Origin of the sequence: Clostridium sp. AF22-10 (genome assembly GCF_003478725.1) — a bacterium.
Lineage (GTDB): Bacteria > Bacillota > Clostridia > Lachnospirales > Lachnospiraceae > Otoolea > Otoolea fessa.
The window spans coordinates 1-174,534 of the sequence record NZ_QUFZ01000006.1; the positions used below are offsets into that span (position 1 = coordinate 1).

The 174,534-nt window shown below is 48.6% G+C and carries 141 protein-coding genes, 4 tRNA genes, 1 other RNA gene, 11 pseudogenes and 2 riboswitches; of the genes and pseudogenes, 143 read left to right on the forward strand and 14 right to left on the reverse strand.

Features of this window, described 5'->3' with window-relative positions:
- The 9 genes from DWX91_RS05760 to DWX91_RS05805 form a co-directional block, all read left to right on the forward strand.
- A partial coding sequence (locus DWX91_RS05760; RefSeq protein ID WP_147354388.1) for a transposase occupies positions 1-890 on the forward strand: 890 nt, incomplete at its 5' end.
- Between the two features lie 472 nt (positions 891-1,362).
- On the forward strand, positions 1,363-2,301 hold the full coding sequence (locus DWX91_RS05765) for a glycosyltransferase family 2 protein (protein WP_118538483.1): 939 nt from the start codon (positions 1,363-1,365) through the stop codon (positions 2,299-2,301).
- Complete coding sequence (locus tag DWX91_RS05770; RefSeq protein ID WP_118538485.1) at positions 2,298-4,088, forward strand: DUF6020 family protein; 1,791 nt, start codon at positions 2,298-2,300, stop codon at positions 4,086-4,088. The genes DWX91_RS05765 and DWX91_RS05770 overlap by 4 nt, the downstream gene beginning before the upstream one ends.
- Positions 4,089-4,116: 28 nt before the next feature.
- On the forward strand, positions 4,117-5,031 hold the full coding sequence (locus tag DWX91_RS05775) for a nucleotidyltransferase family protein (RefSeq protein ID WP_118538487.1): 915 nt from the start codon (positions 4,117-4,119) through the stop codon (positions 5,029-5,031).
- Positions 5,032-5,068: 37 nt separating this feature from the next.
- The gene (locus DWX91_RS17265) at positions 5,069-5,539 is read left to right on the forward strand and encodes a hypothetical protein (RefSeq protein WP_243098987.1); all 471 of its coding nucleotides are present in this window, start codon (positions 5,069-5,071) and stop codon (positions 5,537-5,539) included.
- The gene (locus DWX91_RS05780; RefSeq protein ID WP_243098988.1) at positions 5,488-6,279 is read left to right on the forward strand and encodes a hypothetical protein; all 792 of its coding nucleotides are present in this window, start codon (positions 5,488-5,490) and stop codon (positions 6,277-6,279) included. The genes DWX91_RS17265 and DWX91_RS05780 overlap by 52 nt, the downstream gene beginning before the upstream one ends.
- Before the next feature lie 241 nt (positions 6,280-6,520).
- Positions 6,521-7,426 (forward strand): transposase, encoded by a 906-nt coding sequence (locus tag DWX91_RS05785; RefSeq protein WP_117795045.1) that lies wholly within the window; start codon positions 6,521-6,523, stop codon positions 7,424-7,426.
- Between the two features lie 493 nt (positions 7,427-7,919).
- The gene (locus tag DWX91_RS05795; protein WP_117795049.1) at positions 7,920-8,816 is read left to right on the forward strand and encodes a transposase; all 897 of its coding nucleotides are present in this window, start codon (positions 7,920-7,922) and stop codon (positions 8,814-8,816) included.
- Positions 8,817-9,157: 341 nt separating this feature from the next.
- Complete coding sequence (locus DWX91_RS05805) at positions 9,158-10,432, forward strand: hypothetical protein (protein ID WP_118467379.1); 1,275 nt, start codon at positions 9,158-9,160, stop codon at positions 10,430-10,432.
- Between the two features lie 195 nt (positions 10,433-10,627).
- Here the strand turns inward: DWX91_RS05805 and DWX91_RS05810 are convergent, their stop codons facing one another.
- A complete protein-coding gene (locus DWX91_RS05810) occupies positions 10,628-11,875 on the reverse strand; it encodes an MATE family efflux transporter (protein WP_118538489.1) in 1,248 nt (415 codons plus the stop codon).
- 341 nt (positions 11,876-12,216) lie between these two features.
- On the opposite strand from DWX91_RS05810, the gene DWX91_RS05815 reads away from it, so the two are divergent.
- Together DWX91_RS05815 and DWX91_RS05820 are read left to right on the forward strand one after the other, a co-directional pair.
- Positions 12,217-12,942 (forward strand): YczE/YyaS/YitT family protein, encoded by a 726-nt coding sequence (locus DWX91_RS05815; RefSeq protein WP_243098989.1) that lies wholly within the window; start codon positions 12,217-12,219, stop codon positions 12,940-12,942.
- Between the two features lie 89 nt (positions 12,943-13,031).
- The gene (locus DWX91_RS05820) at positions 13,032-13,772 is read left to right on the forward strand and encodes a L,D-transpeptidase family protein (protein ID WP_118538491.1); all 741 of its coding nucleotides are present in this window, start codon (positions 13,032-13,034) and stop codon (positions 13,770-13,772) included.
- 140 nt (positions 13,773-13,912) lie between these two features.
- A riboswitch (TPP riboswitch) is annotated at positions 13,913-14,018 on the reverse strand.
- Between the two features lie 44 nt (positions 14,019-14,062).
- Here the strand turns inward: DWX91_RS05820 and DWX91_RS05825 are convergent.
- Positions 14,063-14,347 (reverse strand): hypothetical protein, encoded by a 285-nt coding sequence (locus DWX91_RS05825; protein ID WP_107001677.1) that lies wholly within the window; start codon positions 14,345-14,347, stop codon positions 14,063-14,065.
- Entirely contained in the window at positions 14,287-14,862 is a 576-nt protein-coding gene (locus DWX91_RS05830; protein WP_147354389.1) for a hypothetical protein, read from the reverse strand. Before DWX91_RS05830 ends, DWX91_RS05825 begins: the two co-directional genes overlap by 61 nt.
- A gap of 542 nt (positions 14,863-15,404) precedes the next feature.
- Here DWX91_RS05830 and DWX91_RS05840 point away from each other — a divergent pair.
- The 27 genes and pseudogenes from DWX91_RS05840 to thiI all read left to right on the forward strand — a co-directional run bounded on the left by DWX91_RS05840 (position 15,405) and on the right by thiI (position 46,210).
- Positions 15,405-17,033, forward strand: coding sequence for a response regulator (locus tag DWX91_RS05840; protein WP_118538496.1), 1,629 nt, complete (start codon positions 15,405-15,407; stop codon positions 17,031-17,033).
- A complete protein-coding gene (locus tag DWX91_RS05845; RefSeq protein ID WP_118538498.1) occupies positions 17,033-18,832 on the forward strand; it encodes a sensor histidine kinase in 1,800 nt (599 codons plus the stop codon). The genes DWX91_RS05840 and DWX91_RS05845 overlap by 1 nt, the downstream gene beginning before the upstream one ends.
- Before the next feature lie 69 nt (positions 18,833-18,901).
- A complete protein-coding gene (locus DWX91_RS05850; RefSeq protein ID WP_243098990.1) occupies positions 18,902-19,837 on the forward strand; it encodes a substrate-binding domain-containing protein in 936 nt (311 codons plus the stop codon).
- A gap of 25 nt (positions 19,838-19,862) precedes the next feature.
- Entirely contained in the window at positions 19,863-20,891 is a 1,029-nt protein-coding gene (locus DWX91_RS05855) for a galactose ABC transporter substrate-binding protein (protein WP_118472440.1), read from the forward strand.
- 141 nt (positions 20,892-21,032) lie between these two features.
- Positions 21,033-22,232, forward strand: a complete 1,200-nt coding sequence (locus DWX91_RS05860; protein ID WP_182435059.1) for a substrate-binding domain-containing protein — start codon at positions 21,033-21,035, stop codon at positions 22,230-22,232.
- Between the two features lie 96 nt (positions 22,233-22,328).
- A complete protein-coding gene (locus tag DWX91_RS05865; RefSeq protein ID WP_118472442.1) occupies positions 22,329-23,837 on the forward strand; it encodes a sugar ABC transporter ATP-binding protein in 1,509 nt (502 codons plus the stop codon).
- Between the two features lie 83 nt (positions 23,838-23,920).
- A pseudogene (locus DWX91_RS05870) lies at positions 23,921-24,843 on the forward strand (beta-methylgalactoside transporter).
- Between the two features lie 376 nt (positions 24,844-25,219).
- Positions 25,220-25,507 carry a hypothetical protein gene (locus DWX91_RS05875; protein ID WP_227589388.1) on the forward strand — a complete coding sequence of 96 codons (288 nt, stop codon included), beginning with the start codon at positions 25,220-25,222 and terminating at the stop codon, positions 25,505-25,507.
- Positions 25,508-25,559: 52 nt separating this feature from the next.
- Complete coding sequence (locus tag DWX91_RS05880; RefSeq protein WP_107001611.1) at positions 25,560-25,832, forward strand: hypothetical protein; 273 nt, start codon at positions 25,560-25,562, stop codon at positions 25,830-25,832.
- Positions 25,816-26,094 (forward strand): DUF4160 domain-containing protein, encoded by a 279-nt coding sequence (locus DWX91_RS05885; protein WP_107001610.1) that lies wholly within the window; start codon positions 25,816-25,818, stop codon positions 26,092-26,094. Before DWX91_RS05880 ends, DWX91_RS05885 begins: the two co-directional genes overlap by 17 nt.
- 36 nt (positions 26,095-26,130) lie before the next feature.
- Positions 26,131-26,603 (forward strand): annotated as a pseudogene (locus DWX91_RS05890) (CYTH domain-containing protein).
- Between the two features lie 47 nt (positions 26,604-26,650).
- Complete coding sequence (locus DWX91_RS05895; protein ID WP_182431303.1) at positions 26,651-27,319, forward strand: phosphatase PAP2 family protein; 669 nt, start codon at positions 26,651-26,653, stop codon at positions 27,317-27,319.
- A 126-nt stretch (positions 27,320-27,445) separates the two neighbouring features.
- Positions 27,446-28,000 (forward strand): DJ-1 family glyoxalase III, encoded by a 555-nt coding sequence (locus DWX91_RS05900; RefSeq protein ID WP_118472446.1) that lies wholly within the window; start codon positions 27,446-27,448, stop codon positions 27,998-28,000.
- A 199-nt stretch (positions 28,001-28,199) separates the two neighbouring features.
- On the forward strand, positions 28,200-29,486 hold the full coding sequence (gene tig, locus DWX91_RS05905) for a trigger factor (protein WP_022359227.1): 1,287 nt from the start codon (positions 28,200-28,202) through the stop codon (positions 29,484-29,486).
- Between the two features lie 249 nt (positions 29,487-29,735).
- Positions 29,736-30,317, forward strand: a complete 582-nt coding sequence (gene clpP, locus DWX91_RS05910; protein WP_022359226.1) for an ATP-dependent Clp endopeptidase proteolytic subunit ClpP — start codon at positions 29,736-29,738, stop codon at positions 30,315-30,317.
- A 43-nt stretch (positions 30,318-30,360) separates the two neighbouring features.
- Positions 30,361-31,659 carry an ATP-dependent Clp protease ATP-binding subunit ClpX gene (clpX, locus tag DWX91_RS05915; protein WP_117795072.1) on the forward strand — a complete coding sequence of 433 codons (1,299 nt, stop codon included), beginning with the start codon at positions 30,361-30,363 and terminating at the stop codon, positions 31,657-31,659.
- Between the two features lie 141 nt (positions 31,660-31,800).
- Positions 31,801-34,122 (forward strand): endopeptidase La, encoded by a 2,322-nt coding sequence (lon, locus tag DWX91_RS05920; protein WP_118472498.1) that lies wholly within the window; start codon positions 31,801-31,803, stop codon positions 34,120-34,122.
- Positions 34,123-34,143: 21 nt separating this feature from the next.
- Positions 34,144-34,748: pseudogene (gene yihA, locus DWX91_RS05925) on the forward strand (ribosome biogenesis GTP-binding protein YihA/YsxC).
- Between the two features lie 629 nt (positions 34,749-35,377).
- Positions 35,378-36,379 (forward strand): GPR endopeptidase, encoded by a 1,002-nt coding sequence (gene gpr / locus DWX91_RS05930; RefSeq protein WP_118472448.1) that lies wholly within the window; start codon positions 35,378-35,380, stop codon positions 36,377-36,379.
- Positions 36,380-36,467: 88 nt separating this feature from the next.
- A complete protein-coding gene (gene spoIIP, locus DWX91_RS05935; protein WP_118472449.1) occupies positions 36,468-37,700 on the forward strand; it encodes a stage II sporulation protein P in 1,233 nt (410 codons plus the stop codon).
- A gap of 173 nt (positions 37,701-37,873) precedes the next feature.
- Positions 37,874-39,688 carry a translation elongation factor 4 gene (gene lepA, locus DWX91_RS05940; protein ID WP_022359720.1) on the forward strand — a complete coding sequence of 605 codons (1,815 nt, stop codon included), beginning with the start codon at positions 37,874-37,876 and terminating at the stop codon, positions 39,686-39,688.
- A complete protein-coding gene (gene hemW, locus DWX91_RS05945) occupies positions 39,688-40,944 on the forward strand; it encodes a radical SAM family heme chaperone HemW (protein WP_118472450.1) in 1,257 nt (418 codons plus the stop codon). Before lepA ends, hemW begins: the two co-directional genes overlap by 1 nt.
- Positions 40,945-41,036: 92 nt before the next feature.
- The gene (locus DWX91_RS05950; protein ID WP_107001602.1) at positions 41,037-41,798 is read left to right on the forward strand and encodes a sulfite exporter TauE/SafE family protein; all 762 of its coding nucleotides are present in this window, start codon (positions 41,037-41,039) and stop codon (positions 41,796-41,798) included.
- A 273-nt stretch (positions 41,799-42,071) separates the two neighbouring features.
- Entirely contained in the window at positions 42,072-43,028 is a 957-nt protein-coding gene (prmA, locus tag DWX91_RS05955; protein ID WP_022359722.1) for a 50S ribosomal protein L11 methyltransferase, read from the forward strand.
- A gap of 2 nt (positions 43,029-43,030) precedes the next feature.
- Positions 43,031-43,765 carry a 16S rRNA (uracil(1498)-N(3))-methyltransferase gene (locus tag DWX91_RS05960; protein WP_117795082.1) on the forward strand — a complete coding sequence of 245 codons (735 nt, stop codon included), beginning with the start codon at positions 43,031-43,033 and terminating at the stop codon, positions 43,763-43,765.
- 31 nt (positions 43,766-43,796) lie between these two features.
- A complete protein-coding gene (locus DWX91_RS05965; RefSeq protein WP_118472451.1) occupies positions 43,797-44,951 on the forward strand; it encodes a cysteine desulfurase family protein in 1,155 nt (384 codons plus the stop codon).
- Between the two features lie 80 nt (positions 44,952-45,031).
- Entirely contained in the window at positions 45,032-46,210 is a 1,179-nt protein-coding gene (gene thiI, locus DWX91_RS05970) for a tRNA uracil 4-sulfurtransferase ThiI (RefSeq protein ID WP_117795086.1), read from the forward strand.
- A 154-nt stretch (positions 46,211-46,364) separates the two neighbouring features.
- Here the strand turns inward: thiI and DWX91_RS05975 are convergent, their stop codons facing one another.
- On the reverse strand, positions 46,365-46,595 hold the full coding sequence (locus DWX91_RS05975) for an HPr family phosphocarrier protein (RefSeq protein ID WP_022359725.1): 231 nt from the start codon (positions 46,593-46,595) through the stop codon (positions 46,365-46,367).
- Between the two features lie 91 nt (positions 46,596-46,686).
- Here DWX91_RS05975 and mtaB point away from each other — a divergent pair.
- Positions 46,687-48,002: pseudogene (mtaB, locus tag DWX91_RS05980) on the forward strand (tRNA (N(6)-L-threonylcarbamoyladenosine(37)-C(2))-methylthiotransferase MtaB).
- 126 nt (positions 48,003-48,128) lie between these two features.
- On the opposite strand, the gene DWX91_RS05985 reads toward mtaB, so the two are convergent.
- Entirely contained in the window at positions 48,129-48,887 is a 759-nt protein-coding gene (locus tag DWX91_RS05985; protein ID WP_107001596.1) for a ThiF family adenylyltransferase, read from the reverse strand.
- A 704-nt stretch (positions 48,888-49,591) separates the two neighbouring features.
- On the opposite strand from DWX91_RS05985, the gene cysK reads away from it, so the two are divergent.
- From cysK to DWX91_RS06100, 24 genes and pseudogenes are all read left to right on the forward strand, one after another.
- A complete protein-coding gene (gene cysK / locus DWX91_RS05990; RefSeq protein ID WP_118472452.1) occupies positions 49,592-50,527 on the forward strand; it encodes a cysteine synthase A in 936 nt (311 codons plus the stop codon).
- Between the two features lie 267 nt (positions 50,528-50,794).
- On the forward strand, positions 50,795-51,964 hold the full coding sequence (locus DWX91_RS05995) for an ATP-binding protein (RefSeq protein WP_107001594.1): 1,170 nt from the start codon (positions 50,795-50,797) through the stop codon (positions 51,962-51,964).
- Positions 51,965-52,074: 110 nt separating this feature from the next.
- A complete protein-coding gene (locus DWX91_RS06000) occupies positions 52,075-52,338 on the forward strand; it encodes an IreB family regulatory phosphoprotein (RefSeq protein WP_022359731.1) in 264 nt (87 codons plus the stop codon).
- A 107-nt stretch (positions 52,339-52,445) separates the two neighbouring features.
- Positions 52,446-52,883: a Holliday junction resolvase RuvX gene (gene ruvX / locus DWX91_RS06005; RefSeq protein WP_118293431.1), complete on the forward strand. Its 438-nt coding sequence runs from the start codon at positions 52,446-52,448 to the stop codon at positions 52,881-52,883.
- 56 nt (positions 52,884-52,939) lie between these two features.
- Positions 52,940-53,242, forward strand: coding sequence for a DUF1292 domain-containing protein (locus tag DWX91_RS06010; RefSeq protein WP_107001592.1), 303 nt, complete (start codon positions 52,940-52,942; stop codon positions 53,240-53,242).
- Between the two features lie 34 nt (positions 53,243-53,276).
- Positions 53,277-54,944, forward strand: coding sequence for a ribonuclease J (locus DWX91_RS06015; protein ID WP_022359733.1), 1,668 nt, complete (start codon positions 53,277-53,279; stop codon positions 54,942-54,944).
- A 30-nt stretch (positions 54,945-54,974) separates the two neighbouring features.
- Positions 54,975-55,388 (forward strand): aminodeoxychorismate lyase, encoded by a 414-nt coding sequence (locus DWX91_RS06020; RefSeq protein WP_118472453.1) that lies wholly within the window; start codon positions 54,975-54,977, stop codon positions 55,386-55,388.
- Positions 55,375-56,016, forward strand: a complete 642-nt coding sequence (locus DWX91_RS06025) for an O-methyltransferase (protein WP_022359735.1) — start codon at positions 55,375-55,377, stop codon at positions 56,014-56,016. Before DWX91_RS06020 ends, DWX91_RS06025 begins: the two co-directional genes overlap by 14 nt.
- A 14-nt stretch (positions 56,017-56,030) precedes the next feature.
- Positions 56,031-57,269, forward strand: coding sequence for a peptidase U32 family protein (locus DWX91_RS06030; protein ID WP_118467416.1), 1,239 nt, complete (start codon positions 56,031-56,033; stop codon positions 57,267-57,269).
- Positions 57,270-57,303: 34 nt separating this feature from the next.
- Positions 57,304-58,116, forward strand: coding sequence for a YdcF family protein (locus DWX91_RS06035; RefSeq protein ID WP_118472454.1), 813 nt, complete (start codon positions 57,304-57,306; stop codon positions 58,114-58,116).
- 115 nt (positions 58,117-58,231) lie between these two features.
- Positions 58,232-61,150: an insulinase family protein gene (locus tag DWX91_RS06040; protein WP_118472455.1), complete on the forward strand. Its 2,919-nt coding sequence runs from the start codon at positions 58,232-58,234 to the stop codon at positions 61,148-61,150.
- A 26-nt stretch (positions 61,151-61,176) separates the two neighbouring features.
- Positions 61,177-62,094, forward strand: a complete 918-nt coding sequence (era, locus tag DWX91_RS06045) for a GTPase Era (RefSeq protein WP_022359739.1) — start codon at positions 61,177-61,179, stop codon at positions 62,092-62,094.
- Between the two features lie 20 nt (positions 62,095-62,114).
- A complete protein-coding gene (gene recO / locus DWX91_RS06050) occupies positions 62,115-62,762 on the forward strand; it encodes a DNA repair protein RecO (RefSeq protein ID WP_118472456.1) in 648 nt (215 codons plus the stop codon).
- Positions 62,763-62,792: 30 nt separating this feature from the next.
- Positions 62,793-63,818 (forward strand): acyltransferase family protein, encoded by a 1,026-nt coding sequence (locus DWX91_RS06055; protein WP_118472457.1) that lies wholly within the window; start codon positions 62,793-62,795, stop codon positions 63,816-63,818.
- 155 nt (positions 63,819-63,973) lie between these two features.
- Complete coding sequence (locus tag DWX91_RS06060) at positions 63,974-64,633, forward strand: hypothetical protein (RefSeq protein ID WP_107001586.1); 660 nt, start codon at positions 63,974-63,976, stop codon at positions 64,631-64,633.
- A 95-nt stretch (positions 64,634-64,728) separates the two neighbouring features.
- Positions 64,729-66,116: pseudogene (locus DWX91_RS06065) on the forward strand (glycine--tRNA ligase).
- 334 nt (positions 66,117-66,450) lie between these two features.
- Entirely contained in the window at positions 66,451-69,084 is a 2,634-nt protein-coding gene (ppdK, locus tag DWX91_RS06070) for a pyruvate, phosphate dikinase (protein WP_118472458.1), read from the forward strand.
- A gap of 360 nt (positions 69,085-69,444) precedes the next feature.
- A complete protein-coding gene (locus DWX91_RS17900; protein WP_412693836.1) occupies positions 69,445-69,729 on the forward strand; it encodes a hypothetical protein in 285 nt (94 codons plus the stop codon).
- On the forward strand, positions 69,657-70,259 hold the full coding sequence (locus DWX91_RS06075; RefSeq protein WP_412693837.1) for a transporter substrate-binding domain-containing protein: 603 nt from the start codon (positions 69,657-69,659) through the stop codon (positions 70,257-70,259). Before DWX91_RS17900 ends, DWX91_RS06075 begins: the two co-directional genes overlap by 73 nt.
- On the forward strand, positions 70,249-72,444 hold the full coding sequence (locus tag DWX91_RS06080) for an ATP-binding protein (RefSeq protein ID WP_333549102.1): 2,196 nt from the start codon (positions 70,249-70,251) through the stop codon (positions 72,442-72,444). Before DWX91_RS06075 ends, DWX91_RS06080 begins: the two co-directional genes overlap by 11 nt.
- Positions 72,428-74,278, forward strand: a complete 1,851-nt coding sequence (locus tag DWX91_RS06085) for an ABC transporter substrate-binding protein (RefSeq protein ID WP_118472460.1) — start codon at positions 72,428-72,430, stop codon at positions 74,276-74,278. The genes DWX91_RS06080 and DWX91_RS06085 overlap by 17 nt, the downstream gene beginning before the upstream one ends.
- Positions 74,279-74,283: 5 nt before the next feature.
- Positions 74,284-77,232: a hybrid sensor histidine kinase/response regulator gene (locus tag DWX91_RS06090; protein WP_118472461.1), complete on the forward strand. Its 2,949-nt coding sequence runs from the start codon at positions 74,284-74,286 to the stop codon at positions 77,230-77,232.
- A gap of 139 nt (positions 77,233-77,371) precedes the next feature.
- Positions 77,372-78,196: a Cof-type HAD-IIB family hydrolase gene (locus DWX91_RS06095; protein ID WP_107001580.1), complete on the forward strand. Its 825-nt coding sequence runs from the start codon at positions 77,372-77,374 to the stop codon at positions 78,194-78,196.
- Positions 78,197-78,364: 168 nt separating this feature from the next.
- Complete coding sequence (locus DWX91_RS06100) at positions 78,365-78,679, forward strand: YerC/YecD family TrpR-related protein (RefSeq protein ID WP_022359748.1); 315 nt, start codon at positions 78,365-78,367, stop codon at positions 78,677-78,679.
- A 280-nt stretch (positions 78,680-78,959) separates the two neighbouring features.
- Here the strand turns inward: DWX91_RS06100 and DWX91_RS06105 are convergent, their stop codons facing one another.
- Positions 78,960-79,574 carry a DUF1836 domain-containing protein gene (locus DWX91_RS06105; protein WP_118538500.1) on the reverse strand — a complete coding sequence of 205 codons (615 nt, stop codon included), beginning with the start codon at positions 79,572-79,574 and terminating at the stop codon, positions 78,960-78,962.
- A 245-nt stretch (positions 79,575-79,819) separates the two neighbouring features.
- Here DWX91_RS06105 and DWX91_RS06110 point away from each other — a divergent pair, with 245 nt between their 5' ends.
- The 4 genes from DWX91_RS06110 (at position 79,820) to rlmD (ending at position 84,349) form a co-directional block, all read left to right on the forward strand.
- The gene (locus DWX91_RS06110; protein WP_118538502.1) at positions 79,820-82,258 is read left to right on the forward strand and encodes an ATP-dependent helicase; all 2,439 of its coding nucleotides are present in this window, start codon (positions 79,820-79,822) and stop codon (positions 82,256-82,258) included.
- Between the two features lie 157 nt (positions 82,259-82,415).
- The gene (locus tag DWX91_RS06115; protein ID WP_022359751.1) at positions 82,416-82,709 is read left to right on the forward strand and encodes a hypothetical protein; all 294 of its coding nucleotides are present in this window, start codon (positions 82,416-82,418) and stop codon (positions 82,707-82,709) included.
- 261 nt (positions 82,710-82,970) lie between these two features.
- Positions 82,971-83,609 carry a hypothetical protein gene (locus DWX91_RS17905; protein WP_412693838.1) on the forward strand — a complete coding sequence of 213 codons (639 nt, stop codon included), beginning with the start codon at positions 82,971-82,973 and terminating at the stop codon, positions 83,607-83,609.
- Positions 83,534-84,349: a 23S rRNA (uracil(1939)-C(5))-methyltransferase RlmD gene (gene rlmD, locus DWX91_RS17910; protein ID WP_412693839.1), complete on the forward strand. Its 816-nt coding sequence runs from the start codon at positions 83,534-83,536 to the stop codon at positions 84,347-84,349. Before DWX91_RS17905 ends, rlmD begins: the two co-directional genes overlap by 76 nt.
- Before the next feature lie 378 nt (positions 84,350-84,727).
- Here rlmD and DWX91_RS06130 read toward each other — a convergent pair whose 3' ends face one another.
- On the reverse strand, positions 84,728-85,537 hold the full coding sequence (locus DWX91_RS06130) for a YihY/virulence factor BrkB family protein (protein ID WP_107001577.1): 810 nt from the start codon (positions 85,535-85,537) through the stop codon (positions 84,728-84,730).
- A gap of 290 nt (positions 85,538-85,827) precedes the next feature.
- Here DWX91_RS06130 and DWX91_RS17915 point away from each other — a divergent pair, with 290 nt between their 5' ends.
- From DWX91_RS17915 to DWX91_RS06260, 30 genes and pseudogenes are all read left to right on the forward strand, one after another.
- Positions 85,828-86,244, forward strand: a complete 417-nt coding sequence (locus tag DWX91_RS17915) for a metallophosphoesterase (protein WP_412693840.1) — start codon at positions 85,828-85,830, stop codon at positions 86,242-86,244.
- A 74-nt stretch (positions 86,245-86,318) separates the two neighbouring features.
- On the forward strand, positions 86,319-86,768 hold the full coding sequence (locus DWX91_RS17920) for a hypothetical protein (protein WP_412693841.1): 450 nt from the start codon (positions 86,319-86,321) through the stop codon (positions 86,766-86,768).
- A 160-nt stretch (positions 86,769-86,928) separates the two neighbouring features.
- Positions 86,929-87,747, forward strand: coding sequence for a segregation and condensation protein A (locus DWX91_RS06140; RefSeq protein ID WP_117795115.1), 819 nt, complete (start codon positions 86,929-86,931; stop codon positions 87,745-87,747).
- Complete coding sequence (gene scpB / locus DWX91_RS06145) at positions 87,731-88,339, forward strand: SMC-Scp complex subunit ScpB (RefSeq protein ID WP_118467432.1); 609 nt, start codon at positions 87,731-87,733, stop codon at positions 88,337-88,339. The genes DWX91_RS06140 and scpB overlap by 17 nt, the downstream gene beginning before the upstream one ends.
- 181 nt (positions 88,340-88,520) lie before the next feature.
- On the forward strand, positions 88,521-89,702 hold the full coding sequence (gene gltS, locus DWX91_RS06150) for a sodium/glutamate symporter (protein ID WP_107001574.1): 1,182 nt from the start codon (positions 88,521-88,523) through the stop codon (positions 89,700-89,702).
- 301 nt (positions 89,703-90,003) lie between these two features.
- Positions 90,004-90,435, forward strand: a complete 432-nt coding sequence (locus DWX91_RS06155) for a dUTP diphosphatase (protein WP_117795742.1) — start codon at positions 90,004-90,006, stop codon at positions 90,433-90,435.
- Positions 90,436-90,454: 19 nt separating this feature from the next.
- Entirely contained in the window at positions 90,455-91,264 is an 810-nt protein-coding gene (locus DWX91_RS06160) for a tetratricopeptide repeat protein (protein ID WP_118538504.1), read from the forward strand.
- Positions 91,265-91,278: 14 nt separating this feature from the next.
- Positions 91,279-92,520, forward strand: a complete 1,242-nt coding sequence (gene hflX, locus DWX91_RS06165; protein ID WP_118538506.1) for a GTPase HflX — start codon at positions 91,279-91,281, stop codon at positions 92,518-92,520.
- Positions 92,521-92,921: 401 nt separating this feature from the next.
- On the forward strand, positions 92,922-93,713 hold the full coding sequence (locus tag DWX91_RS17270; RefSeq protein ID WP_243098991.1) for a BadF/BadG/BcrA/BcrD ATPase family protein: 792 nt from the start codon (positions 92,922-92,924) through the stop codon (positions 93,711-93,713).
- A 26-nt stretch (positions 93,714-93,739) separates the two neighbouring features.
- Positions 93,740-96,376, forward strand: a complete 2,637-nt coding sequence (locus tag DWX91_RS06170; protein WP_243098992.1) for an acyl-CoA dehydratase activase-related protein — start codon at positions 93,740-93,742, stop codon at positions 96,374-96,376.
- Positions 96,298-97,617 carry a hypothetical protein gene (locus DWX91_RS16925; protein WP_243015310.1) on the forward strand — a complete coding sequence of 440 codons (1,320 nt, stop codon included), beginning with the start codon at positions 96,298-96,300 and terminating at the stop codon, positions 97,615-97,617. The genes DWX91_RS06170 and DWX91_RS16925 overlap by 79 nt, the downstream gene beginning before the upstream one ends.
- A gap of 58 nt (positions 97,618-97,675) precedes the next feature.
- The gene (gene eno, locus DWX91_RS06175) at positions 97,676-98,968 is read left to right on the forward strand and encodes a phosphopyruvate hydratase (RefSeq protein ID WP_118472466.1); all 1,293 of its coding nucleotides are present in this window, start codon (positions 97,676-97,678) and stop codon (positions 98,966-98,968) included.
- 441 nt (positions 98,969-99,409) lie between these two features.
- Positions 99,410-100,516 carry a BMP family lipoprotein gene (locus DWX91_RS06180; RefSeq protein ID WP_022359763.1) on the forward strand — a complete coding sequence of 369 codons (1,107 nt, stop codon included), beginning with the start codon at positions 99,410-99,412 and terminating at the stop codon, positions 100,514-100,516.
- A gap of 139 nt (positions 100,517-100,655) precedes the next feature.
- Positions 100,656-102,194: an ABC transporter ATP-binding protein gene (locus DWX91_RS06185; RefSeq protein ID WP_022359764.1), complete on the forward strand. Its 1,539-nt coding sequence runs from the start codon at positions 100,656-100,658 to the stop codon at positions 102,192-102,194.
- Positions 102,191-103,237 carry an ABC transporter permease gene (locus tag DWX91_RS06190; RefSeq protein ID WP_118472467.1) on the forward strand — a complete coding sequence of 349 codons (1,047 nt, stop codon included), beginning with the start codon at positions 102,191-102,193 and terminating at the stop codon, positions 103,235-103,237. The genes DWX91_RS06185 and DWX91_RS06190 overlap by 4 nt, the downstream gene beginning before the upstream one ends.
- Positions 103,234-104,184, forward strand: a complete 951-nt coding sequence (locus DWX91_RS06195) for an ABC transporter permease (protein ID WP_243017803.1) — start codon at positions 103,234-103,236, stop codon at positions 104,182-104,184. Before DWX91_RS06190 ends, DWX91_RS06195 begins: the two co-directional genes overlap by 4 nt.
- Positions 104,185-104,225: 41 nt before the next feature.
- Positions 104,226-105,164, forward strand: coding sequence for a nucleoside hydrolase (locus DWX91_RS06200; RefSeq protein WP_107001566.1), 939 nt, complete (start codon positions 104,226-104,228; stop codon positions 105,162-105,164).
- Positions 105,165-105,196: 32 nt separating this feature from the next.
- The gene (locus DWX91_RS06205) at positions 105,197-106,471 is read left to right on the forward strand and encodes a M20 family metallopeptidase (RefSeq protein ID WP_118472468.1); all 1,275 of its coding nucleotides are present in this window, start codon (positions 105,197-105,199) and stop codon (positions 106,469-106,471) included.
- Between the two features lie 31 nt (positions 106,472-106,502).
- Positions 106,503-107,249 carry a glutamine amidotransferase gene (locus DWX91_RS06210; RefSeq protein ID WP_118472469.1) on the forward strand — a complete coding sequence of 249 codons (747 nt, stop codon included), beginning with the start codon at positions 106,503-106,505 and terminating at the stop codon, positions 107,247-107,249.
- A 25-nt stretch (positions 107,250-107,274) separates the two neighbouring features.
- On the forward strand, positions 107,275-108,420 hold the full coding sequence (locus DWX91_RS06215; protein ID WP_118538508.1) for a M20 family metallopeptidase: 1,146 nt from the start codon (positions 107,275-107,277) through the stop codon (positions 108,418-108,420).
- 41 nt (positions 108,421-108,461) lie between these two features.
- Positions 108,462-108,965, forward strand: a pseudogene (locus tag DWX91_RS17925) (LacI family DNA-binding transcriptional regulator); the annotation flags it as partial.
- 77 nt (positions 108,966-109,042) lie between these two features.
- The gene (locus tag DWX91_RS17930) at positions 109,043-109,441 is read left to right on the forward strand and encodes a substrate-binding domain-containing protein (RefSeq protein WP_412693842.1); all 399 of its coding nucleotides are present in this window, start codon (positions 109,043-109,045) and stop codon (positions 109,439-109,441) included.
- Between the two features lie 60 nt (positions 109,442-109,501).
- The gene (locus DWX91_RS06225; protein WP_107001561.1) at positions 109,502-110,398 is read left to right on the forward strand and encodes a ribokinase; all 897 of its coding nucleotides are present in this window, start codon (positions 109,502-109,504) and stop codon (positions 110,396-110,398) included.
- A 169-nt stretch (positions 110,399-110,567) separates the two neighbouring features.
- Positions 110,568-111,938, forward strand: a complete 1,371-nt coding sequence (locus DWX91_RS06230) for a sodium-dependent transporter (RefSeq protein ID WP_107001560.1) — start codon at positions 110,568-110,570, stop codon at positions 111,936-111,938.
- Positions 111,939-112,313: 375 nt separating this feature from the next.
- Complete coding sequence (gene rsxC / locus DWX91_RS06235; protein WP_118472471.1) at positions 112,314-113,639, forward strand: electron transport complex subunit RsxC; 1,326 nt, start codon at positions 112,314-112,316, stop codon at positions 113,637-113,639.
- A gap of 13 nt (positions 113,640-113,652) precedes the next feature.
- Positions 113,653-114,594, forward strand: coding sequence for an RnfABCDGE type electron transport complex subunit D (locus DWX91_RS06240; protein WP_107001558.1), 942 nt, complete (start codon positions 113,653-113,655; stop codon positions 114,592-114,594).
- On the forward strand, positions 114,594-115,202 hold the full coding sequence (locus DWX91_RS06245) for an RnfABCDGE type electron transport complex subunit G (protein WP_022359777.1): 609 nt from the start codon (positions 114,594-114,596) through the stop codon (positions 115,200-115,202). The genes DWX91_RS06240 and DWX91_RS06245 overlap by 1 nt, the downstream gene beginning before the upstream one ends.
- Before the next feature lie 14 nt (positions 115,203-115,216).
- The gene (locus DWX91_RS06250) at positions 115,217-115,918 is read left to right on the forward strand and encodes an electron transport complex subunit RsxE (protein WP_022359778.1); all 702 of its coding nucleotides are present in this window, start codon (positions 115,217-115,219) and stop codon (positions 115,916-115,918) included.
- Positions 115,918-116,493, forward strand: a complete 576-nt coding sequence (locus DWX91_RS06255) for an electron transport complex protein RnfA (protein WP_107001556.1) — start codon at positions 115,918-115,920, stop codon at positions 116,491-116,493. Before DWX91_RS06250 ends, DWX91_RS06255 begins: the two co-directional genes overlap by 1 nt.
- Positions 116,494-116,508: 15 nt before the next feature.
- Complete coding sequence (locus DWX91_RS06260) at positions 116,509-117,300, forward strand: RnfABCDGE type electron transport complex subunit B (protein ID WP_022359780.1); 792 nt, start codon at positions 116,509-116,511, stop codon at positions 117,298-117,300.
- Between the two features lie 139 nt (positions 117,301-117,439).
- Here DWX91_RS06260 and DWX91_RS06265 read toward each other — a convergent pair whose 3' ends face one another.
- Entirely contained in the window at positions 117,440-117,883 is a 444-nt protein-coding gene (locus DWX91_RS06265; protein ID WP_117795137.1) for a hypothetical protein, read from the reverse strand.
- Positions 117,884-118,176: 293 nt separating this feature from the next.
- Between DWX91_RS06265 and DWX91_RS06270 the strand changes: the two genes are divergently transcribed.
- Complete coding sequence (locus DWX91_RS06270; protein ID WP_107001555.1) at positions 118,177-118,398, forward strand: peptidase M50; 222 nt, start codon at positions 118,177-118,179, stop codon at positions 118,396-118,398.
- A gap of 56 nt (positions 118,399-118,454) precedes the next feature.
- The gene (locus DWX91_RS06275; protein ID WP_117795139.1) at positions 118,455-119,066 is read left to right on the forward strand and encodes a class I SAM-dependent methyltransferase; all 612 of its coding nucleotides are present in this window, start codon (positions 118,455-118,457) and stop codon (positions 119,064-119,066) included.
- Between the two features lie 328 nt (positions 119,067-119,394).
- Here the strand turns inward: DWX91_RS06275 and ychF are convergent, their stop codons facing one another.
- Positions 119,395-120,492: a redox-regulated ATPase YchF gene (ychF, locus tag DWX91_RS06280; protein ID WP_118472472.1), complete on the reverse strand. Its 1,098-nt coding sequence runs from the start codon at positions 120,490-120,492 to the stop codon at positions 119,395-119,397.
- Between the two features lie 590 nt (positions 120,493-121,082).
- Between ychF and DWX91_RS06290 the strand changes: the two genes are divergently transcribed.
- The 14 genes and pseudogenes from DWX91_RS06290 to DWX91_RS06355 all read left to right on the forward strand — a co-directional run bounded on the left by DWX91_RS06290 (position 121,083) and on the right by DWX91_RS06355 (position 135,145).
- Positions 121,083-121,166, forward strand: a tRNA-Leu gene (locus DWX91_RS06290).
- Positions 121,167-121,170: 4 nt separating this feature from the next.
- Positions 121,171-121,254: transfer RNA gene (locus DWX91_RS06295), tRNA-Leu, on the forward strand.
- 166 nt (positions 121,255-121,420) lie between these two features.
- Positions 121,421-121,504: transfer RNA gene (locus DWX91_RS06300), tRNA-Leu, on the forward strand.
- A 4-nt stretch (positions 121,505-121,508) separates the two neighbouring features.
- Positions 121,509-121,592, forward strand: a tRNA-Leu gene (locus tag DWX91_RS06305).
- 99 nt (positions 121,593-121,691) lie between these two features.
- Complete coding sequence (locus DWX91_RS06310; protein ID WP_118472473.1) at positions 121,692-123,449, forward strand: S8 family peptidase; 1,758 nt, start codon at positions 121,692-121,694, stop codon at positions 123,447-123,449.
- A 257-nt stretch (positions 123,450-123,706) separates the two neighbouring features.
- Positions 123,707-125,389 carry a carbon starvation protein A gene (locus tag DWX91_RS06315; protein ID WP_022359691.1) on the forward strand — a complete coding sequence of 561 codons (1,683 nt, stop codon included), beginning with the start codon at positions 123,707-123,709 and terminating at the stop codon, positions 125,387-125,389.
- A 324-nt stretch (positions 125,390-125,713) separates the two neighbouring features.
- Entirely contained in the window at positions 125,714-126,721 is a 1,008-nt protein-coding gene (locus tag DWX91_RS06320) for a deoxyguanosinetriphosphate triphosphohydrolase (protein ID WP_118467460.1), read from the forward strand.
- A gap of 10 nt (positions 126,722-126,731) precedes the next feature.
- Positions 126,732-128,645 (forward strand): DNA primase, encoded by a 1,914-nt coding sequence (gene dnaG, locus DWX91_RS06325; protein ID WP_118472474.1) that lies wholly within the window; start codon positions 126,732-126,734, stop codon positions 128,643-128,645.
- A 204-nt stretch (positions 128,646-128,849) separates the two neighbouring features.
- Positions 128,850-129,963, forward strand: a pseudogene (rpoD, locus tag DWX91_RS06330) (RNA polymerase sigma factor RpoD).
- 43 nt (positions 129,964-130,006) lie between these two features.
- Positions 130,007-130,774 (forward strand): tRNA (adenine(22)-N(1))-methyltransferase, encoded by a 768-nt coding sequence (locus tag DWX91_RS06335; RefSeq protein ID WP_118538513.1) that lies wholly within the window; start codon positions 130,007-130,009, stop codon positions 130,772-130,774.
- 37 nt (positions 130,775-130,811) lie between these two features.
- Positions 130,812-131,560 (forward strand): annotated as a pseudogene (locus DWX91_RS06340) (Nif3-like dinuclear metal center hexameric protein).
- 12 nt (positions 131,561-131,572) lie between these two features.
- Positions 131,573-133,225: a nucleoside kinase gene (locus tag DWX91_RS06345; protein ID WP_118472477.1), complete on the forward strand. Its 1,653-nt coding sequence runs from the start codon at positions 131,573-131,575 to the stop codon at positions 133,223-133,225.
- 44 nt (positions 133,226-133,269) lie between these two features.
- Positions 133,270-133,617, forward strand: an RNA gene (rnpB, locus tag DWX91_RS06350) — RNase P RNA component class A.
- Between the two features lie 100 nt (positions 133,618-133,717).
- Positions 133,718-135,145 carry an alanine/glycine:cation symporter family protein gene (locus DWX91_RS06355; protein ID WP_118472478.1) on the forward strand — a complete coding sequence of 476 codons (1,428 nt, stop codon included), beginning with the start codon at positions 133,718-133,720 and terminating at the stop codon, positions 135,143-135,145.
- Between the two features lie 136 nt (positions 135,146-135,281).
- Here the strand turns inward: DWX91_RS06355 and DWX91_RS06360 are convergent.
- Together DWX91_RS06360 and pyrB are read right to left on the reverse strand one after the other, a co-directional pair.
- A pseudogene (locus DWX91_RS06360) lies at positions 135,282-135,706 on the reverse strand (aspartate carbamoyltransferase regulatory subunit).
- Complete coding sequence (gene pyrB, locus DWX91_RS06365; protein ID WP_107001544.1) at positions 135,700-136,623, reverse strand: aspartate carbamoyltransferase; 924 nt, start codon at positions 136,621-136,623, stop codon at positions 135,700-135,702. The pseudogene DWX91_RS06360 and the gene pyrB overlap by 7 nt, the downstream one beginning before the upstream one ends.
- A gap of 419 nt (positions 136,624-137,042) precedes the next feature.
- On the opposite strand from pyrB, the gene DWX91_RS06370 reads away from it, so the two are divergent.
- The 10 genes and pseudogenes from DWX91_RS06370 to DWX91_RS06415 all read left to right on the forward strand — a co-directional run bounded on the left by DWX91_RS06370 (position 137,043) and on the right by DWX91_RS06415 (position 149,629).
- Entirely contained in the window at positions 137,043-137,810 is a 768-nt protein-coding gene (locus DWX91_RS06370) for an ABC transporter ATP-binding protein (protein WP_118472479.1), read from the forward strand.
- A gap of 155 nt (positions 137,811-137,965) precedes the next feature.
- A complete protein-coding gene (locus tag DWX91_RS06375) occupies positions 137,966-139,936 on the forward strand; it encodes a COG1361 S-layer family protein (protein WP_243017804.1) in 1,971 nt (656 codons plus the stop codon).
- A gap of 15 nt (positions 139,937-139,951) precedes the next feature.
- Positions 139,952-141,313 carry an ABC transporter permease gene (locus DWX91_RS06380; RefSeq protein WP_118472480.1) on the forward strand — a complete coding sequence of 454 codons (1,362 nt, stop codon included), beginning with the start codon at positions 139,952-139,954 and terminating at the stop codon, positions 141,311-141,313.
- A gap of 129 nt (positions 141,314-141,442) precedes the next feature.
- Positions 141,443-141,952 (forward strand): SEC-C metal-binding domain-containing protein, encoded by a 510-nt coding sequence (locus tag DWX91_RS06385; protein ID WP_022359524.1) that lies wholly within the window; start codon positions 141,443-141,445, stop codon positions 141,950-141,952.
- Positions 141,953-142,093: 141 nt separating this feature from the next.
- Entirely contained in the window at positions 142,094-143,266 is a 1,173-nt protein-coding gene (locus tag DWX91_RS06390; RefSeq protein WP_118481721.1) for a hypothetical protein, read from the forward strand.
- Positions 143,263-145,170, forward strand: a complete 1,908-nt coding sequence (locus DWX91_RS06395) for a hypothetical protein (protein ID WP_118538515.1) — start codon at positions 143,263-143,265, stop codon at positions 145,168-145,170. Before DWX91_RS06390 ends, DWX91_RS06395 begins: the two co-directional genes overlap by 4 nt.
- 31 nt (positions 145,171-145,201) lie before the next feature.
- Positions 145,202-146,887 (forward strand): GspE/PulE family protein, encoded by a 1,686-nt coding sequence (locus DWX91_RS06400; protein ID WP_118538517.1) that lies wholly within the window; start codon positions 145,202-145,204, stop codon positions 146,885-146,887.
- Positions 146,888-146,919: 32 nt separating this feature from the next.
- Positions 146,920-147,981 carry a type IV pilus twitching motility protein PilT gene (locus DWX91_RS06405; protein ID WP_118538519.1) on the forward strand — a complete coding sequence of 354 codons (1,062 nt, stop codon included), beginning with the start codon at positions 146,920-146,922 and terminating at the stop codon, positions 147,979-147,981.
- A gap of 148 nt (positions 147,982-148,129) precedes the next feature.
- Positions 148,130-149,235: pseudogene (locus DWX91_RS06410) on the forward strand (stage V sporulation protein AD).
- 38 nt (positions 149,236-149,273) lie between these two features.
- A pseudogene (locus DWX91_RS06415) lies at positions 149,274-149,629 on the forward strand (SpoVA/SpoVAEb family sporulation membrane protein).
- 136 nt (positions 149,630-149,765) lie between these two features.
- On the opposite strand, the gene DWX91_RS06420 reads toward DWX91_RS06415, so the two are convergent.
- Positions 149,766-152,477, reverse strand: a complete 2,712-nt coding sequence (locus DWX91_RS06420; protein ID WP_118472484.1) for a transglycosylase domain-containing protein — start codon at positions 152,475-152,477, stop codon at positions 149,766-149,768.
- A gap of 287 nt (positions 152,478-152,764) precedes the next feature.
- Here DWX91_RS06420 and DWX91_RS06425 point away from each other — a divergent pair, with 287 nt between their 5' ends.
- The 14 genes from DWX91_RS06425 to DWX91_RS06490 all read left to right on the forward strand — a co-directional run bounded on the left by DWX91_RS06425 (position 152,765) and on the right by DWX91_RS06490 (position 167,911).
- Complete coding sequence (locus DWX91_RS06425; RefSeq protein WP_118467482.1) at positions 152,765-153,415, forward strand: YigZ family protein; 651 nt, start codon at positions 152,765-152,767, stop codon at positions 153,413-153,415.
- A 165-nt stretch (positions 153,416-153,580) separates the two neighbouring features.
- Positions 153,581-155,419 carry a translational GTPase TypA gene (gene typA, locus DWX91_RS06430; RefSeq protein ID WP_117795171.1) on the forward strand — a complete coding sequence of 613 codons (1,839 nt, stop codon included), beginning with the start codon at positions 153,581-153,583 and terminating at the stop codon, positions 155,417-155,419.
- A 267-nt stretch (positions 155,420-155,686) separates the two neighbouring features.
- Positions 155,687-156,316 (forward strand): single-stranded DNA-binding protein, encoded by a 630-nt coding sequence (locus DWX91_RS06435; protein ID WP_022359532.1) that lies wholly within the window; start codon positions 155,687-155,689, stop codon positions 156,314-156,316.
- Between the two features lie 245 nt (positions 156,317-156,561).
- A complete protein-coding gene (locus tag DWX91_RS06440; RefSeq protein WP_022359533.1) occupies positions 156,562-157,080 on the forward strand; it encodes a cob(I)yrinic acid a,c-diamide adenosyltransferase in 519 nt (172 codons plus the stop codon).
- A 29-nt stretch (positions 157,081-157,109) separates the two neighbouring features.
- A riboswitch (Lysine riboswitch) is annotated at positions 157,110-157,282 on the forward strand.
- Positions 157,283-157,430: 148 nt separating this feature from the next.
- The gene (gene dapA / locus DWX91_RS06445; RefSeq protein ID WP_107001534.1) at positions 157,431-158,324 is read left to right on the forward strand and encodes a 4-hydroxy-tetrahydrodipicolinate synthase; all 894 of its coding nucleotides are present in this window, start codon (positions 157,431-157,433) and stop codon (positions 158,322-158,324) included.
- 48 nt (positions 158,325-158,372) lie between these two features.
- Complete coding sequence (gene dapB / locus DWX91_RS06450) at positions 158,373-159,128, forward strand: 4-hydroxy-tetrahydrodipicolinate reductase (protein WP_107001533.1); 756 nt, start codon at positions 158,373-158,375, stop codon at positions 159,126-159,128.
- 322 nt (positions 159,129-159,450) lie between these two features.
- Positions 159,451-160,164: a hypothetical protein gene (locus DWX91_RS06455; protein WP_182431305.1), complete on the forward strand. Its 714-nt coding sequence runs from the start codon at positions 159,451-159,453 to the stop codon at positions 160,162-160,164.
- A 451-nt stretch (positions 160,165-160,615) separates the two neighbouring features.
- A complete protein-coding gene (locus DWX91_RS06460; protein ID WP_147354390.1) occupies positions 160,616-161,227 on the forward strand; it encodes a hypothetical protein in 612 nt (203 codons plus the stop codon).
- Positions 161,212-162,891, forward strand: coding sequence for a phospholipid carrier-dependent glycosyltransferase (locus DWX91_RS06465; RefSeq protein WP_118538523.1), 1,680 nt, complete (start codon positions 161,212-161,214; stop codon positions 162,889-162,891). Before DWX91_RS06460 ends, DWX91_RS06465 begins: the two co-directional genes overlap by 16 nt.
- Complete coding sequence (locus tag DWX91_RS06470; protein ID WP_147353133.1) at positions 162,864-163,247, forward strand: hypothetical protein; 384 nt, start codon at positions 162,864-162,866, stop codon at positions 163,245-163,247. Before DWX91_RS06465 ends, DWX91_RS06470 begins: the two co-directional genes overlap by 28 nt.
- Before the next feature lie 120 nt (positions 163,248-163,367).
- Positions 163,368-163,802, forward strand: a complete 435-nt coding sequence (locus DWX91_RS06475) for a hypothetical protein (protein ID WP_118472488.1) — start codon at positions 163,368-163,370, stop codon at positions 163,800-163,802.
- A 278-nt stretch (positions 163,803-164,080) separates the two neighbouring features.
- On the forward strand, positions 164,081-165,511 hold the full coding sequence (gene purB / locus DWX91_RS06480; protein ID WP_107001528.1) for an adenylosuccinate lyase: 1,431 nt from the start codon (positions 164,081-164,083) through the stop codon (positions 165,509-165,511).
- Positions 165,504-166,421: a LysR family transcriptional regulator gene (locus DWX91_RS06485; protein WP_118472489.1), complete on the forward strand. Its 918-nt coding sequence runs from the start codon at positions 165,504-165,506 to the stop codon at positions 166,419-166,421. The genes purB and DWX91_RS06485 overlap by 8 nt, the downstream gene beginning before the upstream one ends.
- Before the next feature lie 209 nt (positions 166,422-166,630).
- Positions 166,631-167,911 (forward strand): adenylosuccinate synthase, encoded by a 1,281-nt coding sequence (locus DWX91_RS06490; RefSeq protein WP_107001526.1) that lies wholly within the window; start codon positions 166,631-166,633, stop codon positions 167,909-167,911.
- Positions 167,912-168,031: 120 nt separating this feature from the next.
- Here DWX91_RS06490 and DWX91_RS17275 read toward each other — a convergent pair whose 3' ends face one another.
- Together DWX91_RS17275 and DWX91_RS06500 are read right to left on the reverse strand one after the other, a co-directional pair.
- Entirely contained in the window at positions 168,032-168,415 is a 384-nt protein-coding gene (locus DWX91_RS17275; protein WP_118472490.1) for a hypothetical protein, read from the reverse strand.
- 235 nt (positions 168,416-168,650) lie between these two features.
- Positions 168,651-169,160, reverse strand: coding sequence for a hypothetical protein (locus tag DWX91_RS06500; RefSeq protein WP_118472491.1), 510 nt, complete (start codon positions 169,158-169,160; stop codon positions 168,651-168,653).
- Positions 169,161-169,309: 149 nt separating this feature from the next.
- Between DWX91_RS06500 and DWX91_RS06505 the strand changes: the two genes are divergently transcribed.
- The 6 genes from DWX91_RS06505 (at position 169,310) to DWX91_RS17285 (ending at position 174,477) form a co-directional block, all read left to right on the forward strand.
- A complete protein-coding gene (locus DWX91_RS06505) occupies positions 169,310-169,489 on the forward strand; it encodes a hypothetical protein (RefSeq protein WP_009532310.1) in 180 nt (59 codons plus the stop codon).
- Between the two features lie 498 nt (positions 169,490-169,987).
- Positions 169,988-171,262, forward strand: coding sequence for a PD-(D/E)XK nuclease family protein (locus tag DWX91_RS06510; RefSeq protein WP_118472492.1), 1,275 nt, complete (start codon positions 169,988-169,990; stop codon positions 171,260-171,262).
- 124 nt (positions 171,263-171,386) lie between these two features.
- Entirely contained in the window at positions 171,387-171,761 is a 375-nt protein-coding gene (locus DWX91_RS06515; RefSeq protein ID WP_118472493.1) for an MmcQ/YjbR family DNA-binding protein, read from the forward strand.
- A 252-nt stretch (positions 171,762-172,013) separates the two neighbouring features.
- Positions 172,014-172,646, forward strand: coding sequence for a DEAD/DEAH box helicase family protein (locus DWX91_RS17935; protein WP_412693843.1), 633 nt, complete (start codon positions 172,014-172,016; stop codon positions 172,644-172,646).
- Positions 172,640-173,182 (forward strand): DEAD/DEAH box helicase family protein, encoded by a 543-nt coding sequence (locus DWX91_RS17940; RefSeq protein WP_412693844.1) that lies wholly within the window; start codon positions 172,640-172,642, stop codon positions 173,180-173,182. The genes DWX91_RS17935 and DWX91_RS17940 overlap by 7 nt, the downstream gene beginning before the upstream one ends.
- A complete protein-coding gene (locus DWX91_RS17285) occupies positions 173,113-174,477 on the forward strand; it encodes a type I restriction-modification enzyme R subunit C-terminal domain-containing protein (RefSeq protein ID WP_243098993.1) in 1,365 nt (454 codons plus the stop codon). The genes DWX91_RS17940 and DWX91_RS17285 overlap by 70 nt, the downstream gene beginning before the upstream one ends.
- Positions 174,478-174,534: the final 57 nt, after the last annotated feature.

Here is a 174,534-nt window from a genome sequence, read left to right on the forward strand (position 1 = left end):
AGGGACGTTACATGATCCCATATCTGCCGGATGGTGTTTATGCTGATCTTAGAACAGCATCAAACATAAGATTCCAGTTACAGGCGGAACTTACAAGAATTCAAAACAGGATCAGTCGTTGGTTCAATATATATTTTCCTGAATATAAGACGGTATACGGAAAGTCGGATGCCAAGAGCGGAATGCTAATCCTTAAAACAGCACCACTCCCTGAAGATATCCTGACGTTAGGTATCGATGGAGTGAACCAAATCTGGCGTGATGCGAAGTTAAGAGCAGTTGGAAAGGCGAGGGCGAAGATCCTGATAGAAGCTGCTGAGCACAGCGTTGGAAGCAAAGAAGGTGCGGTGTCTGGAAAAATGGAAATTCGAATGCTTCTGGAGGACTATGAATCCAGAAATACGCGTCTACAGGAAGTTATGGTTCTAATTGAAGAACTGGTAAGAAAGATTCCGATGACTGAAAAGCTGTTAGAGATCAAAGGTGTGGGAATCAGGACAGTGTCAGGATTCCTTGCAGAAGTAGGTGATATCAGCCGCTTCAACAATCCGAAGGAATTGCAGAAACTTGCAGGATTGGCATTGGTTGAAAATAGTTCAGGAAAGCACAAGGGCGAGACAACAATAAGCAGACGAGGTCGAAAGAGACTCAGATATCTGCTCTTTGAGGTTGCAATGTCACTTGTGTCGAAGAACCAGGAGTTCAGGGAACTCCATAATTATTACATAACCAGAAGACTAAATCCATTGAAGAAAATGCAGTCACTTATGGCAATTGCAGCCAAGCTGATACGAGTCTTTTATGCCATGCTGACGAAAGGCGTAGATTATGATCCGAAAAAGATGGTCAGTGACATCAAGAGACCAGCAGTTTATCTACAGGCTGCGTAAGAAAGACAAGTAACTGTAATGGAGGCTGTCATGTGGACAGCCACTGAATCAAGCGGAATGTAACAGATAACGTCCACTGATCATAGTGCTGGAACAGGAAGCGAGTCAGTAATCAATAATACAAAGAATGAGCCAATAGTCGGCAGAAATCATCACCAAGGGGCATGACCCCGTAAAGGAGCATAGCTGACACCCTGGTTATGGGCAGGCAGAACGAAGGAAGTTAGGACCTCTGGAGACAGAGATGATCCTGGTGGATATAGGAGGTTAGCTGCCATAGAGGGAAGGGTATACGCAAGGCCAGTAAAGCGAAAATCAATGACGTTTTATTTCGTATACAATTCAACCGCTATTTCAGTACCTGATACATCGAAATGCTCATAGCTGTGGCTTATTCACTGAGATATGAAAGGTTGAAAAACCTTGAATTTTCAATAAAAAACACTTGATTATATGAGGAGGAGATATAATAATGGATAAAGTAGCAGTTTTAATTCCGTGCTATAACGAAGAAAAAACAATTGGAAAAGTTGTGAAAGATTGGAAAAAAGAATTACCAGATGCAATGGTTTATGTATATGATAATAATTCAACCGATAATACGGTAGAACTGGCAAAAAAAGCTGGGGCAATTGTGCGGTATGAGCATAGTCAAGGTAAAGGTAATGTTATTCGAAGAATGTTCAGAGAAATTAATGCTGAGTGTTATATCATGATAGATGGAGATGATACCTATCCAGCGGAATATGGAAAAAATATGGTGGAGCTAGTACTCCATAAAAATGTAGATATGGTTATAGGGGACAGGCTTTCATCTACATATTTTGAAGAAAATAAAAGACCATTTCATAATTTTGGAAATAGTTTAGTAAGAGGGAGTATTAATCGATTGTTCCATACCAACATTCGAGATATTATGACAGGATATCGTGCATTTAGTTATCTTTTTGTGAAAAGTTTTCCGGTTCTTTCCAAAGGATTCGAAATTGAAACAGAAATGACGATCCACGCAGTTGAGAAAAATATGAGTGTTGAAAATATGATAATTGAATATAGAGATCGCCCGGAAGGAAGTGAGTCAAAGTTAAATACATATTCTGATGGCGTAAAAGTTTTAAAGACTATTGGAAGATTGTATAAAAATTATAGACCGATGAACTTCTTTGGAATAATGTCAGTTTTACTATTTGTTTTGTCTCTGATATTGTTTGTGCCGGTGTTTTTTAAATATTTACAGACAGGATTAGTTCCTAATTTTCCAACGCTAATTGTATCAGGCTTTATTGCATTATCCGCGTTGATTTCATTCTTTTCAGGACTCATTTTATCGGAAATTGTGGAGAAAGAACGTAGAGAATATGAATTTAGATTACAAACGATTGAAATGAGCAAGGAGAGGATTGTTAAATGAATGTATTAAAAGAAAAATATAATGAAGTAAAAATTATATTTTCGATAGTAATGGGATTTATAGGTATAACCGGAATACAGATGCAATATTTGAATTATGCTCAAAATGTTCCGGGGGGGGGTATTCTGGCGATTGTATTTTTCGTCACCTCCAAGTTGTATTATCAAATTTCGATAAAGAGAGGTATTAGATTTTATATCCAAGTTGCTTTATCTGCTTTTTATGCAGTGATTTTGAATTTTGGAATTCAATTGGATTTGTTATCCACAATCCAATTGAATGGAATCACACTTTTAAGTCTACTTTTTTTAATGATTGAAATATTTCCATTTATCGTTTGCATGATGGAGTATTTTGATAAAAAAAAGATTGTTGGTAAAGAAGATAAAAAAAGTTTAAGAAATTGTTTTGTTATAATTCTTTTTGCTTGGATAATGGCATATTTGGCACTGTTTCCAGGGGTTTATGCAACAGATGCACCATATTGGTATCATGAGTTTTTGAGAAAAGATATTCCTATATCATCTCAATGGTCTCCAGTATATTGTGGAATATTTTATTTGTTTGTTAATAGTGGAAAGCTTTTTTTTGATAATTATTCCATAGGATTTGCAGTGTTTACTTTACTGCAAATGAGTATTTCACTTTATGTTATCTGGAATATCTTATCATTTATAAATGATAAGACAAACAAAACGTTGGTGATTCTATCTACACTTTTTTTTCTGTTGCCTATGCATGTAATTCTTTCCTTAACATCAGCGCAAGATTCAATTTTTACAGCGTCTTTTGCCATGGTGGTCTTATTGCTAATTGAATATTTGCTGGATGAGCAATTTTTGGACAAGAAAAATACTATAAAATTGTTTTTATGGATGTTTTTAATGTGTGTCATTAGAAATAATGGAGTATATGTTCTTGCTTTTGTGCTTCTGACTGCTTTATTGTTGAAAGCCAGAAGAAAATTGTTGATGTTATTGACAAGCGTTATAATATTGGTAGCTGTGTATCAAGGACCGGTATATGCTTTGTGTGGAGTACAGAAGGGAACGGCACTGAGAGAGATGCTGAGCTTACCCTTGCAACAAATGGCGTGGGTATATAATAATGATGATTTGACGGAAAAGCAACGCAAAGAGATGCAAAGCTTTGTCCCTGATGAGGGATGGAAAAATTATACGCCCTTTATTTCGGATCCGGTAAAATCAAATTTAAAAGTAGAAGAGGTACAGAGGGATAAGATTTCTTTTTTGAAATCATATATAAAATTTGCTGCTTTTGATTCAATAGGATATGTACAGGCATTTGGATTACAGACTCTGACTTTATGGTATCCAGACAAAAACTGGCCGGATGCCAGACCATGGCATCCATATATAGATATCCTGTGTTATGATAAGTCGGTGGCATATGATCCTGGATTTGAGATTAATAGAGAAAGTTTGTTTCCGAGTTATCAATTATTGTTAGAGAATTTGTATGGAAAGGGAATTCCAGGTAATGGTTATGGTGGAAGTTTGAAAATGATTTTTTCTAAAATACCGATTTTTTCGATATTATGTCAGGCAGGATTTTATAGTTGCCTTTTGCTTTTTCTCGGTGTGTATACTCTTTTGATTAATAGAAATAAGAAAATAATTTTGCTTTTGAGTATGATATTTGGTATATGGCTTACTGTACTTTTAAGTCCAGTAATTATGTATCGTTACTGTGCACCGTTTATATTTACAGCTCCACTATATATTTCGTCAATGTTCCTTTTGAAAGAAGAGACCAGGAGTAAATAAAAGTTAAATAGTTTACGGAGGAAAAAACATGAACACAACCCTCATCATCATGGCTGCCGGTATCGGTTCTCGTTTTGGAACCGGTATCAAACAGCTGGCTAAGATGGCTCCGAATGGAGAGATTATTATGGATTTTTCGATTTACGATGCGAAGGAAGCTGGTTTTACAAAAGTTGTATTTGTAATTCGGAAAGCCATTGAGAAAGAATTTAAAGAAGTGATTGGAAATCGCTTATCTAAGGTTATGCCTGTGGAATATGTCTATCAAGAGTTAGAAGACTTGACTGAAGGCTATCATGTTCCAGAAGGACGAGTAAAACCATGGGGAACCGGGCAGGCAATTCTGGCTTGTAAAGATGTTGTGAAAGAACCATTTGTGATCATCAATGCAGATGATTATTATGGGAAAGAAGCTTTTTCGAAGCTTCATGAGTTCCTGCTTTCTGGAAATACAGATGCGGATAAGATAAATCTGGCAATGGCAGGCTTTTCTTTAAAGAATACGCTGAGTGAAAACGGAGCGGTTACCAGAGGTGTCTGCGTGGCAGATGAGGCGGGATTCTTGAAAGAGGTCGTTGAAACGACGGGAATTCAGTGTGTAGATGGAAAAATCCAGTGTGATAATGCGAAGGTAAGCAAATGGATCACACCGGATACGATGGTATCCATGAATATGTGGGCCGGATATCCGGATTTTTTGCGGTACATAGATGAAGGATTTGCCAGATTCCTTGATGCATTAGGGGAAAATCCGGAGAAGAAGGAGTATCTTCTCCCAAATATTGTGGCGGAATTGCTTGAAAAGAAGTTAGCTTCCGTAAAAGTTTTGAATACGCCGGACAGATGGATTGGAATTACTTATAAAGAAGATATAGAACCGGCGCAGGAGGGATTCCGACAGATGATAGAGAGTGGATTATATCCGGAAAATTTGTGGGATTAGGATAAAGTAAGAACAAATGAAATTAGAGAGAAACAGGATGGTTGAAGTTTTATTTTACACAGCCGTCCTCACCAAACAATTCTACCTTCTCCCCAGCGGCAGCATCGGCATCGCGGATCTGTTTTTCGCCTTGTCCGGTGCCCTTGCGCTTATCATGGCGTGGAGAAGTGGTAAGAAAATCTGGTATCAGGAAGATTTTCCCTGGGTGGTCTTCCTGATATTTGCAGCTGTCATTAATGGCATTTATTTTGTTCGGACAGGAAAAGGAAGTTTTCCGTTACATACGCTTTATTGGATTTATTCTGCATTCCTGATCTGGACGTTCCGGACACTTTATTCGGATTCGTTTATGCGGGGACTTTGCTGGATGTGCCGGATCAACCTGGTGTTTCAGACAATTGTTTTGATTTCCGGACGCGGACGCTATTTTCATGAGAGCTGGGGCGTTCCCGGTTTATGGGAACGTTTAATGATCCGAACCAGTTTGCATTTTTCATTTTTACGATGATTCTGGTGCTTTTTATGGAATACCGGCGGAAGGCAGAGTATACAGTCAAGACATGGATTGCGTGCTGGGGAATATTTTTTCTGGGGGTTTTTCTGATTGGAAAAGCAAAATCAACCGGTATGTTTGTGGGACTGCTTGCCTTTTTTGTAATATTGACATGGCAGTTTTTCTGGGAAAGATGCACGCACTCAAAGTATAAAAAACTCTGGTGGTTCGGCGGGGCAGCTGTTGTAGTGATGCTGGCGCTGGGCGTCTATCTGATCTGGCCAGGGGTAAATTTTGATGTTTCGCAGACGGATTATACGCTTCTTTCCAGAATCCAGCAGAAAATATGGAAGCTGGCAAATGGAAATCTCTATGATCTGCTGTATGACAGAAGTGCGGAGCGGCTAGTATTGACGCCTCAGTATCTGTTTTATGGAGCGGGAGAGGGTTTTTTTGAACGTTTTATTCCGTATGATGGATTTGAGAAGCTTCTGAGTCCGGGCGTGTTTGATGTTTTTCATGTTAATGAGATTCATTCCAGCTTTTTTGATGTCTGGTTTTCGTATGGACTGATTCCTACCACATTTCTGGTGTATTGGATTGTGAAAAATGTGATTCGATGTGAGAAAGCGCAGAGGGCGGCGGTGCTGGCACTTCTGGCAGAGAGTTTTACGCTGATGAACTGCAGGCAGCCGTTTTTCTGGTTTGTTATTGTGATGGCGGGGATGTCTGGGAAGAAGGGAAGAAGGACATGAATTTGAAACATCAAAAGTTTGTTAAAAAAGGATGTTATTCTGCTTGCATCTCCTGTAAGGATATGCTACATTTAACATAACAAGCATATATTTTTCTTTACCACATTTCATATATTTATCTATATTCTAAAAATAATCTAAGAAAATCTTATGCTTATCCAAGTCAACAACAATTGAAGAGCAGGAGATTTTCAAAGGGTTAAAAGAAAAGTGGAAATTCTCCTGCCAGAAGGGAGAATGAATGAGAAGTAGGAATTCTGTAAAAGTGAAGCGGAATCACAAGGATACGCTGTTTCGGATGATTTTCAGCACGAGGGAGAATCTGCTGAGTCTTTATAATGCGGTGAATCATTCGCATTACACAGATGCATCGGAGCTTGAGATTGTGACGCTGAAAAATGCGGTTTATATGAACATGAAGAATGATCAGGCGTTTCTGCTTGATATGCAGCTGAACCTTTATGAACATCAGTCCACCTGGAATCCGAATATGCCGCTGCGCTTTTTGATGTATGTGGCAAAGGAGTACCAGATGCTGGTGCGGAATCAGACGCTTTATGCATCGGCGCTGGTAAAGGTGCCGACACCGCATTTTGTTGTGTTTTATAATGGGGAGACGGAGCAGGAGGCGGAGACGATTCTGAGGCTGTCGCATTCGTTTCAGCAGAAGACGGATAAACCAGAGCTGGAATTGATGGTAAGGGTGTTGAATATTAACCTTGATAAGAAACAGGAAGTGTTGGAGGCGTGCCAGCTTTTGAAAGAATATATGCTTCTGGTGAATAAGATTCGTAGATATACGGATGAGTATAAAGATATTAATCAGGCAGTCGAACAGGCAGTGACGGAGTGTATCGAGGAAAATATACTGGCTGATTTTTTAAGAAAGAATCGGGCGGAGGCGATTGAAATGTGTATTTTTGAATATGATGATAAGCGGGAGAAGGAGCTGATCCGGAAGGCGGAGTATGCGGAAGGTATGAAAGAGGGAGAAAGGATTGGACGGGAAGCTGGAAAGAAAGAAGAAGCCGAACGGATATTTAATATTTACCAATTATTTCGCGCGAACTACACGGAAAACCAGATTAAAGAGAAGCTGGGGATGAATGTAGAAGAAGTACGGAAAATTTTGGAACGATTTAAATGATTTTTAGCTTAGACGGGAGTGTCTTTCGGAGGGAGGGCACTCCTTATTTGAATACGAAAGTTATGACAGATGCACCGTTGGATATGGAAATGCGGAAACGGTATTTGGGAATGTTCTGGGGCAGTTACTGTTCACGGGTAGGCACTTTTGGAACAGAAAGTGCCGTAAGAAAACGTGGTGGCAGCAGGAATTTGCCGTATTTGAATGCGAAGCCACAGCAAATTCCGTTACTGGGCACGCATGCGTGAGCAGTAACTGGGGCATAAAATAAGAATGTAAAAGAAATAAATTCTTCTTGCATCCTATATGCGGATATGCTACATTTATCTTATCAAGCATATATTTTTCTTTATCAGCAATTTAAGCGGTATCTAATATTCTAATTTTAATCTGAGAAATCTTATGCTTATCCAAGTCAACAACAATTGAAGAGCAGGAGATTTTCAAAGGGTTAAAAGAAAAGTGGAAATTCTCCTGCCAGAAGGGAGAATGAATGAGAAATATGAATTCTGTAAAAGTAAGGCGGGATCACAAGGATACGTTGTTTCGGATGATTTTCAGTACAAGGGAGAACCTGTTGAGTCTGTATAATGCGGTAAATCATTCACATTATACGGATGCAAAAGAGTTGGAGATCGTGACGCTGGAAAATGCAGTTTATATGAATATGAAAAATGACCAGGCATTTTTGCTGGATATGCAGTTGAATTTGTATGAACATCAGTCAACCTGGAATCCGAATATGCCGCTGCGTTTTCTGATTTATGTGACGAAAGAATACCAGATGCTCATTCGGAATCAAACGCTGTATGCGTCAACGCTGGTAGAATTGCCGACCCCACACTTTGTTGTATTTTACAATGGAGAAGAGGAGCGGGAAGCGGAAAGTGTTCTGAAACTGTCACATTCATTCTGCCAGAAGGCGGATGAACCAGAGCTGGAATTGATAGTGAAGGTATTGAATATTAATCTGGATAAAAAACAGAGGATTTTGGAAACTTGCTGCCTGTTGAAAGAGTATATGCTTCTGGTTGACAAGATTCGTAAATATGCGGCAGAGTATAAGGACATAAACCGGGCGGCAGAGCAGGCTGTGACGGAATGTATTGAGGAAAATATACTGGCTGATTTCCTGAGAAAGAATCGAACGGAGGCGATAGAGGTGTGTATTTTCGAATATGATGAGAAACGGGAAAAGGAATTGATTCGGAAGGCAGAGTATGCGGAAGGTAAGAAGGAAGGATTAAAGGAAGGTCAGAAGCAGGGTGAAGAACGAGTGTTTGGAATTTATAGATTATATCGAGATAAATATACAGAAAACCAGATTGCAGAACAGATGAAAATAGATGTGGATGAAGTTAGGAATATTTTGGAAAAGTTTAAGGAATAGGTGCGGCGGTTGGTTATACATATGCTGATATTATCATTGAACCGCAAAATCCGGATAATGGCATTATCTTTGAATTTAAGCATTCCAAGGAAGTGTCAGGATTAGATAAGACCTGTGAAAGAGCGCTCAAGCAAATCAGAGATCGAAGGTATTCTGAGTATCTGAAAAATGATGGTCGCCATAATATAATGCTTTATGGCATCGCTTTTTACAAAAAGAGATGTAAAGTAGTGGTTGAGAAACTGAAAGAAGCATAATGTTGATCAGCCCGCTTACTATAATCGTATACGATTTGTAGGTGGGCTTCTTTTTTGATGCTATGTCAATAGTTGGGAGAGAGTATGAAATTTCTAAAGATAAGTGCAAAATTATGTTTGATGCTGCTTGCAAGTCTGTTTGCAGGCATATTTTTACTATGGTGCGTATTTTTGCTGCCGGATCGTTTGACCCAGACGCATGCAGCCCGATCGGCGGAAACATTTTCTTATGAAGGGATAGGTGCGGCGGTTGGTTATACATATGCGGATCAGCTGGATAACTGGACGGATGCGCTTATGATTGGAAATGCCTGTTATCAGAAAGAAGATGCCAGTGCGCTGAACCGCGCGGCTGCAGCCTACCGACCAGATTATCAGAATGGAGATCCGATTACTTCGTTAGATGCATACGTGAAGGCGGAGGAGGACGTTGGCAGTATTGCGTACCCGCGTTATTGGCATGGCTATCTGGTGGCGCTTAGGCCGCTTTTGATGGTAACCGATTATTTGGGTATACGGTCAATTAATACAGTCTTTTTTGCGGTTACAATATTATTACTGGTGTTGGTTATAATAAAAAGAAAACAATATCAGTTGTTCCTGCCGTTGGGGATTACGATTTTATTTTTGCGTCCATTAGCGATTATTCATTCGCTGCAGCTTTCGACGGTATTTTACCCGACGATGCTGTCGGTTATTGTGTGTATTTATTTTCAGAAATGGATGTGCAGGGAGGGACATTTTCTTTATCTGTTTTTGATGAATGGGATTGTGATTGCATACGCGGATTTGCTTACATATCCGGTCGCTTCATTAGGGGTATTACTGACTGTTTTTATGATGATTCAGGAAAAAACGGCGCCTGCAGAGAAGATTCGGCAGATTGTGGCTGGTTCAGTCGTTTGGGGATTTGGCTATTTTGGCATGTGGGCAGGAAAATGGCTGATTTCTTCGATTATTTTACGTCAGAATGTTTTGGCAGATGCCGTTTCGCAGGCACAGGTCCGCGTTTCCAGCAGCTATGGAGAAAATCATTTTTCCAGAGTGATGGTATTTATGCGGAATATAGGTGCCGGATTTATAGGTGTTCTGGTATTAGCGGCGGTTGTCTTTCTTCTGTTGACGATTTTTATGCTGTGGAGAAATAGACAAAGCCTGCATGTTCGGAGTGGCTGGCGGGAGCTCTTCCTATGTATGTTGCCATATCTTATGATTTGCCTGATTCCGTTTGCCTGGTATAGTGTGTTTGTGAATCATTCTTATATCCATATCGTGTTTACATACCGGGCACTGGCAGCAGCGGTGTGCGCGTGGAGTGGAATGTGCATGGTAAAAATGGAGTTTGTGTTTTATAGATAGTAGTGTGCTAAAATTTTAGGAGCAGGTAGAATGCGAAAAAGAGCTTTAAACGAAATAAGGATGGAAGAAATCACCCCCAAAGTAAATTCTTCCATCCTTTTTCTTACTCTTTTACAATTCGAAACTCCCTCCATTTTCCGCTCCGGTAGCGCATCACAACTACGAAGCAGGCGATCAGCCATGCGGGCGGCATGCTCACATAGTAGCAGCGGAAGCAACCGGGGTGAGCGCCAGCAGGAAGGAGAGCGCGAGGCGGATGCCCAGGTTGATGAAGCCGGAAGCTGCCGGGATCTTGACATCGCCTGCACCCTGCAGAAAACCGCAGGTGATGTTGGTGATCGTGCTGGTCCAGATGAAGAACATCAGAATGTCGAGATGTTCCTTTGCGCGCCGCAGGGACTCTCCGGTGATGTTGAAGATCTGGAGAAGCGGCCGGTCAAAAAGCAGAACTACGATACTGATGGAGATACTGATCAGGACGCCCATCAGGATGGTGGTGCGGTAGCCGCGGCGGGCACGGTCCAGTTTTTCAGCGCCGATATTCTGTCCGGCGAAGCTGGAAATGGCGACGTTAAAGCTCTGGGACGGGATGTGCGCGAGCTGTTCGACCTTCAGCATGGCAGCGTAGCCCTCGATGCTGGGAGCGCCGAAGGAGTTGATGAGACGCTGCAGGATGAGGAAACCGATCGAATTGACGCCTGTCTGCAGCATGATCGGAATACTCAGGCGCATCAGCAGCGCCCCCTGTCCCTTCCAGGCGTAGAGATAACGCCGTTTCGGCAGCAGATCCGGGAAAATGTGCCGCAGATACAGGAAACTGGCGATGGCGGAACCTGCCTGTGCGATCACGGTCGCGGCAGCCGCGCCGGAGACACCCATATGAAAGACGGAGATAAACACACAGTCCAGCACGATGTTCAGGGCGGCGGAGATCATCAGGAAAATGAGCGCGCCGCGCGAATCCCCGTGTGCCCGCAGGATGCCGTAGGTGACATTGTAGAGCAGCTGGAAAATAATTCCGCCGCTGTAGATCAGAAAGTAGGCCATACTGTCGAAACGCATTTCTTCCGGTGCCTGTAAAAAGCCGAAAATAACTGGACGGGCTGCCAGAAAGCAGGCGGCGGTTAAAAATATACTTGCGATCACGGCGATCAGATAGGAGACGGAGATGGATTCCTGTATATTCGTCTCTTTTTTGGCACCGAAATACTGGGCGACTGCGATGTTGACGCCGGCACCGATGGAGGTGCAGATGGCGGTCAGAAGCCAGGTCATGGAGCTGGTCAGTCCGACGGCTCCAAGGGCGGTCGCGCTGATGAGGTTTCCGACGATCACGCTGTCAGCGAGGTTGTACAAAACCTGCAGCAGGTTTGCCCCCATGATGGGCAGGGAAAAGAGCAGGATGGAGGACCATTCCCGCCCTTCGGTCATATCTTTTTTCATATGTATAAAACTCCTTTGATACAGCTAAAATCATGAGTTTAGTGTAGCATAGGGAATGGAAAAAGTAAAGAGAACGGAAAGTAGGATATGACCATCATGCAAGACACTTTTTGGACTGAAAGTGCTGTAAGATAATCTGATGGCAGCAGAAATTTGTCGTGGGTTCAATGGGGCGCAATGGTAAGATGTAGGCTGTGATTGTAGAATGTAGGCAGGCTGGAATATTTATTTCGTAAGAAAATTGGAAGATTTAGAATACAGGAAGCGCTTGTCAAGTGGAAAGAGGAGGATCTATAATAGAATAGGTTTAACAAATATTAAGAAAAAGAGATGAGGAAATCTTGAATCACAACATGGAAATGACGGAGAAAACGACGGGAAGCGGGGCAGCACGGTGGGGCTTTTATCTGATGGGGCTTCTGATTCTGGCGATGGGGCTTACGCTCAATACGAAAGCTGGACTCGGAGTGTCGCCGATTATTTCACTTTCGTATGCGGCATCCGTGATCTGGAACCGGAATTTTGGTGATATGACCTTTGTCCTGTATGGTATCTTTGTCTTGATTCAGGCGGCGATTCATCTGCGGGAGAAAGGAAAAGCCGGACGCAGCCTGCTTATGAAAGATGCGCTGCAGTTTCCATTGAGTATTGTATTTACAAGATTTCTGAATGTATTTTCAGTGTGCATACCGTCGTTAGAAGAATGCGGATCGGAGGCGTCTGGACTTTTAGGACGCCTGGGAGTGCTGATGCTTGCTCTGATTTTTACAGGCATCGGCGCGGCGATGTCCCTGTCAATGCGGCTGGTGCCAAATCCGGGCGATGGTCTGGTGCAGGTGCTTGCAGACACCTTTGGAATCGGCACGGGTCTGATGAAGAACTGTGTGGATGCGTTTTGCATTGTTCTGTCACTGATTATGGGACTTTTGTTTGCGGGAAAACCGGTGGGAATCGGCATTGGAACGGTCTGTGCTGTCATGCTGGTGGGGCGCGTGATTGCGCTGTTTCATCATATTTTTGGAAAGACGATGCTGCAGGCGGCTGGACTGGAAAGTGGCAGGAACTGACAGAGTGTGTGGAAAAAGGTGTGCGAAAGATAAAAGCAGCCGATTTTTGAGTGAAATTCAGATACATAAAATAATAGGAGATAAATAAGATGAAATTGAGAATGAAGCGGAAAGCAATGGTAGTATTGGCAGCAGGCATGTTGATGAGTGCGGCAGCTCCGGCGGCTGCGATGGCGGCGGAGAAAGCGACAGGACCGGCGCTTACGGCACGCTACAACGGGGATGTAAATACACTGGAGGCAGCGAAGGATGCAACGCAGCTGATAGTGGTGATTGGCAACCGCCAGGATCCGGCAAAGAGCCGTCTGGACTGGTATAAACGCGATACAGATGGAAAACTGGTGCAGGTAATGTCAAAAGAGGCGGTCAGCGGCATGAACGGCATTACAACGCAGAAGCAGGAGGGCGATAAAAAAACTCCGGCGGGTGTGTACCGCTTTACGATGGCATTTGGCCTGAAGGCAAATCCGGGAACGATTCTGCCGTATCACCAGATTGTGGACGGCGATTATTATGTGGATGATGGAAACAGCCGGTATTATAACCAGTTGGCAAATACGAAACAGGTGCAGAAGGACTGGAATTCGGCGGAGGATCTGATGGCGCAGGCACCGCAGTATAATTACGGTCTGGTGCTGGATTATAATTCGGAGTGCACACCGGGAAAGGGATCGGCGATCTTCCTGCATTGCCCGAAGAGCTGGAATAATACGGGAACTTCCGGGTGCATCAGTATTCCGGAGGAAGATATGAAAAAGGTTGTGTGCCAGGTGGATACCGGGACGAAGATTGTGGTGGTGCAGGATGAGAGCGATTTAGCAAATTACTAATTAGATAGGCTGTGAGAGTCAGATCTCATTTGGGGATTTTTATCTGGAAGCAGATAGGAACCCCCAGATGAGTTTTTTTGTTTCATAGGACATAATTTCCTAATGAAACCCAAAAACGCCGGACAATATCCGGCGCTCAGGTGTCTCAAAATATCTGTCCCTACGTTGGCATTATCCAAATCAGGTTTTGGGTCGGAACTTTTGGTTTCCTCTCAGCCTGCATCACAAGCTTCCCATTATCGAAATGAATTGTAGCATGATTTGGAAAAATAGCAGTGGCAACTCTGGTTTTATGATTTATTTGCCCCGCCCATCTGCCGGCTCAGCATCCGCAGCATTTCCGCCTGCCGTTTCTGCGCTGGGGGCATTTGGTCTGTCAGGATCGAAAAAAGAGTGTCCATTTCTGAGGTTGAGAATTGCGGGGAACCGTTGCTGCCCCGGAGACTCATGAGAAGCGGCAGAAGCTTGTCTTGCGGCGTGTTTCTTGCCTGATCGGCTAACTGTTCCATCTGTTTTATTTTGTCTGGATCCATGGAGCGGAGTCTCGGATCCTGTTTCCAGTTTTGAAATTCCATAGTGTGTGCCTCCTGTCTGTTTGAAGTGGATGTGCAGATGCACGGTCTGTGGGTTCTTTCTGTCTGCGGGGATAATCGGCTTGCGGGTAAAGGACAGATGCCGGAACTGCATCAGAATTGGGTGAATCATTCCGGATATCTTGCGAAGTCGGAAAGGATGCTGTCTGCGGCATATTTTGCCAGTAGGATTCATAGAGGCGGGAACCTTCGATAAAATTTAAGACCAGATCGATTGAACTTTGCTCTTCCTCTGTGCCATACGGCTTGATCGCTTTCAGCATATCAACCGGCGAATCCTTGTCGCGTTCGCCCACCGAGCAGATTCCGATCTCACCGTCGGCCGGATCAGCAAATAGCTGCATCGTCTTTTCTAGTTCGCGGAATTTCACAAACAGGGAGAAAAAACGCTGTTCCGGGATGTGAATATAGGGAAGCGCCGCCTTGACAAGCTGCATATGTGGGAGTGAGGTCAGGCGGTCTAACTCGGTCATTTTGAGAGAAACATCTTGGCTCACGAAAAAAACCTCCCAAATCTTTGTCTCAATATATGCAGATGAGAGGAAAAAAAGACGTTTTGGTTCACGGGTAGGCACTTTTGGAACCGAAAAAGAATGGGAATGTTTAAAGAAAAAAAGCTCCGGGACAGGAAAAACCACATATAGTATATTATAAAAAATAAGAAGGAAAAGGATTCAGAACTATGAACACCCGGCTGATCATTGATGGAAATGCCGTTTATGAAATAGATGAAGACTGTCTCGCCTGCCGCGGACGGCGGACTGGATGCAGACGCTGTGTGGAACCGGGATCCCGCACCCGGGGACGAAGCACGCCTTTACAGAAAATGGAACCTGCCAGTGAAAAATCACAAACTCACAAATAAAGAAAGATGTGGTATAATGTAAAGAAAGAAATTCCCCTCATTCCAGACTGCCCAGCCACTTCCTCATGAGGTGTTAGGGAAAGCTGGAATGGGGATACCGTAGCAGAGCTCCAGAGTCCTAAGACAAACTGGCTCACAACAACATTGCATCAGGAACTGAAAGGACGAATCCATATGAACCCATATAAAATCATGCTGGTAGATGACGAGGAGGAAGTACGGACAAGCATCATACGCAAAATCGACTGGCAGGATGCCGGATTCGAGGTGATCGGGGATGCGGAGAACGGGAAGGAAGCGCTGGAAAAGATCGAGCAGAATGAGCCGGATGTTGTGCTGACAGACATCCGGATGCCATATATGGACGGGCTGGAGATGGCGGAGAATATACGGCAGAGATATCCGTCCATCAAGATCGTGATTTTTTCTGGTTTTGATGAATTTGAGTACGCAAAAAAGGCGATCAAGCTCAATGTAATCGAATATATTTTAAAGCCGGTCAATGTCGAAGAGCTGACGGCGATTTTAAAGAAAATCAAGAAAAATCTCGATGAGGAGATCGAGCAGAAGCGGAATGTTACCCTGCTTCGGGAGAGTTATATCAAGAGCCTTCCGGCGCTCCGGGAACATTTTTTGAATGACCTGATTCAAGGCGGCATGGAGGAAACGCAGATTGAGGAAAAACTGAACGAATATGCGATCGACGTTGCGGGTGCGGTCAAATGGGTGATTGCGGCGATCCATCTGGAACCGGATGAGAAGGTGGACAAGGCAGTTTCGCTGCATCAGCAGCGGGAGCTGATTCCGATCTCCGTCCGCAATCTGATTGAGGAAAAACTGGAAGGGCAGTACCGTTTTATTGTATTCCATTCTTCCTTTGAGACGATCCTTCTGGTGGCGATCGACAAAGACAATACACAGACCGGGCTGATTGCCCTGCTGGGCGATATCTGCAAGGAGACGAAGAAAATTCTGGAGGTATCGGTTACGATCGGCGTGGGCGAGAGCTGCAGTTCGCTGACGGATTTAAGCCGCCCGTGCTACACTGCACTCAATGCGCTCGGTTACCGTGCGATCACGGGTTCCGGCGGCGTGATCTGCATCGGCGATATGGAGCCGTCCGGGCATGAAAAACTCCGGTTCGACAGCCGGATGGAGTCGGAGCTTATAGCGGCAGTCAAGTTTGGACCGGAGGAAAAGATCCGTTCCGTGATAGACGGGATTGTGAGCCGGATGGAGGATGCGCGGGTGCATTATCGCCAGTATCAGGCGTATGTGCTTGCGATCATCAATGTGCTGACACAGCTCTCCCAGCAGTATGATCTGCGGATCAGCGAGATGTTTGGCGTGGAAAATGATTATTTCGAGATTCTGGGGCGCGTCCAGAAGATGGAGAATGTCCGCCCGTACCTGACCGAGGTGGCGCTCAAGATGAATGCCGGAATGGAAGAAGAGCGGAGCAATACGACAAAAAACGTGATCCGCGAGGCGAAGCAGTACATTCAGGACAATTTTCAAGATCCGGATCTGTCGGTGGAGAAGATCTGCCGCCATTTGCATATGAGCCCGGCGTATTTTTCAACGATGTTTAAGAAGGAGACGGGACAGGCGTACATCGCCTATCTGACCGATGTCCGGCTGGGGCGCGCGGTCGAGCTTCTGATGGCAACTGACGACAAGACGTATATCATCGCGGAAAAGGTCGGCTACCCGGAGCAGAACTATTTCAGTTACGTATTTAAGAAAAAATTCGGTGTTTCCCCGACGCGGTACCGCACGGCACACCGGAGTGGGGAGGCATAATGGGTAAAAAAAGGACGATCTGGAAGAAAAAGCTCTTTGACGACGCCAGCATCCGGTCGATGATCTTTATCTATTTTACGATCACGGCGCTGGCGGCGAGCGTGCTGATCTCCCTGTCGCTGTACCAGAGAATGTCACGGCAGGTCACGGAAGTAGTACAGGAGGAGGGCCAGAACCTGATCGCGCAGGTGGGGCGCTCTGTGGAGTCGTATCTCCGCACGATCATGAAGCTGTCCGACTCGCTTTATTATGGCACGATCAAGAATGCCGATCTGTCGAGCCAGTCGCTTGGAAGTGAATTTACGCTTCTCTACGATAATAATAAGGATAATGTGGAGAATATTGCCCTGTTTTCGGAGGATGGGGCGCTTCTGGAGGCAGTCCCGGCGGTGCGTCTGAAAAATGAGGTGGATGTGACGCAGGAAGAATGGTTCCGGAGCGCCTTAAACCGGACGGAAAACCAGCATTTTTCCCTGCCGCACGTACAGTATGTGTTTGACAATGCGGAAAATCAATACCGATGGGTTATTTCGCTATCGCGGGCGGTCGAACTGACACACGGAACCTCGACCTCGCAGGGCGTCCTTCTGGTCGATATCCGCTATTCGAGCCTGGAACAGCTCTTTGGCGGCATCACGACGGGGCGAGGCGGTTATTTCTATATGATCAGCGGAAATGGCGAGATTCTTTACCATCCACAGATGCAGCTTCTGGATTCCGGCTGGGTGCAGGAGAACAATGGACGGGCAGCCGGCTATTCGGACGGAAATCATGAGGAGATATTTGCCGGAAAAAAGCGGATGGCGACGGTCAAGACGATCGGCTACACAGGCTGGAAGGTGGTCGGGGTGACGCCGGAAAATGCCGTGTCGCTCAATACGATCAAAACCCGGCTTTTTATCGTATTTGTCATTGCCCTCATTTTGTGCATTCTGGCTCTGATTAACTCTTATATTTCATCGAGGATCACGAATCCGATCCGCGAGCTGGAAAAATCGGTCGGCGTCCTGGAGGCGGGCAATTTAAGCGCACCTGTGTACATCGGCGGTTCGTATGAGATCCGCCATCTGGGAAAATCGATCAGTGATATGGCGGGACAGATCCGCCTCCTGATGCAGGATATTGTGCGTGAGCATGAGGCAAAACGAAAGCAGGAGTTTGACACGCTGCAGTCGCAGATCAATCCGCATTTCCTCTATAATACGCTCGATATCATTGTCTGGATGATTGAAAATGAGCAGAAAACGGAGGCGGTCAAGGTGGTAACGGCGCTGGCGCGGTTCTTCCGTATCAGTTTAAGCCGCGGCAAGAGCTTAATTACCGTGAAGGATGAGCTGGAACACGTCCGGAACTACCTGATGATCCAGCAGATGCGGTTTAAAAATAAGTTTACCTACACGATCGAGTCAGATGATGAGGTTTTGGAACTTGCAAGTTTAAAACTGATGCTGCAGCCGCTGGTGGAGAATGCGATCTACCATGGCATGGAATATATGGACGGCGACGGCGAGATCTTCGTGCGCGCCTGGCAGGAGGAAAAAGAGCTGTATCTGGAGGTGCGGGACAATGGGCTTGGCATGACGGAGGAACAGGTCGAGAGCCTCTTTACCGATACGGCGCACGTGGCATCCAAGCGCGGATCCGGCATCGGGGTACGCAATGTCAACGAGCGGATCAAGCTGTATTTCGGCGCGGAATACGGTCTTTCGATCGAGTCGGAGCCGGATGAGGGAACCGCGGTGAAGATTCATCTTCCGGCAGTGCCTTACGAGAAAGTGCTGGAAGAGAAAAAGGTGTAAAAGTGGGGGCGACAGATCAATGCGATATGGAGTGAGAAAAAAAAAGGAGCTGGTGCTCTGGGGAATCCTGTGTGTGGGACTTATTTTGCTGTATCTCCTTTCCTCCACGGATTGGATCATCAAGGAAAAAGAGGTGGAGGTCTACCCGGTGTCCTGATTATCAGCGATACTTCGGATGATGATTACGTCAACTTCCGCAAGGGCGTGGATCAGGCGGCGGTTGAGTATAATGTAGATGTCAGCTTTATTACCCTGTATGAAAAGGATAATCTGGCACAGCAGATGGAGCTGGTGCGCCGGGAAGCGGCAGACGGTGCCGGGGCAGTGATACTGGAGCCGGTTGATGAGCTGGAATGCCGCCAATATCTGGAAGAAAATACATATGGAACGCCGATTATCCTGCTGGGCGAATTATCACCGGATGAGGAGGTCAAGGGGGCGGTTCATATGGACTGGACGGCAGCCGGGAGAAAGCTTGGCGAGGCGATTACGGCGGAACAGAGCTCCGATCTTCCTGTCTGGATCTTTGCAGATAACCCATATATCGGCAAGGCGGGGGAGATGAAACAGGGGCTGACGGAGGTACTGGAAAAACAGGGCTTTTCCTATACCATTGTGCCGCGCGGCACCGATGATACTTACCGTTCCGTCATTGAAAAAACAGTTTATCCGGGCAGCGGCACGGCGGTGGTGGCGGCACTGGATTTCGCCAGTACAGCGGAGGCGGCGGAGATTGTCGGCGGAAGCAGCGTGTACGGAAAATACATTTCCGGGCTGTACGGCGTCGGGATGATGCCGTCCCTGCTGGATCAGCTTGACAAGGGGACAATCCGGGGGCTGGTGGTGACAAACCAGTTTGACGCGGGCTATTTTGCGGTCAAAAAAGCAGTGCAGGCGATTGAAAAAGAGCAGGAGAGAAGCCAGCTTTCACTGGAATCCTACTATATAGAGAAGGATGAGCTGCGGTCAAAGAAATATGAGAAGATGCTGTACCCGATTGATTAAAAATCTGGGAAGGGGGTATAGAGAAATGAAAAAAAGCGGAAAAAGCATTCAGATGGCGCTGGCACTTCTGGCAGCGGGCACACTTCTTTTAAATGGATGCAGCGCGGCAAAACCGGCAGAAAAAAAGAGCATCCGTATCGGCGTGACGCTGTACCGGGGCGACGATGCCTTTATCAACAATATCCGTTCCAGTCTGGAGGAAAAGGCGAAGGAATATGAACAGCAGACGGGCATCAAGGTTAATCTGGAAATCATGGATCCGAAGGGAAACCAAAATACGCAGAACAGCCAGGTAGATCGTTTCCTTTCTCTGGAATACGATGCGATCTGTGTTAATATGGTGGATCGCTCGGCAGCATCGTATGTCATCAACAAGGCGATGGATGTCGGGACGCCGGTCGTATTTTTCAACCGCGAACCGGTCGAGGAGGACATGAAACGATGGGAGCACCTCTATTATGTAGGGGAGGACGCGCGGGAATCGGCGGTTCTGCAGGGAGAAATTCTGGTGGATGCGTATCAGGAAAATCCAGGCAGTCTTGATTTAAACGAGGATGGAACCGTGGGATATGTGATGTTGGAGGGCGAGCGCAGCCATCAGGATTCGCTGATCCGCACAGAGTGGTCGGTACAGACGATGCGCGACGGAGATATTCCGCTGGAAAAACTGACCGGTGGTTCGGCAAACTGGGATCGGAGCCAAGCGGCGGCACTGATGGAACAGTGGATCCACCAGTTCGGGGATGCGATCGAGGTGGTGATCTGCAACAACGATGAGATGGCGCTCGGAGCCGCTGAGGCGCTTGAACGCGCCGGTGACATAAGGGGCGTGAAGGTGGTCGGCATCGACGGGACTCCGCAGGGAATCGAGGGGCTTAAGAGCGGAAAACTGTATGGAACAGTCCAGTGCGACAGCGACGAGTATGCAGAAGTGATTTTTGAGATAGCTGCCGCCGAGGCACTTGGTCAAAATGTACAGGAAAAGGTCGAATTAGAGGACGGAACCTATTATCAATGCAGTCAGAACGCGTTGACGGTTGCTGATTTACCATAAAATCCAACAGTTTCACACCGGAAAAATAAGAATATGTGAATAAAATCACAAAGAATCTAAAAAAAATTTATATAAGAACCAAGAAAATCATATGGAAAAGTGTACAAACGATCCGTATAATAAAGGTGTCGATAAGAAAAAATGACGAATCGGCGAAACTGTATAATATGTGTATGCGGAAAATTTAACTGTTCGGTGGATCCGGACAGCACAAACGGATACGCAAGTTTAAGGGAGGACAAATATTATGAAACTGAAAAAGTAGCAGCACTTGGTCTGGCAACTGCAATGGCATTTTCTGTAACCGCTTGCTCCAGCAGCAAAACGGCAGAGACAACTGCAGCAGCAGAGGACGCAGAGACAACCGCAGCAGCAGACGGCGAGGCTGTTAAAGAAGCTGTTGAGGGCAAAGACCCGGCAGAAGTTAAAGTTGGTATTTCCATTTATCAGTTCGCTGATAACTTCATGACACTTTATAGAAACGAGCTTCAGAACTACTTAGTAAACGAGCTTGGCTTAAAGGCAGAGAACATCTCCATCATGGATGGTAAGAATGACCAGTCCGAGCAGATGAACCAGATCCGTAACTTCGTTACACAGGGATTTGACGTTATGATCGTAAACCTGGTACAGGCTTCTTCCGAGCCGGATGTTACCAACATCTGCAACGAAGCAGGTATCCCGGTTGTTTACATCAACCGTGAGCCGGATCTTGAGAGAGAAGAGGCTTGGGTAACGGATGGTATCAAAGCTACTTATGTAGGTGCTGATGCTAGACAGTCCGGTACATACCAGGGCGAAGAGATCGCTGAGCTTGAGAACAAGGGCGATGCAGACGGCGACGGCGTTGTTCGTTACATCATGGTTCAGGGCGATCCGGAGAACGTAGATGCTCAGTACAGAACCGAGAAATCCATCGAGAGACTGTCTCAGGATATCGAAGTAGAAGAGCTGACCAAACAGCGTGGTGACTGGGATCAGACCAAAGGTCAGGAGATCACAGCAAACGCTCTGTCCCAGTATGGCGACAAGATCGACGTTGTATTCTGCAACAACGATGCAATGGCACTTGGTGCTCTGCAGGCAATCGAAGCAGCTGGCAGAACTGTAAACAAAGACATCTACTTAGTAGGCGTTGATGCTCTGGTAGAGGTTGTTGAGAACGTTATGAACGACAAGATGACCGGTACCGTATTCAACGATTACTTCGGACAGGCTCACAAAGCAGCAGATGTAGCTCTTGATTTCGTAAACGGCAAAGATGTTGACAACGTATACATGGTAGACTATGTAAAAGTTACAGCAGAGAATGCTTCCGAGATTCTGGAACTCATTAAATAATTCTTGTAACAATCTACTGTTTCCGCGAGGGGATAGATAAAAATGTGTCGGGTGTGTCCAGTTGGCACACCCGATTTTATGAAAGGAGAGAATGGGATGGCAGAGTACAGATTGGAGATGCGCGGGGTATCGAAAAGTTTCCCTGGCGTTAAGGCTCTGGACAAGATAAACCTCAAAGTTCGTCCCGGTACCGTCCATGCACTGATGGGAGAGAACGGCGCCGGTAAATCCACCCTGATGAAATGTCTGTTCGGCATTTATCATATGGATGAAGGAGAGGTCTATCTGGACGGGGAAAAAGTAGAGATCCACAATCCGGATGAAGCCCTTCACAAAGGACTGGCAATGGTACATCAGGAGCTGCAGCCGATACCTGAGAGAACGGTAGCAGAGAATATGTACACCGGCCGTTACCCGACGAAGAAATTTGGACCGATTCAGGTGATCGACCATAAGAAGATGTTTGAAGAGACAGCAAAATGGCTGGACGATGTTAAGATGCCTTATGACCCGAAGGCAAAACTGGGAACCATGTCCATCGCCCAGATGCAGTCTGTAGAGATTGCCAAGGCTGTATCCTTAAATGCCAGAGTTGTAATTCTGGACGAGCCGACTTCCTCCTTAACGGATAATGAGGTAGAGGCACTTTTCCGCATTGTCCGTGACCTGAAATCAAGAGGTGTATCCCTCATCTATATTTCCCATAAGATGGCGGAGATTCGTGAGATTTGTGATGATATTACCATCATGCGAGACGGTACCTATGTCGGTTCCTGGCATATGGACGAGATTTCGGATGATGAGATCGTCAAACAGATGGTTGGTCGTGAGCTGACCAACATTTATCCTCCAAAGAATGATACGAAGGCAGGAGAGGTGCTTTTGGATGTCAGAGGATATTCCAGTATCCACGATCGTTCCTTCCAGGATTGCTCCTTTACCCTTAGAAGAGGCGAGATTCTTGGATTCGGCGGCCTGGTAGGTGCCCAGAGAACGGAGCTGATGGAAGGTATCTTCGGTATGCGTCATATTAAATCCGGAGAAGTTTACATTAAAGGTAAGAAAATGAACATTAAGCGTCCGCAGGATGCGATCCGCGGCGGTATCGGCATGATTACCGAGGACCGGCGTGGTACGGGTATCTTGGGATGTCTGTCCATTGCAGATAATGTATCAATTTCCTCCCTGGATCAGTATTTACATTATGGTATCAAACTGAATAAGAAAAAGATTGAGCAGCTTGTCAAGGATAACGTGGCGAAGCTTTCGATCAAGACACCGAGCAGTAAGACACTGATTCAGTCACTTTCAGGCGGTAACCAGCAGAAGGTTCTGATTTCCCGCTGGCTGGCCAACAACCCGGATATCCTCATCATGGATGAGCCGACCCGTGGTATCGACGTTGGTGCCAAGTACGAGATCTACCAGATCATGATTGACCTGGCAAAACAGGGCAAAGGTATCATCATGATTTCATCTGAGATGCCGGAGCTGATTGGTATGTCGAACCGTATCCTTGTTATGTGTAATGGTCACATTACCGGCGAGGTAGAGGGTGAGGAAGCAACTCAGGAGCGTATCATGAGCTACGCGACTAAGTTCTAAAGGAGGAAGAGAGAATGGATAAGAAACAACTGAATGTAAAAGATATATTGATCAATAACGGTATCGTTATTCTGATCCTGTTGATGGTTCTCTTTGTTGGTGTAACAAAACAGAACTTCTTCAGCAGCAGCAACTTTAGCAACATTTCCATCAACGTAGCATGTCGTTTCATCATCGCAGTCGGCGTATCCGGCTGTCTGATTACGAAAGGTACCGACCTTTCTGCAGGTCGTCTGGTTGGACTTTCTGCCTGCCTGGCAGGTACTCTGCTCCAGAAGAGTGATTACAGCGGACATTTTGAGCTGACCAAGGGATTTGGTGAGCAGAACGTATGGCTGATTCTCCTTATCTGTATCGCTATCAGCTGTGTATTTGGTCTTATCAATGGTATCGTAGTTGCTTACCTGAACGTACCGGCCTTCATCGGCACCCTGGGTATGCAGATGATCGTTTACGGTATCAACCTGGTTTATACCAAATCTGTACCGTTAGGCGGTTATCGTCAGGATTACACCATTATCGCAAATGGTAACTTCTTTGGGATTCCGTACCTGTTCATCATTGCATTTGTCATCGGCGCGATCATGTGGTTCGTATTTAACTACACCCGCATGGTAAATATATGTATGCAATCGGCGGCAACGAGGCAGCAGCAGAGGTTGCTGGTGTAAATGTTAAGAAAACCAAGATCATTATCTATGTAACAGCTACTGCACTGTATGCCATCGCTGGTTTCCTTCTGGGAGCTAAGTCTGGTGGTGCCGGTGTAAATACCGGTAACGGTTACGAGCTGGAGGCTATTGCAGCTTGTACCATCGGTGGTGTATCTGTAAACGGTGGTATCGGACGTATCTCCGGTGTTATCATCGGTGTACTCGTATTCGAGTTCTTAAAGACCTGTCTGCAGTTCCTTGGCATCGATCCGAACTACCAGTATATCGCACAGGGTATCGTTATCGTTGTTGCGATTGCACTGGATATCCGTAAGTACATTGCGAAGAAGTAATAAGATTAACTGTGTTCTGACGAGAATGTATGTACCATATGAAAAGTCGTCGGGAACCGTACATAAATATTGAAAACAAATCCGAAACTCCCTCTCCATGGATGCATGGCGGGGGAGTTTTTTATATAATGGGAGAATCCGTTGGAATCTCCTATTATATAAACAGCCCTGCCGGGCAGGATTTTTTCTTGTATAAATCTGAAAAGTTGTAATCGTCAGGAGGATGGTGGACGAGATGGCGTGCCAGCTCTTGCTTTGACAGTGACGGAAAAATATTTTTGGATTGCCTGAACTTATTTTTATGGATATAATAAGAGAAGAGGCTGTTTCAGAGTGAGCAGCAGAGAAAACAAGCCATATTCTGAAAGGAACAAGGATGAGCGAAAACGAAATGCTGGAAAAGAATGAGACGATAAAAGAAACAGTGAGCGAAAAACTGGAGACGGCGAAAGAAGCGGCAGAGGAGACGGCAGATAAAACTCTGGAGGAACTGGAAGCGGAGAATGAAAAGCTCCGCCGGGAGCTGGAACTCATGAAAGAAAAGACCATCAAAGAGCGCATCTATGACCATGTGCATGTCTCTGTGCGGACGATGGATATTTTTATCGGCGTGATGGTGGTACTGTTTGTGGTGGTTGTGGTGATGGGGATGCTGAATAAGTAGAAAGCAGCCGTGGTTAAAACTGTTTTGAGGATAAATGAGAGGAGGAAGAAAGATGATGTACCCATTTATGACCTTAAATGATGATACGGAAATTACCCATTCTGAAATGCGGGCAGATGGCAGGGTTAAAGTTTATATAGAAACACCCGATGAAAAAGATGGATTTCACAATGCGATATGCTATTTGCCAGATTACAAGTGGGAGAATATAAATGGTTATTCAGATATGGAAATGAGTTATTTCAAGAAACTGATTCGGGAAAATGCACACTTGATTATGGAGTTTTCACAAGAGGGAGGAATTCTGAGTGCCGCAAATTTTTAGGATTGGACCATATATTGTATATTTTTGGTCGAATGAAAATGAGCCGCTGGAACCGGTGCATGTCCATATTGCAGAGGGAAGAGCAACTTCAAATGCGACAAAAGTGTGGATAACCAGTACGGGCAAGGCATTGCTCAGCCACAATTCTTCCAAAATATCAGCCCAAATTTTGAACAGTATGATTCGGGTGATAGAGGCCAACAGTGAAGAAATTATAGAAAAATGGCTTTCTCATTTTGGAGAAATACGGTACTTTTGTTAAGACTTTTTAAGAAATATAAAAAGGACAACTAATTTTATGGAAATCGAACGCAAATATTTAATTATCCACATTCCATTTGATATAGCCGGATACCCCTTCCACCAGATCGAGCAGGCATATCTAAGCACTGCTCCGGTCGTGCGTGTCCGTCAGGAGGATGACACCTATTATCTGACCTACAAATCCAAAGGACTGATGGCGCGGGAGGAATACAATCTGCCGCTGACGAAGGAATCCTATGAGCATCTCCGCTCGAAGGCTGACGGCAGGATCTGACGAAAAAGCGTTATCTGATTCCGATGGAAGGAACGGAGTACACGATTGAGCTGGACATTTTTTTAGGTGAATATGAGGGATTGAAGCTGGCGGAGGTTGAATTTCCAAGTGAGGAAGCCGCACATGCCTTTGTGCCGCCGGAATGGTTCGGGCGCGAGGTGACGTTTACGGGCGAGTACCAGAACAGCCGTCTGGCGCTGGCGGAAAAACTGGTATTAAAAACGAAAGAATAAAAACGAAAGAACAATACAAAGGTATATTATTAATGATAAAACAAGTAATGAATTGGATCAAAACGCACCGCTACTGTCTGGCAGGACTCTATATGCTGGTGTTTCTGTCAGGATTTTTTCTGCTGGAGCTGCATGAACCATCGGATGTTCATATTATACACTGTGCGGTCGATGACCTGATACCGTTTAATGAATGGTTTGTACTGCCGTATTTTCTGTGGTACGCGTGGGTGCCGGTGTTTATGATTTATTTTATGATCAAGGATCGGGAGGCATATCTGAGACTTTGTTTTGTGATGTTTGCAGGAGCAACCTTTTGCTTATTTGTCTACCTGCTGGCACCGAACGGTTTAAATCTGCGGCAGGAGATCACATCACAGAATTTCTGCGCGCAGATTGTGAGGTTTCTGCGGAGTGTGGATCCGCCGAACAATGTCTGCCCGTCGATCCATGTATCGAGCACTGTGGCGGTGCATCTGACGATCTGCCACGCGGCAAGTGTGCGGAACAAGAAACCGATCCGTACACTTTCGTGGATTGTCACGATTCTGATTTGTCTTTCAACCATGTTCATCAAACAGCATTCGCTGGTCGATGTGCTCTGTGGCTGGATTTTGAGCCTGATTCTTGACGAGGCGGTGAATGTGTGGGTGCTAGTAAAGGCATTTTCAAAAGGAAAAGCTGGAAAAACAACGAATGCGGTTCATGAAGAATAAAAAAGTGAACGAATTGAACAGTTGCAATGATTTTCTGATATCTAAAAAGAAAAAATGATTGCTTTGTGGAAAATAAAAAAATAATATAAAAAGTGTTATAAAAACAAAGAACAGGAGGAAATAATCATGGCTGTAGTATACGCATTTTTAGCAGATGGACTGGAAGAAGTGGAATGTCTGGCGACGGCAGACGTGCTGATCCGCGCGGGTGTGAAGGTAAAACTGGTTTCGATTACGGGTAAAAAAGAGGTGAAGGGCGCACATGGATTTGGTATCCATGCAGATGCCCTGCTGCATGAGGTTGATCCGATGAAAGCGGATCTTCTGTTCCTTCCGGGCGGTATGCCGGGAACGAAAAATCTGATGGCGTGCAAACCGCTCTGCGATGCACTGGTGCATGCAGATGCTGCTGGAAAGCGCCTGGCAGCGATCTGTGCGGCTCCGAGCATTCTGGGGCAGCTGGGGCTTTTGAAGGACAAGAAGGCAACCTGCTATCCGGGCTTTGAGGATGCCCTGACCGGTGCGAAGCTGACGGGTGCGGGCGTTGTGACGGACGGCAATATCACAACGGCGCGTGGACTTGGATATGCGCTGGATCTGGGAATTGAGCTGGCATCGCTCTTAGTCGATCGCCCGGTAGCATTACAGGTCAAAGATTCAATTCAGTATGACCAGGTGTAGTTTCAACTTAGAAACACACAGAAAATGCATCAAAAATGGCATAAAACCCACCTAAAACCACTCATAAACCCGCAAAAAGTGAACGCAAAATTATATTTTCCGCTAGTATTTAGCACGCAGATATGCTATAATGCTATCTTGAAGTGTAACGCCCGGTAGAATGGCGGTTCACATATAGAAGCAAGGAGGACCCCTTAAAATGAGTTTACAGGTAGAAAAATTAGAGAAGAACATGGCAAAGCTGACCATCGAAGTTCCGGCTGAAGAGTTTGATGCAGCAATCAAAAATGCGTACAACAAGAACAAAAACAAATTCAGCATCCCGGGATTCCGTAAAGGTAAAGCACCGTTAGCTATGCTGGAGAAGATGTATGGCGCTGGCATTTTCTATGAGGATGCAGCAAACGAAGTGATCGACGCATCTTATCCGAAGGCAGCAGAGGAGAGCAAGGAAGAGATCGTTTCCACTCCGGAGATCAAAGTGACTCAGATCGAAAAAGGTAAGGCATTCATCTACGAGGCAACCGTAGCTCTGAAACCGGAAGTAACTCTGGGCGAGTACAAAGGCGTAGAAGTTAAGAAGGCAGAAGCTGTTGTGACAGACGAGGATGTAGAGAACGAGCTGACTGCAGCACGTAAGAAAAACGGCAGACTGATTGACGTAGAAGACGGCGCAATCGAGGACGGCGACAACACTATCATCGACTTCACCGGCTACATTGATGACAAGACATTTGACGGCGGCGCTGGTACAGATTATCCGCTGGTAATCGGTTCCCATTCCTTCATCGAGGGCTTTGAGGATCAGTTAATCGGCAAGAAAAAAGGCGAGACCTGTGACGTAAACGTTACTTTCCCGGCTGAGTACCATGCAGATGAGCTGGCTGGCAAACCGGCTAAGTTCGTTGTAACCATCAAAGAAGTTAAGAGAAACGAGCTTCCGGAGCTGAACGATGAGTTCGCAAGCGAAGTATCTGATTTCGATACTCTGGATGAGTACAAAGCAGACATCCGCAAGAAACTGCAGGAGAAGAAAGAGCAGGACGCTAAAGTAGAGAACGAGAACAACGTAATCGAAAAAGTAGTTGAGAACGCTCAGATGGAACTGCCGCAGCCGATGGTTGACACTCAGGCAAGAGAGATGGTAGAGAACTACGCTCGCCGTCTGCAGAGCCAGGGCTTAAACATCAACGATTACATGAAATATACCGGCATGACACCGGAGAAGCTGATGGAGCAGATGCGTCCGGAAGCAGAGAAGAGAATCAAGACCAGACTGGTTCTTGAGAAAGTAGTTGAAGTTGAGAACGTAGAAGTTTCCGATGAGAAGCTTGACGAGCAGATCAACGAGATCGCAGCATCCTATAAACTGGAAGGCGCTAAGCTGAAAGAAATGATGGGTGAGCGCGAGAAAGAGCAGATCCGTGAGGACCTGAAAGTTCAGGCAGCGATCGATTTACTGGTAGAGCAGGCAAAGCTTGCTTAATCAAACCGATAAAAGCGAATACTGAAATACGGCAGAATTCTATGGTGTCCTAAGGCATCATAGAATTTTGTATTACTGTTCACAGGCAGGCACTTTTGGAACCGAAAGTGCCGTGCGATAACATAGTGGCAGCAGATTTTGCAGATTTGTAATGCGAAGCATCAGCAAAATCCTGTTACAGTTTGCACGCGTGTGAACTGTAACAATTTTTGCCATAAACATTCATTCTCAATTATAGGAGGAAGAATCATGAGTTTAGTACCTTATGTCCTTGAATCCACCAGCCGCGGCGAGCGGACGTATGACATTTACTCCCGTTTGCTTAAAGATCGTATCATTTTCCTGGGAGAGGAAGTAAATGATGTGACAGCCAGCCTGGTTGTAGCACAGCTTCTGTTCCTGGAGGCAGAGGATCCGAATAAGGATATCAGCTTATATATCAACAGCCCGGGCGGTTCTGTTACCGCAGGTATGGCGATCTATGACACGATGAATTATATCAAATGTGATGTATCTACCATCTGTCTGGGTATGGCAGCCAGCATGGGCGCATTCCTGCTTTCCGGCGGTACCAAAGGAAAGAGATATGCACTTCCGAACGCAGAAGTGATGATTCACCAGCCATCCGGCGGCGCGAGAGGACAGGCAACCGAGATCCAGATTGTAGCGGAGAATATTCTTCGTACCAAGAAGAAATTAAATGAGATTCTGGCAGCCAATACAGGCCAGCCGTATGACGTGATCGTGCGTGATACAGAGCGTGATAATTACATGACAGCAGAGCAGGCGAAAGAGTATGGTCTGATTGATTGTGTCATTACCAACCACTAATTAGATTTCTGGATGGAATAATAGAAAGGAACAAGGTGGAAGTATGCCAGGCAGAACAGACGACAAAATACGCTGCTCATTTTGCGGCAAGACACAGGATCAGGTTAGAAAACTGATCGCTGGCACAGATAATGTATATATCTGCGATGACTGTATCGAACTCTGCTCGGAGATTCTGGAAGAGGAATTTGCCGATCAGGAAAAAGGACCGGATTTCAGCGGAATCAACCTGCTGAAGCCGAAGGAAATCAAAGAATTTCTCGATGAGTATGTCATCGGACAGGACGACGCCAAGAAGGTGCTCTCCGTAGCGGTTTATAACCATTACAAGAGAGTTATGTCCAAGTCCACGCAGGATGTAGAGCTTCAGAAGAGCAACATCCTGATGCTCGGACCGACCGGTTCCGGTAAGACATACCTGGCGCAGACGCTGGCGAAGATCTTAAATGTACCGTTTGCCATCGCGGATGCGACCACTCTGACCGAGGCTGGATATGTCGGCGAGGATGTAGAGAACATTCTCTTGAAGATCATCCAGGCGGCTGATTACGACGTCAGCAAGGCAGAGTACGGCATCATTTATATTGATGAGATTGATAAAATTACGAAGAAGTCTGAAAATGTATCTATCACCCGCGATGTATCGGGCGAGGGTGTACAGCAGGCGCTTTTAAAGATTCTGGAAGGAACCATTGCCAGTGTTCCGCCGCAGGGCGGCAGAAAGCATCCGCAGCAGGAACTGATTCAGATCGATACGACCAACATCCTGTTCATCTGCGGCGGTGCATTTGACGGTCTGGAGAAGATCATCGACAGCCGTTTAGGTGCCGGTTCCATCGGATTTAACTCCGATATTGTGGATCGCAAGCATCAGGATATCGATGAGCTTCTGAAACAGGTAATGCCGCAGGATCTGACGAAGTTTGGTCTGATTCCGGAGTTTATCGGTCGTGTGCCAATCACGGTATCGCTCCAGACGCTCAATGAGGAGGCGCTGGTCCGCATTTTAAGAGAGCCGAAGAATGCCCTGATCAAGCAGTATCAGGCGCTTCTCGATCTGGACGGCGTGAAGCTGGAGTTCACGGATGATGCGCTGATGGCGATCGCCCACATGGCAGTCGAGAGAAAGACGGGAGCCAGAGGACTTCGTTCTATCATGGAGTCCCTGATGATGGATACCATGTATGAGATTCCGTCCGATTCCACGATCGGCATCTGCACGATTACCAAAGACGTAGTCGAGGGAAAGAGTGCGCCGGAGCTGGTATATCGCGACAATACGGTGCCCCGCAAGTCTTTTACAGGACGTTCTAAGAAAGACAGAACCGGCGAGATTGCGTAAATGTAAAGGAAAATAAATGCAGCAGCTTGAGAATGGCGGCTGTTAATGGGGTCTGTGAGATGGCGAACTGCCATAGGCAGACCCCTGTTTTTCTTTTCACAGGAAATAACGATACATTTGATTAAGAAAGATAAAGGTGTTATGGAAGATAAGAAACTGACAATGCCGATGATCGCGCTGCGCGGACTGACCGTGCTGCCGCAGATGACGGTAAATTTCGATATCATCCGGGATAAATCCATCGCGGCGGTGGAGCAGGCGATGGTGGGCGATCAGCGAGTATTTCTGGCGACGCAGAAGCAGCCGGATGAGGTGATCCCGGATATTGACGGGATTTTTCAGGTAGGAACGATTGGCTACGTGAAACAGCTTGTCAAGATGCCGGGCGGCATGGTGCGCGTCACGGTGGAAGGGCAGGAGAGAGCCGAGCTTCTGGAGATGGAGAAGGGCGAGGCATGCTGCACTGCGATCGTGGAGATTCTGGATCCGGTCGAGGACGATCTGGACACGATTCAGAAAGAGGCGATGCTCCGGATTCTGAAAGAAAAGCTGGAAGAATACGGAAAATTAAATGTGGCAGCGGGACGTGAAGTATTAAGTCCGTTGATCGCACAGCCAGATCTGACCGAATTAATGAACCAGATATCAGCCCAGTTCCCGTGGAACTATGAAGCGCGCCAGTCGGTACTGGAATGCCGGACGCTGACGGAGATGTATGAGACAGAGCTGCAGCTTCTGCTGACGGAATTAGAGGTTTACCGCGTGAAACGCGAGTTTCAGACGAAGGTAAAGGCGGCGCTGGATAAAAATCAGCGTGATTATATTCTGCGGGAGCAGCTGCGTGTGATCCGGGAGGAGCTGGGAGAGGAAAATCCGGTTTCTGATGCGGATGAGATGAAGGAACAGTTGAAGAAGATCAAAGCCAGCGTGGAAGTAAAGGAGCGGATCCGCAAGGAGATCAACCGTTTCCAGAATATGCCGGCTGGCAGCCAGGATGCGAATGTGATCCGGACATATCTGGAAACGGTGCTGGAACTGCCGTGGAACAAAATGACGAAGGATAACGCGAGCCTGAAGCATGCGGAAGAGATTCTGGAAGCCGACCATTATGGTCTGGAAAAGGTCAAAGAGCGCGTGCTGGAATACCTGGCAGTCCGCATCCTGACGAAGAAGGGCACCAGCCCGATCCTTTGCCTGGTGGGACCGCCTGGAACCGGTAAAACTTCGATCGCCCGCTCGATTGCGAAGGCGATGGGACGCAAATATGTCCGCATCAGCCTGGGCGGCGTGCGCGACGAGGCGGAGATCCGCGGTCACAGAAAGACCTACGTCGGCGCGATGCCGGGACGCATCGTGGAAGGGCTCAAGCAGGCAGGGGTTGCCAATCCGCTGATGCTGCTGGATGAGATCGACAAAGTCAGCAGCGATTATAAGGGAGATACATCCTCGGCGCTCTTAGAGGTGCTGGACAGCGAGCAGAATGTGAAATTCCGCGACCATTATGTGGAGATCCCGATTGACCTGTCGGAGGTATTATTTATCGCGACGGCGAATACAACGCAGACGATCCCTGGACCGCTGCTGGACCGTATGGAGCTGATTGAAGTCAATAGTTACACGGAAAATGAAAAATATCACATTGCAAAAGACTATCTGATTCCGAAACAGCTGGAGAAGAATGGCCTTTCGAAGGAACAGTTAAATATCACGGGTTCGGCGCTGGAGAAAATGATTCACAGCTACACCAGGGAAGCTGGAGTCAGGAATCTGGAGCGCCGGGTTGGCGATATCTGCCGAAAGGCAGCCAGAGAGGTGCTGGAGAAGAAGAAACCGTCGATCCGCGTGACAGAGCGGAATCTGGATCATTATCTGGGACGCGAGAAAGTCTTCTTCGATGCAGCCGGAAATGAGGCACAGGTCGGTATCGTGCGCGGTCTGGCGTGGACGAGCGTCGGCGGCGATACACTGCAGATCGAGGTCAATGTCATGCCGGGCAAAGGCGTGCTGCAGATGACGGGTCAGATGGGCGATGTCATGAAGGAGTCGGCGCAGATTGCACTGACCTATGTGCGTTCGGTTGCATCTGATTACGGCGTGAAGGAGAACTATTTCGAGAAACACGATATTCACCTGCATATCCCGGAGGGCGCGGTGCCGAAGGATGGTCCGTCGGCCGGAATCACGATGGCAACGGCGATGCTGTCGGCGGTGACAGGACGGAAGGTACTGCCGCGTGTGGCGATGACCGGCGAGGTAACGCTGCGCGGTCATGTGCTGATGATCGGCGGTCTGAAAGAAAAACTGCTCGCAGCCCGCATGGCGCAGGTGGAAAAGGTACTGGTACCGGCGAAAAATCAGCCGGATGTCGAGGAACTTTCGAAGGAAATCACGAAAGGAATGGAGATCGTATACATCAAGGAGATGAACGAAGTCATCCGAGAGGCATTTGTACCGGAGAAATAGCGGTTTAGTAGGAGAAAAAATATGATTATAAAAGATGTAAATCTGGAAACCGTCTGCGGTATCACCAGTAAGCTGCCGGCAAATACACAGCCGGAATTCGCGTTTGCAGGCAAATCAAACGTCGGCAAATCGTCCCTGATCAATGCGCTGATGAACCGCCGATCCTATGCGAGAACATCCTCGCAGCCGGGCAAGACCCAGACGATCAATTTTTACCATATCAACGACGCGTTTTACTACGTCGATCTGCCAGGGTACGGCTACGCGCGCGCGAGCGTCGAGGTCAAGGCAAAGTGGGGCAAGATGATTGAAAATTATCTGCACAAATCGCAGATGCTTCGCTGCGTCTTCCTGCTGATTGATATCCGTCATGAGCCATCTTCAAACGACAAACTCATGTACGACTGGATCGTTTCCCAGGCTTCCAGCCGATCCTGATTGCGACCAAGGCTGACAAGATCAAGCGCAGCCAGCTCCAGAAACAGTTAAAGATTCTCAGAACAGGTCTGGGAGTCGGCACCGAAGTGATGATGATTCCGTTCTCCGCCGAGACAAAACAGGGCAGAGAAGAGATCTGGAACTATCTGGAGACGGAGATCTGGAGGGTGGAACATCCGGGGGAATAGATGCCGGTGGGTAATTGTTCACAGGTAGGAATTTTCTGAACTGAAAATTCCGTATGATACAGTTCCGGCAGCAGATTTTGCCGATTTGGAATGCGTAGCATCGGCAAAATCCCGTTGCTGAGCACACATGTGTGAACAGTAACGCCGGTGGAGAGTGCGGACGGCGAGAAATAGAATAGAGTTTTAGAAAAATTCGAAAAATAAACGTATAAACTGCGGTATCTGACCGGATATCAGGCGGCGCCTATCCTTGCGGGCGATGTCAAATATCTGGGCTGGGTGGCGCAGTTTTTTGTTTCACAGGAAATTGCGTCCTATGAAACAAAAAAAGCGTTAGGTTTTTTTGAGAGAATAAAATATATATTTCTGGAAAATATAAAAATTGAGGTAACTGTTCAGTAGGTCTGCGCATTTACTGCGCTGACCGTACGAAAACATGGGTCAGCAGGCAAAAATTCCATTGCCGTAGGCAATTTTTAATGAATTTTTGCGCGTGACTGTGAAGGTACTGAACAGTTACGAATTGAGGAAAAAAATAAGGATATTTTGACATGAAAAATGGCAGGATGGAATTTAAGCTTTATAATGGTGCGGGTTGTGATTGAGTTGTGAGATAGAAGGGAGCAGCCATGTTTGAAAATCGGACGGATCTGGCGTTGGAGGAGAGAGAAAGTTTTGAGGGGGATGGGGGCGAAATCGGCGGTGTGGCGCTGCGGGAATGGCGCTGTCATGGCAGTTCGATCCGGATGACGGAAGTCTCGATTTTGAACGAAAAAGGTGCGGAATCAATGGGAAAGCCGATGGGAACCTACCTGACGATGGAAGATCCGGGGCTGTCGGAGACAGAGGACGCATACTGTGAGGCGGCTGCCGGGGAGTTAGGACGGCAGCTGGCGTCCCTGATCCGGAAAAACTGTGCTTCAACCATGGCCGGACTTTCGATTCTGGTAGCGGGACTGGGAAACCGGCAGGTGACGCCGGATTCGCTGGGACCGCGCGTGGTGGATGGGCTTTCGATGAACCGCCATCTGCGGACGGAGCCAGGCAGAAGAAATGGCACATACCTCTATACGGCTGAGAAAGCGGGGCGGACGGTGCATCCGGTTCTCAGCGGTATCCATCCAGGGGTGATGGCACAGACAGGGATGGAGACGGCAGAAATTGTCCGCGGCGTCGTGCGGGAGAGCCGCCCGGATCTGGTGATCGCGGTCGACGCGCTGGCGGCGCGAAACGTCCACCGTCTGGCAAGCACCATTCAGCTGACGGATACAGGAATTCATCCGGGTTCCGGCGTCGGCAACCACCGCCGGGGAATGACGCGGGAAAATCTCGGCGTGCCGGTAATCGCGATCGGCGTTCCGACGGTTGTGGGCGCGGCGGCGATCGTTCACGGGACGGTCAATGCGTTAGTGCGGACACTAACCGCCTCAAAAGAGGGCAGCCGGTACGGTGAATACATCCGGGAACTGGATTCGGACAGCCAATATGAGCTGATCCGGGAACTTCTGGAACCTGAATTTGGAGCGATGTTTGTGACCCCGCAGGACATGGACGAGCGTATCTGCAAGCTGAGCGCAGCAATCGCCGAGGGGATCCGGCGGGCAGTGGAACGGCTGGAGGAAGAAAGATAACACTGAAAAAAATGCCAGATTGAAAAACAGAACTAAACAGGAAACTACACTTTGCTAACCGCATAGGATAGAACAGGAAAGAAGGGAGATGAATGCGGTGCGGTGGTGGCAGAGGGCAGCCGGGCTCCTGATGGTTCTGTTTTTGCTGACAGTCGGCTGGAAGATGCGTGCATTCATCTGGACAGCTGTGCAGAATGCGGTGGTAAGGTCCTGGTACCCGGTCTGGGGGACTAATTTGCGGGATATACCAGATTCGGAGGAGGGGAAAAGGCATAGACTTGCCGGGTGGAAGAAACAGACGCAGGGAGAAGCCGATCCGTCCTATTATAAATATCTGGAAGAACAGGAAGTCCGGCAGGAGTATATGGATTTCCTGGCACAGTTTTCCGGGAGTAGGCTGGTGGATGGAACTTTACTTGGAAAATGGAACGGGCTTGTTCATGAAAGTGGGAGACAGGGCGGCGGAGAGACGGACGAAGAGAGGCTGTATAGTGCTGGAAAGAATGGAGAAAAGACAGAGAGGGCAAATACTGCCGCACTGGTGGACAGCCCGCGTCTGCGGAAAAAGCTGGAAGATTATGATTATCTGATCCAGCATTTTTTTACAATCCACCCGACGGCGTCGATTGACCGGAGCCTGATGAACGCAGAGACATTTTTGTCGATGGATCTGACAATCAGGAAGGACGAGGCGGACGGACCACAGATCTTGATTTATCATACCCATTCGCAGGAAAATTATAGAGATTATACGGGAAGCGACGGAAAGGGCGCGGTGGTGTCTCTGGGGGAAGAGCTGGCAAAACGGCTGCGGACGAAAGGATATCAGGTCTGGCACGATACAACTGCCTATGATATGAAGTCGGGGCATCTAGACCGGAGCCGTGCCTATACATATGCCTGCGAGGGTGTCACGAACCTTTTGCAGAAATACCCGTCGATTCAGGTGATTTTAGATGTGCACCGGGACGGTGTCAGCGAGCAGACGCATCTAGTCACGCAGATAGAAGGGAAACCAACGGCACAGATCATGTTTTTCAACGGTACCAGCGAGACGCCGGACGGACCGATCGAGTATCTGGCAAATCCCTGCCGGAAGGAAAATCTGGCGTTCAGTTTTCAGATGAAGTGGAATGCCGATCAGATATATCCTGGGTTTACGCGGACAATTTATTTAAAGGGGCTTCGTTACAATCTACATCTACGCCCGCGCTCGGCGTTGATCGAGGTCGGGGCACAGACGAATACATATGAAGAGGCGGTCAATGCGATGGATCCGCTGGCGCAGCTTCTGGATCAGGTGCTGACAGGTTGCTGTTGACGGGCTAATGTCAAGGCTTTTTCTATTTCAGGACTTGCGGCGTACCTGAAAAAATGGTATATTCATTTAGATCAGGTGTTATTTATTATAAAAGATGATTTTAAATAAAAAATAAGATATCGCAGCAAACATGTTGCTGCCAAACAAAGTGATACAGAGAGAGGAATGAACGGATGGCAATTATAGATCAGAGCAAAATCAGAAATTTCTGCATCATTGCACATATCGATCACGGCAAATCAACGCTGGCAGATCGTATTATTGAGATGACGGGACTTTTAACGAGCCGTGAGATGCAGGCGCAGGTGCTTGATAACATGGATCTGGAGCGGGAGAGAGGTATTACCATCAAGTCGCAGGCAGTCCGCACGGTATATAAGGCGAAAGACGGTCAGGAGTACATTTTTAACTTAATCGACACGCCTGGACATGTGGACTTTAACTACGAGGTTTCCCGAAGCCTGGCGGCGTGCGACGGCGCGATTCTGGTTGTGGATGCGGCACAGGGAATCGAGGCGCAGACGCTGGCGAATGTATATCTGGCGCTGGATCATGATCTGGAGGTCATTCCGGTGTTAAATAAGATCGATCTGCCGAGTGCGGATCCGGAGCGCGTGGCAGCGGAGATCGAGGATGTGATCGGTCTGGAGGCGTCAGATGCACCGCGCATTTCTGCGAAGACCGGCTTAAATGTCGAGGCAGTTCTGGAGGAGATCGTGCAGAAGATCCCGGCACCGGCGGGCGATCCGGAGGCATCGCTGCAGGCGCTTATTTTCGACTCCCTGTATGATTCTTACAAGGGCGTTATCGTATTCTGCCGTGTGAAGAACGGTACGATCAAAAAAGGCACACGCATGAAAATGATGGCGACCGGAGCGGCTGCAGAGGTTGTGGAGGTTGGATATTTTGGCGCAGGTCAGTTTATTCCGTGCGAAGAGCTTTCAGCCGGTATGGTTGGCTATGTGACTGCCAGTATTAAAAATGTGCAGGATACCCGCGTGGGCGATACGATCACCGATCTGGACAACCCATGTGCAGAGCCGCTTCCGGGTTACAAGAAGGTAACGCCGATGGTATACTGCGGTCTTTATCCGGCGGATGGTGCGAAATATCCGGATCTGCGGGACGCGCTGGAAAAATTGCAGCTCAACGATGCAGCGCTCTATTTTGAGCCAGAGACATCGGTAGCGCTGGGCTTTGGTTTCCGGTGTGGTTTCCTGGGGCTTCTCCATCTGGATATTATCCAGGAACGCCTGGAACGCGAGTACAATCTGGATCTTGTGACAACGGCGCCGGGCGTTGTATACCGGGTGCACAAGACGAACGGCGATATGATTGAGCTGACGAACCCGTCAAACCTGCCGGATCCGTCCGAGATTGCCTATATGGAAGAGCCGATCGTGTCGGCGGAGATCATGGTTACGACCGAGTTTGTCGGTGCGATCATGACGCTGTGCCAGGAGCGCCGCGGCGTTTACCTGGGAATGGAGTATATTGAGGCGAGCCGTGCGCTGCTGAAATATGAACTTCCGTTAAATGAGATTATTTATGATTTCTTCGATGCATTGAAATCGCGCTCCCGCGGTTACGCGTCGTTTGATTATGAGTTAAAGGGCTACGAGGAATCCAAGCTGGTAAAACTGGATATTCTCGTCAACCGCGAGGAAGTGGACGCACTCTCTTTCATCGTATTCGAAGGTTCGGCATATGAGCGCGGCAGAAAAATGTGCGAGAAGCTCAAGGATGAGATTCCGCGTCATTTATTTGAGATTCCAATCCAGGCGGCGGTCGGCGGCAAGATCATTGCCCGCGAGACGGTCAAGGCAATGCGGAAGGACGTTTTGGCAAAATGCTACGGCGGCGATATTTCCCGAAAGAGAAAACTTCTGGAGAAGCAGAAGGAAGGAAAGAAACGTATGCGTCAGATCGGAAACGTAGAGATTCCGCAGAAGGCATTTATGAGCGTCCTGAAGCTGGACGAGGAATAATGGAATTATATATACACATCCCGTTCTGTGTCCGCAAATGCCGTTACTGTGATTTTCTTTCGTTTGCGTCCGATGCGTGCGTGCGGGAGAAATATGTGGATCAGCTGATCCGGGAGATTGAAAGCATTCCGGAAGAGGATGCAGGGCAGTGTCCTGAAAATGCGGCGCCGCGGCTAAACCTGACAGGGCGGACGGTGGAGACGATCTTTATCGGCGGCGGAACGCCGTCCCTGCTTCCACCATCGGCGATTGAGCGGATTCTGGCAGCCGTCCGGCAGGTCTTTCGGGTAGAGCCGGATGCGGAGATCACGATGGAGGCGAATCCGGGGACATTGACGCCGGATTCGGCAGCCGGTTACCGGAATGCAGGGGTCAGCCGCCTGAGTCTGGGGCTGCAGTCGGCTTCGGAGGAGGAATTGCGGCTTTTAGGGCGGATTCATACGCGGGAGCAGTTTTTGCAGAGTTTTCGTGCTGCGCGGGACGCTGGATTTGACAATATCAATGTCGATCTGATGTCGGCGCTTCCGGGACAGTCGGAGGAGAGCTGGCAGGAGACTCTGCGGTTCGTCTGCGACCTTGAACCGGAACATATTTCCGCATACAGCCTGATTGTGGAAGAAGGCACGCCGTTATATGAAGAGTACGGGGAGATGTGCGCGGATCTGGAAAAATACGGCGATTACGCCTCTATGCCAAAGCGTTTACAGACGAAGTATGAAGGCTGCAAATGTCTGCCGGATGAGGAGACAGACCGGAATATGTACCACCACACGAAAACAACGCTGGCGAAGCTGGGCTATGAGCGGTATGAGATTTCCAATTATGCCAGACCGGGCTATGCCTGCCGCCACAACATCGGTTACTGGACCGGTGTGGAGTATCTGGGGCTTGGTCTGGGGGCATCCTCGCTGGTGGGCGGGAAACGCTTTCAGGTGACGGCGGATTTGAACCGTTATCTGGTGTTTACGAAAGAAGAGCTGGCAGCGGGCGCGCAGTATGAGGAAATACACGAACTGAGCCGTCAGGAGCGGATGGAAGAATTTATGTTTCTGGGGCTGCGGCTGACCGGCGGCGTCCGGACGGCAGAGTTTGAACGCCGGTTTGGCGTGGCGATAGAAGCGGTGTACGGTGAGGTGATCGAGCGGCTTTTGAAAGAAGGATTGTTGGAAGCATCGGTCCAGACAGATAGCCATATCCGCCTGACTGAATATGGCTTGGATGTCAGTACCTATGCACTGGCGGAGTTTTTGCAATAAGAATAGAAATGTATGCCCGGAGTGCTTTTTGATATCTGTTTTGCGACGGCAGGAGGAATTTGGGTGTGCATGAAAATTTTGGAGGGTGAAGCATGGATTGCACGATACTGCAGTTTATAATTGTCTGTCCGATGGTATTTCTGGCAGGCTTTGTGGATGCGATCGCAGGGGGAGGCGGATTGATTTCACTTCCGGCGTACCTGATCGCCGGGGTTCCGACCCATATGGCGCTCGGAACCAACAAAATGAGTTCCATGATGGGAACGGCAATCGCGACCGGGCGGTTTGCCAAAAACGGTTACATACAGTTTAAGAAGGTGGTTTGGTTTATCGTGGCGGCGCTGATCGGTTCTTCGATCGGTTCGAACCTGACTTTGTTAGTCAGCGATAAGATTTTACAGTATATGATGATCGTGATTCTTCCGATTGTAGCATTTTATGTTATGCGGAATAAGAAAATGGGCGATGATTCGCTGGCGGGCACCCTGCCGGAGCGGAAATCATTTTTGATTGCGCTGGCATCCGCGCTGATCATCGGTATTTATGATGGTTTTTACGGACCGGGAACCGGAACTTTCCTGCTGCTGGTGCTCACAGGAGCGGCACGCTATACGATGAAAGAGGCGGCGGGTACGACAAAGGCGATCAATCTTTCGTCTAATGTGGCGGCGTTTGTCACATTTGTGATTCACGGCAAGATCATTTACACGCTGGGGCTGGCTGCGGCGATCTGCAGTATTTTAGGAAATTATATCGGTTCCGGCCTGGTATTGGGAAATGGACAGAAGATCGTGCGCCCGCTGATTCTGGTGGTGCTGGCGATCCTGTTTGTGAAGATTTTATTGGGAAATTAGAAAAGAAAATTAGAACGATTAGGCTGATTCATTCGTTTGACAGTTACTGTTCACGCATACGTGCCCAGTAACGGAATTTGCCGTGGCTTCGCATTTAAATACGGCAAATTCCTGCTGCCACCACGTTTTCTTACGGCACTTTCGGTTCCAAAAGTGCCTACCTGTGAACAGTAACATTTGACACATTTACAGTGAGAATGATGCAAAAATAGCTGCGTGATGAAATGTGAATGTTTGGATGATAAGTCGTTTCAATAAAGAGAGGTAACGAACATGAAATGGAAGAAATTTACGCTGACGACCACCACAGAGGCGGTGGATCTCATCAGCTACACATTGGATGAACTCGGCATCGAGGGCATTGAGATTGAGGACAATATCCCGCTGACCGAGAAAGAGACGAAGGGAATGTTCATCGACATTCTGCCGGAGCTTCCGCCGGATGAGGGCGTGGCGAAGGTAAGTTTTTATCTCGATGAGGATGATGATATCCCGGCGATGATGGCGAAAGTCAAAGAGGCGCTGGAAGAATTGAAGCCGTTTACCGATCTGGGCGCCTGCACGTTTGCAGAATCCGAGACGGAGGATAAGGACTGGATCAACAACTGGAAACAGTATTTCAAACCGTTTACGGTCGATCACATCCTCATCAAGCCGACCTGGGAGACAGTGCCGGAGGAGCACAAGGATAAGCTGCTGATTCAGATCGATCCGGGTACGGCGTTTGGTACGGGCATGCATGAGACAACGCAGCTTTGCATCCGCCAGCTCGAGAAATACGTGACACCGGATTCAGAGGTGCTTGATGTCGGAACCGGAAGCGGTATCTTAGGCATCACGGCGTTAAAACTGGGCGCAAAACACGTATTTGGAACGGATCTGGATGAAAATGCGATCACAGCCGTTGGCGAGAATCTGGAAGCAAACGGAATCGCACCGGAGCAGTTCAAGGTCGTACAGGGCAACATCATCGACGATAAAACAGTGCAGGACGAGGTAAAATACGAGTATTACGACATTGCGGTTGCCAACATCCTGGCAGACGTTATCATCATGCTGCAGAAAGAGATCCCGGTTCATATTAAGAAAAATGGTATCTTCATCACATCGGGTATCATTGATATGAAGGAAGAGGCAGTCAAGGCGGCATTTGAGGCGAACGATGCCTTTGAGATTGTAGAGATTACCCATCAGGGCGAGTGGGTTTCTGTCACAGCGAGGAAGAAATAATCATGTACCATTTTTTTGTGGAACCGCACCAGATCGGGGCGGAAGAAATCCGGATTGAGGGCGCGGATGTCAACCATATCCGCAATGTTCTGCGGATGAAGCCGGGTGAGGAGATCCTGATCAGCAGCCGTGAGGGCGGCGACTATTTCTGCCGCGTGGAAGAACTGGAACCAGAGTATGTTTCGGCAAAGATTCTGGAAGAATGGGAAAACAAAGAGCTTCCGGCGCGGATTCACCTGTTCCAGGGGCTTCCGAAGGGCGATAAGATGGAACTGATCATCCAGAAGGCGGTGGAGCTGGGGGCATACCGGGTGGTTCCGGTCAGCATGAAGCGATCGGTTGTCAAGCTGGATGCGAAAAAAGCGGACGCGAAGAGAAAACGCTGGAATGCGGTTTCTGAGAGCGCCGCGAAGCAGTCCAAGCGCAGCCTTATCCCGGAGGTGGCGCCGCTTATGACCTACAAAGAGGCGGTCAAAGAGGCAGCCGGGTACGATATGGTTCTTCTGCCATATGAGTCGGCGGATGGCATTCGGAAAACGAGGGAACTGCTGGCGTCGGTCAAGCCGGGTACGGATATCGCCGTTTTCATCGGTCCGGAGGGCGGTTTTGAGGACGAAGAAGTCGAGCTTGCCAGGGAAAACGGGGCGGAGATCGTAACGCTTGGAAAGAGAATTTTGCGGACGGAGACGGCAGGCTTGTGTATGCTGTCGGCACTGATGCTGCAGTTGGAAGTGTAATTGGAAAATTACAAAGGAGATAGAGATAAAAATGGAAGCCTATTTTGATAATTCAGCGACCACCAAGGTGCTGGACTGCGTAAAGGATGCGGTCGTTGATGCAATGTGCGTCAACTACGGAAACGCGGCGGCGAAGCACAGAAAAGGTGTGGAAGCAGAAAATTTGATTCGCGAGGCAAAGAAGGCGATCGCGGATACACTGAAAGTGCAGGAGAAGGAGATTCTCTTTACTTCCGGCGGAACAGAGTCGAACAATACGGCGCTGATCGGCACGGCGCTGGCAAACCGCAGAGCCGGAAAACACCTTATCACGACCGGTGTGGAACATCCGTCGATCTACAATACGATGTCATTTCTGGAGGAGATGGGCTTTGAGGTGACCTATCTTCCGGTCGATCATCTGGGACATATTTCTCTGGAGGATCTGGAAAAAGCTATCCGCGAGGACACGATCCTGGTGTCTGTGATGTACGTCAATAACGAGGTCGGAGCAGTAGAGCCGATCGAGGCGATCAGCCAGTGCATCAAGAAGAAAAATCCGAAGACATTGTTCCATGTCGATGCGATCCAGGCATATGGAAAATATAAGATCCGTCCGAAAAAACAGGGAATTGACCTGCTTTCCGTCAGCGGACACAAGATCCATGCGCCGAAGGGCGTCGGATTCCTCTATATCCGCGACGGTGTCAAGATCCGCCCGATTTTGTTTGGCGGCGGCCAGCAGAAAGGCATGCGTTCCGGTACGGAAAATGTGCCGGGGTGTGTCGGACTCGGCGTGGCAGCACGCGAGGCGTACAAAGATTTTGATGCACGCATCGAAAAGCTGTATACACTCCGGGAGCACCTGATTGCGGGATTGAAACCGCTCGGCGGCGTCACCATCAACGGCAGTGAGGACCGCACCAACGCGCCGCAGATCGTCAGCGCCAGCTTTGAGGGCGTCCGCAGCGAGGTACTTCTCCATGCGCTGGAGGACAAAGGGGTTTATGTATCGTCCGGTTCCGCCTGCTCGTCCAATCATCCGGGCATCAGCGGTACTTTAAAGGGAATCGGCGTGAAAAAAGAACTTCTCGATTCGACGATCCGGTTCAGTCTGGGTGATCTGAATACCGAGGAAGAAGTAAACTATGCGATCGGCGTTCTGGGAGAACTGCTTCCGGTACTGCGCCGTTACCAGATGAAATAAAATGGCTGTTTAAAGAATGGCTGCTCAGTTTTTTTGCGGGAAAGCAGAAGAATGACAGCCTGTTGTAGAAAGGGAATTCCATGTTTCATACATTTTTGATTAAATATGCGGAGATTGGCCTGAAAGGTAAAAACCGCTATGTATTCGAGGACGCGCTGGTGTCCCACATCCATCACTCGTTAAAACGTCTTGATGGAAAATTTACCGTAACCAAGGAGGCAGGGCGTATCTATGCGACCGCAGCGGAAGAATTTGATTACGATGAGGTCATCGATGCACTGAAAAAGGTATTCGGTATTGCGGCGATCTGTCCGATGGTCCAGTTAGAGGACAACGGCTATGACGACCTGAAAGCGAAGATTGTTGAGTATGTGGACAAAGCATACCCAGATAAACACTTTACGTTCAAGGTAAACACCCGCCGTGCCAACAAACAGTATCCGCATACCTCCGAGGAAGTCAACCGCGATCTCGGTGAGGTCATCCTGGACGCATTCCCGGAGACAAAGGTAGACGTACACAATCCGGATGTTCTTTTAAATGTGGAACTGCGTGCAAAACGTATCAACGTATACTCTCTGGTGATTCCGGGACCGGGCGGTATGCCGGTCGGAACCAATGGACGCGCGATGCTGCTTTTATCCGGCGGTATCGACAGCCCGGTGGCAGGATACATGATCGCAAAACGCGGCGTTACCATCGAGGCAACCTATTTCCATGCGCCGCCATACACCAGCGACCGTGCAAAACAGAAAGTAGTCGATCTGGCAAAGCAGGTAGCAAAATACGCAGGTCCGATCAAATTAAACGTAGTCAATTTCACAGATATCCAGCTCTACATCTACGAGCAGTGCCCGCATGAGGAGCTGACGATTATCATGCGCCGCTACATGATGAAGATCGCGGAAGAGCTGGCGAAGAAAGACGACTGTCTCGGACTCATCACCGGCGAGAGCATCGGTCAGGTAGCATCCCAGACGGTTCATTCCCTGGCGGTTACCAATGCAGTCTGCACACTTCCGGTCTTCCGCCCGCTGATCGGTTTCGACAAACAGGATATCGTCGATATTTCCCTGAAAATCGGTACCTACGAGACATCGATCGAGCCGTATGAAGATTGCTGCACCATCTTCGTAGCCAAACACCCGGTTACCAAGCCGGTCCTGCACCTGATTGAAAAATCCGAGCGCAATCTGGAAGAGAAGATAGATGCGCTGGTAAAAGAGGCGATCGATACGGTTGAGGTTATCCGGTGCTAGTCATATAAAATAGAGGATTTGGAGGAACAACGATAATCCAGAGAAGCCGCTGGAGCCGTTCTTCCAAATCTAAAAAAGAACCGCTGCAAAGCGCGTTGCTTAACAGCGGTTTTTTTCGTTTCAAACAGAACCATCTCGATCGTTCTAATGGTTGCTATACAATGTACGGAGCCAGTGTCGTTAAGATCTCGTCAATCTGGTTCTCAGAATGGATGTTTAAATCAATCGGTTTGGACAGATCCAGACTGAAGATACCCATGATGGATTTAGCATCAATCACATAACGTCCGGAAACAAGGTCAAAATCTACGTCGAACTTCGCTAAGTCGTTGACGAAGGATTTAACTTTATCGATCGAGTTTAAAGAAATACGAACTGTTTTCATGAAAAAAACCTCCTCTATCTACAATAATACTTTTATACTACAAAGTAATCTGACAAAAGTCAAGAGAGGATTCAATTTAAAGGAGATAAAAATGAGAAAAGCGGCATTCCACAATCTGGGCTGCAAAGTGAACTCATATGAGACGGAAGCCATGCAGCAGCTCTTAGAGGATGCAGGATATGAGATTGTGCCGTTCCGGGAAGGAGCGGATGTTTATATTATCAACACGTGTTCCGTGACAAATGTCGCCGACCGGAAATCGCGCCAGATGCTGCACCGGGCAAAGAAAATGAACCCGTCGGCGGCTGTTGTGGCGGTCGGCTGTTATGTGCAGGCAGCAGGCGCGGAGCTAAAAAAAGATGAGGCGGTCGATCTGATCGTCGGCAATAACCAGAAAAAAGATCTGGTACAGATTCTGGATGATTATTTTGCAGATCACGAAAATAGCGGTGAGATTCTGGATATCGGACATTCACAGGAATACGAAGAACTCCATATCCGCCGGATTGCTGACCATACGCGTGCCTTTATCAAGGTACAGGACGGCTGCAACCAGTTTTGCAGCTATTGTATTATACCATATACGAGGGGACGCGTCCGCAGCCGCCGCCCGGAGGACATCGAGCGCGAGGTGCGCGGGATTGCGGAAGCCGGATACAGGGAAATTGTCTTGACAGGTATTCATTTAAGCTCATATGGCGTCGATTTCAAGGATGAGCAGAAAGAAAATCTGCTGACTTTAATCAAACGTCTCGATCAGATTCCGGGCATTGAGCGCCTGCGCCTTGGTTCTCTTGAACCACGTATCGTAACCCGCGAATTTGCCAAAGAGCTGGCGAGTCTGCGGACCATCTGCCCGCACTTCCATCTGTCACTCCAGAGTGGCTGCGACGCGACCTTAAAGCGCATGAACCGCCGCTACAATGCTGCTGAATACCAGGTGTGCTGTGAAATTCTGCGGGAAGAATTTGACAATCCGGCGATCACGACCGATGTCATCGTAGGATTCCCGGGTGAGACCGAAGAAGAATTTGCTGAAACAGAGCGCTTCTTAAAAACGATCCATTTCTACGAGATGCATATATTCAAATATTCCCGCCGCGCAGCACCCGCGCCGCCGATATGCCGGATCAGGTACCAGAAGGAACCAAATCTGTCCGCAGCGATATCCTGCTGGCACTGGAAAAACAGCAGTCCTTAGAATACCGCGGGCGCTTCCTCGGAACCGAAGAAGAAATCCTTCTCGAAGAACCAATCGAGATTGACGGAACCAAATACATGATGGGACACACCCGCCAGTATGTCAAAGGTGCCGTGCCATACGAAGAAGGATTGAAAAATAAGACGGTGAAGGGAATCTTCACGAAGGCACTGAATGAAGAGGTGCTTTTACTGGAAAATGAATAAAAGACAGGAAACGAAAAAACCAATGATACCCCCAAGATGGGATTCATTGGTTTTTTACATACATATAAAATTAAAAAAAATGACATAAATAGAATATATCGGCTTAACAAATTAATCAGTAAGCAATCAATGAACCCCAACGAGATCCTTAATAACTTCCCCAGCAATAATCAGTCCCACTACGGACGGCACAAAAGAGATACTCCCCGGAATCTGCCGTCTGGCGGTACAGCTGCGTGCGGTTCCCGGCGGGCAGACACAGTGGGAACGGCAGGAGATTGCCATATCATCGCCCGGAGTCAACGGTTTCTCTTTCGAATAAACCACTTTCAGTTTCTTGATTCCGCGTTTTTTTAGCTCACGCCGCATGACCTTCGCGAGCGGGCAGACGGAAGTCTTATAAATGTCAGTTACCTCAAAGGCAGCCGGATCCAGCTTGTTTCCGGCACCCATCGAGCTGATGATCGGCGTGTGGCTTGCCTCTGCCTGTTCTACCAGCATCAGTTTTCCCGTTACGGTGTCGATTGCGTCGATCACGTAGTCATACTGGGAAAAATCAAATTCCTTCGCGGTATCCGGCATGTAGAATGTCTTGTAGGTGTGGACAACCGCATGCGGGTTGATGGATTTGATGCGTTCCTCAGCGACATCGACCTTGTACTTTCCGATGGTGGAGGTGGTTGCGATGATCTGACGGTTGATGTTGGTTAAGCAGACCTTGTCATCGTCGATGAGATCAAGCGTGCCGACGCCGCTGCGCGCGAGGGCCTCCACCGCATAGCCGCCGACTCCGCCGATGCCGAAGATGGCAACGCGTGCTTTTGATAAACGCTCCATGGCATCCCTGCCGAGGAGAAGTTCCGTTCGTGAAAATGAATTTAACATATGATACTCCCTTGTAATATATTCTGTCAGTAGCTTCACAGTCACAACTGTGCTATACTAAATAATAGCAGGCTCTGTTTCTGAACGTTTTTTACCCATCAGTTCGGTATTTTATTGTAAAGGTGCGGTCTGCGTTTGTCAAGAAAGACATGAAGAAACGTAACAAAGTGTGCAAATAATCGTTACTGGGCACGCGTGCGTGAACAGTAACAACGGGCAAAAAAAGGTTGACAGATATTGCATAAAGTGATAATATACCTACTAAGCTGATAGGAAAAAGAAAAGGAGTGAAGATCATGAAAGCAGTCAATGGTTTTTGGATGAATACGATGTGTTGCAGCAATGTTTGTACCTGTATGGATCGATGTTGTTGTCGCATTTGTGTACGCGAAAACCAGAAAGCTGGACTTCGGTAAGCGGGGTTTCCGGGGAAAACGGGTTTCGTGAATCTTTTTATTCATAAGGGTTAAGGATATAGAAAGAGCGCATCCGCGTACACAGAAAAACAAGCAGGACAGGCGGCAGAAAAGCTGGATTGGACGGGCGGGAAATGTGTATAGAGGATGGGCTCTTTTCGCATTTTAAACTTCTTTTGGAGCGAGTTTTTCAAATTGGAAATGAGTTCTGTAAAAAAGAAGAATCTATAGAAATCTATAAAAATTAAAAAATATAAAAATCATCACAGATATTAGGAGGAAATCATCATGGCAAACATTTATAAGGGAACACTGGGACTGGTAGGAAACACACCATTAGTTGAGGTTGTGAATGTTGAGAAAGCGCTGGGACTGGAAGCAACGGTTCTGGTAAAACTGGAGTATTTAAACCCGGCTGGAAGCGTGAAGGATCGTATTGCAAAAGGCATGATTGAGGATGCAGAGAAGAGAGGTGTCCTGAAAGAGGGTTCTGTCATCATCGAGCCGACTTCCGGCAATACCGGTATCGGTCTGGCGTCCATCGCAGCAGCGAAGGGATATCGCATCATCCTGACGATGCCGGAGACGATGAGCGTGGAGCGCCGCAACATTCTGAAAGCGTACGGTGCAGAGATTGTCCTGACTGAGGGCGCAAAGGGCATGAAGGGCGCGATCGAGAAGGCAGAAGAGCTGGCAAAAGAGACACCAGGCAGCTTCTTAGCCGGTCAGTTTGTCAATCCGGTCAATCCGGCGGTTCACAGAGCAACCACTGGTCCGGAGATCTGGAATGATACCGACGGAAAGGTTGATATCCTGATCGCAGGCGTTGGTACCGGCGGAACTCTGACAGGTACCGGCGAATACTTAAAATCCCAGAATCCGAATGTGAAAGTCATAGCGCTGGAGCCGGCTTCCTCCCCGGTATTAAAGACAGGCAAGGGCGGCGCACACAAGATTCAGGGTATCGGTGCCGGATTTGTACCGGATGTACTGAACACTAAGATTTATGATGAGATTTTCGAGGCGGAGAATGAGGATGCATTTGCGGCAGCGAAACTTCTGGCACACAAAGAGGGCATTTTAGTCGGTATTTCCTCCGGCGCAGCCCTGCATGGTGCGATTGAGCTGGCAAAACGCCCGGAAAATAAGGGGAAAACCATCGTAGCGATTCTTCCGGACAGCGGTGACCGCTATTATTCCACACCACTCTTTACAGAGGACTAAGAGACTAATTATAGAAATAGGACTTCCCAGAATGCAGGGAGAGTGTTATAATTAACAGAAAATGAGTTACTGGTTACGTGCGCGTGAACGGTAACAAAACAGCAGAAAAACACAGGACCCGTTTGTTTGGCAGAGCACTGTCAGCGCGGATCCTGTGCTTTTGTTTCATTTCATGAGAATTGTGGTTACTGTACACAGGTAGGTACATTTTTTACATTCTTTTTCTTAAAGAGGATTTTGCAGATAACGGATACAGGAGAATATACAATGAAAACGATTACGATTGAGGAGCTGGAAGCGTTAAAGGATGCGGAGAAGACGATCGTGGACATCCGCCCGCAGGACCAGTATATGCGCGGAACTTTTCCGGGGGCGGTAAGCCTCCCGGCGTCCCGGCTGGAAGAGCAATATGAGGAAGAAACAGCCAGGTTAGACAAAATGCATCCAGTGTACGTGATGTGCCATACCGGTGAGAAGAGTCAGGAGTGGGTGCGTCGTCTGACCGGAGACGGATTTGACGCGGTCAATGTGGAGGGTGGTTACCGTGCGTGGCTGCGCCTCTCCCTGTCCCGCTTCGTAGGCGGAGAATCCGAGGCGGATCGAGAGGAAAAACGGGCGAGAATTGAGCAGAGTATTATAAAAAAATTCCGCAAGCCGATCTGGCGGGCGTTTACGCGGGCACTCAACACCTACGACCTGATTCAGGAGGGCGACAAGATCGCAGTCTGTATCTCCGGCGGCAAGGATTCCATGCTGATGGCGAAACTTTTCCAGGAATTGAAAAAACATGGAAAATTCCAGTTTGAAACCGTTTTTCTAGTGATGAATCCGGGCTACAATGCGGATAACTGGAAGATCATCCAGGACAATGCGAAACTTCTCGGCATTCCGCTGACGGTATTTGAGAGCGATATTTTCGACACGGTGGCGACGATCGAACAGAATCCGTGCTACCTTTGTGCCAGAATGCGACGCGGTCACCTCTATGCACAGGCGAAAGCGCTGGGCTGCAATAAAATTGCGCTTGGGCATCATTTTGATGATGTGATTGAGACGATCCTCATGGGAATGCTGTACAGCGGCAAGATTGAGACGATGATGCCGAAGCTGCACAGCCAGAATTTCGAGGGCATGGAGCTGATCCGCCCGATGTACCTTATCAAGGAAGATGCGGTCAAGGCGTGGCGTGATTACAACGGACTGCAGTTTATACAGTGCGCGTGCCGTTTTACTGAAAATTGCGTGAGCTGCGGAGGCGGACGTGGTTCCAAGCGCGATGAGATGAAGGAATTGATCGCCCATTTCCGCAAGGAGAGCGACGTGATCGAGAAAAATATCTTTAAGAGTGTCCACAATATCAACTTAAAGACTGTGATCGGTTACCACAAGGACGATTGGACGTACAATTTCCTGGATGATTATAATGATAAAAAATAACTTGCCGAATGGGGTAAAGTAGAGTAAAATAAAAAAGAGTAGTTTACCTGCACGCATGGATCCGCAGAGTGACAGAGCGCGGCGGGTATTTAAAAGGACGTGAAGACAAAATGGGTGATATCAGCAATACACAGTTTTTTAGAGCAGTACAGGAAGAGAAGAAGCTGGAGGCAAGCCAGGTTCTGGAACAGGTATATACAGCGCTGACGGAGAAGGGTTACAACCCGATCAATCAGATTGTAGGATATATTATGTCTGGAGATCCGACCTATATTACCAGCCACAAGAGTGCCAGAAGCCTGATTATGAAGGTAGAGCGTGACGAAATTCTGGAAGAGCTTGTGAAGGTATATATTGAGACGAAGCTTCAGTAAAGAGTGGATGCAGCACGGCAATTAAAAAGCGGAAGAGTAAACAGCTGGCGACAACAGTCCAATATCTGACGGGCTGCCAGCTTGTTTTGTTATGGAGAAAATAGAATATGAGAATTATGGGGCTTGATTTTGGATCGAAGACCACGGGAGTGGCAGTCAGCGATCCGTTAGGCATTACAGCACAGGGGATTGAGACGATCACACGGAAGGATGAGAACAAACTTCGCCAGACCTGCGCCCGGATTGAAGAGCTGATCCGGGAATACGAGGTTGGGACGATTGTTTTGGGGTATCCTAAAAATATGAATAATACGCTGGGAGAGCGCGTTGAAAAGACGCTGGCATTTAAAGAGATGCTGGAACGGCGGACGAATCTTCCGGTCGTTATGTGGGACGAGCGTCTGACGACGAATGCGGCGGAGCAGATCCTGATCGAGAGTGGAGTGCGCCGGGAAAACCGGAAGAGCGTGATTGATAAGATTGCGGCAGTATTGATTTTGCAGGGATATTTGGATTTACAGGCACAAGGAAAAGCGGAAGAATAAATTATCAGTGATAAAAATCAATGATTGAAAATAAAGAATAGAAGGAGAATCATAGAATGGGAAACCTGGATTCAATGTTAGATGAACTGAATAATATGGAAAACAGCATCACGCTGAGGGATGAGAACGGCGAGGAAGTGAAGCTGTATGTCCTGGAAGAGACAAAGTTAAATGGCGAGTCCTATCTGCTGGCAAGTGATACGAAGGACGGCGATGGAGAGTGCTATCTGTTGAGAGATACATCAAAGCCGGAGGATGCAGAAGCAGCTTACGAATTTGTGGACGATGACGGAGAACTGGAGTATATGTCCAAGGTGTTTGCGGAGCTGATGAGCGATCTGGGCGTTGATATCGAATAAAAATCTAAAAATCGAATTTTTGGAGGTGCATTGATTGAAAAAGGAAACAAATCATAATAAGGTAAAGATCATACCGCTCGGTGGTCTGGAACAGATCGGTATGAATATGACTGCCTTCGAATATGAAGACAGCATTATTGTAGTAGACTGCGGTATGGCATTCCCGAGCGACGATATGCTGGGAATCGATCTGGTTATCCCGGATGTATCCTATTTAAAGAACAACATTGACAAAGTCAAGGGCTTTGTGATCACGCACGGACATGAGGACCATATCGGCGCGCTGCCGTATGTACTCCGCGATGTTCCGGCACCGGTATACGGCACCAAACTGACGATCGGACTGATTGAGAATAAATTAAAAGAGCATAATATGATGAAGACCGTCCGCCGCAAGGTCGTAAAGCACGGACAGTCCATCAATCTCGGATGTTTTCGGATTGAGTTTATCAAGACGAACCACAGTATCGCAGATGCATCGGCGCTTGCGATCTTCTCCCCGGCTGGCATTATCGTCCACACCGGCGACTTCAAGATCGATTACACACCGGTATTCGGTGAACCGGCGGATCTGCAGCGTTTTGCCGAGCTTGGAAAGAAAGGCGTGCTGGCGCTGATGTGTGACAGTACCAACGCGATCCGTCCGGGATTTACGATGTCGGAGCGCACCGTCGGCAAGACCTTTGATTCGATTTTTGCAGAGCACAAGAACAACCGGATCATCGTTGCGACGTTTGCTTCCAACGTAGACCGTGTCCAGCAGATCATCAATACGGCATACCACTATGGACGTAAGGTAGTGGTCGAGGGCCGAAGCATGGTCAATGTCATCGGCACGGCGAGCGAACTTGGATACATTAATATTCCGGAAAATACACTGATCGACATTGAACATCTGAAAAATTATAAGAAAGAGGATACCGTCCTTATCACGACCGGCAGCCAGGGCGAGTCTCTGGCGGCCCTGTCCCGTATGGCGGCAGACCTGCACAAGAAGGTTTCGATCATGCCGGGTGACGTGGTTATTTTAAGTTCCACCCCGATTCCGGGCAATGAGAAAGCCGTTGCAAGAGTTATCAACGAGCTGTCGATGAAGGGCGCAGAGGTTATCAACCAGGATACCCACGTATCCGGACATGCCTGCCAGGAGGAGATCAAGCTGATGTACTCCTTAGTTCGTCCGAAATTCTCGATTCCGGTACACGGTGAGTACCGCCACCTGATGGCGCAGCGCAACCTGGCAATTTCAATGGGCATTCCGAAGGAAAATGTCATCCTGATGCGCTCAGGTGATGTGATCGAGATCGGGGACGAAGGCTACCGTGTTGCCGACCATGTACAGGCGGGCGGCATCCTGGTCGATGGTCTGGGCATCGGTGATGTCGGAAATATCGTTCTGCGCGACCGCCAGAACCTGGCACAGAATGGTATCATTATTGTGGTACTGACGTTGGAGAAATACAGCAACCAGCTCTTAGCGGGACCGGATATCGTGTCCCGAGGTTTCGTCTATGTGCGTGAGTCCGAGGATCTGATGGAAGAGGCACAGAGAATCGTGGATGAAGCCGTACAAGGCTGTCTTGAGAAGCACGTGAGCGACTGGGGCAAGATCAAGAACATTATCCGCGACAGCCTGAGTGATTTCCTATGGAAGAAGATGAAGAGAAATCCGATGATTCTTCCGATCATCATGGAAGTGTAGAAGACTGCAAAAGCAGCACGGAGGTGGAATATGAGCCGGACATCTGGGGAACCCCATATCGCAGTATCAATTCTGGACAGTGTGTTCCGGATCGTTTTTTTGGTACTGACACTGTTTCTGCTCTATGAGGGCGCAACGAAGGGTTACTGGCTGGGGCATGAGATATTTAACCCGACCGCAGTTGAGGCAGAGCCGGGAAGAATGAGAACGGTTACCATCGAGGAAAGCGAAAGCACCTCCGAGGCAGGCGAAGCGCTGGAACGCGTCGGTTTGATTCAAAGCCGCGTGGTCTTTGTGCTGCAGGCAAAGATTTATGAATACAAGATATATCCGGGAACCTATCAGTTCAGCACCGCCCAGACTTCTCTGGAGATGCTGAAGGAGATGGATGAGGCGGCAGCTTCTGCCGCCAGCCCGGAGGAGGATAAAAGTGATAGTAAATGACAGAATTACCGCCTATATCCAGTCGTTGGACGCGGGCAACGGACCGCTGCTCGACTCGATAGAGGAAGAAGCGCTGGCTGACTGCGTGCCGATCATCCGCAGGGAGACCTCCGCATTTCTGAAAACACTGATTGCTCTCAAGCGCCCGCAGTCGATTCTGGAGGTAGGAACGGCTGTGGGCTATTCGGCTTTACTGATGAGCCGTGTGATGCCGGAAAACTGCCGGATCACGACGATTGAGAAGTACGAAAAAAGAATACCGATTGCCAAGCGCAATTTTGAAAGGGCAGGAAAAGAGCCGTGCATTACTTTACTGGAAGGCGATGCGGAAGAGATACTGGGGACGCTTTCCGGCCCTTATGATTTTATATTTATGGATGCGGCTAAGGGGCAGTATATGCACTGGCTGCCTCAGATTTTGCGTCTGCTGCCGTCCGGCGGCGTTCTTCTGTCGGACAATGTCTTACAGGACGGCGATATCGTGGAATCCCGCTATGCGGTCGAGCGCCGCAACCGGACGATCCACACGCGGATGCGCGATTATTTATATGAACTGACACACATGAAAGAATTTGAGACGTCTGTCATTCCGATCGGGGATGGCGTGGCGTTAAGTGTAAAGCGATAAAAGAAAGGAAAAACATGAGAAAACTGGAACTTTTAATCCCGGCGGGCAGCCTGGACGTCCTCAAGACGGCGGTCCTTTACGGAGCCGATGCGGTCTATCTGGGCGGCGAGGCGTTTGGTCTGCGGGCAAAGGCAAAGAATTTTACGAACGAAGAGATCAAAGAGGGCATTGCGTTCGCCCATGAGCGCGGCGTCAAAGTATATATTACAGCAAATATTTTTGCACATAATGATGATTTAGCCGGTGTGGAAGAATATTTCACAGAACTGAAAGAAATCAAGCCGGATGCGCTGATTATTTCCGATCCGGGTGTTTTTGAGATTGCCAGACGCATTCTCCCGGAGATGGAGATCCATATCAGCACACAGGCAAATAATACAAACTACGGGACGTTCCTTTTCTGGTATAAACAGGGCGCGAAGCGCGTGGTAACGGCGCGGGAGCTGTCCTTGAAGGAGATTCGCGAGATCCGCGAACATATTCCGGAGGATATGGAGATCGAGAGCTTCATCCACGGAGCGATGTGCATTTCCTATTCAGGACGATGTCTTCTCAGCAATTTTCTGACGGGGCGCGACGCGAACCAGGGCGCCTGTACTCATCCGTGCCGCTGGAAATATGCGGTGGCGGAGGAGACAAGACCGGGCGAGTGGATGCCGGTCTATGAAAATGAGCGCGGCAGCTATATTTTCAACTCCCGCGACCTGTGCATGATTGAGCACATTCCGGAGATGGTCGAAGCAGGAATCGACAGCTTCAAGATCGAGGGACGCATGAAGACAGCACTCTATGTGGCAACCGTGGCGAGAACCTACCGAATCGCAATCGACGATTATCTGGAAAGCCCGGAAAAATACCAGTCCAAGATGGAGTGGTATAAGAGTGAGATCCGCAAATGTACCCACCGGGAATACATCACTGGATTTTATTTCCATAAACCGGGTACCGAGTCGCAGGTATACGGAAGCAATACTTATGTAAAACCGTACACCTATCTGGGAACGGTCGGCGCTGTGCGCGGGGATGGCCTGGTTCATCTGGAGCAGAAGAATAAATTCAGCGTGGGAGAGACGATCGAGATCATGAAGCCGGACGGACGTAACCTGCGTGTGGAAGTGAAAGGCATCTTTACCGAGGATGGAACCGCGCAGGAGAGCGCACCGCACCCGAAGCAGCAGCTCTGGGTAGACTTAGGCGGCATGGCAAAGCCGCAGGATATCCTGCGGCGTGAGGACGAAGCGCTGGATTTGTAAAGGTGCGGCTGGATGGACATCAGGAGGATGACAGATGGTTTGGTTTTTAGGAGGAACGGCGGTCCTGTGCCTGTTATATTATATCATAATTGTTATTTATTCAGGTGTTTCGACTTCGTTTGCCTTGATCTGGCCCTGCTTGGCGATCTTTTTGGGACTTTTGGCGGCTGGATGGTGGTTTGGCAGCCAGCATGAGGGCAGAATCCCCGTGTGGATCGGCGTTTCCGTCGGGACAGTATGTGCGGCGGGATTTCTGATTCTGGTGATCACGGAGGTTTTGATCGGCTGGAGCGCCATTACGGCGACGGGACAGCCGGCGGACTATGTGATCGTGCTGGGAGCACGTGTGCGCGGCACCAGGATCAGCAATTCCCTAAAGCAGCGTCTGGATCGGGCGATCGAGTATTCGGAGGAATATCCGAACACGGTTCTGGTGCTTTCCGGCGGAAAAGGTCCGGGCGAGGAGATCAGCGAGGCGCGGGCGATGTACGAATATTTACAGTACAACGGGATTCCGGAGGATAAGCTGCTGATTGAAGACCAGTCCTCCGACACGGTGCAGAACATCGAGTTCAGCCGGACGGTGATCGACCGGCAGGAATACAACAAGGCGCAGGCGGCGCGGGCGCACCTGATGGAGTTTTACCGTGAGCGCCCGGACGGCGATACCATCCGGATCGGGATTCTGACGAGCAATTACCATGTGTTCCGGGCGGAGGCGATCGCGCGCAGACAGGAGATCGAGCCGGTCGGCGTGGCAGCTGCGTGCGACCCGGTGCTGGCGGTGCACCTGTGGCTGCGGGAGGCATTTGCCGTACTAAAAGACAAATTTATGGGAAGACTGTAAAAAAAGAAGAAAAAAAGGTGCGATTCAACGTTACTGTTCACGTATGCGTGAACAGTAACGATTCAACAGATGTCTGTATGCGCTGTGGAATCGTTTTAGAGAAAGGAAAGACAGCATGACAGTAAAAGATTTGAAGAGCTATCAGATCCTGAATGAAAAACACGTAAAAGAGCTGAATTCCGAGGGGATTCTTCTGGAACATAAGAAGACGGGAGCGAGAGTGTTCCTGCTCTCGAATGACGATGAGAACAAGGTATTCTGCATCGGATTCCGCACCCCGCCATCTGACAGCACGGGTGTGCCGCATATCATGGAGCACAGCGTTTTGTGCGGTTCGGCGAAATTTCCAGTCAAGGATCCGTTTGTAGAGCTGGTGAAGGGCTCCTTAAATACCTTCTTAAACGCGATGACCTACCCGGATAAGACGGTATACCCGGTTGCAAGCTGCAACGACAAAGATTTCCAGAACCTGATGGACGTCTATATGGACGCGGTTCTGCATCCGAATATCTATAAAGAAGAGAAGATTTTCCGCCAGGAGGGCTGGCATTATGAGATGGAGTCGGCGGACAGCCCGATCACGGTAAACGGTGTCGTTTACAATGAGATGAAGGGTGCATTTTCCTCCCCGGAGGGCGTGCTTGACCGCTACACGCAGAACACGCTTTACCCGGATACCTGCTATACGCATGAGTCTGGCGGCGCCCCGGAGGTTATCCCGGAGCTGACCTATGAGGATTTCCTGAATTTCCACCGCAAATTCTACCATCCGTCCAACAGCTTTATCTATCTGTACGGAAATATGGATATGGCAGAGAAGCTGGACTGGCTGGATCGTGAGTATTTAAGCCACTATGACCGTCAGCCGGTAGATTCTGAAATTCACTACCAGAAGCCGTTTGACGCGCCGAAGGACCGTGAGATCTTCTATCCGATCACTGAGGATGAGCCGGAGGATCACGCAACCTACCTGTCGGTTAATACGGTGGTGGGCGACGATCTCGACCCGATTCTCTACATGGCATTTCAGATCCTGGAGTATGTGCTTTTGGATGCGCCGGGCGCCGTTTTAAAGAAAGAACTCATCAACGCCGGGATTGGCCAGGATATCCTGGGAAGCTATGAAAATGGTATTTTACAGCCCTATTTTTCTGTCATTGCGAAAAATGCGGATAGCAGCCAGAAAGAGGCATTTTTAAAGACTGTCAAGGCAACGCTTAAGAAGCTGGCAGATGATGGCATCAACCAGAAGAGCCTGCTGGCGGGCATCAACTACTATGAATTCCGCAGCCGCGAGGCAGATTTCGGCAACGCGCCAAAAGGATTGATGTACGGCTTGCAGTGCTTAGATAGCTGGCTGTACGGCGGCGATCCGCTGATGCACCTGGAATATGAGGAGACATTTGCATTCCTCAAAAAAGCAGCAAAGGAAGGATATTTTGAAGAACTGATCCGCAAATATCTCTTAGATAACCCGTTTGAGGCGGTGATCACGGTCAGCCCGAAGCGGGGACTGACGGCGATCGAGGATGAGAAGCTGCGTGAAAAGCTGGAAGCATATAAGAAGAGCCTGAGCGCGGAGGAGATTCAGGCGATCGTGGATGGCACGAAAGAGCTGAAAGAGTATCAGGACACCCCGTCCCCGAAGGAAGATTTAGAGAAGATTCCGCTGTTGAAACGCTCAGATATCCGCAAAGAGGCGGAGAAATTTATCCTGACCGAGCGCGAGATTGGCGGAACCAAGGTGCTGGCACATGAGCTCTTTACCTCAGGCATCGGTTATCTGCGCGTGATGTTCCGTACTGACCGTGTACCATCCAGGGATCTGCCGTATGTGGGACTTTTGAAAGCAGTGCTTGGATTTGTCGATACGACGAAACACACATACAGCGATTTGTCGGATGAGATCAACTTAAATACCGGCGGTATCACGCTCAGCGTCAGCTCCTATGCGGACAGCCGGAAACAGGGCGCGTTTACCGGTATTTTTACCGCGAGTGCCCGGGTGCTGTGCGAGAAGCTGGACTTTGGATTTTCAGCGATCGCGGAGATTCTGCTTGATTCAATCCTTGATGATGAGAAACGTCTCGGCGAGATTGTGGCGGAGACGAAGTCGAAGAGCCAGATGCGTTTAAATCAGGCGGCACATTCAGCGGCAGTGATGAGAGCCAGCTCCTATTTTTCAGCAGAATCGGCATTTGACGACTGCACGGGCGGAATCGGCTTCTACCAGTTCCTTGAAGAGACGGCAAAGCACTTTGAGGAGAAAAAGGGCGAGGTGATCGCGAAATTAAAAGAGACGGCGGCACGCCTGTTTACAAAAGAAAATATGCTGATAAGCTACACGGCAGCAGCCGACGATCAGGCAGGGCTTGAAGCAGCGCTTCCGCTTTTAAAAGAACGTCTTCCACAGGGAGACGGAACCGTTTATCCGTTTGAGTGGAAAAAAGAGAACTTAAACGAGGGCTTCATGACCTCCTCCCAGGTCAATTATCTGGCGCGCTGCGGCAATTTCGTGGAGAAAGGGCTGGCATACAAGGGCACGCTGCGGACGCTGAAAGTCATTCTCGGATATGATTATCTGTGGATCAATGTCCGTGTCAAGGGCGGCGCTTACGGCGTCATGAATGGAGCCGGACGGTTTGGCGACAGCTATTTCGTTTCCTACCGCGATCCGAACCTGCGTGAGACGAATGAGGTTTACGAGGGTATCGTGCCGTATCTGGAGCAGTTTGAGGCAGACGAGCGTGATATGACGAAATTCGTGATTGGAACCATCAGCGACCTTGATGCGCCGCTTCTGCCGCCGTACAAAGGCATTCGCGCCGACGCGGCCTGGTTTACCGGCGTGACGGATGCGATGATCCAGAAAGAGAGAGACGAGATCCTGGCAGTTACTCCGGAGGATATCCGGGAGCTGGCGCCGATTATCAGGGCAGTGCTCAGTGAGCAGAGCATCTGTGCGATTGGAAATGCAGAAAAAGTCAAGGCAAATCAGGATCTGTTTAAGACGGTGAAAAATCTGTTTAACTAAATAAAATGTAAGTGAAAGGAAACAAGATGGCAAATACAGATACAAAAGAGTTTAAATCTGGCTTTGTGACCCTGATCGGGCGTCCGAATGTCGGCAAATCCACGCTGATGAACCACCTGATAGGACAGAAGATCGCGATCACATCTGAGAAGCCGCAGACGACCCGGAACCGTATCCAGACGGTTTACACAGACGAGCGCGGACAGATCATTTTTCTGGACACACCGGGTATCCACAAGGCGAAAAACAAGCTGGGCGAGTACATGGTCAATGTCGCAGAGAATACGTTAAAAGAGGTTGACGTGATTCTCTGGCTGGTAGAGCCGACCACCTTCATCGGGGCAGGCGAGCGCCACATTGCAGAGCAGCTTTCGAAGATCAAGACGCCGGTCATTCTGGTTATCAATAAAATTGATACGGTCAAATCGAAGGAAGAGATTCTGACCTTTATCGCGGCATATAAGGATATTTTGAATTTTGCGGAGATTATCCCGGTTTCGGCTCTCAAAGAGATGAATATCGAAGATGTCAAGAGCAGTATTTTTAAATACCTCCCGGCAGGTCCGCAGTTTTACGATGAGGATACCGTCACCGACCAGCCGATGCGCCAGATCGCAGCGGAGCTGATCCGCGAGAAAGCGCTTCGGATGCTGGACGACGAGATCCCGCACGGCATTGCAGTTGTCATCGACCAGATGAAAGAGCGTCCAAACGGCATCATCGACGTGGATGCAACGATCGTGTGCGAGCGCGATTCCCACAAGGGCATCATCATCGGAAAAGGCGGATCGATGTTAAAACGTATCGGAACCGCTGCCCGGATGGAAATTGAAAATCTGATGGACACGAAGGTCAACCTGAAACTCTGGGTTAAAGTGCGCCGGGAGTGGAGAGACAGCGATATGTATATGAAGAATTACGGATATAACCCGAAAGAAATTTAAGTGAGGGAAGGAAGGGCTGCATGCGAGATTTGATACAGACAACCGGAATGGTGCTTTATGCAGCCCCGGTCGGTGAATTTGATAAACGTCTGATTCTCCTGACGGGAGACCGCGGAAAAATCACGGCATTTGCCCGCGGGGCGAAGCGCACTGGAAGTTTGCTGCGTGCGGCAAGCCGGCCTTTCGCATTTGGAATCTTCACACTTTCTGAGACGCGGGATGCCTACAATCTCTATGGCGCGGAGATCGAAAACTATTTCGAAGGACTTGAACAGGACGTTGAGTGCGCCTGCTACGCCTCCTATTTTGCTGAATTCGCCGAATACTTTGGAAGAGAAGGTCTGGAGGCAAGAGAAATGCTGCGATTACTCTACCAGTCCTTCCGCGCCCTCCTAAAACCCGCACTCCCCAACAAACTTGTACAGCGTATCTTCGAGTTAAAAATCATGGTCATCAACGGCGAATACACCGAAGATCCACCCCTGCGCGCCGGAGACTCCGCACGCTACGCCTGGCAGTACGTCATCTACGCGCCGATCGAGAAGTTGTATACATTTCTTCTGAAAGAAGATGCATTTGCACAATTTGCGGCGAATGTGGAGCGGAATAAGAGGGCGTATGTAGATAAAAGTTTTCACTCATTGGAGATATTGCAGACGATTACATAACATACAACTATCCAGGGAGGAACCATTTATATGCCAGAACCCAAATTCCACCAGAAAATTGCCTGGTTCAATTTCATCTGCTGCCTCATGGTCATCTGGACGCATTCCGGCAACGCGGATCTGTTTTTCCCGGAACTGGGGCAGGACGCACCGTGGTGGCATTTCCAGTACCCGGTCATGCAGGAAATTTTGCGGGTGGACATCCCATGCTTTATCATGCTGTCTGCCTACCTGTTCTACCGGAACTTCACGATGAAGCGGCTGGGAGAAAAATTAAATAAACGTCTGCATTCGCTTCTGGTTCCGTACCTGCTCTGGAATACTATCTACTACGTGGCGTATGTGGCGGCGAGCCGGATTCCGGGACTGCAGACGATCGCCAACCGGACGGATCTGGTGATCACGACGTCCGGGGCATGGCAGGCGATCACCAAGTATACCTTCAATCCGGTGTTCTGGTTCATGTATCAGATCATTCTGCTGGTGCTGCTGGCACCGGTGCTGTATCTGTTTCTGAAAAATATCTGGACCGGCGCGGCATTTCTGCTGGTGCTACTTGTGGCACTTTTCAAGGGAGTGGCGCTGCCGGAGCTGAATCTGGACGCCCTGATTTATTATTCCTTTGCCGCCTATGCGGCGCTGCACGGGAGAAAATGGGCGGAGGCGGTATGGTCGTGGAAGCGGGCGGCACTGGGGGTGTGCCTGCTGGCAGTGGGAATCGTGCTCAGCAGGAGCTATTATACCCACTATTTTGTGCCGGGAATCGTTCTCTACCAGCTTCTGGCAGTCATCGGTATCTGGATGATGGTAAACGAGCGCTGGCTGGGAGAAGTCAGACCGTTTATGACCTGCACCTTTTTTATCTATGCGACGCACTTTGTGGTGGTCCGTTTCCTCAATAAGGCGGCGGCGCTGCTATTTCCGGGCAGCCAGCTGGTTTCGATGTTTATGTATGTGTGTATGCCGCTGCTTGCAGTGACACTCTGTTATCAGGCGGCGCGCGTGCTGCGGAGGTACCGTCCGGATATCTGGAAGACCCTGAATGGGGGACGCTGACAAAAAGCAGGATTTACGGTTGAAAGGCAGGTATCTCTGGAAACGGAAGTGCGAGTATGCGTTTTTTCAGGTCCAAGTCTTGAAAATACATAGAAAAGCAGGTATACTATAAAAACTTGGTTGTAGGAGCATTTTTGCGCTTGGGAGGAAGAGCAATGAAAAAAAGAGGATTTCTTCTGGCAGCGTGTACCGTGGGTGTGATGCTGTCCGGCTGTGGCTCACGGGAAACCGCCTTTTCCCCTTCGGAGAGCTGCGTATATGTGGCAAAAGACGGGGCGCTGTCGAGTGCTCTGGTGGAGCAGACCGGCGGTATTTCGGTCGATGAGAATGAATTAAAGCAGTATTTAGAGACGGCAGTGATTCATTTTAATGAAGAAAAAGGCGCCGGGGCGCTGGCACAGAACCAGAAAAATGCCGAGAGACTGCCGGCAGCATTGAAAAGTGTGAAGGCGGGAAAAGACACGGTGACTGCGATCTTTGATTATGCTTCCTTTGAAGATCTGAAAGCATTCGGAGAGACGAATGACAATGAGGACACCAGCAACTCCCTGACGGCGCTGGAGGCAAAGCCGCTTTCGGAGGCGATTGCCGATGGATGGTTTTCCGAGGGTGAGCTGGTAAAGGCAGATGGAAGCGAAGCCGGAACGGATACGGTTCAGAATGAAAAGAGCGGCATGGCAGTCCGGAGCGAGGGCGGTGCGACGCTGATGGTCGGCGGAAAAGTGCTTTACCGCAGTTCGAATACCGAGTTAAAAGACGATTCAACCGTCAGTCTGCCGGAAACAGGCACGGCTTATGTGATTTTTAAAAGATAAAAAACAGAATGATTGTTAAATTCGTCCATCTGCCAGATATCGAAAGAAGAGGCGGGGACGGGTACAATGATAAATGAATCAGGAGGACAAGACAAATGGAAAAGACGATGGACAAAATCGTGGCGCTCGCAAAATCAAGAGGATTTGTATATCCGGGTTCTGAGATTTACGGCGCCTTGCCAATACATGGGACTACGGCAATCTGGGCGTAGAACTGAAAAACAATGTAAAACGTGCATGGTGGCAGAAATTTATTCAGGAAAGCCCGTACAACGTAGGTGTAGACTGTGCGATTCTCATGAACTCCCAGACATGGGTGGCATCCGGACATCTGGGCGGCTTCTCTGACCCGCTGATGGACTGCAAGAGCTGTAAAGAGCGTTTCCGTGCAGATAAGCTCATCGAGGACTATATGGCAGAGCACAACATCGAGATCGAGGGTTCTGTAGACGGCTGGTCCCAGGAGCAGATGAAACAGTACATTGATGACAATAACATCTGCTGTCCGAGCTGCGGCAAGCATGATTTCACTGACATTCGTCAGTTTAACCTGATGTTCAAGACTTTCCAGGGAGTTACCGAGGATGCAAAAAACACCGTATATCTGCGTCCGGAGACTGCACAGGGTATCTTTGTAAACTTCAAGAACGTACAGAGAACCTCCCGCAAGAAGATCCCGTTTGGTATCGGTCAGATCGGTAAATCTTTCCGTAACGAGATCACACCGGGTAACTTTACTTTCCGTACCAGAGAGTTCGAGCAGATGGAGCTGGAGTTCTTCTGTGAACCGGGAACCGACCTTGAGTGGTTTGCATACTGGAAACAGCACTGCATCGACTGGCTGCAGACACTTGGCATCAAGCCGGATGAGATGCGCGCGCGCGACCATTCTCCGGAAGAGCTGTGCTTCTACAGCAAGGCGACGACCGATCTGGAATTTCTGTTCCCGTTCGGATGGGGCGAGCTGTGGGGTATCGCAGACCGTACCGATTACGATCTGACCCAGCATCAGAACACCTCCGGTCAGGATATGACCTACTTTGACGATGAGAAGAAGGAGAAATACATCCCGTATGTGATTGAGCCGTCACTGGGTGCTGACCGTGTAACCCTGGCATTCCTGTGTGCTGCATACGATGAGGAAGAGATCGGAGAGGGCGATGTGAGAACCGTTCTTCACTTCCATCCGGCGATTGCACCGGTTAAGATCGGTGTGCTTCCGCTGTCCAAGAAGCTTAACGAGGGAGCAGAGAAGATCTACGCAGAGCTTTCCAAGTACTACAACTGCGAGTTCGACGACAGAGGAAACATTGGTAAGCGTTACCGCCGTCAGGATGAGATCGGTACTCCGTTCTGCATCACTTACGACTTCGAGTCGGAGACCGACCAGGCTGTTACCGTCCGTGACCGTGATACCATGGAGCAGGTACGTGTGCCGATCGCCGAGTTAAAGAACTACTTTGAGGATAAGTTCCGTTTCTAATCTTTAAATAAACAAAAAAGCAGAAACCATATTCCAGAAAACAGGAGATGGTTTCTGCTTTTTGTGTTAGAGAGGGCTTGTGACATTTTTGGCATTTTGCAAAGAACGAAATTTATTTTGGGGAAGATTAGGCACTGTTCTGGATAGTCATCTCATTTAATATTCGCGAAAATTACAAAAAAATATATATTGATCGAAAAAAAGTTGGAAAGAATTCAAAAAAACTCTTTACTAGACCGCAGTTTATGTTATAATATTCACGATGGCTTTTATCTTTCACATAAATACAAATATGTGAATGTAAAACATAAACGAGTATAGGAGGAAAATACTTATGGCAAAATGGGTTTATATGTTTAGCGAGGGCGACATGACCATGCGTAACCTGCTGGGAGGAAAGGGAGCGAACCTGGCGGAGATGACAAGCATCGGTCTGCCGGTTCCACAGGGATTTACAATCACAACTGAGGCTTGTACCCAGTATTACGAAGATGGTCGCAAGATTAACGACGAGATCATGGCACAGACCATGGAAGGCGTTAAGAAGATGGAAGAGCTCAATGGAAAGAAATTTGGCGATCTGAAGAACCCACTGTTAGTATCGGTTCGTTCCGGTGCGAGAGCATCCATGCCAGGTATGATGGATACCATCTTAAACCTTGGTTTAAATGACGAGGTAGTTGCAGCGATGATCGCAGGCAACCCGGACCCGAAATTTGAGCGATTTGTATATGACTCCTACAGACGTTTCATCCAGATGTTCTCGGATGTCGTTATGGAAGTTGGTAAGAAATACTTCGAGCAGCTCATCGACAAGATGAAAGAAGAGAAGGGTGTTCAGTACGATATCGAACTGACTGCTGCTGACTTAAAGACTCTGGCTGAGCAGTTCAAGGCTGAGTACAAAAAACAGTTAGGTGAGGACTTCCCGTCTGACCCGGTTGTTCAGTTAAAATTAGCAATCGAAGCTGTATTCCGTTCCTGGGACAACCCACGTGCGAACGTATACAGAAGAGATAATGATATTCCGTATTCCTGGGGTACTGCAGTAAACGTAATGCCGATGGTATTCGGTAACTTAAACGATGAGTCCGGTACAGGTGTTGCATTTACCCGTGACCCGGCAACCGGCGAGAAGAAGCTGATGGGCGAGTTCTTAAAGAACGCACAGGGCGAGGACGTAGTTGCTGGTGTTCGTACTCCGATGCCGATCGCTCAGATGGAGCAGGAGTTCCCGGAGGCATATGCAGATTTCATCAAGGTTTGCGATGTGCTTGAGAACCACTACCATGATATGCAGGATATGGAGTTTACTGTAGAGAACCGTAAACTTTATATGTTACAGTGCCGTAACGGTAAGAGAACTGCTCAGGCAGCTCTGCAGATCGCTTGCGACCTGGTAGATGAAGGACATAAGACAGAGGAAGAAGCAGTCGCTATGATCGACCCGCGTAACCTCGATACACTGCTGCATCCGCAGTTTGACGCTGCTGCATTAAAGGCAGCTACTCCGCTTGGAAAAGGCTTAGGTGCTTCTCCGGGTGCTGCTTGCGGTAAAGTTGTATTCACTGCAGAGGATGCTGAGAAATGGGCTGAAAAGGGCGAGAAGGTTGTCTTAGTTCGTCTTGAGACCTCTCCGGAAGACATTACCGGTATGAAGGTTGCTCAGGGTATCTTAACCGTTCGTGGTGGTATGACCTCTCACGCAGCCGTAGTTGCCCGTGGTATGGGTACCTGCTGTGTATCCGGATGCGGCGACATCGCTATGGATGAAGAAAATAAGAAATTCACATTAGCTGGTAAAGAGTTCAATGAGGGAGACTTCATCTCCATTGATGGTACAACCGGTAATATTTACGAGGGCGAGATCAAGACCGTAGACGCTACCATCGCTGGTACATTCGGCCGCGTTATGGCATGGGCTGACAAGTTCAGAAGACTGAAAGTTCGTACCAACGCTGATACACCGGCAGATGCGAAGAAAGCTAGAGAGCTTGGCGCAGAAGGTATCGGTCTTTGCCGTACTGAGCATATGTTCTTCGAGGAAGACAGAATCGCTGCTTTCCGTGAGATGATCTGTGCTGACACTGTAGAAGAGAGAGAAGCAGCTCTGGATAAGATCCTTCCGTATCAGCAGGGCGATTTCGAAGGCTTATTCGAGGCTCTGGAGGGCAACCCGGTAACCATCCGTTTCCTGGATCCGCCGCTGCATGAGTTTGTTCCGACTGAGGAAGATGACATCAAGAAACTGGCTGACGCTCAGGGCAAACCGGTTGAGACTATCAAGAACATCATCGCTTCCCTGCATGAGTTCAACCCGATGATGGGTCACCGTGGACTTCGTCTGGCAGTTACCTATCCGGAGATCGCAGTTATGCAGACCAAGGCAGTTATCCGTGCAGCTATCAACGTACAGAAAGCTCACGCTGACTGGTCCGTAAAACCGGAGATCATGATTCCGCTCGCTTGCGATGCGAAAGAGTTAAAATATGTAAAAGATATCGTTGCGAAGACCGCTGACGAGGAGATCGCAGCAGCAGGCGTTGATCTGAAGTACGAAGTAGGTACCATGATCGAGATCCCGCGTGCAGCTCTGACCGCTGACGACATCGCAAAAGAGGCTGAATTCTTCTGCTTCGGTACAAACGACTTAACTCAGATGACCTACGGCTTCTCCCGTGATGATGCAGGCAAGTTCCTGAATGCTTACTATGATAAGAAGATCTTCGAGAGCGATCCATTCGCAAAACTGGATCAGACTGGCGTAGGTAAGCTCATGGAGATGGCGATCAAGTTAGGTAAAGCAGAGCGCCCGACCCTTCATGTAGGTATCTGCGGCGAGCACGGCGGCGACCCGTCTTCCGTAGAGTTCTGCCACAAGATTGGTCTTGACTATGTATCCTGCTCACCGTTCCGTGTGCCGATCGCTCGTCTGGCTGCTGCTCAGGCTGCAATCGCTGAGAAATAATTATTTAAAGGAAACCTTAAATAGAATAAATGGGTAGATAAGGACTCCCTTACGAAAGTAAGGGGGTTCTTTTGTATAAATAACCGGCGGCTGTTTATGAAAAAAAACATGTATGATGGCAATTTTTATGGACATGGTATATTTTGAATGCTATAATCGAAAGTGTAAGAATATAAGGTAAGAGTTAAGTGGGTATTATAGATAAAGTTCCTGTAAATTTTTTACATGGAGCTTTTTTTGATCATATAGGAAATTAAGTCTTATGTGTGGGGGGCACCGAAGCGCAGGCCACTGAATCGTAATAAATAGCCGGAAATAAGATGTGAAAAAATAGAAAAGAATAACAGGGATGGAAGGAAAATGAAAGGAAAAAGAGTGATCGCAGGTATTCTGCTTGTTGGAATCTTAGCAGTCATCCTGGCAGGGTGCAAAAATACAGATGAGAATAAAAAAGAAACGGAAAAACCCGTCATCACACTAGGAAGCGACAACTATCCACCATACAATTATCTGAATGAAGATGGTGTGCCGACAGGAATCGATGTAGAACTGGCTACAGAAGCCTCAGAAGAATGGGCTATCGGGTGGAGGTTGTCCAGATTAACTGGGAGAAGAAGAAAGAGCTGGTGGAGAGTGGAGAGATAGATTGCATCATGGGCTGTTTTTCCATGGAAGGACGTCTGGATGATTACCGCTGGGCCGGACCGTATATAGCAAGCCGTCAGGTGGTTGCTGTAAATGAGAGCAGTGACATCTATAAACTGAGTGACCTGGAGGGGAAAAATCTGGCTGTCCAGTCCACAACCAAACCGGAGGGCATCTTTCTGAACCGGACGGATGAGAGAATCCCAAAACTGGGAAATCTGATCAGCCTGGGACACCGGGAACTGATCTATACATTTCTGGGGAAAGGATATGTGGATGCAGCTGCCGCACATGAGGAATCGATTGTCCAGTATATGAAGGATGATGACATAAGCTTTCGTATCCTGGAAGAACCGCTGATGATCACCGGAATAGGGGTTGCTTTTGCAAAAGAGGATGAGCGGGGAATCTGTGAACAGATGGATCAGATTCTGGAGGAAATGCGTCAGGATGGCACATCCCTGAAAATCATTGAAAAATATCTGGATGATCCGGAGAAGTATCTGGAGGTGGATAATCTTGGATATTAAGAGAAGAACGAAGGAAAAACAGATTAAAACAATTGGTATTTTGCTTGGAATCTGTGTGGCTGTAGTCTCTCTATTTTATTTCTTCCACACGGAAAAAGCGGAAGCAGAAGAAAGAATGGTAGAGATCGTAAACTATGTGAAAGTGCAGTGCTCCACCTACACCCATTATAATGAATCTTCGGAATCCAAAAGTCTCCTCCGTGCCATTGAAAGTGCCAGACAGATGAGTACCAATATTAACATGGAAACAGAAAACGGCGGTCAGTTAAGCCGGGAGTTTCTGAAGGATAATCTGCAGACGCTCTGGGTGAATGGTATCCTTGTACTTGATGCAGAAGGAAAGGTGGTCTGTGAGTACAGCATGAACGAGTCTCTGACGGATGAGATTACGAAGTATCTGCAAAAAGAAATTATCATGGATTTTGCCGGATATGAAGAAAGAAGCTATTCGGAACGGTTTGCCAGGGAAGACGGGTCCCGGATCGACATTGCAGCCTGCGCCAGAAAAGACGCACCGGGTATTGTGGCAATTTACTATTACACATCTCCTGAATTTACCAGAAACTATACTTTGACAATACAGGGGCTTTTAAATGGCTATAGTGTCCAGAAAGATGGAACAATTATTGTTGCAGACGATGGGCTCGTTGTTGCCAGTAACGATGAGAGCCTGTTGGGGCAGAATACGGCCGACAATGAGGTTGTTCAGGCAATGAAAAGCCATACAGACAGCCAGCATATTTTTCATTTGAAGAATGAAGGAACCGGATGCTACGGAATCATGCTGAAGCAGCGGGATTATTATATTTATGCATATCTTGCGGATCGAGAAGTATTTCATAATCTTCTATTAAGGATGATAAGTGTTATTTTTCTATATTTTCTGATATTTGGTATATTCTGGTTCTGTATCTCCAGAACCAATCTGGAACATGAGAAACAAGAACGGGAAAAGGATGAAAAATATAAAGCAGAACTTCTGATAGCTGCAAAAAAGGCGGAAGCCGCCAATAGGGCGAAAACGGAATTCCTCCAAAGGATGAGCCATGATATCCGGACTCCGATTAATGGAATCTGCGGTTTGGTCAATATGGCAGATCATTGTGCAGATGATATGGAGAAACAGACAGAATACAGAACAAAGGTGAAAGAGGCATCCAATTTGTTGCTGGAACTGGTAAACGATGTCCTGGATATGAGTAAGCTGGAGTCGGGCGAAGTGATTTTGGAAGAAATTCCGTTTGATCTGAGCCGTATTTCCAGGGAAGTACTTGTTGTGATCGAGCAGATGGCGGCAGAACAGAATATCCGGATCGTGTGGGAGAAGAAAGAAATCACACATCGGAAGCTTATTGGAAGTCCAGGATATGTGAAACGTGTGATGATGAATATACTGTCGAATGCGGTGAAATATAACAGAAAAAACGGACATATCTATATTAGCTGCCGGGAGATTCCATCCGGACAGCCAGAGATGACAACGATAGAATTTGTCTGCCGGGATACAGGAATCGGAATGACAGATGAGTTTCAGAAACATATTTTTGAACCGTTTGCCCAGGAACATGCAGGAAGCCGTACAAAATTTGCCGGAACAGGCCTGGGAATGCCGATTGCAAAGAAGTTGATTGAGACAATGGGTGGAACCATTACCTTTGAAAGTGAAAACGGTGCAGGGACTACCTTTGTGATCCGGATTCCATTTAAAATCGATCTGAATTCGGATAAACGGGAAGAAAAGAAAGATGTATCAGATGGAAAACCTATAAAGGGACTGCATATTCTTCTGGCAGAAGATAATGAGCTGAACATGGAAATTGCTGAATTTGTGCTTCAGAATGAAGGTGCTGTCGTGACTAAGGCATGGAATGGGCAGGAAGCCGTTGAACGATTCAAAAAAAGTGAACCCGGTGAATTTGATGCGATTCTTATGGATATCATGATGCCGGTTATGAATGGTTATGAAGCAGCAAAGACGATTCGTTCCATGGATAGAAAAGATGCTAAGGTGATACCGATCATTGCAATGACAGCAAATGCGTTCGCGGAGGACAGAATAAAAGCAAAAGAAGCAGGGATGGATGAACATATTTCTAAGCCTGTTGATGAAAAATTACTGGTAAAGGTAATTTATGAACTAGAGGAACGCAGTTTTAGGGGGATTCGTAATGAAAAAGAAAAATAGAAATAAGTTACTTGCTGTGCTTCTGGTGATGGTGACTGCTATATCTCTTTTGTCAGGCTGTGGCGGGAAGCGTGCAGAAAAAGAAGATGCAGAAACCATCACGGTGTATTTATGGAGTACAAAACTGTATGAAAAATACGCACCCTATATTCAGAAGCAGCTTCCGGATATCAATGTTGAATTTGTAGTAGGAAATAATGATCTGGATTTTTACAGATTTCTGGATGAAAATGAAGGATTGCCGGATATTATAACCTGCTGTCGTTTTTCACTGCATGATGCAAGTCCTCTGAAAGATAGTCTGATGGATCTTTCTACAACCAATGCGGCTGGTGCTGTCTATGATACATATCTAAACAATTTTAGGAATGAGGATGGCAGCGTAAACTGGCTTCCAGTGTGCGCAGATGCCCATGGCTTTGTAGTGAACAAGGATCTTTTTGAAGAGTACGATATTCCGCTGCCAACCGATTATGACAGCTTCGTCTCTGCCTGTCAGGCATTTGACGATGAGGGAATCCGTGGGTTTACAGCAGACTATTTTTATGATTATACCTGTATGGAGACACTGCAGGGGCTGTCAGCATCAGAGTTGTCTTCTGTAGACGGACGCAAGTGGCGGACGACCTACAGTGACCCGGATAATACAAAGAGAGAAGGTCTGGACAGCACCGTCTGGCCGGCGGCTTTTGAACGTATGGAACAGTTCATCCGGGATATCGGTCTGAGTCAGGACGATCTGGATTTGAATTATGATGATATAGTAGAAATGTATCAAAATGGGAAGCTTGCCATGTACTTTGGAAGCTCTTCCGGTGTAAAAATGTTTCAGGATCAGGGCATTCAAACAATATTTCTGCCATTCTTTCAAGAAAACGGCGAAAAATGGCTGATGACTACACCCTATTTTCAGGTGGCTTTAAACCGTGACCTGGCACAGGATGAAACACGACGGCAGAAAGCCATGAAGGTATTGAACACGATGCTTTCTGAGAATGCACAGAAACAGATCCTTTATGATGGTCAGGATCTCTTAAGCTACAGCCAGGATGTGGATATCCATCTTACAGAATATCTGAAAGATGTGAAACCTGTGATTGAAGAAAATCATATGTATATCCGTATTGCGTCAAATGATTTTTTCGCTGTTTCCAAGGATGTGGTATCTAAGATGATTGCAGGAGAATACGATGCAGAGCAGGCTTATCAGTCCTTTAACACCCAGCTTTTGAATGAGCAGACTATCTCTGAGGATATCCTGTTAGATTCACAGAAATCATATTCCAATCGTTTCCATACCAGTGGAGGTAATGCGGCTTATTCGGTTATGGCAAACACTCTGCGCGGCATTTATGATACGGATGTGCTGATCACCACTGGAAACAGCTTTACTGGAAACGTGCTGAAAGCCGGTTACACAGAAAAAATGGCGGGTGACATGATCATGCCCAATGGTCTTTCAGCTTACAGCAGTAAGATGAGTGGGGCGGAACTGAAGGAGACTGTCAGAAATTTTGTGGAAGGCTATGAGGGAGGCTTTATTCCCTTTAACCGAGGTTCTCTCCCTGTGTTCAGTGGTATTTCTGTGGAGCTCCGGGAAACGGATAATGGTTATACATTGAACAGAGTTACGAAGGATGGAAAGAAAGTTCAGGACAAAGAGATGTTCACGGTAACCTGCCTGACGACACCTAAATACATGGAGAATTATCCGGTAGATGATAATATTGTGTTTGATATAAGAGATACTTCTGTGAAGGATACCTGGATAGGATATATTTCAGATGGTGATGCCGTTCTTGCAGAGCATGAAGACTATATGGCTCTGAGGTGAGAAAAATGGATATTAAGAATCATAATACAGACAAAAAGAAGCTTGTCAATAGCAAACAATTCAAGGCAGCTGTTTTTATAGCTATTTTGCTTGGAATCGTATTGACGGTTTTCCGATATTTTGAATTTGTGTCGAAAACGGTATATGAGGAAAGTGTGTCTCATCTGACAGAGATTTTTCATCAGTCTGATAATATGCTGCGGGAACTGACAGACAAGAATCTGACCTATCTTCATATCTGGGGAGAGAATCTGCAGAACATCTCTAATGAAGACAAAATTCGTGAATATATAGAGAAAGCACAGGAAGATGCCGGATTTTTAGAATTCTTTTTTCTGTCAGCTGACGGAAACTATAAGAAGGTAACAGGTGAAACAGGGTATCTTGGATTACAGGGGAATATGGAAGAGGAGCTCCGGCAGGGAAGTGATGTGATAACAAATGCAGCAGTTCCTGGAAAAGCCCAGCTGCTTGTTTTTGCAACTCCCAAGGTCTATGGAAGCTATCAGGGATTTGAATATGATGCGATTGCCATTGCCTATGAGAATTCTGATATCGTAAATGTACTGGACATCTCTGCTTTCGACGGAAATGCCCAGAGTTATGTGGTTCATCAGGATGGTCGTGTTGTGGTGGATCATTCTTCCGAGTCATGGGGGAGAGTGTATAATTTCTTCGCCGTTCTGAGAGAGCATTCGGAGATGCCTGAAAGAGAGATCAATGAGCTTTCGGAAAAGTTTAAAGAAGGGCGTAGCGATGCGGGAATGGTAAAGCTTGATGGAAGAAGCTACTATCTGGTCTATGAAAAATCAGATATTCAGGACTGGATGTTTCTGGGACTTGTTCAGGTGGATATTGTGAATGCCAGTATGAACAGTCTGCAGTATAGTACGATTCTTCTTGTAGGTGCAGTTGTGCTCTGTGCTGCCGCCTTTTTAATTAGCCTTATTGTGCAAAAAAACAGGAGAAATCTTAGGAAAAAGGATACGGAGATCCTGTACCGGGATGAATTGTTTCAAAAGCTGTCAATGAATGTAAATGATGTTTTTCTGATGCTGGATGCAAAAAGACAACAGGCAGATTATGTCAGCCCGAATGCGGAAAAATTGCTGGGTATTACAGTGGAACAAATCCGTAAAGATATTCGTGTTTTGGGAAAACTGCATCTCACAGAGTCACAAGATCCGGAAACGAATTATCTGGAAGAAATTCAGGTAAATGAACAGAAGGAATGGGATTGTGAATATGCTCATTTGAAAACAGGAGAACGACGCTGGTTTCATAATATTGCAATGGGCAGTGAGGTAAACGGGAAAAAGAAATTTATTCTGGTTATGTCGGATCGTACCTCTGACCGGAAAATGAATCAGGCACTTTCTGAGGCAGTCCGTGCTGCGGAGACTGCCAATCGTGCAAAGAGTACGTTCCTTTCCAATATGTCCCACGATATCCGGACACCCATGAATGCAATTATTGGCCTTACAACATTGGCTGTAAGCAACATTGACAATCAGAAAAAAGTCAGGGATTATCTAAGCAAGATCCTTTCGTCCAGTAACCATCTGCTCTCCCTGATCAATGATATATTGGATATGAGCCGTATCGAGAGTGGAAAGATTCATCTGGAAGAAATAGAGGTGAGCCTGTCGGAAGTGCTTCATGATCTGAAGACCATCGTCAGTGGGCAGATTCATGCGAAGCAGCTGGAGCTTTATATGGATGCAATGGATGTGACGAATGAGTACGTCTATTGTGATAAGACGCGTCTGAATCAGATGCTGTTGAATCTTTTGTCCAATGCCATTAAGTTTACGCCTGCAGGTGGAACCGTTTCTGTCCGGTTAAAGCAGTTCCCGGGAACGGTAAAAGGCAGTGAACTGTATGAGATCCGGGTAAAGGATAACGGAATCGGTATGAGCCCGGAATTTGTACAGAAGCTCTTTTCTCCTTTTGAGAGGGAACGGACTTCCACGGTCAGCAAGACTCAGGGTACAGGACTTGGCATGGCGATCACCAAGAACATTGTAAATATGATGGGTGGAACCATTGAGGTTCAGACAGAACAGGGCAAAGGTACCGAATTTATTGTCCGTCTGCCATTTCGGATTCAGACTGAGCATCACCGCATAGAGAAGATCGTAGAGCTGGAAGGTCTTAAGGCATTGGTGGTAGATGATGATTTTAATACCTGTGACAGTGTGACAAAGATGCTTGTCAAGATTGGAATGCGTTCAGAATGGACTCTTTCCGGTAAGGAGGCTGTTCTCCGGGCGCGGCAGTCTATGGAACTGGGGGATGCATTCCATGCGTATATCATTGACTGGCGTCTGCCGGATATGAACGGGATTGAAGTGACCCGCCAGATCCGCAGTCTGGGTGACCATACACCAATCATTATCCTGACGGCTTATGACTGGTCGGATATCGAAGTGGAGGCCAGAGCGGCAGGGGTTACAGCATTCTGTTCGAAACCTATGTTTATGTCAGATATCAGAGAGACCTTGATGATAGCTATCGGTCAGAGGCAGGCTGAGCAAGAGGATAATATTCTCCCGGCAGCAGGTTCAGATTTCAAGGGCAGATGTATATTGCTTGTGGAAGACAATGAACTGAACCGTGAAATTGCGGTAGAGCTCCTGAATGAATATGGCTTTCTGGTTGATACTGCCGAAAATGGAGCAGAGGCAGTAGAGAAAGTAAAAAAATCAAAACCAGGCGGTTATGATCTTGTGTTGATGGATGTGCAGATGCCTGTCATGAACGGGTATGAGGCCACAAAGCGGATTCGTGCCCTGGATGATCCGGCACAGGCGGGAATCACTATTCTTGCCATGACTGCCAATGCTTTTGATGAAGACAGGAAGGAAGCGCTGGAATACGGTATGAATGGATTTCTATCCAAGCCAATTGTTGTAGAGGAATTAATTGATGCATTGCAAAAAAATCTTTCATAGAGGGGATACAGGAAGCAATGGCAAAAGTAACGGAAGTATATGAGTTAACCATTTGAGAAATTAAGAAGGGATTGCATTAAGTAATGTGGCATGTTGCTAATTGACAAAATAGTATGTATGATTTGAATGTGGAGTAAATATGACCGAAAAACATAGTTATGAGATTATCGTCCTGGATCTGGACGGAACCTTAACAAACAGAGATAAGGTGATTACGCCAAAGACGAAGCAGCGTCTGATGGAGCTTCAGGAGCGCGGAAAGAAGATTGTTCTGGCGTCCGGGCGTCCGACGCCGGGAGTGCTGCCGCTTGCGAGAGAGCTGGAGCTGGCAAAATACGGCAGTTATATTCTGTCGTTTAATGGAGGCAGGATCACGAACTGCAAAACCGGCGAGATCATATTCAGCCGTTCCCTGCCGCAGGAGGCAAATCAGAAGATTATACGCTTGGCCGAGGAGGAACAGGTGGGGCTTTTGAGTTACGATGAGGCGGGGGCAAAGCTTCTGACGAACCAGAGTGACAGTCCCTATGCGAAGTTGGAAGCGCGGATCAACGGCATGGAGTTAGTACAGGTGGACGACATGGAAGCTGCGATCACGTATCCGGTACCGAAATACCTGATGATGGAGGATGGAGACTACCTGGCGATGGTCGAGCCGCGCGTCAAGGCGGCGATGGGGAAGAATTTCAGCGTTTACCGTTCGGAGCCGTTTTTCCTGGAGGTGCTTCCGAGGGGCATCGATAAAGCACAGTCGTTAGAGCGCCTTCTTTCTCACATCGGGCTTTCGCGTGAGCAGATGATTGCCTGTGGGGACGGCTACAACGACCTCACGATGATTCAGTATGCCGGATTAGGTGTAGCGATGGAGAATGCGGTGCTTCCGGTGCGGAAAGCTGCAGACTTTATTACCTATTCCAACAACGACGACGGTGTGGCTCATGTGGTGGAGAAGTTTATGCTGTAGAAGATTTGGCAGATTCGCATAAATGTATATTGCGTGAACAGATGAAAAATAAAATATTCATAAAAATAGGCAAGATACTAGACTTTAAAACTTTAATATGTTAATATAAGAAAAACGGAAAAATGAATATATTTTCGGAGTACATATTAAAAAGGGGTGCCTTGCATTATGAATAAAAAACTGAAAACCGAAGCTGTGGATCATCTGTTCCAGGCGATTCTGACACTGAAAAATACCGACGAATGCTATAGCTTTTTCGAGGATGTATGCACAGTTAATGAACTTTTATCATTTTCCCAGAGATATGAAGTAGCGAAGATGCTGCGCGAGAAGAAGACATATCTGGAGATCGCGGACAAGACCGGCGCATCGACAGCGACGATCAGCCGTGTCAACCGTTCTTTAAATTACGGAAGCGACGGATATGATATGGTATTTGCGCGTGTGAAAGAGCAGGAAGAGGCGGAGAAAACGGAAGCGTAAGACGAAGTAGGAATATACGCACGATAGATAAAGCGCGTACTTTCATAGGTGTAGCAAACCAACCTGCCAAAGATGGACAAATTTGGCTTGGGGTGGAATTGTCCCAGGAGCTGGCAGCTGGTTGAATGAAAGATAAAAAGAAATGAAAGAAAAAAGACATTGAAAGAATTTCCACAAGGGGAAGTGATTCCAGTGTCTTTTTTATCGTGTATGGTGCAATGGGTTGAAATTTTTGTTGTTTAGCCTATTTTTGAGTGTGGCGGTACAGCGGAAGTGCTGCCTATTTCTTCTTCTTCGGATTCACTGGCGTCTCCTGCCGGAGCTGTTCCGCCAGGATTTCAATCATCTGTTTTTTCAGATAGACATCAAACGCCAGCTCACTGATAAAGGCGAACAGCTGTAAATACTCGCGGTCTTCACAGTCATAGTCCTTGAATGTCTGGCTGGCGGCGTCAAATTTTGCCATGACGTCTTCCTGCAAGCGCTTGCGCTGCCCTTTTTCCAGCGAAAAGATTTCGTTGTAAAGCTCTTCTAATTCCGGGCTGGAACCATGGGAAAAGTGGTGCTCGCTGATGGGCGAGAAGAGCTGCTCAATATCCCGAAAGGATATCACATTTTTATAATAATAAATCAGAATCAGCATCAGCAGATGATTCTTGGAGTAGCGTTTTTTGACGGGCGGCGGCAGCAGGTTATTTTTGGCATAGTTATTGATCATGGTTTTGGTCAGGATCTTATCCTCGCCCAGCCATTTGGAAGTGTTCAGGTGGCTGTCCATGAAGGTCGTGACCTGATCCATATATAAATCAATACCGGGAATCTCCGACGGATGCACCCGGGTCAGACTATCAACATAAGCCAGCAGATCCTGCAGGCGTTCTTCGTTCGATTTCATGTATGTACCTCGCTGCGTTGAAATTCGAAAGCTGCGAAACAGGGAGGCGATTTTGGCGCTTCCGCTGTCATGAACTCTCTATGTGATATTATATAGTTTTGAAAACCAGATAGCAAGGAGAAATTTAAAATCAATGAAAATTCCGTGACATCCAAGAGAAAATAGATTATACTAGAGCGTATTCGAACATACTTTTTGTCATTAAAAATAGATTATATAAGAGGATAGAAGGGAACGAAACATATATGAGCAAATACGACACACTTAACCCGATGCAGCGGGAGGCGGTTTTTCACACGGAGGGACCACTCCTGGTTCTGGCAGGCGCCGGTTCAGGAAAGACGCGCGTCCTGACACACCGGATTGCGTATTTAATCGAGGAAAAACGGGTGGCGCCGTGGAATATCATGGCGATCACATTTACCAATAAAGCGGCGGCGGAGATGCGCGAGCGTGTGGATAAGATTGTGGGGGAAGGCGCGGAGGCGATCTGGGTCAGCACGTTCCATTCGAGCTGCGTTCGGATTTTGCGCCGATTTATCGACCGTCTGGGATATGACTCGAATTTTACTATCTATGACGGCGACGACCAGAAAACGCTGATGAAGCAGGTGCTCAAGAAAATGCAGGCGGATCCGAAGCAGTTTAAGGAGCGGGCGGTGCTGTCACGGATTTCTGCGGCGAAAAATGACCGGATCACGGCGGATGAGTTTGAGCAGCAGGCGGGAGCGGACTTCCGGGAGAAAAAGATTGCTCAGATTTACCGGGAATACCAGAAAGAACTCAAGAAGAATAATGCTCTGGATTTTGACGATCTGCTGGTGAAAACGGTAGAACTTTTCGAGGCAAACGCGGATGTGCTGGAATATTATCAGGATAAATTCCGGTATATCATGGTGGACGAGTACCAGGACACGAACCTTGTACAGTTTAAGCTGGTCGATCTGCTGGCAAAGAAGTACAGAAATATCTGTGTGGTCGGTGATGATGATCAGTCGATCTACAAATTCCGCGGGGCAAATATCGAAAATATTTTAAGTTTTGAGAAAGCATTTCCGGGCGCACGCGTTATCAAGCTGGAGCAGAACTACCGTTCCACCCAGAGCATCCTGAACGCGGCAAATGAGGTGATCCGCCACAACCGCGGCAGAAAGGACAAGACGCTGTGGACGGCGAATGACGAGGGACCGAAGGTGCGCTTCCGTCAGTATGACACGGCATACGAGGAGGCAGACGCCATTATCTGTGATATTGAGCGTGAGAAAGAAGAGAAAAATGCGGAATATTCGGATTTTGCCGTGCTGTACCGTACCAATGCACAGTCGCGTCTTCTGGAGGAAAAATGTATTTATTACAGCATTCCGTACCGGCTGGTCGGTGGCGTCAATTTCTATCAGCGCAAGGAAATCAAGGATATTCTCTGCTATTTAAAGACGATTGCGAATGGGCGCGATGATCTGGCGGTTCAGCGTGTTATCAATGTGCCGAAGCGCGGCATCGGTGCGACCTCGATCGGAAAAGTGACGATCTATGCGTCTGCCAATGGCATGAGCTTTTATGATGCACTGCTGCGCGTGCGCGGCGTGCCGACGATCGGCAAGGCGGCGGATAAGATCGAGAAGTTTACGGAGCAGATCGAAAACTTCCGGTCGCGGCTTTCGGCCCTTTCGATCCCGGAACTTATCGAGGCGATTCTGGAAGAGACGGGATATAAGAAGGATCTGGAGGCGGAAGGCGAGATCGAGGGAGAAACACGTCTGCAGAACGTGGAAGAGCTGGTTAATAAGGCGACCGGCTATATGAGCACGGCGGAGGAACCGACGCTGGACGGATTTTTGGAGGAGGTTGCGCTGGTAGCGGATGTAGATAGCCTGGACGAATCCGAAAACAGGATTGTCCTGATGACTTTGCACGGCGCAAAAGGTCTGGAATTTCCGTATGTCTATTTAAGCGGCATGGAGGACGGGCTGTTTCCGAGCAGCATGTCCATCTTTTCGGATGATAAGGACGCCATCGAAGAAGAACGGCGTCTCTGCTATGTCGGAATCACCCGTGCGGAGAAAGAACTGACGCTGACGGCGGCGAGACAGCGCATGGTCAATGGAGAAACGCGGTTTGCGAAGGTCAGCCGCTTCATCGAGGAGATTCCGCCGCAGCTTCTGGACGAGGAAGATCAGCCGACCGTCTTTGAACGGGCTGCCGGTATGAGCCGGGGCGGACGCGGATTTGAAGATTCGGGGACTTCTGGCTGGACAACGGGCAGCTTTGGTGTATCTGGCGCGGGAGACGGCGATCGGGTGCGGATTGGCGGAATGTCTGGAAAACACCCTCTTTCAGAGAACGATGCCGCCTGGGAGCGCGGCGCAGCCCGGATGAGCGGCTGGGGCGGTGTGAATGGTTCCGGAAGTGCTGGTTCTGGCCGCACGCTGGATCCATATAAGAGCGCTTATAGTTCCAGCAGCCGTCCAGCCAGCCCGGCACCGTCATTTGGCAAGGCATTTACGGTCCAGAAGGCCGACCATCTTTCCTACGGCGAGGGCGACCGAGTCCGCCACCTCAAATTTGGCGAGGGAACGGTGCAGAAGATCGCGGACGGCGGCAAGGATTTTGAGGTGACGGTTAATTTTGACCGCGTGGGCGTGAAAAAAATGTTTGCTTCATTTGCAAAACTGGTGAAATGTTAGACCGTGCCGTATTGTTACTGTACACGTATGCGAAAACAGTAATGCCGTATTAAAACATTTTCGCCAGATCCAATAAAAAATATAGTAAAATCGGCTGAGAGATGGTATAATAAAATCAAGAATTGCGGATCAAAACGCGGGAAAGGATGTGGAGTGTATGAATAAATTTGATATGATGAGCAAAGATGCGCTCTCCAGAGTAGAAGAGATCATGAATGCAACCAAACTGAATGAATTCCTTCACAGAAAAGAAGAAGAGGAGAAACAGAAAAACTGTATTCTCTGGATTTTAGCCATTATCGGTATTGTAGCAGCAGTTGCAGCGATTGCATACGGCGTATATCGTTTCTTTACTCCAGATTATCTGGAAGATTTCGAGGACGACTTCGATGATGATTTCGACGACGATTTCTTCGAGGATGAGAGCGACGAGAAAGAAAAGAAAGACTGATTGTGATAATTTAGTCAATGAATCAGAATAAATACTGCGCGGAATCGGAAAATCGGTTTCACGCAGTATTTTTTATGCCATAGGAAAGTTTGTAGATAAGTTTGTATTTTTTATATCTTGGAAAAAGAAAAAAATTCCTGTATACTATAAAGATATGAATTAGAACCGCAGATGGAAATTAGCTGTGAGTTGAAGAAGCATTTGCAGTTGGTGATTATAGTGCGGTAAAAGCCACTGAGAGAAGGAGCTATATAGTTATCAATGAAAAAAGGTGAGATTTACGAAGGAACTGTAGAACGGATTGAGTTTCCAAATAAGGGCGTAGTTGTGATAGATGGAGAGAAAGCGATCGTCAAAAATGCGCTTCCGGGACAGAAGATCCGGTTCCGTATCAATAAAAAGCGCGGCGGTCGATGCGAGGGTATGCTTTTGGAGGTTGTCGAGCACTCAAAGTTAGAGACGGCAGAGGATGTATGTCCGCATTTTGGTATCTGCGGCGGATGTCTTTATCAGCCGATTCCGTATGAGGAACAGCTTGCGATCAAGGAAAAACAGGTTCGTTCCCTTCTGGATGCGGTATGTCCGGAATATGAGTTTGAGGGCATCTTAGGCAGCCCGCTGGTGCAGGGCTACCGGAATAAGATGGAGTTTTCCTTCGGTGATGAGGTCAAGGATGGTCCTATGTCGCTGGGAATGCACAAGCGCGGCAGTTTTTATGATGTGGTTACAACCGGCGAATGCCATATCGTGCATCCGGATTTTGCAAGATTCTTGTCTGTACAAAAGAATATTTTGAGGAAAAGAAAGTTGGATTTTATAAAAAAATGCAGCATACCGGCTATTTGCGCCATCTTCTGGTGCGCCGTGCGATCAAGACAGGGGAGATTCTGGTCGATCTGATCACGACGACACAGACGGACACCTTTGAGGGAACCGAGGAAGCACTTTTACGGGGATGGACGGAGCGCCTGCAGGCACTTCCTATGGAGGGAAGCTTTGCGGGCATTCTGCATACTAAAAATGATACATTGGCGGATGCCGTAAAAGATGAGGGGACGGACATTCTGTTCGGACGCGAGCATTTTTACGAAGAGCTTTTAGGGCTGCGGTTCCAGATCTCGCCGTTTTCTTTTTTCCAGACGAACTCATTGGGCGCGGAGGTGCTGTACGAGAAAACGCGTGAGTATGTGGGTGAGACGAAGGGAAAAGTCGTATTTGACCTTTACAGCGGCACCGGCACGATCGCGCAGATCCTCGCACCGGTGGCGGAGAAAGTAGTCGGCGTGGAGATTGTCGGGGAAGCAGTCGAGGCAGCCCGTGAGAATGCGGCGCGCAACGGACTTGGCAACTGCGAATTTCTGGCGGGGGATGTCCTCAAGGTGGTGGACGAGCTGGAAGAAAAGCCGGATCTGATCGTTCTGGATCCGCCGCGCGACGGAATCCATCCGAAGGCGATCGGAAAGATTTTGAATTTTGGCGTCAGCCACATGGTTTATGTGTCCTGCAAACCAACCAGCCTTGCGAGGGATCTGGAACCGATCCAGGCGGCAGGATATCAGGTGGATAAGGTGTGCTGCGTGGATATGTTCCCGCATACTGCCAATTGTGAGACGGTGGTTTCATTGACGCGGAAGAAATAAGATCCCAAAATGGATGTGGGAAAAATGGATGAAACAAAAGAGAATGAAATAAAACCAGATACAGCAGATTGTCAGGTACAGGAGACAGCTGTGCAGCGCCGGAAGAGGGAGACTTTACTGCGCGAACAGACGCCGGATGCCCTGTGGGAAGCGATTCTTGCATTTGAGGGGGCAATATTTTACACGGCGAAAGGGCTGGAATATTCGTACACGATCCGGGGCAACGAGATGTTTGTCAGCCGGAAAGAAAAGTCGGTCACGCGTGCAAGCATCCTGGTGGCGTATAAAAAAGCGCAGGAGCTTGGCTGCGTGACCGGACCAAAGCAGCTGGGAGTGTTTGGGGCAAGCTATCTGTATCCGGTGTTCCTGAGCTGGGGATTATCTGCGCCAGTGCTGGTTGATTTCCGCACCGAAAAACAGGATGCAGATGCAGGCGTACAGCCACAGCATCAGGATCACGACGGCGGTCAAGCTGCCGTACATATAAGAATAATTACTGAAATGGTTGAAGTAGATGGAAAATCCGTAGGAACATCCGATCCATCCGACGGTGGAAATCAGCGCACCGGGAAGCTGGAGACGGATATCCTGCCGTTCATAGGGCAGCCAGGTGTACAGCGCGACGAAAAAGAGCGTCAGCAGCGCTAGCGCAAGAAACGTCCGGAGACTAATCAGGCAGGAAACGAATCTGTCCAGCATCGGAAAGTAACGGAATAGCAGGCGCTGCAGGGAGGAACCGAACACCATCAGAACCAGGGAGAAAATGCACATCAGGAGAAAAACAATGGTATAGCCAGAGTTGATGATACGTCCTAAAAGGTAATTTCTGCGCTTGCGGCAGCCGATGATCCGGTTTAAGCCGCGCTCGATCCCAAGCATGCCGCGGGCAGCCGACCAGATGGTTGCCACGGTGGTAACCGAGAGCAGGGCGGCCGGGGATACAGTCTGGATGTCCTGGATTACCGATTCAATCAGCGGGTGGATGCTGGAGGGAAGAAGCTGTGTCATCACGTGCATCAGATCCTCCGGGCTGACGGCGGGGATGAGCTGGATCAGCGTCAGCAGAATCATGATAAAAGGTGCGGCAGAGAGAACGATAAAAAAAGAAGCCTGGGCGGCGTACACCGTGACTTCGTCTTTGATGAAATCGTTGTAAATCCGTTTACAGTTCAGGAGAAAAGAAAGCATGAAAAACCTCGCTTGATTTATGTTATTAAGAAAATATCCGTAACTGGCTCATTTCCCTTTGAAAAATGGCTGACGATAGGTGAATGTCATTTCAGTGTTGTTAAAAGTATATTATCATGAGGTCGAAAAAATAGCAACGGATTTGCCTGTCTTGACGAAAACACCGGTTTCCCGTATGATAACAGGATAGAAATGATTCGGGTCTGCAGGGCATAAGGATGGCAGTGATGCGGACAGCAGCAAAAATCAGCCGGCAGCCAATTGGAAAATGGGACATGGGAGGAAACAAAATGATCGCAATCACAGCATGTGCGGCGGCACTGGCAGCCGTGACAGTGGGGCTTTTGCTCCGCTCGGAATATGAAAAAAAACATTTTGTGACCGACCAGTATGAGATAGAGAGTCCGAAGCTGCCGGATGGCGCTGCGTTGCGCTGCGTATTTTTGTCGGATCTGCATGATAATGTGTATGGAACGGACAATGAGCCGCTGGTGGCGGCGATCCGCGCATTCAAGCCGGATGCGGTGCTGATCGGCGGCGATATGATGGTCTGTAAGGGAAAAGGTGATTTAACCGTCACGGTATCGCTTCTGGAAAAAATAACCTCGTTTGTGCCGGTTTACTATGCAAACGGAAATCATGAGGAGCGGATGAACCGGGAGCGGGATGTGTACGGAGATTTGTATGATCGGTTCCAGATGGAATAAAACGTCTGGGGGTTCATTATTTATCGGATCGGAGCGAGGAGATCAATCCGTGGATCCGGGTGACTGGGTGCAATTTGCGGGAGATATATTATAAGCATCATTTCACGGTGCCGGAACTGCCGATGGAAGAGCTTTCGGAGCGGGTTGGAACTGCGGCAGAGAAGACGTGTTTTCATCAGATGAAAGAATCGTTGTCTCCTGACTTGGCGGAAAAGGAGCGAGAAGCCGGACATGAAATGTATGAGATATTATTATTTCATTCTCCCCTCTTTTTTGAGACCTGCCGGAAATGGGGCGCGGATCTGACGCTTTGCGGACATTTCCACGGCGGAACCATCCGGATCCCGGGGCTGGGAGGCGTGATGACGCCGCAGTACCAGTTTTTCCTGCCATGGTGCGCCGGACGGTTTGATGCGGACGGAAAGACGATGATCGTCAGCCGGGGGCTTGGGACACATTCGATCAATGTGCGGCTGAATGACCGGCCAGAGCTGGTTTGTGTGACGTTGCGGGGAAAACAATAGAGAGATTCTGGTTATTGTACACGGGTAGGCACTTTTGGAACCGAAAGTGCCGTAAGAAAACGTGGTGGCAGCAGGAATAACTCTTCGGCACGGGTGGATGTATACGGAATTTGGTATATGATTGTAGAAAAAGCTGGCTAAAAGAAGGAGTTCGGAAAGAATGGAAATTTCCTATAAATTAGATAATTTTGAAGGACCGTTGGACCTGCTGCTTCATCTGATTGAAAAGAATAAAGTAAGTATCTACGATATTCCGATCGTCCTGATTACGGAGCAGTATCTGGAATATGTTAATCAGATGGATCATGAGGATCTGGATGTGGTCAGCGATTTTCTGGTGATGGCGGCGACGCTTCTGGACATCAAATCGCGGATGCTCCTTCCGAAGGTGGAAAAAGAAGAGGAAGAAGACGAGGAAGATCCGCGCGCCGAGCTGGTGCGCCGGCTGTTGGAATATAAGATGTATAAATATATGGCGCAGGAGCTGGAAGAGCGGGAGCAGGAGGCAGAGCTTCTCTTTTTTAAGGAACCGACGATTCCCCGGGAGGTGGCGAAATATGAAGAACCGCTGGATCTGGACAAGCTTCTGGATGGTCTGACGCTGGCAAAGCTGCAGAAAGTGTTTGACGCGGTCATGAAGCGGAATGCCAATAAGCTTGACCCGGTGCGAAGCCGGTTCAGCACGATCCGCAGGGAACCGATCAGCCTGGAGCAGAAGGTAAGGTCGGTGCTTTCTTATGCGCGGGAACACCGTCATTTTAAATTCAGCGATGTGCTGGAGAGGGAATCCGATCGCCTGGAGATAGTCGTGGCGTTTCTGGCAGTGCTGGAGCTGATGAAGATGGGACGGATTCATCTGGTGCAGGAAAAATTGTTTGATGAGATGCAGCTCGATACGGTGGATGTGGATGAAACGGAAGACGAGGCAGAGCTGGAACTTTCGACGGAGGAAGGAGAAGAGTATGCCAGAATTAGATGAAAAACGCGAGGAAGCCATCGTGGAATCGGTTCTCTTTACAATGGGAAAATCGGTTGAGCTGCGCCAGCTTGCGGCGGCGCTCGGGACGGATACAGAGCGCGCGGAAGCGGCGGTCAGACGATTACAGAGCCGATATGAGGCAGAAAAGCGGGGCATGCAGATCACGCAGCTGGAGGACAGCTGGCAGATGGCGACCCGCGCGGAATATTATGAGAATCTGATCCGGGTGGCAGCGACGCCGAAGAAGCAGATTTTAACGGATGTTGTGCTTGAGACACTCTCGATCATTGCTTATAAACAGCCGATCACGAAGCTTGAGATTGAAAAGATCCGCGGGGTTAAATCGGATCACGCGGTCAATAAACTGATTGAGTACAATCTCGTTTACGAGGTAGGGCGTTTGGATGTGCCGGGACGTCCGGCATTGTTTGCGACGACGGAGGAATTTTTGCGCCGGTTTGGAGTCGGATCGACGAAAGAACTGCCGGAACCGGCACCGGGACGAATCGATGAGTTCCGCATGGAGGCGGAGGAAGAGCTGAAGTTTGAGGGGAAACTGCCGGAAGAGGCAGAGAAGGAAATGAAATATTAACGTTTTCTTAACAATATTCATTCAATTCTGACATTAACAGATTCTTAACATCATATTTCTGTATTTTCTTGTAACTTTTTGTAGCCAACGTGGAAAATGAGGTCAACACAAACAAACAAGCAGCTCTTTCAAATCGCTACATAAATGAAAGAAGCCAGCAAAACAAAAGGGGGAATTGTTTATGTTGACACTTGAGCTTGATATGTATCAGGCGTGTGCTCTTGGCGCACTGGTCTACTGTCTGGGAAGATTGCTTGTACAAAAGCTGCCCTTCCTGAGCAAGTATTGTATACCGGCTCCGGTTGCGGGCGGTGTCGTATTTGCATTCGCTCATCTGGCGTTGTATGCAACAGGAGTTCTGGAGCTTTCCTTTGATACAACCTTACAGAGCGTATTTATGACGATCTTCTTCTGCAGCGTCGGTTTTACCGCCTGCTTCCGTCTGTTAAAGAAGGGCGGCGTTCAGGTATTTATGTTCCTGGCGCTGGCAGTTGGTATCTGTATCGTGCAGGATGCAGTCGGCAGCGGTCTGGCAGCAGCGTTTGGTCTGAATCCGCTTCTCGGCTTATGTATGGGTTCTATGCCGTTAGTTGGAGGTCACGGAACGAGTGGTTCCTTCGGACCGCTTCTGGAGCAGGAATACGCAGTTGTAGGCGCAACTACAGTTGCCTTGGCATCCGCTACATATGGTCTGGTATCCGGCAGTATGATGGGTGGTCCTATCGCCCGTGCCCGTGTTGAGAAACACCATCTGAAATCAACCGCAGCCGAGGAAGGCAATGCAGTTGACGAAGTAGCATCGCCGATCGACGGTCAGAAATTCACCACCGCGGCTGTATTCCTTGCAGTTGCAATCGGTGTTGGTACCTTCATTTTCGCGTTCTTTAAGAGCATTGGTCTTACATTCCCGACTTACATCGGTGCGATGCTGGCAGCAGCCGCTATCCGTAATATCTGGGATGTACAGCACAAAGATCTTCCGATGGAAGAAGTTGACGCACTGGGCGGCCTGTCCCTGAACCTGTTCTTAGCGATGGCAATGATGAGCCTGAAGCTGTGGCAGTTAGCAGCTCTGGCGCTTCCGATGATTGTTATCCTGTTAGTTCAGACGGTTGTTATGTTCCTGTATGCAAACTTCCTTGTATTCAACATCATGGGCCGTGATTACGAGGCAGCTGCAATGACCACCGCATTCTGTGGTTTCGGTATGGGCGCAACCCCGAACGCAATGGCAAACATGAGAGCACTGGTAGAGCGTTATGGTCCGGCTCCGCGTGCATTCTTCATCGTACCGTTAGTAGGAAGCTTATTCGTAGACTTCTTTAACTCCATGGTACTGACTACTTTCATGAACCTCTTATAATTTGACGGCTGGTTCAGCAAAGTATCCATTTAAAATATTCTGATATTGAAGTAGCTCCAACCTATTTCCTTCCCGGCGGTTCTGGATTTCCAGGCCGCCGGGATTTTTCGCGCGCAACGAGCGAAAGTCCGTGCCTGCACGAATTAATACTTTCGGAAAACGCGCGTGTGTGGTATTATAGAGAAACTGGAAAGTTGAAAAATATTTTTCGGGGAGGTGCTTTGTGAAAAACAAACTTGCAAGGCAGCCATTACCGGATAAAATGTGACATAAGAAAGGATTTCATACAGATATGAACAGCATGAACATAAAGATCAAATATTTCACAGACGCCATTGACCGCCTCGCCTACATTGACGGCAAATCTGACTGGATCGACCTGCGTGCGGCGCGTGAGGTGGTGCTGAAAAAGGGTGATTTTGCCCTGATTCCGCTTGGCGTGGCGATGGAGCTGCCGAAGGGCTATGAGGCGCATGTAGTTCCGCGCAGCAGTACCTTTAAAAATTTCGGCATCATCCAGACCAATCATATGGGTGTGATCGATGAGAGCTACTGCGGGGACAACGATCAGTGGCATTTTCCGGCATATGCGCTGCGTGATACAGTGATCCATGTCAATGACCGCATCTGCCAGTTCCGCATCATGGAGCATCAGCCGAAGATCGTATTTGAGGAGACGGAGAAGCTTGACAATAAAGATCGCGGCGGGATCGGAAGTACGGGAAAGAATTAATAAAAAGGTTTGGTAAAAAATGAAGCAGATAAAGAGGTTAAAACGAGGAAAAGTAAGTCTTTTTCTGGCAGCAGCGGTGCTTTCACTGGGCATCCTTTCCGGCTGCGGCACTGAATCGAAGGAAGCGAAAGAAGCGCGTATGACCGGAATCGAGCAGTTAAATGCAGGTAATTATCAGGATGCGATTGATTCGTTTGGAAAAGCGCTGGATGAGAGCGATGGGATCGTCAATTCTTTTGAGCTGGATGTTTTAAAATACCGCGGCGAGGCAGAATACAAACTGGCGGATTATAAGGCGGCAGCGCAGACCTATGGAATTCTGGCGGAGGTAGACGGCGGAAAAGCGGAATACCTCTATTATAAAGCGGCATCGGAGGCAGCAGCCGGACAGGCGGAGGATGCCGAAAAGGATTTTGCGGCAGCGGAGGAAAAGGCGAAGAACAGCAAAAAGAGCAGCGCCACGGCTCCGGGTGTGAGTCTGGCGTTTACGGCGCTTGCGTCGGCGGCGCGGGATGCCGGGGATAGTGAACTCGCAGCCCAGTACTGCAATCAGGCGATCGAGCGCGGCGTGTCGGGACCGGAGATTTATAATCAGCTTGCGATCAGTGAGATGGAGGCTGGCGATTATGAGAGCGCGATGTCCCATTATGAGGAGGCGCTTTCGCTGGCGGACAATGAGACGGCGCTGGTAATCCGGCAGAATATTGCGGTTCTCTATGAGAAAGAGGGCGATTTTGCGAAGGCGCTGGAACAGTTTAAGGAGTGCCAGGCAGCCGGTGCGGACACACCGGAGGTGCAGAAGGAAATCCGTTTTCTGGAAAGCCGGTAAATATTGGAGGTAATATGGCAGAATTGTTCGATATGAAAGAACTGGAGGAGCGCGTCATTCTGGTGGCGGTCAGCACCTCTGATGAAGATGATACGGAGGCGTCCCTGGATGAGCTGGAGGAACTGGCGGATACCGCCGGAGCGACGGCGATCGGGCGTCTGGTGCAGAACCGGGAGAAGATTCATCCAGGCACCTATCTGGGCAGTGGAAAGATCGGGGAACTGCGGGAGATGGTCTGGGAAATGGGCGCAACCGGCGTGATCTGCGACGATGAACTGTCCCCGGCACAGCTTCGCAATCTGGAATCGGCGCTGGATACGAAGGTAATGGACCGGACGATGGTCATTCTCGATATTTTCGCGGCGCATGCGACGACGAGCGAGGGAAAAATCCAGGTTGAGCTGGCACAGCTGCGTTACCGCGCAGCGCGCCTGGTCGGTCTGCGCAGTTCCCTGTCCCGTCTGGGCGGCGGTATCGGTACGAGAGGACCGGGTGAAAAGAAGCTGGAGATGGACCGCCGTCTGATTCATGAGCGGATCGGGCAGCTAAAGTCGGAACTGGAAGATGTCAAACGCCACCGCGAGGTGACGAGAAAACAGCGCGACCGGAAATATACGCTGTCGGCGGCGATCGTCGGCTACACGAATGCCGGTAAGTCAACGCTTTTAAACACCCTGACGGGTGCAGGAATCCTGGCACAGGATAAACTGTTTGCGACGCTGGATCCGACGACGCGTGGATTAAAGCTGGCGAGCGGACAGGAGATCCTGCTGACAGATACGGTCGGATTCATCCGCAAACTGCCGCACCATCTGATCGAGGCGTTCAAGAGTACGCTGGAGGAGGCACGTTATAGCGATATTGTCCTCCATGTGGTCGATGCGTCGAATCCGCAGATGGACACGCAGATGTATGTCGTATATGATACGTTGCGTCAGCTGGAGATCGGCGATAAGACGGTGGTAACAGTCTTTAACAAGATGGATCAGGTGGAGCAGCCGGAGACGCTGAAAGATCTGCATTCTGATTATCAGGTGCAGATTTCCGCGAAGACGGGCGCGGGGCTGGATGAGCTGAAGGATATTCTGGAAATGATTCTGCGAAACCGCAAGATTTATCTGGAAAAGGTATTTTCCTACCAGGAAGCCGGACGCATCCAGACGATCCGTAAATACGGTCAGCTTTTAAAAGAAGAGTACCGGGAAGATGGCATTTACGTGGAGGCATATGTGCCGACGGAGCTCTACGCAGGCTGATGCGCTAACAGGCAGATGATAGGTTACTGTGTTACGTTCACGTATACGTGCCCAGTAACGGGATTTGCCGTGGCTTCGCATTTAAATACGGCAAATTCCTGCTGCCACCACGTTTTCTTACGGCACCTTTGAAATTCCCGGGAATTGACTTTTTATTTTAAATTTGTTAGAATGTAGCATATTTATGGCTGTACAGAATGCTGGAAGGCAGATGCGTACAGATCCATACGGTAAAGAGGTGTGCGGGGAAAAACCGTATGCCTCTTCTTCATGTTTTGGCGGATGCTAAGAAGTTGTTAAGATGAAGAGAAAAGAGATGACAGGGCGCAGGCTGCTTGTGTCGGATAGAATGACCGCACAAGTTTGCAGACATCTGGGATAAAGGAGTTAGAAGATACAGAATGGAACAGAAGGGACAAAACGGACAGGAACAGATTCTCGTCGGAATTGACGTTGGCTCAACGACGACGAAGGTGGCAGTGATGGAGGTGGCAACGGGGAAAGTCCTGTTTTCGGACTATACACGCCATCACTCGGATCAGCTTCAGAGTGTGTCGAGAGCTGTAAAATTGGTGAAAGAGACGCTTGCGGGGCGGTCATTTCTGACGGCGATGACCGGTTCGGGCGCAAAGCACCTCTCGGAAGAGCTGGAGATCCCTTATGTACAGGAGGTAGTGGCGAACTCGATCGCCTTGAAAGCCATGTACGGGGAAATCGGAACGGCGATCGAGCTGGGTGGACAGGATGCGAAGATTATCTTTTTCCAGAGGGATAAACGGACGGGCGAGCTGCAGGTCACAGATATGCGGATGAACGGCAGCTGTGCTGGCGGTACAGGTGCGTTTGTGGATGAGATTGCTTCTCTTCTTAAGACACCGGTTGAGGAATTTGACGCGCTGGCGGCACAGGGAACAACCGTATATGATATATCCGGACGGTGCGGCGTGTACGCCAAGACCGACATCCAGCCTCTTTTAAATCAGGGGGTTAAAAAATCAGATTTGGCGCTTTCCTCCTTCCATGCGATTGCCAAACAGACGATCGGCGGTCTGGCACAGGGACTTTCGATCGAGAAGCCGGTTGTCTTTGAGGGCGGTCCGCTGACCTTTAACCGGACGCTGGTGCGCGTGTTTGCTGAACGTCTGGACCTTCGGCCGGAGGAAATTTTAAGTCCGGACGGCCGGAACTTCTGATTGCCTGCGGTGCGGCGCGTGCGGCAGTGAAGCTTTTTTCGAAGGAAGAGGCGCTCGCCACGGCAGACGGACTGTTAGATCGGATCGAGAAGGTGCGTGCGGCGCGCGAGGAAGCAAAGAAACAAAGTGAAGCCGGAAATGGCGATGAGATGGCGGAGGGCACGTTCCGTTCCCGTCCATTTTTTGCCGATCAGGCGGCGCAGACGGAATTTCAGGAGAGACACAGACGTCCGGAACGAAAAACAGTATATCCGCAGTCAGGCAGTACGCTGCGGGCATATCTGGGTATTGATTCGGGCAGTACGACGACAAAATTTGTCCTGTTAGATGAGAATGAGGAACTTCTGGATTCCTTTTATGCGCCGAATCAAGGCGATCCGCTGACGGTGGCAAAGAAAGCATTGATTGCGATGCGGGAAAAGTATGCGTCCCACGGCGTGCGGCTGGAGATTTTGGCAGCCGGGACGACCGGTTATGGAGAAATGCTGTTTTCACGTGCATTTTCGGCCGAGACACACGCGGTTGAGACGGTGGCACATGCGCGTGCGGCGGCAAAATACACGCCGGATGCGACGTTTCTTCTGGACATCGGTGGTCAGGATATGAAGGCAATCTGGCTGGACAATGGCGTTATCACAAATATTGTCGTGAATGAAGCCTGCTCATCCGGCTGTGGGTCTTTTTTGGAAAATTTTGCATCCTCCCTGCATATTCCGGCGCGGGAGATTGCTGAAAAGGCATTTTCTTCGCAGCATCCGGCTGCGCTCGGAAGCCGCTGTACCGTCTTTATGACGAGCAGTATCGTGACGGAGCAGAGAAATGGAAAGCTGCCGGAGGACATCATGGCGGGGCTGTGCCGTTCGATCATTGAAAATGTATTTACAAAGGTTATCCGTGTGTCGAACCTGGATTCTCTGGGAAAGAGGATTGTCGTACAGGGCGGAACGTTTGAAAATGATGCGGTTCTCTGTGCGCTGGAACAGTATGTCGGCCGCCCGGTGATCCGGGCACCGTATCCGGGCATTATGGGGGCGATCGGTGCGGCGCTTTTAGCGAAGGAAGAAGCACAGAGCCGGAAACAGCCGCATTTTACCAGTTTGGATCAAATGGAGTCCCTGACCTGGCAGCAGGAGGCGAACGTGCCGTGTCCGTTCTGTATGAACCATTGTCAGCGTGCGGTGGTGCGGTTTTCGAATGGAACCTCATGGATCACGAACAACCGTTGTGAGCGGGGCGAGATTCTTGGCGATCCGAAGGATGTGAAGGTGCGCGAGCGACTGAAAATAGCGTCAGAAACCCGGAATAAAGTGCCAAATCTCTATAAATTGCGGGAAGAACTCCTGTTTGCAGATTATCTGGATCAAGCGGAAGAGGGGGATGCATCGTCTGCAAAAAGTCATTCAGAGCGGGCAGCCGCTAAGACTGGTCTTGTGCCGAATGCTGTGTCTGATACTGTGCGGCGAAATATAACCATCGGTCTGCCGCGCGTCCTTGCTTTCTGGGATACGATGCCGTTCTGGACGACGTTCTGGCGTTCGCTGGGCTTTGAGATTCAGATTTCATCCCCGAGCACGCACAAGATGTTTGAGGAAGGCTTAAGCGCGGTAACTTCAGATACCGTCTGCTTTCCGGCAAAACTGGTGCACGGGCATATCCGCGATCTGGTAAAGAAGAAAGTGGATCGTATTTTTATGCCGTCGATTGCGGCGATCGGATCGGAAAATACGGAATCAACGAGCGAGTCCATGTGTGCAGTCGTGAAGGGATATCCGCTTGTGATCCGCAACTCGGATTCTCCGGAGAAACAGTGGGGCATTCCGTTTGATGCACCGTTATTTTACTGGTACAGGGAGGAAGATAAAGAACGTCAGCTTATTACATATATGGAACAGACATTTTCCATCCAGCCGTCGGAAACGAAAAAGGCGGTTCTTGCAGGAAATGATGCGATGCGGCAGTTTGGGAGCCGCCTGAAAGAGGCGGGAGCGAAGGTTCTGGAAGAGGTGGAAAAAGAGGGGCGCTATGCGGTGGTGCTGGCGTCAAGACCGTATCAGAATGATGCGCTTGTCAACCACAGCCTGCCGGAGCTTTTGACCGAGTTCGGCGTTCCGGTTCTGACGGCAGATTCTGTTCCGGGCATTGAAAATGTGGATTTAAGCCACAGCCGTCTGGATGTCGTAAACAATTACCACGCGCGGATGCTGGCGTCCGCGGTTCTGGCGGCACAGAGCCAGAATCTGGAATATGTCCAGTTTGTAAGCTTTGGATGCGGGCATGACGCATATTTGTCGGATGAGATCCAGCGTATGATGCGGGAAATCTCCGGAAAATCACCGCTGATCCTGAAACTTGACGAAAGCGAGGTACAGGGACCGCTGCGGATCAGGGTGCGTTCCTCCTGGAGACGATCAACATGCGGCGGAAGAAGCGGGAGATGGCGGAGAGGCTGCAAAACCAGCCTGGAACAAGCCGACAGGAGAATGCGGGCGGCGGAAATGAATGCGGGACGGTTGCGCTGGGACCAGACATTCAAAAATCCTGGCAGGTTCATGAACTTTCGGATCCATATCCGGTTAAATTTGAGGTGGAAGACCGCAAGAAGCGCACGGTTCTGGTCCCGAACACCTCCCACGCGTTCTGCCGGATTATGTCGGCGGCGTTGAAGACACAGGGAATCCGGGCAGTTCCGCTGGCGGTCGGCAGGGAAGAGGCGATCCGCCTCGGAAAGCAGTATGTCCACAACGATATCTGTTTCCCGGCGCAGATTGTCATCGGCGAGGCGCTGGCAGCACTTCGGAGTGGTCAGTATGTGCCATCTGAGACGGCGATCGGTATGGGAAAATACATCGGTGACTGCCGCCTGACCCATTACAGTGCGCTGCTTCGCAAGGCGCTTGACGACGCCGGCTACCCGGAGGTGGCGATTCTGACGAACGATGACGTCGATTATCATGATCTGCATCCGGGCTTCCGGATGAACCTTGTGTCGGCGATCCGTCTGGCGGGAGCGCTTCCGATGATCGATATTCTGGAAGAGCTGCTTCGCAAGATCCGCCCGTATGAGAAAGTTTCTGGAAGCAGTGATCAGGCATTTGGCGAGGCGATGGATTTCGTCGTGGATGGTCTGGAGCAGCATGGGCTTTCAGGCGCTCTGCGAGGCTTTAAAAAGGCGATCCAGCGGATGAATGCGATCGAATATGACCGGAGCCAGCCGCGCCCGCGCGTCCTGATCATCGGCGAGTATCTCCTCAATTTCCATCCGGGCGCGAATCATGAGATTGAGCGCTACCTGGAGAAAAATGGATTTGAGATTATCGAGGCGCGGATGACGGATGTTATCCGGAAAACGTATTTCTGCCAGGATGAGCAGATTCGGACGTATCATCTGAAAAAGCCGTTTGTCAAGAAAAACTGGTACCATGTGGCGAACAGGGTATTTGACGCTGCGCACGCGGCAGCGGATCGGATAGCGAAACAGCATCCGCTCTATACGCCTGTCTGCCGCCTGCCGGAACTGGTAAAGGAAAGTGACCCGATCATCCCACACACCTTTGATGCGGGCGAGGGCGTGCTGATTCCGGGCGAGATCCTGCACCATGCGGCGCATGGCTGCCGGGCATTTGTGATTTTACAGCCATTTGGCTGTCTGCCAAACCATGTGGTAGGACGCGGCATCGTAAAAAAAATGCGGGAAATGTACCCGGACGCCCAGATCCTGCCGCTTGACTACGATCCGGATGTGAGCTTTGCCAATCTGGAAAACCGCCTGCAGATGCTGATTATGAATGTGAAAGAAAGAAGCGTGGACACGGTTGCCCTGCCGGACGTGGGGCAGAGAAGCCCCGTGGAGACTATGAATAGAAAACAGAAAAACGCCGATAATAAAAAGCAGAAAGTTTCCTGATTTCGGGTTAGACAAAAATAGAAATCACATAAGCCCACGCGGCGGAAAGGGACAGGCTATGAAACATCTGGAAATTGAAAAGGTGATTGGACGGGAGATTGTTGATTCGAGAGGAAATCCAACAGTGGAGGCGGAAGTTTATCTATCAGACGGAAGCATAGGACGCGGCGCGGCACCGAGCGGTGCATCGACAGGTGAATTTGAGGCTCTGGAGCTGCGCGACGGCGACAAGTCGCGTTTTGGCGGAAAGGGCGTACAAAAAGCAGTCCAGAATGTGAATACCGTGATTGCAGAAGTATTAAAGGGCATGGATCCGGCGGACATTTATGCGGTTGATAAAGCGATGATCGAGGCGGACGGAACCAAGGATAAATCCAAGCTGGGCGCGAATGCGATCCTGGCGGCTTCGATCGCGAGCGCACGGGCGGCAGCCAATGCGTATGGTCTTCCGCTGTACCGTTTTCTCGGCGGCGTATCTGGAAACCGTCTTCCGGTCCCGATGATGAACATTTTAAACGGCGGCGCGCATGCGGCAAATACCGTCGATGTACAGGAATTTATGATTATGCCGGTTGGCGCGGAGAGCTTTTGCGAGGGACTCCGCTGGTGTACCGAGGTGTTCCATGCGCTGGCAGCATTGCTTAAAGAGCGCGGACTGGCAACCTCCGTCGGCGATGAGGGCGGTTTTGCACCGGATCTGGGAAGTGACGAAGAAGCAATCCAGTGCATCTTAGAGGCAGTGGAGAGAGCCGGATATAAGCCGGGCGAGGACTTTGTCCTGGCGATGGATGCGGCATCTAGTGAGTGGAAGAGCGGCAGGAAGGGCGAATATCTGCTTCCGAAGAGTGGCAAACACTTCACCTCCGAGGAGCTGATCGCACACTGGAAACAGCTCTGCGGGAAATACCCGATCGCCTCGATAGAGGATGGTCTGGATGAGGAGGATTGGGAAGGCTGGCAGAAGATGACTGCAGAACTCGGCGGGCAGGTGCAGCTGGTCGGCGACGATCTGTTTGTAACAAACACCGAGCGCCTGGAAAAAGGTATCCGTCTCGGCTGCGGCAATTCGATCCTGATTAAGCTGAACCAGATTGGCTCCGTCTCCGAGACACTGGAGGCAATCAAGATGGCACATAAGGCAGGTTACACGGCGATTGTATCCCACCGTTCCGGCGAGACCGAGGATACGACGATCGCAGATCTGGCGGTTGCGTTAAATACCTGCCAGATAAAGACGGGCGCACCGAGCCGGAGTGAGCGCGTGGCAAAATACAACCAGCTTCTGCGGATTGAGGAAGAGCTGGGAACCGGCGCACAGTATCCGGGGAAGGCGGCATTTAATAAAAAATAAGTTGTCTTTTTTACGGGATATCGTACAGACAAGCAATCTGTTACATTGCATAAAATGTGTGAGTTGTTCCGAAAACGAATGCATTTCTTCGGAAACAGACAAAAATCATCTGGGGAAATGCTGGATGGCGTCGAGGCAAAGGAAAATAGAATACAACTTTGAAAGGGAATGCGTTTTACCGTACAACTGGAACGGAGAGAAACGTATTCCTTTTTGTTTTGCATTAGACCGAAAAAGGAATATTGCTAAAAGTTTGACAATATTTTGAAAAATATTCGTTTTTTTACGAAATTTATTGACAAAACAGCGGGAGTAATTGTAAAATAACTGTAAAGCAAATATGAAAAAAGAATTTATTTTTTTTAAACGAATGGAAAAACGTTTTACCAAAGGAATGGTCCGGCGGATAACGTATTTCATATAAAAAAGGAGGATGAAAGAATGAGAAAAAGAACATTAAGCATTGTACTTGCAGCAGCAATGTGCGCCAGCTTAACAGCCTGCGGCGGTGGCGGAAGCACTGCTGAGACAACGGCAGCTGACAGCAGCAATACCGAGACGAAGGCAGCCGACGCTTCAGAGAAATCTGACAAACCGCTCCGTGTATGTGTTGTTTACACTGGAAACTTAGGTGATAAGAGCTACAATGACTCTTGCAACATGGGTGCACAGAAAGCAGTTGAGGATTTCGGCATTGAGCTTAAGAGTCTGGAGGGTACCACTGCTGAGGAGTGGAAAGCAAACCTGCTTCAGGCTTGTGATGATGGCTACGATTTAATTATCGGTGCTTCTTCTAACATCGCAGATTACATCACTGAGAATGCTTCCAGTTATCCGGATACCAAGTTCGCAGTTATCGATACAACCGTAGATCTGCCGAACGTTGAGTCTATCAGCTTTGCTCAGAATGAGGGTTCCTTCCTGGCAGGTGCAGCAGCAGCTATGTTTACTACCAAGACTGATATCCCGAATGTCAATGAAGATCATATCATCGGCTGGGTAGGCGGTATGGATATTCCGGTACTTCATGACTTCTATACAGGCTATGAGCAAGGTGCGAAGTACATCGATCCGGATATCAAGATTCTTCAGGCTTTTGCAGGAAGCTGGACGGATCCGTTAAAGGGCAAAGAGCTGACTTTAGCACAGTATGAGCAGGGCGCTGATATTGTCATGAACGTAGCATCCGGTACCGGTGTTGGTATTCTGGAAGGTGCAAAAGAAGCTGACAAATACGCAATCGGCGTTGACTTAAACCAGGATTCCGATCAGCCTGGACATATTCTTACTTCTATGGTTAAGAGAGTTGATAATGCCTGCTACCTGGTTATCCAGTCTGCAGTAGATGGAACCTTTGAGGGCGGCACAACTAAATATCTGGCACTGAAGGACGGCGGCGTCAGCCTGACTGATTTCTCTGTTATCAAAGAATCTCTGGGCGACAAATTCCCGCAGGATATCGTTGATAAGTGTGATGAGCTTGCCGAGAAGATCAAATCCGGCGAGATCGTAGTAGAAAACTATGAAGGATTTGGCCCAGAGGCATAATTGATAAAGACAAGGCCGGGAGCGAGTGAAACCTGGCGGCGAAGGGGGATCTGGATTCTTTCAGGTTCCCCTTCATTTTCAACAAAAATGTTTTTCTTGGAAAGAGCCGTCAGGCATTTCCGGACGAGAGGGTGATCGAATGAACGAATACGTAGTGGAGATGAAAGGAATTGTCAAAAATTTCGGACAGGTTCAGGCGGTAAAGCATGGCGAATTTACTCTGAAAAAAGGCGAGATCCATTCACTGATTGGTGAAAATGGAGCTGGTAAATCCACCATGATGAAGCTTCTGTACGGCATGTATCCCATTGACGAGGGCGAGATTATCGTCAAGGGGGAACCGATGGGAACCATCACACCGAAGATTGCAATTGAGCACGGTGTCGGCATGGTCCATCAGGAATTTATGCTGGTAAATGAGCTGACGGTTCTGGAGAATATTATTCTGGGATTTGAACCGAAAAAGGGATTGACAATTGACTTTGACAAGGCAAGAAAAGAAGTTAAAAAATATATTGAACAGTATCATATGGACGTGCAGCTGGATAAGAAGGTAAGCCAGATATCCGTTGGTGAGGCGCAGCGTGTCGAGATTATCAAGACATTGATGCGAGGTGCTGATATCATCATTCTGGATGAGCCTACAGCGGTTCTGACTCCTCAGGAGGCGGAACGTCTGTTTGAAATCCTGAACAATCTGAAACAGGATGGAAAATCCCTTGTCTTTATTTCTCATAAGCTGAATGAAGTTATGGCAATATCAGACCGCATCTCTGTGATGCGTCAGGGACAATATATGGGCACTGTTAATAAAGAGGAAACTTCTCCGCTGGATCTGACCAAACGAATGATCGGACGTGAAGTATTCTTAAACATTGATAAGGCTTATTCTGAGGCGGGAGATACGATTCTGGAGGTTCAGGATGTGTGGATTCCCAGCCAGAAGGAGACATCGAAGATCCGGGGCATGTCCCTGCATGTCAAGGCCGGTGAGATTGTCGGCGTGGCAGGTATCGATGGAAATGGACAGAGTGAGCTGGTTGAGGCGATCACCGGACTCCGCAAGGTAGAGAAGGGCAAGATCCTTCTTTGCGGCAAGGATATTACGAATCAGAGTCCGAGAAAAGTGAGAGAGAGCGGTCTTTCCCATATTCCGGAGGATCGAAATACAAGAGGTCTGAACCGTGCCATGACCATCGAGGAAAATCTGATCGCAGTCCGTCTGGATCAGCCTCCATTTACCAAGGGCATCATGATGAATAAATCAGGACAGGATACCTATGCAAAAGAAATGGTAGAACAGTTTGATATCCGCCCGGCGGATTATAATCTTCCTACCTCTTCCTTATCCGGTGGCAATGCACAGAAGGTCGTAGTAGCCCGGGAGGTATCTCTTGGCAATAAGCTTCTGGTAGCATCCCAGCCTACCAGAGGTGTAGATATCGGTGCCATCGAGCTGATTCGTAATACACTGGAAAAGGCGAAAAAGGCAGGCGCCGGTGTCCTGCTGGTATCGGCAGAGCTGGAGGAGATTATCTCCCTTTCGGATCGTATCGTTGTTATCCATGAGGGCAAGATCACCGGCGAGATGCGTGCGGATGAGGCGAATGAGAACAATCTGGGTCTGCTTATGATGGGCGGTACAGACACAGGGAAGGACGGTGAAGCAGCAGTATGAATCAAACAATAAATGGTATTCGAAGGATTCTTATTACGATACTCGTTGCGATGGGTGTCGGTGCGCTGTTTATCGTAGCGATCGGGGAGAATCCGATTGATGCATATGCGGCGCTGTTCCGAGGTGCTTTTGACGGAAAGCTTCGTCTTGGTACAACCTTGGCAGGATTTACTCCGCTGCTGCTGACATCCATTGCTTTTGCAGTTGCAGCGAAAGCAGGCGCATTTAACGTAGGTGTTGAGGGCGAGGTTTTCTTGGGCGGTATCACAGCTGCTTATATCGGCATCAACTGGACCTTCCTTCCGAAGCCGGCTCTGTATGTGGCCTGCTTCGTAGGTGCTATGGTGGTAGCAGCTGCCTGGGCCTTTATTCCGGCGGTTTTGCGTGCCTATTATAATGTAAATGAAGTATGTACCACCATTTTGATGAACACAGTAGCCCTTTATATCACATCTTATCTGGTCAGCGGACCTATGAGTGCCGGTACTGCTAATGCTCAGTCCCTGCCGGTTACGGTAAGACTGTATCAGTTTATGAAACCCAGCAGTGTCAACGTTGGTATTTTCATCGCAGCCATCACCGTGATTGTGATTATTTTTATGCTTCAGAAAAGCAGCTGGGGCTACAAGATCCGTACCGTCGGCCTGAATCCGACCCATGCGGATTATGTGGGAATTGATTCCAAAAAGGTATTTGTCGGTGCTATGATGCTTTCCGGTATGTTAGGCGGCATGGCAGGCTGCATCGAGGTTCTGGGTGTTCATGGATATTTCCTGAACAACTTTGCAACCGGACTTGGAAGCAATGGTATGCTGGCAGCTCTGATTGTAAAGAACAACATGGTTTCAACTCCATTTATGGCATTTTTCCTGGCAGTTTTAAAATCAGGTGCTATGGGAATGCAGCAGTCAACCGGTGTACCAAAATCGCTGGTTGATACCATTACAGCAGTTTTCATTATCATAGCGACCATGGAGACTGCATTCCAGTTTACAAAGAAACGTAAAAAGAAAACGGAGGAGAAGAAGGAGGATAAGGCATGAATGCGATAATGCAGAATTTTGATAAAATCTTTAATGCGTCGCTGATTTATGCAACGTTTCGTTCAGCGACTCCGATCATCTTTGCCGCTCTTTGTGCGGCAATCACCCAGCAGGCCAATATCTTAAATATCGGTACTGAGGGTATCATGCTGGTAGGTGCTTTTACAGCAGTAGCGGTCAGCTACTTTACCGGAAACTGGCTGTTAGGTATCATCGCGGCGATGATCGCGGGCGCTGTGATTGCGATGATCATGGCGGTCGGTCACATCCGTTATAACTCTGAGATCTGTGCAATCGGTATGGGTATCAACATGCTGGCGCTGGCGCTCACAAAATTCATGGTAAATGCGATCTTCCACAGCACCGGCAGCTTTTCCAGCCCGGACATCAAAGCAATTCCGCGTGTGTCGCTCGGATTTTTAGACAATCTGCCGGTGGTTGGCGACCTGTTTAACAACTGGTGTGTGACCGAGTGGTTTGCCATCGTTTTGATTATTCTGCTTCAGTTCTTCTTTTATAAGACTGTATGGGGACTGCGTCTGCGTGCGGTGGGTCAGTTTCCGGAAGCAGCCAAGACGGCAGGTATCAAGGTAAATGCAGTCAAATATCAGGCAATGCTGCTTTCTGGTCTCATCGGTGGTCTGGCAGGTGCACATCTTTCCCTGGGATACAGTACCCAGTTTATCGAGAACATGACCAATAACCGTGGTTTCATGGGCGTTGCAGCCATGTATTTCGGTGGTGCGAACCCGGTTCTGACCACACTGGGCTGTCTGCTCTTTGGATTTTCAGATTCCGTCGGTGCCCGCCTCCAGGCATATGGCATTCCATCCCAGTTCGTTCTGATGATGCCGTATATCGTGACCATCGCGGTACTGGCAATTTCCATGATTGCGAAGATTTCAACCAACAAGAAGAGAGAATCTTCCCTGCATGTGGGAAGCTGATGATGAAGAAAGATAAAACACTATAAGGAGGACATAATCAGATGGAAAAGACAAAAATTATTCTTGACTGCGATCCGGGACATGATGACGCGGTCGCGATCACGCTGGCGGCGAACAGTGACAAGATCGATCTGTTAGGTATTACAGTCGTAGCAGGCAACCAGACGCTGGAGAAAACGCAGATTAATGCGAGAAATGTGTGCCAGTGGCTTGGTGTGGATGTGCCAGTGTATGCGGGCTGCGGACAGCCGATGGTGCGTGAAAAAATGATAGCGGGCGATATCCACGGTGAAACAGGGCTGGATGGTCCGGTTTTCCCGCCGCTGACAAAAGAATTAGAGAAAGAGCACGCAGTCGATTTCATCGTTAAAACCCTGATGGAGTCCGACGGCGATATCACGATGGTGACAACCGGTCCGATGACCAATCTGGCGATGGCGATGCGGATGGAACCGGCGATTATTCCGAAGATCAAACAGATCGTCCTGATGGGAGGCGCGTATACCAATGGTAACGTAACTCCAGCGGCAGAGTTTAATATCATCGCCGATGCGGATGCAGCGTATGTATGCTTTACCAGCGGACGCCCAATCACGATGATGGGTCTGGATGTTACCCGCAAGGTACTGTGCTATCCGGAGATCGTTGACCGGATGGAGAAGATCGGCAATAAGGCATCCAAGCTCTTTGCGGATCTGATGCGCTTCTTCTGCAAGACCCAGAAAGAGGTATTTGGCTGGGAAGGCGGACCTCTGCACGATCCGGTTACGATCGCATGGCTGATTGATCCGAGCGTTGTGACCCTGAAACCGATGCATGTGGACATTGACATCCGCAGCGTCCAGTCCTACGGACGTACCAACTGCGATTTCTTCGGTTACGGCGGACAGGAGCCGACTGCAAACGTAGCGATCGATATCGATGCGGCGAAGTTCTGGGATATCGTTGAGGCAGGGCTGAGAAGATACAGCGAGGCATAGTTTATAATACTTGTGTTCGGAGGCAGATATAGATGAGAGACCTGAAAGAAGTTTTAGAGCAGAACAAAGAGAAATATATCGAAGAACTCAAGAATCTGGTGGGAATTGATACCCATGACTTAGGGCACGGAATCGATGGTGGTCTGGAGAAACAGGGACAGGAGTATATGGTAAACCTGTTTGAATCGATGGGAGCCGACGAGATCACGGTGGATCCGATGGATGAGGCTGTGATTCAGGAAAGCTACAAAAAGCACCAGGAAGGAAATCTGGGGCACAACCAGACCGACCGTGCCAATGTCTATGCGACATTTAAAGGAAAACAGGGCGGAAAAAGCCTGTTATTTAACGGTCATATTGACGTTATGCCGGCGGAGATGGAAGACGGCTGGACGAACCCGCCGTTTGAGCCGGTAATTCGGGATGGCAAGATGTACGGACGCGGCTGCACGGATATGAAGGGCGGTCTGATGGCATCGGTGATGGCGGTAAAGCTTTTGCAGGATGCCGGGTATGAGCTGCCGGGCGATGTGACAATTACCTCCGTGTGTGACGAGGAAGGCGGAGGCAATGGCTCGATCCAGGCGGTAATGCGCGGTCTGAAAGCCGACGGCGTTGTCAACTGCGAGCCGACCGACGATACCCTGATTCTGGCGCATATGGGCTGGGTATTCTTTAAGGTTGATTTTGAAGGAAAAGCGTGCCATTCCGGTGCAAAAGCTGAGGGCGTCAGCGCGATCGAGAAGGCGATCAAAGTAATTCAGGGGTTAAATGAGATGGAGCACCGCTGGCTTCTGACGATCCGCCACCGCCTGCTTCCGCCGCCGAGCTTAAATATCGGCGTGATCGAGGGTGGAACCGCCGGTTCTACCGTGCCGGGCGAGTGCAGTTTTTCTACCTGCGTCCACTATGTTCCGACCCTGATGAATCAGGATATGGTTGTAAAGGAATTTACAGAGGTCGTTGAGCGGATCAGCCGTTCCGACGCGTGGATGGAGGCACATCCGCCTAAGATTTCCATTTACCAGACCGGACATGGGTTTGAGATGGAGGAGGCACATCCGCTGGTAGACACCTTTAAGGAGGCGTACAGTGAGGCACTTTCGCGCAGCGTGAAGGTGGAAGGATCCCATTTTGGCTGTGATTCCCGCCTGTGGCGCAACATTGCCGGATGCCCGACGATCCAGTACGGACCGGGCGAGGGCGCACAGTGCCATACCGTGGATGAGTGGCTGAAGCTCGATTCCTATCTGGAAGCGATTCTGGTGTATGCGAAACTGATTCTTTCCTGGGGAGAGAAGAAATAAGGAATTGATAAATATATAAGGAGATAAAAATATGAGCAAGAAAGTTTTACTGGCAGGCGAGTCCTGGATGAGCTATACAACCCATGTTAAGGGATTTGATTCATTTTACACTTCTACCTATGAAACCGGTGAAAAATGGCTGAAAGCAGCCCTTGAGGCAGGTGGTTATGAGGTGACATTCCTTCCAAACCATCTGGCAAATGAAGAATTTCCATTTACAATGGAAGAACTGAAACAGTATGATCTGGTAATTCTGTCCGATATCGGAGCAAACACCCTGCTTCTGCCGGGTGCTACGTTTAACCGCAGTGAAAAAATGCCGAACCGCTGCAATCTGATCCGCGACTATGTCAACGATGGCGGCGCTCTTCTGATGGTCGGCGGCTATCTGACCTTCTCCGGCGTGGATGCAAAGGGCAAATGGCATGACACAGCCGTACAGGAGGTTCTTCCAGTCGAGGTTCTGACGGTCGATGACCGTATGGAACACTGTGAGGGTGTAAAACCGGTAACCGTGGGCGAGCATGAAGCTTTAAAGGGCATTCCGACCGACTGGCCGGAGGTTCTCGGTTACAATAAGGTAATCGCAAAACCGGAGGCAGAGGTTCCGGTTACTGTAGAGGGCGATCCGTTTATCGCGTTTGCTTCTTATGGAAAAGGGCGCAGCGGTGTTGTCACAACCGACTGTGCACCGCACTGGGCACCGCCGGAATTCTGCGAGTGGGAATACTACAATAAATTGTGGCAGAATATCGCAGACTGGCTGATTCAGAAATAAGATAGCAGGAAAAAGGAGAGCGCGTATGGACGGAGCGGTGAAACTTTTAAAAGAGCTTCTGACCATTCGGAGTGTCAATGGACGGGATGACGAGGGAGCAGTGGCAGAATATTTGTGCAAGTATTTTGAACAATCGGGAATTTCTGCACATATACAGCGGATTGACGCGACACACGCCAATGTGCTGGCGGAGCTTGAGGGGGAGTCGGATGGCGCTCCGATCTTCTGGAACGGGCATCTGGACACGGTTCCTTACGGAGATACCGGAGAATGGAAGACTGACCCGGCGGTTCCGGTGGAACGGGACGGTTTTCTCTATGCCCGCGGTGCCAGCGATATGAAGAGTGGGCTTGCCGCGATGGTGTACGCGCTCTGTGAATATAAAAAATCCGGTCGTCCGGTGCCGCGTACGATCCATTTCCTCGGAACCTGTGATGAGGAAAAGGGCGGCATCGGCGCTAGGGAGATCTTAAAGGAAGTCCCGGAGACGTCGATTGGAACGCTTCTGATAGGAGAACCGACGGGATGCAGGCTGGGCGTGGCGCAGAAAGGCTGCCTGTGGCTGGAGATAGAAGCACACGGAAAGACGAGCCACGGGGCATACCCGCAGGAGGGCTGCAATGCCGTGGAACAGGCGATGGCGCTGACAGGTGAGATTGAAACATATGTGAAAAGCTTCACACACCCGGTTCTCGGCGCATCGACCGCGCAGGTAACGCAGATTTCCGGCGGCGTGGCGCCAAATATGACGCCGGACACCTGCCGGATTCTCATGGATATCCGTATGACACCAGGACTGACAAGCCAGATGGTAGTCGGTCAGGCGGAGGCGTTTGCGGCGGCGCGTTCCGTTACATCGGAAGAAAAATTCCGCGTCAGCTGCCGGATTGTCAATGACCGGCGGGCGATCGAGATTGGAGAATCCCATCCGCTTGTGAAACAGCTCTCGAAGGAACTGGAGAAAAAAGGGCTTCCGGTGGAGACGACTGGGATTAATTTCTTTACAGATGCTTCGATCCTGGTGGAACACAAGCTGGATGCAGCCGTTCTCTTATTTGGTCCGGGCGAGGCAGGTATGGCGCATAAGCCAAATGAGCGGGTCGAGATAGAAAAATATCAGAAATCCATTCAGGTTCTCATGGATCTGATCGCATCGGAGGTGGATGAGTGAGGGCAACCATCAAGGATATTGCCGCTGAGACTGGTTTTTCCGTGACGACAATCTCACTGGTTCTCAATGGAAAAGGATATAAGATCTCGGATGAGACAAAGAATCAGATCCTAGCGAAGGCGCGGGAACTGAATTATCGTCCGAACCAGCTCGCGGTCAGTCTGGTAAAGCGGCAGAGCAAGACCATAGGATTTATCGTCCCGGATATTTCCAATGTATATTTTGCCAATATGGCGCGCGCGATCGATGAGGCGTGCCGCGAAAATGGCTGGAGTGTGATTCTCTGCAACACGAATGATAATTATGACCGGGATCGCGAGTATATCGATCTTCTGGCGGATAAAGGCGCGGACGGCATTGTGTTTATCATGGCTAAAGATAATACGCGGGAGATGGCGGCGGAGGAGATTGATTATCTGGAATCGATCCACATACCCTATGTGGTAGTTGACCGGATCCCGGAGCTTCGGAATTGTCCGGCGGTCGGTACCGACCATGAGATCGGCGGTTATCTGGCGGCGCGCCATCTGTTAAGTCTTGGACACCGGCGGATTGCCTGCGTCGTGGGACCGCATGCGACCCAGATGGATTCGGAGGCGCGTTACCATGCTACTGCCGGGCGATGGAGGAGGCGGGAATTCCGGTGGATGAACGTCTCGTCTGTGTCGGCGAGTATACGCAGGAGGGCGGCGCGGCGGCAGTCGAACAGCTCATTTCACAGGATTTTACGGCGATTTTCGCCTGCAACGATGCTTCAGCGTATGGCGTATGCAGAAAACTCAAGGAATATAGAAAGAAAGTGCCGGAAGATGTTTCGGTCGTCGGATACGATGACGTTTTCTATGCCCGGATGCTGGAGGTGCCGCTGACAACGATACGGCAGCAGGTACGGGAGATGGGAAGAGAGGCGGTAAGGCTGCTTCTGAAACAGATACGGGAACATAAAAGACCGGAGAGCAAGGTGATCTTTGCGCCGGAACTGGTAGTACGGGAGAGTACGGCGCGAATACAGCCGTCTTAAGCGATACATCAAAGATGCCGGCGGCAGATTTTGAAGGAATTGGTCAAGGAGGGGAGCAGAGTGAAGGTATTGAATTTTGGTTCACTGAATATTGATTATACGTATCAGGTGGATCATTTTGTAAGAGCGGGAGAGACGATGTCCTCCGAGTCGCTGCAGGTATTCAGCGGCGGCAAAGGGCTGAATCAGTCGATCGCGCTGAGCAAGGCGGGCGCAGACGTATGGCACGCCGGAGCTGTCGGAGCCGGGGATGGAGATTTCCTTATCGAGCAGATGAAGAAGGCGGGCGTCCACACGGAGTTGATCGAGCATCTCGACGGGCAGACAGGACACGCGATCATCCAGAAAGATCCGGCAGGGCAGAACTGCATTCTGCTGTATGGCGGTGCCAACCAGCGGATCACGAGGGAAATGGTGGATCGCGTCCTGACACAGTTTGAGGCGGACGATTTCCTGATTTTACAGAATGAGATCAGCGAGATCGGCTATATCATGGAGAAAGCCCATGAAAAAGGCATGAAGATCGTTCTGAATCCGTCCCCGATGAATGCGAAGATCCTGTCCTATCCGCTGGAATATGTGGATTACTTCTTATTAAATGAGGTGGAGGCGTCGGATATCTGCGGCATTGAGGCAACCAAAGATCCGCAGGCGCTGATGAACGGACTGGTAAAACAGTTCCCGGAGGCGAAGATTGTCCTGACACTCGGCGGCGATGGTTCCGTGTACCGCGATGGTGACACAGTCCTTCGTCAGGGAATCTATAAAGTGCCGGTTGTGGACACGACGGCGGCAGGCGATACATTTACCGGTTATTTTATCGGCGGCTTACAGCTCGGTGAAGACCCGAAGACGGCGCTGGAACATGCGGCAAAAGCGGCAGCGATCGCCGTTTCCCGCCCAGGAGCAGCTCCGTCGGTGCCGAACCGGGAGGAAGTCGAGACGTTTGAAGGATAAAAAGCACCTGAAAACTTGTCTTTTAAAACAGAATATAGTAAAATACCATTTGGTGGCGTTTCCGAAATTCGGGCTGGTACCGGGATTTGCGGAGGCGCCTCTTTTTTGCGCCCGTCTGACTCTTGTCAGTGTGGGCCTGTAGAAATAAAAAAGGAGAAGGTAAGTAGAAATGGGAAGAGAACGTTTTTCCTCTCGGCTGGGATTTATCCTGATTTCCGCGGGTTGTGCGATCGGTCTGGGAAATGTGTGGAGATTCCCGTACATCGTCGGTCAGTATGGCGGCGCGGCGTTTGTACTGATTTATGCGGCATTTCTGGTGCTTTTAGGTCTTCCGATCATCGTTATGGAATACTCGGTCGGCAGAGCGAGCCAGAAGAGTGCGGCGCTTTCATTTGATGTGCTGGAGCCAAAGGGTACTAAGTGGCATTTTGAAAAATGGTTCGCGATGGCGGGCAACTATGTCCTGATGATGTTTTATACGACGGTAGCCGGATGGCTTCTGCTGTATGTGTTCAAGATGGCGAAAGGCGATTTCGTGGGTCTGGATGCGGACGGTGTAGCAGGGGAATTTGGCTCTGTACTGGCAAATCCGGGACTGATGACGGTATTTATGCTGCTCTGTGTCGTATTCTGTTTTTCCATCTGTGCGATGGGACTCCAGAACGGCGTTGAGAAGATCACAAAGATGATGATGGTCTGCCTATTATTCCTGATGGTTGTGCTGGCAATCAATTCGGTGCGGATGGAAGGCGGACGTCCGGGACTTGAATTTTACTTAAAGCCGGATTTTGGCAAGATTCAGGAGGTTGGTGTCGGCAAAGTCGTATTTGCGGCGCTGGGACAGTCGTTCTTCACGTTGAGTATCGGTATCGGTGCGATGGCGATTTTTGGAAGTTATATCGATAAAGAGCGCAGCCTGACCGGCGAGGCAATCAATGTACTGGTCCTTGACACGCTGGTAGCGTTTATGGCAGGACTTATCATTTTTCCGGCATGTGCGGCTTACGGCATCGAGGCAGGACAGGGACCAAGCCTGATCTTCATCACGCTGCCGAATGTATTTAACCACATGGCAGGCGGACGTTTCTGGGGCACGCTGTTCTTTGTCTTTATGACCTTTGCGGCGGCATCAACGGTCACAGCGGTATTCCAGAATATCGTATCCTTTGCAACGGATCTGACTGGCTGTTCGATCAAAAAGGCAGTCTGCGTCAATCTGGTGGTGATTGCGGTCCTGTCGCTTCCGTGCGTGCTGGGTTTCAATCTCTGGAGTGGTTTCATGCCGTTCGGAGAGGGCAGCAACGTGTTGGATCTCGAGGATTTCATCGTCAGCAACAACCTGCTTCCACTCGGAAGTCTCGTTTACCTGATGTTCTGTACCAGCCGGTATGGATGGGGATTTGAGAATTTTCTCAAGGAGGCAAATGAGGGAAAAGGCGTGAAGTTCCCGCGCCAGGTGCGAGCGTATGTGACATATGTCATTCCACTGATTGTGCTGTTTATTTTTGTGCAGGGGTACTGGAGTAAGTTTTTCCAGTAGACTGTGCAGCTCTTTAGGTAACGAGAAAAAAGGAAAGTCCGGCAGAGGCAAACTCCGCCGGACTTTCCTTTTTTCGCCAAGGCTATTGACATAGTATTTAAGGGAAAGTTTTACGGGATTTTTACACAGTTTTGTTGATTCTGTATAAACAAAAGCTATATTATAACCATTTGTATTAATTTTTATACAGAGTGAAGGGGGCAGAAGATTCATTTTTCAATTGTGAATTTTTTTTACCTGTGTTATACTATACGCGGTAGATTCTAGCTCCTACGCCCGATAATATTTTCACAATTTCGGCAGAAAAGGCATCTGACGGGAGGTGAATGGGTGGAGGATGAAGGAAAATTTAGTAAGAGAAAGAGGGTTTAATTGATGGGTTTGGCTACATTTATAGGCGGCATTCATCCATATGAGGGTAAAGAACTGTCTGAGGATAAGCCGATCAAGGTTCTCGAACCGTTACAGGGCGAGATCATGGTTTATCCGCTGTCCCAGCACATTGGCGCACCTGCGAAACCACTGGTAGCGAAGGGCGATCACGTGCTGAAAGGCCAGATCATTGCAGAGGCAGGCGGATTTATTTCCGCAAACGTACTTAGTTCTGTTTCCGGTACGGTAAAGGGAATCGAGTCCAAGCTGGTTGCCAATGGTGCAATGGTTCAGTCAATCCTGGTGGAGAATGACGGTGAAGAAGAGGCGATTGAGGGCTTCGGAACAGACAGAGATGCAACAAAGCTGTCGAAAGAAGAGATCCGTAAGATCGTTAAGGATGCCGGTATCGTCGGCCTGGGCGGCGCTGGTTTCCCGACACATGTAAAGCTTACTCCGAAAGATGAGAACGCAATTGATTACGTTATCGTCAACGGTGCAGAGTGCGAGCCGTACTTAACCAGTGACTATCGTACCATGATGGAGCGTCCGGAGCAGATTATCGGCGGCCTGAAGGTTATGCTTCAGCTGTTTGACAATGCGAAGGGTGTTATCGGTATCGAGAACAACAAGCCGGAGGCTATCAAGAAGCTGACGGAGATGGTAAAGGACGAGCCGAGAATCGAAGTATGTCCGCTGCTTACCAAGTACCCGCAGGGTGGTGAGCGTACACTTATCTATGCAGTGACAGGACGTGAGATCAATTCTTCCATGCTGCCGGCAGATGCAGGCTGTATCGTAGACAATATTGATACCGTTGCTTCTATTTATAATGCAGTATGCAAGACAACTCCGCTGATCCGCAAGATCATTACGGTAACCGGTGATGCCATTGCAGAGCCGCAGAACTTTGAGGTACGCCTTGGTACCAACTATCAGAGACTGGTAGAGGCAGCAGGCGGCTTTAAACAGGAACCGGAGAAGATGATTTCCGGTGGTCCTATGATGGGACAGGCTCTTTTCAGCCTTGACTTCCCGGTAGCGAAGACTTCATCTGCTCTGACCACCTTTACCAAGGATCAGGTAGCAGCGATGGAGCCGTCAGCATGTATCCGCTGCGGACGCTGCGTAGGCGTTTGTCCGGAGCATCTTGTACCTCCGCTGATGATGAAGGCATCTACGGCTCACGACCTTGAGAATTTCCAGAGCTTAAACGGCATGGAATGCGTTGAGTGCGGATGCTGTGCATATGCTTGTCCGGCAAGACGGCCGCTGACCCAGGCATTCAAAGAGATGCGTAAGGCAGTAGCAGCCAGCCGCAGAAAGTAGGAGGTGGGAAGAAATGGAAAAATTATTAAAAGTATCGTCATCACCTCACGTTCGTGACGGAGTTACGACACAGCGCCTGATGTTTGACGTTGTGATCGCCATGATTCCTGCCAGTGTTTATGGTGTATGGCAGTTCGGCATGAATGCACTTCTGGTTCTGATCGCTACCGTGATCGCCAGTGTGGCAGCCGAGTATCTTTATGAGAAATTAATGCACAAGCCGATTACGATTTCGGACGGCAGTGCAGTTGTTACCGGCATGATTCTTGCACTGAATATGCCGCCGGAAATCCCGGTTTGGATCCCGGTTCTTGGTGCATTCTTTGCAATCATCGTTGTAAAACAGCTTTACGGTGGTCTGGGACAGAACTTCATGAACCCGGCACTGGCAGCCAGATGTTTCCTTCTGACTTCCTTCGCTCTGTTTATGAATAACTTCTCATCCGCAAAGCTTGGATTTGACAGTCTGACAGGTGCAACTCCGCTGGCACAGTTAAGAGCCGGTGAGACAGTGGATCTGGCATCCCTGGTAATCGGACGTATCCCGGGAACTATCGGTGAGGTATCTGTAATTGCCCTGCTGATTGGTGCGATTTACATGGTAGTCCGCAAAGTTATCAGCCCGGTTATTCCGCTGATTTACATTGGAACCGTATTTGTATTTACATTCCTGTTTGGCGGATTCAACCTGACCTATTCTCTCAGTGAGATCTGTGCAGGTGGTCTTATCTTCGGTGCATTCTTTATGGCAACCGATTATGTAACGAGTCCTCTGACTCCGAAGGGACAGATCGTATACGGACTGATCCTCGGAATCGTAACCGGAATCTTCCGTCTCTGGGGTGCTTCTCCGGAGGGCGTTTCCTATGCGATCATCTTCAGCAACCTGCTGGTTCCGCTGATTGAGCGCTATACGCTTCCGACAGCATTTGGAAAAGGAGGTCAGAAGAAATAATGAACCAGATTATCAAAAATACAATCATCCTTTTCGTTATTACTCTGGTAGCTGGTATCTGTCTGGGAACAGTACATGATATTACGCTGGATCCGATTGCACAGGCACAGGAGGCAGCAGCTACTAAAACTTATCAGGAAGTTTACCCGGATGCGGCAAGCTTTGATGAACCGCAGGAGCTGGCTGACGCAGTAACTGCTGCAGCGGACAGCATCTCTGAGTGGGGATTTGGAAAAGTTACCATCAATGATGCAAAAGAAGCGCTGGATGCAAGCGGCAACCAGATCGGTTACCTGATTACCTCTACCTCCGCAGAGAGCTACGGCGGCAACGTGCAGATCGCAGTTGGTATCACCAACGAGGGCGAGCTGACCGGTATCGGTTTCTTAAGCATCAGCGATACGCCAGGTCTTGGTATGAGAGCCAAAGAACCGGATTTCAAGGATCAGTTTATCGGCAAGAAAGCTGAGAACCTGGAAGTTACAAAGACAGGCGCGTCTGCAGATAATCAGATTGAAGCCATCAGTGGTGCAACGATCACTTCCAAGGCAGTCACCAACGCGACAGATGCAGCTATCTATTTCGTGGCTAACTGCCTGGCACAGTAGGAGGTGGAAAGATTATGAATAAATATGTAGAGCGCTTATATAACGGTATCTGGAAAGAAAACCCGATTTTCGTTCAGATGCTGGGTCTGTGTCCGACCCTGGCGGTAACCACTTCCGCCATCAACGGTGTCGGCATGGGACTTTCGACAACCGCCGTACTGATTGCGGCGAACTTTCTGATTGCATTGCTTCGTAAGATCATTCCGGACGGCGTGCGTCTGCCGGCAGAGATCGTAGTCGTAGCATCCTTCGTAACCATCGTAGATATGTTGATGGAAGGTTTCGTTCCAAGCTTATATGCTTCCCTGGGACTTTACATTCCGCTGATCGTAGTTAACTGTATCATCCTTGGCCGTGCCGAGGCATATGCTATGAAGAACGGTCCGATCCTGTCTGCATTTGACGGTATCGGTATGGGACTTGGATTTACAGTTGCTCTGGCACTCATCGGTTCCTTCCGTGAGCTTCTGGGTGCAGGTACTATCTTTGGTATCCAGATTATGCCGGCTTCCTATCAGCCGATCTCAATCTTCATCCTGGCGCCGGGTGCATTCTTCGTACTGGCTTGCCTGACTGCTCTTCAGAATCGTCTGAAGATGCCGTGTGCAACAAACGGTTCCGTAAAAGAGAAGAAGAAGGGTGGCTGCTGCAGCGGCGACTGCTTAAGCTGTGCTGGTCATGATGCAGAAGTTAAGAAGGAACAGGAGGAGAAGTGATGAAAGAATTACTTATTATTGCGATAAGCTCGGCGCTGGTCAGCAACGTCGTACTGAGCCAGTTCCTCGGTATCTGCTCCTTCGTCGGCGTATCCAAAAAAGTTGAAACAGCAGCTGGTATGGGTGGTGCGGTTATCTTCGTTATTACCATCGCATCCATCGTTGCAAACTTGATTTATCAGTTCGTTCTGGCACCGCTTGGTATCGATTACCTGAAAACCATCGTTTTCATTCTCGTTATCGCAGCACTGGTTCAGATCGTTGAGATGTTCTTAAAGAAGTGCATGGTTTCCCTGTATAACGCGCTGGGTGTATTCCTTCCGCTGATTACAACAAACTGTGCCGTTCTTGGTGTTGCCCTGACAAACGTCCAGAACGGATATGGATTTTTACAGAGTGTGGTAAATGGTGTTGGTACAGCCGTTGGTTATACCATCTCCATCGTGCTTCTGGCAGGTATCCGTGAGCACATCGAGGGAAATGATATCCCGTATAACTTCCAGGGATCTCCTATCGTACTGGTAACGGCTGGTCTGATGGCGATTGCATTTCTCGGATTTTCCGGATTACTGTAGAAGGAGGAGACGAAAATGGATATGAATTCAATCATTATCGCTGCTGTCGTGATCGCGGCAGTCGGCATCATCGTCGGTGTCGGTCTGGGTCTGTTCGGCGCGAAATTTAAAGTTGAAGTAGATGAAAAAGAGGCAGCTGTTCGTGAAGAGCTGCCAGGCAACAACTGCGGTGGCTGTGGTTACCCGGGCTGTGATGGTCTTGCAAAGGCCATCGCAGAGGGCAAAGCTCCGGTTAATGCCTGCCCGGTCGGCGGTGCTCCGGTTGGCGAGAAGATCGCTGCTATCATGGGCGTAGAGGCTGGTTCCTCTGAGAAGAAGGTAGCTTTCGTTAAATGTAAAGGTACCTGCGACAAGACAAAAGTACAGTACGAGTACCATGGTATCGAGGACTGTGCGAAGGCATCCGTTGTACCGGGTGGCGGTGCAAAGGCATGTTCTTACGGCTGTACCGGTTTCGGAACCTGTGTGAAGGCATGTAAATTCGATGCAATCCACGTGGTAGACGGCGTAGCGGTTGTAGACAAAGAGAAGTGTGTAGCGTGTGGTGCCTGCGTGGCAGCCTGCCCGAAACACCTGATCGACCTGGTACCGTACAAGGCAAAACATCTGGTACAGTGCAGCTCCCACGATCGTGGACCGGCTGTCAAGGCAGCCTGCCAGGTTGGCTGTATCGGCTGTACGCTGTGTACCAAGCAGTGTAAGTTTGACGCAATCCATATGGATAACAACGTAGCTGTTATCGATTATGAGAAGTGCGTAAACTGCGGAGCTTGTGCAGCGAAGTGCCCGGTTAAGGTTATTCAGTAAATAACGTAAATGAATACGCGTGACTGTGAAGGTACTGAACAGTCACGAATACGGAAGTAAAACGTCCGGTTGAACCGTTTGGAAAGACGGTTCAGCCGGACGTTTTGATTAGAAGAAGCTATATGGAGTGATATGAAACTTAAAGGATCGCTTTCGCCAGTGCGGTATGTATCACATTTAAGAGTGCCTGTGAGGTATACTGGCTGCCGCTTTCAAAGGAGAGATTTTCAAGCGACTGCGTGCTCACGATCTGCTCCGAGAGATGCGAAGCGGAAGGGGAGAGCAGCGGGTACATAGTTTCGATGGAATCACTTAAAGGACGGCAGGTAACAGAGGTGATTTGGGTGGAATCAACCGTGACTTCGACATTGACTGCCTGGCTGCCAAGTGTCAGGGTAGAACTGTACATGCCTGGCAGATAGTGGATACCAGCCGCAGCAGGGGCAGAAGCACTCTGTGTCTTCCTTCCAGGACGGAACATGATGAGGAGAAGCGCGATGAGAAGAAGCCCCAGCCCGATAAAGATAGCAGTATAAATAATCTCTTTCATGCGGAGTACGACAATTTTTGTTTTTGAACTCATAAGAAAGCTCCGGAATTCGTTTAGTACAGTGTATGAGACGGTTTGAGGGAAAATGAAAGAATATGATTTGTTATAAAAATAAAAGTCCCTATTTACATTTGTGTGTCTGATGTATCAACAGTATAATGATACATTTCACAAATTGCGTATGCGATTAGAAAATCAAGTAGTCCAAATTCCATAAAATGAAATTTTAGGGCAAATTACAGACATTAGCTTGGCTGTAGTATTTTTAAACAACATGTGTTAGACTACTGTTATACTAATCGGTATTTAACGAGGAGGTAATGATTATGAGTAGAAATATAAAAGGTGGTTTTTTAACATTAAGTGGTGTTGTTGGTATTGTGGGAATGATAATAGTGGCAATGCAAAATCCAGCAACTGAATGGGTAACGCCACCTGGAAGAATGATTGTAAGTATTTTAGAAAATGGATTATTGATTCCTACGGTTTTATTCCTTGTTCTTTTTATTTATGGATTGTATATTCTCCTAACGGAGAAAAACGATTGAGCAATACCGGTTTGTCGAATTAAGAAAACCGGTATTTGTGGAAGAGGAATTCTGTAATGAAATTTTTTGAAAATACCCGTAAGCCACAAGGCTTCGGCGGAAAATTGATGACGAAGATGATGAACAGCGGTCACGCCAAATTATCGCAATGGGGATTCTCAAATATCTCCGCGAAGTCTGATGCTGAAGTTCTGGACGTCGGCTGTGGCGGCGGAGCAAATATTGCGGTCTGGCTTGATAGATGTGGAAATGGCCACGTGACAGGAATGGATTATTCTGAGGTTAGTGTGGCAGAATCTCAAAAATTGAACGCCCTCGCCATTAAACAAGGGAAATGTAATGTAGTTCAAGGAGATGTATCTGCTATACCCTTTTCTGACGCGACTTTTGATTATGTTTCTGCCTTCGAAACAGTTTACTTTTGGCCAGGATTAGTAAAATGCTTTTCCGAGATCAACCGTGTGCTAAAAAGCGAAGGCATATTCCTGATTTGTAACGAGAGTGACGGAACGAATGCCGCAGATGAAAAATGGACAAAGATGATCAATGGTATGAAGATTTACACATCTAAACAACTTGTTGCCGCTTTGAAAGAAGCGGGTTTTACAGAGATCAAAACGTATTCAAATGCAAAAAATCATTGGATAAGTATTGTTGCAACGAAATAGCCAAATTCCAGTTTGTCAATTACAGGTGACATTGAAAGAGTCAGCCCATTCAAGGTGCTGGCTCTTTCAAAAATTCAAATCTAATAAATTGCACGACAACTTAGAGTAAAAATGAATACCCATTAGCCAGAAATGAATAGAAAATGAATAAAAGAGTGGTGTTTCGTATAATTATGAGTTAGTATGCATCAGACACACTTTTGTAAAAAGGGAGAAATAAAAAGAGCTGCCATCCGTTGATATGCTTTGAGAGGATACCCCTCCCCCAAATCTACGAAAAGGGAATCTGATCAGCGGATGGCAGCTTCTGAGATTTTATGACACGATATTAAACATTGAAGCGGAAGAGTACGACATCGCCGTCCTTCACCACGTAGTCCTTGCCCTCCATGCGTACCAACCCTTTCTCTCTGGCTGCATTGTAGGAACCGCAGTCTAAGAGATCCTGATAGTTGACTACCTCAGCTTTGATGAAGCCGCGCTCAAAATCGGAGTGGATTTTTCCAGCTGCCTGCGGTGCTTTGGTGCCGACTTTGATGGTCCATGCACGGGTTTCAGTTTCACCGGCAGTCAGGTAGCTGATAAGGCCAAGAATGCGGTAGCTGGCTGCAATCAGTTTTTCAAGACCGGATTCAGTCAGACCGAGATCTTCGAGGAACATTTTCTTCTCATCTTCATCTAACTCAGCGATCTCCTGCTCAATCTGGGCGCAGATAACAAATACCTCGCTGTCGTTCTCAGCTGCAAATTCGCGAACCTGTTTTACATATTCATTGGAAGCACCGTCATCTGTCAGATCATCCTCGGATACGTTGGCAGCGAAGATAACCGGTTTCCAGGTTAAGAGATCCAGCGTATTGATGAACGTGAGTTCATCCTCGTCCTCCGGCTCAAAGCTCTTAGCCAGATTGCCGTTTTCAAGGTGCGCATACAGTTTTTTCAGAGTTTCCAGCTCTTTTGCAAGGGATTTATTTCCCATGGCGCTCTTGGTTGTCTTGGCAATACGGCGTTCCAGAACTTCCATATCGGAGAAGATGAGCTCCAGGTTGATGGTTTCGATATCGCGGAGCGGATTGACGCTGCCGTCTACATGGATAACATTTGGATCCTCAAAGCAACGGACAACGTGTACGATCGCGTCTACCTCACGGATATTGGCAAGGAACTGGTTACCAAGACCTTCGCCCTTGGAAGCGCCCTTTACCAGACCAGCGATATCAACGAACTCGATTACAGCCGGAGTGATTTTGGCAGAATTATAAAGAGCTGCTAACTGACCCAGACGCGGATCTGGAACCGGTACGACACCGACGTTCGGATCGATGGTACAGAACGGGTAATTGGCAGACTCAGCGCCAGCCTTGGTCAGAGAATTAAACAGTGTACTTTTGCCTACGTTTGGCAGACCTACGATACCTAATTTCATTTTATGATTTACCTATCCGAAAATCCTTTGCTTATCAGGATTTCCGCCTTTCTTTCGGTTTCTTATTGCGCCTTTTTACGCCCTTTTTGTAATGTTTCTTAATTTTAATGAAAGAAATCAATGCAACTATGTATTATAGCAGAAAGACAGCGCTTTTTCAATCTCAAAGGAGACATTTTGTGGCTATAGGAATGCAGAAATGGTTACTGTTCACAGGTAGGCACTTTTGGAACCGAAAGTGCTGTAAGAAAACGTGGTGGCAGCAGGAATTTGCCGTATTTAAATGCGAAGCCACGGCAAATTCCGTTACTGGGCACGTATGCGTGAACAGTAACCAGAAATGTGTAATGGTTGTCTATTTTCCTGTTTAAGAAGTAAGAAAGGATTTTTTAAGGGAGCTGCGGAGTGGTAGGATAGGGCTGAAATACATGATTTTGCAGTAGAAAGAAACTATAAAAATATAGGAATAATTAGAACAAATAAAAAAAAATAAAAAAAACAAAAAAATGCTTGCATTCGCGGAGCGCCTGTGCTATACTAAGCTTCGTCAGTGAGTGACTCACTCGACAGGCAAAAATAAAAAGCAGTAAGCGGGAGTGCTGGAATTGGCAGACAGGCAAGACTAAGGATCTTGTGGGTGTATGCTCGTGTGGGTTCAAGTCCCATCTCCCGCAGTGAGCAGAAGTGGCGGAATTGGCAGACGCGCACGGTTCAGGTCCGTGTGATGGCAACATCATGAGGGTTCAAGTCCCTTCTTCTGCATGACTGATAGCCCGGTACAGAGATGTGCCGGGTTTTTGCTATACTCTGATTCAATAAATTCAGATATAAATTTGCGGAAAACAGGCTTGCAATTCAAATGAAATTGTGCTATACTACTCTTTGCCGGTGAGAAAATCATCGGACAGAGAAAATTGAAAAACAGTAAGCGGGAGTGCTGGAATTGGCAGACAGGCAAGACTAAGGATCTTGTGGGTGTATGCTCGTGTGGGTTCAAGTCCCATCTCCCGCAGTAAGCAGAAGTGGCGGAATTGGCAGACGCGCACGGTTCAGGTCCGTGTGATGGCAACATCATGAGGGTTCAAGTCCCTTCTTCTGCATGATCGATAGCCCGGTACAGAGATGTACCGGGTTTTGTTTTGTTAAAAAAATAGATAGAATATGATGCTGGGATTTGCCATATAAGCATAAACTGTAAAATGAGTGAATTAGTGAATGGCAAGAGCCAGAAAAAAGAAAACCTTTTAAACTTATCTTTGGATGCGACAGAAGCGGAACGGGAAAAGTCCCCGGCACTTCAGATGGGATACGACCAGAATACGAAACGCTGGGAATTAATCATTCAATATAATGGAACTGTGGAAAAGTTGCAGGAACAGCTGCCGCAGGCGGAAATTTATCCACTTTCCGGCGGCTACGCGATTGTGCGGCTCCCTGAATCGCAGGTGGATGATCTGGCAGGATTATCACAGGTTGAGTATATAGAAAAGCCGAAGCGTCTTTATTTTGAGGTGAACCGGGCGATTCGGGATACCTGTATTGCGCCGGTGCAGAGCGGAAATCAAGTCTCTCAAAACGTGTATGGCAGAGATGCTGATTTAAGTGGTCGAGGCACATTGACTGCCATCATCGACTCCGGAATCGATTATTTCCATCCGGACTTTCGAAACGCAGATGGAACGACGCGCATCGCCGCACTTTGGGATCAGGAGCAGAACCGGATTTATATGCGGGAGGAGCTCAACCGGGCATTGGAGGCGGGCAGCCGGGAACGCGCTTACGAGATCGTCCAGTCGCGGGATGTGAGTGGGCACGGGACGGCAGTTGCGGCGATTGCAGCCGGAAATGGCTGGGAGGGCGGCGGACACTACCGGGGAGTAGCCTGGGAGAGTGAACTTCTGGTCGTGAAGCTTGGAACGCCGCTTGCGGATTCATTTCCCAGGACAACAGAGCTGATGCGGGCGTTGGACTATGTGGTGGGAATCGCACAGGAATGGCGGATGCCGGTGGCGGTGAATCTGAGCTTTGGAAATACCTACGGTTCTCATGACGGAACCAGCCTACTGGAGACGTATCTAAATTCGATGGCAGAGCGGGGGCGGACTTCCATCATCGTGGGAACCGGAAATGAAGGATACAGCATGGGACACCGGGCGGGATTTCTGCAGATGGGACGTCCGGTGGAGATAGAGCTTGCAGTGGGGGAATATCAGACGGGCTTCGGTGTGCAGCTATGGAAATTGTATCAGGACCGGTTTTCAGTAGAAATTTTCAGCCCGGGCGGCAGCAGCACCGGGCTGATCCGGGAATCGTTGGGAGCACAGCGGCTTTCCTATGAGACGGAAGAGATTCTTCTATATTATGGGATGCCGAGTCCATACAGTCAGGCGCAGGAGATTTATCTGGATTTGATTCCAAAAGGAAGCTACATTCAGGACGGGCTCTGGAAAATCCGTCTGATTCCAGAAGAAATACGGGATGGTCAGTATGATCTGTGGCTGCCAGCGGGCATGGCACTGAACAGGGAAACACGTTTTTTGACGGCATCGCCGGACACGACGCTGACAATCCCATCGACCGCCAGCCGGGCGATCTCGGTGGGGGCGTACGATGACGCCACGCAGGCGTATGCAGATTTTTCCGGTCGTGGATTTGCAAGATTGGGGCATCCGATCAAACCAGAGCTGGCGGCACCTGGTGTAAATATCATCACCGCCCGCGCAGGCGGCGGATATGAGGCGGTGACAGGAACTTCCTTTGCCGCTCCATTTGTGACCGGATCGGCGGCGCTGATGATGCAATGGGGGATTGTAAATGGGAACGATCCCTACCTGTATGGAGAGAAGCTGAAAGCATATCTGATCCGCGGTGCACGGAAACTGCCGGGGGAGGCAGAGTATCCGAATGAGAGAGTGGGGTATGGGGCATTGTGTCTGGAGCGAAGTTTTCCGTTGTAAAAACAATAGGAAGTGCAAGGTGCACAAAAAACAACAAATGAAATTGTAAATTATATTTAAAGTGTTAATTGAATTTTCTGCTCAAAAGAGTATAATTTATATGGTATAAAATGCAATGAGTATGGCAATAAAAGAACGGGAATACAGAGAGTTACTGGATGGAGCAGGAAAACTGTTTGGATAGAAAATCCGCTTTGTTATCCGACTGGATAGCAGAGGCGTTTTTTTATAAATAAACAAAGGAAAGAGGTTTAACTATGAGTGGAGTAATGATGATGATAATCGCCATCGTTGTTCTGGGAGGAGCATACCTCCTGTACGGGCGTTATCTCCAGAATAAGTGGGGCATCGATCCGAATGCCAAAACTCCGGCATATGAGATGGAGGACGGTGTCGATTATGTACCGGCTGATACAAACGTTGTGTTTGGTCATCAGTTCGCGTCGATCGCCGGTGCGGGTCCGATCAATGGTCCGATCCAGGCGGCAATTTTTGGCTGGCTTCCGGTCCTGCTTTGGATTTTAATTGGCGGCGTATTTTTCGGCGCCGTTCAGGATTTTGCATCCATGTATGCGTCTGTCAAAAATAAGGGTCGTACAATCGGATACATCATCGAAGAGTACATTGGAAAATTAGGAAAGAAATTATTTCTTTTATTCTGCTGGCTGTTCTGTATTCTGGTTGTCGCAGCGTTTGCAGACGTTGTAGCGGGAACATTTAAGGGATTTACGGTCGATGAGGCAGGTGCTGTCACAAAGATAGCGGCAAATGGAGCCGTTGCAACTACTTCTATGTTATTTATCATCGAGGCAGTTGCACTTGGATATTTCCTCAAATATACCAAATTCAACAAATGGATCAACACAGCCGTCGCTATTTTATTACTGGTGGCAGCGATCGCACTGGGACTGAATTTCCCGGTCTATGTCGATCTTGGAACCTGGCATATTATTATCTTTGTGTACATTCTGATTGCCAGTGTCGCTCCGGTATGGGCGCTGCTTCAGCCGCGTGATTATCTGAACAGCTATCTGCTGATCTTTATGATCGTCGGTGCAGTTATCGGTGTATTTGTGGCCAATCCGGCATGTAATTTGAAACCGTTTACAAGCTTTAATGTAAATGGACAGTATATGTTCCCGATTTTATTTGTAACGATTGCCTGTGGCGCAGTTTCTGGTTTCCATTCTCTGGTATCTTCCGGTACTGCATCTAAACAGATCAAAAATGAAAAGAACATGCTTCCAGTTTCGTTTGGCGCAATGCTGATGGAGAGTATGCTTGCTATCATCGCACTGATTGCAGTTGCTTCCTTTGCAGATGGCGAGGCAGCAGCACAGGGACTTACCACCCAGCCGCAGATTTTTGCAGGCGCGATCGCAAACTTTCTTTCCGTAGTTGGTCTGCCGCATTCGCTTGTGTTTACATTAATCAACCTGGCGGTATCTGCATTTGCACTGACTTCCCTGGATTCGGTTGCCCGGGTAGGACGTCTGTCGTTCCAGGAATTTTTCATGGATTCGGACACAGACGAGGAAAATATGAGCCCGTTTGTAAAAGTAGTAACCAATAAATATTTTGCAACCATCATCACACTGGTACTCGCATACCTGCTTACCAAGGTCGGCTATGCAGAGATCTGGCCGTTATTCGGTTCTGCAAACCAGCTGTTATCGGTACTTGCTCTTGTAGCTTGTGCAGTATTCTTAAAGAAAACCAAGCGTCAGGGCTGGATGCTCTGGGTGCCGATGCTGTTCATGATGGCAGTTACCTTTACTGCACTGAGCATGACCATCATAAAGCTCACAAACGCATTTATGACGACCGGTCTGGATCTGGGAAATACACTGCAGCTTGTATTTGCAGTGCTGCTGTTAATCCTGGGTGTATTAGTAGCAATTCAGGGTATCAAGAAACTGCTTGAAAAAGCGGATAAGTAAAAATAATAAGTGAAAATAAAATGTAGATGAGGTCCATCGGGGACAGCCGTTACGTTTTGTATGTGTGATAGTAAAGAGAGGATGTCTGTATTCAAAAGAACAGATGTCTTCTCTTTTTCATTCTAAGCCCCTTTGTTCAATAGATGGAAATAAGTAGTCATAATTCCCCTTCTTTCCACATAAAATAAAAAAAGAAAATAGAAAAAGATCAAAAATCCATGGAAAACCTCTGTCCCAAATTACAAAAATATGATATTATTATAAGATAATGGGCGAACTTTCGAATTTATTCCGTAAATTATTCTGAATAAAGGTGGGATCTGGATGAATATCAGAGAAACGATCGAAAAATGGGAACAGGAAACCCTGAGTCTGTATGCGTCGCTGAGTGCGAATACACGGGGACGGGAGCGGAAAGAACCGCTCTGCGACATCCGGCCAGAGTATCAGCGCGATCGCGACCGTATTCTGCACAGCAAATCGTTCCGGCGTCTGAAACAGAAAACGCAGGTTTTTCTGGCGCCGGAGGGCGACCATTACCGGACGCGCCTGACGCACACGCTGGAAGTATCGCAGATAGCGCGCACGATCGCGAAAGCGCTGCGGCTGAATGAGTCTCTGGCGGAGGCGATCGCGCTGGGGCACGATCTGGGACATACGCCGTTTGGTCATTCGGGGGAGGCGGTGCTCAACCGGCTCTGCAGCGAGGGGTTCGCGCATTATCAGCAGAGTGTCCGCATTGTGGAGGTGCTGGAGCAGAAGGGGCAGGGGCTGAACCTGACCTGGGAGGTTCGCAACGGGATCCTGAACCACCGGACGAGCGGTCATCCGGCGACGCTGGAAGGGAATGTTGTGCGGCTTTCAGATAAAATTGCCTACATAAACCATGATATAGATGATGCGATCCGGGGAAAGATCATGAAGGAAGAGGATTTGCCGCGGGAGTACACGGACATTCTGGGAAACAGTGTGCATGAGCGGCTGAATATCATGATCCACGACATCATCGAGCACAGCCAGGACAAGCCGGAGGTGGCGATGTCACCGGAACGCGAGGAGGCGATGCACGGGCTGCGCCGCTGGATGTTTGACCATGTCTACCATGACGGGATTGCGAAAGCGGAGGAAGGGCGCGCACAGCAGATGATCGAGATGCTGTATGGATATTATATGGCGCATCCGGAGGAACTTCCGGAAGAATCCCACCGGATTATGGAGATAAGAAATGAGACGAAAGAGCGCGCGGTATGCGATTATATCGCGGGTATGACAGATATTTACGCGATTGACCGGTTTAAGGAATTGTTTATTCCGAAAGCCTGGAGCGTATAAGGAGGAAGAAATGTATTATCCGGAAGAGGTAATCGAGGAAGTCAGAATGCGTAGCGACATTGTGGATGTGATTTCCGGATACGTGAAGCTGCAGAAGAAGGGAAGCAACCTGTTTGGACTCTGCCCGTTTCATCATGAGAAATCGCCATCCTTTTCGGTGTCGCCGTCCAAGCAGATGTACCACTGCTTTGGCTGCGGTGTCAGCGGCAATGTGATTACGTTTGTGATGGAATATGAAAATTATTCATTCCGCGAGGCGGTTGAGATGCTGGCGGACCGTTCAGGCGTGAAACTGCCGAAGATGGAATATTCTAAAGAGGCAAAGGCGAAGGCGGACCGCAAGGCGGCGCTTCTGGAGATCAATAAGCTGGCAGCCAATTATTTTTATTACCAGCTCAAGCAGCCGCAGGGAAAGATAGGATATGATTATCTGGTAAAGCGGAAGCTGACGGATGAGACAATCCGGCGGTTCGGACTGGGATTTTCCAATAAAATCAGCGATGATCTGTACCGGTATCTGAAAAGCAAGGGCTATGAGGACGAGCTTTTAAAGGATACGGGGCTGGTGACGATCGAGGAGCGCGGCGCCAGGGACAAGTTCTGGAACCGTGTCATGTTTCCGATCATGGATGTCAACAGCCGGGTGATCGGGTTTGGCGGACGTGTCCTCGGGGACGGGGAACCGAAATACTTAAACTCACCGGAGACGATGCTGTTTGACAAAAGCCGGAATCTATACGGACTTAATTACGCGCGTACTTCGAGAAAGAAATATATGATGCTCTGCGAGGGCTACATGGATGTGATTTCCATGCACCAGGCAGGTTATACGAACGCGGTCGCATCGCTGGGAACGGCGCTGACCGAGCAGCATGCGGCGCTTTTGAAGCGGTATACGGATCAGGTCATTCTGACCTACGACAGCGATGGCGCGGGCGTCAAAGCGGCGCTGCGGGCGATTCCGATCCTCAAGCGGGCAGGAATTTCAACCAAGGTATTGAATATGCGTCCGTATAAGGATCCAGATGAATTTATGAAAAACCTGGGAGCAGAGGAGTTTGAAAAGCGGATCGAGACGGCTAGAAACAGCTTTCTCTATGAGATCGATGTGCTGAAAGCCGGTTTTGATATGGAAGATCCGGAGCAGAAGACGGCATTTTACAATCAGACGGCGCGCAAGCTGCTTGAATTTGGCGAGGCGCTGGAGCGGGATAATTATATACAGGCGGTTTCGCGGGAATACTTTATCAATTATGAAGATCTGCGGCGGCTGGTCAACCAGCTCGGAAGCCGGTATGGCGTCGGGGAGACGGCAGCAGGCGGATATGCGGGTCGCTATGGTGATTCATATAGAACCGGAAATACGACTGGTGCGGTACAAAACAGGGAGGTAGGCGGAAGCGTCGGCAGTGCCGGGGCAGTGGCGGAAAACCGCGGTGCTGGAAATGCAGAGTTTCCGGGAAATGCGGGACCGGCGGTGAGACCGGTGGGCAGGAAGAAGGAAAAGGACGAGGGCATCCGCCGTTCAGAACGCCTGCTTCTTACATGGCTGATTGAAGAACCATCGTTATATGCCCGGATCAAGGACATCATCGGACCGGAGGATTTTGTAAAACCACTTTATAAAGAAGCGGCAAAAGCTGTATTTGAGGGTCTGGAAGCTGGAAATGTCAATCCGGCGGCGATTTTGAACCGCTTTATCGACGACGAGGGCAATTATAAAGAAGTCGCGGCGCTTTTCAATGCAAGTCTGGAAGAATCCTTAAACAATGAGGAGCAGAAAAAGGCATTTGCGGAGACGGTGCGCCGGATCAAGAAGAACAGCCTCGACGATCAGATCCGGCGGGCGTCGGATTTGAATGAGCTGCAGCGGCTCATACGGGAACAGGCGGGATTGTCTTCGCTCGTAATTACGTTGGAGTGATTGCGGATTGGGAAAAATTGGGTTACTGTACACGGGTAGGCACTTTTGGAACCGAAAGTGCCGTAAGAAAACGTGGTGGCAGCAGGAATTTGCCGTATTGAAATGCGAAGCCACGGCAAATTCCGTTACTGGACACGTATGCGTGTTCAGTAACAAAATTGGAAATGGTCGGGCAGGTTCTGAGGATGGAAGGAAGGATGAACTATGGAAGAGAAAAAAGTTACATTTGAAGAAAAACTCACACAGCTTCTGGAATTGGCAAAAACAAAGAAAAATGTACTGGACAATAAAGAAATATTGAATTATTTCCATGGTGAGATACTGAGCCCGGAACAGCTCGATCAGATCTACGATTTTCTGGAAAATCATCATGTAGACGTTCTCCGGATGGATGACGATGAGGACATGGAGCCAGAACTTTTTGAAGACGGCGAGGAGGAGGAGCCGATCGACGTGGACAACCTGGATCTCAGCATCCCGGATGGCGTCAGTCGATGATCCAGTCCGGATGTATCTGAAAGAGATCGGAAAAGTGCCGCTGCTTTCCCCGGAAGAGGAAATTGAGCTGGCGAAGCGGATGGAGCTGGGAGATGAAAATGCCAGAAAACGTCTGGCGGAGGCGAATCTGCGCCTGGTTGTCAGCATTGCGAAGCGCTATGTCGGCAGAGGTATGCAGTTCCTTGACCTGATTCAGGAAGGAAATCTGGGTCTTATCAAGGCGGTTGAAAAATATGATTATTCAAAAGGATTTAAGTTCAGCACCTATGCAACCTGGTGGATCCGTCAGGCGATCACGCGCGCGATCGCGGATCAGGCGCGGACGATCCGGATTCCGGTTCACATGGTGGAGACGATCAACCGTCTGATCCGGACTTCCAGACAGCTTTTACAGGAACTTGGACGGGAACCTACCCCGGAGGAGATCGCGGAAAAGATGGAGATGCCGGTTGAGCGTGTGCGGGAGATCATGAAGATTTCACAGGATCCGGTTTCCTTGGAGACACCGATCGGCGAGGAGGAAGACAGTCATCTGGGCGATTTCATTCAGGACGATCATGTGCAGGTTCCGGTCGATGCGGCAACCTATACATTGCTGCATGAACAGCTCATGGAAGTGCTCGATACGCTGACCGAGCGGGAGCAGAAGGTGCTGCGTCTGCGCTTTGGCCTGGACGACGGCAGACCGCGCACGCTCGAAGAGGTAGGACGGCAGTTCAATGTCACCCGCGAGCGGATCCGCCAGATCGAGGCGAAAGCGCTGCGGAAGCTGCGCCATCCGAGCCGGAGCAAAAAATTGAAGGATTATCTGGATGAATGATCTGGAAAGAAGAAATAAAAAGTAGAACACAGGAGAATAAATCATGCGGACAGAAGTAAAACTCTCGAAGCGTCTGGAACGGATCGCTTCTTTTGTACAGCCGGGCAGCCGGGTAGCAGATATCGGCACCGATCACGGTTATGTGCCGATCTGGCTGGTGCAGAAGGGCGTGTGCCCGTCGGCATTGGCGATGGATGTGCGGAAAGGCCCACTGGAGCGGGCGGAAGAACACGTGGAAGAGGTGGGGCTTTCCGGGAAAATTGAACTGCGCCTGTCAGACGGACTGGCAAAATTGAAGGCAGGCGAGGCAGACACAGTTGTGATCGCCGGAATGGGCGGAAAACTGACCTGCCGGATTCTGGAACAGGGACGCCATGTGTGGGAGAATTGGAGCGAGGGAAAAGAACGCCTGATTCTGTCGCCGCAGTCGGAGCAGGACGAAGTGCGTCATTTTCTGGAGGAACAAGGATTTTTAATTCTCCGGGAAGCGATGCTGACGGACGAGGGAAAATATTACATAGTGATAGAAGCGGCGCGAGGCACGATGCGGCCAGGGAGAGAGCAGGATTACCGTTTTGGAGCCGATTTGATCCGGAAGAAAGATCCGGTGCTGCTTGCGTATCTGGAGAAAGAAGAGAAGATGACGCGGCAGGTGCTGGCAGGGCTGACAGAAAATGATGCCCAGAACAAGAAGGGAACTTTAGAAGCCAGTGAAGCGGGAGAGGCGGCGATCAGCCGCCGAGCAGCGCGCATCAACGAACTGACCGCCTATCTGGCGCTGATAGAGGAGACGAGACATGAAATGCAGTGAGATTATCAAGATCCTGGAAACACTTTCGCCGCGCAGCATGGCATGTGACTGGGACAATCCGGGGCTTTTAGCGGGGCGCAGCGGGAAGGAAGTGAAGACGATCTTTCTGGCGGTGGACGCCACCGATTCTGTGATTGAGCAGGCAGAGCAGGCGGGGGCGGATATGATTTTGACGCACCATCCGCTTATTTTCAAAGGAATCAAGCAGGTGTCCGATCAGAATTTCATCGGCAGAAGAGCCTGCGGATGATTCAGGATGATATTTCCTACTATGCGATGCACACCAATTTCGACGCAGCGCCGGGCTGCATGGCAGATCTGGCGGCAAAGAAGCTGGGACTGACGGATTGCGAAGTTTTAGAGAAAATGGGAGAGACCGGAGACGGCACTTCCTACGGAATCGGATGCACTGGACGCTTCGAACAGCCGATGACGCTGCGGGAAGCTGCCGAGCAGGTCAAGGAGGCATTTGGCCTGCCGTATGCGGCGGTCTTCGGTGAGCTGGACGGTGAGGCAGTGATTCAGAAAGCGGCGGTCTGCCCGGGCGCGGGAGGAAGCACGATGGGAGAGGCACTGGCAGCCGGGGCGCAGGTTTATATCACAGGAGATATCAGCCATCATGAAGGAATCGACGCGGTTGCACAGGGCATGGCGGTCATTGACGCCGGACATTATGGAATTGAACACATTTTTACAGAATTTATGGAGAAATATCTGATGAGGAAGCTGGGTGATGCCGTGAAGGTTGTGCGGGAGAAACCGGCGTTTCCAATCCAGATTGTTTAGGGAGGGGATTACATGCCGGAGGTACGGATTGGGAGTGAGATAAAAACATATCCGCAGGGAACCGCCTACGCGGAGATTGCGGAGGAATATCAGAAGAATTACGAGAATGATATTCTTCTGGTCTCGGTAAATGGACGGCTGCGGGAGCTGCATAAAACACTGCAGAAGGACTGCCAGATGGAATTTATCACAGCGGCAGATACGGCTGGCTATCTGGCATATCAGAGAAGTGCCGTCTTTCTGATGATGAAAGCCTTTCAGGATGTGGCAGGCAGGGAAAATGTGAAAAATATCACGGTCTGCTTTTCTATTGAAAATGGCCTGTATGTGGAGGTGGAAGGCAGGGTAACACTCAGCCAGGAGCTCTTAGACCGTGTGAAAGCGGAGATGAAGCGCCTGTCTGAGCAGGATCTGCCGCTGCAGAAACGGAGTGAAAATACGGATGAGGCGATGGATCATTTCCAGGAGCAGGGCATGTATGACAAGGCGCGTTTGTTCAATTACCGGCGGGCGTCGCGGGTCAATGTTTACCGGCTTGGCGATTATGACGACTATTTCTACGGATATATGGTCATGAGCACCCGGTATCTCAAATATTTTGATTTACAGATGTACGAGGAAGGATTTATCCTGCGTCTGCCGAACAAGAAGCAGCCGAAGGCGATTCAGCCGTTCCATCCGCAGAAAAAACTGTTTGATGTCCAGCAGGAGGCGGAAAAGCTCGGTCACAAGCTCGGTGTGTTTGACGTGGGAACACTCAACGATACGATCGCGCGGGGGCGCATGAACGACCTGATCCTGATGCAGGAGGCGCTGCAGGAAAAGAAGATCGGAGATATTGCGGAGCAGATTTATGAGAGCGGACGCAAACTGATCATGATTGCAGGACCGTCCTCTTCGGGAAAAACGACCTTTTCACACCGTTTGTCGATTCAGCTCGGCGCGCTGGGAATGAAACCGCATCCGATCGCGGTGGACAATTATTTTGTCAACCGTGTGGACAGCCCGCGGGATGAAAATGGAAATTACGATTATGAGGCATTAAACTGCATCGATGTGAAACAGTTTAATGAAGATATGGAAGAACTTCTGGCGGGAAAACGCGTGGAACTGCCGGTTTACAACTTTGTCAAGGGCGAGCGCGAATATAAGGGCGATTTTTTGCAGCTTGGGGCGGAGGATATTCTGGTCATCGAGGGAATCCACTGCCTGAATGATGATTTGTCGTATTCACTGCCGCGTGATAAGAAATTTAAGATCTATATCAGTGCGCTGACCCAGTTAAATATCGACGATCACAACCGAGTTCCGACGACGGACGGACGTCTGATCCGGCGGATGGTCCGCGATGCGAGAACGCGCGGTGCGTCGGCACAGGACACGATCCGGATGTGGGATTCCGTACGCCGGGGCGAGGAGCGGAATATTTTCCCGTATCAGGAAGAGGCGGATGCGATGTTCAACTCTGCGTTTTTATATGAGCTTTCGGTGCTCAAACAGTATGCGGAGCCGATCTTATATAGTGTTCCGCGTGATTCGGCGGAGTACAACGAGGCGAAGCGGCTGCTCAAATTTCTCGATTATTTTCTGGGTGTCAGCAGCGAACAGGTGCCGCACAATTCGATTGTGCGCGAATTTATCGGCGGAAGCTGTTTTAAAGTATGATTGACTGGACAAATGCCTGAAAATATGGTAGAGTTAGGATGTTTTGAGTAAGACAGATGGTCGCGGCTGCAGAACCGAAAGGCTGCAGGTGAGGAAAGTCCGGGCTTCACAGGGCAGGATGCCAGATAACGTCTGGTGGAGGCGACTCCAAGGACAGTGCAACAGAAATGTACCGCCCGGTTTACCGGGTAAGGGTGGAAGGGCAGTGTAAGAGACTACCGCCCGGCTGGTAACAGCCGGGGCACATGTAAACCCCATCCGAAGCAAGACCGAACAGAGAGCGCAAGGCGGCCCGTCTGCTCTCGGGTAGGTTGCTTGAGCCTGCTGGCGACAGCAGGACTAGATAGATGACCATTCAACGACATAACCCGGCTTACCGTTTTGCTCAAATCATTTAAGAGGGCTGTTGCCGAATGCAGATACCAAAGAGCATCTTTATCCGGCAGCGGCTCTTTTTTCTATATTGCATACAAAAGAAAAGGGGGAAATTTTATGTTAGAAGGATTTGCATCACTCGTTGGTGTGATCAGCAATGTTATGTACAGCTATCTGTTGATTATCATGCTGCTGGCGGTCGGACTGTATTTCACACTCCGAAGCCGTTTCGTACAGCTCCGTCTGCTTCCGGAATCAATCCGGGTAGTCGGAGAAAAGACAGACAGCAACTCCGTATCCGCATTTCAGGCGCTGATGGTATCGACGGCGAGCCGCGTCGGCACAGGCAATATCGTAGGTGTAGCCAATGCGATCGCCATCGGCGGTTACGGCGCGGTGTTCTGGATGTGGCTGATCGCGATTGTGGGCGGCGCATCGGCTTTTGTTGAGAGCACGCTGGCACAGATTTATAAGAAGCGCGACGCATCCGGCGGAAGCTACGGAGGTCCGTCTTATTATATCGAGGCGGCGCTGAAGAGCCGTGCGCTGGGCGTTGTCTTCGCGATTGCCCTGATTGCTACTTATGCTGGCGGTTTTAATATGCTGGCGTCCTTTAACCTGATTGACAGCATGTCGAATTACGGTTTTTACCATCAATTTATGATGGGGGACAGGAGCCTGGTTCCGATGATCGGCGGCGCCATTCTGGCGATTCTGGTTGGCATCTGTATCATAGGCGGCGGAAAACAGATTGTCCGCATTACCGGTGTGCTGGTTCCGTTTATGGGCGTTTTCTACATCCTGATGGCGATTGCGGTCATGTTTTTAAACATCGGAAGACTACCGGAAGTGTTTGTCAATATCTTCTCCAATGCCTTTGATTTCAAGGCGATCTTCGGCGGATTCGCAGGTTCTGCCATGATGCAGGGAATCAAGAGAGGTCTGTATTCCAACGAGGCGGGTGTTGGTTCTGCACCGAACGCGGCGGCAGCAGCTAATGTCAGCCATCCGGTTAAGCAGGGACTGGTACAGATGCTTTCCGTCTTTATCGATACAATCCTCATCTGTACGGCAACAGCGATGATGTGCCTCTGCACCGGTATCGTTCCGTCCGAAGAGCTGAAAGGCGCTCCGTTCGTACAGGAATCTTTGGGAACGGTATTTGGCGTGATCGGACCGTATTTCATTACATTTGCACTTCTTTTGTTTGCATTTACGACACTGCTCGGCAACCTGTTCTACTGTGAGGGATGTCTCAACTACATCGCAGGTCGTACACTGAAAAACAAAGAAATGAACGTGTTCCGCCTGTTTGCGGTGGTAGTTGTCTTCATCGGCGCACAGCTCCAGTTCGGTCTGGTATGGGATCTCGCGGATGTCCTCATGGGTATCATGGCGATCATCAACCTGCCGGTTATCGTGATTCTGGGAAATACAGCGCTCAAATGTCTGGATGATTACCTGGTGCAGAAAAAGGAAGGCAAGAATCCGTGCTTCAAGGCTGAGAGTATCGGGCTGGAAGGTAAGACAGAGTTCTGGAATTAAGATGTTCAAGGGTAGGCACTTTTGGAATCTATAATCTGGAAAATAATAAAAAGCCATGAAATCGCTTATGATCTGTAAATCTACAGAAAAGTCGTTCATGGCTTTTTTGATATTCATTTGATATATTCAGGAGAATTTACAGCGAATACTTCTCATCACAGTACTGGCAGCGGTATACCTCTTTTTCCTCATCCGCGAGATAGAAGATATGCGGAAGCTCCTGCTCGATCGAGGTAATGCAGCGCGGGTTCTTGCAGTGGATGACATTTGTGATTTTTTTCGGCATCTTGACATCTTTTTTCTCTACGATTTTTCCATCCTTGATGATGTTGATCGTGATACGGTGATCGATGTAGCCGAGCACATCAACATTTACCAGATCAAGCTGCCGTCGATCTTGATGATGTCCTTGCGTCCCATCTTGCTGCTGCGCGCATTTTTGATGATAGCCACCTGGCAGTCCAGCTTGTCCAGCCCCAGTTTAAAGTAAATATCCATACTGCGTCCTGCCTGAATGTGGTCCAGAACAAAACCTTCTTTTAATCCGCTGATATTTAACATGGTTTTTCCACCTCCAGTAAAGTCATGATCAGAGCCATACGGACGTATACGCCGTACTGAACCTGTTTGAAGTAAGCGGCACGCGGGTCGTTGTCCACCTCAACGGAAATCTCATTGACACGCGGAAGCGGATGGAGCACAAACATATCATCACGGGCAAGCTCCATCTTCTTTTTGTCGAGAATGTAGCAGTCCTTCATACGGATGTAATCTTCCTCGTTGAAGAAACGCTCTCTCTGGACACGTGTCATGTAGAGAATATCAAGCTCCGGCATCGCCTCATCCAGGTTTTCGACCTCTTTGTACTCGATTCCCTTTGCATTCAGTGTATCCTCAATGATATAATCCGGGACGCGCAGTTCCGGCGGGGAAATGAGGACGAAACGGATGCCTGTGTAGCGGGACAGCGCATTGATTAAGGAGTGAACCGTGCGTCCGAATTTCAAATCGCCGCACAGACCGACTGTTAAATTGTTCAGGCGTCCTTTTAAAGAACGGATCGTCATTAGATCGGTCAAGGTCTGCGTCGGATGCTGGTGACCGCCGTCGCCGGCATTGATAACCGGGATGGAAGAGTGCAGGGAAGCAACCATCGGCGCACCTTCCTTCGGGTGGCGCATCGCGCAGATATCTGCGAAGCAGGAGATAACGCGGATGGTATCTGCCACACTCTCGCCCTTGGAAGCAGAGCTTGAATCGGCAGAAGCAAAGCCAAGAACCCGTCCCCCTAAGTTCAGCATAGCAGCCTCAAAACTTAAGCGTGTACGGGTGCTTGGCTCATAAAACAGAGTCGCGATTTTCTTTCCGTCGCAGACGTGTGCATATTTGGCTGGATTGGCTTCGATATCGGAAGCGAGATCCAGAAGCTGGTCGATCTCCTCAACGGAAAAATCCAGTGGATTCAGCAAATGTCTCATTTGATTCTCCTTCTCTATTCGTATTAGCATATTTTTCCCAACTATTATAAAACATTTCCAGATGGATTGCTATAGCTTTTAATGATCTGTGATATAAAAAATATGAATAGGGGGGATAGAAAATATGGACAATGTGATGACGGCTGGAAGATTACCTGCGATGAAATAGGAAATAAAAATGACTTTACAGGGCAAAATGGATTAGCGTAAGGAACGGTCAGACAGGGAGAAAAATCTGGTAAGAAAAGCGTAAGGAACATTAAGAAAAATAAGGTAGGAGAATTGAAACAAATCCGGTATAATGTAGAAAGAAGAACTGGAATTGCAATGGTTGAAACTTGTATAAATCCAGGTTGTCAGGAATGGATTTCGATGGAATATTCAGGAGCATGAAATAAGTTAGAAAATGGAGAAGGTTGATGGAAGAGCGGAAAGTGCCGGGGAAGAATGAACTCCGGAAACGGGAACCTGTCATACAGGTAAAAAATCTATATAAAGTCTACCGCGTCGGCGAGACGAAGGTATACGCGCTGAACGGCGTTGATTTTACGATGTACCGTGGCGAATTCTGTGCGATTGTAGGTACCTCCGGTTCGGGTAAATCTACCTTATTGAATATGCTGGCGGGGCTGGAGAAGCCGACGAAGGGCGAGATTGTCATAGCCGGACAGCACATAGAAAAATTAAACGAGAACCAGCTGGTGGCATTCCGCCGGGAGCGGGTCGGATTTATCTTCCAGTCATATAACCTGCTCGGTACGATGAATGCGGTTGAAAATGTAGCGCTTCCGCTGTCCTTCCGCGGTGTGCCGCGCGGCAGGCGTCGGGAGATGGCGGAAAAATATCTGAAAATGGTCGGACTGGAAAAAGTCGGCGATCATATGCCGAACCAGATGTCCGGCGGGCAGCAGCAGCGTGTCGGCATTGCACGGGCGCTGGTGGTACATCCAGAGATCATTTTTGCAGACGAGCCGACGGGAAATCTGGATTCGCACACGACGATGGATGTGCTGAAACTGATGCAGCGGATCGTCCGGGAACAGAACCAGACGCTGGTTATGGTTACGCATGATAACCATCTGGCGGCGTATGCGGACCGGATCTTCCATATTATCGATGGTAAGATTGTGAAGATAGAGGAGAATCGGCAAATGGGCAAGGAAGATGGGAGAATAGAGGAAATTTAAGAGAGCGAAAGACGGAGCAGATATGAAATAGACAGATAAAAATAGAGTGTTGGCTGTGTCTGGAATTTAGAAGGCTAAAACACAGGAATGCTGACGATAGAATGAGAAATTGATAAAAGCAGCATTTAATGTGAGAGGATATGGAGGTATGAAAAATGAGAGGTATGAGAAAGTGGAAGAGATGGGCGGTGTTTTTGCTGCTTTTTGTGGTGTTGGCGGTGGGAGGAAGCCGGACAGCGCAGGCGGAGATGCTGGATATGACAAAATATAACGATGATTTAATTACCGTCAGTAAAGTGCCGCACGGAAAGGCCGGAAATAAAATTTCGATTAAGATGACGGTTCATAATAATGGCAGCAAAGGAGATAATTATTTAAGAACAATTCGTTTAGCCAATGCGGATCAATACGATCAATTTTATACATATGATGATGACGATGATGATGACAGTGATTCGGATTCCAATATTTCATGGTCTGGAAAACATTTTCCATTTGAAGCTGATTCAAATACGTTTAAAGAAAAAAGAATTGATGTAAAGCCAGGTTCGTCTAAAAGTGTAACATTGACGTATAAACTGCGCCGGGATTTGGCAGCAGGATATTATCAGGCGTTTTTCTATATTGATGACAGCCTAAAAGTCGGCATCAACATCTGGGTTTCCGCTTACGACGGTTCCTCCACCGAGGAAGACGACAACACGAAGCTGGACTACGATTTTTCCATCGGCGATAACCAGCAGACGCCGTATGCGGGGTACAATCAGGTCATGGATTTTGGCGTGAACCTGACCAATACGGGACTTAAAAAGGTTTACGATGTCCGCGTGGATATGCAGCTTGACGCCGATATAACAAAATTCCCGTTTGATATCAATGAGGGCAACTATAACCGTAAAATGGGGGATATGGAATCAGGGCAGATGGTGACGGTTCCGTACAGCATGATGGTGCGTGAGGACGTAAAATCGGGCTTTTTCCCGATTCACTATCTGGTTACATACCGCGAAGAAGAGGGCGGCGAGTTTTCGGAGCCGGTGGACAAGGTGTTTTACGTGCGCGTCAAGGGAAAAGATGACGATGAGCTGTCGGCGGATGCGGGCGAGCAGGATCGAACCAAGGCGCGTATCATCGTGGACAGCTTCGAGACGATCCCGGCAGAGATCTATGCCGGACAGCCGTTTGAACTGCGTGTGCGGATGAAGAATGCGTCTTCGGATGTGGCAGCTTCCAATATTATGTTTACATTTGCTTCGGAAGAAGTTGAAAATACGCCGATCTTTACATCCGAGAGCGGTTCCACCTCCGTAGTTGTCAATAACATGGCGCCGGGGGCGACGGCGGATCTCTCGATGGTGTTCAAGGCGGCGCCGACGGCGGAGCAGAAATCATACCGCATGACGATTCAGGAGCAGTACGACAGCCCGGAATTTAAAAATGCCAAGGAAGAAGTCAAAATTGCCCTCCCGGTAAAACAGGAGCCGCGGCTGAACACCAGCACGATCGATGTGATGCCGGATGCGATCGAGGTTGGTTCTGAGACGAATGTCATGTTTGGCATCAACAACACCGGAAAAGTAATTCTTTACAATGTTATGGCGCGTTTTGAGGCAGATTCTATCCAACCATCTGACGCTTACGTGGGAAATATCAAGCCGGGCGAAACCGGCAATGTCGATACGATGCTGACCGCGATTGCGCCGACAACCGATGATGGAAAAGTGAAGATTATCATTTCCTATGAGGATGAAAATGGAGTCGTTTCAGAGACCGAAAAAGAAATGCTTCTGAACGTGAGTGAGGCGTTTTCCGATGACGGGATGGACGGCATGGATGGAATGGACAACGGCATGGATGCAGATGCCGATGCGGCGCAAGCGGGCGGCGCTGGGCGGATCGCTCCGATGCTTGTGATCGCTGCGCTGGTGGGCGCAGGTGTCGGTGTAGTTGTCTGGAAGAGGAAAAAGAAGAAAATAGCAGGAGAAAAGGCGCTTGAAGACGAATTAGAAGAGGAACTGGACAATGAGCTGGGCGAGCCGGAAATGACGACAGCAGATGTATCGGAAGACGAAACAAAGGACGTTGAAAAAGAACAAAACGATCATCTGAAAAGAAAGAAAAAATAGAAAGGACCGGTGAAAATGAGATTCAGTGATCTGCTGACGATGAGCGTCAACAACCTGTTTCGCAGAAAGCTCCGTACCTTTCTGACGGTTCTGGGAGTCGTGATTGGTACGGCATCGATCGTTGTCATGGTTTCCATCGGAATAGGACTGAAAGAATTTACCATCAAACAGTATTCTTCCTATGGAAGCCTGACCGCGATTCAGGTGTATAATTATGACAATGGAAATTCCAGCGATAAGAAAAATCCAGAGGACAGCTTTATGACGGATGAGACGATGAAGACATTTGAGAAGATTCCGCATGTGACAAGTGCTTATCCGGATCTGAACCTGAATGTGATTATGCGTCAGGGTGTCTACGAGGGAAATGTGCAGCTGCATGGGATCCCCTTGGGAGCAATGAAGAATATCAAGCTGGGGGAAGGAAGTCTGCCGACTGCCGAAACGAAGGATATGGAGATGGTGGTCGGAAACATGGTCGCGCAGAATTTCAGCAATGCTAAGACGGGAAAAGGCTATTGGGACACCGGAGAGATGCCGGATATCGATTTTATCAATAAGCCGATGTTCACGATCTTTGACACGGATGCCTACTATCAGTCTAAGGGTAATTCCGGCGGTGATGACGGCAGCCAGAAGGTGGCGGCTCCGAAGAAATATATGCTGAAAACCGCCGGTCTGGTCGCAGGCGGACCGGATGAGTGGAGTGATTATAGCTACGGCGTCTACGTTGATCTGGATAAGCTCAAGACACAGCTAAAACAGGTGTTCAAGAAAAAGCCGATTCCGGGTCAGCCGACCAATAAAAAAGGAAAACCGTACAATTATTTTGTATATGAGGAAGCAACGGTCAATGTGGACGATATGGATCATGTAATAGAGGTACAGAAAGCCATCAGCAACATGGGCTATGAGGCAAACAGCCAGATGGAATGGCTGGAACAGTCCAAACAGCAGTCCAACATGATCCAGGCAGCCCTCGGCGGCATCGGCGCTGTTTCCCTGCTGGTAGCTGCGATCGGCATTGCCAACACGATGATGATGTCCATCTATGAGCGGACGAAGGAGATTGGCGTGCTGAAAGTGTTAGGATGTTCCCTTGCAACCATCCGAAATATGTTTCTGATTGAGGCAGGTTTTATCGGTTTCATGGGAGGACTCATCGGACTGATGCTGAGTTTTATGGTTTCCGTGCTGATTAACCAGTTTCTGGCAGCGACTTTTTTATATGGAATGGATGGAAAACTGTCCGTGATCCCGATCTGGCTGGCAGTTCCATCGGTAGGATTTGCCATCATCATCGGCATGGCAGCCGGATTCTTCCCGGCGATGCGCGCAATGAAGCTGAGTCCGTTGGCGGCGATACGGAATGAGTGATACGTTTGCTTATGCGATAAAATAGGCAGATGCCAGTTTTCCTCCTTGCAAATCCCCCCAACTTGTTATATACTTAAATATACTATGTTATTATAGTAATGAAAGAACGAAAAAAGGAAGGAATTACCGATGACACTGTTAGAAAATTGGCGCAATCTGGCATATGGTGACGGGCTGGATGATAAAAAGAAAGAGGAACTCTGGTCTGGATATTTTACGATTGAGAAAGGCATTTACGAGCAGATTCTTGCAAACCCGACTGAGGTTGTAGAAGGTACCGTTAAGGAACTGGCTGAGAAGTATGATACCGAAGTTATGATCATGACCGGTTTCCTGGATGGAATCAATGAGAGCTTAAAGGGCTATGAGAACCCGATCGAGACCATGGATGAGGATACCAAGGTTAAGATTGAGATCGACCCGGAGAAGTTATATTACAACATGGTAGAGGCAAAGGCTACCTGGCTGTATGAGCTTCCGCAGTGGGATGCAATCCTGACTGAGGAGAGAAGAACAGAGCTGTACCGCGAGCAGAAGGCATCTGGCACAGTCCGCAATACACATAAGATTTACCCGAACGATCCGTGTCCATGCGGAAGCGGTAAGAAATATAAGAAGTGCTGCGGAAAGAATAAATAATAGATTTATGAATCAGAAGCACATCCGGAACACAGAGTGAACCGGATGTGCTTTTTTCTATGGAAATATAGGACGTGCTTTTGTATAATAGATATAGAGAAAAGACAGCAGACGAATGATGGCAGGAGGCATGATAAAAGAATGGCAGGTACAAAGCAGTGGAGGGCGGCAGATGGGAGACTGCAGCCGGGATTTCAGACAGCAGGTTTTACATTGAAACAGGTGGGAAAACTGCAGGCGCTGGGAGCGCAGACACTGTATTTTGAACATGAGAAAAGCGGGGCGTCCCTGTTTTATATCAGAAATAAAGATACAAACCGGGGATTCTCGATTTCCTATCGGACACCGCATCTGGATGAGACGGACACGAATCATGTGTTTGAGCATTCGGTACTTGCTTCCTCTGATAAATATCCGAGTAAGGATATTTTTTTTGATCTTTGCAGCAAGACATACCACACATTTGTAAATGCATTTACCTATATACCATTTACGGCATATCCGGTGTGCAGCCAGAGCGAGGAACAGCTGCTTAAGATGGCAGATGTGTATTTAAGCTGCATGAAAGCGCCGGGAATCCGGCGGGAACGCCGCTTTTTTGACCGTGAAGCGGTCCGCTATGAGCTGCGCGACCGCAAAAGCCCGATTACGCTGGCAGGAACGGTGTACAGCGAGGATTTCGGCATGCTGAATGATACAGATAATGAGGCACTGCGGAATGTTTTGCGGGCGCTGTATCCGGGGGAGACGGCGGCAAATGCGAATGGACAGGCGCACCGTTTTTATAAGGATCTGACGTATGAACATACGATGGAGATGTATGATCGATTTTATCGGTTCGATAATGCTCTGATTTTGTTGTATGGGGATCTGGACTGGAAACGGTTTCTGGCATTCCTGGATAAAGAGTATCTGTGTGATGCAAAGAAAAGCTATGGAAAAGAAGACGGATGGAGTTTCCAGTCAGGCAGCGGGCGACAGGAAAAACAGGAAATGCAGAATATAGGGATGAGTGCGTTTTACAGCCCCGAGCCAGATAGTTTGGAAAATGGGGGAGAATCATTCTTCCGTCAGGCAACCGTTCCCAGTCCTGCTTACCGGGGAGACGCATCGGAGAATGCGGCGGTGGTATCGTATGCGATGGATCTGAGCGGCATTTCATGGGAAAAGCTGATCCAGTACAGCATCATTGCGGGAATGATGAATGTGGATGGATCGGTTTTCAGGGAAAAGCTGCGGACGGCGGGCATCCATTGTGATGCGAGCGCATCGGTGATGATGGAGCAGAAAAGCCATTTTTTGTTTTCGAAATGACAGACAGCAGTCCGAAGGATGCAGAACGGTTCCGGCAGGTGTCGGATGAGACATTGTGCGAGATGCAGGAGCGCGGGATCGACCCGTCAGTGGTGGAGACGGCGCTCAAGGCGCGGGCGATACATGATTATACGGCAGGCGAAGATACGGATGTATTTGCGGATTCGATCGTGCCGGAAGTCAGCCTGAAATGGGCACTGACGGGCGATGCGGATGTGTATGCGGATGAGGCGGCAGCCTATGATTCTCTGGATGCAGGGACGGCACAGGCGGAGATTCGCCGGTTTGCGGCAGAGCTTGGCGCGGCGAAGCGGCGGGTTCTTGTCACGACGGTTCCGACGCCGGGGATGGCAGAGGCGATGGAGCAGGAGCGCGACGCGTATCTGGCGCAGATGAAGGCGGAGATGAGCGAGGCAGAGCTGGATGCGCTGATTGCGAAGACCCTGGATTTTGATGCGTGGAATGCGTCGGAGTGTTCGAATGCGGATTTTATGATCCGGGTCGATGAGCTTCCGCCGCCGGAAGAGACGCCGGAATATCAGATATATGAGATAAATGGGATTTCGATCTATGAATCGCCGTCGGATCTGGAAGCGATCAGCTATAACCGTTTATACCTGGATTTGAGCGGCGTGCCGGAAGAGGACCGTTTTTACATTCCTTTATATACAATGTTTGTTTCAGAGCTTGAAAATGCCCGGTATGGCAGAATGGAAAAGGAAAATCAGATTGAGCGCTATCTGCATGATTTTTCCATGAATGAGGGACATCCGGAGGTTCGGGCGGGACGAAACAGCCATCCGACGCTGGCGGTCAGCTGGTATGGGATGGCGGAGGATTATGAAGAGAGCCTGTATGTCCTGTTGGAACTCTTATCACATCCACTGTGGAGAGATAAGAATGCGGTTCTTCAGGCACTGGATGAGACGATTCCGTCCTGTGATGAGTCGCGCAGTGATGCGTATTCGCTGGCGGTGCGTCTGGCGGCATCTGGCTATAGCATCAATACGCGGTATCAGGAATATGTCGGCGGACAGGCGTTTTATGAGTTTTTGAAAAAACTGCGCGGGCGACTGGAACAGGAGGATGCAGCGATCTTCCAGCTGGCAGAGAAGATGGAGGAGGTGCGCGACCGCATCCTGCATGGAACAGCGGTGACGATCCTTCATGTTGCACCGAGGGAAAATCTGGAATGGATGCGGAATTGTGCGGGGCGGATTCTGGGAAATCTGCGGGGAGAACAGATGCCAGACCATGAGAATAAAACGGAAAACAGAGGGGAAAATGCTGGGTATACTTTCCCGGTTCCGGCGCGCAGGGAGGCGGTAATTGTGGAGAGCTCCAGCCAGTATACCGTCTTTTCGGCAGAGCTGAGCGCTGTAGATGGATTTTCCGGGCGGATTCTTCCGTATGTAAATGCGCTGGATGACCGGTATTTTGTGCCGCAGCTCCGTTTTCAAGGTGGCGCCTACAGCGCGTCGTTTGCATTTACGCCGACGATGGACCGGATCGTGGCGAGTACATACCGGGATCCGAAGGTCAGTGAGACGATCGAGGCGATCCGGGCGGCAGCGGGTGTATTGGAAAAACTGCAGCTTTCGGAGGCAGATCGGAATGGCTATATTTTAAGCAGTTACGGCAATGCGACGGCGCCGTGCGGATGCCTGGGACGGCGGATGGCAGCGATGCAGTATGCGTACAATGGCCTGGATATTGTACAGATCCGTCGTTGGACAGAGGAGATCCGTGAGACGACCGCAGAGGATCAGAAAGAGGCGGCGCGGATCATCCGGCGGCTTTTGGAAGAAGCGTGGATTGTGACGACTGGAAATCAGACGGCGATCGAGATGGATCGGGACTGCTTTGACCGGATCCGGGATTTCCGCAGTAAAATGGCTGAATAACCAGATCCATATTTATAGGGAGGTAGAGAGAATGCGTACAAAGCGATTGGGAGACATGCTTTTGGAGCTGGGACTGATCACAGAAGGGCAGCTTAAAGAGGCGCTTGACTATCAGGCGAAGGAGAAAGAACGTCTGGGAACAACGCTGATCAAGCATCATTATATCACGGAAGGTCAGCTGATCGATGCGCTTCGCATGCAGCTGGGCATTGACTATATTGATTTGACGCGGGTCGATATCAGCCCGGAAATGTCGCGTTTTGTGCCGAAAAACCTGGCAAAGAAAATGACGATCGTACCGGTGCGTATTTCCAAAGACCAGCTCTATCTGGCAATGGCGGATCCGCTGAACTTCATGGCGATTGAGGAAGCACAGCATACTTCCAAAAAGAAAATTGTGCCGATGATCGCCTCTGAACCGGCGGTGAAGCGTGCGATCAATATTTTGTATGGCAACGAGGGAGCGGCAGAAGCGATGGCGCAGATGCAGGCAGAGACGGCAGCGGCACAAGAGGTGCGTCAGGGGCAGACGGCGGCAAGAGAAGGACAGGAAAATGTGACGCCGATGATCCGCCTGGTCAATTCGATTATTGAGCGCGCCATTTCGGAAAATGCTTCGGATATCCATTTTGAGCCGACGGAGGAGGAGATGGTCGTCAGGATGCGTATCGACGGGCAGCTTCACCGGATCATGACGATCCCGTCGGAACTCAAGGATTCGGTCATTTCGAGGCTTAAAATCATGTCCCAGCTCGATATCGTCGAAAAAAGAATTCCGCAGGATGGTCGTGCGGTGATGCATTTAAGAGGAAAAGATATTGATATGCGTATATCCACCCTTCCGACCCTGTATGGAGAAAAAGTGGTTATCCGTATTCTGAAACGAAATGAGGAGACGCTGAACCGCCGCGGTATCGGTATTCCGGCAGTGGAGGATGCAAAGATTGATACACTTTTAGGGCTTACTTCCGGAGTTATCATGATTGTAGGACCGACTGGTTCAGGTAAATCTTCGACGATGTATACGCTGATCCGCGAACTTCTTTCGGATCGGACCAACCTGATTACACTGGAGGATCCGGTGGAATACCATATCAAAGGCGCGACACAGGTGCAGATCAATGAAAAAGTGGGGCTGACCTTTGCATCGGGTCTGCGCTCAGTTCTGCGTCAGGATCCGGATATCATCTGCGTCGGCGAGATCCGTGACGGTGAGACGGCAGAGATCGCGATGCGTGCGGCAATGACGGGACATCTCGTTATCACCACGATTCATACGGAAGATGCGATCTCGGCGATTGACCGTCTGCGAGATATGGGCGTGGCGCCATACCTGATTGCGGCGGGACTGCGAGGCGTTATTTCCCAGCGGCTGCTGAGGAAAATCTGTCCGAACTGCAAAACCCAGATTCAGCTGCCGAAAAAAGCGCTTGAGATGGCAGGAATCCCGGAGAAGCCTGGAAAATTATACTGGCAGGGAGCCGGATGCGATCAGTGCTTCCATTCGGGATACCGGGGCAGAATCGGTGTGTTTGAGGTAATGCTGATTCAGGAGGAGCTGCGCCGGTGCATTCTGGAAGGAGCTGACCGGACACGTTTCTTAGAGGCAGCCAGAAGAGCGAGCCAGTATGTTCCGATGCTGGAACACGCGCAGAAGCTGGTAGAAGAGGGTGTTTCGACGGTAGACGAGGTGATCCGGACGCTGCTGGCACTGTAAATGGTGCAGAAAGAGAAGAGGAGACAGATGGTATGTATGGAATCGAGGAATTAATCGCGCTGGCAGCTGAAAAAAGGGCATCGGATGTGCATCTGATTGCAGGGCTGCCGCCAAAATGCAGAATTGACGGCAGAATCGAGACGCTGACGGATGGCGGGCTGACGCGTGAGGATTGTGAGGAATATGGACGCCAGCTGGCAGGCAATGCGGCAGATCAGATCGAGGCGATCGGACAGCTGGATTTTAGTGCTTCGTTTGCGGGACGGCGTCTCCGTGTGAATCTGTTCCGGCAGCAGGGCGCGCTCTCTGCGGCGATCCGTCTTCTGGGCAGTACGATTCCGAACCTGTCGGAGCTGGGGCTTCCGGAAGCAGTGAATCAGTTTTCAAGCTGGAATAAAGGCATTATTCTGGTAACCGGCGAGACGGGAAGCGGCAAGTCAACGACGCTGGCGGCAATTTTAAATGAGATCAACCAGAATCGTCCGCTCCATATGATTACGCTGGAAGACCCGATCGAGTATGTCTATGAACCGGCGCAGGCGATCATCAACCAGCGCGAGGTGGGCGTGGATGTAGAGAGCTATGATAAAGGTCTTTATGCGGCGCTCCGTGAGGATCCGGATGTTATTCTGATTGGAGAGATGCGTGATCCGGCGACGATCGAGACGGCGCTGATGGCGGCGGAGACGGGACATCTTGTTTTTTCCACCATTCATACCAATTCGGCAATCGACAGCATTGACCGGATTGTGGGTGTTTTTCCAGAGGATAAACAGCCGCAGATCCGGATGCAGCTCTCGATGACGCTGCGGGCGGTGCTGTCACAGCAGCTGGTGTCGAGGGCGGGTGGCCAGGGCAGGGCGGCAGCTTGTGAACTTATGATGCTCACGCCGGCGATCCGGAATCTGATTCGCGATGGAAAAACACCGCAGATGCAGAGCTATCTGCTTTCTAGTGCAAAAGAGGGCTCTATTACGATGGATAATTTTCTGATCCGTATGGCGAAAGAGGGCGTGATCACACCGCAGACGGCAGTCGATGCGTCCCAGGACCCGCAGGAGCTGAGAGAGAAACTGGCGGCGGTGCAGTATTAATAATATGGTAAAAACGGGTGAATGAAGCCTGCGAGGAATGCAGATTACTAGAAAACATAAAAATGTATGTTTGTGTAAATACTGAGATTGTAGCGAAAGTTTGAACAGTATATTTTTGACAATGTTTTTATGTTTCAGGAGGAATTTTATGCAGGCAGGTAAATCAAGCATCCAGTTTGAGCATCCGCCCATCATCACATCGGCGGCATCGATCGTGGGGCAGACGGAAGGCGAGGGACCGCTGGCAAGTTTTTTTGACCGGGTGGAGCCGGATCCGACGTTTGGGAAAAAGTCGTGGGAGGAGGCGGAGAGTGAATTGCAGCGCCAGACGGTGCAGAAATGTCTGGATAAGGCGGGCAGACAGGCGGCGGATGTGAATTGCCTGTTTGCGGGAGACCTGTTGGGACAGATTGTGGCGACCTCGTTTGGTGTGGAGTCGTTTGATATCCCGTTTTTCGGGCTTTACGGCGCCTGCTCGACGATGGGAGAGGCGATGATTCTGGGGGCGATGGCAGCAGGGGCTGGCTATGCGGACCGGGTTCTGGCGCTGGCGTCGAGCCATTTTGCTCGGCAGAACGGCAGTTCCGGTTTCCGCTGGCGTATGGGAATCAGAGACCGCAGTCCACAACCTGGACGGTGACCGGGTGCGGGTGTGTGATGATCGAGGGAAATGAGAAAAATGAAGGGAAAAATGGGCGCAGAGCGAAAGAAAATGCGTCAGAATCACTGAAAAATGCTGGACAGGAAAAATTGCATCCCAAATTTCAACCTTGTATCTCAGCTGCCACCCCCGGAAAGATCGTCGATATGCAGATGCGCGATTCCATGAACATGGGGGCGGCAATGGCGGTGGCGGCGGTTGACACAATCTTGCAGAATTTCCGTGATTTTAACCGGAAACCATCTGACTATGACCGGATCATCACTGGCGATCTGGGAATGGTGGGGAAGGAAATCTTGCTTGATTTTATGCGCGAGGCAGGACAGGATATTTCCAGCATCCATATGGACTGCGGGATCGAAATGTTTGACCCGAAGACGCAGGATACCCATTCGGGCGGGAGCGGCTGTGGTTGCTCGGCGGCGGTGCTGTGCGGCTATATTCTTCCGAAAATACAGGTGGGTGAGTGGAAACGCGTCCTGTTTGTGCCGACCGGGGCGCTGCTGTCCCAGATCAGCTTTAATGAGGGGCAGAATATGCCGGGGATTGCCCATGGAGTGGTGCTTGAGGGAAAAGAATCGTTCGGTGAATGATAGGTATTTGCAAGAAACTTTAGAGAGGGAGTAAAAAAATGGACTATATCAAAGCATTTGTGACCGGCGGACTCCTCTGTGCCGCCGTGCAGATTCTGATGGATAAAACGAAACTCATGCCGGGGCGGATCATGGTACTTTTGGTGGTATGTGGCTCGATTCTCGGTGCGATCGGATTGTACGAACCGTATGCCAAATGGGCGGGTTCCGGGGCAACAGTGCACTGCTGGGGTTTGGGAATACGCTCTGGAAGGGTGTGCGGGATGGAATAGATAAGGATGGGGTTCTGGGGCTGTTCACCGGCGGATTCACGGCGGGTGCGGCGGGGATTTCCGGGGCGTTGATCTTCGGCTATCTGTCGTCGCTGATTTGCAAACCCAAGATGAAGGATTAGAGAGAAGACGAAAAAAGGAAAAGTAAAAGAAAGCAAAGCAAAAGAAAATCAAGTTGAGGAAATAAAAAGCTGCTGTAAAAGAGGCATATGAATGTCACTTTTTACAGCAGCTTTTTGCAGATATATTATTTTGCTGTTAATGCTCCGGATTCGCTGGGACAATCGGAATATTATTTCCATTCCGTCCACTTCCCGTCATCGGGCGTGGAACCACAGAGTGGATCGGAGCCGATAGATTATCTGAATCGGGGCTGTAGCCCGGAGCTGAGAAATCGGCGCTCTCAGAAGGATGGATGATCGTGGACGAACCATTGTGAATCTTGCACTCGCCCGGCATGGAGAAGCGGGAATCGTCCGTTTCTCCGCCGTCTTCCGGAACGACCATAACTGTCTTGGAAATCTGCTGGTTCGTCGGGCAGAAGGCAGTCGAGATGCCGCCGGAGGCGGAGCAGATTGTCACGCGGGTGTGGTGATCGCAGGTCTCGGTCGGAACCGTGCCCTTCGCGAAATATTCAGTGTAGACGGCCGTTCCGCGCGGGTCACTGCTGCAGACGCCGGAAACCGGAAGCTTGCCGGATTTGCGGCATACTTCAGCAGTTTCAATGCTGTCCGGAACCGTAAATCCGGGGTCGCTTAAGCTCTCATGGACACGTGTCATGATATTTCGCCAGATGCGCTTGTGGTAACTGGTACCGCCGTTTGAAACGGTGCCGCCTTTTAATGGCTGGTTATTGTCACATCCGCCCCAGATACCGGCAGTGTAGTACGGCGTAAAGCCTACAAACCAGACGTCGACGTTGCTGGTGGTCGTACCGCTCTTTCCGGCGCAGCTCATATTGGGAATCGCCGCTGTCGTACCGGTCGATTTAACCCCGGAACCGGAACGCGTATACATTGTATTGCTCTGCATAACATCCTGCATCGCGCTGGTTAAAAGATAGGCGGTAGAGTCTTTGAGCGCCTGCCGCGTCTCCGGTTCATTGTCGATCAGTATCTTTCCGTTGCGATCCAGAATCTTAGTAAAGAAGATAGGCTTCGTGTAGGTGCCGCCGTTGGCGATCGCCGCAAATGCATTTGTCAGTTCCAGGTTGCTGACGCCCTTTGTCAGACCGCCGAGTGCTGTCGAGAGAGTCTGATCCTGGCTTACGAGGGAAGTGATTCCCAGCCGTTCGGCATATTCGACACCGAGCTGCGGCGTTACCGTGTCCGCCATGCAGCGCAGGGCGACGATGTTCATGGAATAGGTAATGCCGTCGCGGATCGTGTGATAGCCCTTGTAATCGCTGCCCCACCAGTTTCGGAACTCTTTTTCACCGGAAGAGTATGGTCCGTCATAGTAAACGGTTGATAGGGTCGCGCCGCAGGCATCCAATGCCGGGGCAAAGGAGGAAATGACCTTGAAGGTCGATCCTGGCTGCCGCAGGGAGTCGGTCGCACGGTTTAAGGTGCGGTTTGCCGTCTTCTGTCCGCGTCCACCGTTGATTGCCTTGACATAGCCGGTGGACTGTTCGATCAGGACGAACGAGGTCTGCGGCTCTAAAATCATGGTAACTGATTCACCGAGAACGGTGCTTCCGTCCTGCGTGAGGGCGGTGCGGTACTCATCGATCGCCGTTTGCGCCTCTTCCTCGGAATTAAACAGCCCGTCAAAACCGCTTTGTCCCTTGACCTGCTGGATCCATGTTTTCAGAGTTTCCTGTGAATAATGCTGCGTTTCCCCGTCTGGATGGGTCAGGGAAAGGCGGTATTCAACCGAATAGCGAGCCGCGTCGTAGTTGGCAGGATTGTTGACTTCCTCATCGACGATTGCCTGAATCTGCGGATCCTGCGGGGTATAAATCTGCAGTCCGCCGCTGAACAGAAGATTGGACGCCTGCGTGTCAGTATAGCCGAGCTGCTCTTTGAGTGCTTCGGTGACCTGGCTGATCAGCTCGTCCGTGTAATAGGAGTACGGTGTCTCATTTTTCTTGAGCGCCGTGTCGACATTCTGGATACGGGCGTAGACGTCGTCCGCCAGTGCTTCCTCCTGTTCTTCTTTTGTGATATAGCCCTGCTCATACATTGCCTGTAAAATGACCTTGCGCCGGGCGGCATTTGCCTCCGCGCCGCTGATCGGATTCAGCTTTGACGGATTCTGTGTGATACCGGCGATGACCGCGCACTCAGAAAGGGTCAGATCGGAGACGTTCTTATTAAAATAGCGCAGCGCCGCTGCTTTGACGCCCAGCGTATTGCTGCCGAGGTTGATCGTATTTAAATAGTTCGTTAAAATGACCTTCCGATCGACGTTTTTTGTCAGCTGCAGCGCCAGATATTGTTCCTGGATTTTTCGTTCGATTTTGGAACCTTTGCTGGTCTCCATACCGCCGTTGAAGACGGTATTTTTGATGAGCTGCTGGGTCAGGGTGCTGGCGCCGCCTTTATAATTATTTGTCAGGACACCGACCACGGCGCGTGAAATGGAGCGCAGATCGATACCGCTGTGTTGCCAGAAACGCGAGTCCTCGATGGAGACGAATGCGTCGATCAGATCCTGAGGAAAATCCTCGTAGGATGCTTCAATTCGGTTCGAGTTGGAACCAACCAGCGTGTCGGTCACTTCCCCGGCGCTATTATATATAGTAGAAAAATATCCGCTTGGAGTGAAGCTGTCCGGGTTGAAGTCCGGCGAACTGTCCAGAATGCCTTTAAACATGCCGATAAAGGTGCTGACACCTGTCACGCAGAGAAACAGAACAAGAACAAAGGCAGTCTTGAAGAAGGTCAGAAACAGCCGGTTGGCGTATTTCTTCTTCCGGGAATTGGCTGCCCGGATCCGTTTCTTGGTTGCTTTTACACCGTAATTCATGAGAACCTCCTTTGGGTTCGTAGTGGTTCATTCTATTAATAAATACAGTATTTCCAATTATATCAAAATTCATGGGATAAATAAATACTATTGTCATGAAGTTTTTTTTACGGTATCATAAAAGATAAGGTTTGTTACTGGGCACGTATGCGTGAACAGTAACTAAGGTTTACAAGCGGTTAAAGAAGTGAAAAAACGTCCGTTTTAAGGATGCGTAGTGTATAGATGGAGGGTAACTGTTCAGCAGGTCTGCGCATTTACTGAACAGTTACGATGGAGGAATAATCATGAAAGAGCGCTATAAAATCGTCTATCAGGGCGGAGAGGGCGAGATTGTGGAGAAGAAGTCCCGCTTTATCGCGGAGATCCGCCCGGTGGAATCGGAAGAAGAGGCGACGGCATTTATTGCGGAAGTCAAGAAAAAATATTGGGATGCGAGACATCATTGTTCGGCATTTACGATCGGAGAAAATAACGAGGTGGCGCGTTGCAGCGACGATGGAGAACCGGCGCAGACGGCGGGACGCCCGATGCTGGATGTGCTGCTGGGACGTGAGCTTCACAACGTCTGTGCGGTCGTGACCCGGTACTTTGGCGGGACACTTTTAGGAACCGGCGGACTGGTGCGGGCATATGGCGGCGCGGTTCAGGAAGGGCTTAAAAGCTGTGTGGTTCTGGAAAAATGCCTGGCTCGCAAATGGAAGATCGGGACAGACTACAGCGGGCTTGGAAAGGTGCAGTACATTTTGGCAGAAGCAGAGCTGCCGATTCTGGACAGCGAGTACGGCGAGGGCGTGGATCTGACGATCCTGGTGCCGTTTGACCAGGCGGGAGCAGCGGAGAAGAAGCTCATAGAGGGCACAAATGGAAGATGCCGGATCGAAAAACTGGATGAAGTTTATTTTGGCATGGATGACGGAAAAATCATTTTATTGTAAAAAAAGATTGAATAATGGATAAAAAAATGCTAAAATAACAAGCTGTATTATTTTGTGGGCGGATCCTTTGCCAAAGACGAAACGGCAGGATGCTTGTCTGTGACAGAAAATAATTATTAATTAGTACATGTAATGAATCATCATAAGAAAAGAGAGTAAGCAGATATGAAAATGAAACGGGAAGATGTCAGAAACGTTGCAATTATCGCTCACGTTGACCACGGTAAAACGACGCTGGTAGACCAGCTGCTCCGCCAGAGCGGTGTATTCCGTGCCAATCAGGAAGTAGTCGATCGTGTCATGGACTCTAACGATATTGAGCGTGAGAGAGGTATCACGATTCTGTCCAAGAATACGGCTGTTAATTACAACGGCACCAAGATCAACATTATCGATACACCAGGACATGCGGACTTCGGCGGCGAGGTAGAGCGTGTTCTTAAGATGGTAAACGGCGTTATCCTTCTGGTAGACGCATACGAGGGCGCGATGCCGCAGACCAAATTCGTTCTGCGTAAAGCACTGGAACTGGATCTGCCGGTTATCGTATGTATCAATAAGATTGACCGTCCGGAAGCACGTCCGGAGGAGGTTGTGGACGAGGTTCTCGAACTTCTGATGGATCTGGATGCATCAGACGAGCAGCTTGACTGTCCATTCTTATATGCATCTGCACGTTCTGGATATGCAAAGAAGAACCTGGACGATCCGAATGTGGATATGAAGCCACTGTTCCAGACCATTCTGGATTACATCCCGGCGCCGGAGGGAGATCCGGATGCAGAAACACAGGTTCTGATCAGCACGATTGATTACAACGAGTATGTAGGACGTATCGGCGTTGGTAAGATCGACAACGGCTACCTGAAAGTAAATCAGGACTGCGTCATCGTCAACCATCATGAGCCGGACAAGTTCCGCAAAGTTAAGATCGGTAAGCTCTATGAGTTTGAAGGTCTGAATAAAGTAGAAGTACAGGAAGCAAAGATCGGTTCGATCGTAGCGATTTCCGGTATCGCAGATATCCACATCGGTGATACCCTGTGCTCCCCGGAGAAACCGGAGGCAATTCCGTTCCAGAAGATTTCTGAGCCGACCATTTCCATGGATTTCATGGTAAACGACAGCCCGCTGGCAGGTCAGGAAGGTAAATTCATCACTTCCCGCCATATCCGCGAGCGCCTGATGCGGGAGCTGAATACCGACGTCAGCCTGCGTGTAGAGGAGACAGACTCCGCTGACTGCTTCAAGGTGTCCGGCCGTGGCGAGCTGCATCTGTCCGTTCTGATTGAGAACATGCGCCGCGAGGGCTTTGAGTTCGCAGTCAGCAAGGCGGAGGTACTCTACAAATATGACGAAAGAAACCGCAAATTAGAGCCGATGGAGATCGCTTACGTCGATGTACCGGATGACTTTACCGGTGCTGTTATCCAGAAGCTGACCAGCCGTAAAGGCGAGCTGCAGGGCATGAGCCCGATCGGCGGCGGATACACAAGACTGGAGTTCTCGATTCCGTCCAGAGGTCTCATCGGCTACCGCGGCGAGTTCATGACCGATACAAAGGGAAATGGTATCTTAAACACCAGCTTTGACGGCTATGCACCGTTCAAGGGCGAATTAAGTTACCGCAAACAGGGATCCCTGATTGCATTTGAGGCAGGCGAGTCCATCACCTACGGTCTGTTCAATGCCCAGGAGCGCGGAACCCTGTTCATCGGACCGGGCGTTAAAGTTTACTCCGGCATGATTGTCGGACAGAGCGCAAAACCGGAAGACATCGAGTTAAACGTCTGCAAAACCAAAAAGCTGACAAACACCCGTTCTTCCAGCGCCGATGAAGCCCTCCGCCTTGTTCCGCCGAAAATCATGAGCCTGGAGCAGTGCCTCGACTACATCGATACCGATGAACTTCTCGAGATCACCCCGACCAGCTTACGAATCCGTAAAAAGATTCTTGATCCGACTCTGAGAAAGAGAGCGATGATCAGCCGTAAAAATAGCTAAATAATCGTAAAGTGGGAGCAGCCGCGCAAGCCAGCTGCTCCTTTTCGTATATTCAAGCGAGAGATATCTAGGAAACGACGCGCCCCGCCGTTTCCGTCCCTCTGCCGATCCCATTCCCTCTGTCGATTCATGTCCCCCACCCTGTCGAAATTTCCCCCTCACTTCTTCTTCTAAAACGGTCATTCCCCTCATACATATATACAGTAAGAAGCAGGACTCCAAGAACCTGCCGTGAAAAACTGCAAAAAAGAAGAGGAGAGAGATACTATGTCGGAAAAAATGATTGAAAACAACAAGGTTAGCGTGATTGGTGAGGTCGTATCGGAATTTACATTCAGCCACGAAGTATTCGGGGAAGGATTTTATATCGCAGACCTGGCAGTCAGCCGTCTGAGCGATCAGGTGGACGTGATTCCACTCATGATTTCAGAACGGCTTCTGGATGTATCGAAAGACTACCGCGGAATGACGATGGAGGCGATCGGCCAGTTCCGTTCCTACAACCGTCATGAGGGCGCGAAAAACCGTCTGGTGCTGTCTGTGTTTGTCCGTGAGATTCATTTCCTGGAAGAATTTACGGATTACACCAAAACCAACCAGATTTTTCTGGAAGGCTATATCTGCAAGGAGCCAATCTACCGGAAAACACCGCTGGGACGCGAGATTGCCGATATGCTGCTGGCGGTCAACCGTCCGTATGGAAAATCCGATTACATACCGTGTATTGCGTGGGGCAGAAATGCCCGCTATGCGTCCGGATTTGGCGTGGGAAGCCACGTGTGCGTGTGGGGGCGCGTGCAGAGCCGTGAATATACGAAGAAACTGAGCGAGACAGAGTGCGAGAAACGTGTGGCATACGAGGTGTCGGTCAGCAAGCTGGAGTGCGTGGAAGAATAGGATAGGTTTAGGATGTTACAGCAAATTTTGAAGCCGGTTATGCAATCTATAGGACATGATAAATGGCTGGTTTTGCCATAGCTTGCCAAAACAGATAAAATATGCTAGAATAAGGCAGTTTACAGAATTCGTAAAACGATTATTGGATGGATAGAAATAAAACACACAGACCTGTGTGTAAAAAGACATCAGGAAAGACAGTCTGTGCGCCAGCGCAGCGGGAGGCACAGAAAGAGGAGAGGGAAATGAAAAAGGGGAAAGTTCATATCATCTTCGGCACCGGGATGGGAAAAACAGCGATGGCACTGGGACGTGGTGTCAGTGCAGCCATGCACGGCCGGAAGGTAATTATGATACAATTCTTAAAGGGAGTGCTGAGCCATGAGACAGCAGATGGGTTAAAACAGCTGGAGCCGGCATTTAAAGTATTCCGATTTGAAAAACAGAATGAGTATTATGAAAATCTCTCTGAAGAAGGCAAAAAGGAAGAGCTCTGCAATATTCAGAACGGGTATAATTTTGCAAAAAAAGTACTCTGTACCGGCGAATGCGATATGCTGATTCTGGATGAATTTCTTGGGGTGTTAGATCAGAAACTGGTCGGAGACGATGCCCTGGAAACACTGCTGGCAGCGCGCGAGGAGAATGTCGATCTGATTCTGACCGGAAAAGTATGCCCGGCTGGGGCAGAGGAGCATGCAGACGAGGTGACGCGCCTGGAATGCCTGAAGCCGTCAAACGATCATGCGTGCATGAACGGTTGACAAGTATTCAAAGTAATGCTAAGATAGAAAAAACAAGTAGAGGTTGCGTTGATTATCAGTAAGCGGTCGGATGCGGCAGGTGCAGGAGAAGACAGCTGAAAGGATGATACGCCGAAGGGCTGCGGCGCCTGTATCTGCAGTTCCTGGGTGCAGGATGAAGAATTCTGTAACTGTCATCGACAGATGGGGAGCTACTGGGAGTTTGGATTTGAATTCATAGAGCTGGCCATTGTGCCAGCTTTTTGTACGCTCAGGATCGACAGGCTGCAAACATTCGTTTGAAGCAGGGACAGAAACGGACTCTGGAATAGAAACTCAGCCATCGTGCAAAAGAATAAGGAGGAAACAAAATGTCTATTTTTGAAGGAGCAGGCGTAGCGCTGGTAACGCCATTTCATGAGGATGGAAGCGTAAATTATGAGAAACTGGAGCAGATCGTAGAAGAACAGATCGCTGGCGGTACAGACTGTATTATCGCCTGCGGTACGACCGGCGAGGCGGCTACATTAAGCCATGAGGAGCACATCGAGGTGATTCGTTTCGTATGTCAGGTCGTAAATAAGAGAATCCCGGTTGTAGCAGGAACCGGTTCCAACTGCACAGAGACAGCGGTATATCTGTCTACCGAAGCGAAAAAGGCAGGCGCAGACGGACTTCTGCTCGTATCCCCGTATTACAATAAATCAACCCAGAAGGGTTTAAAGGTTCATTTCTCAGAGGTCGCAAAGGCAGTTGATCTTCCGATCCTTCTGTACAATGTACCGAGCCGTACCGGCGTCAATATCACCCCGGAGACGATCGTGGCACTGTGCAAGGAATATGAGAACATCGTCGGTGTCAAAGAAGCAAGCGGCAATTTCTCCGCGATCGCACAGATTGCAAGCCTGTCAGGCGGAACAGTAGATATTTACTCAGGCAACGACGACCAGACGGTTCCGATGATGGCACTGGGCGCAAAGGGCGTTATCTCCGTATTATCCAACGTGGCACCGCGTCAGGTACATGATATGTGCGCGGCATTCAAGGCTGGCGATGTAGCGAAGGCAAGACAGATGCAGATAGATGCAATTCCACTGATTGAGGCGCTGTTCTGCGAGGTAAACCCGATTCCGGTTAAGGAAGCGATGAACATGATGGGCGAGGAAGTGGGTCCGTTCCGTAAACCGTTAGTGGATATGGAACCGGCAAACCGCGATCGTCTGAGAAGAGAACTGGTAAATTACGGAATCAGCCTGAAAGAGTGATAAGAACCGTTAAAATTAGGATGAGATAGGGAAATGAGGTTTTAACAGATGGTACGAGCAATTATGCATGGCTGCAATGGCGCCATGGGACAGGTTATTTCCGGAATCGCAGCGAAGGACGAGGAGATCTCTATCGTTGCGGGTATTGATATGAGAACCGAGCAGAAAAATGATTATCCGGTTTTTGCGTCTCTGAACGAATGTAAGGTAGAAGCGGATGTTGTGATTGATTTTTCCAATGCAGCAGCTGTCGATGAACTTCTCGACTGGTGTGCAGAGAAGAAAATGCCGGTTGTTTTGTGTACGACAGGACTTTCCGAGGTACAGCTGGCAAAGGTAGAAGAGACGGCAGAGAAGACAGCTGTTCTTCGCTCTGCAAATATGTCTCTTGGTATCAATATGCTCTTAAAGCTTCTGAAAGAAGCAGCGCAGATTCTGGCTCCGGCTGGATTTGATATTGAGATTCTGGAGAAACACCACAATCAGAAGGTGGATGCTCCGAGCGGTACGGCGATTGCGCTGGCAGATTCGATCAACGAGGCGATGGGCAATACATACCATTACAAATACGATCGTTCCGCTACACGTGAGAAACGTGATGCGAAGGAGATTGGTATTCAGGCGATCCGCGGCGGCACAATCGTAGGCGAACACGATGTCATTTTCGCTGGTCAGGATGAGGTGATTACCTTTAATCATACAGCTTATTCCAAGGCGATTTTCGCAAAGGGTGCGGTACAGGCAGCCAAATTCCTGGCAGGAAAGCCGGAGGGACGGTATGATATGGCGGATGTGATCGGTTAAGAGATTTTATACAGATGTGAAAATGGAACCCCGACTGTGAGTAAGTTTATCCACTCACAGCCGGGGTTTTCATTTCTGGAACTTTTCCCGCCCTTGTGTTTGTGGATGAAAGCTTCTGAAAATCAATTTGTCAAGGCTAGTGTATCATTTTTTTACATCTTGTGTAAAAAAAATGACATCTTGTGCAGTGCAAATTGTAGAAAAATAAAACAAATGATAAGATGAATACAACAAGAAAAGCTTGAAATCGTGAAAAAGAAGAAAAACTCCAGAACAAAAATACATGAAAGACAGCTTTTCGATCAATACGAGGAGGTATGCTATGAGAAAACGCAAATGGATGAAGGCGGGTGCCTGTGCACTCAGTGCCGTTTTGATCATGGGCTTGTATGCCGGACCTGCTTTTGCCGAATGGGTAGGTACAGGAGCTGCAAGAGCCTACATCCTAAATGGACAGGTGCAGACAGGCTGGCAGCAGATCGATGGAAAATGGTATTACCTGAATGAACAGGGAGCACCGCAGATCGGCTGGGTAAAAGACGGGGACAAACAGTATTTCTGTACGGCGTCGGGGGAAATGGTCAGCGGTGTTGTCTGGATCAATGGAAAAACCTATTATTTTGGCACACCGGACAGTGGAGAGATGGCAACGGGCGTTGTCAGTATCAACGGAATTCCTTATACGTTTGAAAACGATGGCACATCGTTCGGCGGCCGCAAGCCGAGACCGGCGAGAAGCTTTGAGGTAAAAGTGGCAGAAGACGGAACGATGACCATCTTAGAGACGACCAATGCCGATACACCGAAGCTGAATTCCAGAACATCCAAAGAACGCAGACATTCTGGAGGCGGCGGTGGAAGTGAAACGCCGAGTGTGGTACCGAGTGATGCACCGGCGACGAAAGAACCGACCGAAAACCCGACGCCGAGCGTGAAACCGACCCAGCCGGAAGAGACGGAAGGGGATACAACAACGGAGCCGCCGCAGCCAACAACGGAGCCGTCGCAGCCAACAACGCAGCCAACAGATCCGTGATCAATCTGAAACTAAGAGTACGAAGTGAAAATAATCGGCCAAGTTCAGATTTGGGGCGATTACAATCATCTATAATTTAACCTTGTTTTTGCTCTCCTGCATATAGGATGATGGAAACAGATTCATATACTCTCGAGCTCTTTCCTGCGTATGTGCAGGGAGGAGCCCGGGAGTATATAAGTTAGAGCGATGAGAAAGAAACGGCGTGTCTGAGGGGAGTGCCACTGAAATGGAGCACTTAAAAAGTCGTTAAAGGAGGTGCCAGAATGAAATCAGTTTACTGTATCGCCATTACGGCGTGCCTGACTGTCATCTGGCTGTATGAGGAAAAGAAAAAGCGGGGGATGGCGGGAAGCTTTGCTGGAAAGCAGCGGCCGGGTATCTGATTACGCGCTTTGTATTCTTTGCCATTTCTAATCAGGAGGTTCATGGCTTCCTGGAAGTCATGGCAATGGATCTGGTGACAGCCGGACTTTTATATATTTTGTCCGGGAAAAACAGAAGCCGGGAATCAGCGTGGGAATGCCTGTATCTTTATATCTGGAATCCGATCCCGGTATTATCTGTTCTTTCACAGGGCAAAAAGCGGATGCTTTTTATCTGGCTGGCGGTATTGATTCTTTTCATGGGCAGTTCGTGGATAGAGCGCTTCAGAGCGCGCCTTGGAATAGAAAGATTCAAAAAAATTGAAATTCTTCTCACGGCTGCGGGAACTGGCATACTCTGGGCGCGGGATATCACCGGAGAGCGCTTCGGACAGTGCAGTCCGGGAGATGAATTTTATCCGCTGATGCTGATGTTTTTTGCGGTACTGGGTGTGGGAACCTGTGTATATGGAATCGCTTCTTATGTTGGAATAATACATGAAAAATGTCAAATTCCTGAATCGAAAGTCGAGCTGGATGAAGCAAAAGCGGCACGCTGCGTATCAAAACGAATGACGGGGAGTGAAAAAATAGATGCCGGGAAGAGCTTGGGAATAAAATCCTGTGAAAAGAACACAGAGTCGGAAAAGACCGGCGCGCCTGGGCCGGCCGTGACTGGTGTATGGCAGCAGGATTGACAGTTCTCTTTGCTGTGATGGCATTTGTGAATCTTGGAAGCATGAAGGCACCGCAGACTGCGTATGAATTTGAAAAAAATGATAGCCACGGAAATGAGATGGTGCTTCGGTTTGATGGAAGTGTGACTATCTCAGAAGCGCAGGTTTATCTGGGTGGAAAGGAGAAGAGACATTTTGTATGCTCGGTTCCGAATGCCGAGGGAGATGGTTGGGATGCCATCGGGGAAGAGACAGAATTGTTATCTGTATACTGCTGGAATCCAGTGGAAATTCATTACCGCACTTACGAACTAGGGATCGTGTCGATGGATGAGAGTGCAGAGGTTCTGGAAATCGTTCTTCTGGATCCGGATGGAAATCCGATCCTTCCATCCAATGCAGATGATTATCCAGAGGCATTTGATGAGCAAGAATTGTTTCCGGCGGATACAACCTATGAATACCAAAGTATGTTTGATGAGGTTTACCATGCCAGAACGGCAAATGAGATAGTAGAAGGGCGTACAATTTATGAGACAACGCACCCACCGCTTGGAAAATGGTGGATGAGTCTGGGAATCCGCGTATTTGGAATGACACCGTTTGGATGGCGGTGTGTATGCGCTCTGTTTGGCATCCTGATGGTGCCGGTCAGCTATGCGTTTATGCGGAAAATCAGCCGGAGTACATGGATTGCCTCATTTGCAGCACTGTTGATAGTCTTTGATTTCATGCACTTTACATTGTCAAGAATCGGAACCATTGATGTGATAGTGGGATTTTTTATCCTGCTTACCTTTTATCTGATGTATCTGGTGCTGGATGACCTGAAAATGGGATGCAGCTGGAAAACGGTGTGTCTGATGATTTTAAATGGCATGGCAGCTGGAGCGGCGATGGCATCGAAGTGGACAGGGGTATATGCCTGCGCGGGGATTGCAGTCCTCTTTTTTACATTTTTGTTCCAGGAATATGGGACAGCTGCGGCACGGACCAGAAAGGGAATGTCTGGACAGGCGGCGATAAGTTACCTGGCGGGGCTGTCTGTCATCTGTATCGCTGCATACATTTTGATTCCGGCAGTGATTTACGTTGCATCCTATCTTTCTTATGGAAATGGTATGGGAAATGGAAATGTTTTCCAGACTATGTGGGAAAATCAACAGCTTATGCTTCATTATCATGAGAAAACGGTGTTTGAACATCCATATGCCTCTGAATGGTATGAGTGGGCCTGGATTAAACGACCGCTTCTGGATGCATACACGTCGCTTAAGTCTGGTAAAATCAGTGTGGTTTCAACTTTTGGAAACCCGGTAATCTGGTGGTCGGCAATTCCGGCGCTATTTTATACTATATACCTGTGGCAGATTCGACAGGATAAAATAGCGGGATATCTGTGCATTTCCTATGCTTCTATGCTGTTTCCGTGGTTATTTATCCACAGAACCGTGTTTATCTATCAGTATTTTGCGTGCAGTATGATACAGATTTTAATGCTGGGAAATTGTCTGCATTTTTTCTGGGAAAGAGATCCGAAACGAACCAGGAAAGCAGCGCTGCTGTATCTTGCAGCAGTGATCGGCGCGTTCCTTCTTTTCTATCCGGTGCTGTCTGGATATCCGGTAAAACAGGAATTTGCCGAGCAGTGGCTGGAATGGCTGGAAGGTTGGGTGTTGTCATGAAAGAAAAAAAGAGAGACTGGGCGATCAGCGCTGGCTTTCTGGGGGTGCTTTTGACGGCTTATGTGATAAATTATAGATTTGGTTTTCTGGAAATTCTTGATTTTCATATCGAGAAAGTAAAGAAAGCATACCCAGCTTATTTTGGCACCTATGACCGGATGGGTGAATTGACTGCATGGTTGAATAAAATCGAAAATCTGTTGTGTATCGGACGGAATGGACAGCATCGCTACAATAACATGGATCATTCGATGATGACAGCATTTTGTGCAGTGGATCTCCTTCTGGCGGGAAGTGCGGATAAGGAGCATATCTGGAGTGTGAATACAGAAAAAGCGTATCATGAGAAAAAATAAACTGCCTAAAAACCACAACTTTCAGTTCGGAAAAGCCCTGCCTGTGAGCCGCATCATCTTTACAGATTTTTTTCTATTTGTTATAGTAAAAATGGAGAGGCACCTGCGGGAGGAATGCAGATGTCAGAGAAACATAGAAATGCACAAAAATCAATGCCGCAAAGCAGAAAGCTGTTTAAATATCAAAAACGGAAGATTCGCCGCTATCTGAAACGCGTCCGCTGGCGGAGGAAGCGGAGGCAGAGGTATTTTCTGTATGGACTTGCACTGGCTGTATCCATGTACCTGGCGAGTATATGGAAGATGCGGGAACGGATCTGGTCGATCCGAGAGATGGATGTGATCGAGTATGAACTGCCGGAGGGGGAAAGAGCAGAGAATGGGGCGGAGGAAGCGCCTGCAGACTGGCAGGAGAAGAGAACAGTTGAACGGGAAAATGCCGGGGAAACATACGGAGCGACAGAAAAAACGGGAACTTCCACGAAAATCCGTCTGCATCTGAAGACCGGAGAGCTGGAAATCCTGCACGAACGGGTGGAATCAGAAGGAGAGTGACTGTTTGCGGCAGGAAAAACGTTTGGCCGGGCATGAATGATGAATGGAAGAGCAGGAACGGTTACTGTGGCAAATTCCGTTATTGGGAATGTATGCGTGAACAGTAACCAAGAACGAAAGAGCTGCAGCCGGAACAGCGAAAAGTGATTGATTTTGAAAAGTGCCTGTATTATAATTTGCAGGTAGGATATTGAGAAAAAGTGTCGGTGACGCCTTCAAATGGCTGCGAAAGAGACTATTTTCCATACCCTGAAAAAAGAAAGCGAGGTAAATTAGCCATGTACGACAGATATGTAAGCCCTCTTTCCGAGCGCTATGCAAGCAAGGAGATGCAGTATATTTTCTCTCCGGACAAGAAGTTCCGCACCTGGAGAAGACTTTGGATTGCGCTGGCAGAGACGGAGAAGGAGCTTGGCCTTCCGATTACGCAGGAGCAGATCGATGAATTGAAAGCACATAAGGATGAAATCAATTTTGATGTTGCTAAAGAGCGTGAGAAACTGGTGCGCCACGATGTTATGTCTCATGTGTATGCGTACGGCGTACAGTGCCCGACAGCAAAAGGAATCATCCATCTGGGTGCAACTTCCTGCTACGTAGGAGACAACACCGATATCATCATTATGACAGAAGCCCTGAAGCTGGTACGTAAGAAACTGATCAGTGTTCTGGATGAGCTGGCTAAATTTGCTGATAAATATAAAGCACAGCCGACCCTGGCATTTACCCATTTCCAGCCGGCACAGCCGACCACCGTCGGCAAGCGTGCAACTCTGTGGATGATGGAGCTCAAGCAGGATCTGGATGATCTGGATTATGTGCTTGGATCCTTACGTCTCCTTGGCTCCAAGGGAACAACCGGTACACAGGCAAGCTTCCTGGAGCTCTTTGATGGGGATCATGCAAAGTGCCGCAAGGTAGATCAGATGATCGCGGAGAAGATGGGTTTTGATGGCTGCTATCCGGTATCCGGACAGACCTATTCCCGTAAGCAGGATACACGTGTATTAAATGTTCTTGCCGGTATTGCACAGAGTGCCCATAAATTCTCCAACGATATCCGTCTTCTTCAGCATCTGAAAGAAGTAGAAGAGCCTTTCGAGAAGAATCAGATCGGTTCCTCCGCTATGGCATATAAGAGAAATCCTATGAGAAGCGAGCGTATGGCTTCCCTGGCTAACTACGTGATGGCAGACGTGATGAACCCGATGCTGGTTGCATCTACCCAGTGGTTTGAGCGTACATTGGATGATTCTGCGAACAAGCGTCTGAGTGTTCCGGAAGGCTTCCTTGCAATTGATGGTATTCTGGATCTGTACCTGAATGTCGTTGACGGTCTGGTTGTATATCCGAAGGTTATCGAGAAACACATGATGGCAGAGCTTCCGTTCATGGCAACCGAGAATATCATGATGGATGCAGTAAAGGCAGGCGGTGACCGTCAGGAACTGCATGAGAAGATCCGTACTCTGTCGATGGAAGCTGGAAAGAATGTGAAAGAGAAAGGTCTGGATAACAACCTTCTCGAGCTGATTGCAGCGGATCCGGCGTTTAATCTGTCCTTAGATGACCTGAAAGCAGCGATGAAACCGGAGCGCTACACCGGCCGTGCAAAAGAGCAGGTAGATGAGTTCTTGGCAGAGGTAATCCAGCCGATTCTGGATGCAAATAAAGAAGATCTGGGCGTGAAAGCAGAGATTAATGTCTAAACAGGATTTACATGGAAGTGTGAATCTGGAGTATTACCGGGTATTTTGCAGCGTGTGCGAATGCGGCGGCATCACGGCGGCCGCAGAGGCACTCTGCATTTCCCAGCCGGCGGTCAGCCAGGCGGTCCGACAACTGGAGACCGCGCTTGGCTGCCGCCTTTTTTTGCGGACATCCCGCGGCGTGAAGCTGACGAGCGAGGGAGAATTGCTTCTGTCGTATGTCAGACGGGGAATTGATGCGATACAGGACGGGGAGACGATGCTGCGGCGCATGAAGGACCTGGAAACGGGCGAGATCCGCATTGGCGCGAGCGATATGACACTTCAGTTTTATCTGCTTCCATATCTGGAACAATTTCATGAGCAGTATCCGAATATCAAGGTGACGGTTTCAAACGGTCCGACGCCCGAGACCCTTGAAGCACTCTATCAGGGACACATTGATTTCGGTATTGTCAGCACACCTTTTGAGACCAAGCAGGCGGTAAAGAGTCTTCCGGTTCAGGAGATCCGCAATGTGTTTATAGCCGGACCCAAATACGCAGCCCAGTTAAAGGGCAGAAAACTTTCATATAAAGAGCTGTTGAACTGCCCCTGCATCTTCCTGGAGCGCAATACCAGTACGCGCCGCTTTATGGATGAGTTTCTGGCAAAGCGCGGGGTTCGGCTGGAGCCGGAGTTTGAACTGGCCACCAGTGAGATGATTGTCCAGTTTGTTAAGCGGAATCTGGGAATCGGCTGTCTTATGTCGGATTTTGCATCGGAGGCTCTTGGAAATGGGGATGTTTTTGCGTTGGAATTTGACGAAGAGATGCCATCCCGTGAGTTTTGTCTGGTGGCAGCTGAGAAATCCTGGATGTCCCCAGCGGCTGCGAAGCTTTTTAAGCAGCTGGCGAAGGTAACCACATGAGAAAAATAGGAGCTGCAAAGTAGCGGTTTTTCAAATTACATTGCCTGGCATATGTGTGAGCATCAATAGTATAAGTGTTAATTATGTAGCTTATAAATAATATTGATTTTACTTATATAGAAAAGTTGTGTATGATTATACAGTAAGAAGCATGATCGTTTTTCGATCATGCCGAAAAGTATTTATATTCTTCTGAGGGAGGAAAATTCATGGTACGAGCAATAGTAGGAGCTAACTGGGGAGACGAAGGCAAGGGTAAGATTACCGATATGCTTGCTAAGGAATCCGACATCATTATCCGTTTTCAGGGAGGAAGCAACGCAGGTCATACGATTATCAACAATTATGGCCGTTTCGCACTTCACCTTCTGCCGTCCGGTGTATTTTACGGACACACAACCAGCATCATCGGCAATGGTGTGGCATTAAACATCCCGTTTCTGGTAAAAGAGCTGGAAAGCCTGGTATCTCAGGGGGTTCCGATGCCGCATATTCTGGTATCGGATCGCGCACAGATCCTGATGCCGTACCATGTTCTGTTTGATACGTATGAGGAAGAGCGTCTGGGCGGCAAGTCCTTCGGTTCTACCAAGTCCGGCATCGCGCCGTTCTACTCTGACAAATACGCGAAGATCGGTTTTCAGGTCAGCGAACTGTTCGAGGACGAGGCAGCTCTGAAAGATAAAGTACAGCGTGTCTGCGAGACAAAGAATGTCCTGTTAGAGCATCTGTACCACAAACCGCTGCTGAACCCGGATGAGGTTCTGGCAGAGCTGATGGAATACAAGAAGATGGTAGAGCCGTATGTATGTGATGTATCTGCATATCTTCATGACGCGATCAAAGAGGGCAAAAACATCCTTCTTGAGGGTCAGTTAGGTTCCCTGAAAGACCCGGATCACGGTATTTACCCGATGGTTACTTCTTCTTCGACTCTGGCAGCTTACGGCGCTATCGGCGCAGGTATCCCGCCGTATGAGATCAAAGAGATCACAACCGTTGTAAAGGCATACTCCAGTGCAGTCGGCGCAGGCGCATTTGTCAGCGAGATCTTTGGTGATGAGGCAGACGAACTCCGCCGCCGCGGTGGTGATAAGGGCGAGTTCGGCGCAACCACCGGACGTCCGAGACGTGTGGGCTGGTTCGACGCAGTAGCAAGCCGTTACGGCTGCCGCATCCAGGGTGCGACCGAAGTGGCTCTGACCGTTCTGGATGTTTTGGGATATCTGGACGAGATCCCGATCTGCGTTGGCTACGAGATCGACGGCGAAGTTGTCAAAGACTTCCCGGTAACCTACAAGCTGGAGAAAGCAAAACCGGTTCTGAAGACACTTCCGGGCTGGAAATGTGATATCCGCGGAATCAAGAAATACGAAGATCTCCCGGCAGAGTGCCGCAACTACATCGAGACGATCGAGGCAGAGCTTGGCGTACCGGTAACCATGGTATCCAATGGTCCGGGACGTGATGAGATCATTATGAGAAAGTAACTTTATAGAATCAATTTCAGCGGCGGTCCTGCATGATGAGTGCAGACCGCCGCTATTTTTGTGTAATAGGAAATTCCTTGAAATTCTCCATTACACAAAAAGGCACATTCTTTTTCAAGTTTATTCTGAAATCAGCCAGTCAATTAAATTTTTAGATTTTATGCCATCATAGGAAGAGTCCATTCCGGGATTCAGGGAAAGGACGATTTTTTCGTAATTGTCATTGATTTTTTGAAGAGGGAATAATTCACGTTTGCGGACGTCCTCGCTTGTCATTGATTCAGTGACTTGAATATAGATTTTATCGGTATATTCAAAATTCATTTCAAGAATCTGATCATCCGTTATACCGTTTTCTTTCAGGTGGAGGGTCATCAATCTAAGAAGACTTGACTTGCCGCATCTACGGATGTCGGTGACAACTTTTACAGGTGCAGTATCCTGAAACGCTAAAATTTTATTTAAGTATAAATCTCTTTTTTTGAATTCGTGAGTATCAATCATGTGCAGTTCCTCCTTATAATGTGAGTATAGCATAAATTTAAAAAAGATTAACAGGCACTCGCCCTATCTCTCCATAACTCTCCATAAGTGATACCCGTATTACCTTTTTGGGATTTCTACTTTCCCTAACTCGGTCTATCACACCATATCACGCCGTAAGTTTAGTATAACAATAGTATAAAGAAAAGCCTTGACTGGTTGTTGTTCCTGTCAAGGCTCTCTTTGTTTTCCCCATTTATTTTAATGTAAAGTTTTCTGATGGGAAGTATCGTCCACCTGCTTCATTTTCTTTTATGCTATCTTTGTCACATACGACCTTGCCAACATCTCCAAAATCAACTGTTATCGTGTTCCATTGACTGTCGTAACCAGTAAGTTCAAGTATAGCGTCTGTGATTGAACTTGTACGAGAGATTGCCAAGTCCTCTATTGTAAGAGGGCTGGAGTCTGCTTTACTCAAATCAACTGTTACACACAAATCTTTGTCTTTCAACGCAATATCTGTGATTGCTTCATTGTCGCTGTCAATAGCACCAGAAATAGCGGTTTTCACATCTTCAACGAATTTGTCAGATGTTGCTTGCTGTTCCGTTGAATTGATTGCGTCTTTTGTTTCGTCCTTAATGCTGTCATTCGTTCCTGAGTTTCCAAAGATAGCGGCCAGAATAACAACAATAATTACCCAAAACCACCATTTCTTGAAAATAGGTTTCTTTCCATTGCTTTTGGTTGATTTATCTTTCATAATGCCATACCTCCAAGTTTTGGTTGATAGTAGCATTATAGCAGAGTGTAACACAAAAGTACAGCATAATTTTAACTCACTATTGTGTCATAGTTTTGCACCTCTTGTCAATACTATAATATAATCAAAACCAATGGAGGAATTGCATTATGGAGAAATTTATCGTAACACCAAAAGAAGATAAATCTGTCACCATGACGATACGCATAGATAGAGCCTTGCAAGAAGAATATAACGATTTAGCAGCTAAGACGAATCGTTCTCGTAATGAACTAATCAGCATGGCTTTGCAATATGCCCTTGACCACATGGAATTGAAAGATGAATGATGACTAAATGAGAGCCTTTGGATTTTGTCCTCTGGCTCTCAATTATTTATGCGTTCAATCGCAAGAACTCATTTACCTTTGTTGCAACTTCCTCTTGCTGTTCCTCAAAGCTGTGAGCGTAGATATTCATTGTGGTTGAACAAGTTGAATGAGAGATAATTGTCTAAAAATCCTTTATCTGCAATACTTTGTTGACCTTTTCTACCTTGCAAAAAGTAAAACTTAATGCTGTGTTTTTGCTATGTTGCTTGTGATGTCAGTATTACGCTTGCTGAACAAACAAGCACAATCTAAAAAAATAAAGTTTATGCACTGAAATGCAAATAAAAATCGACTTTTTTTGCATTTCATAAATAAGGTATGATTTGGTGTGAAGAAAGTTGGAGGGATGCCTTGGATAGAGTCTGTGAGAACCGTGTTTTTTATGGTATGATAGATAAAAAGAAATCGTTTTATAAATGAAAAGTGAGACAAACGGGAATCGCCAGAGAATGAGAAATGGAAACATATAGAGATTTACTATCGCAAATTCATACAAACTGTAAAAACATACCATTTCATAAGAAATTATCAGCCTACAACATTTTTGATGTATTAGAGATACAGAGCCGTGAAGTGATCATGTGCCGTTTTTTGACCGATCTGCTGAACCCGGAGGGAATGCATGGCTGCGGAATCCGGTTTCTGAAATCGTTTATCCGAGATGTGTTGAAAATGGATCCGGTAAGCGATACATTGCTATTGCATACGGAGGTAGTCAAAGAGTACCCGATTGATAAAGAGAGAAGAATTGATATTTTCATACGGAATGCGGAGTATCAGATTCCGATCGAGGTAAAAATCTATGCGGGGGAACAGGAAGGACAGTGTTCGGATTACTTTGAGATGGCACAAAATTCCCGATTGATATATCTAACCCGTTTTGGAACGCCGCCATCTGAGTACAGCCGGAAGAAGAAAGGCGGAGGAAATTTATTACCATTAGGGCAAATCCAGTGTATTTCATGGGCAGAAGATATCTATCGGTGGCTGGAAGGTGAATTGCAAAATTTAAAAGAGCCATTTCGGGCAGTGATGGAGCAATATTTGGATGCGGTACATAGCATAGCGGATGAAAGAGAGAAGAAAGTGGCAGATAAAGTGATGGAGGCATTGTACGAATCGCCGGAAAAATTTCTTGCCGGAATTGAGATTGAAAAATCAATGAAAAAGGCAAAGGTGCGGCTGATTCGCCAGGTGTTTGAAGAATTTCAGCAGCAGATGCAGCCAATTTTAGAAAAATATGGTTTGAAATTAGAAAAGGATAGTGGATATTATTCCTATCAGGATTCACAGCATGATAAATTTTATGATTGTTACAGCACCTATCCTGGATTGAATTATGTGGTAAAAAAGGCAAAATTTCAAAAAGCGGGTCTGGAACTCTGGTTTCGGATTGAGGTAGAACATAATTTGTTTGCGGGATTCTGCCTGTTTGATAAAGAAGCCAGATCCAAGGATGGCTTTTCGAAAGGCTATCAGGTAGATGATATAACCGACGAGCTTAAGCAGGAGGCATCCAGATATCTCAAAAAGGAAATAATTCTGCCGGAGGACTGGTGGTTTGGCTGGTGTTATCCGAACGGAAAACGCCACTGCGAAGAGACAGAAGTGCCGGATTTTAAGCAGATGAATCCGTGTGCGGTTTCACTTGTGGATGAAACGGCGCGGAGGGAGTATGTGAAGCGGGCGTTGGCGGTGTTCGAGAGAGAGCTTTTGGGGTGGCTTTTGTAAAAGGATAAATTGTCGCTGAAACAGAATATCACACTACACTATAAAAGCATATTTACACAAACACAAACATTGCAAATAACAAATATATTCTACCTTTAAACCGAAAGCGAGGCGTTTCACCAAAATGACAAGAGAAGAATTATTTCAATGGGTAAAACAAGAATATGGCACGGAAGCGGAATATCCGTGGAAGGATTCGAATGCAGTGCTGCGTCGGGCGGATAATGATAAATGGTATGGCGTGATTTTGAGTGTTGCAGGGAGTAAGCTGGGGTTGGAGGATGATAATATCATATATGTTATAAATCTAAAGAGTGATCCGATGCTGATAGGTTCTTTGCGGGGGCAGAAAGGATATTTTCCGGCATACCATATGAACAAGGAGAAGTGGATCAGTGTTTTGCTGGGGGATGCGGGGCTGGATGAGCCGATTAAAAATTTACTTGCGTTAAGCTATGAGCTGACAGCGCCAAAGAAAAAGAAGAATACTTCCAAATAGGGGGGATCTTATGTCAAACTTTGAATTTTTAAAGAATACAAAAGAATATGCATTATTTGCGCCAGCGGTGATGGAAGCGGAACGGGTATATGCATCCGCCCCTGCAATGTGCGCGGTAGGATGCAGAAAGGCATTGGAATTGGCGGTAAAATGGGTCTATTCTGCGGATAATACGATGCAAATGCCGTACAAGGACAATTTGCAGTCCCTGATTCATGAGCCGAGTTTCCGTTTCTCGGTTGATTATAATACATGGGGGAAGTTGCCGTTTATTGTGATTATGTCCTGTTTGGAAAGGATGGCAGCCCTCTGGCGGTGGTGGAAGCGAAGCGCACCAGCAAGGATCCGAATGTTGGTCGGAAACAGGTTATGCTGTATGCGGATTGTTTAGAGCGGAAGTTTGGCCGCAGACCGATGATGTTTACGACGAATGGATTTGAAACGTATTTCTGGGATGACAAGACTTCTCCACAGCGTCCGGTCAGTGGCATTTTCAGTAAAGATGATTTGCAGAAGATGATGAACCGACGTTCGGAACATAAGGATTTAATGCAGATTCCGATTGATGATAAAATCACGGATCGTTATTATCAAAAAGAAGCGATCCGGGCGGTGTGCGAACAGATACAGCGCGGTTATCGGAAACATTTGCTTGTGATGGCAACCGGAACTGGTAAAACAAGAACGGCTTCCAGCTTGACGGATGTTTTGAGTCGTGGAAAATATGTGACGAATGTGCTTTTTTTGGCGGATCGGACTGCCTTGGTAAAACAGGCAAAGGATGATTTTAAGAATTATCTGCCGGATATGTCACTTTGCAATCTGTGTACCAATAAAGATGATCGGAATGCACGTATCGTATTTTCAACTATCCGACGATGTTAAATGCGATTGATGATACGAAAAATAAGGATGGCATCCGCTTGTTTACACCGGCACATTTTGATTTGATTATTATTGACGAAAGCCACCGCAGTATTTTTAAGAAATACCGGGCGATTTTCGAGTATTTTGATGCAATCATGGTTGGTCTGACGTCTACGCCGAAAACGGATGTGGATCGGAATACGTATGATTTCTTTGAAATGGAACATGGTGTGCCGACGTATGCATACGATTATGAGACGGCTGTTTATCAGGATCATGTGCTGGTTCCATATTATAATTATGAGGTAAAGACGAAGTTTCTGGATGAAGGAATTACGTATGATGATTTATTCGATAAGGATAAGGAACGGTATGAGGACGATTTTGTGGAAGATGGTCAGATGCCAGAATTTATTCCTTCTGCGGCGATCGGATTGGAAAGACAATCATCTTTGCACAGAATAAAAAGCATGAGGAGTTTATTCTGGAACGCTTCAACAAGCTATATCCCAATATTTATCCGGAAAAGAAGGGGATATTTGCACAGAGGGTAATTTGTGATGATGCATACGCCCAGACTGTAATTGATGACTTCAAGGTTGAAAATAAGCCTCCTTTTATTGCGGTATCGGTGGATATGATGGATACGGGGATTGATGTGCCGCAATGTGTAAATCTTGTATTTTTTAAGAAGGTACGTTCTAAGGCAAAATTCTGGCAGATGATTGGACGCGGCACTCGTTTGTGCAAGGGACTTACCTGCATGGATCCGATAGACGGGGAGTATACAGATAAAAGACGTTTCCTGATTTTTGATTATTGTGGGAATTTTGAATATTTTCGTGAACATATAGAAGGTTTTGTGTCGAAGGAGACGAAATCCTTAAGTGAAAATATTTTTGGAAAACAAATCCGGCTCATTTCTCTGCCGCAGGAAGCTTGCTATGCGGAAGGTACTTATGAAGAGTGGCGGAAGGAACTGATATCGGGATGCCATAATCAGCTTGTGGAGTTGGATCCGAAGCTGATTTCTGTAAAGCTTAAATTACAATATGTGGAGAAATTTAAACAAGAGACGGATTTTGACGTGATCAGTGAAGGGGATAAGGGAGAACTTTTACAGCATATTGCGCCGCTGGTGCATTTGAATGATGAAGATGAGCTGGCTAAACGGTTTGACAATTTTATGTATGGTCTGATGCTGGCTTCTATGGAACAGATGCCGTCTTTTAAGAGAGCGAAAAAGGTGCTTTGTGAGATTGCTGGTTTGCTGTCGCGCAAGATCAGTATTCCTCAGGTAAAAGAAAAACTTGATTTTATACAAGAAATTCAGACGGATGAATTTTGGAAGGTAAATGATGTTCTTCAATTTGAACGCGTCCGGCAGAAATTGCGGGAACTGATGAGGTTTTTGGATCAAGATCAGGGGGGCAGGACGATCACGACTCATTTGACAGATTCCATTATCGATCAGCAGGAGGGTGTCCAGTTAGATGCGGCATATGATTTTGAGGATTATCGGGAAAAGGTTAATCGATATATCGGGGAACATGGAAACACACTGGCGATTCATAAATTAACGCACAATATTAAGCTGACACAGGGAGATTATCAGGAGTTAGAGCGGATTCTCACGACGGAACTTGGCGGTAAGGAAGACTACCAGAGGGAGTTTGGAGATACACCATTTGGTCTGATGGTACACAAAATTGCCAAACTGGATCATGAGGCGGCGATGCAGGCATTTTCAGAGTTTATTAACGATCAGTCATTGAAAAACGGCACACCGCATTCTCGTTACTTTAGCCTGCAAATAAAAAGTCAAGACTTAATGGGGAAAAAAATATAAAATTTTACATGGTTAAAATTAGGCACTAAAATAAGACCACCACAAGCAGTGCTGGTC

Excerpts from the sequence above, each read along its gene's own strand:
- DWX91_RS06355 (WP_118472478.1), top strand. The coding sequence starts at position 133,718 with ATGTTAGAAGGATTTGCATCACTCGTTGGTGTGATCAGCAATGTTATG.
- DWX91_RS05950 (WP_107001602.1), top strand. The coding sequence starts at position 41,037 with ATGGATTGCACGATACTGCAGTTTATAATTGTCTGTCCGATGGTATTT.
- DWX91_RS06475 (WP_118472488.1), top strand. The coding sequence starts at position 163,368 with ATGTCAGAGAAACATAGAAATGCACAAAAATCAATGCCGCAAAGCAGA.
- DWX91_RS06510 (WP_118472492.1), top strand. The coding sequence starts at position 169,988 with ATGGAAACATATAGAGATTTACTATCGCAAATTCATACAAACTGTAAA.
- DWX91_RS06265 (WP_117795137.1), bottom strand. The coding sequence starts at position 117,883 with ATGAGTTCAAAAACAAAAATTGTCGTACTCCGCATGAAAGAGATTATT.
- ychF (WP_118472472.1), bottom strand. The coding sequence starts at position 120,492 with ATGAAATTAGGTATCGTAGGTCTGCCAAACGTAGGCAAAAGTACACTG.
- DWX91_RS06260 (WP_022359780.1), top strand. The coding sequence starts at position 116,509 with ATGGATATGAATTCAATCATTATCGCTGCTGTCGTGATCGCGGCAGTC.
- pyrB (WP_107001544.1), bottom strand. The coding sequence starts at position 136,623 with ATGAGACATTTGCTGAATCCACTGGATTTTTCCGTTGAGGAGATCGAC.
- DWX91_RS06380 (WP_118472480.1), top strand. The coding sequence starts at position 139,952 with ATGAGATTCAGTGATCTGCTGACGATGAGCGTCAACAACCTGTTTCGC.
- recO (WP_118472456.1), top strand. The coding sequence starts at position 62,115 with ATGCGAGATTTGATACAGACAACCGGAATGGTGCTTTATGCAGCCCCG.
- scpB (WP_118467432.1), top strand. The coding sequence starts at position 87,731 with ATGCCAGAATTAGATGAAAAACGCGAGGAAGCCATCGTGGAATCGGTT.
- DWX91_RS06060 (WP_107001586.1), top strand. The coding sequence starts at position 63,974 with ATGAAAAAAAGAGGATTTCTTCTGGCAGCGTGTACCGTGGGTGTGATG.
- DWX91_RS05820 (WP_118538491.1), top strand. The coding sequence starts at position 13,032 with ATGAAATTGAGAATGAAGCGGAAAGCAATGGTAGTATTGGCAGCAGGC.
- DWX91_RS06405 (WP_118538519.1), top strand. The coding sequence starts at position 146,920 with ATGTATGGAATCGAGGAATTAATCGCGCTGGCAGCTGAAAAAAGGGCA.
- DWX91_RS06315 (WP_022359691.1), top strand. The coding sequence starts at position 123,707 with ATGAGTGGAGTAATGATGATGATAATCGCCATCGTTGTTCTGGGAGGA.
- cysK (WP_118472452.1), top strand. The coding sequence starts at position 49,592 with ATGGCAAACATTTATAAGGGAACACTGGGACTGGTAGGAAACACACCA.
- DWX91_RS05805 (WP_118467379.1), top strand. The coding sequence starts at position 9,158 with ATGAAATTTCTAAAGATAAGTGCAAAATTATGTTTGATGCTGCTTGCA.
- spoIIP (WP_118472449.1), top strand. The coding sequence starts at position 36,468 with ATGAATGCGGTGCGGTGGTGGCAGAGGGCAGCCGGGCTCCTGATGGTT.
- DWX91_RS06490 (WP_107001526.1), top strand. The coding sequence starts at position 166,631 with ATGGTACGAGCAATAGTAGGAGCTAACTGGGGAGACGAAGGCAAGGGT.
- DWX91_RS06240 (WP_107001558.1), top strand. The coding sequence starts at position 113,653 with ATGGAAAAATTATTAAAAGTATCGTCATCACCTCACGTTCGTGACGGA.
- DWX91_RS06100 (WP_022359748.1), top strand. The coding sequence starts at position 78,365 with ATGAATAAAAAACTGAAAACCGAAGCTGTGGATCATCTGTTCCAGGCG.
- DWX91_RS05965 (WP_118472451.1), top strand. The coding sequence starts at position 43,797 with ATGGAAGCCTATTTTGATAATTCAGCGACCACCAAGGTGCTGGACTGC.
- DWX91_RS17935 (WP_412693843.1), top strand. The coding sequence starts at position 172,014 with ATGGGGGAAGTTGCCGTTTATTGTGATTATGTCCTGTTTGGAAAGGAT.
- DWX91_RS05795 (WP_117795049.1), top strand. The coding sequence starts at position 7,920 with ATGAGAAATATGAATTCTGTAAAAGTAAGGCGGGATCACAAGGATACG.
- DWX91_RS06160 (WP_118538504.1), top strand. The coding sequence starts at position 90,455 with ATGAAGCAGATAAAGAGGTTAAAACGAGGAAAAGTAAGTCTTTTTCTG.
- DWX91_RS17900 (WP_412693836.1), top strand. The coding sequence starts at position 69,445 with ATGAAAGGAAAAAGAGTGATCGCAGGTATTCTGCTTGTTGGAATCTTA.
- DWX91_RS06185 (WP_022359764.1), top strand. The coding sequence starts at position 100,656 with ATGAACGAATACGTAGTGGAGATGAAAGGAATTGTCAAAAATTTCGGA.
- DWX91_RS05785 (WP_117795045.1), top strand. The coding sequence starts at position 6,521 with ATGAGAAGTAGGAATTCTGTAAAAGTGAAGCGGAATCACAAGGATACG.
- DWX91_RS17265 (WP_243098987.1), top strand. The coding sequence starts at position 5,069 with ATGGTTGAAGTTTTATTTTACACAGCCGTCCTCACCAAACAATTCTAC.
- DWX91_RS05975 (WP_022359725.1), bottom strand. The coding sequence starts at position 46,595 with ATGAAAACAGTTCGTATTTCTTTAAACTCGATCGATAAAGTTAAATCC.
- DWX91_RS05770 (WP_118538485.1), top strand. The coding sequence starts at position 2,298 with ATGAATGTATTAAAAGAAAAATATAATGAAGTAAAAATTATATTTTCG.
- DWX91_RS17905 (WP_412693838.1), top strand. The coding sequence starts at position 82,971 with ATGAAAAAAGGTGAGATTTACGAAGGAACTGTAGAACGGATTGAGTTT.
- DWX91_RS06345 (WP_118472477.1), top strand. The coding sequence starts at position 131,573 with ATGCCGGAGGTACGGATTGGGAGTGAGATAAAAACATATCCGCAGGGA.
- thiI (WP_117795086.1), top strand. The coding sequence starts at position 45,032 with ATGTTTCATACATTTTTGATTAAATATGCGGAGATTGGCCTGAAAGGT.
- purB (WP_107001528.1), top strand. The coding sequence starts at position 164,081 with ATGTACGACAGATATGTAAGCCCTCTTTCCGAGCGCTATGCAAGCAAG.
- lepA (WP_022359720.1), top strand. The coding sequence starts at position 37,874 with ATGGCAATTATAGATCAGAGCAAAATCAGAAATTTCTGCATCATTGCA.
- eno (WP_118472466.1), top strand. The coding sequence starts at position 97,676 with ATGAAACATCTGGAAATTGAAAAGGTGATTGGACGGGAGATTGTTGAT.
- DWX91_RS17940 (WP_412693844.1), top strand. The coding sequence starts at position 172,640 with ATGTTAAATGCGATTGATGATACGAAAAATAAGGATGGCATCCGCTTG.
- DWX91_RS05845 (WP_118538498.1), top strand. The coding sequence starts at position 17,033 with ATGGGTAAAAAAAGGACGATCTGGAAGAAAAAGCTCTTTGACGACGCC.
- DWX91_RS06130 (WP_107001577.1), bottom strand. The coding sequence starts at position 85,537 with ATGCTTTCTTTTCTCCTGAACTGTAAACGGATTTACAACGATTTCATC.
- DWX91_RS06055 (WP_118472457.1), top strand. The coding sequence starts at position 62,793 with ATGCCAGAACCCAAATTCCACCAGAAAATTGCCTGGTTCAATTTCATC.
- DWX91_RS06115 (WP_022359751.1), top strand. The coding sequence starts at position 82,416 with ATGAATAAATTTGATATGATGAGCAAAGATGCGCTCTCCAGAGTAGAA.
- DWX91_RS05900 (WP_118472446.1), top strand. The coding sequence starts at position 27,446 with ATGGCTGTAGTATACGCATTTTTAGCAGATGGACTGGAAGAAGTGGAA.
- DWX91_RS06515 (WP_118472493.1), top strand. The coding sequence starts at position 171,387 with ATGACAAGAGAAGAATTATTTCAATGGGTAAAACAAGAATATGGCACG.
- DWX91_RS17275 (WP_118472490.1), bottom strand. The coding sequence starts at position 168,415 with ATGATTGATACTCACGAATTCAAAAAAAGAGATTTATACTTAAATAAA.
- hemW (WP_118472450.1), top strand. The coding sequence starts at position 39,688 with ATGGAATTATATATACACATCCCGTTCTGTGTCCGCAAATGCCGTTAC.
- DWX91_RS06255 (WP_107001556.1), top strand. The coding sequence starts at position 115,918 with ATGAAAGAATTACTTATTATTGCGATAAGCTCGGCGCTGGTCAGCAAC.
- DWX91_RS05960 (WP_117795082.1), top strand. The coding sequence starts at position 43,031 with ATGTACCATTTTTTTGTGGAACCGCACCAGATCGGGGCGGAAGAAATC.
- DWX91_RS05855 (WP_118472440.1), top strand. The coding sequence starts at position 19,863 with ATGAAAAAAAGCGGAAAAAGCATTCAGATGGCGCTGGCACTTCTGGCA.
- DWX91_RS06320 (WP_118467460.1), top strand. The coding sequence starts at position 125,714 with ATGAATATCAGAGAAACGATCGAAAAATGGGAACAGGAAACCCTGAGT.
- DWX91_RS06155 (WP_117795742.1), top strand. The coding sequence starts at position 90,004 with ATGAACATAAAGATCAAATATTTCACAGACGCCATTGACCGCCTCGCC.
- DWX91_RS06425 (WP_118467482.1), top strand. The coding sequence starts at position 152,765 with ATGAAAGAGCGCTATAAAATCGTCTATCAGGGCGGAGAGGGCGAGATT.
- DWX91_RS06385 (WP_022359524.1), top strand. The coding sequence starts at position 141,443 with ATGACACTGTTAGAAAATTGGCGCAATCTGGCATATGGTGACGGGCTG.
- DWX91_RS06190 (WP_118472467.1), top strand. The coding sequence starts at position 102,191 with ATGAATCAAACAATAAATGGTATTCGAAGGATTCTTATTACGATACTC.
- DWX91_RS06195 (WP_243017803.1), top strand. The coding sequence starts at position 103,234 with ATGAATGCGATAATGCAGAATTTTGATAAAATCTTTAATGCGTCGCTG.
- clpP (WP_022359226.1), top strand. The coding sequence starts at position 29,736 with ATGAGTTTAGTACCTTATGTCCTTGAATCCACCAGCCGCGGCGAGCGG.
- DWX91_RS06095 (WP_107001580.1), top strand. The coding sequence starts at position 77,372 with ATGACCGAAAAACATAGTTATGAGATTATCGTCCTGGATCTGGACGGA.
- DWX91_RS06010 (WP_107001592.1), top strand. The coding sequence starts at position 52,940 with ATGGGAAACCTGGATTCAATGTTAGATGAACTGAATAATATGGAAAAC.
- DWX91_RS05875 (WP_227589388.1), top strand. The coding sequence starts at position 25,220 with ATGAGCGAAAACGAAATGCTGGAAAAGAATGAGACGATAAAAGAAACA.
- DWX91_RS06395 (WP_118538515.1), top strand. The coding sequence starts at position 143,263 with ATGACAGACAGCAGTCCGAAGGATGCAGAACGGTTCCGGCAGGTGTCG.
- DWX91_RS05775 (WP_118538487.1), top strand. The coding sequence starts at position 4,117 with ATGAACACAACCCTCATCATCATGGCTGCCGGTATCGGTTCTCGTTTT.
- DWX91_RS05810 (WP_118538489.1), bottom strand. The coding sequence starts at position 11,875 with ATGAAAAAAGATATGACCGAAGGGCGGGAATGGTCCTCCATCCTGCTC.
- DWX91_RS06500 (WP_118472491.1), bottom strand. The coding sequence starts at position 169,160 with ATGAAAGATAAATCAACCAAAAGCAATGGAAAGAAACCTATTTTCAAG.
- ppdK (WP_118472458.1), top strand. The coding sequence starts at position 66,451 with ATGGCAAAATGGGTTTATATGTTTAGCGAGGGCGACATGACCATGCGT.
- DWX91_RS06090 (WP_118472461.1), top strand. The coding sequence starts at position 74,284 with ATGGATATTAAGAATCATAATACAGACAAAAAGAAGCTTGTCAATAGC.
- DWX91_RS06455 (WP_182431305.1), top strand. The coding sequence starts at position 159,451 with ATGAGAAAACGCAAATGGATGAAGGCGGGTGCCTGTGCACTCAGTGCC.
- DWX91_RS06485 (WP_118472489.1), top strand. The coding sequence starts at position 165,504 with ATGTCTAAACAGGATTTACATGGAAGTGTGAATCTGGAGTATTACCGG.
- dapA (WP_107001534.1), top strand. The coding sequence starts at position 157,431 with ATGTCTATTTTTGAAGGAGCAGGCGTAGCGCTGGTAACGCCATTTCAT.
- prmA (WP_022359722.1), top strand. The coding sequence starts at position 42,072 with ATGAAATGGAAGAAATTTACGCTGACGACCACCACAGAGGCGGTGGAT.
- DWX91_RS06400 (WP_118538517.1), top strand. The coding sequence starts at position 145,202 with ATGCGTACAAAGCGATTGGGAGACATGCTTTTGGAGCTGGGACTGATC.
- DWX91_RS06230 (WP_107001560.1), top strand. The coding sequence starts at position 110,568 with ATGGGAAGAGAACGTTTTTCCTCTCGGCTGGGATTTATCCTGATTTCC.
- DWX91_RS06370 (WP_118472479.1), top strand. The coding sequence starts at position 137,043 with ATGGAAGAGCGGAAAGTGCCGGGGAAGAATGAACTCCGGAAACGGGAA.
- DWX91_RS17930 (WP_412693842.1), top strand. The coding sequence starts at position 109,043 with ATGGAGGAGGCGGGAATTCCGGTGGATGAACGTCTCGTCTGTGTCGGC.
- DWX91_RS05825 (WP_107001677.1), bottom strand. The coding sequence starts at position 14,347 with ATGGAATTTCAAAACTGGAAACAGGATCCGAGACTCCGCTCCATGGAT.
- dapB (WP_107001533.1), top strand. The coding sequence starts at position 158,373 with ATGGTACGAGCAATTATGCATGGCTGCAATGGCGCCATGGGACAGGTT.
- DWX91_RS06210 (WP_118472469.1), top strand. The coding sequence starts at position 106,503 with ATGAGCAAGAAAGTTTTACTGGCAGGCGAGTCCTGGATGAGCTATACA.
- DWX91_RS05780 (WP_243098988.1), top strand. The coding sequence starts at position 5,488 with ATGGGAACGTTTAATGATCCGAACCAGTTTGCATTTTTCATTTTTACG.
- DWX91_RS05880 (WP_107001611.1), top strand. The coding sequence starts at position 25,560 with ATGATGTACCCATTTATGACCTTAAATGATGATACGGAAATTACCCAT.
- DWX91_RS06275 (WP_117795139.1), top strand. The coding sequence starts at position 118,455 with ATGAAATTTTTTGAAAATACCCGTAAGCCACAAGGCTTCGGCGGAAAA.
- hflX (WP_118538506.1), top strand. The coding sequence starts at position 91,279 with ATGGCAGAATTGTTCGATATGAAAGAACTGGAGGAGCGCGTCATTCTG.
- DWX91_RS06215 (WP_118538508.1), top strand. The coding sequence starts at position 107,275 with ATGGACGGAGCGGTGAAACTTTTAAAAGAGCTTCTGACCATTCGGAGT.
- DWX91_RS06020 (WP_118472453.1), top strand. The coding sequence starts at position 54,975 with ATGAGCCGGACATCTGGGGAACCCCATATCGCAGTATCAATTCTGGAC.
- clpX (WP_117795072.1), top strand. The coding sequence starts at position 30,361 with ATGCCAGGCAGAACAGACGACAAAATACGCTGCTCATTTTGCGGCAAG.
- DWX91_RS06035 (WP_118472454.1), top strand. The coding sequence starts at position 57,304 with ATGGTTTGGTTTTTAGGAGGAACGGCGGTCCTGTGCCTGTTATATTAT.
- DWX91_RS05985 (WP_107001596.1), bottom strand. The coding sequence starts at position 48,887 with ATGTTAAATTCATTTTCACGAACGGAACTTCTCCTCGGCAGGGATGCC.
- DWX91_RS06420 (WP_118472484.1), bottom strand. The coding sequence starts at position 152,477 with ATGAATTACGGTGTAAAAGCAACCAAGAAACGGATCCGGGCAGCCAAT.
- rlmD (WP_412693839.1), top strand. The coding sequence starts at position 83,534 with ATGCAGCATACCGGCTATTTGCGCCATCTTCTGGTGCGCCGTGCGATC.
- ruvX (WP_118293431.1), top strand. The coding sequence starts at position 52,446 with ATGAGAATTATGGGGCTTGATTTTGGATCGAAGACCACGGGAGTGGCA.
- DWX91_RS06200 (WP_107001566.1), top strand. The coding sequence starts at position 104,226 with ATGGAAAAGACAAAAATTATTCTTGACTGCGATCCGGGACATGATGAC.
- DWX91_RS06375 (WP_243017804.1), top strand. The coding sequence starts at position 137,966 with ATGAGAGGTATGAGAAAGTGGAAGAGATGGGCGGTGTTTTTGCTGCTT.
- tig (WP_022359227.1), top strand. The coding sequence starts at position 28,200 with ATGAGTTTACAGGTAGAAAAATTAGAGAAGAACATGGCAAAGCTGACC.
- lon (WP_118472498.1), top strand. The coding sequence starts at position 31,801 with ATGGAAGATAAGAAACTGACAATGCCGATGATCGCGCTGCGCGGACTG.
- DWX91_RS06205 (WP_118472468.1), top strand. The coding sequence starts at position 105,197 with ATGAGAGACCTGAAAGAAGTTTTAGAGCAGAACAAAGAGAAATATATC.
- gpr (WP_118472448.1), top strand. The coding sequence starts at position 35,378 with ATGTTTGAAAATCGGACGGATCTGGCGTTGGAGGAGAGAGAAAGTTTT.
- DWX91_RS06110 (WP_118538502.1), top strand. The coding sequence starts at position 79,820 with ATGAGCAAATACGACACACTTAACCCGATGCAGCGGGAGGCGGTTTTT.
- DWX91_RS06040 (WP_118472455.1), top strand. The coding sequence starts at position 58,232 with ATGACAGTAAAAGATTTGAAGAGCTATCAGATCCTGAATGAAAAACAC.
- DWX91_RS06140 (WP_117795115.1), top strand. The coding sequence starts at position 86,929 with ATGGAAATTTCCTATAAATTAGATAATTTTGAAGGACCGTTGGACCTG.
- DWX91_RS06270 (WP_107001555.1), top strand. The coding sequence starts at position 118,177 with ATGAGTAGAAATATAAAAGGTGGTTTTTTAACATTAAGTGGTGTTGTT.
- DWX91_RS06470 (WP_147353133.1), top strand. The coding sequence starts at position 162,864 with ATGGCTGGAAGGTTGGGTGTTGTCATGAAAGAAAAAAAGAGAGACTGG.
- DWX91_RS06310 (WP_118472473.1), top strand. The coding sequence starts at position 121,692 with ATGAGTGAATTAGTGAATGGCAAGAGCCAGAAAAAAGAAAACCTTTTA.
- DWX91_RS06460 (WP_147354390.1), top strand. The coding sequence starts at position 160,616 with ATGGATCTGGTGACAGCCGGACTTTTATATATTTTGTCCGGGAAAAAC.
- DWX91_RS17270 (WP_243098991.1), top strand. The coding sequence starts at position 92,922 with ATGGAACAGAAGGGACAAAACGGACAGGAACAGATTCTCGTCGGAATT.
- era (WP_022359739.1), top strand. The coding sequence starts at position 61,177 with ATGGCAAATACAGATACAAAAGAGTTTAAATCTGGCTTTGTGACCCTG.
- DWX91_RS06440 (WP_022359533.1), top strand. The coding sequence starts at position 156,562 with ATGAAAAAGGGGAAAGTTCATATCATCTTCGGCACCGGGATGGGAAAA.
- DWX91_RS06105 (WP_118538500.1), bottom strand. The coding sequence starts at position 79,574 with ATGAAATCGAACGAAGAACGCCTGCAGGATCTGCTGGCTTATGTTGAT.
- DWX91_RS05860 (WP_182435059.1), top strand. The coding sequence starts at position 21,033 with ATGACGAATCGGCGAAACTGTATAATATGTGTATGCGGAAAATTTAAC.
- DWX91_RS06250 (WP_022359778.1), top strand. The coding sequence starts at position 115,217 with ATGAATAAATATGTAGAGCGCTTATATAACGGTATCTGGAAAGAAAAC.
- DWX91_RS06335 (WP_118538513.1), top strand. The coding sequence starts at position 130,007 with ATGCGGACAGAAGTAAAACTCTCGAAGCGTCTGGAACGGATCGCTTCT.
- DWX91_RS17915 (WP_412693840.1), top strand. The coding sequence starts at position 85,828 with ATGATCGCAATCACAGCATGTGCGGCGGCACTGGCAGCCGTGACAGTG.
- DWX91_RS05865 (WP_118472442.1), top strand. The coding sequence starts at position 22,329 with ATGGCAGAGTACAGATTGGAGATGCGCGGGGTATCGAAAAGTTTCCCT.
- DWX91_RS06435 (WP_022359532.1), top strand. The coding sequence starts at position 155,687 with ATGTCGGAAAAAATGATTGAAAACAACAAGGTTAGCGTGATTGGTGAG.
- DWX91_RS06390 (WP_118481721.1), top strand. The coding sequence starts at position 142,094 with ATGGCAGGTACAAAGCAGTGGAGGGCGGCAGATGGGAGACTGCAGCCG.
- DWX91_RS06075 (WP_412693837.1), top strand. The coding sequence starts at position 69,657 with ATGGGCTATCGGGTGGAGGTTGTCCAGATTAACTGGGAGAAGAAGAAA.
- rsxC (WP_118472471.1), top strand. The coding sequence starts at position 112,314 with ATGGGTTTGGCTACATTTATAGGCGGCATTCATCCATATGAGGGTAAA.
- DWX91_RS06245 (WP_022359777.1), top strand. The coding sequence starts at position 114,594 with ATGAACCAGATTATCAAAAATACAATCATCCTTTTCGTTATTACTCTG.
- gltS (WP_107001574.1), top strand. The coding sequence starts at position 88,521 with ATGTTGACACTTGAGCTTGATATGTATCAGGCGTGTGCTCTTGGCGCA.
- DWX91_RS05840 (WP_118538496.1), top strand. The coding sequence starts at position 15,405 with ATGAACCCATATAAAATCATGCTGGTAGATGACGAGGAGGAAGTACGG.
- DWX91_RS06030 (WP_118467416.1), top strand. The coding sequence starts at position 56,031 with ATGAGAAAACTGGAACTTTTAATCCCGGCGGGCAGCCTGGACGTCCTC.
- DWX91_RS06000 (WP_022359731.1), top strand. The coding sequence starts at position 52,075 with ATGGGTGATATCAGCAATACACAGTTTTTTAGAGCAGTACAGGAAGAG.
- DWX91_RS05895 (WP_182431303.1), top strand. The coding sequence starts at position 26,651 with ATGAATTGGATCAAAACGCACCGCTACTGTCTGGCAGGACTCTATATG.
- DWX91_RS06085 (WP_118472460.1), top strand. The coding sequence starts at position 72,428 with ATGAAAAAGAAAAATAGAAATAAGTTACTTGCTGTGCTTCTGGTGATG.
- typA (WP_117795171.1), top strand. The coding sequence starts at position 153,581 with ATGAAAATGAAACGGGAAGATGTCAGAAACGTTGCAATTATCGCTCAC.
- DWX91_RS06180 (WP_022359763.1), top strand. The coding sequence starts at position 99,410 with ATGAGAAAAAGAACATTAAGCATTGTACTTGCAGCAGCAATGTGCGCC.
- DWX91_RS06465 (WP_118538523.1), top strand. The coding sequence starts at position 161,212 with ATGGCAGCAGGATTGACAGTTCTCTTTGCTGTGATGGCATTTGTGAAT.
- dnaG (WP_118472474.1), top strand. The coding sequence starts at position 126,732 with ATGTATTATCCGGAAGAGGTAATCGAGGAAGTCAGAATGCGTAGCGAC.
- DWX91_RS05995 (WP_107001594.1), top strand. The coding sequence starts at position 50,795 with ATGAAAACGATTACGATTGAGGAGCTGGAAGCGTTAAAGGATGCGGAG.
- DWX91_RS05765 (WP_118538483.1), top strand. The coding sequence starts at position 1,363 with ATGGATAAAGTAGCAGTTTTAATTCCGTGCTATAACGAAGAAAAAACA.
- DWX91_RS06505 (WP_009532310.1), top strand. The coding sequence starts at position 169,310 with ATGGAGAAATTTATCGTAACACCAAAAGAAGATAAATCTGTCACCATG.